186 protein-coding genes, 4 tRNA genes and 1 pseudogene (2 of these 191 running past the window's edge) are annotated in these 230,686 nt (G+C 64.8%); 90 read left to right on the top strand and 101 right to left on the bottom strand.

From position 1 onward, the window contains the following. Positions 1–313, bottom strand: partial view of a hypothetical protein gene (locus tag AC07PE_RS05835; protein WP_498762441.1) — the 5' portion only. 20 nt of this gene lie to the left of the window's left edge; only the first 313 of its 333 coding nucleotides appear in the window; its start codon is at positions 311–313; the stop codon falls past the left edge of the window. Between the two features lie 127 nt (positions 314–440). Here AC07PE_RS05835 and gstA point away from each other — a divergent pair, with 127 nt between their 5' ends. Beyond that, entirely contained in the window at positions 441–1,049 is a 609-nt protein-coding gene (gene gstA, locus AC07PE_RS05830; protein WP_498762440.1) for a glutathione transferase GstA, read from the top strand. Between the two features lie 55 nt (positions 1,050–1,104). Next, positions 1,105–1,674, top strand: coding sequence for a DUF1697 domain-containing protein (locus tag AC07PE_RS05825; RefSeq protein WP_498762438.1), 570 nt, complete (start codon positions 1,105–1,107; stop codon positions 1,672–1,674). Positions 1,675–1,797: 123 nt separating this feature from the next. Here the strand turns inward: AC07PE_RS05825 and AC07PE_RS05820 are convergent, their stop codons facing one another. Then, a complete protein-coding gene (locus tag AC07PE_RS05820) occupies positions 1,798–2,076 on the bottom strand; it encodes a hypothetical protein (RefSeq protein WP_498762436.1) in 279 nt (92 codons plus the stop codon). Positions 2,077–2,559: 483 nt separating this feature from the next. Here AC07PE_RS05820 and AC07PE_RS05815 point away from each other — a divergent pair, with 483 nt between their 5' ends. Beyond that, positions 2,560–4,527 carry an AAA family ATPase gene (locus AC07PE_RS05815; protein ID WP_498762434.1) on the top strand — a complete coding sequence of 656 codons (1,968 nt, stop codon included), beginning with the start codon at positions 2,560–2,562 and terminating at the stop codon, positions 4,525–4,527. Positions 4,528–4,632: 105 nt separating this feature from the next. Here AC07PE_RS05815 and AC07PE_RS05810 read toward each other — a convergent pair whose 3' ends face one another. Continuing rightward, a complete protein-coding gene (locus AC07PE_RS05810) occupies positions 4,633–6,342 on the bottom strand; it encodes a cation:proton antiporter domain-containing protein (RefSeq protein ID WP_498762432.1) in 1,710 nt (569 codons plus the stop codon). A gap of 123 nt (positions 6,343–6,465) precedes the next feature. After that, positions 6,466–7,101, bottom strand: a complete 636-nt coding sequence (locus AC07PE_RS05805; RefSeq protein ID WP_498762430.1) for a TetR/AcrR family transcriptional regulator — start codon at positions 7,099–7,101, stop codon at positions 6,466–6,468. A gap of 87 nt (positions 7,102–7,188) precedes the next feature. Between AC07PE_RS05805 and AC07PE_RS05800 the strand changes: the two genes are divergently transcribed. From AC07PE_RS05800 to AC07PE_RS05780, 5 genes are read left to right on the top strand one after another with little or no spacing between them, the layout of a single operon-like run. Next, positions 7,189–8,382 carry a lipid-transfer protein gene (locus tag AC07PE_RS05800; RefSeq protein ID WP_498762428.1) on the top strand — a complete coding sequence of 398 codons (1,194 nt, stop codon included), beginning with the start codon at positions 7,189–7,191 and terminating at the stop codon, positions 8,380–8,382. 12 nt (positions 8,383–8,394) lie between these two features. Then, on the top strand, positions 8,395–9,537 hold the full coding sequence (locus AC07PE_RS05795) for an acyl-CoA dehydrogenase family protein (protein ID WP_498762426.1): 1,143 nt from the start codon (positions 8,395–8,397) through the stop codon (positions 9,535–9,537). Positions 9,538–9,550: 13 nt separating this feature from the next. Further along, a complete protein-coding gene (locus AC07PE_RS05790) occupies positions 9,551–10,702 on the top strand; it encodes a CaiB/BaiF CoA transferase family protein (RefSeq protein WP_498762424.1) in 1,152 nt (383 codons plus the stop codon). 31 nt (positions 10,703–10,733) lie between these two features. Next, a complete protein-coding gene (locus AC07PE_RS05785; protein WP_498762422.1) occupies positions 10,734–12,014 on the top strand; it encodes a DUF445 domain-containing protein in 1,281 nt (426 codons plus the stop codon). 31 nt (positions 12,015–12,045) lie between these two features. Then, positions 12,046–12,363: a putative signal transducing protein gene (locus tag AC07PE_RS05780; RefSeq protein ID WP_498762420.1), complete on the top strand. Its 318-nt coding sequence runs from the start codon at positions 12,046–12,048 to the stop codon at positions 12,361–12,363. Here AC07PE_RS05780 and AC07PE_RS05775 read toward each other — a convergent pair whose 3' ends face one another. Continuing rightward, positions 12,364–13,995 (bottom strand): hypothetical protein, encoded by a 1,632-nt coding sequence (locus AC07PE_RS05775; RefSeq protein WP_498762418.1) that lies wholly within the window; start codon positions 13,993–13,995, stop codon positions 12,364–12,366. A 63-nt stretch (positions 13,996–14,058) separates the two neighbouring features. Continuing rightward, positions 14,059–15,225 (bottom strand): mandelate racemase/muconate lactonizing enzyme family protein, encoded by a 1,167-nt coding sequence (locus AC07PE_RS05770; protein WP_498762416.1) that lies wholly within the window; start codon positions 15,223–15,225, stop codon positions 14,059–14,061. Between the two features lie 102 nt (positions 15,226–15,327). Here AC07PE_RS05770 and AC07PE_RS05765 point away from each other — a divergent pair, with 102 nt between their 5' ends. Further along, positions 15,328–16,245: a LysR family transcriptional regulator gene (locus AC07PE_RS05765; RefSeq protein ID WP_498762414.1), complete on the top strand. Its 918-nt coding sequence runs from the start codon at positions 15,328–15,330 to the stop codon at positions 16,243–16,245. Here AC07PE_RS05765 and AC07PE_RS05760 read toward each other — a convergent pair. From AC07PE_RS05760 to AC07PE_RS05670, 19 genes are all read right to left on the bottom strand, one after another. Then, complete coding sequence (locus AC07PE_RS05760) at positions 16,242–16,577, bottom strand: hypothetical protein (RefSeq protein ID WP_498762412.1); 336 nt, start codon at positions 16,575–16,577, stop codon at positions 16,242–16,244. The two genes, AC07PE_RS05765 and AC07PE_RS05760, sit on opposite strands and share 4 nt — an antisense overlap. 1,549 nt (positions 16,578–18,126) lie before the next feature. Then, a complete protein-coding gene (locus AC07PE_RS05755; RefSeq protein WP_498762410.1) occupies positions 18,127–18,693 on the bottom strand; it encodes a hypothetical protein in 567 nt (188 codons plus the stop codon). A gap of 1 nt (position 18,694) precedes the next feature. After that, complete coding sequence (locus tag AC07PE_RS05750; RefSeq protein WP_498762409.1) at positions 18,695–23,980, bottom strand: RHS repeat-associated core domain-containing protein; 5,286 nt, start codon at positions 23,978–23,980, stop codon at positions 18,695–18,697. Then, positions 23,977–25,275 carry a DUF192 domain-containing protein gene (locus AC07PE_RS05745; RefSeq protein WP_498762407.1) on the bottom strand — a complete coding sequence of 433 codons (1,299 nt, stop codon included), beginning with the start codon at positions 25,273–25,275 and terminating at the stop codon, positions 23,977–23,979. The genes AC07PE_RS05750 and AC07PE_RS05745 overlap by 4 nt, the downstream gene beginning before the upstream one ends. Positions 25,276–25,279: 4 nt before the next feature. Beyond that, on the bottom strand, positions 25,280–26,197 hold the full coding sequence (locus AC07PE_RS05740; RefSeq protein WP_498762405.1) for a type II secretion system F family protein: 918 nt from the start codon (positions 26,195–26,197) through the stop codon (positions 25,280–25,282). A gap of 16 nt (positions 26,198–26,213) precedes the next feature. Continuing rightward, positions 26,214–27,074: a type II secretion system F family protein gene (locus AC07PE_RS05735; protein ID WP_498762403.1), complete on the bottom strand. Its 861-nt coding sequence runs from the start codon at positions 27,072–27,074 to the stop codon at positions 26,214–26,216. After that, a complete protein-coding gene (locus AC07PE_RS05730) occupies positions 27,071–29,014 on the bottom strand; it encodes a TadA family conjugal transfer-associated ATPase (protein ID WP_498762401.1) in 1,944 nt (647 codons plus the stop codon). Before AC07PE_RS05730 ends, AC07PE_RS05735 begins: the two co-directional genes overlap by 4 nt. A 13-nt stretch (positions 29,015–29,027) precedes the next feature. Then, positions 29,028–30,461, bottom strand: a complete 1,434-nt coding sequence (locus AC07PE_RS05725) for a type II and III secretion system protein family protein (RefSeq protein WP_498762399.1) — start codon at positions 30,459–30,461, stop codon at positions 29,028–29,030. Between the two features lie 58 nt (positions 30,462–30,519). Continuing rightward, positions 30,520–31,470, bottom strand: a complete 951-nt coding sequence (gene cpaB / locus AC07PE_RS05720; RefSeq protein WP_498762397.1) for a Flp pilus assembly protein CpaB — start codon at positions 31,468–31,470, stop codon at positions 30,520–30,522. Between the two features lie 184 nt (positions 31,471–31,654). After that, positions 31,655–32,428, bottom strand: coding sequence for a hypothetical protein (locus AC07PE_RS05715; protein ID WP_498762395.1), 774 nt, complete (start codon positions 32,426–32,428; stop codon positions 31,655–31,657). A 48-nt stretch (positions 32,429–32,476) separates the two neighbouring features. Then, positions 32,477–33,295, bottom strand: a complete 819-nt coding sequence (locus AC07PE_RS05710) for a hypothetical protein (RefSeq protein WP_498762394.1) — start codon at positions 33,293–33,295, stop codon at positions 32,477–32,479. Then, positions 33,292–34,248: a hypothetical protein gene (locus tag AC07PE_RS05705; protein WP_498762392.1), complete on the bottom strand. Its 957-nt coding sequence runs from the start codon at positions 34,246–34,248 to the stop codon at positions 33,292–33,294. Before AC07PE_RS05705 ends, AC07PE_RS05710 begins: the two co-directional genes overlap by 4 nt. Beyond that, positions 34,245–35,696: a pilus assembly protein TadG-related protein gene (locus AC07PE_RS05700; RefSeq protein WP_498762391.1), complete on the bottom strand. Its 1,452-nt coding sequence runs from the start codon at positions 35,694–35,696 to the stop codon at positions 34,245–34,247. The genes AC07PE_RS05705 and AC07PE_RS05700 overlap by 4 nt, the downstream gene beginning before the upstream one ends. Next, positions 35,656–35,949: a hypothetical protein gene (locus AC07PE_RS05695; RefSeq protein WP_498762389.1), complete on the bottom strand. Its 294-nt coding sequence runs from the start codon at positions 35,947–35,949 to the stop codon at positions 35,656–35,658. Before AC07PE_RS05695 ends, AC07PE_RS05700 begins: the two co-directional genes overlap by 41 nt. 271 nt (positions 35,950–36,220) lie before the next feature. Continuing rightward, a tRNA-Met gene (locus AC07PE_RS05690) sits at positions 36,221–36,297 on the bottom strand. A gap of 63 nt (positions 36,298–36,360) precedes the next feature. Next, positions 36,361–36,437: transfer RNA gene (locus AC07PE_RS05685), tRNA-Met, on the bottom strand. 43 nt (positions 36,438–36,480) lie between these two features. Continuing rightward, a complete protein-coding gene (miaA, locus tag AC07PE_RS05680; RefSeq protein WP_498762387.1) occupies positions 36,481–37,440 on the bottom strand; it encodes a tRNA (adenosine(37)-N6)-dimethylallyltransferase MiaA in 960 nt (319 codons plus the stop codon). An 8-nt stretch (positions 37,441–37,448) separates the two neighbouring features. Next, positions 37,449–39,419 (bottom strand): DNA mismatch repair endonuclease MutL, encoded by a 1,971-nt coding sequence (mutL, locus tag AC07PE_RS05675; RefSeq protein ID WP_498762385.1) that lies wholly within the window; start codon positions 39,417–39,419, stop codon positions 37,449–37,451. 248 nt (positions 39,420–39,667) lie between these two features. Further along, entirely contained in the window at positions 39,668–40,609 is a 942-nt protein-coding gene (locus tag AC07PE_RS05670; RefSeq protein ID WP_498762383.1) for a peptidylprolyl isomerase, read from the bottom strand. 132 nt (positions 40,610–40,741) lie between these two features. On the opposite strand from AC07PE_RS05670, the gene AC07PE_RS05665 reads away from it, so the two are divergent. After that, the gene (locus AC07PE_RS05665; RefSeq protein WP_498762381.1) at positions 40,742–41,386 is read left to right on the top strand and encodes a VTT domain-containing protein; all 645 of its coding nucleotides are present in this window, start codon (positions 40,742–40,744) and stop codon (positions 41,384–41,386) included. A gap of 133 nt (positions 41,387–41,519) precedes the next feature. Continuing rightward, positions 41,520–42,617 carry a carbonic anhydrase gene (locus AC07PE_RS05660; protein ID WP_498762379.1) on the top strand — a complete coding sequence of 366 codons (1,098 nt, stop codon included), beginning with the start codon at positions 41,520–41,522 and terminating at the stop codon, positions 42,615–42,617. Positions 42,618–42,734: 117 nt separating this feature from the next. On the opposite strand, the gene AC07PE_RS05655 is transcribed toward AC07PE_RS05660, so the two are convergent. Genes AC07PE_RS05655 through tsaE form a run of 3 tightly spaced genes read right to left on the bottom strand, consistent with a single transcriptional unit; the run spans position 42,735 to position 45,467 of the window. Then, a complete protein-coding gene (locus AC07PE_RS05655) occupies positions 42,735–43,553 on the bottom strand; it encodes a D-hexose-6-phosphate mutarotase (RefSeq protein ID WP_498762377.1) in 819 nt (272 codons plus the stop codon). 34 nt (positions 43,554–43,587) lie between these two features. Further along, entirely contained in the window at positions 43,588–45,018 is a 1,431-nt protein-coding gene (locus AC07PE_RS05650; protein ID WP_498762375.1) for an N-acetylmuramoyl-L-alanine amidase, read from the bottom strand. Continuing rightward, positions 44,982–45,467: a tRNA (adenosine(37)-N6)-threonylcarbamoyltransferase complex ATPase subunit type 1 TsaE gene (tsaE, locus tag AC07PE_RS05645; RefSeq protein WP_498762373.1), complete on the bottom strand. Its 486-nt coding sequence runs from the start codon at positions 45,465–45,467 to the stop codon at positions 44,982–44,984. Before tsaE ends, AC07PE_RS05650 begins: the two co-directional genes overlap by 37 nt. 25 nt (positions 45,468–45,492) lie before the next feature. Between tsaE and queG the strand changes: the two genes are divergently transcribed. After that, entirely contained in the window at positions 45,493–46,572 is a 1,080-nt protein-coding gene (gene queG, locus AC07PE_RS05640) for a tRNA epoxyqueuosine(34) reductase QueG (protein ID WP_498762370.1), read from the top strand. 3 nt (positions 46,573–46,575) lie between these two features. Here the strand turns inward: queG and AC07PE_RS05635 are convergent, their stop codons facing one another. From AC07PE_RS05635 to AC07PE_RS05625, 3 genes are all read right to left on the bottom strand, one after another. Further along, a complete protein-coding gene (locus AC07PE_RS05635) occupies positions 46,576–46,956 on the bottom strand; it encodes a DUF3052 family protein (protein WP_498762368.1) in 381 nt (126 codons plus the stop codon). Positions 46,957–47,193: 237 nt separating this feature from the next. Further along, entirely contained in the window at positions 47,194–47,778 is a 585-nt protein-coding gene (locus tag AC07PE_RS05630) for a response regulator transcription factor (protein ID WP_498762367.1), read from the bottom strand. A gap of 28 nt (positions 47,779–47,806) precedes the next feature. Then, positions 47,807–49,795 carry an ATP-binding protein gene (locus AC07PE_RS05625; protein WP_498762365.1) on the bottom strand — a complete coding sequence of 663 codons (1,989 nt, stop codon included), beginning with the start codon at positions 49,793–49,795 and terminating at the stop codon, positions 47,807–47,809. 129 nt (positions 49,796–49,924) lie between these two features. On the opposite strand from AC07PE_RS05625, the gene AC07PE_RS05620 reads away from it, so the two are divergent. The 6 genes from AC07PE_RS05620 (at position 49,925) to AC07PE_RS05595 (ending at position 54,768) form a co-directional block, all read left to right on the top strand. Next, positions 49,925–50,929 (top strand): TRAP transporter substrate-binding protein, encoded by a 1,005-nt coding sequence (locus tag AC07PE_RS05620; protein ID WP_498762364.1) that lies wholly within the window; start codon positions 49,925–49,927, stop codon positions 50,927–50,929. A gap of 64 nt (positions 50,930–50,993) precedes the next feature. Further along, positions 50,994–51,560, top strand: coding sequence for a TRAP transporter small permease (locus AC07PE_RS05615; protein ID WP_498762362.1), 567 nt, complete (start codon positions 50,994–50,996; stop codon positions 51,558–51,560). Further along, positions 51,557–52,837, top strand: coding sequence for a TRAP transporter large permease (locus tag AC07PE_RS05610; RefSeq protein WP_498762360.1), 1,281 nt, complete (start codon positions 51,557–51,559; stop codon positions 52,835–52,837). The genes AC07PE_RS05615 and AC07PE_RS05610 overlap by 4 nt, the downstream gene beginning before the upstream one ends. A gap of 277 nt (positions 52,838–53,114) precedes the next feature. After that, a complete protein-coding gene (locus AC07PE_RS05605) occupies positions 53,115–53,645 on the top strand; it encodes a methylated-DNA--[protein]-cysteine S-methyltransferase (RefSeq protein ID WP_498762359.1) in 531 nt (176 codons plus the stop codon). Further along, on the top strand, positions 53,618–54,523 hold the full coding sequence (gene xerD / locus AC07PE_RS05600; protein WP_498762357.1) for a site-specific tyrosine recombinase XerD: 906 nt from the start codon (positions 53,618–53,620) through the stop codon (positions 54,521–54,523). The genes AC07PE_RS05605 and xerD overlap by 28 nt, the downstream gene beginning before the upstream one ends. Positions 54,524–54,594: 71 nt before the next feature. After that, a complete protein-coding gene (locus tag AC07PE_RS05595) occupies positions 54,595–54,768 on the top strand; it encodes a hypothetical protein (RefSeq protein ID WP_230019709.1) in 174 nt (57 codons plus the stop codon). 60 nt (positions 54,769–54,828) lie between these two features. Here AC07PE_RS05595 and AC07PE_RS05590 read toward each other — a convergent pair whose 3' ends face one another. The 3 genes from AC07PE_RS05590 to AC07PE_RS05580 all read right to left on the bottom strand — a co-directional run bounded on the left by AC07PE_RS05590 (position 54,829) and on the right by AC07PE_RS05580 (position 60,284). Then, on the bottom strand, positions 54,829–57,945 hold the full coding sequence (locus tag AC07PE_RS05590) for an efflux RND transporter permease subunit (RefSeq protein WP_498762355.1): 3,117 nt from the start codon (positions 57,943–57,945) through the stop codon (positions 54,829–54,831). An 18-nt stretch (positions 57,946–57,963) separates the two neighbouring features. Then, positions 57,964–59,145: an efflux RND transporter periplasmic adaptor subunit gene (locus tag AC07PE_RS05585; RefSeq protein WP_498762353.1), complete on the bottom strand. Its 1,182-nt coding sequence runs from the start codon at positions 59,143–59,145 to the stop codon at positions 57,964–57,966. A 161-nt stretch (positions 59,146–59,306) separates the two neighbouring features. Further along, positions 59,307–60,284: an endonuclease/exonuclease/phosphatase family protein gene (locus AC07PE_RS05580; RefSeq protein ID WP_498762351.1), complete on the bottom strand. Its 978-nt coding sequence runs from the start codon at positions 60,282–60,284 to the stop codon at positions 59,307–59,309. Positions 60,285–60,322: 38 nt separating this feature from the next. On the opposite strand from AC07PE_RS05580, the gene ybaK reads away from it, so the two are divergent. From ybaK to AC07PE_RS05565, 3 genes are all read left to right on the top strand, one after another. Next, the gene (gene ybaK / locus AC07PE_RS05575) at positions 60,323–60,814 is read left to right on the top strand and encodes a Cys-tRNA(Pro) deacylase (RefSeq protein ID WP_498762349.1); all 492 of its coding nucleotides are present in this window, start codon (positions 60,323–60,325) and stop codon (positions 60,812–60,814) included. Positions 60,815–60,892: 78 nt separating this feature from the next. Further along, positions 60,893–61,540, top strand: coding sequence for a glycerol-3-phosphate 1-O-acyltransferase PlsY (gene plsY / locus AC07PE_RS05570; protein WP_498762347.1), 648 nt, complete (start codon positions 60,893–60,895; stop codon positions 61,538–61,540). Between the two features lie 166 nt (positions 61,541–61,706). Beyond that, a complete protein-coding gene (locus tag AC07PE_RS05565; RefSeq protein WP_498762345.1) occupies positions 61,707–62,369 on the top strand; it encodes a DsbA family oxidoreductase in 663 nt (220 codons plus the stop codon). A 93-nt stretch (positions 62,370–62,462) separates the two neighbouring features. On the opposite strand, the gene AC07PE_RS05560 is transcribed toward AC07PE_RS05565, so the two are convergent. From AC07PE_RS05560 to AC07PE_RS05550, 3 genes are all read right to left on the bottom strand, one after another. Continuing rightward, the gene (locus tag AC07PE_RS05560; protein WP_498762343.1) at positions 62,463–63,311 is read right to left on the bottom strand and encodes an endonuclease/exonuclease/phosphatase family protein; all 849 of its coding nucleotides are present in this window, start codon (positions 63,309–63,311) and stop codon (positions 62,463–62,465) included. 96 nt (positions 63,312–63,407) lie between these two features. Beyond that, positions 63,408–64,445 (bottom strand): tRNA (adenosine(37)-N6)-threonylcarbamoyltransferase complex transferase subunit TsaD, encoded by a 1,038-nt coding sequence (tsaD, locus tag AC07PE_RS05555; RefSeq protein ID WP_498762342.1) that lies wholly within the window; start codon positions 64,443–64,445, stop codon positions 63,408–63,410. A gap of 76 nt (positions 64,446–64,521) precedes the next feature. Next, positions 64,522–65,580, bottom strand: a complete 1,059-nt coding sequence (locus tag AC07PE_RS05550) for a 3-deoxy-7-phosphoheptulonate synthase (RefSeq protein ID WP_498762986.1) — start codon at positions 65,578–65,580, stop codon at positions 64,522–64,524. A gap of 119 nt (positions 65,581–65,699) precedes the next feature. Between AC07PE_RS05550 and ybiB the strand changes: the two genes are divergently transcribed. The 11 genes from ybiB to AC07PE_RS05495 all read left to right on the top strand — a co-directional run bounded on the left by ybiB (position 65,700) and on the right by AC07PE_RS05495 (position 78,346). Then, positions 65,700–66,677, top strand: coding sequence for a DNA-binding protein YbiB (gene ybiB / locus AC07PE_RS05545; protein WP_498762340.1), 978 nt, complete (start codon positions 65,700–65,702; stop codon positions 66,675–66,677). Between the two features lie 392 nt (positions 66,678–67,069). After that, a complete protein-coding gene (locus tag AC07PE_RS05540) occupies positions 67,070–67,591 on the top strand; it encodes a DUF4402 domain-containing protein (RefSeq protein ID WP_498762338.1) in 522 nt (173 codons plus the stop codon). A gap of 31 nt (positions 67,592–67,622) precedes the next feature. Further along, the gene (locus tag AC07PE_RS05535; protein ID WP_498762336.1) at positions 67,623–68,114 is read left to right on the top strand and encodes a DUF4402 domain-containing protein; all 492 of its coding nucleotides are present in this window, start codon (positions 67,623–67,625) and stop codon (positions 68,112–68,114) included. 7 nt (positions 68,115–68,121) lie between these two features. Next, a complete protein-coding gene (locus tag AC07PE_RS05530) occupies positions 68,122–68,952 on the top strand; it encodes a fimbrial biogenesis chaperone (protein ID WP_498762334.1) in 831 nt (276 codons plus the stop codon). 23 nt (positions 68,953–68,975) lie between these two features. Continuing rightward, on the top strand, positions 68,976–71,612 hold the full coding sequence (locus AC07PE_RS05525) for an MSCRAMM family protein (RefSeq protein ID WP_498762332.1): 2,637 nt from the start codon (positions 68,976–68,978) through the stop codon (positions 71,610–71,612). 54 nt (positions 71,613–71,666) lie between these two features. Further along, a complete protein-coding gene (locus AC07PE_RS05520) occupies positions 71,667–72,878 on the top strand; it encodes a BaiN/RdsA family NAD(P)/FAD-dependent oxidoreductase (protein WP_498762330.1) in 1,212 nt (403 codons plus the stop codon). Between the two features lie 105 nt (positions 72,879–72,983). Then, a complete protein-coding gene (gene rpsU / locus AC07PE_RS05515) occupies positions 72,984–73,196 on the top strand; it encodes a 30S ribosomal protein S21 (RefSeq protein ID WP_005665410.1) in 213 nt (70 codons plus the stop codon). A 138-nt stretch (positions 73,197–73,334) separates the two neighbouring features. Next, positions 73,335–73,784, top strand: a complete 450-nt coding sequence (locus AC07PE_RS05510) for a GatB/YqeY domain-containing protein (protein WP_498762328.1) — start codon at positions 73,335–73,337, stop codon at positions 73,782–73,784. A gap of 101 nt (positions 73,785–73,885) precedes the next feature. Further along, entirely contained in the window at positions 73,886–75,688 is a 1,803-nt protein-coding gene (gene dnaG, locus AC07PE_RS05505; RefSeq protein WP_498762326.1) for a DNA primase, read from the top strand. Between the two features lie 251 nt (positions 75,689–75,939). Beyond that, positions 75,940–78,144 (top strand): RNA polymerase sigma factor RpoD, encoded by a 2,205-nt coding sequence (gene rpoD / locus AC07PE_RS05500; RefSeq protein ID WP_498762983.1) that lies wholly within the window; start codon positions 75,940–75,942, stop codon positions 78,142–78,144. Between the two features lie 123 nt (positions 78,145–78,267). Beyond that, positions 78,268–78,346: transfer RNA gene (locus AC07PE_RS05495), tRNA-Ile, on the top strand. A 53-nt stretch (positions 78,347–78,399) separates the two neighbouring features. Here the strand turns inward: AC07PE_RS05495 and AC07PE_RS05490 are convergent. Both AC07PE_RS05490 and AC07PE_RS05485 read right to left on the bottom strand, forming a co-directional pair. Next, a complete protein-coding gene (locus AC07PE_RS05490) occupies positions 78,400–79,458 on the bottom strand; it encodes a hypothetical protein (protein ID WP_498762325.1) in 1,059 nt (352 codons plus the stop codon). Between the two features lie 139 nt (positions 79,459–79,597). After that, the gene (locus tag AC07PE_RS05485; protein WP_498762323.1) at positions 79,598–80,791 is read right to left on the bottom strand and encodes an HAF repeat-containing protein; all 1,194 of its coding nucleotides are present in this window, start codon (positions 80,789–80,791) and stop codon (positions 79,598–79,600) included. Positions 80,792–81,059: 268 nt separating this feature from the next. Here AC07PE_RS05485 and AC07PE_RS05480 point away from each other — a divergent pair, with 268 nt between their 5' ends. Together AC07PE_RS05480 and AC07PE_RS05475 are read left to right on the top strand one after the other, a co-directional pair. Beyond that, positions 81,060–82,475 carry an RNA-guided endonuclease InsQ/TnpB family protein gene (locus AC07PE_RS05480; protein WP_498762322.1) on the top strand — a complete coding sequence of 472 codons (1,416 nt, stop codon included), beginning with the start codon at positions 81,060–81,062 and terminating at the stop codon, positions 82,473–82,475. Positions 82,476–82,538: 63 nt separating this feature from the next. Further along, positions 82,539–82,997 (top strand): nuclear transport factor 2 family protein, encoded by a 459-nt coding sequence (locus AC07PE_RS05475; protein WP_498762320.1) that lies wholly within the window; start codon positions 82,539–82,541, stop codon positions 82,995–82,997. Between the two features lie 59 nt (positions 82,998–83,056). On the opposite strand, the gene AC07PE_RS05470 is transcribed toward AC07PE_RS05475, so the two are convergent. Continuing rightward, positions 83,057–83,632: a hypothetical protein gene (locus tag AC07PE_RS05470; RefSeq protein WP_498762318.1), complete on the bottom strand. Its 576-nt coding sequence runs from the start codon at positions 83,630–83,632 to the stop codon at positions 83,057–83,059. A 154-nt stretch (positions 83,633–83,786) separates the two neighbouring features. Beyond that, positions 83,787–84,452 (bottom strand): endonuclease III domain-containing protein, encoded by a 666-nt coding sequence (locus AC07PE_RS05465; protein ID WP_498762316.1) that lies wholly within the window; start codon positions 84,450–84,452, stop codon positions 83,787–83,789. A gap of 466 nt (positions 84,453–84,918) precedes the next feature. On the opposite strand from AC07PE_RS05465, the gene AC07PE_RS05460 reads away from it, so the two are divergent. The 7 genes from AC07PE_RS05460 to AC07PE_RS05430 are packed head-to-tail and all read left to right on the top strand — an operon-like array spanning position 84,919 to position 90,090. Beyond that, positions 84,919–85,143, top strand: a complete 225-nt coding sequence (locus AC07PE_RS05460) for an acyl carrier protein (RefSeq protein ID WP_498762314.1) — start codon at positions 84,919–84,921, stop codon at positions 85,141–85,143. A gap of 4 nt (positions 85,144–85,147) precedes the next feature. Then, positions 85,148–86,185 (top strand): ketoacyl-ACP synthase III, encoded by a 1,038-nt coding sequence (locus AC07PE_RS05455; RefSeq protein ID WP_498762312.1) that lies wholly within the window; start codon positions 85,148–85,150, stop codon positions 86,183–86,185. Next, positions 86,182–86,928, top strand: a complete 747-nt coding sequence (locus AC07PE_RS05450) for an SDR family NAD(P)-dependent oxidoreductase (RefSeq protein ID WP_498762311.1) — start codon at positions 86,182–86,184, stop codon at positions 86,926–86,928. The genes AC07PE_RS05455 and AC07PE_RS05450 overlap by 4 nt, the downstream gene beginning before the upstream one ends. Beyond that, positions 86,925–87,686, top strand: a complete 762-nt coding sequence (locus AC07PE_RS05445) for an SDR family NAD(P)-dependent oxidoreductase (protein WP_498762309.1) — start codon at positions 86,925–86,927, stop codon at positions 87,684–87,686. Before AC07PE_RS05450 ends, AC07PE_RS05445 begins: the two co-directional genes overlap by 4 nt. Before the next feature lie 7 nt (positions 87,687–87,693). Beyond that, positions 87,694–88,323 (top strand): PglD-related sugar-binding protein, encoded by a 630-nt coding sequence (locus tag AC07PE_RS05440; RefSeq protein ID WP_498762308.1) that lies wholly within the window; start codon positions 87,694–87,696, stop codon positions 88,321–88,323. After that, positions 88,323–89,477 (top strand): aromatic ring-hydroxylating oxygenase subunit alpha, encoded by a 1,155-nt coding sequence (locus tag AC07PE_RS05435; RefSeq protein WP_498762306.1) that lies wholly within the window; start codon positions 88,323–88,325, stop codon positions 89,475–89,477. Before AC07PE_RS05440 ends, AC07PE_RS05435 begins: the two co-directional genes overlap by 1 nt. Further along, positions 89,467–90,090 (top strand): DapH/DapD/GlmU-related protein, encoded by a 624-nt coding sequence (locus tag AC07PE_RS05430; RefSeq protein WP_498762304.1) that lies wholly within the window; start codon positions 89,467–89,469, stop codon positions 90,088–90,090. Before AC07PE_RS05435 ends, AC07PE_RS05430 begins: the two co-directional genes overlap by 11 nt. 86 nt (positions 90,091–90,176) lie before the next feature. Here AC07PE_RS05430 and AC07PE_RS05425 read toward each other — a convergent pair whose 3' ends face one another. The 3 genes and pseudogenes from AC07PE_RS05425 to AC07PE_RS05415 form a co-directional block, all read right to left on the bottom strand. After that, positions 90,177–91,409, bottom strand: a complete 1,233-nt coding sequence (locus AC07PE_RS05425; RefSeq protein WP_498762302.1) for an FkbM family methyltransferase — start codon at positions 91,407–91,409, stop codon at positions 90,177–90,179. Between the two features lie 11 nt (positions 91,410–91,420). Beyond that, entirely contained in the window at positions 91,421–92,605 is a 1,185-nt protein-coding gene (locus AC07PE_RS05420; RefSeq protein WP_498762981.1) for a DegT/DnrJ/EryC1/StrS family aminotransferase, read from the bottom strand. An 87-nt stretch (positions 92,606–92,692) separates the two neighbouring features. After that, positions 92,693–94,675 (bottom strand): annotated as a pseudogene (locus tag AC07PE_RS05415) (O-linked N-acetylglucosamine transferase, SPINDLY family protein); the annotation flags it as partial. Between the two features lie 366 nt (positions 94,676–95,041). Between AC07PE_RS05415 and AC07PE_RS05410 the strand changes: the two are divergent. Next, positions 95,042–95,500, top strand: coding sequence for a glycine zipper 2TM domain-containing protein (locus AC07PE_RS05410; RefSeq protein ID WP_498762301.1), 459 nt, complete (start codon positions 95,042–95,044; stop codon positions 95,498–95,500). Here AC07PE_RS05410 and AC07PE_RS05405 read toward each other — a convergent pair. Next, on the bottom strand, positions 95,497–96,753 hold the full coding sequence (locus AC07PE_RS05405; RefSeq protein ID WP_498762299.1) for a cytochrome P450: 1,257 nt from the start codon (positions 96,751–96,753) through the stop codon (positions 95,497–95,499). The two genes, AC07PE_RS05410 and AC07PE_RS05405, sit on opposite strands and share 4 nt — an antisense overlap. A 10-nt stretch (positions 96,754–96,763) precedes the next feature. Next, positions 96,764–99,040: a CHASE domain-containing protein gene (locus AC07PE_RS05400; protein WP_498762298.1), complete on the bottom strand. Its 2,277-nt coding sequence runs from the start codon at positions 99,038–99,040 to the stop codon at positions 96,764–96,766. 103 nt (positions 99,041–99,143) lie between these two features. Here AC07PE_RS05400 and AC07PE_RS05395 point away from each other — a divergent pair, with 103 nt between their 5' ends. Together AC07PE_RS05395 and AC07PE_RS05390 are read left to right on the top strand one after the other, a co-directional pair. Then, positions 99,144–99,608, top strand: a complete 465-nt coding sequence (locus AC07PE_RS05395; RefSeq protein ID WP_498762296.1) for a cupredoxin domain-containing protein — start codon at positions 99,144–99,146, stop codon at positions 99,606–99,608. 54 nt (positions 99,609–99,662) lie between these two features. Further along, a complete protein-coding gene (locus AC07PE_RS05390) occupies positions 99,663–100,280 on the top strand; it encodes an LON peptidase substrate-binding domain-containing protein (protein ID WP_498762294.1) in 618 nt (205 codons plus the stop codon). A 29-nt stretch (positions 100,281–100,309) separates the two neighbouring features. Here the strand turns inward: AC07PE_RS05390 and AC07PE_RS05385 are convergent, their stop codons facing one another. Both AC07PE_RS05385 and AC07PE_RS05380 read right to left on the bottom strand, forming a co-directional pair. Then, positions 100,310–101,344: a hypothetical protein gene (locus tag AC07PE_RS05385; protein WP_498762293.1), complete on the bottom strand. Its 1,035-nt coding sequence runs from the start codon at positions 101,342–101,344 to the stop codon at positions 100,310–100,312. Between the two features lie 69 nt (positions 101,345–101,413). Further along, positions 101,414–102,715 carry a S8 family serine peptidase gene (locus tag AC07PE_RS05380; RefSeq protein ID WP_498762291.1) on the bottom strand — a complete coding sequence of 434 codons (1,302 nt, stop codon included), beginning with the start codon at positions 102,713–102,715 and terminating at the stop codon, positions 101,414–101,416. 56 nt (positions 102,716–102,771) lie between these two features. Between AC07PE_RS05380 and AC07PE_RS05375 the strand changes: the two genes are divergently transcribed. After that, positions 102,772–103,269 (top strand): RNA polymerase sigma factor, encoded by a 498-nt coding sequence (locus AC07PE_RS05375; RefSeq protein WP_498762290.1) that lies wholly within the window; start codon positions 102,772–102,774, stop codon positions 103,267–103,269. After that, complete coding sequence (locus AC07PE_RS05370) at positions 103,266–104,000, top strand: anti-sigma factor family protein (RefSeq protein WP_498762288.1); 735 nt, start codon at positions 103,266–103,268, stop codon at positions 103,998–104,000. The genes AC07PE_RS05375 and AC07PE_RS05370 overlap by 4 nt, the downstream gene beginning before the upstream one ends. Positions 104,001–104,002: 2 nt before the next feature. Here the strand turns inward: AC07PE_RS05370 and AC07PE_RS05365 are convergent, their stop codons facing one another. Then, positions 104,003–104,686 (bottom strand): EF-hand domain-containing protein, encoded by a 684-nt coding sequence (locus AC07PE_RS05365; protein ID WP_498762287.1) that lies wholly within the window; start codon positions 104,684–104,686, stop codon positions 104,003–104,005. Positions 104,687–105,015: 329 nt separating this feature from the next. On the opposite strand from AC07PE_RS05365, the gene AC07PE_RS05360 reads away from it, so the two are divergent. Then, positions 105,016–106,494, top strand: a complete 1,479-nt coding sequence (locus tag AC07PE_RS05360; protein ID WP_498762285.1) for a DEAD/DEAH box helicase — start codon at positions 105,016–105,018, stop codon at positions 106,492–106,494. Between the two features lie 59 nt (positions 106,495–106,553). Here AC07PE_RS05360 and AC07PE_RS05355 read toward each other — a convergent pair whose 3' ends face one another. The 15 genes from AC07PE_RS05355 to AC07PE_RS05285 form a co-directional block, all read right to left on the bottom strand. Further along, positions 106,554–108,254: a histidine kinase famiy protein gene (locus tag AC07PE_RS05355; protein ID WP_498762283.1), complete on the bottom strand. Its 1,701-nt coding sequence runs from the start codon at positions 108,252–108,254 to the stop codon at positions 106,554–106,556. An 86-nt stretch (positions 108,255–108,340) separates the two neighbouring features. Continuing rightward, the gene (locus AC07PE_RS05350) at positions 108,341–110,422 is read right to left on the bottom strand and encodes a DUF7024 domain-containing protein (protein ID WP_498762282.1); all 2,082 of its coding nucleotides are present in this window, start codon (positions 110,420–110,422) and stop codon (positions 108,341–108,343) included. Positions 110,423–110,431: 9 nt separating this feature from the next. Then, positions 110,432–111,211: a PIG-L deacetylase family protein gene (locus tag AC07PE_RS05345; RefSeq protein ID WP_498762280.1), complete on the bottom strand. Its 780-nt coding sequence runs from the start codon at positions 111,209–111,211 to the stop codon at positions 110,432–110,434. Position 111,212: 1 nt separating this feature from the next. Further along, on the bottom strand, positions 111,213–112,082 hold the full coding sequence (locus AC07PE_RS05340) for a GNAT family N-acetyltransferase (RefSeq protein WP_498762279.1): 870 nt from the start codon (positions 112,080–112,082) through the stop codon (positions 111,213–111,215). After that, complete coding sequence (locus AC07PE_RS05335) at positions 112,079–112,468, bottom strand: GtrA family protein (protein WP_498762278.1); 390 nt, start codon at positions 112,466–112,468, stop codon at positions 112,079–112,081. Before AC07PE_RS05335 ends, AC07PE_RS05340 begins: the two co-directional genes overlap by 4 nt. Beyond that, the gene (locus AC07PE_RS05330) at positions 112,461–113,441 is read right to left on the bottom strand and encodes a glycosyltransferase family 2 protein (protein ID WP_498762277.1); all 981 of its coding nucleotides are present in this window, start codon (positions 113,439–113,441) and stop codon (positions 112,461–112,463) included. The genes AC07PE_RS05335 and AC07PE_RS05330 overlap by 8 nt, the downstream gene beginning before the upstream one ends. A gap of 100 nt (positions 113,442–113,541) precedes the next feature. After that, on the bottom strand, positions 113,542–114,972 hold the full coding sequence (locus AC07PE_RS05325) for a UbiA family prenyltransferase (protein WP_498762276.1): 1,431 nt from the start codon (positions 114,970–114,972) through the stop codon (positions 113,542–113,544). 10 nt (positions 114,973–114,982) lie between these two features. After that, entirely contained in the window at positions 114,983–117,895 is a 2,913-nt protein-coding gene (locus AC07PE_RS05320) for a glycosyltransferase (protein ID WP_498762274.1), read from the bottom strand. A gap of 5 nt (positions 117,896–117,900) precedes the next feature. Next, a complete protein-coding gene (locus tag AC07PE_RS05315; protein ID WP_498762272.1) occupies positions 117,901–119,166 on the bottom strand; it encodes an FkbM family methyltransferase in 1,266 nt (421 codons plus the stop codon). Next, the gene (locus AC07PE_RS05310; RefSeq protein ID WP_498762270.1) at positions 119,163–120,203 is read right to left on the bottom strand and encodes an FkbM family methyltransferase; all 1,041 of its coding nucleotides are present in this window, start codon (positions 120,201–120,203) and stop codon (positions 119,163–119,165) included. Before AC07PE_RS05310 ends, AC07PE_RS05315 begins: the two co-directional genes overlap by 4 nt. 22 nt (positions 120,204–120,225) lie before the next feature. Beyond that, the gene (locus AC07PE_RS05305) at positions 120,226–121,539 is read right to left on the bottom strand and encodes an ABC transporter ATP-binding protein (RefSeq protein WP_498762268.1); all 1,314 of its coding nucleotides are present in this window, start codon (positions 121,537–121,539) and stop codon (positions 120,226–120,228) included. Continuing rightward, positions 121,539–122,345 (bottom strand): ABC transporter permease, encoded by an 807-nt coding sequence (locus AC07PE_RS05300; protein WP_498762266.1) that lies wholly within the window; start codon positions 122,343–122,345, stop codon positions 121,539–121,541. The genes AC07PE_RS05305 and AC07PE_RS05300 overlap by 1 nt, the downstream gene beginning before the upstream one ends. Positions 122,346–122,523: 178 nt before the next feature. Then, positions 122,524–123,270, bottom strand: a complete 747-nt coding sequence (locus AC07PE_RS05295) for a Crp/Fnr family transcriptional regulator (RefSeq protein ID WP_498762264.1) — start codon at positions 123,268–123,270, stop codon at positions 122,524–122,526. 10 nt (positions 123,271–123,280) lie between these two features. Beyond that, positions 123,281–124,540 (bottom strand): tetratricopeptide repeat protein, encoded by a 1,260-nt coding sequence (locus AC07PE_RS05290; protein WP_498762262.1) that lies wholly within the window; start codon positions 124,538–124,540, stop codon positions 123,281–123,283. After that, entirely contained in the window at positions 124,537–126,435 is a 1,899-nt protein-coding gene (locus AC07PE_RS05285) for a CHASE2 domain-containing protein (RefSeq protein WP_498762260.1), read from the bottom strand. The genes AC07PE_RS05290 and AC07PE_RS05285 overlap by 4 nt, the downstream gene beginning before the upstream one ends. A 191-nt stretch (positions 126,436–126,626) precedes the next feature. Between AC07PE_RS05285 and AC07PE_RS05280 the strand changes: the two genes are divergently transcribed. The 6 genes from AC07PE_RS05280 to AC07PE_RS05255 all read left to right on the top strand — a co-directional run bounded on the left by AC07PE_RS05280 (position 126,627) and on the right by AC07PE_RS05255 (position 136,012). After that, positions 126,627–127,997, top strand: coding sequence for a FecR family protein (locus AC07PE_RS05280; protein ID WP_498762258.1), 1,371 nt, complete (start codon positions 126,627–126,629; stop codon positions 127,995–127,997). A 377-nt stretch (positions 127,998–128,374) separates the two neighbouring features. Continuing rightward, the gene (locus tag AC07PE_RS05275; RefSeq protein WP_498762256.1) at positions 128,375–130,372 is read left to right on the top strand and encodes a DUF4214 domain-containing protein; all 1,998 of its coding nucleotides are present in this window, start codon (positions 128,375–128,377) and stop codon (positions 130,370–130,372) included. 242 nt (positions 130,373–130,614) lie between these two features. After that, a complete protein-coding gene (locus AC07PE_RS05270) occupies positions 130,615–132,432 on the top strand; it encodes a type I secretion system permease/ATPase (RefSeq protein WP_498762254.1) in 1,818 nt (605 codons plus the stop codon). Next, entirely contained in the window at positions 132,432–133,784 is a 1,353-nt protein-coding gene (locus tag AC07PE_RS05265) for an HlyD family type I secretion periplasmic adaptor subunit (RefSeq protein ID WP_498762252.1), read from the top strand. Before AC07PE_RS05270 ends, AC07PE_RS05265 begins: the two co-directional genes overlap by 1 nt. A gap of 2 nt (positions 133,785–133,786) precedes the next feature. Then, entirely contained in the window at positions 133,787–135,145 is a 1,359-nt protein-coding gene (locus AC07PE_RS05260; RefSeq protein WP_498762250.1) for a TolC family outer membrane protein, read from the top strand. Between the two features lie 258 nt (positions 135,146–135,403). Next, positions 135,404–136,012, top strand: a complete 609-nt coding sequence (locus tag AC07PE_RS05255; protein WP_498762248.1) for a DUF4214 domain-containing protein — start codon at positions 135,404–135,406, stop codon at positions 136,010–136,012. Positions 136,013–136,125: 113 nt separating this feature from the next. On the opposite strand, the gene AC07PE_RS05250 is transcribed toward AC07PE_RS05255, so the two are convergent. Beyond that, positions 136,126–137,004 carry a sulfurtransferase gene (locus AC07PE_RS05250; RefSeq protein WP_498762246.1) on the bottom strand — a complete coding sequence of 293 codons (879 nt, stop codon included), beginning with the start codon at positions 137,002–137,004 and terminating at the stop codon, positions 136,126–136,128. A gap of 96 nt (positions 137,005–137,100) precedes the next feature. Between AC07PE_RS05250 and AC07PE_RS05245 the strand changes: the two genes are divergently transcribed. The 3 genes from AC07PE_RS05245 (at position 137,101) to AC07PE_RS05235 (ending at position 143,251) form a co-directional block, all read left to right on the top strand. Further along, a complete protein-coding gene (locus AC07PE_RS05245) occupies positions 137,101–137,955 on the top strand; it encodes a sterol desaturase family protein (RefSeq protein WP_498762244.1) in 855 nt (284 codons plus the stop codon). Between the two features lie 50 nt (positions 137,956–138,005). Beyond that, entirely contained in the window at positions 138,006–141,500 is a 3,495-nt protein-coding gene (gene dnaE / locus AC07PE_RS05240; RefSeq protein ID WP_498762242.1) for a DNA polymerase III subunit alpha, read from the top strand. Between the two features lie 206 nt (positions 141,501–141,706). Next, complete coding sequence (locus tag AC07PE_RS05235) at positions 141,707–143,251, top strand: methyl-accepting chemotaxis protein (RefSeq protein WP_498762241.1); 1,545 nt, start codon at positions 141,707–141,709, stop codon at positions 143,249–143,251. Between the two features lie 76 nt (positions 143,252–143,327). Here AC07PE_RS05235 and AC07PE_RS05230 read toward each other — a convergent pair whose 3' ends face one another. Further along, positions 143,328–144,125 carry a glycosyltransferase family 2 protein gene (locus tag AC07PE_RS05230; protein ID WP_498762239.1) on the bottom strand — a complete coding sequence of 266 codons (798 nt, stop codon included), beginning with the start codon at positions 144,123–144,125 and terminating at the stop codon, positions 143,328–143,330. Between the two features lie 82 nt (positions 144,126–144,207). Here AC07PE_RS05230 and AC07PE_RS05225 point away from each other — a divergent pair, with 82 nt between their 5' ends. From AC07PE_RS05225 to waaF, 3 genes are read left to right on the top strand one after another with little or no spacing between them, the layout of a single operon-like run. Then, entirely contained in the window at positions 144,208–145,449 is a 1,242-nt protein-coding gene (locus tag AC07PE_RS05225; RefSeq protein WP_498762238.1) for an O-antigen ligase family protein, read from the top strand. Then, positions 145,442–147,172, top strand: a complete 1,731-nt coding sequence (msbA, locus tag AC07PE_RS05220) for a lipid A export permease/ATP-binding protein MsbA (RefSeq protein WP_498762236.1) — start codon at positions 145,442–145,444, stop codon at positions 147,170–147,172. The genes AC07PE_RS05225 and msbA overlap by 8 nt, the downstream gene beginning before the upstream one ends. After that, the gene (gene waaF / locus AC07PE_RS05215) at positions 147,169–148,206 is read left to right on the top strand and encodes a lipopolysaccharide heptosyltransferase II (RefSeq protein ID WP_498762234.1); all 1,038 of its coding nucleotides are present in this window, start codon (positions 147,169–147,171) and stop codon (positions 148,204–148,206) included. The genes msbA and waaF overlap by 4 nt, the downstream gene beginning before the upstream one ends. A 153-nt stretch (positions 148,207–148,359) precedes the next feature. On the opposite strand, the gene AC07PE_RS05210 is transcribed toward waaF, so the two are convergent. Continuing rightward, positions 148,360–149,304 (bottom strand): VirK/YbjX family protein, encoded by a 945-nt coding sequence (locus AC07PE_RS05210; RefSeq protein ID WP_498762232.1) that lies wholly within the window; start codon positions 149,302–149,304, stop codon positions 148,360–148,362. 227 nt (positions 149,305–149,531) lie between these two features. Beyond that, complete coding sequence (locus AC07PE_RS05205; RefSeq protein ID WP_498762230.1) at positions 149,532–151,784, bottom strand: family 1 glycosylhydrolase; 2,253 nt, start codon at positions 151,782–151,784, stop codon at positions 149,532–149,534. 192 nt (positions 151,785–151,976) lie between these two features. On the opposite strand from AC07PE_RS05205, the gene AC07PE_RS05200 reads away from it, so the two are divergent. Continuing rightward, positions 151,977–152,213, top strand: a complete 237-nt coding sequence (locus AC07PE_RS05200; RefSeq protein WP_498762228.1) for a hypothetical protein — start codon at positions 151,977–151,979, stop codon at positions 152,211–152,213. Between the two features lie 5 nt (positions 152,214–152,218). On the opposite strand, the gene AC07PE_RS05195 is transcribed toward AC07PE_RS05200, so the two are convergent. From AC07PE_RS05195 to AC07PE_RS05185, 3 genes are read right to left on the bottom strand one after another with little or no spacing between them, the layout of a single operon-like run. Then, entirely contained in the window at positions 152,219–153,691 is a 1,473-nt protein-coding gene (locus AC07PE_RS05195; RefSeq protein WP_498762226.1) for a class I adenylate-forming enzyme family protein, read from the bottom strand. Then, the gene (locus AC07PE_RS05190; RefSeq protein ID WP_498762224.1) at positions 153,688–154,842 is read right to left on the bottom strand and encodes an acyl-CoA dehydrogenase family protein; all 1,155 of its coding nucleotides are present in this window, start codon (positions 154,840–154,842) and stop codon (positions 153,688–153,690) included. Before AC07PE_RS05190 ends, AC07PE_RS05195 begins: the two co-directional genes overlap by 4 nt. Next, the gene (locus tag AC07PE_RS05185; RefSeq protein WP_498762222.1) at positions 154,839–155,924 is read right to left on the bottom strand and encodes a substrate-binding domain-containing protein; all 1,086 of its coding nucleotides are present in this window, start codon (positions 155,922–155,924) and stop codon (positions 154,839–154,841) included. Before AC07PE_RS05185 ends, AC07PE_RS05190 begins: the two co-directional genes overlap by 4 nt. Before the next feature lie 130 nt (positions 155,925–156,054). Here AC07PE_RS05185 and AC07PE_RS05180 point away from each other — a divergent pair, with 130 nt between their 5' ends. From AC07PE_RS05180 to AC07PE_RS05150, 7 genes are all read left to right on the top strand, one after another. Next, a complete protein-coding gene (locus AC07PE_RS05180; protein ID WP_498762220.1) occupies positions 156,055–157,752 on the top strand; it encodes an OFA family MFS transporter in 1,698 nt (565 codons plus the stop codon). Between the two features lie 140 nt (positions 157,753–157,892). Next, positions 157,893–159,602: an NAD(P)H-dependent oxidoreductase subunit E gene (locus AC07PE_RS05175; protein ID WP_498762218.1), complete on the top strand. Its 1,710-nt coding sequence runs from the start codon at positions 157,893–157,895 to the stop codon at positions 159,600–159,602. Continuing rightward, positions 159,599–162,403, top strand: a complete 2,805-nt coding sequence (gene fdhF / locus AC07PE_RS05170; protein ID WP_498762216.1) for a formate dehydrogenase subunit alpha — start codon at positions 159,599–159,601, stop codon at positions 162,401–162,403. The genes AC07PE_RS05175 and fdhF overlap by 4 nt, the downstream gene beginning before the upstream one ends. Before the next feature lie 4 nt (positions 162,404–162,407). Then, on the top strand, positions 162,408–163,289 hold the full coding sequence (locus AC07PE_RS05165) for a formate dehydrogenase accessory sulfurtransferase FdhD (RefSeq protein WP_498762214.1): 882 nt from the start codon (positions 162,408–162,410) through the stop codon (positions 163,287–163,289). Continuing rightward, a complete protein-coding gene (locus AC07PE_RS05160; protein ID WP_498762212.1) occupies positions 163,289–163,996 on the top strand; it encodes an ABC transporter permease in 708 nt (235 codons plus the stop codon). Before AC07PE_RS05165 ends, AC07PE_RS05160 begins: the two co-directional genes overlap by 1 nt. Before the next feature lie 23 nt (positions 163,997–164,019). Beyond that, positions 164,020–164,712 carry an energy-coupling factor ABC transporter ATP-binding protein gene (locus AC07PE_RS05155; RefSeq protein WP_498762979.1) on the top strand — a complete coding sequence of 231 codons (693 nt, stop codon included), beginning with the start codon at positions 164,020–164,022 and terminating at the stop codon, positions 164,710–164,712. A gap of 17 nt (positions 164,713–164,729) precedes the next feature. Continuing rightward, positions 164,730–165,545, top strand: a complete 816-nt coding sequence (locus tag AC07PE_RS05150) for an ABC transporter substrate-binding protein (RefSeq protein WP_498762210.1) — start codon at positions 164,730–164,732, stop codon at positions 165,543–165,545. 53 nt (positions 165,546–165,598) lie between these two features. Here the strand turns inward: AC07PE_RS05150 and AC07PE_RS05145 are convergent, their stop codons facing one another. The 7 genes from AC07PE_RS05145 to hemF form a co-directional block, all read right to left on the bottom strand. Further along, positions 165,599–166,702, bottom strand: coding sequence for a glycosyltransferase family 9 protein (locus tag AC07PE_RS05145; protein ID WP_498762208.1), 1,104 nt, complete (start codon positions 166,700–166,702; stop codon positions 165,599–165,601). A 276-nt stretch (positions 166,703–166,978) separates the two neighbouring features. Then, positions 166,979–168,457, bottom strand: coding sequence for a ribonuclease G (rng, locus tag AC07PE_RS05140; protein WP_498762206.1), 1,479 nt, complete (start codon positions 168,455–168,457; stop codon positions 166,979–166,981). Between the two features lie 78 nt (positions 168,458–168,535). Further along, a complete protein-coding gene (locus tag AC07PE_RS05135; RefSeq protein ID WP_498762204.1) occupies positions 168,536–169,156 on the bottom strand; it encodes a Maf family protein in 621 nt (206 codons plus the stop codon). Between the two features lie 20 nt (positions 169,157–169,176). Beyond that, complete coding sequence (rlmH, locus tag AC07PE_RS05130; RefSeq protein ID WP_075793150.1) at positions 169,177–169,647, bottom strand: 23S rRNA (pseudouridine(1915)-N(3))-methyltransferase RlmH; 471 nt, start codon at positions 169,645–169,647, stop codon at positions 169,177–169,179. A gap of 9 nt (positions 169,648–169,656) precedes the next feature. Next, complete coding sequence (rsfS, locus tag AC07PE_RS05125) at positions 169,657–170,364, bottom strand: ribosome silencing factor (RefSeq protein WP_498762202.1); 708 nt, start codon at positions 170,362–170,364, stop codon at positions 169,657–169,659. Further along, positions 170,364–171,041 carry a nicotinate-nucleotide adenylyltransferase gene (locus tag AC07PE_RS05120; protein ID WP_498762200.1) on the bottom strand — a complete coding sequence of 226 codons (678 nt, stop codon included), beginning with the start codon at positions 171,039–171,041 and terminating at the stop codon, positions 170,364–170,366. The genes rsfS and AC07PE_RS05120 overlap by 1 nt, the downstream gene beginning before the upstream one ends. Beyond that, positions 171,038–171,949 (bottom strand): oxygen-dependent coproporphyrinogen oxidase, encoded by a 912-nt coding sequence (gene hemF / locus AC07PE_RS05115; protein WP_498762198.1) that lies wholly within the window; start codon positions 171,947–171,949, stop codon positions 171,038–171,040. The genes AC07PE_RS05120 and hemF overlap by 4 nt, the downstream gene beginning before the upstream one ends. A gap of 199 nt (positions 171,950–172,148) precedes the next feature. Between hemF and AC07PE_RS05110 the strand changes: the two genes are divergently transcribed. Continuing rightward, complete coding sequence (locus tag AC07PE_RS05110) at positions 172,149–172,442, top strand: GIY-YIG nuclease family protein (RefSeq protein ID WP_498762196.1); 294 nt, start codon at positions 172,149–172,151, stop codon at positions 172,440–172,442. A gap of 102 nt (positions 172,443–172,544) precedes the next feature. Here AC07PE_RS05110 and purD read toward each other — a convergent pair whose 3' ends face one another. The 3 genes from purD to AC07PE_RS05095 form a co-directional block, all read right to left on the bottom strand. After that, positions 172,545–173,813 carry a phosphoribosylamine--glycine ligase gene (gene purD, locus AC07PE_RS05105; RefSeq protein WP_498762194.1) on the bottom strand — a complete coding sequence of 423 codons (1,269 nt, stop codon included), beginning with the start codon at positions 173,811–173,813 and terminating at the stop codon, positions 172,545–172,547. A 17-nt stretch (positions 173,814–173,830) separates the two neighbouring features. Beyond that, positions 173,831–174,556, bottom strand: coding sequence for a YebC/PmpR family DNA-binding transcriptional regulator (locus AC07PE_RS05100; protein ID WP_498762192.1), 726 nt, complete (start codon positions 174,554–174,556; stop codon positions 173,831–173,833). A 73-nt stretch (positions 174,557–174,629) separates the two neighbouring features. Then, entirely contained in the window at positions 174,630–175,400 is a 771-nt protein-coding gene (locus AC07PE_RS05095) for a DUF2182 domain-containing protein (RefSeq protein WP_498762190.1), read from the bottom strand. 144 nt (positions 175,401–175,544) lie between these two features. Between AC07PE_RS05095 and AC07PE_RS05090 the strand changes: the two genes are divergently transcribed. The 5 genes from AC07PE_RS05090 (at position 175,545) to AC07PE_RS05070 (ending at position 178,644) form a co-directional block, all read left to right on the top strand. After that, entirely contained in the window at positions 175,545–176,468 is a 924-nt protein-coding gene (locus tag AC07PE_RS05090) for a DMT family transporter (protein WP_498762188.1), read from the top strand. A gap of 9 nt (positions 176,469–176,477) precedes the next feature. Further along, complete coding sequence (locus AC07PE_RS05085; protein ID WP_498762187.1) at positions 176,478–176,855, top strand: methylglyoxal synthase; 378 nt, start codon at positions 176,478–176,480, stop codon at positions 176,853–176,855. A 16-nt stretch (positions 176,856–176,871) separates the two neighbouring features. Beyond that, entirely contained in the window at positions 176,872–177,846 is a 975-nt protein-coding gene (locus tag AC07PE_RS05080; RefSeq protein ID WP_498762185.1) for a quinone oxidoreductase family protein, read from the top strand. Then, a complete protein-coding gene (locus tag AC07PE_RS05075) occupies positions 177,843–177,998 on the top strand; it encodes a hypothetical protein (RefSeq protein WP_498762183.1) in 156 nt (51 codons plus the stop codon). The genes AC07PE_RS05080 and AC07PE_RS05075 overlap by 4 nt, the downstream gene beginning before the upstream one ends. Positions 177,999–178,161: 163 nt before the next feature. Beyond that, the gene (locus AC07PE_RS05070) at positions 178,162–178,644 is read left to right on the top strand and encodes a PEP-CTERM sorting domain-containing protein (RefSeq protein WP_498762181.1); all 483 of its coding nucleotides are present in this window, start codon (positions 178,162–178,164) and stop codon (positions 178,642–178,644) included. A gap of 68 nt (positions 178,645–178,712) precedes the next feature. On the opposite strand, the gene AC07PE_RS05065 is transcribed toward AC07PE_RS05070, so the two are convergent. Beyond that, positions 178,713–179,354 (bottom strand): DUF4136 domain-containing protein, encoded by a 642-nt coding sequence (locus AC07PE_RS05065; RefSeq protein ID WP_498762179.1) that lies wholly within the window; start codon positions 179,352–179,354, stop codon positions 178,713–178,715. 210 nt (positions 179,355–179,564) lie between these two features. Here AC07PE_RS05065 and pepN point away from each other — a divergent pair, with 210 nt between their 5' ends. The 5 genes from pepN (at position 179,565) to AC07PE_RS05040 (ending at position 186,332) form a co-directional block, all read left to right on the top strand. Next, on the top strand, positions 179,565–182,219 hold the full coding sequence (gene pepN, locus AC07PE_RS05060; RefSeq protein WP_498762177.1) for an aminopeptidase N: 2,655 nt from the start codon (positions 179,565–179,567) through the stop codon (positions 182,217–182,219). A gap of 20 nt (positions 182,220–182,239) precedes the next feature. Then, the gene (locus AC07PE_RS05055) at positions 182,240–183,241 is read left to right on the top strand and encodes a class 1 fructose-bisphosphatase (protein ID WP_498762175.1); all 1,002 of its coding nucleotides are present in this window, start codon (positions 182,240–182,242) and stop codon (positions 183,239–183,241) included. Positions 183,242–183,316: 75 nt separating this feature from the next. Next, positions 183,317–183,392 (top strand) — tRNA-Thr (locus AC07PE_RS05050). A gap of 304 nt (positions 183,393–183,696) precedes the next feature. Then, positions 183,697–184,410: an ElaB/YgaM/YqjD family protein gene (locus tag AC07PE_RS05045; protein WP_498762172.1), complete on the top strand. Its 714-nt coding sequence runs from the start codon at positions 183,697–183,699 to the stop codon at positions 184,408–184,410. Between the two features lie 254 nt (positions 184,411–184,664). Then, positions 184,665–186,332 carry a methyl-accepting chemotaxis protein gene (locus AC07PE_RS05040; RefSeq protein ID WP_498762170.1) on the top strand — a complete coding sequence of 556 codons (1,668 nt, stop codon included), beginning with the start codon at positions 184,665–184,667 and terminating at the stop codon, positions 186,330–186,332. A 396-nt stretch (positions 186,333–186,728) separates the two neighbouring features. On the opposite strand, the gene AC07PE_RS05035 is transcribed toward AC07PE_RS05040, so the two are convergent. Then, positions 186,729–187,088: a hypothetical protein gene (locus AC07PE_RS05035; protein WP_498762168.1), complete on the bottom strand. Its 360-nt coding sequence runs from the start codon at positions 187,086–187,088 to the stop codon at positions 186,729–186,731. 358 nt (positions 187,089–187,446) lie between these two features. On the opposite strand from AC07PE_RS05035, the gene AC07PE_RS05030 reads away from it, so the two are divergent. Next, a complete protein-coding gene (locus AC07PE_RS05030; protein ID WP_498762166.1) occupies positions 187,447–187,593 on the top strand; it encodes a hypothetical protein in 147 nt (48 codons plus the stop codon). 105 nt (positions 187,594–187,698) lie between these two features. Here AC07PE_RS05030 and AC07PE_RS05025 read toward each other — a convergent pair whose 3' ends face one another. After that, positions 187,699–190,815, bottom strand: coding sequence for an efflux RND transporter permease subunit (locus AC07PE_RS05025; RefSeq protein WP_498762164.1), 3,117 nt, complete (start codon positions 190,813–190,815; stop codon positions 187,699–187,701). A 10-nt stretch (positions 190,816–190,825) separates the two neighbouring features. Next, a complete protein-coding gene (locus AC07PE_RS05020; protein ID WP_498762163.1) occupies positions 190,826–191,962 on the bottom strand; it encodes an efflux RND transporter periplasmic adaptor subunit in 1,137 nt (378 codons plus the stop codon). A 143-nt stretch (positions 191,963–192,105) separates the two neighbouring features. Between AC07PE_RS05020 and AC07PE_RS05015 the strand changes: the two genes are divergently transcribed. Together AC07PE_RS05015 and AC07PE_RS05010 are read left to right on the top strand one after the other, a co-directional pair. Continuing rightward, positions 192,106–193,674, top strand: coding sequence for a DUF1800 domain-containing protein (locus AC07PE_RS05015; RefSeq protein WP_498762161.1), 1,569 nt, complete (start codon positions 192,106–192,108; stop codon positions 193,672–193,674). Positions 193,675–193,684: 10 nt separating this feature from the next. Then, entirely contained in the window at positions 193,685–194,920 is a 1,236-nt protein-coding gene (locus tag AC07PE_RS05010; RefSeq protein ID WP_498762159.1) for a DUF1501 domain-containing protein, read from the top strand. Positions 194,921–195,084: 164 nt separating this feature from the next. Here AC07PE_RS05010 and AC07PE_RS05005 read toward each other — a convergent pair whose 3' ends face one another. Continuing rightward, entirely contained in the window at positions 195,085–195,837 is a 753-nt protein-coding gene (locus tag AC07PE_RS05005; RefSeq protein WP_498762157.1) for a 2OG-Fe dioxygenase family protein, read from the bottom strand. 210 nt (positions 195,838–196,047) lie between these two features. Between AC07PE_RS05005 and AC07PE_RS05000 the strand changes: the two genes are divergently transcribed. Continuing rightward, entirely contained in the window at positions 196,048–198,567 is a 2,520-nt protein-coding gene (locus AC07PE_RS05000) for a CehA/McbA family metallohydrolase (RefSeq protein WP_498762155.1), read from the top strand. A 3-nt stretch (positions 198,568–198,570) separates the two neighbouring features. Here AC07PE_RS05000 and AC07PE_RS04995 read toward each other — a convergent pair whose 3' ends face one another. From AC07PE_RS04995 to lplT, 7 genes are all read right to left on the bottom strand, one after another. Next, positions 198,571–200,589 (bottom strand): TonB-dependent receptor, encoded by a 2,019-nt coding sequence (locus AC07PE_RS04995; RefSeq protein WP_498762153.1) that lies wholly within the window; start codon positions 200,587–200,589, stop codon positions 198,571–198,573. A gap of 13 nt (positions 200,590–200,602) precedes the next feature. Beyond that, positions 200,603–201,103 carry a DUF6702 family protein gene (locus tag AC07PE_RS04990; protein ID WP_498762152.1) on the bottom strand — a complete coding sequence of 167 codons (501 nt, stop codon included), beginning with the start codon at positions 201,101–201,103 and terminating at the stop codon, positions 200,603–200,605. Then, positions 201,100–203,523: a M1 family metallopeptidase gene (locus AC07PE_RS04985; RefSeq protein ID WP_498762150.1), complete on the bottom strand. Its 2,424-nt coding sequence runs from the start codon at positions 203,521–203,523 to the stop codon at positions 201,100–201,102. Before AC07PE_RS04985 ends, AC07PE_RS04990 begins: the two co-directional genes overlap by 4 nt. A gap of 82 nt (positions 203,524–203,605) precedes the next feature. Next, positions 203,606–206,002 (bottom strand): M1 family metallopeptidase, encoded by a 2,397-nt coding sequence (locus AC07PE_RS04980; protein WP_498762148.1) that lies wholly within the window; start codon positions 206,000–206,002, stop codon positions 203,606–203,608. A 140-nt stretch (positions 206,003–206,142) separates the two neighbouring features. Beyond that, the gene (locus AC07PE_RS04975; RefSeq protein ID WP_498762147.1) at positions 206,143–208,521 is read right to left on the bottom strand and encodes a M1 family metallopeptidase; all 2,379 of its coding nucleotides are present in this window, start codon (positions 208,519–208,521) and stop codon (positions 206,143–206,145) included. Positions 208,522–208,707: 186 nt separating this feature from the next. Beyond that, on the bottom strand, positions 208,708–208,902 hold the full coding sequence (locus AC07PE_RS04970) for a hypothetical protein (RefSeq protein WP_498762145.1): 195 nt from the start codon (positions 208,900–208,902) through the stop codon (positions 208,708–208,710). Between the two features lie 79 nt (positions 208,903–208,981). Further along, the gene (gene lplT, locus AC07PE_RS04965) at positions 208,982–210,208 is read right to left on the bottom strand and encodes a lysophospholipid transporter LplT (RefSeq protein ID WP_498762143.1); all 1,227 of its coding nucleotides are present in this window, start codon (positions 210,206–210,208) and stop codon (positions 208,982–208,984) included. A gap of 192 nt (positions 210,209–210,400) precedes the next feature. Here lplT and AC07PE_RS04960 point away from each other — a divergent pair, with 192 nt between their 5' ends. Continuing rightward, positions 210,401–211,597, top strand: coding sequence for a GGDEF domain-containing protein (locus AC07PE_RS04960; protein ID WP_498762141.1), 1,197 nt, complete (start codon positions 210,401–210,403; stop codon positions 211,595–211,597). A gap of 18 nt (positions 211,598–211,615) precedes the next feature. On the opposite strand, the gene AC07PE_RS04955 is transcribed toward AC07PE_RS04960, so the two are convergent. The 6 genes from AC07PE_RS04955 to AC07PE_RS04930 all read right to left on the bottom strand — a co-directional run bounded on the left by AC07PE_RS04955 (position 211,616) and on the right by AC07PE_RS04930 (position 217,268). Then, a complete protein-coding gene (locus AC07PE_RS04955) occupies positions 211,616–213,070 on the bottom strand; it encodes a serine hydrolase domain-containing protein (RefSeq protein WP_498762139.1) in 1,455 nt (484 codons plus the stop codon). 84 nt (positions 213,071–213,154) lie between these two features. Beyond that, positions 213,155–213,685, bottom strand: a complete 531-nt coding sequence (locus AC07PE_RS04950) for a helix-turn-helix domain-containing protein (RefSeq protein ID WP_498762138.1) — start codon at positions 213,683–213,685, stop codon at positions 213,155–213,157. Continuing rightward, positions 213,685–214,968 (bottom strand): type II toxin-antitoxin system HipA family toxin, encoded by a 1,284-nt coding sequence (locus tag AC07PE_RS04945; protein ID WP_498762136.1) that lies wholly within the window; start codon positions 214,966–214,968, stop codon positions 213,685–213,687. The genes AC07PE_RS04950 and AC07PE_RS04945 overlap by 1 nt, the downstream gene beginning before the upstream one ends. A gap of 45 nt (positions 214,969–215,013) precedes the next feature. Further along, the gene (locus tag AC07PE_RS04940) at positions 215,014–215,220 is read right to left on the bottom strand and encodes a hypothetical protein (protein WP_498762134.1); all 207 of its coding nucleotides are present in this window, start codon (positions 215,218–215,220) and stop codon (positions 215,014–215,016) included. A 124-nt stretch (positions 215,221–215,344) separates the two neighbouring features. Then, positions 215,345–216,184, bottom strand: a complete 840-nt coding sequence (locus tag AC07PE_RS04935) for a phytanoyl-CoA dioxygenase family protein (RefSeq protein ID WP_498762132.1) — start codon at positions 216,182–216,184, stop codon at positions 215,345–215,347. Positions 216,185–216,215: 31 nt separating this feature from the next. After that, on the bottom strand, positions 216,216–217,268 hold the full coding sequence (locus AC07PE_RS04930) for a M29 family metallopeptidase (protein ID WP_498762130.1): 1,053 nt from the start codon (positions 217,266–217,268) through the stop codon (positions 216,216–216,218). 170 nt (positions 217,269–217,438) lie between these two features. On the opposite strand from AC07PE_RS04930, the gene AC07PE_RS04925 reads away from it, so the two are divergent. The 7 genes from AC07PE_RS04925 to AC07PE_RS04895 all read left to right on the top strand — a co-directional run bounded on the left by AC07PE_RS04925 (position 217,439) and on the right by AC07PE_RS04895 (position 226,748). Continuing rightward, positions 217,439–217,945: a DUF3828 domain-containing protein gene (locus tag AC07PE_RS04925; protein ID WP_498762129.1), complete on the top strand. Its 507-nt coding sequence runs from the start codon at positions 217,439–217,441 to the stop codon at positions 217,943–217,945. Between the two features lie 136 nt (positions 217,946–218,081). Continuing rightward, complete coding sequence (locus tag AC07PE_RS04920) at positions 218,082–219,578, top strand: hypothetical protein (protein WP_498762127.1); 1,497 nt, start codon at positions 218,082–218,084, stop codon at positions 219,576–219,578. Next, positions 219,575–221,059: a hypothetical protein gene (locus AC07PE_RS04915; protein WP_498762125.1), complete on the top strand. Its 1,485-nt coding sequence runs from the start codon at positions 219,575–219,577 to the stop codon at positions 221,057–221,059. The genes AC07PE_RS04920 and AC07PE_RS04915 overlap by 4 nt, the downstream gene beginning before the upstream one ends. A gap of 31 nt (positions 221,060–221,090) precedes the next feature. Further along, entirely contained in the window at positions 221,091–221,543 is a 453-nt protein-coding gene (locus tag AC07PE_RS04910; protein ID WP_498762124.1) for a hypothetical protein, read from the top strand. Positions 221,544–221,561: 18 nt separating this feature from the next. Continuing rightward, positions 221,562–225,329, top strand: a complete 3,768-nt coding sequence (locus AC07PE_RS04905; RefSeq protein WP_498762122.1) for a tubulin-like doman-containing protein — start codon at positions 221,562–221,564, stop codon at positions 225,327–225,329. Between the two features lie 9 nt (positions 225,330–225,338). Continuing rightward, positions 225,339–226,430: a hypothetical protein gene (locus AC07PE_RS04900; protein ID WP_498762120.1), complete on the top strand. Its 1,092-nt coding sequence runs from the start codon at positions 225,339–225,341 to the stop codon at positions 226,428–226,430. Between the two features lie 18 nt (positions 226,431–226,448). Next, positions 226,449–226,748: a hypothetical protein gene (locus AC07PE_RS04895; RefSeq protein ID WP_498762119.1), complete on the top strand. Its 300-nt coding sequence runs from the start codon at positions 226,449–226,451 to the stop codon at positions 226,746–226,748. Positions 226,749–226,764: 16 nt separating this feature from the next. Here the strand turns inward: AC07PE_RS04895 and AC07PE_RS04890 are convergent, their stop codons facing one another. Together AC07PE_RS04890 and AC07PE_RS04885 are read right to left on the bottom strand one after the other, a co-directional pair. Continuing rightward, a complete protein-coding gene (locus AC07PE_RS04890; protein ID WP_498762117.1) occupies positions 226,765–228,822 on the bottom strand; it encodes a tetratricopeptide repeat-containing diguanylate cyclase in 2,058 nt (685 codons plus the stop codon). A 140-nt stretch (positions 228,823–228,962) separates the two neighbouring features. Then, on the bottom strand, positions 228,963–230,686 hold the 3' portion of the coding sequence (locus AC07PE_RS04885; RefSeq protein WP_498762115.1) for an ABC transporter ATP-binding protein. It continues 73 nt past the right edge of the window; only the last 1,724 of its 1,797 coding nucleotides appear in the window; the start codon falls outside the window, past its right edge; it ends in the stop codon at positions 228,963–228,965.

Below are 230,686 nucleotides of genomic sequence, written 5' to 3'. Positions count from 1 at the left end.
GCAGACGGAAGTCTTCGATGTACTGGCGCAGAATCGTGGTTGCCCAGTCATCATTGCTCCCGCGCTCGTGCTTGCGGAAGACGTGGTCCAGCCTTTCCTGCACCAGGGCCGCATCGACAGGCGGCGCCAGCGGACTGGCCGCGAGGATGGGGAGGATCTCGACGCCATGGCGCGCCAGCGATGCCAGCATGCCCTCGGTCAGCACCACGCCCTGTGCCAGCAGCACATTCCCCTTGTCGTCGCGCAGCACCTCGCCCAGCACCATACCCGGGCTGGCATCTTGCAGGGGTGTCAGCTGGTAAGCGCCGTTCATACTTCCCTCTTTGTATTTATTAACGGAATTATATTAACACCCGATCCGGGTGAAGCAGCTACTCCCCGGCCGGCAAGCTGGCATAAACTGTTGTATTCTCGGCAGGATTCAATTCGATAGGACAAGTATGAAACTGTATTTCAGCCCGGGCGCCTGCTCGCTCTCCCCCCACATCGCCCTGCTCGAAGCGGGCCTGGACTTCACGGCTGAAAAAGTCGACATTCGCGCCCGTAAGACCGAAAGCGGCGCCGATTTCCTGGCGATCAACCCGAAAGGCTATGTGCCGGCGCTGGAGCTGAAGGATGGCGCCGTGCTGACCGAAGGCCCGGCCATCGTCCAGTTCATCGCCGACCTGGTCCCGGACCGCCAGCTGGCGCCGGCCAACGGCACGCTGGAGCGTTATCGCCTGGTCGAATGGCTGAACTTCATCTCGACCGAGCTGCACAAGAGCTTCAGCCCGCTGTTCCGCCCGACCTCGACGGAGGAGATGAAGGACGCCGCGCGCACCCACCTGATGAATCGCCTTGGCTGGATCGCCAGCCAGCTGGAAGGCCGCGATTACCTGATGGGTTCGCAATTCACGGTGGCCGACGGCTATCTGTTCACCGTGCTGGCCTGGGCCAACTACGTCCAGTTCGACCTGTCGCCGTGGCCGGTGTTCGCCGCCTACACGCAGCGCGTCGGTTCCCGCCCCGCAGTGCAGCAGGCGCTGCGCGACGAAGGCCTGATCAAGTAGGCAGGCAAGGAGTGAGGATGCTGCGCTGCGCCACCGGACGCCCGGACACGTTAACATGCGCGCCATGACAAGCAAACGCTACGTTGCCCTGCTGAGGGGCGTAAATGTCGGGCGCGCAAAACGGGTCGCCATGGCCGACCTCCGCAAAATGGTCGGCGAGCTTGGCTACGACGATGTGCGCAGTGTTCTCAACAGCGGCAACCTCGTCTTCAGCGGTCCGTCGCGGCCGCAGGATGAAGTTGCCGCGCAAATCGAGGAAGCCCTGGTGCTGAAGCTGGGCGTGGCGGCGCGCGTGCTGGTGCTCGATGCCGCCGAGCTCGCTGACGTCGTCGCCGGCAACCCCTTGCTCGGCCAGGCCGGCGACCATTCGCGCCTGCTGGCCTTCATCCTCTCGAACCCGCATTCCACGCCACAGGCACGCCAGGCGCTCGAGACGCTCTGCGGCCAGGACTGGGAGTCCGGCGCCACTGCGCTGGGCGAGCGCGCCGCCTACGTGTGGTGCCCCGATGGCATCCTCGACAGCGCTGCCGCGGCCGCGCTCGGCAAGCAGCTGGGCGATACGACCACCTCACGCAACTGGGCGACCCTGCTCAAGCTGCACGCCTTGTGCAGCGAGCCCTTGTAATCGGGTAGCCGATCCCCATATAAGAAACTTGGGCACGCTGCTGCGTGTCCACTGCGCTGCAAACGACAACGGCGCCATCTGGCGCCGTCGACTCTCCGGTTTTACCTCCCCACTTGGGCCAGCTCAATCCTTCTTGAATTTCTCGCTGCTGTCGCGGCTTGCGCGGTAGCCGATCAGGATCAGGCCGACCAGCATCATCGCAAACACTTCCGGTTCCGGCAGTTCTGACATGGACGGCGAGGGCGGCATGACCACATCGGTACGCGCAACCGTCGAGACATCGGCAATGCGATGGGCGCGGACGGCGTGGCTGGTGTCGAGGTCGATGGCGGCGGCCTGGGCGGCGCCGAAAGGCAGGCAGAGTGCTGAACTGAGTGCAGCGGCAAGAACGTATCGTTTCACGGTCATTCCTTCCAAATGTCCACCTCGGAGAGCGCATCCGGGTACCAATCCAGCATAGCAAAAATGCGAATTGAATTGCGCTCGTTACGTCTTGTTACCTGTTTCTCAGCAATTACAAAACGTAAAATTTTTATAATTGCAGTAATTGAAATTATTATCTCTCGATTACTTATTTAATAGGCAAAAAGTGGCGAAAACTTTGCGATTTGCTTAGCTAACTTATTGAAATTACAAAGAAAAGTGATGGCAATTTGATCAGCTGTGTTGTGTCTCAAAGTTTTTTCAGCGCACGGTATACACGTATCTTTTCTTTGGGGGTATAGTCTCCATATCCCCATTGCCTTCGGGCATCAAAACAATAGCAGACGCCTACGTTTGCATCTCATGCGGTCCATGCACCGCGCCTTTCGCGTCCAATCGGCACTTCGGAAGGCACGCAATATCTACGTCGTGAAGCACCTTCAGATTAAAGAGTACTGATACATGCCCAATTTTGCTCGACTTCAAATTGCCTTCAAGAATGTTTATGTCCGTATCCTGACTGCCGTGCTGTTGGGCATGATGGTGGGCTGGTTCATTTACAAGGCAGACGTCCCGCAGGATCCGTCGCCGGTGGTCCACTCGCAGAACATCTCCGAGATCACCGAACTGGCGTCCCTGAAGGACCGGCTCGACTACCTGCTGGTGGCGCGCCCGCTGTCCGATGCACCGCGCTATATCTACAAGTTCAAGGGCGCGCCGCAGCTGCACGTGGTGAAGGTGCCGAGCACCTCCCACCTGTCGCTCGAGCGTGAAGTCCTGCTGAAGAACGCGATCCCGTACTCGATCGCCAAGGACGACTACCTGGCTTCGCACAAGGCCGTGCTGCAGGACGAGAACGAAGGCTTCGCTTCCGAGGTCGTCTCCTTCATGAAGCGCCACGCGCTCGACCTGACCGTGCTGGTCCTGATCCTGTACGCCCTGAAGTTCGGCATCCCTGGCATGAACGCCGGCGGCGCCCAGATGATCTCGCCGGACAAGCTGAAAGGCTCGCTTGACGACCTGATCGGCATGGAAGACATCAAGCAGGAAGTCCTCCACCTGGAAGACATGATCCGCAACCGCGAGCTGTACAAAGAGCACAACATCGACAAGCCTTTCAACGTCATGCTGACCGGTCCTGCCGGTACCGGCAAGACCAAGCTGGTCGGCTACCTGGCCAAGCGCCTGGACATTCCGCTGATCCAGGCCTCGGGCTCGGCGCTGGAATCGGGTTACGTCGGCGGCGGTTCGAAGGCGCTGAACGCGCTGTACCGCAAGGCCTCGAGCAAGGGCCGCTGCATCATCTTCCTGGATGAAGCGCAGAGCCTGTTCATGCCGCGCGGCCGCAGCGAAAAGAAATGGGAAGACGATACCGCCAACACCCTGCTGGGCCTGCTGGACGGCGTGAAGAGCGACAAGGGCCAGGGCGTGATCTGGGTGGTCGCCTCGAACTTCGACGATGCCTCGACCGAGATGGACGAAGCGATGCTGCGCCGCTTCTCGGTGAAGATCAACTTCCGCCTGCCGAACAAGGCCGAGCGCAAGGAACTGCTGCGCAGCTTCCTGTCGCGTAAAAAAGAAGGTCTGGTGGACTTCAATGACCTCGACCTCGACCAGGTAGCCGAGATCACCCAGAACCTGAGCCCGGCGCTGCTGGAATCCGTGGTCGAGCGCGCATCGATGCTGTCGATCCAGGAAAAGGTCATCATCAACACCGACCTGCTGTTTCGTGCCTATGAGCGTGCGACCATCGGCCTGACCGACCGCGCCACCACCGCCGAGAAGCACAAGCAGCGCGAGCGCATCGCCGTGCACGAACTGGGTCACTTCTTCATGCAGATCGACCCCTTCCTGCGCGCCGGCATGACCCTGGATGAAGTGAAGGAAAAGTCGCACCTGCTGAAGATCAGCACCGAAGCCGTGTCGAAGATCGGCGCCCTGGGCTACGTCCTGCAGTCGGGCGACGACATGTCGCTGCGTACTCTGGAAGAGCTGGAGCGCGACGTCATCGGCCTGTACGGCGGCGTGGCGGCGGAAGAGCTGTTCTATGGCGCCCGCGGCATCTCGGTCGGCAGCCAGAACGACATCGAGAAGATCACCAAGATGCTGAACCTGATGGTGGGCCGCCTGTCGATGTACTCGCGCGCCAAGATCGACTATAGCCAGATGGGCAACGACGCCTCCGGCGAGCACACCTTGCGCCAGGTCGAGGAAAAGTCGGATGAGCTGTACAGCTACACGCTGAATGCGATCCGCGACTACCAGGACGTGATCGTGGCGCTCAAGGACACGCTGCTCGACCAGTACGTGCTGTCCAAGGATGCCGTGTTCGCCCTGCTGGAACAGCACAAGGATGCGCTGCTGGCCGGCCTGAACCATGCTCGCCATGCCAGCCTGAAGCTGTGCGCAGAGGAAGCTGCGGTCGCATAACGCTGCGTGGGCACGGTGTGCCCACCCTACGAAAAACGCCGCGGGGTGTGAATCCCGCGGCGTTTTTTTTCGTCCCTGGGGTGGGCACACCGTGCCCACGCGCGCTCAGTGGGCCGCCGGCGCCTCCGCCAAGCCCTGCAGCACGTAATCCGTCATGCTCCTGGCCAGTTCGCGCTCGCCGACGAACACGGTGCCGCCGGTTTCCTCGCGCAGCAAACGTGCCTCTTCCTCGCTGTGGGTGCGCACCACGCAGCGGATGGCCGGGTTGAGCGCCTTGGCCGTCTCGATCATGCTGCGCACATGGAAGGTATCGGGCGTCGCGATTACCAGCATCGAGGCGCGTGCGATATGCGCCTGGATCAGCACCGCCGGGTCGGCGGCATTGCCGGCCACCGCCGGCTGGTCGCGCCGGCGCAGGTCCTCGACCATCTCGCGGTTCTGCTCCGCCACCACATAGTGCACGCCCTGGCGGGTGAGTTCCTCGGCGATGCGCTTGCCCACGCGGCCGTAGCCGACCAGTACCACCTGGCCGGTCAGGTGCTCGTGCGTGACCGTCATCGGCAGCTCGGCCAGCGGATCGGTCGAGCGCTCCAGCTTGCGCGCCAGGTCGGATTTGGAGCGCAGCCACTTCTGCAGCGGGTTGATGGCCTTGAACATCAGCGGGTTCACGGCGATCGAGACGATGGCGCCGGCCAGGATCAGGTTCTGGCCGAGCTCAGGCAGCAGCCCCAGCGACATGCCCAGCGCCGCCAGGATGAATGAGAATTCGCCGATCTGCGCCAGGCTGGCCGAGACGGTAATCGCCGTGTTCAGCGGGTAGCGCAGCGCCAGCACCAGGACAAACGCCGCGATCGATTTACCGAACAGGATGATGGCCACCACCGCCAGCAGCTCGAGCGGATGCTCGACCAGCACGCGCGGGTCGAACAGCATGCCGACCGAGACGAAGAACAGCACCGAGAACGCATCGCGCAGCGGCAGGGTCTCTTCGGCCGCGCGGTGGCTCAGTGCCGATTCGCGCAGCACCATGCCGGCGAAGAAGGCGCCCAGCGCGAACGAAACCCCAAATAACTCCGACGAGCCATAGGCGATGCCGACCGCGGCCGCGATCACGGCCAGCGTGAACAGCTCGCGTGAGCCGGTCTTGGCCACGCGCCACAGGAACCAGGGGAACAGCTTGCGGCCGACGATCAGCATGAAGGCGACGAAGGCGCCCACCGACAGCAGGGTCTTGCCGAGCGCCAGCCACAGCGAATCGTCGGCGCCGTGCCCACTAAGGGCATGGCCGCCCAGCGGACCGGCCAGCGCCGGCAGCAGCACCAGCACCAGCACCGTGACCAGGTCCTCGACCACCAGCCAGCCCACCGCGATGCGGCCGTTGAAGGAATCAAGCTGCCCGCGGTCTTCCAGCGCCCGCAGCAGCACCACGGTACTGGCCACCGACAGCGCCAGGCCGAACACCAGGCCCGCACCCAGGCTCCAGCCCCACAGATGGCTCACCCCCATGCCCATCAGCGTGGCGACCGCGATCTGCAGCACGGCGCCGGGAAGGGCGATGCCTTTCACTTCCATCAAATCGTCGAGCGAGAAGTGCAGGCCGACCCCGAACATCAGCAGCATCACGCCGATCTCCGCCAGCTGGGAGGCGAGGGCGACGTCGGCCACGAAACCCGGCGTGGCCGGGCCGATCAGGACGCCGGCGGCGAGATAGCCGACCAGGGCCGGCAGGCGCAGCCGCACGGCGAGCATGCCGAACAGCAGGCCGAAGCCGAGAGCGGCGGCGATGGTGGTGATCAGGCTGATGTTGTGGTGCATGCGGACGTGGCCTCCTTGTCAAGAAAAACCAGTCCAGTATAAGCGACATGTAGGGTGGGCACTCCGTGCCCACGCGTAGCGTTCGCGTAATGCCTGCCTTAACGTGGGCTCGGAGAGCCCACCCTACGGCATCGTAGCCAGCGCCAACAAGGCCTTGCGCAAGGAAGAACGCACCGCATCGAACTGCGTGCGCCGGCGCCGCTTGTCGAGCCGGAACAGCATCAGGCCCTCGATCTGCGCCACCATCAGGATCGCGCGCTGCATGGTTTCGTCGTCGGAGATGGCAGGGTTGAGGCCGCGGATCAGGTTGTAGACGGTCTTGCGCTCGCGTCCCAGCATCTTGTCCATCAGGTTGGAGGCGAAGGGATTGCGCGAGGCCAGCGCCCAGAGCTCGAAAAAGAAGGCGTGGGTGACCGGGTCGGTGATCTCTTCCAGGAACATGTCGACCGTCGTCAGAAAACGCTCGAGCTGGGAGCGCTCGCTCATGGCGGCGGCGATGGCGTCCATCCTGGCCTGGAAGTCGTCCATGGTGGTCAGCAGCAGGGCTTCCAGCAGCAGGTCCTTGCTGCCGTAGTAGTGCTGCACGTTCGACAGGCTCATGCCGGCTTCCTGGGCCACGCGCCGCATCGACAGTCCGGCATAGCCTTCCGCGGCGAGCAGGGCGCGCGCCGCCTCGAGGATGTCCTGCGCCCGGCCGAGGCCTTTTTCGGTGGTGCCGGAAGCCTTGTTTCTGAGCGTGCTGTCGAGAGTTCTGTCCATACGCCGATTATACTTTATCGACTAGTACAGTTGACCTATAATTGACCAAAACTAGGTCGGGTGACCTGTAAAACTGAGGAGACAGGCATGAGCCAGAAAGTATTCGTCACCGGCGTGGGCATGATCCCCTTCGCCAAGCCAGGCGCCAGCGCCCCTTATCACGAGATGGGCGCCCTGGCCGCGCGCGCCGCGCTGGATGACGCGGGCATCGCCTACGACAGCGTCGAGCAGGCCTACGTCGGCTATGTATATGGCGATTCGACCTGCGGCCAGAAGGCGCTGTATGGCGTCGGCATGACCGGCATCCCCATCGTCAACGTCAACAACAACTGCTCGACCGGCTCCACCGCGCTGTACCTGGCGCGCCAGGCCGTGCAGAGTGGCGCCGCAGACTGCGTGCTGGTGCTCGGCTTCGAGCAGATGAGCCCCGGCGCGCTGGCGTCCGTCTTCACCGACCGCCCGGCGCCCTTCGACGACTTCGACGCCGTCACCGAGCGCCTGGTGGGCGGCGACGCTCAGGTGCGAGAGCTTCCGCTGGCGCTGCGCTACTTCGGCGGCGCCGGCCTGGCGCACATGGAAAAATACGGCACCCCCCTGAACGCCTTCGCCCGCATCCGCGCCAAGGCCAGCCGCCACGCCGTCAACAACCCGCTGGCGCTGTTCCGCAAGGAGGTGACGGAACAGGACGTGCTGGACGCGCCCGAAATCTGGCCCGGCGTGATGACTCGCCTGATGGCCTGCCCGCCGACCTGCGGCGCGGCCGCCGCGGTGCTGGTCTCCGAAGCCTTCGCCAGGAAGCACAATCTGCGCGCCGACGTCCACATCGCCGCCCAGGCCATGACCACCGACCGCCCGAGTACCTTCGATGCGGATGACATGATGCGCCTGGTCGGCTACGACATGAGCAAGGAAGCGGCGAACAAGGTCTACGCCCAGGCCGGCATCGGCCCCCAAGACCTCGACGTGGTCGAGCTGCACGACTGCTTCGCCCACAATGAACTGATCACGTATGAAGCCCTGGGCCTGTGCCCGGAAGGCGGCGCCGACAAGTTCATCGCCGAGGGCGACAACACCTACGGCGGCCAGGTCGTCACCAATCCGTCCGGCGGCCTGCTGTCCAAGGGCCATCCGCTGGGCGCCACCGGCCTGGCGCAATGCTTCGAGCTGACCCACCAGCTGCGCGGCAGCGCCGGCGCGCGCCAGGTCGAGGACGCGAAGGTCGCGCTGCAGCACAACCTGGGCCTGGGCGGCGCCTGCGTCGTCACCATGTACCGCGTGTAAGGAGAGGACAGCATGAACTACGTCTCTCCCTGGATGGAAGCCGAGCTGGAAGGTTTCCGCGATGCCGTGCGCCGCTTCGTCGACCACGAGATCGTTCCGCACCAGCAGCGCTGGCGCGAGCAGCAGCACGTCGACCGCGAGGTCTGGAGCAAGGCTGGCGAGATGGGCCTGCTGCTGGCCGATATCCCCGACGAATACGGCGGCTCGGGCGGCAGCTTCGCCCACCAGTGCGTGGTGTTCGAAGAACTCTGCTACGCCGGCGACACCGCCTTCGGCCTGCACGTGCACGCCATCGTCGCCCACTACCTGCTGAACCAGGGCACCGAAGAGCAGAAGCGCCATTACCTGCCGAAGTTGGCGAGCGGCGAGACGATCGCCGCCATCGCCATGTCGGAACCGGGCGCCGGCTCGGATCTGAAGGGCATCCGCACCACCGCGATTCGTGGGGAGAACGGCTACCGCCTGAACGGTTCCAAGACCTTCATCTCGAACGGCTATATGGCCGACCTGATCCTGGTGGTCGCCAAGACCGACCCGGCGGCCGGGGCCAGAGGCGTGTCGCTGATGCTGGTCGACACCCGGGACAATCCCGGATTCCGCGTCGGCCGCATCCTCGAAAAAGTCGGCCAGAAGGGCCAGGACACCTGCGAGCTGTTCTTCGACGACGTCCATGTGCCGCTGGAGAACGTACTGGGCGGTGAAGAGGGACGCGGCTTCGCCCAGCTGATGACCGAGCTGCCCTACGAGCGCACCATCGTCGGCGTGTGCGGCGTGGCCTCGATCGAGCGCGCCATCAAGCTGACCGTCGAGCACACGAAGGAGCGCAAAGCCTTCGGCCAGGCCCTGATCGAGATGCAGAACACCCGCTTCGTGCTGGCCGAGGCCAAGACCGAGGCCTTCGTGGCGCGCGTGTTCGTCGACCGCTGCATCGAAGACCTGATTGCCGGGCGCATGGACACGGTGCAGGCCTCGATGGCCAAGTACTGGATCACCGACCTGCAATGCAAGATCGTCGACCAGTGCGTGCAGCTGTTCGGCGGCTACGGCTACATGCTGGAGTACCCGATCGCACAGATGTATCTCGACGCCCGCGTACAGCGCATCTACGGCGGCGCCAATGAGATCATGAAAGAAATCATCGCCCGTTCGTTGTAATCGGAGGAATCGCATGCCGGGACCCTTATCCGGACTGAAGGTAATCGAAATGGTCGGCATCGGCCCATGCCCCTTCGCGGCGATGATGCTGGCCGATATGGGCGCGGACGTGATCCGCATCGACCGCAAACCCGACCCCACGGCGCCGAACCCCTACCCGATGCTGGGCACGAAGTTCGACGTGATGGCGCGCGGGCGGCGCTCGCTGGCGCTGGACTTGAAGGATCCGCGCGCCCGCCAGCTGCTGCTCGACCTGGTGGCCAAGGCCGACGTGCTGGTCGAAGGCTTCCGCCCCGGCGTGATGGAGCGGCTGGGGCTCGGCCCCGACCCCTGCCTGGACCGCAACCCGCGCCTGGTCTATGGCCGGGTGACGGGCTGGGGCCAGACCGGACCGCTGTCGCAGGCGGCCGGGCATGACCTGAATTACGTGGCGCTGTCCGGCATGCTGCACGCGATGGGCCGCGCGGACGGCCCGCCGGCGCCGCCGCTGAACCTGGTCGGCGACTTTGGCGGCGGCGCCATGATGCTGGCCTTCGGCGTGGTCTGCGCTGCTTGGGAAGCCAAACACTCCGGCAAGGGCCAGGTGGTCGATGCCGCCATGACCGACGGCGCTGCGCTGCTGGGCGCGATGATGTACGGCCTGCGCGCCTTCGGTTCCTGGAGCGGAGAGCGGGAAGCCAACCTGCTCGACGGCGGCGCGCCCTTCTACGACTGCTACGCCTGCGCGGACGGCAAATTCATTTCGATCGGCGCCATCGAGCCGCAGTTCTATGCGGAGCTGCTGGCGCTGGCGGACGTCGAGGATCCGCAGTTCGGCAAGCAGTGGCGCCAGGCCGACTGGCCGGAACTCAAGCGCAAGTTCGCCGCGCTGTTCGCCACCCGCACCCGTGCCGAATGGTCGGCCCTGCTGGAAGGGACGGACGTCTGCTTCGCGCCCGTGCTCGACATGGCGGAAGCGCCGCGCCACCCGCACAATGCGGCGCGCGGCACCTTCGTCGAACGCGACGGCGTGGTCCAGCCGGCGCCGGCCCCGCGCTTCTCGCGTACCGAGGCCGAGATCGGCTCGCGGCCTTCGAGCCCCGGCCAGGATAGCGCTGCGGTGCTGGGAGATTGGGGATGGAGCGCGGCTAGCGTGGACGCCCTGCGGCGCGCCGGCGTGGTCTAGCTTGGGCTAATATGGCGGGGTGACCCCAGCCATGTCCAGGAACCTCGATAAGCAAGTGGAGCTGCGCCAGTCCAAGCGTCTGGCGCTGTCCTTCTTTGCCGGCGCGGCCGCGCTGTTCGTGCTGTCCTTGTTCCTGCAGCCGAACTGGTGGACCGGCCTGCTGAAGGCCTTCGCCGAGGCCGCGATGGTGGGCGCGCTGGCCGATTGGTTCGCCGTCGCCGCGCTGTTCCGCCGCATCCCGATTCCCTTCGTCTCGCGCCACACCGAGATCATCCCCGCCAACAAGCAGCGCATCGCCGACAACCTGGCCGCCTTCGTGCACGAGAAATTCCTCGACACGGATTCCATCGTGCGCCTGATCCAGCGCCACGACCCGGCGCAAAAGGTGGCCGACTGGCTCATACAGCCCGCGAACACGCAGCAGCTGGGCCACTACCTGGTCAAGACCGCCGGCTGGGCGCTCGACTTCATCGAGGACGCGGCGGTGCAGAACTTCGTGCGCCGCGCCGTGCACGGCATGATCCAGGGCGTCGACCTGTCCAAGACCGCCGGCACGATCCTGGAAAGCGTCACGCGCGACGGCCGCCACCAGCAGCTGCTCGACGAGGGCATCCACCAGCTGGCGAAGCTGCTGGACAACGAGGAGACCCAGGCCTTCATCGCCCAGGGCATTGTCGACTGGCTGCGCGAGGAATACGCCTTCATGGAAAAGATGCTGCCCTCGGAGCTCATCGGCCGCAAGGGCGCAGACCTCACCGTCAAGCTGGCCGCCGGCATCCTCAAGCGCGTCAGCGAAGACCCGCAACACCCGCTGCGCCAGCGTTTCGACGCCTTCACCGGCGACTTCATCGCACGGCTGCAGACCGATCCGGATTTCGTGGAAAAGGGCGAGGACATCAAGCGCTACCTGATCGGCGACGAGACCCTGAACGGCTATCTGGGCTCGCTGTGGAGCGACCTGAAAGCCTGGATCAAGGCCGATCTGGACAAGGAGGCGTCGACCCTGCGCCGGCGCCTGGAAGCGACCGGCGCCTGGGTCGGGCGCATGCTGGCCGAGGATCCGCTACTACGTGCGTCGCTCAACGAGAGCCTGGAACTGGCGGCGCGCGGCGCGGCGCCCGAGTTCGCAGGCTTCCTGACCAGCCACATCGCCGACACCGTCAAGAACTGGGACAGCCGCGAGATGTCGGAGCAGATCGAGCTGAATATCGGCAAGGACCTGCAGTACATCCGCATCAACGGCACCGTGGTCGGCGGCTTGATCGGGGTGGTGCTTTACCTGCTGTCCGCACTGCCGATGCTGCTAAGATGAGCACACAGCCGTCGATCTTCAGGGAGCCGTCATGACACAAGCATTGAATGCACTGCTGGCCGGCACGCCGGAGGCTGAGTTACTGCCAGGCCGCGACCTGCTTGAACTTGCACGCTATCTGGTCCCTATGGAAGCCAGCCTGGTGCAGGGCTGCCTGGTGGCGTCGGGCATCCCGGCGGTGCTGGCCGACGCTCACCTGGTGCAGACCGACCTGTTGCTGGCGCCGGCTCTCGGCGGCGTCCGCATCCTGGTGCCCGAAACGCATCTGGTCCAGGCCCAGGCCGTGCTGGAAGCCTTCCAGCGCGGCGAATTCGCGCTGGGCGAAGACGCCGACGTCGGCGAAGCCTGATTATCTGAGCAGCGCCTGCGCCCGTTCGGGGTTGATGCTGAACAGCTGCGCAGGCACATTCACCGATCCCGCATTGCAGGCCAGCGTGATGCTGCCGCCGTCCTGCAAGCCCAGCACGGTGCTGCCTTTGTCGCGGCAGGACTCGACGGATGCCTTGACTGCGCCGGCGGTCTCGAACAGCGGCAAGCCTTCCGCACGTACGACCACCATGTCTTCGCGAAGCACGCCGCAGGTCGGGCCCGGGGCGATGCGCGCCGATGCCGTTTCCTGATACATGCTGACGCCGCCCTTGCAGTCGGCCGCCATGAGCTGGGCAAGGTGGCGGAATGCCATCGGCTTTATCAGTGCGGTTCCCCACTCCGAGGTGGCGTGCAGCAGAGAGCGCGGCTGGCGCGCATAATCCTGCAGCACATTCGCCAGCGTTTCGTCGCCGGCCAGGCGCGGCAGCCAGCGCGGCTGGCAATCGCGGGCGCCGCCGCATTCAAGCTCGCGCGCGAAATCGGTGCGCTCGCCTGCTCCCGCCTTGCGGTAGTAATCGCGTACCCGCAGCAGCGGCGAAGTGCGGGAGAGTTTCGACGACAGGCCGATGGCATAGAAAGTCAGGCCGCACTGATAAGGATTGAGGCCCCAGCCGCGATTGTTCATCGTCTTCCAGGACTTGCCTTTGGCGGCGAGCAGGCAGTTGTTCACCGCTTTTTCCAGGTCACCGGCAAAGGCTGCGCGGTCGAACCAGGCTAGCCGCGTGGCCGTAACGGCGCGCAGGAACTCGGCCCCGCCTTCGCCGATGGTGGCGGAATCCTCTTTCCAGCTGTCGTTCCATTCCCGCGGCTGGACAAGATGGGCCATCTCGTGCGTCACGAAGGTGTGCAGCAGGGTTTCCTGCGCGGGTCCGGACGAGGGAGGGAAGGCCAGGCGCATCGTCGTGCCGTTGGCCACGTCTCCCCAGTAATTGCTCGGGTGGTCGGAAGGTGAAGCGACGATGAAGGGCACCGTAAAACGCAGGCCCGGCAACTCGCGCCGGAGTTCCCTCTCGATGCTGGCCACGTTACTGTCCAGCAGGGCCAGAGTCTGCGGCGAGAACTGGCTGCTGGCATGGACGCGCGGCGTGGCGCCTGGGGGGAAGGCTTGCTGGATCAGCACCGTCGGCATTTCCTCGCCGCCGCCGGCGGCCGCCGTGCGGTCCATGCTGCCTGCCGCGGCGACGCCATCGACCACCACGGTACCGCCGGGCGCGGAGAAGGTCCAGTCGACCGGACCGCAAGCTGCCGTCAGTGCGTAGGCGCGGGTATGCGCATACAGGCCTTTCTCGACCGGATAGGCCCAGGGATAGACGCGGTCGGCGGTGCGCTGGGTGGCGGGAACGCGCAGGCGCAGGGTGCTGCAGGACGCATTCTTGCGGCGGAGCTGGCGGCCATCGAATTCGGTGCAGTCATCCGCGGCGCGCCAATCGCTGCGCAGGGTGGCGACGGTTTCGGGCCGTATGTCCTCGTTGCGGAACTCCAGCGCCGCGCAGGATGGCGGGATTGTGTAGCTGACCTCAAGCGCCGTGGGATCGCGCAACGTGATCGTGGCATGGACTTGGGCGGATGCCGGCGCACAGGCCAGCAGCAGGACGGGCAGGATCAGCTTCAAGACACCTCCAGGACATCAGTGAAGCTGACATGCTAATTCAACAACGCCTGCCTGTCAGTGTTTTTAATCCGACAGCTTCTGCATCTCGCGGAACAAATCCGCCTTGCCCTCGAAGCCGATGCCCGGCAGGTCCGGCATCGTCACATAGCCATTCTCCACCTTCACGCCATCCGGGAAGCCGCCGAAGGGCTGGAACAGGTCCGGATAGGATTCGTTGCCGCCCAGGCCCAGACCGGCCGCGATGTTCAGCGACATCTGATGGCCGCCGTGCGGGATGCAGCGGCTGCGCGACCAGCCGTGCTGGTGCAGCATGTCCAGCGTGCGCAGGTATTCGACCAGGCCGTACGACAGTGCGCAGTCGAACTGCAGCCAGTCGCGGTCCGCGCGCATGCCGCCGTAGCGGATCAGGTTACGCGCATCCTGCATCGAAAACAGGTTCTCGCCGGTCGCCATCGGCTTGTCGTAGTAGTTGCGCAGGGTCGCCTGCAGCTCGAAGTCGAGCGGATCGCCGGCTTCCTCGTACCAGAACAGGTCGTACTGCGAGAGCGCCTTGGCATACTGGATCGCGGTGTCGAGGTCGAAGCGGCCATTGGCGTCCACCGCCAGCTTCTGGCCATCCTGCAGCACCGACAGGATGGAGTCGATGCGGCGCAGGTCCTCATCCAGCGAGGCGCCGCCGATCTTCTTTTTCACGACCGTGTAGCCGCGGTCGATATAGCTGCGCATCTCGTCCTTCAGCTTTTCATGGTCCTGGCCCGGATGGTAGTAGCCGCCGGCCGCGTACACGAAGACTTTGCGCTCCGGCTGGCCGTTGCCGTAACGGTCCGCCAGCAGCTGGAACAGCGGCTTGCCCTCGATCTTGGCGACCGCATCCCACACCGCCATGTCGATGGTGCCGATCGCCACCGAACGCTCGCCGTGGCCGCCCGGCTTCTCGTTGGTGAACATCGCATCCCAGATCCGGTGCGGATCGAGGTTGTCGCCCTTGTCGTTGAGGAGCGAGCCGGGATCGGCTTCCAGGATGCGCGGGATGAAGCGCTCGCGCATCAGCTTGCCCTGGCCGTAGCGGCCGTTCGAATTGAAGCCATACCCCACCACCGGCTTGCCATCGCGGATGACGTCCGTGATCACGGCCACGAGGCTCAGCGTCATCTTGCTGAAGTCGATGTAGGCGTTGCGGATGGAAGAGCTGATGGGGAGGGTCTGTTCGCGGATCTCGACGATTTTCATGATGGCTGCTTGTGTGTTCTATGGAGGCGTCAGCTTAGTCCTCGCCGAGCCGTCTATAATTTCCCGGCATCGAATTGATTATTAACCTAAGGTGAATAGCGGATGAAGCCCGACCACACGGCCGACATGGAATTCTTCGTGCTGGTGGCCCGCCACGGCAGCCTGGCTGCTGCAGCGCGCGCCCTCGACCTGACGCCACCCGCCGCCACCAAGCGCCTGGCCCAGCTGGAGGCGAGGCTGGGCGTGCGGCTGCTGAACCGCACCACGCGCCGCATCAGCCTGACCAGCGAAGGCGAGACCTACCTGATGCACGCCACGCGCATCCTGGCATCGATCCGCGAGATGGAAGACGCGGTGGCCAGCGGGCGCTCGGCGCCGCGTGGCCTGTTGCGCGTGAATGCGACGCTCGGCTTCGGCCGGACCACGATCGCACCCATGATCTCCGCATTCGCGCAGCGCTACCCGCAGGTCGAAGTGCAGATGGAGGTGACGGACCGCCCGGTCGACCTGGTCGAGAATGGCTACGACCTGGCGATCCGCTTCGGCGCGCTGCCGGACAAGCGCCTGAACGCGCGCCGCGTGATGTCGAACCGGCGCTTCCTGTGTGCTTCTCCCTTGTATCTGCAGCGGCATGGGCTGCCTTCTTCGCTGGCTGAGCTGGCGAAGCACCGTTGCATCGTGCATCGCCAGAACGACGAGGCGCACGGGGTCTGGCGCTTTTATTCAGGCGAAGGCGAGGAGCACAGCGAAGCGGTGAAGGTGCACGGTGCGCTGTCCAGCAACGACGGCGACATCGTGCTGGGCTGGGCGCTGGATGGGCATGGCATCCTGGTGCGCTCGGAGTGGGACCTGGCGCGCTATGTGGAGAGCGGGAGACTGCAGATCGTGCTGCCGCAGTACCGGCTGCCGTCGGCGGATTTGTTTGTGTATTACCTGAACCGGCGGAATCAGGCGGCAAGGGCGCGGGCTTTTATTGATTTTCTGGTTGAGCATTTCAGCCAGCCCTCGGCGCTGGCTTAGCTTTCCATCGAGATCTCGGCGACCTTGCCTTTGCCATCGAAACGCACGCTGATCACGTAATCGGTGACCTTGCCCGGCAGGGTGAAATCGGAGTGTTCCAGCTCATCTTCTTCGCCCCAGTGCTCGCGCAGTTCGAGGATGTCGAGCACGGCGCCGGGATCGGGGCGGGCGATCTGCATTTGCTCCTGCCAGTACTCGGCCGGGAGTTCTTCGAGGTGGAAGGCGACGAACATGGCGACGCCGGATTCCTCATCTTCCATGTCGAAACCGTTCTTGATGGCTTGTCGCGCGGCGGCTTCGCGGCGGGCTAGTTCGGCGGCTTGGTCGGTCATCGGTATGCTCTTTCAGGCGGCTTGATGATAGGGGCGCGCATCCACTTCGTCGAAGAGCGTTTGCAGGCGCGGCCCGAATTTTGCCATTGTATCGGGCAAGGGCATGAAGCGATAGCCGATCGCTGGCGCACCGAATTCGGCTTCCAGCGCGGCCCATTCGGCGGGCGGCAGGGCTCGACGGCTTCGCCATCGCCAGTTCAGAGGAAATCGCCTTCGTGCTCTTCTTTTTGGATGTGGCGGACCCGAGTGTCCTGGTGCTTGGGCAGGGCTGGCATGGCGCGGGCGCTCCGGTAGGAGCATGAACGCGGCCGGGCGCAGCCCTTTGCTGGCGCGGACTGCAGTGGCAGCGCGGCGATGAGCCTACCCTTAAAGAAGAGGGTGCTGATGAAGAGAAATAAGCTTCGTTTCATAGGCGCGTCCATCTGTGATCGCAAAAGTCAGCACTCGCCATTGTGAATATTATTGCCAAATAGAAACTTACCAATATCCACAAAGATTTGTAAATGTGTACGTGCTGGACTGTCTCCTGGCAGCGGGTGCCAAATGGCTGGGCCGGCTGAGCGTCGTCAGACCCACCATTTATCATCGGCGGCTGGGAGCGATGACGGAGGTTACTGGCACTTGCAACGCGCGCGTGGTCCTTAGCGATGAAAGCACGCGCTTGTTCGCGCTGTTCCACCTTGGAGCTCGTGTCGCGGCGGAAGTACGCGAAATCACACCGTGCCGGACGATCCGATTATGCTAGACGCATGCTTCGAAATCCCGTACCACGCCCAGAACTAGGTCGACTCGATTGGACGACCGCATCGGCTGGGCGGTAACTGTCAAAGCCGGTCATCGTCATGTACGACTTGTTCGCTGTCGAACTGGAAACTAACTGCCTTTGTGAAGCGGGTTGCGTTCTATCGCAAATTTCTACTGCAGTTCAATCTGATGCCGGTTATCAGGATGATTCAGATGAGATCCAGAAAAGGAATGAGAAAATGACGACTGTGTTCATCTTGTGTCCGTAAACTAAATGATCTGCCCCACCGCATACATTAATTTGTGCGTCTAGTTGGTCGCGATGTCCGAATGTGTTCTAGTAAGCCTAAAGATACTCGCCAGACAGCTAAATTTCGCGCGAGGCTGATTCCCGAATTAGTTGTAAAATTGTCGAGTAATTGTATTGAGGTTCCACGGATTCTTAACTCTGTTTGTCTCCTACACAAACAGATTTTCTGCTGTCAACTGTCCGTAACCTTGTCCAGCTTGTGTAAAATACAGATTTGAATCGCTTCACTTGACGTAATACTTCATTTGCAGTAGTTCCCAAGGAGGATTCTCGTTTTGTATGAGAGGCGCTAGTTGCGGCCGAGCGAACCATTGGGATGGCCAAGATCGCTGAAGGGGCTTTTGTAGTGATAGAGGATTTCAGGCCGAGTACGCTGGGCAGGGCAGGTATGTGCCCTCCGCGCTAGTACTTTTGGCGGTCATGACATGACCGGGTGCGAGCGAAGGCGCACAATTGGGTTGAAACGCCACATCACTGTGTCAATAAATGGCTGTATTAATATCGAGTTTCAAGAAAGTCTCCTCCCGGCATCGCAAAAATAGAAACGTCTCCCAAAGGAGCCGCACGTTCGATATCCCAGCCGAAAAGGACGCCGTCCGTCTTAAGACGGAATTTCAAGCGAAGATTTCCTCCATGCGCATAAATGTCGTTCAAGACTTGATCCGGGATTCGCCTAGCTACGGAAACTTTGTAATCGCCAGCGATTATGCCTTCATTCCAAACTTCTTTGACGCTGTCCCAGCCTGCGCCCTTTCTCCAAATCGCACGCACTGTCAGAGGGATGTAAGTGTCGCCCAGCGTCACGATTTTGCGAACTTTTCTCGACACTATGCCAGAGGAATAGATTTCGATATCTCTGTCATCATAAATCTTTACGTACTTTAGTTCATTACCAGCCATAGCGTCCACAACAAGCACTGCGCGGATGCCTTTGAATCGCTGTTGTGGATCACCTGTATTAACCGTCTGCGCTGCCTCACAGTATCCAGAAATCCAAGGTAGCAGCGCAAAGAGCTTGAGCACTTTGCGTTTCCTCGATTGTTCGAGTGGCGCGTCCATCATGTCACTGTACCTTCATGTTAATGTTGTAGCCATTTTTGTTCAGCCAGTCTAAGTAGCGCCGCATGTCTACTGTTCCAGTTTTGTAGTCGCCGCTTGGGAAGCGAACAACTTCACCCCGGTCGCCCAGTTTGACTGCGGGAAGATAACTGATGAATTTCTGAGTATCGCCCCAAGTCATACCGGCTCCGCTCATCGCCATCTGTGTGGTCGTTTTGCCGTCCCTGTAGTGCACCTCACGATCTTCGATTCCTGGTGCCACTGGTGCCCCACTGGTCGAGTACTGGTTGTCGCTCTTGTCGTGCAGCACCGGATTGGCAATGATTGTGTGCAACAGAGGTGAATCCGTCATCTTGAGACCTGCTGCCTTGGCTTGCTCTACCATCCACGTCAGCGCGACTTGCGATAGCTGGCTTTCATTCGAGCCAAAGCCACCACCAATATCAGCATGTGAGCCGATGAAACCGCGCTCGACACGTTTTTTTCCGATCGGACTACTCCCGCCTATAATCGACTCGAGCGGGAACGCGCCGACAGAATCCAGCAGCCGCCGCGTTGTCTTTCCTCGATGTTCATTTAACGCTACGGCTTGCGCCACATAAGCAAATTGAAGCGAAATGCCGAGGTTGTACGAAACGCCACTACGGTTGGTCGATAAAACAGTATCGAAAAGCCCCATGAAGCGAAAGTTGACTTTTTGACACTCCTGTTGTCCTTTTCCATTCTTATAGCTGTACCAGCCATTTGTGGTGTTAGCGATGATGCGGTTGGCAAAGTCCCGTGCTTCGGCTGCGCCCCGGCTAAAGCCGACAATATCGATGTCCATTGCGTCATTATTTGACGCAAGATCTGCTTCATCATTGAAGTACTGCACCATGCGCTGAATCCGTGCCGGCCCCGAATAGTTTGCTCCCATGTCGGCTTTTTGTGCCGGCAGTGGGATGCCCCCTGGCTTGTATGCGGCAGGAACAATATCGCCATATTGCTGGTCCCGATGGACCGTACCCACACCAGAAACGTAACGCGCATTTCCGTCTGCGTACAAATCGAAGAGGCGTAATACATTGGATGGCGAACTTCCATTAGCGCTCAGCCAAGTTTGATCGTTGGTATTGCCAGTTCCATCGAATGCAAACAGAACCAGACCTTCCGGATCGATGTATTTTGTTGGATTTCCGCCCGCGTAAATGTAGCTGTTCGCGCCACCAGCAAGCCCAAGCGGATCTGGCGTCAGATAACGACCGCGTGCGGGGTCGTAGTAGCGGTGATCGTTGTAATATAACCCGGTTTCCCTGTCGGCATACTGACCTGGCAGGCGCAGGTTTATTTCGAAACTGGACGTGTCACGAGCAATTACAGACATGAGCTTCCCGAATGGACTGTACGCCACTAGCCAGATAGGCTTGCCCTTAGTATTCGTAGCCATCTCGATAGCGCCAAGGTGATTGCTGTGTAGGTAGGTAAGGGTCTCACCCTTACTGAACCAACTGCGCCAGAGGAGGTGAACGTCGGACATAAAGTCGACTGACTGTGGGCGACGGACACCTTCGGTTCCATCGTTTGGAACGTCGATAATGGCGACGGGTTGGTCGGTTAGATAGATATACTGTCGCAGAAGCCTCCCATTGCTGTCCAGCTCGGCCAAGAGCCTGCGGTCTTCGTACAGATAATAAGTGTGTTTGCCTCCGACGGCTTTTTCGATGCGTTCGCCACGGTGGTTGTAGCGGTAACGTGCGAGGATGCGCTGGCCGTCACGTACCTCCCGCAGTTTTCCTAAGGCGTCCCAGACGAAGTTGCGCTGCCCGATGCTTGCTGGTTGGCCCGCGGGGTCGTAGCGAACTTCCTCCGCGCTAGTGCCTTCCAGCTTGGTTTGCCAGCGATCACTGTCCGGCGCGAAGCTTGTTTTGACGGTATTGGTGCGTAGATCGCTCTGGTCGATACCCTCCTGCTCCAGCAGGCGATTGCCGTTGCCATCGTAGTAATAGCGGGCAAAGCCGGCATTCAGGCCGGTCGCCGCCGCGATTAGTCGGTCACGCGCGTCATACGCGTAGCTGCTGACGGCATCTTTGTCGCGCGTGTGCAGCAGGTTGCCTTGTGCATCCCACAGGTAGCGATGGTCGAGCAAAGCTTGCGAGTCTGCCAGCACGCCAAGCGCACCTGGTAGTGTCGGCGTAGGCGCCGACAGCGTGGGACGCACACCTAGCAGGGCTCCTAGTGCGGCGCCGGCTTGATCGCGCGATTGTCGCATGCGTGGATCGCGGTAGACGATACGGGCCAGGCTGCCCTCTCTGCTGCGCTGGTACTGCGCCTCAATGCCGTTGCCATAGGTCAGGCGTGTAAGACCCACCACATCGCGTTCAAGGTCCTCGACGATGGTCTGCCGCGGCAACAGCCAGCGTATCCAAGAGCTAACGGCGCGTCGGCGCTCAAGCGCCGTGATCTGGTGTTGACCGTTGCGTCGGTAGTTCAGATCGCTGCCGTCGGGAAGCGTAACTCCGGCGAGCCGGCCCATGACATCGTAGCGGTAGCGCACCGTGTAGCGCACGCGTGCGCCGTCGGCGAGCGCGAGGATGACCGTCTTTGCACTGACTCGTCCATGAGCATCATGGTCGTAGCGCTCGGACTGGTTCGGATGATCGATTGCGATCAGGCGCGGTCCTTCGTAACGCCAGGTGGTGACAGATGTCTTGTCTGCGCTGCCAGCATTGCCTGCGTCGGTAACGCTCTCCCGGACGATGCGGCCCATTACGTCGTATTCGTAGCTAGTGCGGTTACCGTTGGCATCCAGGCTCGCGACTAGCCTGTCGGCGGCGTCGAAGCGCCTGATGGTCGCGCCGCTGTCGGCGTCGATGGTCGCGATGACTCGGCCGAAGTCATCCCTCACGTAACGTGTCGTGGCGCCGTTTAGCGCGACCACGGCGACGGGACGGCCGTACAGGTCGAGGTCGAAACGGATTTCGGTGCTGTCCGCCAACTTCACTGCCGTAATATTGCCTGTGGCGTCATAGCCAAGGTGTGTAACGCGGCCCAGTGCATCAGTAAGCGCGTCGGGCCGGCCCTCCACGTTCCAAGCGATGCGGCGAGCGGCGCCACTAGCGTCAGTCGCGGCCTGCAAGCGACCCAGGTGATCGTATTCATAACGTTGCGTTTGCTTGATGACGTTTGACAGCGTGGACTTTTCGAGTAACTGGCTTTCGGTGTCGAAGCGCCAAGTCTGGAGGACGCCCAGTGCCGACGCCGTCCAGGTGTTGCGGCCTGCTTCGTCATAGCCGTAACGTCTTATCGGCCTGAAGGATTTTTCGTCTTCGTAGCCTACCTCAAAGGGATGGCCGAGGGCATCGTAACGCGTGCTGTGCGTAATACCCTCGCGGGTGAAGGCGAGGAGCTCGCCGCGTGGGCTGTAGCGCAAGCTGGTCGTGTGGGATTCGGCATCCTTGACAGTGGTGATACGGCCGGCGTGGTCGTAGCCGACTTCACTCTTGCGATTCCCGGGGGCGATCATTGCTGTCATGATGCCTTCGTGCTGCTCGTACTGAGTTAAGCTGCTGGCCGGGGATGGGGACAGCGGCGTCGGCTGATGATCGTATTCGAACACCGTCACATCCGAGTCTGCCGGACTGTTCGTCTTGCCATTCGGCAGCGGCCCGTCCATCTCGACCAGCAAACTGCGGCCGTTGATAGTCGCGTAGCGGTACCGGATCGCGCGTTCGACCCGCTCTGCCGCTTTTTTGCCATCGGCGGTCGGCGCCCAGCCGCTTTCCGTCACACTCAGCGGCTGGCCAGCCTCGTTGTATTCGATGCGCGTCACCAACTCCTTGCCTGGCACGACACTGGGCCTCGCCGCGAGAACAGGCGCGAAGCCAGTGCCCTGGTACTCGAAGCGCACCTGCAGTTGCGCAGATGTAGGTTTACCATGCAGGTACGCAACTTTGTCGATTCGCATTATTCGACCGAGCTTGTCTCGCTGCACCTTCGTCGCCGCGACAGCCTCGCCATTTTCGGACAGCTTGGTCGTGCCGATCAAGCGCGCAGTGTCGTCATAGCCGTAGCGTACATTTGGCTCGCCGCACAGCGAACATCCCGCCCCGCGCACTTCGAGCAGACGATACTCGCCTGCGATCACGGTATGTCGGTAGACTGTTTTCTGGCCAAGGCTGTTGGTAAGCACGGTCTTCCCGGCTTCGTGGTTGTCGAGCGTGACCTTGCCAACGTTGTCGGCGTGGGTGCTGAGGATCGCGCGACCCGTGTCGTCATAGCCGTAGGTGGAGTAGCGGGTCGCAACCGACTTACCATCCGCCCCAGCAGTTTCGATGCTAATCCCCGTCATCAGCCACGGGCTACGCGCGTCCTCGTGGTGATAGATGCGGCTAGTCGTGCTACGTGTCGTGCCGCGGCTGCTGAGGGCGTGCGCCTTGGTATCCGGATCGAAGTGATCAGGCAGGCGTACCCGCACCAGGTTGGCCAGCATCTGACGCCGGTCGAGCAGTTCGGCACCCGTGGGCACTGCGCTTCCGTACTCGTAGGCGAAGCGGCCTACTGGCGTATCGATGAATTGCACCCCATGAAAGTGGTTCGGTAGGTGGCGATCGTAGTAGACCAGGTTCAGGCTGCGCCCCAGTGGGTCGATCACGCGCACCAGCACATTCTGGCTGTCGTAGAGCAGGCGTACAATTTCGCCAGTCGGGGCCGTAATGCGGTCGAGCTTGCCTGCGGCGTTGAAGTGCAGCTTGCGGCCATCGGTCCAAGTCCATGTGTAGTCATGCCGGCCATCCTGCTGGCGGCCGACTGCCATAGTGCCATTGGCCGGGTCAGCGGTGCTACACCCAGTAGGACTTCTGCGATCACGGTCGAAGATTACCCGTCCGCCGTCTGCCTGCAGCACTTGAATCTTGCCCCAGCGGTCTATTACTTCCGTTTCATACGACAGCCGCCAGCCCCGACCGAGTGGTCCGTTGGGGTGCCTCGGGGCGCTGAATGCGCTGTTGTAGTGACGGACGATTTCCAAACCCAGTACACCTGGCAAGGCGGGCATATCCTCTTCGCGTTGATACTTATTGCCGGTCATTACATTGATCGGGTTGCCTACACCGGCGCACTGACCGGGCTGATTAGGGTTTCCACCTGGGGACGCGGAGCAATCCGCAGCATGGGCAGAAAAGGTCAATGCGGCGAGTACTGCCGCAAGGGCGACCATCGATCGGCGCCTCAGGCAGTTATCCAGCGCTGTAGCGAGCACGTTAGTCACGGCCGGCTCAAGAAAAGTCGAGGGATGTCTGTGCAGTGTCGTCATGGTATGGGCGTGAAATTCGCGGGAATACAGCACATCTGGGAGTTCGGAACACATGTCGTCGGCTCGCAATGGTTCGGATCAGTAAACGGATTGCAAGCCGGTTCGGGCTCTGGCGCAGGTGGTGCGGGACTGTTGCAGCTGAGCGTGGTGCAGTCCGGTGGAGGGCCGTGCGTTACCGGCGGACTCGGGGGATTGGTGGAATGGCCGCCATTCCCCATCCCAGGCGTGGACACAGGCGAGTCAGGCTCAATCGCATCGGACTGCATCTCGATAGTGACGTGAGTGACGACCGGTATGCGTCCGCTGCTGATCAGCTTTGTTTGAAAGTCATCCGTGTGCTGGTCTGCCCACTTGAGGTAGGTAAGGTAGAGCTTGCCAATGATCGGCATCTTGGGCACATACCCATGCGTGATTTTTAGTTTCAGCAAATTCGCGTCTTGAAGCGACTGCCCTGAAGACGCGCGCACGGCGTTGGATCCATTGAGTCTGGCAGCCAGGGCTGAATTGGGAATGACATGCCGATTACCGGTCTTTAGCAGCGTTTGAAGCGTTTCGTCGTTCCATTCGCTGAAGCTTTCCTTGGTCGGATTCAGCATCTCGATTTGCATATTGCCGGCCATGTCAGCACTTGCTTTTGCCGTCGATTGGGCCAGCTCGGCAGGCGTTTCGCCGCCCCCATACATTGGCGCTAGCGCACGAACATACGCTTGCTGAACGGTGCTCAGGTCGGCATGCGCGAACGAACCTTCGCGTGCAGCCATAAAAGCCGCGTAATTGATTTGGTTCTTCGCGAAGAAAGCCATGCTGTATTGCAGAAGCCCAAGGCCGAGCAGCACGATCAATGGCCCAACCACGGTAAATTCGATCATGGCCGAACCACGTTGCTTCGCCCGAGGGTGTATGCGAACCGGCGTGGGCTGTGCGAAGTTCGGGTGGTGGAGGCGATCGCCGGGAGCAATGCCGAGCATCGAAATCATCCCCGCCGCGAGTTCGAGGGTATGGGCGGCGCGTCCTCTGCCAAAACCGCTGACACTCGCGCGCCATGGCTTCAGTTGAGGAACGCAGCGGGTAACCACGCCGTGCCGGTCGAGGTAAACGACGTCGATTGGATAGCGCATGAAGGCGCTGTGCACGCTTGGACAATCGGTGATCAGCAGGCACTCTGCCGGCTCTAGAGGCGTACTCAGCATGAGCCCCCGAAACCGCGCCAAGAAAGTATCTGCGATGCGCAATATGAGCGCATGCGTGCCGGTCGCCGTGGATATTGTGCAAACTACCGGCTGCCGCGCGCCCATCTGCCTAAAGACCCATGCTCATGAACTGGACCGCAATCGGGAAAAACAGGACGATGAAAGTGCATGGGAAGATAAAGGCGATCAGCGGGAACAGCAGCTTGACTGGTGCTTCCATCGCCAGTTTCTCGGCGCGCAAAAAACGTTCCGAGCGGCGTTGATCGGCTTGTGCGCGCAAGGCCGGACCCAGGTTCATGCCAACGCGTTCGGCCTGTATCATTGCAGTGATGAAGTTCGTTACGCTTGCCTCCTGCAAGCGATCGCTCATGCCACGCAAGGCTTCGGCGCGTGCCTTGCCGTTGCGGACATCGCGCAGTACCCGCTGTATTTCATCGCACAGAACTCCTTGAGGTCCTTTTTCGGCGGCCTGGTTGAACGCACCTTGCAGGTTCAGGCCAGCCTCCACGCACAGCGTGATCAGGTCGAGCACGAAGGGCAGTGATTTTTGCAGCTCGCGCTTGCGCAGTGCGATCCGATCTTTCAGCCAGATGCCACAGTAGCCCCAGCCGCAAACGGCGCCAAGCACGGCTGCCTGCCAATAGCGATCGGCACTGAAGTCGCCGGAGGGGCCATGCCCCAGCATTTTTAGCAGGCCTAGCATGCCACTCGTTACCGCAAGTGCGCATAAAATCCGACCGGCGACGAATTGCGGCGCGTTAAGCGTGTATTCCAGACCGGCCTTGCGTAGTCGCGCCGGCAAGGACGATGCCGGCGCTTGTGAGACGATTCGTCCCAGCGGATAGCTCAGCCACTGGATTGGCCACCAGACGAGACGGAATCCGAGCGGAGGCGGGTCCTTGTAACGCCTGTCTTCGACGGGTATCTCGGCCACTGCACGGCCCACCCGCATGATAACGAGGCCTACTGTCGTACCGAACAGCAGGGCCGACAATGTGATGACAAGCATGATGGTCGATTGGGACATGTATCGCCTTTGCCGATCAGACGTCGATTGCAACGATCCTGCGGATGACGTAGATGCCAAGCGCCTCGAGGACGCCGATGACGGCGAGCGCTCCCCAGCCCATCGGGGTGTGCCACAGTACGCTCATGGCGGCAGGCTCCATCTGGGTCAGCACCAGCATCAATCCAATGGGTAACAAACCGACGATCCAGGCCTGCATTTTTCCCTGCGCTGTGAGCGCACCGATCTTGCCTTCGATCTGCAAGCTGCTGCGTACCGTGTTGGCCGTTCGTTCGAGCATCTCGGCCAGGCCGCCGCCGGTTTCGGAAGCGATGCGCATTGCCGACACGGTCAGGAGGGTAGTGGGGGTAGGGATACGCAGCGCGAGTCCGTTCAGGCTTTGCTCGAGGGTGGCGCCGAGCCGTTGCTCTCGCAGCAGCAAAGTGAATTCCTGTCCGAGTGGAGCCGGTGCTTCGATCACGAGCTGGGCAATCGCCGATCGTAGGCTCAGTCCGGCCCGCAGGGCGCCAGCCAGCATGGTCAACGCGTCGGGCAACTGCTCCTCGAAGCGGCGCAGGCGGCGTTGCCGCAACCGGGCATACATGAAGCGTGGGAAGAACCCGAGTGTGCAGCCGATAGCCAGCCCTGGCACGAAGCCATGAAAGAACAGCATTGTGAGAATGCTGCCGAGTATCACAAGCGTCACATGCGCCGCAAAGATTTTTCCTGGGTCAATGAACAGGAAGAACTCACGTGCTTGGAAGCTTGTGCGTTCAGTGAACTGTTCCCGGTAGCGCGCCATCGTCGTCATGCCGATGTCGATCATGAACCACGCGAATAATGTCGCCGCAATGGCGCCTACGACCGTCAGTCCAAGGAGAATCGACTGGGTGTTCATCCGGCCGCTCCCGTGTATCCGGCTTCGGCAGGCTCGGATTCATCGGCATCGCCGGGACCATTATCGAAAGCGTCATCGATGGGGACGGGCTTGAAGATGTTCATGTCGAGTGAACGGCCCGAGAAGCGCAACGATTCGTAGAACGTCGGCGCCATGTCACAGCCCGTGAAATAGCCGCGGATTTTGTCGTTGCCGGCGCCACTGCCGTACCCCAGGTTCACGAATCGGAAAAGCTCCTGGAGCTGCAGTTTGCCGCTTTCGATGCCGGTCACCTCGGTAATGCTGGTGACCATCCGCGTGCCGCAGGCAAAGCGGGTCTGCTGCACAATCAGATGGATGGCCGATGCGACCTGTTCACGTATGGCGGACAGCGGCAAGTCCATGCCGGCCATCAGGACCATGGTCTCGAGGCGCGCCAGGCCGTCGCGCGGGCTGTTTGCGTGCAGGGTGGTCAGCGAGCCGTCGTGGCCCGTGTTCATCGCCTGCAGCATGTCGAGTGCTTCGCCGCCGCGGCACTCGCCTACGACGATCCGGTCCGGACGCATGCGCAACGTGTTCCTGACCAGTTCCCGGATCGGTATCGCCCCCTTGCCTTCACCGTTGGCAGGGCGAGACTCCAGGCTGACCCAGTGATCGTGGTGCAACTGCAACTCGGCCGCATCTTCAACGGTGATGATGCGCTCTTCGCCGGGAATGAAATTCGACAAGATGTTCAGCAGCGTCGTCTTTCCGGAACCGGTTCCGCCCGACACCACAATGTTTCGGCGCGCTGCCACGCATACTTCCAGGAATTCTGCCATGGCCTCGCTCATGGCCCCAAGGGAAACCAAATCCTGGGCTGTCATCTTGCGCTTCGCAAATTTACGAATTGTCAGCGCGGGTCCCTTCAGCGCCAGCGGCGGAATGATGGCGTTCACCCGCGAGCCATCCTTCAGGCGCGCATCGACCATCGGCGACGATTCGTCGATCCGGCGCCCGAGCGGAGCGACGATCCGTTCAATCACGCCCATCACGGCACGCTCGCTGGTGAAGGTGAGTGGATGACGTTCGAGCCGGCCTTTGCGTTCGATGAAAATCTTGTCGAACTGGTTGACCATGATCTCGGTAACGCTATGGTCCTCCAGCAATTCTTCCAGCGGGCCCAGGCCCACCGCTTCGTCGAGTACCTGTTTGGCCAGCAGGTCGCGGTCGAGCTCAGGCGGAACCTCTTCCTGCATTTCCGCGATGACCTCGAGAATGAAATTGTTCGTTTCTTCGCGCAGCTCGGAATCGCTCATTTTCGACACGTCGTGCCGGCGCAAATCCATCCGTTCGAGCAAGGCAGCATGCAGAAGTGCACGCCATTCGAATTCGAGCTGCTTCTGTTTCGACAGCGGCGCCACAGCCCGCGCCCGCTCTGCGGAATTTGAATGGTCTGTGCGTACTTGTTTCGTCTGGCTCAAACTACTCCCGAACTGCTGCTGGGACTGTGATGTGATCGCTGGTGCTGTCTCGCTGGCTCGCCGTGTATCCGTGAGCTCCGTTGGCACGTCCGTGGACCGACGGTCTGCGCTGGTGGTGCGACGCTCGGGGCCGTTGTTGTACTGGAGCGCATTGGTCTTGCGGCGATCAGGCACACCTGGGGCACGGCGGTTTGTTCCAGTCGCGGCCGGCATACTAATCACGCGCAGTTTGAAGGGGCCGATCGACACCACGTCTGACGATGTCAGTGCTCCAGGCTGACCAGACACCCGCATGCCGTTAACGGTTAGCCCGAGGTAGCTTCCCATGTCCTCGACCAGGACACCCGAAGGGGTGTTCATGAAGCGGGCATGCTGTTTGCTCACGCGCCAACTGTTCAGGTGGATGTCGTTACGTGCACTGCTACCTGCGACGCATTCGTCAGGGACCTCGAGGGTCTTGACGCTGCCGTCTTGATGAGTAATTTCTATCTTGAACATAGTGGTCGACCACTCAGTGGCCCTGAGCCGTTCCGTGGCTTTTTTGAACCGGGTCGGTCAGGTAGGGTGGGGCGCCGAGATTCTGTTCCAGGCGCTCATTGGTGCGCTCAATACGGTCCTTCAGTGAGGGCGTATGGCTGTCGATCAGATGCGGCGTGACGAACATGACCAGTTCGGTCTCCTTGTTCTGGAAGCGCTTGGAGCGGAAGAGCGCACCGAGGATCGGGATATTGCCGAGGAAGGGAAGGGCTTCGATGTCCGTACTGGTGTTCCGTTGCAGTAAGCCGGACAGGACGATAGTCTCGCCAGGCTTCACGTTGAATTCGGTTCGGGTTCGCCTCGTCAGCAATGCCGGACCGCTCGTGCTCGAGACAGAGGTGTCGATCGAACTGACTTCCGAATCGATGACAGCGCGGATCGCGCCACTGCGAGCAACACGCGGCTCGATGTCAAGCCGCACGCCGTAAGGCTTGAACTGCACTGTCACGCCATTGACGCTGGCCACCGAATACGGGATTTCTCCACCCGCATGAAAACTCGCCTTGTAGCCGCTGCGCGTCGATAGCTGGGGCTCGGCCAGCACCGTTGCCCTGCCATTCTGTTCGAGTGCTTGCAAGGTCGCGTTCAGGCCGAGATTTACCGCGCTGGTAAGGACCGGGCTCACCGGATAGACAAGGCCGTTTTCGGCGCTGGAACTGATCGGCAGCCCGCTATCACCGCCAGGTGGCGCGATGGACAAGCCGGCGGTATTCCCTCTCGTCACGGGGCGCCAGATGCCACCGACTGCTGCACCACCTGCAGTGCCCCATTTGAGCCCGAGATCGCGCAGTTCGCTGCGGGGGAACTCGACCACCTTCACGTCCAGCATGACGGTCTGCTCCCAGCCGATGGGACTGGTGAAGTTGACGATTTGCGGGTAGCGCTTCGCCAGTTCAGTGACCTTGTCCCGATCGGCATCGGTGAGGTCGTCGCCTTCGACGATAATCTTGTCGCCTACAACTGTGGCCTTCGCCTTGGGGATCGTCGACAGGAAACCGGCTATTTCGCGGGCGTAGCGGGTAATGTCGTTGGCCATGACACTGACCTTGGTCCGCTGGTAGCGGCCGTCGCCAGTCCATACATAAAGCATCGTTGTTCCAGGGCCGTTTGCAAACACGATGATGTCCTTGCCGTCCAGTGCATTGGCAGTAATGACCTGGGCGCTGCCAACGGCGATACGCACCACGCCGCGGGCCGGGAACACGCGAGATTCACCCACAAACATCTCGAGCTCCTGTGCGGGCTCGGCTTCACTTGGCTGGACGGGTTGTTGCGTGCCGGCGTGATCCTGCAGCGCCGCCATGCTTGGCGCACCAGCTTGCTGCGACCACGCTGGCATTGCCGGCGCGGCAAGCAGGCCAGCAATGATTGCGAGACCACTTCGTACTGACCGAATACGGTTCTTCATGGCTTGTCGCTTTCGTTATGGACAGCTATCGGAAGGTGGCAGCGCTTGCTGCGTGGTGTTACGGGATCACGGGGTTCGGAGCGAGGGCAGCACCGGGGGCCGCTGTTGGAATTGTGCTTGCCGGGGCAGCCGCGATTACCGGCGAAGACGCTGGCGGTGCCAGCTGCGAAGCGCGTGCATCGCCGAACCTCAGGGCCTCCTGTGGAAGCTTGGCGCCGCTGCCGCCATACAGGACCGGCACTCCTTGAACAGAATGGGGCGCCATCCGCCGATTGCCGAACAAGGCTGCTAGGTCGAGGCTCTTGCTGCCGATAGGCTCATTGTCGCCTGGATTGCGCAACAGGGCAGTCAGCTTTCCGGTTTCGCGTGCGATGATGATGTTCTTGGCTTGATCCGGAGTAGCGTTCAAGGTTACCGTCGCAAACTGGGCTTTTTCGCCGCTCTTGGGATCGTCTACCACACGCTGGCCGGTTGCCATTACCTGCATGCTCTGTAGAAGCGGCAGCACCACCTTCTGGCCGTTCTGCTCAACGGCGAACATCAGGTCGATCAAATCGCCTGGTTCGAGCATGCCGGAAATGGAATTGATCTCATCCACGACGACCGTGATGGCGCGCCGGCCTGGAGGGAGCCGCGCCGAAAATGTTGGCGCGCGCTGGGCTTCCATCTGACTCCACATGAGCATTTCGCCGCTTCTGAGGTTGTAAGCGACTGCCTTGCCGTCAATGCGTGCGAAATCCTCGGGTCGGACCGCCCCGGATTGTGCGAAATCGACTGGAATCTTGCGAACTGCAAGGTTCTCCTTGCCGAGCTTGGTGCCGGCAGCGACTTCGGTCTTGACGACGACAATATCGACAGTCTCACGCTTGTTGCCTTCTAGCATGGCTTCCATTTGATGACTCAGGAAGCTGCGTGCAGCCAGCGCGGTCAATAATCCGATCGACAAGGCGACGCCGAGCGATAACCAGGTCTTATTAATATTCCGTAGCGACTGGAAGTTGATTTTCATGATCAGCCTGGAAGAGATATGGCGTAGCTAAATTTATGAAAGGCGGTTCGGAAGGCTTCAGCCAACTGCCACAGCACGCTGTCCTGATTTGCCATTGCCACGCCCAGTGCAAAGGCGAGCGCAGCGCAGACAACAAGGTATTCGATGCTTGATTGGCCGCCTGAACGTTTAATGCACGAATATTTCACCTGGAAAGCCCCGCGAAATGAACCCGGTTCAGGACGATGACGCTTTTGTTGTTATCGCTACTGAAAAGAACTGCGATCGCCTCTGCGCCAGAGCGTTTGAAAAACATGGTCCGTGCGTCAGACGCAGTGTGGGAACCTGCAGGCATGGCCGACAAAGGACCCGATTTGCGCTCGAGGATAAAACCGTCGGCACGAAGCATGCGCTGCACATATTCTCTATTGATGCCAATGCTGTGGGAATTGACGATGGCATCATGGTCGGCGCGGGTCCTGCCGTCGATGGACGTGGTGTGACTTGCCAAAGTCGAGCCTGGGGGCATGGAGGATAACAGGCGACGCGCTACGGCGGCATCGGCAGGTTCCTCGTTGTCTACTGGCGGCCTGGTCACCGCAATTACACCGCGCGTGCCGGAGCCAAGCGGATCGAGGTGCACCGTGACGTAATACTGGCCTTCTCCCCGGCCCAGGATGATTTTGTCGCCGCGTCGGTCTTCCATGAGCGGCTGACCGAACAACTGCCGGAAAGAGGCAGCGAGCTCGGAGGGGACTGCCCGTGAAACGAAGCCACGGATCCTGGCCCGGCTGCCATTTACACTCACTTCCCGAGCGACGTCGAAGGTTTCGATCTGCCGGGGAATACGCACTTGCGGCCATTCGTCGGCGGAGGTGGCTGACGCAGGATGGAACGATCCCAGCGTCGCAAGCAAGACACATATCTGCTTTAAAAATTCCCTATTTGCAGTTCTGAGTGCGCGCTTTGTACATGCCATCGTAGCTCCTTATGCAAAGTACAGCGTGCGGAAAGGAAATGTCGTCAGCTATTTCAGCCTATCGGATGGAACAACGTCTTGCCAGAAATCAAGTTGTCCCAATTGTGGGGTCTGCACCTGGGCTGCTTCGAAAGGCATGATGAAGACACCGGTCACTGACGCGATCGGTCTGAGCAGCGTGCCCGGAACCAGCAATTTGCTATCGATGCGTTCTACAACTTTGTGCGGCGAGTCGGCATCCCAGCCATTGGCAACCAAACTCGTGTGACGGGTTATCGACAGGTCGATCTTGTCGAACGGTTGATAGGACTTGAGGAAACCAGGCGTATTGACCAGCTTGACACTGACATTGCCTGTGAAAATGCCGGTTGCTTTCAGGCCGAGCTGATCGGCGATGTTCGTTGCTACATCCGTGCCGCCAATCTTGTTGAAGGGATCGCCGTCCTTGGCCGCCTTTAGGCCATCAGCCCGGGATGCACTTCTGGCGTCACCGAAGCTGATCGATACATCCTTGTCGAAGTCGGCGATCAATGGTTCGTTGGCCGGGCCGCGCCAGAAGAGATTACGGTGAGCGTCGAAGTTGCCGGCGGTATCGTTTGTCTTGATAGGCGCGTCGGGATTGCTATAAAACCGGCGGCGCACTTCTCCCGCCAATTGGCCGGGGTCCTTCCAACTGTTTTGCCAATCGTTACGTGCGCTCGTATCGAAGGCGACGTAACGGCTGGCCATTTGTGTCTGGTAGACGAGGTCTTGGTATTTCGCGATCATGGGCATCAGCAGAAAGAGCGGGACCAGCGCCAGCGCCACTACCAGGAATTCGGTCAGCGCCTGTCCGCTTGTGCGCGCTGCTTTCAGGCGCCTGCTCATTTGCGCTTTACGATATTGCTTACTTGGAAGCCGTCTGCCAGATAGGGCGCAAACACTGTCGCATTTACCGACGTATCGAGTTGCGCTTTGACGGCGCGCGCGTTTAGCCCACCGACACCAGATAACTCGAGCTCCATACCGGAACCTGTCGATCCGGTACCCGCATGCCAGCCTGCAAACGAGCCACTACGTGAAATGCAGGCCGTGCCACCCGTACCAAGGACATGTGTCATCACGCCGCACTCGATGCCTGCGATCGTTTTGTGCTCCCCGGTCTTGATTGGCCCGTATTGCTTCATCGCTTGTTCCATGGCAGCCAAGGCCGCTTGCATCTGCGCGTTCGGTGCTGCTGCCCGGCTGACTTGTGTCTGCGTTTTTGGGCCGATGTGCGTCAGCGCCGGGGCGTCTGCATGAGCATGCGCTTCACAGACACCATGGGCTGTTTTATTGACGAGATCGATGTCGCAAAATCCCTTGGTGGATGCGAGTTTCGCTACTACCCGACGGTTTTCCACCAAGCTGCAATCGGCGTGATCGTAGGTATACAGGAGCGTGGTCGTGTACGTTATCGTTCGATTCGCAGCATCATAAGTGTCGCTCTGGGTGCTCTGGACATAGTCCGGCCAGACCTGCGGCGGTCGGGTCTGACGGCCGCCAAGCTGGGCTGCATGGATGCAGTTTTGAATATCGGCCTTCAATTCGTCCAACATGGCTGCATGGCCTTTCGTGCCGTCGAAATAGCCTTGCAAACGTACCCAGTGAACCTTCACGGACTCCCTGCTCGTGCCTATCCTTTCGTGGGGAAGCGGTGAATTGGCCAGCGCGGTTTCGCCTTGCGTCGTGGCGTGGGCGCTCGACCAGATCAATCCTGCCCAAGTCAGCAACAACCAGATGGCGAGACGCGATCGGCTTACAAAAATGACGTAGGTTGAGGTGATTTGATTCGTGCTCATCGAGGTCCTCCCAGCGCGATTGCCTTCGCAATATCGACGCTTGATGTGGAAACTAGGTGAACTTGCCAAAACGGGTCGAACAAGCTGGCGAGTTCGGTGTTGCCATCGCTGCGTGGAACAGGTCTTCGGAAAAAGACTTCCGATGTCGAAACCGCCGCGAGAACATCGGAGGCAAGTTTGCTGTCGAACCGGGCCAATCTGCCCGATGGTTTCACGCCGGACCTGCCTTCGGAAGTCACGGCCTGGTCCTTCGCTCTTGTCAGCCGGATGGCAAATCGAAGCAGGGGCGGCGAGTCTTCATTCGCCTGCAATGCATTTTGCTTCAGGTCATAAAATTTAGGCAGTCCGCTATATTTCCAGTCGTTGCTGCTTGCATAGACGCTTGCGACCGGATTGTCGGCTCTCGAGCCACCGAATCCGCTGTCTCCGCCGCTACGGCTGTTTGCGGCTCCCTGGCTGGCAGCGCCGAGTGGCGTCTCGTCCTCATCGCAACTCGTGGAGAAAAGGTGGATGTGGAAGGTCCATGTATGAAGCGACGCAGTGTCCATCGCACGCCATTCGTCGAATCCGATCAATTCAGTGGCGCCGCGCCTCCGGAATTCAGCCTTATTGCCCAATATGCAGGGCATGCCATTGGCCGATGTCCATGAGCGCTGCTGAATGAATTGATCCTGGTTCGCAGCTTTGACCGTGACGTCCTTGAAACGGCTGCGATCCTTGTCCGCATAGCGAGTAATGAAGTTAGCGCCAAGAAGCCCGAAATCATCGGTTAGCGGTATGTTGTCGACGTGGACCTCGCCGTCATTCACATAATTTGCATCCGCCACTTCCTGCATCAACAATTTACGTGCAATGAACAAGTCTGCAGCCATGTTCACCTGCGCTGCCTGCAATGCTGCTTTGGCCACTTCTGCGGTGGTTACAACGGCCTGCGCAGCAGATGGAACAGTCTGGCCCAGCATCGCAGCAGCGCTCGCACCGGGCGGAAGGCCCAATGCATAGCAGGCCGGTACATAGGTCAAAAGCAGAAGGCCGACCGGAACGGCAAATTGATTCCGGCAATTCATCAGTGTTTGCGCGCTTTGCGCATGGTCGGAAACATAGGCCGTCCATGACGCCATGCTCACGGCCTGGGCAATCATCACTTCGTTCGCCACTAATGCACGATTGGTATAGGCATCGAAATTCAGTGCGCGCGCGTGCATGACGCCGGCGCTGTAGGCGACTGCATCGGCGGTGTTGACCAGCTTCGTCTTCTCGGCGGTCAGTTGACCGGTATTGAAAAGAAAGAGCAGCGCAATAAAGCTTCCCGCCAGCGCGAACAGGCCGAAGATGAGAGCCTGTCCTTGCTGTCGGGCCAGAATGCGCGACCGCGCTTTGGCCGCGCGGCGCGAACGATCGCCGCTATTAACCGCCATCCTGCTTGCCTGCACCCGCTTGGTCACCATACGAAGACAGAGAATTTGCATCTCCATCTTTTGCCCGGGTTTCGGCCTTTGTCGCAGCACTCCCGGCGGCGGTAATCGCTGCCTTACCGTCTTTGCCTGCTACCTCCAGCGCAATGCCAGCGGTCTGGTTTCTGATGGTTGCACCGAACAACTGGTAGACCGCAATCGCTGCTACGGCAATCAAGGCAACGATGATGATGTATTCAGTCATCCCTTGCCCACGTTGTCTTAATTTCTGGGTAATACGTTTCATGCTTGGCACTCCTTGAGGTTGAAGTCATTAGGCTTGCTTGCAGGACACAGTATGTTTGCAGGAGGCGGGGAAAATATTGCCGCCGATCAACTTTGGTGATTGGAAGGACTTCCGCTCGATCGACTATTGATCAGTCGCTGATTCCATGGAACTTGGGTATGCGCCGGGGCTGGCGAGGAGCTGGATAGAGGGGGAAATGAGAAGAGCTGAAGTACAAACAAAAACGGCCTAGCCCAATAAAAGGCTAAGCCGTTGATGGTGAAACAAATTCTGGTGGTGATAGGTGGACTTGAACCACCGACCCCAGCATTATGAGTGCTGTGCTCTAACCAACTGAGCTATATCACCGAAAACAGGTACTAAAACAAAATGGCTCAGCTGGTGAAAGCCAAGCCATCTCGTATGAATTCTTGGTGGTGATAGGTGGACTTGAACCACCGACCCCAGCATTATGAGTGCTGTGCTCTAACCAGCTGAGCTATATCACCGAAACGGGGTGCATTATGCCGTCCGCACCCAAGACTGTCAAGGTTACCCGCTCCGAATGTGCTTGTCCAGCGCGCCAAGAACCTGAGCCGTTGCATCTTTCGCCAGACAATCGACGACAATCCGCTCCGGCATCGAGCGCAGCCAGGTCAGCTGGCGCTTGGCCAGCTGGCGCGTGGCGACGATGCCGTTCTCGCGCAGCTGTTCGCGGCCGTACACGCCGTCCAGGTATTCCCAGCTCTGGCGGTAGCCGACGCAGCGCATCGACGGGAGGGTCAGGCTCAGGTCCCCGCGTGCGCGCAGGCGCGCCACTTCGGCCACGATGCCTTCGTCGTCGCGTTCGCCCAGCATCTGGTCGAAGCGCAGTGCGATGCGCTTGTGCAGCACCGCACGGTCCGATGGCTCCAGCGCGAACGAGACCAGTTCGAAGGGCAGCGCTTCCTTCTCGCGCTTCGCCAGCAGCTCCGACATCGGCTTGCCCGACAGTTCGATGATCTCGAGCGCGCGGTTGATGCGCTGGGCGTCGTTCGGCGCCAAACGGTCCGCGGTTGCCGGATCGAGCTCGCGCAGCTTCGCATGCATGCCGGGCCAGCCGATGCGCGCGGCTTCTTCGTCGATGCGGGCGCGCACTAGAGCATCCGCGGTCGGCAGGTCGTCGAGGCCGTCGACGAGGCCTTTGAAGTACATCATCGTGCCGCCGACCAGCAGCGGCAGCTTGCCGCGCGCCTGGATCTCGGCCACCAGCCGGATCGCGTCGTCGCGGAACTGCATGACCGAATAGGACTCGAGCGGATCGATGATGTCGATCAGGTGGTGCGGCACGCTGGCCAGTTCTTCAGCGGTCGGCTTGGCGGTGCCGATGTCCATCTCGCGGTAGACCAGGGCCGAGTCGACCGAGATGATCTCGACCGGCATCTCCTTGGCGATGGCCAGTGCGGCGGCGGTCTTGCCGGACGCGGTCGGGCCCATGATGGCGACGGCCATCGATTTGTGATTCACAGTCATAAATCCAATTACTGCCCGCGAAGGAACAGCTTGTCCAAAGCGGAGATCTCCAGCTGCACCCAGGTCGGGCGGCCGTGGTTGCACTGGTCGGCGCGTTCGGTCGCTTCCATCTGGCGCAGCAGGGCGTTCATCTCCTGCACCGACAGGATGCGGTTGGCGCGTACCGCCGTGTGGCAGGCGAGGGTGCCGAGCAGTTCATTGCGGCGCTCGATCAGCACGCGCGAGCCGCCGTATTCGCGCACGTCGCGCAGGACGTCGCGCGCCAGCGTTTGCGCGTCGGCGTTCTTGAGCAGCGTCGGCACCGCGCGCACGGCCAGCGTGGTCGGCGAGACCGCGGCGATGTCGAAGCCGAGCGCTTTTAGCGTCTCCTGGTTTTCTTCGACGGTGCCGACTTCGATGGCGTCGGCGAAGAAGGTCACCGGAATCAGCATCTGCTGCACCTGCATCTGCTCGCCGCCGGCCTGGGCGTCGAGAGCGTTCTTCAGCTGCTCGTAGAGGATGCGTTCGTGGGCCGCGTGCATGTCGACCAGCACCAGGCCCTTGCGGTTCTGCGCGAGGATGTAAATGCCGTGCAGCTGGGCGAGGGCGAAGCCAAGCGGGAAGTCGTCGTCGTGGGCGGGCGCGGTCGTGGGCGGCAGCTCGAAGCCGGTCTTTTCCGGCGATGTCGCCGCGTCAGGGGACTTGGCGCCGGCGAACAGCGCGCCATAGCTCTCGGTGCGCTGCGCGACGCCGCCGCCGCCGGACGATTGCGCATCCCAGCGGCTGCCGGCCGGGAAGGGCGAGGGCGAGAAGGTCGATGCATACGGCGACGAGGGCGTCAGCTGCGAGCCGAACGAGGTCTGCTCGTGCGGGCGGCGCCAGGCTGGGGTGCCGCCGCCGCCCGAGTCGCGGCCGAAGCCGCCGCCCCAGGATGCGCCCGACGAGGGCGCGATCTCGGCCGCGCTGACCGGCGCCGGCGCGTTGCCGTGCGAGGTCGCCGAGGTCTGGGCCAGTGCGCGCTGCACCGCGTGGAACACGAACTGGTGGACGGCGCGGCTGTCGCGGAAGCGCACTTCGATCTTCGAGGGGTGCACGTTGACGTCGACCATGGCCGGATCCAGCTCCAGCGCCAGCACATAGGACGGGAAGCGGTCGCCGTGCAGCACGTCTTCGTAGGCGGCTTTGACGGCGTGGACCAGCAGCTTGTCGCGCACGAAGCGGCCGTTCACGTAGAAGAACTGGCCGTCGGCGCGCGCCTTGGAGGCGGTCGGCAGGCCGACGTAGCCGTGCAGGCGCAGCGGGCCGGCGCTTTCATCCAGCTGCAGCCGCGCTTCTGCGAAGTCGTTGCCGAGGATCTGGGCGCTGCGCTTGGCCGCTTCGCTGACGTTCCAGTGGTCGATGGTGCGGCCGTTGTGGGTCAGGCTGAAGGAGACGTCCGGACGCGCCAGCGCGATGCGGCGCACGACTTCGGCGCAGTGGCCATACTCCGTCTGCTCGGATTTCAGGAACTTGCGGCGCGCCGGCGTGTTGAAGTACAGGTCCTGCACATCGATCGTGGTGCCGAAGGCGCCGGACGACGGTGAGACGGTGCCCTGGTGCGAGCCGACGATTTCCCAGGCGTGGGCCGCGTTAGCGGTGCGCGAGGTGATGCTGACCGCCGCCACCGAGGCGATCGAGGCCAGCGCCTCGCCGCGGAAGCCGAGCGTGTTGACGTTCTCGAGGTCGGTAAGCGAGGCGATCTTCGAGGTCGCGTGGCGGGCCAGCGCGAGCGGCAGCTCTTCGGGCGGAATGCCTTTGCCGTTGTCGGTGATGGCGATGCGCTTGACCCCGCCTTCCTCGAGACGGATCGTGACCTGGGTCGCGCCGGCGTCGAGCGCATTTTCCAGTAACTCCTTGACCACGGCCGAGGGCCGCTCGACGACTTCGCCGGCGGCGATCTGCGAGATGAGCTGGTCAGGGAGCTGCTGGATGGGGCGGTGGGTGGGGGCCGGGGCGTTCATGCACAAATTATAGCTCGGTGTCCCGGTGGCAAAGCACGGCTGTCCGATTTTTCCGAAATTCGGGGTCAGAGCACATTTTGTCGAAAATTCGGGGTCAGAGCACATTTTCCGGCAACACCGAATCCATCCTTTAGCGCTATCCACGCTCTGGATGCAAGAGGGGCGTGCGCCGAAGTAGTGCCATAAGAACCTTGTTCGAAAAAGTGCTCTGACCCCGAATTTGAAGTGAAAAGTGCTCTGACCCCGAATTATTTTTGCTCGCGCACGGGAATCTGCGCATTGCACAGGTCCAGGTAGTTCGGCGAGTACTTGTTCCACGGGCCGCCGCGATTGCGCTGGGCGTCGAGGACGGCCTGGTAGGTGGCGCTGTCGGTGCGCATCACTTCCAGGTGGGCGCGCTCGGCTTCGGGGACGTCGGCCGCGACCTTCACCGCCATGATCGGCACTTGCAGCTCCGGCTTGTCATAGAAGCCCATCGGCGCCGGGCCGCGCGGCAGGGTCGACAGCAGCGGCATGCCGGCCACGACGCGGCCGACGACGGTGATATTGCGGTCCAGCTGGCGCGGGGCCTGGCCGGTGACGACGTAGAGGCTGGTGCCGCCGCCGCTGTCCGACTCGTTGCCGCGGGCCACGCCGACCATGCCGTAGCAGTGCGTCAGCCAGGTCTGGCCGGCCTTCGGGTCGCGCCCGACCGGGAAACCGTTCGAATGCCCGATCTGCGGCGCGAAGCCGTCGGCGTCGCGCATGCGCGTGAACTGCTTGTCATTCGATAAAGGCACCGTGAATTCGGCCGGCAGGCTCTGCTTCGCGTCCTTCACCTTGCGCGCCTTGTCGTCGTCCTCGTGCGGATCGCCCCATTGCACCACGAAATTGTCCTGCGAGCGGATGATCGCCAGGCCGTCGTAATAGTGCTCGCGAGCCAAGGCCTTGATGTTCTTGGCGTGGTTCGGGGCAAACGAGGGCGCCAGTTCGATCACCACCCGGCCGCTCGGCAGCTCCAGGTAGAGCGTGTTCTCGGGATCCAGCGGACGCCAGTCGGCGGGCGCCGAACGTTTCAGTACGTCGCCGACGCTCGGCTTGGGCGGCAACTCCTTTTCCGCCTTCTTTGTAGCGTCGGCGGCGCCGGCGTGACCAGCCAGCAGGGCCGCAGTGCCCAACACGAGGGCATAAGACAATTTCGGGTAGGGCATCTGTGTCTCCTTGTCGTTTTTGTACAAGGATTGTAATCCGGAAAGTGCAAATTCTCCCTCCGAAGTTGACCTTGCCGCCATTTTCCGGGTCCGGTCTGATGGTATGATTCGGCGCTACCATTTAGGATGATTATGGATCTGATGCAACTCTTCGACATGCTTCTTCATGTCGATAAAACCCTGGGCACCCTGCTGGCCCAGTACGGTGTGTATGTTTATGCGGTCCTGTTTGCGATCGTGTTCTGCGAGACCGGTCTCGTGGTGCTGTTTTTCTTCCCCGGCGACACCCTGTTGTTCATTGCCGGCGCCTTCTGCGCCACCGGCGAGATGAGTTATCCGCTGCTGATGCTGCTGCTGATCATTGCCGCCGTCACCGGGAATACCCTGAACTATTACATCGGCGGGGCCATCGGCCACCGCGTCTTCACCCACGACTACCGCTGGCTGAACAAGGATGCGCTGCAGCGTACCCACGATTTCTTCGAAAAGCATGGCGGCAAGACCATCATCCTGGCGCGCTTCGTGCCGGTGGTGCGTACCTTCGCGCCCTTCGTGGCCGGCGTCTCGGACATGACGCATACCCGCTTCCAGATGTTCAACATCACCGGCGCCGTGCTGTGGGTGGCCGGCCTCGTGACTGCCGGTTACTTCTTCGGCAATATTCCGGTCGTGCGCGACCACCTGACCGCCATCGTGCTGGTGGGCGTCGGCGCGGCCGTGGTGCCGCTGGCGCTGGGCGGCATCTACAAGTTCGGACGCCGCATGATGAGCCGCTGAACTCGCTAGCCTTGTCATCCTTGCACAACGCGCCGCCCAGTCGGCGCGTTGTTCGTTTACAGTTGCCGCGTGGACTCAAGTTTACTGTCGGTTGCGCCGATAAAGCAGGAGACAGCAACACTACTGGAATCCCATGCGTAACCTGATCGCCCTGATCGCTTGCAGCTGCGTCGTCCTGAGCGCAAGCGCGAACGATCCTGTACCCGCCGCAGCAGCCAAAATTGCGGCCTCCGTCTCGAAGCCGGCATCGGCCTCGATGCCGTCCAAGGAACAGATGGCCAAGGACGCGGCCAAGGAACCTGTGCCGGGCAAGAAAGAGACTCCGGCCAAGATAGACACCCCGGCCAAGAAAGCCGCGCCGGTCGAGGACGACAAGGAGCAGGAAGCCGAAGTCGCCCTCTCGGCCAAGATCGCCGAGCGCCTCGCCGCACTGCGCGAACGCCAGCAGGCGCGCGCCACCGCCGCCGTGCGCGCGAAGAAAGTCGCCGACGCCAAGCGCCGCGAGGAAGACAAGGCCGCGGCTGCCGCCGCAATCCTGGCCGCCGCGCCCAAGCATGGCACCGTCTGGTCCTATGAGGGCGAGCTCGGCCCGGCCAACTGGTCGAAGATCAATGTCGACTGGGCCAAGTGCGGCATGGGCAACCGTCAGTCGCCGATCGACCTGCGCGACGGCATCAAAGTCAACCTCGAGCAGATCGGCTTCGACTACCACCCGTCCTCGTTCAACGAGGTGAACAATGGCCACACCATCGAGGTGACGGTGGGCGGCGGTAATTTCATCACGGTCGGCAACCAGACCTACGAGCTGCAGCAGTTCCACTTCCACCGCCCGTCGGAAGAGCGCATCAACGGCAAGGGCACCGAGATGGTCATGCACATGGTGCACAAGAGCTACGACGGCAAGATTGCGGTGGTCGCCGTTCTGCTCGAGCGCGGCCAGGCGCATCCGCTGATGCAGACCATCTGGGACAATTTGCCGCTGGAAAAGCAGGAGGTGGTGGCGCCGTCGATCGTGATCAATCCGATGGATGCGCTGCCGGAAAAGCGCGACTACTTCACCTACATGGGTTCGCTGACCACGCCGCCCTGCACCGAAGGCGTGCTGTGGCTGGTCTTCAAGCAGCCGCGCCAGGCGTCGCCGGCACAGATGGCGCTGTTTTCGCGCCTGTATCCGCTGAATGCGCGGCCGGTCCAGTCGACCGCCGGGCGCATGATCAAGGAATCGAATTGAGTTGGCTCGTCGTTCCCGCGAAAGCGGGAATCCATACTGAGTATCCGGAATTACAGGTCGCGTATATGCCGCGTCAGCATGGATCCCCGTTTTCACGGGGATGACGGTTTTAGGGCGTCAGGCCAGCGCCGGCGTAATCCGGTACTCGCCCCGCCAGATCCCACCCGGCTCCAGGGTCAGCGGCCCCAGCGAGGCCGGCTCGATGCACACGAAGTTCCGATACTCCTCATCCTCCATGTCGGCCAGCGCCGCCGCGTCCGCCGGCCCCGGATTCCACACCACCGCATCCGTAAAACCGGTCTGCTGCAGCAGCAATTTGTCCGCCCCATTGTCGAAGCTGATGGGCTTGGCAATATGCGAGAACACCTGGTCCAGCTTGTCGGTCACGGCCAGGGTCTCGGCCTGCACGCCTTCGATGCGCACGGCTTCGACGTCGTCGACCAGGTGGTAGGTGTGCAGCGCCGCGGCGAAGGGGAAGGGGTGGGTGCCGGTATTGCGCACTTCGAGCGTCATGCCGAGTTCGGCGCCGTGCACGCTTACGCGCAGCGCCAGTTCAAAGGGGTAGGCCCAGGCGCTCGAGGCCTGCGGCGAGAGGTCGTCCTGGTTCAGGCCCAGCACGGCAAAGGCGGCGCCGTCCTGCTCGCCGCTGTCGAGCACGCGCCAGGTGCTGGTGCGCGCGAAGCCGTGGCGCGTGCCTTCGCCGCGTTCGGCAAATTGCGGGAAGATGACCGGCACGCCGCCGCGGATGGCGCGGCTGCCGTCGAGCGCGGACAGGCGGCTCATGAACATGCGTTCCTGGGACGGCGCGCCGGTACTGGAAACTGGTTTCCACGACACCAGATGGGCGCCATACAGGGTGATGGTCGCTTCGGCGCCGTCCGGCGCACGCAGCAGCAGAGCGGGCAATTGCCCGTATTCGATAGTTGATGCGCTCACGACAGACCCTCCTCTGACTAAGACTCGACAGGCGTCAGGCGGTTCGGCCCTTCGCCAGCGGCGGATTGTACGCGAAGTAGCGCTTGATGCCTTTCGTGATCGCGTCCGCGAGCTGGTTCTGGTAAGCGTCGTCCTTCAGGCGGGCTTCCTCTTCCGGGTTCGAAATGAAGGCCGTTTCGACCAGGATCGAGGGGATGTCCGGGGCTTTCAGCACCGCGAAGCCGGCCTGCTCGACCGAACCCTTGTGCAGGCGGTTGATGCCGCCGATCTCGGTCAGCACGGCTTTGCCCAGCTTCATGCTGTCGTTGATCTGGGCCGTGGTCGACAGATCGAACAGCACGCTGGCCAGCTGCTTGTCCTGGGTGCCGAGGTTCACGCCGCCGATCAGGTCGGCCTTGTTCTGGTCGGTCGCCAGCCAGCGCGCCGCGCTCGAGCTGGCGCCTTTTTCGGACAGCACGAACACCGAGGAGCCGCGCGCGGAGGGCTGAATGAAAGCGTCCGCGTGGATCGAGACGAACAGGTCGGCCTGCACCTTGCGCGCTTTTTCCACGCGCTGGCCGAGCGGCACGAAGAAATCGGCGTCGCGGGTCAGCATCACGCGCGTGTTCGGCAAATCTTCCAGCTTGCCCTTCAGGCGCTTCGCGATCTCCAGCACGATGTCCTTCTCGTGCACGCCGGTGGCGCCGGTCGCGCCCGGGTCCTCGCCGCCATGGCCTGGGTCGAGTGCGATGGTCACCATGCGCGCCACCTTGCCGGCCGAATTCTTTGCCGGCGATGCCGGCTGGGACTGCGGCGCGGTCGGCTGCGGCTGGGCCGGGTTGCTGCCGGCGCGCGCAGCGTCGGCTTCCAGCTTGGCGATGGCGTCCGGGCCGGCCTTGCCGATCGTGGCGTCGCCCGGCTGGGGCGCCGGCGTCGGCGTGGCGGCGGGGACATTCTTCTCCGCATCCGACCAGTTTTCCTTGGCGATCATGGCCGCCAGCGGATCGGCCGGCCGCAGCGGATACAGGTCGAAGATCAAACGGTGCTTGTAGCCGGCCACCGGTGGCAGGGTGAATACCTGCGGCTTGACCTCTTCCTTCAGGTCGAACACCAGGCGCACCACGTTCGGGCGGTTCTGGGCGACCCGCACGTGCTCGATATAGGGATCGTTCGATTCGACCTTGGCGACCAGGCTTTTCAGCGTGTCGTTGAGCGCGAGGCCGTCGATGTCGACCACCAGACGCGGCGGATTGGCCAGCATGAGGTGGGTGGCTTTCAGGTCGCCGTCGTTTTCCAGGGTGATGCGGGTGTACTCGTCGGCCGGCCAGACGCGCACCGCCAGGATCTGCGCGGCGAGCGCGGACGAGGGGGCCAGCGCGGCGCCGACGACGGACAGCAGCAGCGTGCCGCCGGCTTTCAGGACCGTGCGGCGCTTGGGAGAACCGGGAATCAAGGAATCGGGGGGAAGTGCAGGCGTTCGAGGCATAGCAGGCCCAAGTCGGACAACGCCTGCAATTCTACAGTACGACCGTGGCCGCTGACCGACAGCAACACCCTGACGTCGGGTGGCGGCAACACCGGCTCGCCTTTTTCCGGCCATTCGACGATGCAGATGTTCCTGCCGTCGAAGTCTTCGCGAAAGCCCGCATCGAGGAATTCCTCGGGACTGGACATGCGGTAGAGATCGTAGTGGATGAGGTTGACGCTTTGTCCATCCAGCGTGATCCGGTAGGGCTCGGACAGGGTGTAGGTCGGGCTTTTCACCGCGCCCTTGTGGCCGGCCGCGTGCAGCAGGGCGCGGGTGAGGGCGGTCTTGCCGGCGCCGAGGTCGCCGTGCAGGTAGATCACGAGGCCGGGGACGATGGCGCGTGCGAGGGCGCCGCCCAGGGCCTGGGTTGCGGATTCGTCCTCGAGGTAAGCGTTCAGTTGTTGCATAGGTGCTGCGGGATTAAAATGAATGATGTTTGCCGATCTTCACGAACTCGCACGCGCCATCAAGGCATGGGGTGCGGAACTGGGCTTTGCCGAAGTCCGCATCACGGACGTCGACCTCTCCGGGCACGAAGCCGGCCTGCAGGCCTGGCTCGACGCCGGCCATCACGGCGAGATGGATTATATGGCAAGCCACGGCATGAAGCGCGCCCGGCCGGCGGAGCTGGTGCCGGGCACGGTGCGCGCGATCGTGGCGCGCATGGATTACCTGCCGATGGATACGGACGCCGACTGGCGCGCGAAGGAGCGCCTGCGCCAGCAGGACCCGGACGCCGCCGTGGTCTCGGTGTATGCCCGCGGACGCGATTACCACAAGGTACTGCGCAATCGGCTGCAGGCCCTGGCCGAGAAGGTCAAGGCGGCAGGGCACGAGCTCGGCTTTCGGGTGTTCACGGATTCGGCGCCGGTGATGGAATTGCCGCTGGCGCAGAAAGCGGGCCTGGGCTGGCGCGGCAAGCATACGCTGCTGCTGTCGAGAGAAGCCGGTTCCACCTTCTTCATTGGCGAGATCCTGGTCGACCTGGCGCTGCCTGTGGATGAGCCCACTGGCGCCCATTGCGGCCAGTGCGAAGCCTGCATCGCCGCCTGTCCGACGGGTGCGATTCTGGGGCCGGGCCGGCTGGATGCACGGCGCTGCATTTCCTACCTGACGATCGAGCTGAAAGGCAGCATCCCGGAAGAACTGCGGCCGCTGATCGGCAACCGCATTTACGGCTGCGACGATTGCCAGCTGGTCTGCCCCTGGAACAAGTTTGCGCAGCGCGCCGTGCTGCCGGATTTCGACGCGCGTCATGGCCTGGGCGAAGCCAGCCTGGTGGAATTGTTCGGGTGGGAAGAGGAAGAGTTCAACCGCCGCATGGAGGGCAGCCCGATCCGCCGGATCGGGCATGAGCGCTGGTTGCGCAATCTGGCGGTGGGAATGGGGAACGCCGCCGCTATTGAACCGGGCGCACCGCACATTGTGGCGGCGCTGCGTGCCCGGCTCGAGCATCCTTCAGACACGGTGCGCGAGCACGTGGCCTGGGCCTTGCAACGCCACGGCGCCTGAGTCTCAGACCTCGATGCGCTTCATGCGCAGTGCCGACCAGTCGCCGTCGATCGAGATCATCGCCACGCCTGTGATACCGTTTTCTTTCGCAAAGGCGTTGATTGAGTCGCGATTGATATCAGTGGCCTTGGACGCGGTCTGCTTCAGATAGGCGACCCAGATCGAGCCCTTGTCGCCCAGGCGTTCCTTCGCAGTGGGGAAGAGTTGTTCAAGTTCCTTGCGGTTCATCGCGAACAGCAACACCACATCCACCTTGTCCTGGTCATTCTTGATCAGGTCAGGCGGCATCTGCGCCACCATGCCCGGATGGACGTTCCCGTTCAGGATCAGCATCGATTTCGCGTTCCTCAGGAACATCTTGTCTGCAATCGTCTTTTCGCTCATCTGTGTTTCCTAAGTAATGAGAGGCGTGGTCAGTTTGACCACGGCGTGTTCATTTGATTTTACAAGCGAACTCCGGAAAGGCAGGGCACAAAAACCTGCCGTGCGCGGGGTTCGAAAATCAAAAGCGGCGCCACCCATCCGGCATGCTTGAGGCAGCGGAAAGATGGCGCCGAGAGGAGGAGATGAACTACTTAGGGATGGCGAGGCGGATTCACAAGAGTCCGCCAGGGAAATTCTCTACTTGAGCAGGCCCGCCAGCTCGACCGCGGTCTTGACCTGCATCTTGTCGAAGATGTGGGCGCGGTGCACCTCGACCGTGCGCATGCTGATCCCCAGCTTGTCGGCCACCACCTTGTTCATGTTCCCGGCCAGGATCAGGTCCAGCACCTCGCGTTCGCGCGCCGACAGGGTGGCCAGGCGTTCATGCACCGCGCTGGACGCCGCGGCCTGGCGCGAGCGGGCCAGGGCTTCCTCCACGCGGTCCATCAGCTGGTTGTCGTTGAAGGGTTTTTCGAAGAAGTCGAAGGCGCCGCGCTTGAGCGAGTCGACCGCCATCGGCACGTCGCCGTGGCCGGTCAGGAAGATCACCGGCAGGCGCGCCAGCAGGCCGCGCGCCACCAGCTGGTCGAACACGGCGATGCCGTTCATGCCGGGCATGCGCACGTCCAGCAGCACGCACTCTCCCCCCGTATCGTGCTGCGCGGTGAGGGCATCGAGGAAGGCCTGACCGCCGGCATAGCCGCGCGCGGTGAGTCCGCGCGACTGGGCCAGCCATTCGAGGGCGTCGCGGATCACGTCTTCGTCGTCGACGATATGCAGCATGAAGGTCTCCCGTATTCTTTCTATATTTTCAGCTCGTTATTTTAGCTTCTGCCTGCTGCAGCGTGAACGTGAACACCGTGCCGCCGCCCGGATTGTCGGCGTGGGTGAGCGTCCCGCCGTGGAATTCGATGGCCGTGCGGCAGATCGACAGGCCCATGCCCATGCCCTCGGCCTTGGTCGAGAAGAAGGGCGAGAACAAACGCTCCGCCACTTCCGGCGGAATGCCGTGGCCATTGTCGATCACCGATACCGAGACCTGCCCGAGTTCCTCGTCATGCGCCGCTTCGATGCGCAGCAGGCGGCGTTCGCGGGCTATGTCCTGCATCGCCTCGATCGCGTTGCGGGTCAGGTTCAGCAGCACCTGCTCGAGCAGCACGCGGTCGGCCAGTACCGGCGGCAGATCGGGCGGCACTCCGACCTGCAGCGTCACGTAGCTCTGGCGCGCCTGCAGGTCGACCAATGCGCGGATACCCTCGATCACCTGCGGCACCATCACGCTCTCGCGGCGCGGCTCGCGCTTCTTCACGAATTCGTGCACGCTGCGGATGATCTGGCCGGCGCGCCGCGCCTGCGTGTTGGCCTGCTCCAGCGCGCGCTTCAGCATGCCCGCGCCATCGCCCGTGCCACCGCGTTCGAGCACGTTCAAGGCGCCGGCGGTGTAGCTGGAGATCGCCGCCAGCGGCTGGTTCAGTTCATGCGCCAGCATCGACGAGATCTCGCCCATGGTCGCCAGGCGCGCGCTGGTCTCCAGCTTTTCCTGCTGCTGGCGGGCCAGTTCCTCGGCGCGCTTGCGGTCGGTGATGTCGAGGATGGAGCTCATCCAGCCGGTGTGGCGCCCGCTGCTGTCGACCAGCTTGGCTTCGAACACCAGCACCGGCACGCGGGTGCCGTCGGGGCGCTGGAACACGGTCTCGAACTGCGGCACGGCCTCGCCTTCGAGCACCTTGCGGAAGCGGTATTCGTAATCGGCCATCGCTTCCGGCGCCCAGTAAGCCATGGGCGGCGTCTTGCCGAGCAGCTCGCCGGCCGGCAGCCCGACGATGCGGCAGAAGGCCGGATTCACGTAGGTGACGCGGCCTTCGAGGTCGCGCGCGCGCAGGCCGGTCAGCAGCGAGTTTTCCATCGCGGTGCGGAAGGCCATCTGCTGGCGCAGCGCGTTCTCGGCGGCGATGGTGCGCGCGATGTGGCGCCACAGCGCGGCCAGCGAAACCACCAGGCCCAGCGCCAGCACGATCACCGAGCCGACCAGCAGGTTGGGCAGCAGCTTGGGCGCGCCTTTGACGCTGTCGGTGGACAGCGCAATCTGGGCGCCGGGCAGGTCGAGCGCGCGCTTGTGGGTATAGACGCCGCGCCCGGGGCCGCCGGCGGCGCGGCGCGCCACCACACGGTCGTCGCGGTCGAGCAGGGCCAGGGCGTTGTCCTGGGCGAACCACCAGGGCACGTTCTCGTCGAGCAGGGTCTGCAGGTTGTAGGTGGCGACCAGGCTGCCGCTGAATTGTCCGTGGTGGTAGAGCGGCAGGTGGTAGTCGACCAGGCCGCCGTGCGCGTGGCCGGCGCCGTAGGCATCGCTGTAGCGGCCGCTGCGGGTGCCGCGCGACATCTCCCCGGCATCGCGCGATGACTGGGTCAGGCCGCCTTCCGGCAGCTCGCTGCCGCGCAGGGCCAGCAGCTTGCCATTGGCGTCCAGCCAGGCGATGCGGCGCAGTTCATGGCCATTCTTGAACATCTGCGCCAGGCGCGCCTGCAGCGCCGCCTGCGAGGGAGGGGCGTCGGCGGCGAGATCGGCGCCCAGGGTCGCCAGCGCTTCCTCGCTGCGCGCCAGTTCGAAGCGCAGCGTCTGCTCGACCCAGAGGGTGTCGGCGATCAGCTGTTCGTGGCGCTCGTTGCTCTCCATCTGGCGCGCCTGCCAGGGCAGCCACAGCAGGACGAGCAGGAACAGCAGCACCAGCAGCACCGGCACCAGCCAGCGCCAGGGGCCGTCCGGGACGGGACGCGGGATCGAGAATGGGTTTTTCATGCCATAACGTGATACTTTTACTGTTGAGCCGCCTATTGTGGTTTTCCACAATAGCGATCGACAGGAAAGCTCAGCAGACTCCAGGTAAATACAAAAACTATACTTATTTTTATAAAAGAGGAGACATCAATGAAGATCAAATCCGTGGTCGCCGCACTCGCCCTGTTTGCCGGCGCCAGCTTCGCCCTGAACGCATCCGCGCAGGCTCCCATCGTCATCAAGTTCAGCCACGTGGTGGCGACCGACACGCCAAAGGGCCGCGCCGCCGAGCGCTTCAAGGACCTGGCCGAAAAGATGACCAAGGGCCGCGTCAAGGTCGAAGTCTACCCCAACAGCCAGCTGTACAAGGACAAGGAAGAACTCGAAGCCCTGCAGCTGGGCGCGGTGCAGATGCTGGCGCCCTCGCTGGCCAAGTTCGGACCGCTGGGCGTGAAGGAGTTCGAGGTGTTCGACATGCCTTACATCTTCCCGAGCAAGGCCGCGCTGTACACCGTGACCGAAGGCCCGATCGGCAAGAGCCTGATGCAGAAGCTGGAGCCGAAGGGCATCACCGGCCTGGCCTACTGGGACAACGGCTTCAAGGTCATGTCGGCCAACAAGCCGCTGCACATGCCGGCCGATTTCCGCGGCCTGAAGATGCGTATCCAGAGCTCGAAGGTGCTGGACGCGCAGATGCGCGCACTGGGCGCCAACCCGCAGGCGCTGGCCTTCTCGGAAGTCTACCAGGCGCTGCAGACCGGCGTGGTGGACGGCACCGAGAACCCGCCGTCGAACATGTACACCCAGAAGATGCATGAGGTGCAGAAGCACGTGACGGTCTCGAACCACGGCTACCTGGGCTATGCGGTCATCGTCAACAAGAAGTTCTGGGACGGCCTGCCGGCCGACGTGCGCGGCCAGCTGCAGCAGGCGATGCTTGATGCCACCAAATACGAAAAGGCGATCGCCCAGCAGGACAACGACATGGCTCTGGAAGCCATCCGCAAGGCCGGCAAGACCACCATCTACAATCTGAACCCGCAAGAGCAGGCGGCATGGCGCAAAGCCCTGCTGCCGGTGCAGAAGCAGATGGCGGAGCGGGTCGGTCAGGATCTGATCAACCAGATCAACAAGGCGACCGCTTCGGTCCAGTAAGCCCCATCGTTCGCATTTCAAGGTCCTTCCCGCGCAGGCGGGAAGGACGTCTCACGCCCAAATCATGAAAATCCTCGACCGACTCGAAGAGTGGATCATCGCCAGCCTGATGGCCGCGGCGACCGCCGTCATCTTCATCGCGGTGCTGCACCGCTACCTGTCCGGCTTGCCCATTCCGGGGCTGCAGGACTGGCTCATCGCCCAGAACACCAGCTGGGCCCAGGAACTCTGCATCTACATGTTCGTGTGGATGGCCAAGTTCGGCGCCGCGTATGGCGTGCGGACCGGTATCCACGTCGGCGTCGATGTGCTGATCAACCGTCTGTCGGACCGCTGGCGCAACAAATTCATCGTGTTCGGCCTGCTGGCCGGCGCGCTTTTCACCGGCATCGTCGGCACCCTGGGCGCCAACTTCGTGCTGCACATGGCGGGCACCGACCAGACCTCGGCCGACCTCGAACTGCCGATGTGGATCGTCTACCTGGCGGTGCCGCTCGGTTCCTACCTGATGTGCTTCCGCTTCCTGCAGGTGGCCTGGACCTTTGTCCGCACCGGCGAACTGCCCAAGCACGACCATGCCTACGTCGAAGGCCTGGACGACGAAATCGAAGAAGCAAGGAAAGCCCCATGAACGCCGCCATCATCTTCGTCCTGCTGCTCCTGCTGATGCTGACCGGGATGCCGATCTCGATCTCGCTCGGCCTGACGGTGCTGACCTTCCTGTTCACCATGACTTCGGTGCCGATCGAATCGGTGGCGCTCAAGCTCTTCACCGGCATCGAGAAGTTCGAGATCATGGCGATCCCCTTCTTCATTTTGGCCGGTAACTTCCTCACCCATGGCGGGGTCGCGCGGCGCATGATCAACTTCGCCAGCTCGATGGTCGGGCACTGGCACGGCGGCCTGGCGCTGGCCGGCGTGTTCGCCTGCGCGCTGTTCGCGGCGGTGTCGGGTTCGAGCCCGGCGACGGTGGTGGCGATCGGTTCCATCATCCTGCCGGCCATGGTCAAGCAGGGCTATCCGAAGCGCTTCGGCGCCGGCGTGATCACGACCTCGGGCGCGCTCGGCATCCTGATCCCGCCTTCGATCGTGATGGTGATGTACTCGGTCACCACCAACACCTCGGTCGGCCAGCTGTTCATGGCCGGCGTGATCCCGGGCCTGCTGCTGGCCTTCCTGCTGGGCCTGACGACCTGGGTGCTGGCGAAGAAGCACAACTATCCGCGCATGCCGCGCGCCACCTGGGGCGAGCGCTGGACCGCCTTCCGCCGCAGCGCCTGGGGCTTGTTCCTGATCGTGATCGTCATGGGCGGCATCTACACCGGCGTGTTCACCCCGACCGAGGCGGCCGGCATCGCCGCGGTGTACGCCTTCGTCATCGCGGTGTACGTCTACAAGGACCTGAAGCTGAAGCAGGTCGGCAAGGTGCTGCTGGATTCGGCGGCGATGTCGGCGATGCTCCTGTACATCATCACCAACGCCGTGCTGTTCTCCTTCCTGATGACCAGCGAGAACGTGCCGCAGGCGATGGCCAGCTGGCTCACCGGCCAGGGCCTGGGCCCGATCGGCTTCCTGATCGTCGTGAACCTGCTGCTGCTCCTGGCCGGCAACGTGATGGAGCCCTCGTCGATCGTGCTGATCATGGCGCCCATCCTGTTCCCGGTCGCGGTCCAGCTGGGCATCGATCCGGTCCACTTCGGCATCATCATCGTGGTGAACATGGAAGTCGGCATGTGCCATCCGCCGGTGGGCCTGAACCTGTACGTGGCCTCGGGTATCACCAAAATGGGGATCTCCGAATTGACGGTGGCCGTGATGCCCTGGCTGCTGACGATGCTCGGTTTCCTGGTGCTGATTACCTACGTACCGGAGATTTCTTTATGGCTTCCGAGGTTGGTATATAGCTGACATATATTTCGTGAATGTATATAAAAAACTACGCTTTTCTTATTCGAATGCGTTATGATGGCGCAGCTTTAGCACCACAACGGTGCGTTAAAGAAGCCCGGATACGAATTTGGGGAGAAGCACCAAAAAATCGGTAATCCAGTATTGGAATGCCGGAGAAACGTTGAGGAGACACACGTTTTATAGATGCCGCCGGCACTGACCGAGTGGCCGCAAACGTGACCCACACTGAAAACGCACCTCACGAGGGTGCGTTTTTTTTTGCTACACTGGATCAATGAACACACAACAGGGCAGCGAACTCTTTAGCGCCATCGTCGCCGCGCCTTTCGGGGCGATGGGTATCCGCATCGAAGATCGAAAAGTCCGCGAGCTGGTCTACCTGCCGCCGCATTACCAGGAAAAGTCGCCGCAGGATGCGGTCGCCGAACAGGCGGCCGGGCAGGTCGTGCGCTATTTCGACGATGCCGATTTCCGTTTCGACCTGCCGCTGGCCGAGGCCGGCAGCGAATTCCAGCGCCGCGTCTGGGACGCCATTTGCGCAATCCCGCGCGGCAGCGTGCGTACCTACGGCCAGGTCGCCAAGCTGCTCGAATCGCATCCGCGCGCGGTCGGCCAGGCCTGCGGCGCCAACTGGTTCCCGCTGGTGATTCCCTGCCACCGCGTCACCGCGGCCGGCGGCCTGGGCGGCTTTGCCAGCAGCGACGACGAACACGGCTTCACGCTCACGGTCAAGCGCTGGCTGCTGCGCCACGAAGGCGCACTCCCTACTGACGTGCCATGGCAGCAGCAGTCAATCTTTCCCTGATCGACGGCTTCTGCGACGCCCTCTGGCTCGAGCACGGGCTGGCAAAGAATTCGCTCGACGCCTACCGCCGCGACCTGCGCCTGTTTGCCGGCTGGCTGGAGAAGAAGCGTCCGGACCGCGCCAGCCTGCACGCGGTGCAGGCGCAGGACGTCGCCGCCTATTTTGCCGAACGCCACGAGGACACCAAACCCGCCTCGGCCAACCGCCGCCTGTCGGTGCTGAAGCGCTTCTACCAGATGGCGCTGCGCGAGCGCCGCATCGACCATGACCCCTGCCTGAACATGGCCTCGGCCAGGCAGCCGACCCGCTTCGTGCACACGCTGAGCGAAGCACAGGTCGAGGCCTTGCTCGCCGCGCCGGACGTCTCGACGCCGCTGGGCCTGCGCGAGCGCACCATGCTGGAGCTGATGTATGCGAGCGGCTTGCGGGTGTCGGAACTGGTGAGCCTGAAGGTGGTCGAGCTGAGCCTGAACGACGGCATCCTGCGCATCACGGGCAAGGGCAGCAAGACCCGCCTGGTGCCCTTCGGCGAGCAGGCAAGGCTCTGGCTGGAGCGCTACATGAAGGAAGCGCGCGGGGTGATCTTGAACGGCCAGCTCGACGATGCCCTGTTCGTGACCGGGCGCGGCGGTCCGATGACGCGCCAGATGTTCTGGATCGTGATCAAGAAGCATGCGGCGCGGGCAGGCATCACGGCGCCGCTGTCGCCGCACACACTGCGCCACGCCTTCGCCACCCACCTGCTGAACCACGGCGCCGATCTGCGCGTGGTGCAACTGCTCCTGGGCCATTCCGACATTTCGACCACCCAGATCTACACCCATGTAGCGCGCGAGCGCTTGAAGCACCTGCACGCCCAGCACCACCCGCGTGGTTAATTCTCAAGACCTGGCGGGTCTGGTGAGTCATAATGGTCTAGTAGCACTCTTCCCACACGCACGAGGACACCATGGCCAAGACGAATTTCCAGTACGAAAAACGGCAACGTGAGTTGGAGAAAAAGAAGAAGGCTGAGGAAAAGGCCAAGCGCAAGCTGGAGGCCAAGCAGCACAAGGGGGAGGAAGGCGATGCTTCTCCTGAGGAGGATGCGGCGGAAGTCGAGCCGGAGCGGGATTCGGCTTAGTTGGCCTAAGCACATCATTCCGGGCAATGCCCGGAATGATGTGGCAGATCCGCGGTCGATTTACACGCTTGGCTCGCCGGCCGCGCCGGATGCCACTTCGTGCTCGGCCTCATGCCCCTTCTGGAACCACCGCTTGGCCCGCTTGCCCAGACTATCCAGGTAGGTATAAGCCACCGGCACCACCACCAGGGTAAGCAGGGTCGAAGTGATCACGCCGCCGATCACCGCGCGCCCCATCGGCGCCTGGTTCTCGGCGCCTTCGCCCAGCCCCAGTGCCATCGGCAGCATGCCGAAGATCATCGCCAGCGTCGTCATCAGGATCGGACGCAGGCGTACCTGGCCGGCTTCCATCAAGGCCGCGAACTGTGATTTCCCCTCTCTCTGGCCCTGGTTGGCAAAGTCCACCAGCAGGATCGCGTTCTTGGTCACCAGGCCCATCAGCATCACCACGCCGATCACCGAGAAGATGTTCAGCGTGCTCTTCGTGACGAGCAGGGCCAGCAGCACGCCGATCAGGGACAGCGGCAGCGCCGTCATGATCGCGATCGGCTGCAGGAAGCTGCCGAACTGCGAGGCCAGCACCAGGTAGATGAAGATGATCGCGATGCCGAGCGCGATGGCGAAGCCGCCCATGGTCTCGTCCATCTGCTGCGACTGGCCGCCGACGTCGAAGCGCACGCCTTCCGGCAGCTCGATCGATTTCATCGCCGCGTTCACTTCCTTCATCACGTCGCCCAGAGGACGGTTTTCGAGGCCGGCATTGACCGCCACGCGGCGTTCCAGCGCCTGGCGCTTGAGCACCTGCGGGCTGGTCGAGGGCACGAACTCGACCACCTGGCGCAGCGGCACCATGATCGGATTGCCGGCCGCATCCAGCTTGTTCGAGGCGACCGACAGGTCGGCCAGGTCGGCCACCTTCTGGCGTCCGGACTTCGGCAGCTGCACGTTGACTTCGTAGTTCTGGCCGTCCGGCGCCAGCCAGCGGTTGGTCTGGTCGCCGCCGACGAAGGGACGCAGGGCGGTGCCGATCTGCTGGACGCTCAAGCCCAGGTCGGTGGCCAGCTCGCGGTTGATCTTCACGACGGTGGCCGGGTTCGCGCCCTCCTGGCTGTACTGGATGTCGGCCACGCCCTTGATCTTCTTCATCTTGTCCATCAACAGGTGCGCCACCTTGTCGAGATTGGCCTCGTTGCTGCCGAGGATGGCGATGAAGATCGGGCGGTTACCGACGCTCATCTCGACGCCGGCAATGCTCGCCAGGCGGTCGCGGATCACCTGTTCCATCTCCTGCTGCGAGCGGCGATGGGTCTTGCGTACGTCCGTCAGCTTCAGGTTGATCATCGAAGTGTGGCGGCCGTCCCAGGCGCCCACGATGGTCTGCATGTTCTCGATTTCCTTGAACTCGCCCAAGGCCTTTTCGATCTGATGCACCTTGGCGTCGTTGTAGTCGAGGCTGGAGCCGACCGGCACCTTGAAGTTCAGCTGGATGTAGCCGTTGTCGACCTGGGGCACGAACTCGCCGCCGATCAGCGGCACCAGCATCAGGCTGCCGGCGAATACCGCGAAGGCAAAGGCCAGGGTCGACTTGCGCCAGGCCAGCGAGAAGCCCAGCACCTTCGCATACCAGCCGTGCACGCGGTCGATGCCGCGGTCGATGCGCGCCATCAGGCGGCCCAGCCAGGGCACATATTTGAAGCGGTCCTTGACCGGATCCGGCCATACCGAGGACAGCATCGGATCCAGCGTGAAGCTGACGAACAGCGAGACCAGCACCGCCACCGCCACCGTGATCCCGAACTGCAGGAAGAAGCGGCCGATGATGCCCTTCATGAAGGCGATCGGCACGAACACGGCGACGATCGCGAAGGTCGTGGCCATCACCGCCAGGCCGATCTCGTTGGTGCCGTCTTCGGCGGCGCGCGCATGGCTCTTGCCCATGCCGAGGTGGCGCACGATGTTCTCGCGCACCACGATGGCATCGTCGATCAGCAGGCCGATCGACAGCGACAGCGCCATCAGGGTCAGGAAGTTCAGCGTGAAGCCGAAGTACTTCATTGCGATGAAGCTGGCCAGCACCGAGATCGGCAGCGTCAGGCCGGTGATGACGGTGCTGCGCCAGGAATGCAGGAACAGGAACACGATCGCCATGGTCAGCACCGCGCCTTCGATGATGGTCTCCTTGACGTTGTCGACCTGGTGCTGGACGCGCCCCGACACGTCGTCCAGCACGCGGAACTCCACGTCCGCGGGCAGGGTGGCCTTCATCGTCTCGATTGCCTTCTTGACGTTGACGCCGACCTCCACCGTGTTCGCGTCCTGGACCTTGGCGATTTCCAGCGACAGGGCGCGCTGGCCGTCCACGCGCGAGATCGATTCCTCTTCGGCGGCGCCGTCGCTGATCTGGGCAACCTGGTCCAGGTAGACCGGGCCGTTGGCGCGCTTGGCCACGATGATGCGCTTGAAGTCGGCGGCTTCCTTCATCTTGCCTTCGATGCGCACCAGGTTCTCGCGCTCGCCGTGGCTGATGCGGCCGGCAGGCAGGTTGGCGTTGTTGGCGGTGATCGCGGTCATGACTTCGTCGATGCCGACGTTCATGCTGCGCAGCTGGTCGGGACGGATGTCGACCAGCACCTGGCGGTTCTGCTTGCCGTTGATGCGCACCTGGCCGACACCGGCCACGGCCTGGATGCGCTTGACGATCACCTGGTCGGCCAGCATCGACAGGTCGCGCAGGCTGCGCTCCTTCGACAGCAGCGCCACCTGCAGCACCGGCTGCGAGTTCTCGCCTTCCTGGCGGTACACCGTCGGTTCCCGGACTTCACGCGGGAAACCGCCGCGCACGGTGCTGATGCGGTCGCGCAGCTCCTGCACGGCGCGGTCCATGTTCACGGTCAGCTGGAATTCGACGCTGACGCCGGAGCGGCCCTCCCAGGAGCTGCTGCGGATGGTCTTGATGCCGCCGACGGTGTTGGCCGCTTCCTCGATCGGGCGGGTGACGTCGATCTCGACCTGCTCGGGCGAGGCGCCCGGATACTGGGTCTCGATCCACACGGCCGGGATCTCGATGTTCGGCATGCTCTCCACACCCAGGCTGCGGTAGGAGAACAGGCCCAGCACCATCAGGCCGACCATGACCATGGTCGCGAACACCGGGTGCTTGATACTGATACGGGTCATCCACATGTTCTTGTCCTTTTAGTTGGGCAGCTTGACCTTGTCGCCGGGCTTCAGGCCGTCCAGCTTGACCGACAGGACCGTGCTGCCCGCCTCGATACCGTCCACGGCCTCGACCAGGCCGTCGTCCTCGTTGCGCAGGCCGAGTTTCACCGGCTGGGCCACGACCTTGCCGCCGTCGACGCGGTACACCACGTCGCGTCCGTGATCCTGGCGCACGCCCAGCAGCGGCAGCAGCGGATGGGCGGCCGTCTTCTCGGTCGTCACCATGCCTTTCGCGAACATGCCGGCGCGCAGCGCGCCGTCCGGATTGTCGACGCCGATATAGACCAGCATCGCGCGCGAGCCGGCTTCCGCTGCCGGGTTGATGCGCAGGACCTTGCCGGCGAAGTTGCGGCTGCCGAAACCGTCGACCTTGAACTGCACCTCCTGGCCGACTTTCACGCGCGGGATGTCGGAGGCCGGCACCTGGGCGTCCAGCGTCAGCTGCTTCAGGTCGACGATGGAGAAGACCGGGCTGTCCGGCGACAGCTTTTCGCCGGCCTGCGCATGGCGCTTGCTGACCACGCCGGCGATGGGGGCGCGGATGGTGGTGTCGTTCATGGCGATGCGCGCCAGCTCGAGCTGGGCGCGCGCCGAGTCGACCGCGGCCTGGGCCAGGTCGACGCTGTTCGAGGTGGTGTCGTAGGCGTTCTGGGCGATGTAGTTCTGCTTGAGCAGGGCCGCGCTGTTGGCCTGGTTCTTCTTCGCCAGGGCCAGGCGCGCGCTGGCGTCGGCCAGCAGCGCCTGCTGCTGGGCCACGCGGGCACGCGCCTCGCTATCGTCCAGCTGCGCGATCACCTGGCCGGCCGCGACCTGCATTCCTTCCTGCACCGTGGTGTGGCGGACCACGCCGGAGACCTTGGAGCGCACCGTGGCCTGGGCCAGCGGGGTCAGGGAACCGGACAGCGGCAAGGTCACCGCCAGCGGCCGCGCCTCGACCTTGGCGATGTCGCGCGCCGACAGTTCGTGCACGGTGTCCTTCTTCTCGGCTGCCGGCGCAGCAGCAGGCTTGGCGCTGCCCGCGTGCGTGTATGCATACCCGCCCGCGCCCGCCAGCGCGAGGATGGCCAGGCCGATGACGGGCTTGCGCCAGCGGCGGGACCGGGTTGCCACGGCAGGGGAGGGCTCGACGGAGGCAGGCGGGAGGGATTCGATTTTCATGGCGTGACTCTTCTTATTCGGAGGGATTACGGCAGAATAAGGAAGGGCATGACGAACAGCTATCGGAATGCGACGAGCCGTGCATTCCTGCCGCTGAAACGTCAAAAAGCCGGGACGAGCGTGAGCGCTATCCGGACGGTGCGGACGACCGGGCGGACAGCTCAGGCGTCGCCGTAGGGCGTGCCGTCGGCGGCGCGCTCGAACAGTCGCAGCCGCGCCAGCACCTGGCCGTGGTCGGAAGCTTCCGGCAGGCCGAGGTCGAGGTGGTCGTTCAGGTAGACCACGTCGACGATCTCGCCCAGCGCGCCCGGCAGCTCGCCGTTGAATTCGCCGGACACCAGGATGTGGTCGATGGTCGTGTACTGGCCTTCGTGCAGATTGGAAAAGCCGACGTGGCGCAGGCGGTCCTGGCGGCGCTGCAGCTGGCAAGCGTCGTACAGGCGGTCGCCGCTGGGGGCGCCGAGGCCGAGCACGATGCCGGTGGTGACGGCGTCGGCGACGTCGTTGAAGTCGCCCAGCACCACCCGCGGACGGCGCTGCTCGCGGCCCAGGCGCGACAGGATCACGCGCAGGGCCGCGGCTTCGGTGCCGCGCCGGATCAGCGAGCGCAGCGAGGCGAGGGCGAACAGCTGCGGGTCGTCGCCGGTGTCGTTGGCGCGGTAGTCGGGACGGCGCGACTTCAGGTGCACCACCACCACGTCGACCACCAGGCCGGGCTGGAGTTCGATGGCCGCGTGCAGGGGCGCGCGGGTGAAGCGCTCGGGGTCGCGGTTCCCGGGCGGCATCGCAATGCCGGGCGGGAAATAGGGGAAGGACTCGGCGGCATCGGCCAGCGGCAGGCGCGAGACCAGGGCGACGCTGGGCGTCAGTTTGTCGGCGCCGGGATCCGGGTCGAAGCCGACGTGGACCGCTTCGCGGTAGCGGCGGGTGCGCGACAGGGCCTCGGCCAGCGACGCTTGCGAGAACACTTCCTGGAAACCGATCACGTCGGCGCCCAGCATGTCGATCTGGTGCGCGGTCCAGGCGATCTTCGCTTCGTACTCTTCGGGCGTGCTGGGTTCCAGATTCTCGTAGAGCCGGGCGCCGGGCGGTGCAAGGTTGCAGACGTTGAAGGTGGCAAAGCGAATTTCTTGCTGCATAATAAGCAACTCCTCCGTTTGCTTTTAGCGTAACACGCATGGCCAAGAAAGAGCACATTTCCGAGACACCCGCGACGCAATTCCTGCGCAAGCAGGGCGTGGCGTTTTCCGAGCATCCCTACGAGTACGAAGAGCATGGCGGCACCTCAGTGTCCTCGCGCGAACTGGGCGTGCCCGAGCACGATGTCGTCAAGACGCTGGTGATGCAGGACGAGGCGGCGCGGCCGATGATCGTGCTGATGCATGGCGACCGCAAGGTATCGACCAAGAACCTGGCGCGCGCCATCCCCTGCAAGTCGGTCGAGCCCTGCAAGCCGGAGGTGGCGCAGCGCCATTCCGGCTACCTGGTGGGCGGCACCTCGCCCTTCGGGGTGCGCAAGGCGATGCCGGTGTACGTCGAGGAAAGCATTCTGGCTTTACCGAAGATTTATATCAACGGCGGCCGGCGCGGCTTCCTGATCGGCATCGATCCCAGGGTGCTGGTGGAGGTGCTGAAGGCAAAGCCGGTGCATTGTGCGCTGGCCGATTAGTTAGCGCCGGGTTCGGCCGATGGTGTATATTCCACGCGCGCCGGTTCTGCCGGCACGAAATAAATAGAAAGAGACAGCATGGACAGTTCGACGACCTACACCATTATTTTCACCATCGCCGCCTACCTGATCGGCTCGATTTCCTTCGCGGTCGTGATGAGCCGCGCCTTCGGCCTGTCCGACCCGCGCACCTACGGCTCCAAGAACCCGGGCGCGACCAATGTCCTGCGCAGCGGCAGCAAGAAAGCGGCCATCGCCACCCTGGCCGGCGACTGCGCCAAGGGCTGGCTGCCGGTCTTCCTGGCGGTGCATTACGGCGACCGCTTCGGCATCGAGGATGGCGGCATCGCATTGATTGCGATCGCTGTCTTTATCGGTCACCTGTGGCCGGTGTTCTTCCGCTTCGTCGGCGGCAAGGGCGTCGCGACCGCGCTCGGCGTGCTGCTGGGCATCAACGTCTGGCTGGGCCTGGCGACCCTGGTGACCTGGCTGGTGGTGGCCTACGCCTTCCGTTATTCCTCGCTGGCCGCACTGGTGGCCGCGATCTTCGCGCCCTTCTACTACGGCCTGCTGTTCGGTGCGAACGAGATCCTGTTCGCCGTCATCATCATGAGCGCCCTGCTGCTGATCCGCCATGGCAAGAACATCGCCAACCTGCTGGCCGGCAAAGAATCCCGCATCGGCAGCAAAGCGGCCGGCGCCAAGCAGCCAGTCAAGAAAAAATAAGCCACCGTTCGATCTCGGCTAATTCGGGGTCAGAGCACTTTTTCGCATGCTGAAAAAGTGCTCTGACCCCGATTTTTCGTGCACGCGCTGCCGGCTTTTGCTCGATGTGTCACCATATGCCAAACGCCGCATCCCATGCGGCACCTATCCAGGAAGGTGGTGAGTCGTGAGCAAGCAGATGAGAATTGATTTCGTGTCGGATGTATCGTGCCCCTGGTGCGCGATCGGCCTGAAATCGCTGGAGAAGGCGCTCGAACGCGTCGCCGGCGAAATCGAGGCGGACATCCATTTCCAACCGTTCGAGCTGAATCCGGGCATGGGTCCGGAAGGCCAGGACATCTTCGAACACATCACCGAAAAATACGGCTCCACGCCGGCCCAGCAGGAACAGTCGCGCGAGATGATCCGCCAGCGCGGCGCCGAGGTCGGCTTCACCTTCGACATGAGCAAGCGCGGCCGCATCTACAACACCTTCGACGCCCACCGCCTGCTGCACTGGGCCGAAAGCCAGGGCCCGGGACGCCAGCGCGCGCTGAAGGAGAAGCTGCTCGAGGCCTATTTCACCAAGGGCGAAGACCCGAGCGCGCACGAGCTGCTGGTGCGCGTCGCCGGCGAGGCCGGACTCGACCAGGAACAGGCGCGCACCGTGCTCGACACGGATGCCTATGCCGACGAGGTCCGCCAGCGCGAATACTACTGGCAGCGCGCCGGCATCCGCTCGGTCCCGGCGATCGTTATCAACGAACGCCACCTGATCTCCGGCGGCCAGCCGCCCGAGGTGTTCGAGCAGGCCTTGCGTCAGTTGTCGCAGCAGGAAGAGACCGTCTGACTAAGAGCGCCTGACAAGACCTCAGGGCAAGGCGCATCGTCGAAGACAGTACGCTAGTACGGCGAGACGATGCAACGCGGCCATGAGGTTTTGTCAGGCGCTCAGGTCTAAAACGATGGGTTGGTGATCCGAGGCCGAAGTCTCGGATTGCACGTTGACCTCCGCGACGCGCCGCACCAGGTCTTCGGTCACGAAGAAATAGTCGTAGCAGTCGGCGCGCACGGGCCAGGGATAGCCGTGCAGGCCGGCGGTCGGCGCACGCGGCATGTCGCCGTGGCGCAGCTTCCACGCATCCACCAGCGCCAATGCGCCGTCCGCGGGCGGCGCCGTCAAGGCGCGGTAGTCCTCCGAATCCGGCGTGAAATTGAAGTCGCCGCAATAGATCGCGGTGCAAGGCCGGAAGCCCAGCTGGAAGGGCGGATCGAGCGCGGTTTCCGGCTGGTAGATGGCGGCGCGGGCGCAGGCTTCCGCATGCAGCTCGCGGATGCGCGCCACCTGGGCGCGGCGCTGCGGCGGCGAATAATACTCGAGGTGGGTGGTCAGCACGCGCAGCTTGCCGCCGGGCGCGTCGAGCACGGTTTCGATCATCCCGCGCGGCATGCCGGACGGGTGTTCCGGGGCGGCCGGCCACGGCAGCATGTGGCGCTGGGCCTGGGTGATGCGGTATTTGGACAGCAGGATGTTGCCGAACTGGCGAGGCAGATTGTTACGGTAGATTTCGCTCGGCGCGTGTTCGATCAGGTGGTAGCCGCCGAGCGCGCCGCCGAGCTGCTTGAACTGGCTGGCGGTCGCGCTGCCTTCGAGTTCCGGGTGATTGGCCGCTACTTCCTGCAGGCAGATCACATCCGGATTCAGCTTGCGCAACACATCGATGATGGCGTGGATCCGGATGCGCCCGTCCTTCCCACAGCCCCAGTGAATATTCCAGCTGACTACGCGCATCTAGAACCTCCGTGGAACTCGACTGCCCGATATTGCCATTTATTCGGGCTGAAAGCTCACACGGTAGGATCGATATCAGGCAGACAAGTTCACAATTCAGGCAGCTTCGATCTCGTCCAGCGGCCAGCGCGGGCGCACATTGAACGAGTAATCGTGGGTCGCGGCCGCCGGATTACGCTCCAGCCGCAGCGCGCCGGCAAAGGCGATCATGGCCCCATTGTCGGTGCAGAATTCGAGTTCCGGGTAGTAGACCTTGAACTTCTTCTTTGCTGCCGCCGCGTTCAGGGATTCGCGCAGCTGGCGATTGGCGCCGACGCCGCCGGCGATCACCAGGCGCTTCAGGCCGGTGTGCTTGAGCGCGGAGACGCACTTGGCGGTCAGCACGTCGACGATGGCATCGACGAAGCCGCGCGCGATGTTGGCCTTGTCCTGCTCGCAGATGTTGGCGATCTCACTGCCGCTGTTCTTCACCACCGTCAGCACGGCGGTCTTGAGGCCGGAGAAGCTGAAGTTGAAATCCTTCGAGTGCAGCATCGGGCGCGGCAGTTTATACGCTTCCGGATCGCCGAACTCGGCCAGGCGGGAAATGGCCGGCCCGCCCGGATAACCCAGACCCAGCAGCTTGGCCGACTTGTCGAAGGCTTCGCCGGCGGCGTCGTCGAGGGTTTCGCCCAGCAGGGTGTAGCGGCCGACGCCGTCGACCCGCATCAGCTGGGTATGGCCGCCCGAGACCAGCAGGGCGATGAAGGGGAATTCCGGGCGCTCGCTGGCCAGCAGCGGCGACAGCAGATGGCCCTCGAGGTGGTGCACGCCCAGCACGGGCTTGTCCAGCGCCAGCGCCAGGCTGCAGGCCACCGACGAGCCGACCAGCAGCGCGCCGGCCAGGCCCGGACCCTGGGTGTAGGCGATGGCGTCGATGCGCTCCTTCGGCAGCTCGGCCTTGGCCAGCACCTGTTCCAGCAGCGGCAGAGCGCGGCGGATGTGGTCGCGCGACGCCAGTTCCGGCACCACGCCGCCGTACTCCTCGTGCATTGCGACCTGCGAGTGCAGGGCATGGGACAGCAGGCCGCGCTCCGTATCGTACAGAGCAAGGCCGGTTTCATCGCAGGAGGATTCGACGCCGAGGACAATCATGGGAAAGCAATGGTGGTAAAGGGGAATCCACCATTTTACCGTAGGGTGGGCACTCCCGTGCCCACGCGGACGCCGATTACGGGCGCTGCAACAACTCCTTGTGCGCACTACGCAGCATCGCCTCGGTATCTTCCCAGCCGATGCAGCCGTCGGTGACCGAGCAGCCATACTTCAGCTGCGACAGGTCTTCCGGAATCGCCTGGTTACCGCTGACGATGTTCGACTCGATCATCACGCCCACCAGCGAGCGGTTGCCGTGCTTGATCTGCTGGATCACGTCCGACATCACCAGCGGCTGCAGCTCCGGCTTCTTGTAGCTGTTGGCGTGCGAGCAGTCGACCACCAGGTTGGCCGGCAGTTTCGCCTTTTTCAGCGCCTGCTCGGCGATCGCGACCGACACCGAATCGTAGTTCGGACGGCCGCCGCCGCCGCGCAGCACCACGTGGCCGTAGGCGTTGCCGCGGGTGCGCACGATCGAGACCGTGCCCTGGCCGTTGATGCCCAGGAAGGAGTGCGGGCTGGACGAGGACAGCACGGCGTTGATCGCGATCTCGATGTCGCCGTCGGTGCCGTTCTTGAAGCCGACCGGGGTCGACAGGCCGGACGACATCTCGCGGTGGGTCTGGGATTCGGTGGTGCGCGCGCCGATCGCCGTCCAGGCGATCAGATCGCCCAGGTATTGCGGCGAGATCGGGTCCAGCGCCTCGGTGGCGGTCGGCAGGCCCAGCTCGCACACATCCAGCAGGAACTGGCGGGCGCGTTCCATGCCGACGTCGACGCGGAAGGAATCGTCCATGAACGGATCGTTGATATAGCCCTTCCAGCCGGTGGTGGTGCGCGGCTTTTCGAAATACACGCGCATCACCAGCACCATGGTGTCGGCGACCTCGGCCTGCAGCGCCTTCAGGCGGCGCGCATAGTCGAGACCGGCCACCGGATCGTGGATCGAGCAGGGGCCGACGACCACGAACAGGCGCTTGTCCTTGCGGTCGAGGATGTTACGCAGCGTTTCGCGGCCCTTCATCACGGTAGTGAAAGCGGAGTCGGTCAGCGGCAGCTTCTGGTGCAGCTCGACCGGCGAAGGCATGGTCGCGAACGAGGTAACGTTGGTGTTTTCGATATCGGGCGTATTCAGCATGGCGGGACGATGTTCCGGGCGTTTTGTCTTTGGGGGAGGACCAGTCTAGCCCGAAAACGAAAATGTTGCACCGCAATGTGCCAAAAATATCCGGAGCGCGATGTTATCCTAGTGTCATGGATACCAAGCCCGAACCGAATACCGAACCCTTTCACGCCGCCCGCTTCATCAAGGAGATCGGCCGCGGCGTGAAAGGCGCGCGCAGCATGACGCGCGACGATGCTAGAACACTCTACGGCGCCATGCTGGACGGCCGCGTGTCCGACCTCGAACTGGGCGGCATCCTGCTGGCCATGCGCATCAAGGGCGAATCGGTGGAGGAGATCGCCGGCTTCATGGAGGCCGCGGAAAGCTCGTTCGCGCCGCTGCCATCGCCGCCGGGACCGTATGCGCCGGTGCTCATCCCCAGCTACAACGGCTCGCGCAAGCTGGCCAACCTGACTCCGCTGCTGGCCCTGCTGCTGGCGCGCGAGGGCGTGCCGGTGCTGATCCACGGCGTGCAGCAGGACCCGGGACGCGTGACCACGGCCGAGATCCTGGCCGAGATGGGTTTCAAGCCGATCGGCTCCACCGCCGACATGCTCGACGCCTTCGCTGCCCGCAAGCCCTGCTTCATGCGGATCGAGGCGCTGGCGCCCAGGCTGGCCCACCAGCTGTCGCTGCGCCGCATCCTCGGGGTGCGCAATTCCACGCATACCCTGGTCAAGATCCTGCAGCCCTTCGACGGACCGGCGCTGCGCCTGGTCTCCTACACCCATCCCGAGTACCTGACGATGCTGACCGAGTACTTCAGGACTGCAGTGCCGGCCGGGCGCGGCGACGCCTTCCTGATGCGCGGTACCGAGGGCGAGACGGTGGCGAATGCCAACCGCGCCCAGCAGATCGACTGGTTCCATGCCGGCGAGCAGACCCTGCTGGCTGAACGCGATGCCCCGACCGACGAGCTGGCGCCGGCGCCGGAAGGGCGCGACGCACCCGCAACTGCCGACTGGATCCTGCGCGCCCTGCGCGGCGAACAGCCGGTGCCGTCGCCGATCGCGGCCCAGGTTGCGCATTGCCGGCGCGTGGCCGAGGCGCTCCGCAAGGGCGTTTGAGCCTGCGCGGGCAGGGCACTAGTGTTGTATTCACGCTCATTTCGCGTATCTAGAATGATTATTCGAAATGCATCATATGCTGCATAACTGAAACATATACGCCTAGAACTTGGCGTTAAGTTCGTTTATTTCAGCCGGTTTCTCTTCAATTCGTGCCAATACGTATTACTACGTAGCCGGCGCGTTGTCGCTCCAAGTAACATTTCCTCAGAAACATGTCATGCCAAATAGATTTTTTGACAAAATTTTTGGTGAGAATGTTTAGTGGCGGACGTAATATGAAATTGCATCATGGCAAAAAATGCAGCACCAAGCCGGAGATAGTGATTTCATTATGGAAACATTGGCTCGGTCTGCGACTCTCGCAAAACCAACTTGAAAGAAGAGATCCAATGATCAAGCAATCGCGTATTACCCTGGTTGCGGCCCTGGCCGCCGTCGGCCTGGCCGTCCCCAGCCTCGGCATGGCAGCCAGCGCCACCGCGTCCTCGAGCAGCACCGTCGTGACGCCGATCACCATCACCAAGAGCGCCGACCTGGCGTTCGGCAAGTTCGCCGCCGGCACCGGCGGTACCGTGACCGTCAGCACCAGCGGTGCACGCACCGTGAGCGGCGCTGTCGTCGCAATGACCAGCACCACCACCGCCGCCAAGTTCGACGTGGCCGGCGAAACCGGTGCGACCTACTCGATCAGCCTGTCCGGCCCGGCCGTGCTGACTTCGGGTTCCGACACCATGGCCTTCGCCGCCGTGAGCGACCTGACCGGCGCCAACGCCACCGCCGGTACGGTATCCAGCGGCACCCTGACCGCCGGCACCCAGTCGATCTACGTCGGCGGCGTGCTGACCGTGGGTTCGGGCCAGGCGCCGGGCACCTATACCGGCTCCGTCATCGCTTCGGTCGACTACAACTAAGCGGCAGGGAGCGTTTCCGCTGTTGGCCGGCATGTTCGCGCATCGCTCCTTCACACCCCGGACCGGCGGCCTGGCCATGGCCGCCATCCTGCTGCTGGCTGCGCACGGCGCGTCGGCCCAGCAGATCGTGCTCACCAATTCCCGCTCGCTCGACTTCGGGCGCTTCGTCGCCCGAACCGGCGGCACCATTACCGTCAGCCCGAGCGGCGCGCGCAGCAGTACCGGGGGCGTCCTGTTATTGAATTCGCCCAGCGCCGGCGCGGCCGTCTTCAATGTCGGCAAAAGCAATGGCGGCGCCACCAACAAGGCGGTGGCGATCACCCTGCCGGCCAACGGCAGCACCAGCATGACCAGCGGCGCCAACAGCATGCCGCTGAGCGCCTTCGTCACCTCGCCGGCGACGATCCTGACGGTCCCGAATGGCGGCGTGACGCTGTCGGTCGGAGCGACCGTGACGGTCGCCGCCAATCAGCCGCGCGGCAATTACACGGGTTCGATCCCGCTCATCGTCAATTTTCAGTAGAGTTCACATGGCTTTCTCCGCGTTGGCAAGTTTCCGTCCCATCCTGCTGGCTGGTCTCCTGTTCTTCATGCAATCGGCCTGGGCCGAACTGATGCTGCACCCGACCCGCCTGGTGTTCGACAAGAACCAGCGCGCCGCGCAGATCGAGTTGATCAACAACGGCAGCACCCCCGCCACCTACCGCATCTCGCTGGTCAACCGCCGCATGAGCGAAAGCGGCCAGTTCGAACCCGTCGAGACGCCGGCGCCGGGCGAGCAGTTTGCCGATCCCATGCTGCGCTACTCGCCGCGCCAGATCACGCTGCAGCCGGGCATGGCCCAGACCGTGCGCGTCATGCTGCGCAAACCCGCCGAGCTGGCCGAGGGCGAGTACCGCTCGCACCTGCAGTTCGAGCTGCTGCCCGAGGTCGACGCCAATACCAGTATCGAGAACCAGGGCGGCGCCAGGGAAATCGGCGTGGTGCTGAACACCCTGGTCGGCGCCTCGGTGCCGGTGATCGTGCGCCACGGCGCCACCAGCGCCACGGTGCGGCTGTCGAACCTGGCGCTGGCGCGTGACGGCAAGCAGCCGCTGCTCTCCTTTCAGTTCGAACGCGAGGGCAACAGCTCGGTGTACGGCGACCTCGCCGTGACCTTCACGCCGCGCGGCGGCAAGCCGCAGCAGCTGGCACAAGTGGGCGGCATCGCCGTGTACACGCCGAATAAAGTGCGCAAGGCCGCCGTGTCGCTGCAGGCCCAGGGCGGCGCACTGGCCCACGGCAGCATCGAGGTGAGCTACCGCGACCGTCCCGAGGCGGGCGGCAAGCTGCTGGCCCAGGCCACGCTCGACCTGCCCTGAGGAGCGCCGTACTGAAGTCGGCGATGCGCCCGATCGGAACACTTGCGCTGCCGCTGTTGCTGACGGCGGCGCTGGCGGCGCCTGCCTGTGCGGCGGCGCCGGCTGCGGCGCCGCGCGCCACGCCCGGCGCCGAATCCAACCTGCTGCTGTTCGAGGTGCGGCTGGGCGACCAGGTGCTGTCCGACGCCGTCACCGCCTACCAGATCGGCAAGGACATCTACCTGCCGCTCGGCGAGCTGGCGCGTCTGCTGACGCTGGCGCTGCGGGTGACGCCGGGCGAGGGCAAGGCCAGCGGCTACATCCTGCAGGAAGAACGGGCCTTCAGCCTGGACGTGCCGGCGCGCGAGGTGCACATCGCCGGCAAGCAGGAAGAGCTCGACCGCTCGCAGGTGAAACTGCAGGCCGACGAAATCTACGTGGCCAGCCGCCTGCTGGCGCGCTGGCTGCCGGTCGACCTCGACGTCGACATGCCCAGCCTGACCGTCAAGGTGCGCCCGCGCGAACTGCTGCCGCTGCAGGCGCGCCTGCAAAGACGCGAGCGCGGCGCACAGTCGGGCAGGGCGGGCGGCTATATCGACCCCGGCTATCCACGCCTGTCGATTCCCTACCGGCTGGTGGACGTGCCCTTCATCGACCAGACCGCGAGCGTGTCCGTGGCCCGCTCCGGTGCCCGCCGCGAAGCCGAGTCGACCTACACCGGCTACCTGACGACCGACCTGCTGGGCATGGAGGCGGCCCTGTACGCCAGCTATAACAGGCGCGACCCGACCTCCGGCCTGCGCCTGACCCTGGGCCGCAACGATCCAGGCGCCGGCCTGCTCGGACCGCTGCATGCGCGCAGCGCCCTGGTCGGCAGCGTGCCGCTGCCCGGCGTCGCCAACATCTCGGCCAACAGCCCGACCGGCAACGGCGTCGCCCTCAGCAACCGCCCGCTGGACCAGCCGACCCGCTTCGACAGCCACAGCCTGCAGGGCGACCTGCCGCCCGGCTGGGACGTCGAGCTGTACTACAACGATGCGCTGGTCGGCTTCCAGCAGTCTCGCCCGGACGGCAAGTACAGCTTCGACGACCAGCCGCTGGTCTACGGCCCCAACGAATTCCGCCTGGTCTTCCACGGTCCGCTGGGACAGCTGCGGGTGGAGCGCCAGAGCTTCCTGCTGGAGCAGTCGGCGGTGCCGAAAGGCGCCGTCTATTACGACGTGGCCGCGCACCGCGACGTGTTCGGGCGCGAGCGCGCGCTGGCCCAGATGGAATGGGGCGTGGGCGAACACCTGAGCGCCAGCGCCGGCCTGCTGCGCCTGCCGGTGCTGCAGGACGAACAGCGCTACGCCACCCTCGGCCTGCGCGGCTACCTGCAATCCTTCATCCTGAGCGGCGACCTGGCCCAGGCCGGCGACGGCGGCAAGCTGGCGCAGCTCGGGGTGAAAACCCGGCTGGGCAATGTGTCGCTGTCGGCCAGCCGCGCAAAGCTGGACAAGTTCACCAGCGAGTTCTTCCTGCCGACCTTCGATCCGGTGCGCCTGCGCGACGAGTTGCGCGCCGACGGCATGCTGACGGGCTCACTGGGCAAGGACACGCCGATGGTGTTTCCGCTCTCGCTGCAGCTGCGCCGCGACGCCCTGGCCTCGGGGCTTGAAAACCGCGAAGTGCAGGGACGGGTCTCGGCCTACGGCGCCGGCCTGGCCGTCAGCAACGCGCTGCGCTGGCAATCGCTGGCGGGCCGCAGCATGGCCGACGGCCAGCTGCAGGTGAGCCGCCGGATCGCGGGCCTCGGCCTGAGCGGCCAGCTGCAGTACCTGATCAAGCCGCATGCGGAGCTGGGCAGCGTGGCGCTGGCCGCCGACCGCTATTTTGCCGACGGCTATGTCGGCAACCTCGGATGGACGCATTCCTTCGGCCATGGCCCGAACCGCATGACGGCCTCGCTGAACAAGAGCCTCGGCAGCTATGGCCTGGGCCTGAATGCCTTCTACGGCAACAGCCACGATTTCGGCGCCGGCGTGCAGCTGTTCATGGCGATGGGCCTGGAGCCGCGCGCCGCCCGCTTCCTGACCGATGCCCAGCCGATGGCGAATACCGGCGGCACCTCGGTACGCGTATTCCTGGACAAGAACCAGAACGGCGCGATGGATGCGGAGGACGAAGGGATCCGCAACGTCGGCTTCACCGTCAACGGCGGCAATCACCTGAGCCGCACCGACGCCAACGGCATCGCCTACCTGGGACGGCTGCCGGCCAACCAGTACGTCGACATCGCCCTCGACCCGAACACCCTCGAAGACCCGCAGTGGCAGCCGCAGCGCAAGGGCGTGCGCATCGTGCCGCGTCCCGGCAAGGTGGCGGAAGTCGATTTCGCGGTCGGCATGACGGGCGAAGTCGACGGCACCACCTATTTGCTGGGCAAGGACGGCAAGCGCCCGATCGGCGACCTGAAACTGGAACTGGTGGACGGCAAGCGCAAGGTGGTCGCCAGCATGGCCAGCGCCTCCGACGGCTATTACGTCATCACCGGCATCTTCCCGGGCGACTACCTGCTGCGCATCGCCCCGGACCAGCTCAAGCGCCTGGGCTTGAGCGACACCGGCATGCACCTGGTGACCATCACGGCGGATGGCAATGTGCTGAACGGACGCGACTTCTACGTGCAGGCAGGCGAGTAGGCGCGATACAATCTCGTCCTTTGTGCGCGGCAAACGTGCGGTGGGATGGGCAGGATGGCAAGACGATACGATGTGGTGGTGATCGGCGCGGGCGCGGCCGGCATGATGTGCGCGGCGGTGGCGGCCCGGCGCGGCAAGCGCGTGCTGCTGGTCGACCACGCGGCCAAGCTGGCCGAGAAGATCCGCATCTCCGGCGGCGGCCGCTGCAACTTCACCAACATCAACGCCGGCTGGCAGAACTTCGTGTCGGAGAACCCGCATTTCTGCCGCAGCGCGCTGTCGCGCTACACGGCCCAGGATTTTTTGACACTTGTAAAAAAATACGGGATCGCTTACCACGAGAAGCACCGCGGCCAGCTGTTCTGCGACGATTCGTCGGAGCAGATCATCCGCATGCTGAAGGATGAATGCGATGGGGGCGGCGTGGAGTGGCGCATGCCGTGCAAGGTCACTGGCGTGGAAAAGACCGAAGACGGTTTCGTGGTCGGCACGGACGGTGGGACGATCGAGGCGGCCAACGTGGTGGTGGCCACCGGCGGCCTGTCGATTCCGAAGATCGGCGCCACCGATCTCGGCTACCGCATCGCCAAAAGCTTCGGCCTGCAGATCGTCGAGCCGCGTCCCGGCCTGGTGCCGCTGACCTTCGACGGGCCGAGCTGGCAGCCCTTCGTGCCGCTGGCCGGCATTGCGCTCGAAGTCGAGGTCGAGACGGGATCGAAAAAGGGGAAGGGAGCCAGATACGGCTACTTCCGCGAAGACCTGCTGTTCACCCACCGCGGCCTGTCGGGCCCGGCGATCCTGCAGATCTCGAGCTACTGGCAGCCGGGCACGCCCATCGTGCTGAACCTGCTGCCGGAACTGGACGTGGCCGAGGAGCTGATCGGCGCGAAAACGACGCTCAAGAAGCAGCTGGGCAATATCCTGTCGCAGTGGCTGCCGGCGCGCCTGGCGGAAGGCTTGTTGCTTGCCAACGGTTTCGCCCCGGACGCGCGCCTGCCGGACATGGCCGACGCCAAGCTGCGCAAGCTGGGCGATGCGATCAACCGCTGGGCCATCGTGCCGACCGGCTCCGAAGGCTATAAGAAGGCCGAGGTCACGCTGGGCGGCGTCGACACACGCGAACTGTCGCAGCAGACCATGATGGCGAACAAGATTCCGGGCCTGTATTTCATCGGCGAAACCGTCGACGTGACGGGCTGGCTGGGCGGTTATAACTTCCAGTGGGCCTGGGCTTCGGGCGTCGCCGCGGGCTCCGCAATAGAGTGACATGCTCAATGTAGCAATTGCGGCACATGCTGAGAAAATGTCGCACTGATCTTGAAAAGCTGTTAGAATTTCGTTCTTCCCTAAATCCAACGGTTTCATTTTTACATGACCACTATCCGCCTTAAAGAAAACGAGCCGTTCGAAGTCGCTATGCGTCGCTTCAAGCGCACTATCGAAAAAACCGGCCTGCTGACCGAACTGCGCGCACGCGAGTTCTACGAGAAGCCGACCGCAGAGCGCAAGCGCAAGCTGGCAGCCGCCGTGAAGCGTCACTACAAGCGTATCCGCAGCCAGCAGCTGCCGAAGAAGCTGTACTAATTCCATTCAGCTGCTTCATCCGGCGACGGCCTGTGCCAGTCCCGGCTTTCGAGGCCTGAATACGTCGAAGCCCGCTCCGGTCGATACCGCAGCGGGTTTTGCCTTTTTCCCTTTCAAAAATAATACCGCGGAGAATCCATGAGCTTGAAAGCACAACTGACCGACGACATGAAGAACGCGATGCGCGCCAAGGAAAGCGAACGCCTGGCCACCATCCGCCTCGTCCTTGCCGAAATCAAGCGCAAGGAAGTGGACGAGCGCATCGAACTGGACGATGCCCAGGTCACGGCCGTCGTCGAGAAGATGATCAAGCAGCGCAAGGATTCGATCACCCAGTTCGAAGCCGGCGGCCGCCAGGACCTGGCCGACATCGAAAAGGCCGAGCTGGCCATTCTGTCGGCTTACATGCCGGCTGGCCTGTCGGACGAGGAAATCGCCGCCGAAGTCACCGCCGCCGTGGCCGCATCGGGCGCCGCCGGTCCGCAGGACATGGGCAAGGTCATGGGCATCCTGAAGCCGAAGCTGGCAGGCCGCGCCGATATGACGGCCGTGTCGGCGCAGGTAAAGAAGGCGCTGGCAGGGGCGTAAGCGTTGGTTTATGAGGCAATGCCCGGTTGCCTTGCTACAAATCAATTGCAAGCGGGCGCTGCGGTATAGTCTGAGTTTAGACAAACACTGTTATATATCTAGTGATTCCGCAATCATTCATTACCGATCTGCTCAACCGGGTAGATATAGTCGATGTGGTTGGCCGCTACGTCCAGCTGAAAAAGGGCGGCGCCAACTACATGGGCCTGTGCCCTTTTCACAATGAAAAGTCGCCCAGCTTCACGGTGAGCCCGACCAAGCAGTTCTACCACTGCTTCGGCTGCGGCGCGCACGGCACGTCCATCGGCTTCCTGATCGAATACTCGGGCATGGGCTTCGTCGATGCCGTCAAGGATCTGGCCCAGGGCGTTGGCATGGTCGTGCCGAACGAAGACGACAAGATCCCGCCGGCCCAGCGCGCCGCCCAGCAGGCGCAATCGCTGGCGATGACCGATGCGCTGAATCAGGCCTGCGACTTCTACCGCGCCCAGCTGCGCCAGGCGCCGAACGCGATTGCCTACCTGAAAGGCCGCGGCCTGACGGGCGAGGTGGCGGCCCGCTTCGGGATGGGCTATGCGCCCGCCGGCTGGGACAATTTGCGCCAGGTGTTCAAGGACTACGACGCGCTCGCGCTGGTCGAGTCCGGCCTCGTCATCGACAAGGTGGACGAGGACGGCGGCAACAAGAAACGCTACGACCGCTTCCGCGAACGCGTCATGTTCCCGATCCGGAACACCAAGGGCCAGGTGATCGGCTTTGGCGGCCGCGTGATGGATGGCGGCGAGCCCAAATACCTGAACTCGCCGGAAACTCCGCTGTTCAACAAGGGGCAGGAGCTGTACGGCCTGTTCGAGGCGCGCCAGCCGATCCGTGATGCCGGCTACGTGCTGGTGACCGAGGGCTACATGGACGTCGTCGCCCTGGCCCAGCTCGGCTTCCCGCAGGCGGTGGCGACGCTCGGCACGGCCTGCACCAGCACCCACGTGCAAAAGCTGCTGCGCCAGACCGACCACGTGATCTTCAGCTTCGACGGCGACAAGGCCGGCCGCCGCGCCGCCCGGCGCGCGCTGGAAGCTTGCCTGCCGCAAATGTCGGACGACAAGACCATCAAGTTCCTGTTCCTGCCGCAAGAGCACGACCCGGACAGCTATGTGCGCGAGTTCGGCGCCGACGCCTTCGCCCGCGAGATCGACGAGGCGATGCCGCTGTCCTCCTTCCTGTTGCGCGAAGTGACCCAGGAGCACGACCTCGACACGCCGGAGGGCAGGGCGCACGCCCAGTTCGAGGCCAAGCCCTTGCTGCAGGCCATGGCGCCGACCGCGCTGCGCCTGCAGATCGTGCGCGGCCTGGCCAGCATGACCCAGTCGACGCCGGCGGAGATCGAAGCCTTGTTCGAGCTGTCCAAGCCAGTATCGGTCGCGCGCAAGGCGCCGCCGCGCCAGGGGCGGCCGGAGCCGGTCGGACTGGAACTGCAGATCATGCGCATGCTGGTGGCCCATCCGTCGATCGCGCTGGACCTCGACGAAGCCGCGCTGCGCGCCTTCGACCACTTCGGCGCCGACCCTGCCGACCGCCTGCGCTGGCTGGTCGAGCAAGCCCAGGCCCTGGGGGCGAACGCCAGCTTCGCCGCGCTGTCCCAGCAACTGAAGGAGAGCAGCACCGAGTACGATCATCTGATCGCTGAGATCGCCTCGGAACCCGAATCGGATATTGACTCTGATCGCGTGTGGCTCACGAGCGCTGTGAGGCAAATCAAGATGGATGTTTTAAAACAGGAGTTGAACCAGTTGTTTTCTTCTGGCCTGACCCCAGATCAGGTGAGTGCCCGCTATCGCGAAATCACAGCACAGCAGGACCTCTTGATGCGGGAAGCCGCAAACGACACCCCCGCGAAATTTGCCTGATGTATGCCCTTGGCGACACGGGTGTTCTCGACTGGAAAATACAGGGGTGCGTGCTATAATAAAACGCTAACTATTGCAAGCTTTGAAACGCTTTTTCGTCTTCCGGCATGCATGGAGTTTCAGTTAGCAGGGCAGTGCAAGCAAGGTAACAAAACTTTATCTTTAACCTAGTAAAGTAAGTCGTCGTGACTTCGAAAGCGCCTGTGCCAACCAAGAAACCCGAAACCAAAGTGGCTACCAAATCCACCAGGATGTCTGCCAAGGCGGACAATTCTCAAGACAAGGCGGAAGCCCGCGTCGCGGGTGTTGCGCCTGTGAGCCAGACGACCGACGCGGAAGCACTTGCCGCGATCGATACGTCGGGCTACGTGCTGCCGGCCGTGAAAGTACCGGGGCGGCGTGGACGCAAGCCTAAGGAATTCACGCCCGAGAACGACGAAGTCGCCGCGTTGAACGCGGTCGAGCGCGCCGAGCTGAAGGCTGCGGACAAGGCCAAGGCCAAGGACCGCAAGGCCAAGGAAAAAGCGCTGCTGAAAGACGCGTTCTCGTCCGACACCGAAGCGAGCGAAGAAGAGCTCGAGGTGCGCCGCAACAAGCTCAAGGCCCTGATCAAGTCGGGCAAGGAGCGCGGCTTCCTGACCTATTCCGAGATCAACGACCACCTGCCGGACAACATTGTCGATCCGGAAGCGATCGAAGGCATCATCGGCACCTTCAATGACATGGGCATCGCCGTCTACGAGCATGCCCCGGATGCCGAGACCCTGCTGCTGTCCGACAATGTCGCCACCGTCACCAGCGACGACGAAGCCGAAGCCGCCGCGGAAGCCGCGCTGTCGACCGTCGACTCCGATTTCGGCCGCACCACCGACCCGGTCCGCATGTACATGCGCGAAATGGGCTCGGTCGAGCTGCTGACCCGCGAAGGCGAGATCGAGATCGCGAAACGCATCGAAGACGGCTTGCGCGACATGATCCAGGCGATCTCCGCCTGCCCGGTGACGATCGCCGAGATCATCGACGCCGCGCGCCGCATCGAGAACGACGAGATCAAGATCGACGAGATCGTCGACGGCATGGTCGACCCGAACGAAGACGAGAACACCTCGCCGACCGCGGTCGCACCTAGCTCGACCGACGATGAGGACGAGGACGAGGAAGAAGAGGGCGAAGAAGAGGAAGAGGAAGAAGAAGCCGGCGCCAGCTCCGGCGCGGCAGGCTATTCCGCCGAGCAGCTCGAGCAGCTGAAGAATTCCGCCCTCGAAAAATTCGCCTTCATCGGCGACCAGTTTGACAGGATGCGCCGCGCCTACGAGAAGCAGGGCTACAACTCGAAGGACTACATCAAGGCCCAGGAAGCGATTTCCAACGAACTGCTGGGCATCCGCTTCACCGCCAAGGTGGTCGAGAAGCTGTGCGACACCCTGCGCGGCCAGGTCGACGAAGTGCGCCACATCGAGAAGCAGATCCTGGACGTGGCCGTGAACCGCTGCGGCATGCCGCGCGCCCACTTCATCAAGGTCTTCCCGGGCAACGAAACGAACCTGGAATGGGTCGACGGCGAAGTGAACGCCGGTCACGCCTACAGCGCCATCCTCGGCCGGAACATCCCGACGATCAAGGAACTGCAGCAACGCCTGATCGACCTGCAGGCGCGCGTCGTGCTGCCGCTGCCGGACCTGCGCAACATCAACCGTCAGATGGCGGCCGGTGAAATGAAGGCGCGCAAGGCCAAGCGCGAAATGACCGAGGCCAACCTGCGCCTGGTGATCTCGATCGCGAAGAAGTACACCAACCGCGGCCTGCAATTCCTCGACCTGATTCAGGAAGGCAACATCGGCCTGATGAAGGCGGTGGACAAGTTCGAATACCGCCGCGGCTACAAGTTCTCGACCTACGCGACGTGGTGGATCCGCCAGGCCATCACCCGTTCGATCGCGGACCAGGCGCGCACGATCCGTATTCCGGTGCACATGATCGAAACGATCAACAAGATGAACCGGATCTCGCGCCAGATCCTGCAGGAGACCGGCGCCGAGCCCGATCCGGCAACCCTCGCGATCAAGATGGAGATGCCGGAAGACAAAATCCGGAAGATCATGAAGATCGCGAAAGAGCCGATTTCGATGGAAACCCCGATCGGCGACGACGACGATTCGCATCTGGGCGACTTCATCGAGGACAACAACACGCTGGCGCCTTCGGACGCGGCGCTGCATGCCTCGATGCGCGGTGTCGTGAAGGATGTGCTGGATTCGCTGACGCCGCGCGAGGCCAAGGTGCTGCGCATGCGCTTCGGTATCGAGATGTCGACCGATCACACCCTGGAAGAGGTGGGCAAGCAGTTCGACGTCACGCGTGAGCGGATTCGCCAGATCGAGGCGAAGGCGCTGCGCAAGCTGCGGCATCCTTCGCGGTCGGACAAGCTGAAGAGCTTCCTGGAGGGCAGCAGCTGATTGTTTCGTTGAGCCTTGACGGGTTCTCGTTAAAACAATATCCTCTCGCCACTTTGCATGCGCTGTCGTTGAGGCGCATGTGAGAGTGGCGAGTTTTTAGCGCCCTCACGCAGTACAGGTTTCGGGCCTCTAGCTCATGCTTGGTTAGAGCAGCGGACTCATAATCCGTTGGTGCCCGGTTCGACTCCGGGGAGGCCTACCAATATCGATCGGTAAAACGAAGGGGTTACGGCGTGCCGTAGCCCCTTTTGATGTTTACGCATCTACCTTTGCTTGCTGGATCGTGCATGCAGGTCCGCCGAGGGTAAATCCGCCGGCATCGGACTTGCGGGACTTCTCGTTCAAGCGGAAGAGCTCGGTCGAGACGGTTTCGCCGACGCCTTTTTCCCACGGGGTGTTCGTGGCGGCATTCCGTATCAGCCAGGCGCCCCATCGGGTTGCCGGCTTCGACGTCAGTTTTTCATCCTTGATCCAGACGATGTCCTTGTCGGCATGGCCGTGGCAATTGGAATTCTGTTTCGAATAGTCGAGCCAAGCGGTCACGCCTGAATTCGAACGCTCTGCGTGCGAGTGGGAAAACGAGTCTTGAACCGTATGCAGCAGGGCTCCCAGCGCCAAAGTCCGGACGGCGTCGTCGCGCATCTTGAGCTCGCAATCCTGGCGGCACTGAATGTCGCCGACATTCGTGAAGAGCTTCCGCACGGTCCAGGATCGTTGCGTCGTACCTGCAAAATGACCGGCGAAAGGATAGCTGCTCGCCAGCTCGGACAGCTGTGCCGACAGCGGAATACGGCCGGTGGCGACATCGTAGGAAAAGTGCGCCCAATCGACGATTTGCTGCTGGGTGGTATTCGGGCTGTCCATATGACGTCCCATGGCGTGCAGGAATTGCAGATCCCCGTAGTGGCTCCGGTATTCCACGGGGTGAACGAAGGTGATTTTCCCAGGCTGGACACTGGCCTTCTTCATCCAGAAAAACCAGGTCTCCGGCCGGCCCGCGGGAAAGAAGTTATTGGGATCGTCATTCCATCTCGCCCCGGCCTTCAAGGCTTCCGCTTCGATGCCGATGGCCGCAGGCGTATCGGTCTTTGGCAAGTCGCACCAGGCAGACGCATGCTTGTTCTCCGCACAGGCAAGCGACATCAGCGTTATTTCTTCGTGAGAGTCCTCGCTGAGATTCGACAGCCAGCGCGTATAAACGGGCTGAAGGCCGTATTTGATCCTGTCGCGATCGAAGGCCGGCTTGATCTCGAAGGCTGAGGCTGAAACCAGAACAAGCATCAGGACACCAAAACCCATGGATTGTTTGAACATGTGCTCTCCCGTCTTATTGTGTTGCTGGCAGTTGCGCCCGCATCGCCAGAATTGTCTTTAAGGCAATCCTGGCGATGCTATACTGTCATTACACAACGCTCAAGCACCTGCGGTCGATCTGTTGTTTTTTTATTTAGCTTCACTTTCCCACCGGTCGCACCACCTCCTTCGTTTGCGCCGCAGCCTCCGCCTTCGCCTCCGCCGCCTCCTGCTCCGCCGTTAACCCCGACCCCACAATCGGCCCAGCCTCCGCATCGATATCGTCCGTCGGCACCGCCTCAAGACTCGGCTGGATCGGATCCAGCCGAATCGCATACTGCACCCCATTGCGGATACCATCGGCCGCAATCTGCCTCTTGTCATTGATCGCCCGCCCAAACTGGATGTTCCAGCCCAGCCGTGGATCGATCAGCGCATTCAGGCTCTCCATCCGCCTGCCGCGATAGATGAAGCCGCCCAGATGGTCGCTGCTGCCGACCACATGGCCGAGGTTGTTGATGCCTTCGCCCGTGCTGAAGGGGCTCACGCTGTTGGGGCGCCCATCGATGTCGATCACGCGGCCGTGGCTGAAGATAACGGCCTTCTGGGCGTGGAACGAGGTCGGGCCCGGCTCGACCCCGGCGTAGCCGGTCACCTGGCCACGGTCGTTGATGTCCAGTCCATAGCTCGGCCGGAAGCCCAGGTCGCCAAGGTCGCGCATGACGCCCTTGGTCCAGAGGAAGGCGCGCAGCGGCGGTTCCGGGGAGATGAAGTCCCCGGACTCGCCCGTGATCTGGTTGCGGTTGTTCAGGGCTTCGGCCTGGGTGACCGGATTGCCACCGGGTAGCGTGCCGATATTCCGGAAGTGTCCGCTCGGATCGCGCAGGAAGCTGCGTACGCCCGTCAGCTCCGGAGGCACCGGTATGGCGCCCACCGCGACGGTGTAGCCGGCATTGTTGATGTCGACGTAGTAGCCGCCGCCGGGAGGCGCGTTGAGATCGCGGCGCGTGCCGTGGTAGTAGATGAAGCCGCGCCGCTGACCGCTGCTGTTGGTCCGGTTGCCGAGTACCTGGCCCTTGTCGTTGATTGCCACGACCTGGGCGGAGGCGGCGCCCAGCGTGCCCAAATTCACTATGCCGCTGCCGCGGTTGATGAAGCTGCCGGTCGTGAAGCCGCCGGTGCCGATCGGATAGGTGCCGATCACGACGCCGGCATTGTTGATGTCGACAGATCGGCTGTTGGCGGGGCCGACGATCGTGACCCGGTACTCGGCATAGGCTCCCGCCGAGGCGGCTTGGGTCACGGCCAGGGTGAGCGGCAACAGGGATAGGGAAATGAAGTTACGCCTTTGCATGGGAATCTCCTTGATGAGCAAGGGCTGGCGCCGAAAGCGCTGACCCGACAACCAAGGTACGCGGCCATCAGCGGACGGCTTTAGCCACGCACAATGCAAATCGGGTAAAACCCGCATTGCATATCGAATCGCTCAGCAGCCATGACGATGCCGGCGCCGCACAGGCCTTCCGTCATTGCCCGCCCACCATTGCAATTCCCGCCCCAGAAACGATACTGAAAGTCCGATCAGGCGAGGTTTGTGGAGCTAGACTTTAGTCCTGAGAATCATGAATCAAAATATACAAGTGTGGATGGGTAGCGTTGAACTGCAACGAGGAGCGGTCGAACCAGTGACGCCCGAGCCAGGTCCAACAGGACGACACCAACAACGTTTTGGCAACATGCTGCTGGCCCATCGCATCCGGCTTGACCCGACACTTGCGCAGCGCGACTATTTTGCGCGTGCGGCAGGCACCGCACGCCGGGTATGGAACTGGGCCTTGGCCGAATGGGAGCGGCAACTAACCGTCGGTCAGCGTCCGAGCGCGATGGCATTGAAGAAGCAGTTCAACGCCATCAAGTATTCACACCCGGATTGGCTCGACGCTGACGGGCGGCCATGGCTTCGCGGTATCCACCGTGACGCCCATTCCCAGCCGTTCGCCAACCTCGCCAAGGCTTGGAATCGGTATGCGGCGGCGTTGCGCGAGCATAAGCCTGCCCATCGTCCGGTTTTTAAGAAAAAGGGAGCCTGTCGTGACAGTGTTTATGTCGCCAACGACCGGCTGCACTTGCACGAAAAAGTCGTTGTGCTACCGAAGGTTGGGCAAGTTGCCCTTCGTGAACCGCTGCGCTGGCCCGGCAGAATTATTGGCGCAATTGTTAGTCGTGAAGCCGGTCACTGGTTTCTCGCGGTGCAGGTGGAGGTACCCGAGCAGATAGCATGTCTGCATCGTAAGGGACATGGCATTACCGGCGTCGACCTAGGGGTAAGCTCTGCAGCGACCCTGTCCACAGGCGAGAAGATCGCTGCTCCGCGTCCCTTGAAGGCTGCACTGCGGCGGTTGCGAATCCGCAGTCGCCGGCAGTCGCGCAAGATCAAGGCAGCGAAAGTCGCGGCCGGCATCTTCGGCCGAATACCAAAAGGCACGCGCTTGCCGGTTTCGGCGAACCACAGCAAAGATGCAGAGACACTCGCACGCCTGCACGCACGCATCACCCATGTGCGCAAGGACTTCATGCACAAGCTAACAAATCGTCTCTGCCGTGAAAACCAAACGGTAGTAATCGAAGATTTGAATATAAAAGGCATGCTTGCGAATGCACGGCTGGCCCGTGCAATTGCGGATGTCAGCTTTTATGAGTTTCGCCGCCAACTCCAATACAAGGCGCGGCGTTACAGTACGTGCCTGGTGCTGGCTGACCGGTGGTATCCATCGAGCAAGCGATGCTCGAACTGTGGTGCGCGTTATGGTGAGCTGGGCTTGGCCGAACGCAGCTGGGCCTGTATGCACTGTGGCGCACAGCACGACCGCGATGTGAACGCGGCGATTAATCTTCAACGGCTCGCAACCGGCGCCTTCTTTGCGGCGCAGTCTGCGCTACCCGTGGCGAGTTCGGCGGCAACGCCGGGCACTGCCGCCGACATCGGGTCGACGGTAGTCGGGAAAGTTACGCCTGTCAGGTACGAGCACGGTCAGTAGGACGGTTCGGGACAGGAAGAAAATCGTGCTCAAGTTTGAGCAAATTTTTGAAGGCAGGGGATCATGAGCACGCAAGCAAACATCAGCCTGCTCAAACAGGCGTACGACGCCTACGACAAAGGCGACATTCAGCGCCTGCTGAGTATGTGTACGCAGGACATCGATTGGGATCTGCCGGAAGTGGAAGGCATTCCCTTTACCGGCAAGCGCCACGGCCTGAGCCAGGTGTCCGACTTCTTCCGCATCCTGGCCGAGTGCCAGGAGCCGCGCGAATTCAAGCCGGACCAGTTCATCGGCCAGGATGACCAGGTCGTCGTGCTTGGCCACGCCACCTTCGCCGTCAAGGCAAGCGGCGCCGAGTTCAGCGGCGACTGGTGCCACGTCTTCCGTATCGCCGGCGACAAGATCGCCAGCTTCAAGGAATACGACGACACCTACCAGGCCGCCAAGGCCTACCAAGTGCAGAGCACCCTCGCAGGCGCTGCTGCCGGCAAGGGCGCAACCCGCCCGGCCGTCCATTAATCTTCAAGCTGTCATACAAGCGGCTGCGCCTCCGGGCGTGGCCGCTTCACGCCTTCCCGCTAGGGTCCCGGATGGGGATTGTCCGGCAGCGAGGGAATCGCGCGCAGGTACTCGTACATTGCAGCCAGGTCGACGTCGGTCTTCTTGCCGAAGGTCGGCCAGGGCATGACCTGCAGGATCTCGCCAGGAGGATCTTTCGGGTTGTGCCCGGTGCGCAGGGTCTGGATGAATTGCTGGCGCGTGAGGCCGGCGGGCCGGCCGGCGTAGTCGGGCGTGAGGTTGGGCGCGGTGAGCGTCGGGCCGAACTGGCGTCCTCCTGACAGGTATTCCGGCGCATTGATCACTTCGTGCTGGCCCAGGAACGGGTCGCCGCCCGGCGAGTACGTCGGATGGCTGTGGCAGTCGATGCAGCCGCTGGTGTTGACAACGTAGCTGCCCAGGCCGACCAGGGCGCGGTTCTTGCCCTGCAGGTTCAGCTTGACGCCGGGTGGCACCAGCTCGTAGCCCCGCTTGACCAGCTGCTCGCCATAGCTGTCGTGCCTGCCGTAGTCATTGCTGTGCGCCGACACGGAGACAAGGGCAAGCATGGCGCCGGCCAGTCCGAGCACGGCTGCGGTTTTGAAGGTCTTGTTCATCTTTTTGCTCCCTTACACTGGAAACGGTCCCGCATGCGGATGTCGTTCAAGTCTAGGCAGCAGAAAGCTGGGTGCCTGGCTTGTTGACATGCGACGTGAGACCTCTCAAGTACGTTCACGACCAGGGGAACTTCAACGTGACAGATCTGCCGGCCTATCGATGTTCGGTCACGCCCACCTGCCGGCACATGTCGAGCACCGGGCAGGTCGAGCACTTCGGGCGGTTACCGGTGCAGATGTGTTTTCCGAAGGGCACCAGCAGACGGTTGATGTCGATCCAGTGCCGTTCCGGCAGCGTGGCCTCGAGCGCCACCAGCGTCTTCTCGGGCGTCGATGCGGAGATATAGCCCCAGCGCCCGGTCACGCGGTGCACGTGGATGTCGACGCTGATGACGGGCGTACCGCAGGCCACGCCCAGCACAAGGTTTGCGCACTTGAGGCCGACGCCCGCAAAGGACATCAGCACCTCGCGGTCGCCGGGAAGCGCGCCGCCGAATTTCTCTTCGACTTCGCGCGCGATGGCCAGGATCTGGTTCGCCTTGCGCTCGTGAAAAGTGCTCGGGCTGATCAGGGCGTCCAGTTCTTCCCACGACAGCTGCGCCACCTCCGCCGGCGTGCGCGCCCGGGCGAACAGCTTGCGCGAGACCGGCAACGTTACCTCGTCGTAGGTGCGGATCGAGATCATGCAGGCCAGCAGCTGCTCGAAAACCGAGGTATGGCCTTCCTCGGCCAGCTGGAAGAGGGCGGCCTTTGGCCAGGGCTGGACGGCCTGCTCGATGCGCTCGAGCGCGGTGTCGATGTCGAATGGGCGCTTTTCCATGGCGGCTCTCCAGTTGAGGACAGTCAAAAATAAACGCCAGGACCCTGCTTGTCCGTCTAATACCGCACAGGACCGCAAATCAATGTGCACAGCCCAAAAAACACGGATATTCCGTGAATTGGAATCAGCTGTTTATATCAATAATTAGACATGTTGGACCTTAATGTAGGCATGAAATGCAGGTGTAATAAATTTCCTCATTGCCAACCTAAAACACGTGAGACAGATTGCTCCAATTGCAAGCAAATAGGGTGGAACTGTGGAGATATGGTTTGAACGTCATCCAAACACATATCGGGTTGCCAATTTAATTCGCAGGAATGTCGCCATTACGCCTAAAAATTTTCCGGGCTATCCCCAAGCCATCCGATTTCATTTATAGTGCTGCCTTAGAGCAACGTCATAACAGTAGTTTTTCCTGTTTAGTAATTATTAGTTAAGAATTATCTTACTTAGGCCTTTGCATATGGACACCCTCGAGCAATTCGTTGAAAAATTCAGCAACGCAGTCGACTTCCAGAACGACGTCACCCTTACCGGCGACACCAACCTGAAAGCCCTGCCGGAGTGGGACTCGCTGGCGGCGCTCGGCGTGATCATCATGTTCGACATGGAATACAACAAGGCGATTACCGGTAAGGATCTGGTCGTGTGCCAGACTGTCGCTGACGTCTACGAACTGGTCGGTTAATCACATGGCCCAAGCAACCATCCGCAATGTGCGCTACGCAGGCATGGCGACCTGCGTGCCCAAGCGCGTCCTGTCGAACATCGACGACTGCCCGCCGCAACTGCGTTCAGCGCGCGAGCGGGTGGTGCGTAACATCGGCATCGAGACCCGCCGCATCTGCTCGGAATGGCAGTGCTTCTCGGATCTGGCGTACGACGCCGCCGAGCGCCTGCTGGCCGACCTCAAGTGGGAGCGCGACGAAATCGACGCGCTGATCGTGATCACGCAGTCGCCCGACTACCTGATCCCGGCCACCGCCATCATCATGCAGGAGCGTCTCAAGCTCAAGCAGACCACCATCGCTTTCGACATCAACCTGGGCTGCTCTGCCTATGCCTTCGGCCTGCACGTGCTGGGTTCGATGATTTCGGCGGGCGGCATCAAGAAGGGCCTGATCCTGGTCGGCGACAAGTCGGCTTCGGTGATCGAGCCGCTGTTCTCGGACGCCGGCACGGCCACCGCGCTGGAGTTCGATCCGGATGCGCCGCCGATGTACTTCGACCTGAACAGCGACGGCACCGGCCACCGGGCGATCATGCTGCCGGCTGGCGGCCATCGCGAGCCCTTCGGCCTGCAGCATGCGGTGCCGGTGAAGGACGAAGACGGCATCTGGCGCAGCCCGGCCGCACTGATCCTCGACGGTCCGGCCGTGTTGAGCTTCTCGACCCAGCAGGTGCCGCCGGCGGTGCGCAACCTGCTCGAGTACGCTGGCTGCTCGACCGAACACGTCGACTACTTCATCTTCCACCAGGCCAACCGGATGATCAACGAGACCATCCGCAAGAAGCTGGGCCTGCCGGTCGAGAAGGTGCCGAGCACGCTGCACGACTTTGGCAATACCAGCGGCGCCTCGCTGCCGGTCACCATGACCGTGCGGATCCGCGAAGCCCTGCTGGAAGGGAAGAAGCGGGTCCTGTTGTCGGGCTTCGGCATCGGCCTGTCCTGGGGCAGCTGCATCGTCGATATCGACGGCGCCGTGTTCCCGGAGCTGATCGAATCGTGACCGCGTCCCCGTTCAGTCTCGAAGGCCGCCACATCCTCGTTACCGGCGCCTCTTCCGGCATCGGCGAGGCGGCGGCGCGCCTCTGCGCGCAGATGGGCGCGCGCGTGATCGCCTGCGGCCGCAATGAAGAACGCCTGCAGAAGGTCGTGTCCGGCCTCGCAGGCGAGGGTCATCAGGCCGTGATCGGCGACCTGACCGACCCGGCGGGACGCCAGGCCGTGATCGATGCCGTGCCGGCGCTCGACGGCTGCGTGTTCAGCGCCGGCGCCGCCGCATTGGCCCCGATGCGCATGGTGTCGCAGCGCCACCTGGATACGATCTTCGCAGTCAACTACGACGCCCCGGTCCTGCTGACCCAGGCCCTGCTGGCCAAGCGCAAGATCGCGCAGGGCGCTTCGCTGGTCTACGTGACCGCGATCGCCGAGCACGTGGCGCCGAACGCCACCGGCGTCTATTCCGGCGCGAAAGCGGCCCTGACGGCCACCGTGCGCACCATCGCGGTCGAGCAGGCAAGGCAGGGCGTCCGCGCCAACTGCGTCTCGCCCGGCTACGTCGCCACGCCCATGCTGGACGGACTGCAGGGCGTGATGAACACCGAAGACAAGATGTCGCTCGCGCCGCTCGGCGTGATCGAGCCCGACGAGATCGCAGCCGGCATCGCCTGGCTGCTGGCCCCGGCCAGCCGCTGGGTCTCGCGCACCTCGCTGGTAATCGACGCCGGCCTGACCCTGCACGTACGATGAGCGAAGTCCCAATGACGTTCCAGCATCCTTTCCATTTGCACGGCAAGACCGTGCTCGTCACCGGCGCGTCCAGCGGCATCGGCCGCGCAGTGGCGGTCGAGTGCGCGCGCGTGGGTGCAAAGGTCGTGATCAGCGGCCGCGACCAGCAGCGCCTCGATGAAACCCTCGCCCTGATGAACGAGGCCGGCGCCGGCGCGCATGTGGCCTGTGCGGCCGACCTGACCGACGCGGCCCAGGCCGAACAGCTGGTGGCCGCCGCCGGCGAGATCGACGGCGTGGTCCACGCCGCCGGCATCGACGGCGTCACGCCGGTGCGCATGCTGCGCCAGAGTTTCATGCAGTCGGTCATGGACGGCAACTTCATGGCGCCGCTGATGCTGACCCAGAAGCTGCTGTACAAGAAGTCGCTGCGCAACGACGCATCGATCGTGTTCCTGTCGTCGATCGCGGCGCACACCGGCACCGTCGGCGTCGGCCCGTACTCGGCTACCAAGGCTGCGCTGGAAGGCATGATGCGCTGCCTGGCGCTGGAAATCGCGCCGCGCGGCATGCGCGCCAATGCACTGGCGCCGGGCATGGTCGACACCCCGCTGGTCAACAAGGACCGCGCCTGGCTCGACGAGAAAGGCAAGATGTACCCACTGGGGCTGGGCAAGCCGGAAGATGTGGCGTACGCTGCGATTTATCTGCTCGCCGACGTCAGCCGCAAGGTGACCGGCATCGAGATGCATTTGGATGGAGGCATACCATGGACGTGACCCTCGCATGAAAGACGCTCTGATCATCAGTGCTGGCGGCTTCGGCCGCTCGGTCTACAACATGATGCAGAGCGACGAGGCCAACGGCGTCGACTGGCGCGTCGTCGGCTTTCTCGACAACCGCCAGCAGCTGGCCGCGGGCGCTCCCTTGCCCATCCTCGGCGATCCGCTGACCTGGCGCTGCAACGACAACCAGGAATTCCTGTGCGCGCTCGGCGAGCCTGCCCAGCGCCGCCGCTTCGCCGCGCCGCTGCTGGAGCAGGGCGCCGTCTTCATGAGCCTGCGCACCGGCCTGCACAAGGCGATCGGCGTCAGCATGGGCGCGGGCTGCCTGTTCGAGCCGGAAGTGCGGATGGGCGTCGACACGCACATCGGCGACTTCGTCTTCATCCAGTCGACTACCGTGATCGGCTATGAAGTCAAGATCGGTTCCTACACCACCATCGGCAGCTTCGTGTTCGTCGGCGGACGCGCCGAGATCGGCAGCGACGTTATCATCCATCCGCACGCGACCATCCTGCCCGGCAAGAAGGTCGGCGACGGCGCGGTGGTCGGCGCCGGCGCCGTGGTCATGGCCGACGTGCCGCCGGGCGTGACCGTGATCGGCAATCCCGCCAAAGTCTTCAGGTTCAAGTAATGCAATCCAGGATGCCCCCCGAGGCCTATATCGACCAGGCCTGGTTCGAACGCGAACGCGACCTTTTGTTCAAGCCGCTGTGGCAGTTCATCGGCCTGAAGGTCATGCTCGAGAAGCACAATGCCTTCATCACCCGCACCCTGTTCGGCATCCCGATCGTAGTGCAGAACTTCCGCGGCGAGCTGCGCGCCTTCGAGAACGTCTGCCCGCACCGGCAGAACCCGATCCAGGTCGAGCCGCACGGCGTGCGCCCGCTGTTCTGCGGCTACCACGGCTGGAGCTTCGACAGTGAAGGCGCGACCAGGATTCCGCACGAGCAGACGCTGTTCCGCTATCCGCAAGAAGAGCGGGCCTGCCTGCACCTGCGGCCCTTTGCGCTGGAGGTGGTCGGCAACCTGCTGTTCGTGAACCTGTCGGAAAATCCGATGCCGATCAAGCAGCAGTTCGGCGCCGCCATGCTGGCCTCGCTGACCCAGTCTTCGCTGGCCTACGACAGCGAAGTCATCATGACGACCTATGACGGCCGCTTCAACTGGAAGCTGGCCTACGAAAACCTGCGCGACGGCCACCATCCGCGCTACCTGCACGCGAAGTCGCTGTACCAGGGCGTGAAGTTCGAAGCCAGCATCAACGAGGAAGGCGTGGCGGGTGCGCGCAAGCTGCGTGAGGACGGCATCCCGAACCGCGAGCGCGCCATGGGCCTGCTGCGCACCTTCAGCGGCGGCGGGCGCGATTCGCCGATGGAATCGCTGCCGGCCGACTACTACCACCAGTTCGTCGAGCGCTACCGCGACCAGGACTGGTACTACAACTGGCTGGCCTTCCCGAACCTGCACATCGCCTCGGCCAACGGCGGCTACGCCTTCATTGTCGAACACCACATCCCGGTGGCGCACGACCGGACCGAGCTGATCGTGTACTACCTGACGGCGAAGAAGAAGCAGTCCTACTCCGCCGCAGCCGCAGCCGCGGCCCTGCATGCGCACATGATGGGCACCGATATCGTGATGCGCGAAGACGTCGCGGTAATGGAGCAGATCCAGCAAACCCTGCACAAGGGCGCGCGCCGGGCCCACCTGGGCGACTATGAATTCGTTAACGCCGCAATCGAATACTGGTACATGGACCTGATGGAGGGGAAATTTGCCTTGTAAGTATGTGTTGGGCAGCGCGCCCGAGATCGAGCGCGCCATGGCCGCCTGGCGCGCGCTTGCGCCGGAACTGGAGCTAGGCGCGGTCACGATCGACCCGGGCGTCGGCGAGGCCGCCGTGGCGGCCGTGCTGGATGGCCTGGACTTCAGCGATGCGACCGCTTTCGTGGCGGCCGACGCGCGTTTCCTGAACCTGTTCCGCCTCGACCTGATGGGCAGTCTGCGCCTGCGCGGCATTCCGATGCCTGCCCTGATCGAGCGCGGCGCCATCGTCGCCGACGGCGTGCGCATCGCCGACAACTGCTGGATCGCCGCGGGTGCCATCATCCAGCCCGGCTGCAAGATCGGCTACAACGCGGTGCTGGGCGCCGGCGCCATCGCCGGCAGCGGCGCAGCGATCGGGCATTCGTGCTGGATCGACGAGGGCGTGGTCATTGGCCGCAACGCCAGGCTGGGTGCGCAGGTGACTCTGGGTCTGGGCGTGATCGTCAACCACGGCGTCGAGATCGGCAAGCTGTGCATCGTCGACAAAGCCGGGCGCATCGAGAAGGACCTCGCCGCCAAGACTTTCATCCACGCCTCGCATGCGCACCCGATCGTGATCGTGGGCGAGTAGGTTCACGGGCAGGCAGCCGATAAAAAACGGGGCGCAATCGATGCGCCCCGTTTTCATTCACGCCGCCGCAGCGGCCTGATAAAAGCTTAGTAGAAGTACAGGCAGGTGTCCCAGCGGTCTTCGGTATGGTGGCGCAGGCCGATCTTGTAGTCCGGCGCGATCGAATCGACGAAGGCCGGGATGTCCAGCAGGTCGGTCGAGCGGTGGTAGGCCGAGGCCATGATCTTCGGACGGTCGTTGCGGATCGTGTTGGATGCGCCCTTCAGTGCCGGCAGCTCGAAGCCTTCCACGTCCATCTTGATGATGGTGGCCTTGTCGTCGACCACGTCGTCGATGCGCGAGACGCGCACGTAGTCGGCGCGGGCGCAGGCCTGCGCCTTTTCCGCAGGCAGCACCGAGCCGCCATGGTGGCCCATGTGCTGGAATGGCACTTCATCCGCCTGCTCGCCTACAGCCACCGCATGCAGCGACAGTTTCTTCTCGATGTCGGTGCCTGCGTACTTGCGCAGGAAGCCCTGCAGCGTGGCGACGTTGATGCGGTCCGGCTCGATCATCCAGGAACGGTCGAAGCGGCCCTGGGTCACGCCGATCAGGGCAGTGGTCGATTCGCCGATGGAGGCGCCGCAGTCGACCATCCGTTCGTGCTCGCTGAACGAGAACAGGCCCGAGCGCACGTACAGCGTCGAATACGGACGGGCCACGTTCAGGAACCATTCCGTGTTGCCGGTCAGGTGGAAGGTCAGCACCGAGTACAGGGTCTCGATCGAATACGGATCGGCCATGCGGCGCTCGAGTTGCAGGTACTCTTCCAGGCGCGGCGAGATCACGCCGCCCCAGTCGGCCACGCGGTGGTCCAGCGTGGCGTTCAGGTCGAAGGCGCGCACGGCCTGCTCGAAGTTCATGGCCGGGATGCCGCGGGTGCGGCACAGGCCTTCGAAGAAGCGCTTCGAATAATCGTAGCGCGGCGCGATGAAGGCGACGAGGTCCGGATCGGCCTTGGCCATTTCCAGGAAGCGGTCGGTAGAGATGATGTCGATGCCGTGAAACTGTTCGCCGCGGTTCAGGCGGAAATCGTCGACCACGTTCACGATGCGCGCCTTGCCGGCCAGGCCATGGATGAAGTTGGCGCCGAAGTCGCTGCGGCCGAGCATGACGATCCTGGTGTCAGCGCCGCGGCGGGCGATGATCTCGCGCGCTTTCGGGTCCACGCAGAACAGCGGGTCCTGGCGGTACATGTCGACTGCGGCCAGGAAGGCATCCTTCGGATCGAAGGCGCCCAACTCGAGCCGGGTCAGGATGGAATCGGTATTGAAGGCCATGGTGTTTCCTTTCAGGAGAATTTGATCAGGCTGACGATGCGTTCGATATCCTGCGTCCCGAGCGCGGGATAGATCGGTAGACATAGCACCTGGCGCGCCGCGATGGCGGCCTGCGGCAGGTTGTCGGATGCGGCCGAGGGCAGCTCATGGTACATCGGGAAGTCGCTGATCAGCGGGTAAAAATAGCGGCGCGCGTGGATGCCGGCATCGCGCAGTTTCTGGTACAGGCCGTCGCGGCCGAGCGGGTAATCGTCGCTCACCATGATCGGGAAGTAGCCGTTGTTCGCTTCGTGCGCCGGCTCGGGCATGCAGCGGATGCCGGGCAGGTCGGCCAGCAGGCGGCGGTACTCGGCGGCCACTTCGCGGCGCTTGCCGATGGCGGCATCGATGCCCTCGAGCTGCAGCAGGCCGTAGGCAGCGCTGACCTCGTGCATCTTGCCGTTGATGCCGGCGGCGACCACCGTCACCTCGTCGGCGATGCCGAAATTCTTCAGGTGGTCGATGTGCTGCTTCATCGCAGCGTCGCGGCAGACGATGGCGCCGCCTTCGAAGGTGTTGAAGACCTTGGTCGCGTGGAAGCTCAGCACCGACAGGTCGCCGTGGCGCAGGATGCTCTCGCCGTTCCGGCGCACGCCGAAGGCATGGGCGGCGTCGTAGATGACCTTCAGGTCGTGCTTGCGGGCGATGGCCTCGATCGCTTCCATGTCGCAGGGCGTGCCGTAGCAGTGCACCGGCATGATGGCGCGGGTGGCGGGCGTGATCGCGGCTTCGATGCGGGCCGGGTCGAGGTTGAAGGTGGCCGGGTCGATGTCGGCGAACACCGGCTTCAGGCCGTTCCACAGCAGTGCGTGGCTGGTAGCGACGAAGGAGTAGGGCGTGGTGATGACCTCGCCCTGGATGCCGAGCGCCTGCAGTGCCGTCATCAGCGCCAGCGTGCCGTTGGCGAACAGGCAGATGTGCTCCACGCCCAGGTGCTCGCACAGCGCCCGTTCGAGTCGCTGGTGGAACTGGCCGCCGTTGGTCAGGAACTTGCTGTCCCAGATTTGTTCGAGCGAGGCGACGAAGTCCTTCAACGGCGGCATGGCCGGCTGGGTCACGTAGATTGTCGGCTGCACTTCTGCCGGGGCCGGGGCCGGCGCCGCGGCCGGAACCTCGAACGCCGCCACCGGTGCGCCGGCACACCAGCGCTCCCACATCATGCGCAGGGATGCTTCGACGGCGTCGGCGATCTGGGTCATGAAATCGGAAGACGGCAGCGCGAATCCGTCGCGCAGCTCGGCGCGCACCGCCGCCAGCGCGTCGAGGTCGGCGCATGCCGCCAGACCTTTTTGCAGGAAGGTCTCGGCATCCGTGGCGATGTACTGCTGCAGCGCCGCGTGTTCGAGAATGCACGCGGTCTGGCGCCCGGCAGCGGTATCGCCCGCCAGCGTCAGCGTCGGCACGCCCATCCACAGTGCGTGCAGGGTGGTAGTGCCGCCCGAATACGGGAAGGCGTCGAGGTTGATGTCGACCTCGTGGTGCAGGGCCAGGTACTCCTTCAGCTGGCAGCGCGGCTGCACGCGCACGCGTGCACGGTCGACGCCTTCTTCCTCCAGCCAGCCCAGCATCTGTTCGGTGATGTCGCCCGGCGGCACGCCGCCCAGCAGCAGCTTCGAGGTCGGCAGCGCGCGCAGCAGCTTGCCCCAGGCCGCGACCACGTTGCGGCCGATCTTGCTGATGCGGTTGAAGCTGCCGAAGGTGATATAGCCGTTGGTGAGCGCCGGCAGGGGATTGATCGGCGCCGAATCCAGTTCGGGCTGGAAGGGCGCCGACACCGGCAGGTGCACCAGCTTCTCGGTGAACTGGTGGTCGAACTGGCCCGGCGGCAGGATGTTACGGTCGGTCAGGTAGTAGTCGACGGACTGCAGGCCGGTGGTGCCGGGATAGCCGATCCAGGTCGCCTGGATCGGGGCCGGCTTGCGGGCGAACACCGGCAGGCGGTTGTGCGCCGTGTGGCCGGACAGGTCGACCAGGATGTCGATGCCGTCGTCGCGGATGCGCTGTGCCAGCGTTTCGTCGTCGAGGCCGATCGTCTCGGTCCATTGCGCCATGTAGCCCTTGAAGCGCTCGCTGACCTGGTCGGTGATGATGTGGTTGTGATAGGCGTACAGCGCCACGCCGGGACGGCCCGCGAGGCGTTCGAAGATCGGTTCGATGAAGGAGGCCACCGCGTGGTGGCGCAGGTCGCCCGACACGAAACCGATGCGCAGCTGGCGCTGCGGATCGCGGTCGTTGGCGTGCGGGCGCCACTTCTTGCGCAGCGGCGCTTCGACCCGCTCGGCGTAGCGCAGGTGCTCGGCGAACAGCTCGTTCGCGGCTATGCCTTCCATCTGGCTCATCGCGAACAGCATGTTGCTGTGCACGCCCGCATTGTTGGGCTCCAGCTTCAGCACGCGGCGGTAGGCGTCGACCGCGCCGGCCATGCGGCTCTGGCCCATCAGGGCAACGCCGATGGTGTTCCAGGCCAGCGCATTCTTCGGGTTGATGGCGATGGCGGCGCGCGCGCTGGCTTCGGCTTCGCCCAGGCGGTTCATGTCGAGCAGAGTGACGGCCAGGTTGTTGTGCGCGTCGGCGCGCTGCGGCTCCAGTTCCAGCGCACGTTTCAGGCAGACGATCGCATCCTCGTGACGGCGCGCCTCCTTCAGCAGCAGGCCCAGATTGCTGTAGGTCTCCGCGTTTTCGTGATCGCATTCCGCGGCTTTTGCCATCGCCTTGACCGCCGGATCGATCTGGCCGCGCATATGATGGATCACGCCCAGCGACTTCCAGCCGAAGGGATAGCGCGGGCAGTCGATCGTCATCAGGCGGGCCGCATGTTCGGCCTCGTCGAGCCGGCGTTCCCGCATCAGGGCGCTGAGGGCGTCGGTGTCCTTGCGCGACGGCGTACCGCGCTCGGCCCGCGCCAGGCGCTCGGCCAGTCCGTCCAGCACCGCGCCGCTCAGTCCATGGCGGCGACCCAGGTCGATGGTCTCGCGCGCGGCCGCCAGTTCGGCGCCGTCCAGCAGGACTTCGATATAGGCCAGCCAGTAGGCCGCTTCACCCGGATCCGCCTGGATCGCGCCGGACAGGCTGGCGGCCGCTTCCGGCAGGCGCTGGGCCTGCCATTCCAGCAGGCCGAGCTGGTACTGCGCCTGGGCGTGGCCCGGATGCATGTCGAGAATCGCGTGGCACAGCGTGGCGGCCTGATCGAACTGGCCGGCGTCGATGTGCTGGAGCGCGAGCTGCATCGCCTCTGCGGCAACGCGCTGGATCTCTTCACTGAGCGGTACGAGGGTGGTGTCTGGCATGAGTAGATGGCGTGGGGCGCGACTGTTTTCAGAGTGTCATGCCCGGGGTTTTGTTTCCCTGCGACATCTCGCTACCATAGAGGAAGCCCCGGCCAGGGTCAAGGAAATGCGCCCCTTCTCACGATCAACTGTTGCACGTAAATCCGAAATGGCGACACAATTGTCGCTACGGCTAGTGCATTTGGCATTAGGAGCAATGGCATGGTTACAACCGCTTGCATTTGATACGGAATCGCTCTTTTCGGAACAGCCTGCGGTCGTTACTCTGTGTCCATGTCTATCAAAATAACTTCCAAGGGGAAAATCATGAAAAACATGTCGACTTTCGGCGCCCGTCTCGCTCTCGTTGCCGCTTTCGCCGCCGCCGGCGCTGCGCCGCTGGCCGCCCAGGCTGCGCCCGACCATCATCAGAAAGCCTCGAACGCGCATTGCCAGAACTGCGGCACCGTGGTCTCGACCCGTACCTATGAACGCGCGGCCGAGCGTGCCAGCGGCCTGGGCGCCGGCGGCGGCGCCGTGGTTGGCGGCCTGCTGGGCAACCAGGTCGGCAGCGGCAACGGCCGCACCCTGGCCACCATCGCCGGCGCCGTCGGCGGCGCCTATGCCGGTAACCGCGTCGAGCGCAACATGCACTCGACCACCTACACCGACGTGCGCGTGCGCATGGCCAAGGGCGGCTACCGCACCTTCACGGAGCAGGGCCGTCCGCGCTTCGGCAACGGCGACCGCGTGCGCGTCCAGGGTAACCAGCTGATCCGCGACTAAGCGAGCGGCATCACCTTCTCGATCACCATGCCGCTGGCCGGCAGCGTCGGAATGCGGCGCAGGCTGATCGACAGGTCCTGCGGCGGCACGGCGTAGGCGATCCCGGTCGCAAACAGCCGCGCCGCCGATTTCACCAGATCCACCGTCAGCGCTTCGCCAGGACAGCGGTGCCCCGCGTAGTGGTCACCGCCGCCCTGCGGAATCAGATCGAAGCCGCTGCTCTCGCGGCGCTCGAAGCGTTCGGGCCGGAACACGCCGGGGTCGCCCCAGATTGCCGGATGCATGTCGGTGCCATACAGGTCCAGCAGGACCCAGGTGCCTTTCGCAATGCGCATCCCGTGCCAGTCGAAATCGTGCAGCGCCCGCCCGCCGATCGCCGGCAGGAAGGGGTAGTAGCGCCGCACCTCCTCCACGAACATCGTCAAATACGCCTCGTCGCCGGCGGCAATCCGTTCGCGGCAGGCGGGGTGCTCATGCAAGGCCAGCACCGCGAAGGTGATGAAGCGTGCTACCGCCACGGTGGGACGCAGGAAGTTGATCAGCTCCACGGCCGCGTGCTTGCGGTCGATCAGCCGGCCGTCGGCGTCGCGGTGGCGCGCGATCACGTTCAGCGCGCTGTCGAAGGGCGGCTGCGCCTGCCCGGCACGCACGGCGTCGATCAGGGCGCGCGCCCAGCGCTCGGTGCGCCGGCGCAGCATCAGCGCTTTCCAGGTGCGCGGTCCGACCGAGGCGGCGCCATCGATCATGGCCGAGAACTCCGCCGTGCGCTGGCGCGCGTCGTCGGCGTTGATGGGAATGCCGGCCCACTGGCACACGGCGCGGCACAGCACCAGCTCCGCTTCCTGGTGCACGACCACCGAGGGCAGGTTCGGCCAGCGTGCCATGTGGGCGCACCACTGCGCCATGGCCAGCCCCACCAGGCGCTGGCGCTCCAGGGGGCCGAGCAGCGACATGAACATCGCCTTGCGCTTCTTGTGCGCCTCGCCGTCCAGCGCCATCACGCTGCCGTAGTCCTGCAGCAGCGCCAGGGTGGTCGGCGGCAGCGCGTGGCGGCGCGTGAAGCGGCCCGGCTGGTAGAACATGCGCGCCGCGTCCTCGCCGCGCACGCACAGCGCCTTGCGCAGCATGAGGCGGGTGGTGAACATGTCGGTGCCGAAGCGCTCGAAGCGGTCCGGCAGGAAGCGGTAGCCCTCGGCCAGCAGGGACAGCGTACGGTCGAAGCCCCCCTCGGCAGGCACGGTCGGCGGCGTCACGATGCCTCCTTCAATGCGGGGTCGGGATGTACAGCGGATCGGGCGTTTCCTGCAGCGCGCGCGGCAGGAAGATGCTGACGGTGGTGCCTTCGCCCATCGTGCTCGCCAGCCGGATATGGCCGCCGCTCTGCTTGACGAAACCGTGCGCCATCGACAGCCCGAGGCCGGTGCCCTTGCCCTCCGGCTTGGTGGTGAAGAAGGGTTCGAAGGCGCGGTCGGCCACCTCCGGCGGCATGCCGCTGCCGGTGTCGGTGACGGCGATCTTCACGTAGTCGCCGGGCCGCACATGGGTGATCGCCAGCGCGTCGCCTTCCTCGACGTGGATGTTGTCGAGGGCGATCGTGATGCGGCCCTCGTTGTTCATGGCGTCGCGCGCATTGATCACCAGGTTGAGCAGCACGTTCTCGAGCTGGTTCGGATCGACCAGCGTGTTCCACAGCTTGTCGGCGATGGCGAAGCGGATCTCGATGGCGTCGCCGGCGGCGCGATGCAGCAGGCTGTCCATGCGCTCGATCAGCTGCGCCAGGTCGACCACGCTGGGGTGCAGCGGCTGGCGGCGCGCAAAGGCCAGCAGCTGCGCGGCCAGCTTCTTTCCGCGCTCCACCGCGTCCATGATGCTGAGCAGGCGCTTGCGGCTGCTCTCCTCGTTGCGCATCATCAGCTGCACGTTGGCGCTGATGATGTGCAGGATGTTGTTGAAGTCGTGCGCGACCCCGCCCGTGAGCTTGCCCACCGCCTCCAGCTTCTGCGAGCGCTGCAGCGCGGTGCGCGCTTCGACCAGGCGCTCCTGGCGCTGGCGCTCGCGTTCTTCCTGCACCTTGCGCGGCCGGATGTCGCGCACGAAGGCGATGGCGCCGAAGCCGCCGTTCGCGGGCAGGGCGGTGACCGCGATTTCGACCGGCAGCGCGCGGCCGTGGCGGTCGGCCAGCATGATCTCGGTGGGCCCGGCCAGCAGTTCGCATTCGCCGCGCGCATGGAAGGCGGCGAAATGGCCGCGCCAGCGTTCGCGCCATTCGGGGGCGACGATCAGTTCGACGGCTTCGCGCCCCAGCGCTTCCTCCTCGCTCCAGCCGAACAGCTTGGCCGCCTGCGCGTTCCAGTCGGTGACGAGACTGTCCGGGCCGATCGCCAGAAAGGCGTCGTAGGCGTTCTGCAGGATCAGGCGGATGCGCTGGCTCTCGGCGTCGATGCGGTCGCGCGATTCGCGCAGCTCGAGCGTCATGCCGCCCGCCAGCTGCAGGGCGCGGCGGCGCTCGGTGGCCAGCAGCCACACCACGAGGCTGAGCAGCAGGCCCAGGCCGACCCCGGTCACGGCGATCGCCGCGGTGGGACGCTTGTCGAGCGTGGCCTCGAGTTGCGGCGCGGAGCGGAAGGCCAGGGTCCAGGTGCGGCCGGCGGTGTCCATCGCCTCGGTGTGGGAGAACATGGCGCGACTGCCCGCCGGACGGGCGCCGGGCGAGCGGTACAGCAGGGCGTCTTCATTGGCCTGCTTGCCGTCGTAGACCTCGACTTCGAGATCGCTGGCATGCTCGCCGCCCAGGCCGCGCATCAGGTCGTTCATGCGGAAGGGCGCGTAGACCCAGCCAATGATCGCGGCGCGGCGTTCCTCCACGCTGGCGCGCGCCAGGCCGCGGCGGTAGACTGGCACGTACATCAGGAAGCCGGACTGCACGTTGCTCGCGCCTTCCTGCACCAGCGTGACGCGGCCGGTGGCGACGGCCGCGCCGGTGTCGCGCGCCGCTTCCATCGCCGCGCGCCGCACCGGTTCGCTGAACATGTCGTAGCCAAAGGCGCGCAGGTTGCGCCCGCCGAAGGGCTGGATGTGGGTGATCGAGGTATAGAAGTCGCGCGGGCCGGGCGGCTTGACCTCGTAGCCGGAAAAGCCGGCGGCGCGCATCGCGGCGACGTGGGCCTCGAGCCGCGCGGGCGGAATGATGGCGGCGATGCCGAGCGCCTCGATGCCGGGATAGCGCTCGTTCAGCCTGAGGATGGAGAAGTAATCGGCAAAGTCGTCGTGGCTGATCTCGACCGAGCCGCGCAGGAAGCCGCGCGTGCCCTGCAGCACCTGCTCGTACACGGCCATGCGGCGCGCCAGGACGACCGCGAGATCGCGGGCCCGGTAGTCGAAGGTGGCTTCGAGTTCGTTCTCGGCGCTGCGCTCGACCTTGTCCGCCACCACATAGGTCACGATCAGCGACGCCAGGAACACCAGCGCGGCCAGGAGCAGCGGGACGGAGGCCGGGTTGCGCTGCGAGGCGGTCGTGGCGGGATGATCGGAAAGCGGCATGGTGGCAAAATCATACCCGGCCATGGCCTTGCAAGGCGCACAACAGTGGCCGGTATTGGCGCCCCGGTGTTGCCGCGGCTACAATGACGGCACTCATTCCACCATGCCGATGCCCGCGCCCGTTCCCGCCCAAAACCTCCCGCACAGCAGCCTGCTGCGCCGCCTGCAATGGACGCTGGCCGCCATTTTGTGCGCCGCGCTGCTGTGGGCCGCATTGGCGCCGCTGCACTATCCGACGCGCGAACGCCTGTTCGAATTCCCGCGCGGCGCGGGGCCGGTACCAGCCGAAGTCCGCCTGACGCTGGGCGTGCGCGACGTGCTGCTGCTGCGTAACCGCGACCTGGCGCCGCATGTGTTCGGCCAGGTGCTGGTGCTGCCGGGGCGCGTGGTGCGCCTGCCCTTCGAGCAGGCCGGCGACTATCCCTTCGCCTGCGACGTCGCGCCGGCCTCGACGGTGACGGTGCGGGTGCTGGAGCAGCCCGATCCCGGCTGGCCCCGGCTGCGCTGGCGCCTGGCGGCCTTGCTGGAGGCCATTCGGACCCTGCCGCTGCAAGGTCCCGAGGACTGAGTTCGCCACCCAATCGTGCTCCGTCCCGCAAAGCGAATCTGTCATGATGCGCGCATGGCCACGATCTCCTTACCGCTGTTCCCGCTCAGCACGGTTCTGTTTCCGGATGGCGTGCTGCCGCTGCAGATCTTCGAGGTGCGCTACCTCGACATGATCAGCCATTGCCTGACGGAGGACACGCCCTTCGGCGTGGTGCTGCTGACGCATGGGCAGGAGGTGCGCACCCCGCAGGGACTGGAGCGCTTCGTGGGCTCGGGCACGCTGGCCTCGGTGCAGGACACCACGGCATCGACGCCGGGCCTGCTGCAGGTGGTCTGCCGCGGCAATTCGCGCTTCCAGGTGCTGTCCAGCGAGCGCCGCAGCAACGGCTTGTGGATGGCCGAGGCCGAACTGCTGGAAGACGACCACGCGGTGCGCATCCCGTCCGACCTGAAGGGCGCGGCCGACGCCCTCGACCGCGTGCTGGCCTCGCTGCACGACGTGCCGCAAAGCCGCTGGCCGGTGCAGCCCCCGTTCCGCCTCGACGACTGCGGCTGGGTCGCCAACCGCTGGTGCGAACTGCTGCCGCTGCCGAACCAGCAGAAGCAGCACATGCTCATGCTGGACAACCCGATGATCCGGCTGGAGCTGCTGCACGACGTGCTGGATGAGCACGGGCTGATCACTTCCTGAACCAGCCCGCGCGGCGCCTCTTCGACCTCTTATTGCCCGGCGCTGGCGTTGGCGGAACCGCTGCCGCCGAGCGACACACTGGCGCCGATACCGCCCTTGCCGCTTGCGCTGCCGCTGCCGGTTGCGTTGCCGCTGCTGCTCGCATTGCCGCTGCCGCCCGCATTGCCGCCGGTCTTGCCGGCGCCGTCCATCGCACCGCCGGCAGCGCCGCGTGCCTGCTTGCCGCCGGCGGCCAGGCCCTGGCCGGTCGCGTGGGCGGTGTTCCTGACATTCGCGGCGCTCGACGCACCGTAGCCGCGGGTCGCCGCGAGCTGGGTCCTGGCGCCTTGCGCGGCCGGTGTGCTCATTTCGCGTACCGACGGCATCGCAGCAGCCTTGCCGGCGCCGCCCAAGGTCATGTCGCCGTTCCCGGTTGCGCTGCCTACGCCGTTTGCGGCGACCTGGTCTGCCTGCGCGCCTGCGGTCCCGGCGCTGGACAGTGCCGTCGTCAGGCCGCGCGAAGCCTGCGGCGTGGCGCCTGGGGCGGGGGCAGGCGTGGCGGCTGTGGAACGGGCTTGCGATGCCGCGGCGGACGGGCTGCCGGAGAGTGCCGCGGTGGCATCGCCGGCAATGGCCTTGCCGGGGGCGTTGGTGGATGTGCCGGTCTCCGGCGCGGCCGTGCCGGCCTGTTTCGTGGCCGAGGCGACGGCGCCGTTGAGTGACCCATTGAGCGACCCGTTGAGAGCGCCGCCGACCGCGCCGGAGGCGTCGCCTGCGAGCGCCTTGCCGGGCAGGGCGGCGCTGCCGCTGCCGTTGCCGGCGGCCTTGCCTGCGGCGCTGCCGTCGACGGCGGCGGCGTTGCGCAGGGTATCGGTATCGGGGACGCGGACCGCGCGGCGCGCCTCGGCCAGGCTGTCGACGCGGGTGACCGGCACGCCCATGCCGCCGAGCTGGCCGCCGCCGCCGATCATGCCGCCGAGCGAGCCGCCGAGGCGGCCGTCGCCCAGCAGTTGGGCGTGCGCCGATGCGGCGAAACCGAGGGCGGCGATGAGGGCGATCTGGCGGGCGATGTTCTTGGTTTGCATGATGTTTTCTCCTTGATGTGGCGCGGACTGTCCGCCGCCGTCATGAGGAAAACGTCCCTGCTCAGCCGTTTATTCCATCCTTCCGAAAATTTTTTTCGGATCGATGCGCAAATCGGCGCCGACGATGCCATGGCCGAGCACATTGCTGACGGTCGTGCCGCCGCCGCTGGCCTGGCGCGCGAGCGCGGCGACGGCATCGCGCGCCTGGCGGCGGTCCGGCTCCGGCAGGGCCGGGGCGAGCAGTCCGGCGACGATGGGCGCCGCATACGAGGTGCCGCGCACCGCCCGGTACGCGGGATCGCCGGGGCTGGCGCTGACCATCTGGTTGCCGGGTGCGGCGAACAGCACCTGCGGCCCGCGCGCCGCTTCCGGCAGCGGCTGGCCGCGGCGGTCGACCGCCGTCACCCCGACCACGCCGGGATAGCTGGCGGGGTACAGCGGCGGCGCGGCCGGTCCGTCGTTGCCGACCGCGGCCACCAGCAGATGGCCGCGTGCGAGCATCGCGGCCACCATCCGTTCGAGCGCCTGGTTCGAGGGCCCGACCAGGCTGAGGTTGATGACGGGCACCCGCTCGCGCGCCAGCCAGCCGAGCGCCGCCGCGATCTGCCCGGCCGATCCGCCGGCCGGACTGGCGCAGTAGATGTCGGCCGCGAACAGGCGGGCGCCGGGCAGGGCGCCGCGGAAGCGCTCGTCGCGCCCGACCATCAAGGCGGCGACGGCCGTGCCGTGGGCATCGGGATGCGGGACGCCGTCGCAGCCCCAGGTCTGCAGCGCGGCCTGGCGCAGCGCCGGGTGGGCGGTATCGATGCCGCTGTCGACCAGCCCGATCCTGGCGGTGGCCGCGCCCGGCGCCGCGGCGGCCGGCACGCCTTGCGGCGGCACCGCCGGTGCGCCCGCCGCGCCGCTGCCGGTATACACATGGTTGAAATCGTAGGACCCCTCCGGATCGAGTGCCCGCAGGCGTTCCAGCAGCGCGGCGGTGGCGGCGCCGGCCGGCACGCCCAGCACCACCAGGCTTTGCCCGAGCTCCTCGAAGCGCTCCTCGCGCAGCACGCGCAGGCCTGCCGCCCGGGCAGCCTCGAGTCCGGCCGCGGATGGCGACCAGGCCAGGATCTGCGCGCGCAGCACCGGTTCGCCGCGCGGGTCGGCCTCCAGCACGTCGGGATGCTCGCGCAGCAGCCGGCCGACGGTGTCGGGCCGCAGCGAGCGCAGGTCGGGCAGCTCGACGCGATCGGCCAGCTGCTGCACCGGACGGCGCAGGTTATCGAGCGGGCCGAGCGAGGGCGGCAGGCCCAAGGATGGCAAGCGCAGCTGCGCCGCGGCGCCGCCGCACACGGCCAGGGCGAAAAGCGTGACGTAAAGACGTTTCATGGGTGAATGATAATATGGAAGAAAATCCCTCGCCCGTTCGTTCTACTACCGAGACCATGAGCGCCGATCTGAAAAACGACATCGCCGCCCTGCTGCCGCGCCTGCGCCGCTTTGCCCGTTCGATCACCTTCCACCGCGAAGATGCCGACGACGTGGTGCAGATCGCCGTCGAGCGCGCCCTCACGCATGCCGGGCAATGGCAGGCGGGGACGCGCCTGGACAGCTGGATGTTCCGCATCGTCAAGAATGCCTGGATCGACGAGGTGCGTTCGCGCACCCGGCGCGACCAGCTGTTCGCGCCGGAAGAAGAAGGCGAACATGTCGGCGACGATACCGCGGCGGCGCACCAGCAGCGGATGGCGGTCGAGAAAGCGATGAGCCTGCTGTCCGAGGATCACCGCATGGTCATCGGCCTGGTGCTGGTCGATGGATTGCCCTACAAGGAAGCGGCCGAGGTACTGGATATTCCGATCGGGACCCTGACCAGCCGGCTGGCGCGCGCCCGGGACGCGCTCCAGGAACTGTTGTCCGATCGAGCAAGGAACGAGAGATGAGTTTTGACGATGAAACCCTGATGGCCTATGCCGACGGCGAGCTGGATGCGGACCTGCGCGCGCAGGTCGAGCGCGCCATGCGCGAGGACCCGCAAGTGGCGGCCGCGGTCGAGCGCCACCGGGCCCTGCGCGCCGACGTGTTTGCCGCCTTTGCCGGGGTGCTCGACGAACCGGTGCCGGCGCGCCTGATGCCGAATGCGGCGGAGGCGGCCGGCCACGTGCGCGTCGACGTGCTGGCGCAGGCCGGGGCGAAGGCCTTGCCGGCGCGCTGGAACTGGCGCCAGTCGACCGCGATCGCGGCTTCGCTGGCGGCCGGCGTGCTGGCCGGGGCGCTCGGCTGGCAACAGCTGAAAGGCGGCGAGGCCGCGCCCTTCGGCCGCCAGGGCGATGCGCTGGTGGCCCGCGGCGAGCTGGCGGACGCGCTGTCGCAGCGGCTGGCGGCGGAGGTGGCGGGGCCCGTCAGCCTGGGCGTGAGCTTCGAGGCGAAAGGCGGAGGCTACTGCCGCAGTTTCAAACTTGGTTCGACCGCGGGACTGGCATGCCGGGAAGGCGGGGAGTGGCGGATTCCGGTGCTGGCGCAGGACCGGCCGGCGGAGCACGGCGCGTATCGCCAGGCCGGCAGCGCCATGCCGGCCGCGGTGCTCGATGCGATCGACGAGCGGATCGACGGCGCATCGCTCGATGCCGCCGCCGAACGCGCGGCGCGCGCGCGGGGCTGGCAGCGGCCCTGAACTCAGGCGTCGGCGCTGACGCTGGTGCTGCTGCTGGCATCCTCCGTTGACGCCGTCGAGGCATCGCTGCTACTGCTGTTCTCCGCGTAGGCCTTCAGCAGGTGCAGGGCGTGCGCCAGTTCGCGCATCGGGTCTTTCTGATGGCCGGCTTTCCCGGCGCCTTCCGCAGCCTGGCCGCTGCCGCTGCTGTCGTCGGCCTGGCCGCTCGCCACTTTCTTGTCGTAGGCGGCCTGCTCGGCATCGCTGACGGTGCCGTCGCCGTCGGTGTCGGCGGCTGCGACGTAGTCCGTACTGGTGCTGCCGGCACCGTCGGTGGAACTGTCTTTCTCCCCGCTGCCGCCGACGCGGCCGCCGCCCTGCGGACGGTTTGGCGGCGGACCATCCGGCGGCGGGCCGCCGCGGCCCACGCGCGAAGCGTCGAACTGGGCGTTGAGCTGGTCGGACAGCTTGGTCATCGCGTCGGTCAGTTCGCTCTTGGTCACCTTGCCGTCGCTGTCGCCGTCGAGCGCGCCGAAGGTGCTGTCGATGTCGACCGACTGGCCGCTGTCGCCGCCGCTGCCGCCGATCTTGGACAGCGCGTCCTGCAGGTCGGATTTCTCGATGTAGCCCTGGTTTTTGGTGTCGAGCCTGGAATAGACCGAGTCCGCCCAGTTCGATACGCTGTTGCTGCTGATGCTAGCCACCATGTTGGAGTCCCTTTGATTTAATGCACTGCATCAATTATCGGGCGCTGGCGCTATGGAAAGGAGGGCGGAATCTGTAAAGTCGGGTAAAGGAATGTAAAGGGGAAACTGCGTAAAAACATGGCACACAACGGTGGAAAGTACAGGAATTCATATACAGAGGGGTGGATTTGAGGTAAATTGAGCGCGGTTTAGTACCTCTACGTCTGCCCAAGCCGCCACCGCAGCTCCCACCGCGCCGGCGCGTCCCGTACCTCCGGAGTTTCCCGCGTTGGCCATGCCAGGGCCGCTTTGGCCGTAGAGCGCAACTCTTATTACGCCCGAAAGAAGAAATGTCTGAAACGACGACCACCAATGATGCTGGCGGCGCACCGACCGTGCGCTTTGCCGATTTCGGTCTGGCGCCTGAGATCCAGCGCGCGCTGTCGGACCAGGGCTATGTCCATCCGACCCCGATCCAGGCCCAGGCCATTCCCGTGGTGCTGGCCGGCCGCGACGTCATGGGCGCAGCCCAGACCGGCACCGGCAAGACCGCGAGCTTCTCGCTGCCGATCATCCAGAACCTGCTGCCGCATGCGAACACCAGCATGTCGCCGGCCCGTCACGCCGTGCGTGCGCTGGTCCTGACGCCGACCCGCGAACTGGCGATCCAGGTCGCCGAGAACGTCAAGGCCTACGCCCAGCACACGCCGCTGCGCTCCACCGTCGTCTTCGGCGGCATGGACATGAAGCCGCAGACCGAGATCCTGCGCAAGGGCGTCGAGATCGTGATCGCGACCCCGGGCCGCCTGCTCGACCACGTCGAACAGAAGAACATCAGCCTGGCCCAGGTGCAGATGCTGGTGATGGACGAAGCCGACCGCATGCTCGACATGGGCTTCCTGCCGGACCTGCAGCGCATCATCAACCTGCTGCCGAAGAAGCGCCAGAACCTGATGTTCTCGGCCACCTTCTCGCCGGAGATCAAGAAGCTGGCCGCCAGCTTCCTGACCGACCCGCTGACCATCGAAGTCGCACGCAGCAACGCCACCAACACCTCGATCACCCAGGTGCTGTACAAGGTGTCGGAAGAACAGAAGCGCGACGTCGTCGAGCACCTGATCCGCTCGCGCGCCCTGAAGCAGGTGCTGGTGTTCTCGAACACCAAGATCGGCGCCTCGCGCCTGGCGCGCTACCTGGAGCAGGCCGGCATCAAGGCCTCCGCCATCCACGGCGACAAGACGCAGCAGGAGCGCATCGCCGCGCTGGACGATTTCAAGAAGGGCGAGATCGACGTGCTGGTCGCGACCGACGTCGCCGCGCGCGGCCTCGACATCACCGACCTGCCGTGCGTGATCAACTACGACCTGCCGTACAACGCCGAGGACTACGTGCACCGCATCGGCCGCACCGGCCGCGCCGGCGCCACCGGCGATGCGCTGTCGGTCTACTCGGACAAGGACGAGCGCCTGCTGGTCGACATCGAGAAGCTGATCAAGCAGACCATCACGCGCGGCGAGCTGACCGGCTTCGCACCGGGCCGCCCGGCCGAACGCTCGAGCGAGCGCAGCAGCACCGGCCGCCGCCAGAGCGACGGTTCGCGCAGCTTCGAACGCAGCGACCGTAGTGAGCGAGGCGACCGCGGCGAGCGCAGCGAACGTGGCCCGCGCGGCCCGGGTGCGCCGCGCCGCGAGAAGGTCGATCCGTGGTTCCTCAAGCCTTACGAGCCGGCCGCCGCGCCGCGCAAGGACCCGGCGGAAGCCGTGCCGGTGGCGCAGGCCAAGCCGAAGCAGAAGCTGGCGGCGCTGCTGGGCGGCTTGCCGAAGCAGTAAATCGCGCTCGTCGTTTCGGGCATTGCCCGAAACGACTTCCCGCCTGCGCGGGAACGACGTCATCCGTTCTTTTCCAGCGCCTTCTTCACCCTCTCCAGCAAATCCTCCTGCCTGTACGGCTTCGCGAGGATATTGAAACCTCCGCTGCGCCCGCCTTGCGACAGCTCGTCCATGTAGCCTGTCGTCACCAGCACCGGCAATGCCGGCCGCAGGGCGCGGGCCCGTTCGGCCAGGTCCAGCCCGTTCATCCCGCCCGGCATGATCACGTCCGTGAACAGCAGGTCGACCGCGGCGCCCTGCTGCAGCACGGTCAATGCCTGTTCGCCGCTGGCCGCCGACAGCACCGCGTAGCCTTCCATTTCCAGGACTTGCTCCGCCAGTTCGCGCACGTCGTCGTTGTCCTCGACCACCAGCACGCGCTTTCCGTCCTTGGCCTGGGTATCGCCCGAGGTGGACTTGCCGACGCCCGCACCGGCGTCGCCATGGCCGATGGCATTGTCGGCAATCGGGAAGATCATGGTGACCTTGGTGCCTTTGCCGGGGTGGCTGTCGAGCTCGAGGCGGCCGTGCGACTGCTGCACGAAGCCGTGCACCATAGCCAGGCCCAGCCCGGTGCCCGGGCCCTTGGTGGTGAAGAAGGGCTCGGTCGCGCGGCGCAGGACGTCGGTCGCCATCCCGATGCCCTTGTCGATCACGCATAGCGATACATAGGTGCCCTCCGGCAGGCCATGCACCTTCAGGCGGTCCTCGCCGCGCACGATCGCGGTGGCGACCGTCACTTCGCCGCCGTCCGGCATGGCGTCGCGCGCATTGATCAGGACGTTGAGCAGGGCCATCTCGAGGTGGGTCGGGTCCAGCATGCAGGGGGGCAGGCCGGGGCGCAGGTCGAGCCGCAGCTCGACTTTGGCGCCCAGGGTGCGCACCAGCATTTCGGAAAAATCGAAGACCAGGTTGTTGATGTTGATGCGCCGCGGGTCCAGGCGCTGCTTGCGCGCAAAGGTCAGCAGCTGCTGGGTGAGCTTGCCGGCGCGCATGGAGGCGCGCTGGGCGCGCTCCAGCTGCTGGCGCGCCAAATCCGGCCGGTCCAGGCTGATCAGGGCGACCTCGAGGTTGCCGTTGATGACCTGCAGCAGGTTGTTGAAGTCGTGAGCCATGCCGGCCGTCAGTTGACCGATCGCCTCCATCTTTTGCGCCTGCAGGTAGGATTCCTGGGTGGTGCGGCGCTCGGTGATGTCCATCTGCGAGGCGAAGAAGTACAGCAGCTCGCCGTCTTGGTCGTAGATCGGCCCCAGGAAAAGGGCGTTCCAGAACGGCTTGCCGTCTTTCTTGTAATTCAGGATATCGACCGCGACCGCACGCTGCTCTGCGATTGCATGACGCAGTTCGTCGACCGTCTTGCGGTCCGTCTGCGGCCCTTGCAGCAGACGGCAATTGCGGCCCATGATGTCGTCTTGACTGTAGCCAGTGAGATCGAAGAAGGCGCCATTGGCGAAGACGATGGGATTGTCCGGCTGGCGGGGATCGGTGATGATCATCGGCATCCGCGTCATCTCGACAGCGGCAAAGAAAATGTTGCCGCGGTCTTGCAGGCCGTCGTGGGAAATGAATCCGGCCTGCCAGTGGTGCATGCCAGGATTCCCGAGCGGTGATTCGGAGTTGCCTTCCACCTCACCCGAAGCGGGTACGCCCGCACTCTGGCCGCCGCCCTGCTGGTCGAGCGGCTTTTCCAGCCTGTCTTCCTTGTTGCTTCCGGTCGTCATTGCGCATCCTTATTATCGCCATCTCGCCGACAATTCTAGGATGCGGAGCCGCGCGTCCACTGTTCGCGGACGCACGGAGGCAGGGCTCAGTTGACTGGCGTCGAGATTTCGATTTCCGCCAGCGCGACGCCCAGCGTGCGCGGGTCGCGCGGATCGCCGTACGCGATCGGCGACACCGGGTGCGGCACCTCGATCACCATGCTGCGCTGCTGGCCGTCGGTGTCCAGGCGCAGGCCGATTTCCTGTGGCGTGCCGCTCAGGCGGAACTGGGCGCTGCTGGCGCCGATGCGCAGCGTGAACGGGAAGTCGGCGTTGTCGCCATAGGCCCAGGCCTTGAGCACGATGAAGGCGTGCTGCGGCAGCGGCGCATTGAAGTGCAGCACGACCTGCTTGGCGTTCGACCAGCGCCCGAACTGCTCGATATCGGCCACGCCCTCGGCGCCGGCCAGCAGGCCGCTGGCGCTGAACGGCTCGTTGAAGCGCGCGCTGCCGACGATGCGGCGCTCGACGCCGGTGTGCACCAGCGCGTAGTGCTCATTCCCCGCCACCGGCTTCAGGCCGGGCGGCAGCGCATGCTTGCCGAACACCAGCAGCCAGTTGTTGCGCACTGGGAGCTGGTAGGGCTCGATCGGGACGTTCGGCGGCAGGACCAGCATGGCCGAATCCTTGTTGTCGATGTGAAACTGGGCGCGCATGACCTGGCCGATTTCCGAGCCGGCCACGGTGATCTTGCCGTATTCCGCCGGCGGCACCAGGCGGTGCGCCGCCTTGCCGGCCAGGTCGGCGGCCTGGTCGTCCACGTACAGGCCGAGCTGGTAATTGTTTTCGACGATGCCGCTGGCGATGTACAAGGGCGTGACCGCGAACAGGAACACGCGCTGCGCGGAGGCGCGGCCGGCGGCCCACAGCAGCAGGGCGGCCACCTGCAGGGCGAGGATCACCAGGCTCAGGGGCTGGTTCAGGCGCAGGGCGAAGGCTTCGGGGCCGTCGACGGCATTGAAGGCATAGGTCGGGAATTTGACGATGGCGACCGCCAGCACGGCGGAGAGCAACAGCGCGAGGGACCAGCGCAGGGGCGCGGGGGCCTCGCCGCGGCGCTCCATGGAGGCGGCGGCCACCACCCACAGCATCGGGAACACGAAGCTGTAGTAGCGCACGTGCATGCGCAGGCCCTCGTTGGTGCCGGGATAGGCCAGGGTGGCGGTGTACAGGATGGTCATGCCGGCGGCTGCGCCCAGCATCAGCAGCGTATAGATGCCCACCAGCTCGGCCTGCCCGGCCTGGCCCCGCTTGCCGTAGCGCAGCACGCCCTGTACCAGGATGGCCAGCGGCACGCCGAAGGCCAGCGCCAGCAGCATCAGGTGGGCGCGGCCGATGACGAAGGCCGGTTGCAGTAGGCGCAGCTTGTCGCCGGCGCTGGCGGCATTCGCGCCGCCGGCATAGAAGGGACCGAACAGGCTCAGGCCGGACTCGCCGGCGAGCAGGTAGCCGATGCCGAACTTGACCGCGAACATGCTGGCGCCGCCGATGGCCATTGCCGCCACAGCGCTGCCTAGCCAGCCCGGGCCCGCCAGCCAGCGCGAATAGGCCAGGAACAGCAGCAGGGCCGGCACCAGGAACACGGCATGCACTTTCATCAGGCTCATCAGGCCGAGCATGACGCCGCAGGCCAGCGCATGCAGGGCCCAGTGCCAGTGGCGGCCCGTCAGCGCAACCCAGCTCAGCACGCAAAAGCCGAAGTAATACATCGTTTCCGGCATGAAATAGGCCGTGAACAGGTTCAGCGGCGCCAGCGTGGCCAGCAGTGCGATGGCCGCGGCGGTGCGGCGGCCGGTCACGCTGCGCGCGGTCAGGTAGAGGAAGGGCGCGCCGGCGACGAACAGCAGGGCGTTCGCGCCGCGCGCGCATTCGAGGAAGCCGTCGCCGCAGGCGTTGGTGGCGCCGAACAGCCACAGGTAGAGATAGGAGGGCACGATGGCCTCGGCCAGCGGCTGCAGGCGCGCCATCTTGCTGTAGTACCACTCGTCAGCGAACACCGTCGGATTGATGCCGTGGCTGCGCATGGCCAGCCAGGCACAAAGGGCGGCGAGCACCACGAACGAGGCCAGCGGGAACAGATGCTTGCGCAGGCCGGGGGACGTCGTCACGACGATGGTTTCTCTTTTCATTCTTTGTCTTCAAGCATGGTTGGCGCGCCAGGCTTCCAGGGCCTGGACCATGCGGTCCCAGCTGAAGAAGCGGCGCTTTTCGTAATACAGGGGCCCCGGGTGCGGGCGCTGGTCCAGGCGGCCCGGGTCGACCGGCTGCAGGGCCTGCGTGCCGCGCAGCAGGTAGTGCAGCAGCACGAAGGGGAACAGGCCGATCCAGGTGCCACGTTGCGAGGGATAGGACAAGCAGTGGCGCAGATAGGTTCGGCGCGCACGCCAAGGTATTGACCAGGTACGGGCCGGCCCGTTTTGCGGCAGCGGCGTCAACACGCGGAACAGGGGGCCGGGCAAGTCGGCGGCCTGGTACAGCGAATATTGCCAGGTGCGCGCCAGCAGGCCATGGCGCGCCGCGATCGTCACGGCCAGTGCGTGCAGGGCGTCGTGGTCGTGGTGTCCGCCCTCCCAGGCGGTCACATGCAGCGAATCGATGTTGCCGAAGTCCTCCAGCCAGCATTCCAGCCAGCGCGCGGCGCGCTGCAGGTGCTGCGGCAGCTGCGCATCGCCGATTCCCAGCTGCTGGCCGGCGAAATGGACCTCGTCGCGCTCCACGCCGAGCCGCTGCAGCACCGCCAGCGACTCCAGGTTGCGCTGCGCCGCCGTGGCGGTGGCTGTGGCGCCGTCCGTGAAATAGGCGCAGGCCACGCGCAGGCCCTGGGCGCGGCAGTCGGCGATGCGCTGGAAGACGCCGAATTCGTCATCCTGGTGGGCGAACAGGAACAGGGCGGCGGGCCGCACGCGCGCGTCACTCATCTCAATACGCGTCGAAGTCGAGGAAGGAGAAGGCGATGCGCGACGGATCCAGTGCGGCCACGCGCGGCGCGAACGAGCGGTAGATCAGGTTCAGCGGCGACGGGCGCAGCCGCATCGGGATGCTGGCGTAGTTCCAGTAGCTGCTGGAGGCGTCCGGCGCCAGGCCGATGAACAGGCGCAGCGGCGACAGCGCCGGCGCACCTTCCGACGCCGGCAGCTGGACGCCGTCCGCATCCAGCTCGGCATAGGCCGGCAGCTTGTGCCCGCTGGCCGCGGCGTGGAAGCGCAGCTTGCCGGCGCCGTTCTTCAGGAACACCGGGTTGTGCGGATTCGCGCAGCGCCAGCGCAGGGCCTCCGCGCTCCAGCTGCGCTCGAAGGACAGCGCCGCCGGCGCAGCCTTGGGGGCATGGCGCAGGCCGCCGACGCCGACGCGCGCTTCCAGCGGGCGCACCAGCTGGAAGCCCAGCTTGCGCACGAAGCCGGGCGTGCTGTTGGCATTGGCCACGCCGTAGACGCCCTCGTAACCCTGGCTTGCGCCGGCTTCGAAGGTCATGCTTGCGAGCCTGGTGAACAGGCCCTTGCCCTGGTAGGCCGGATGGGTGGCGGTGTTCAGCGACAGCAGTACCGGCACCTGCAGGCCCTCGACCCAGGCGCGCGCCGGAATGCAGACGTAGTGGGCCGCCAGGCGCTCGCCGTCCCAGGCGTCGTAGCCGACCGCTTTGCCGTCCGGATTGTCGACGTAGAGCCATTGCAGGTAACGCGGCGTGAACTTGTCGGTCGTCGGGAAGCAGGCCTTGAACAGTGCGCCGTACTGCGCCAGCGCGGCGGCGTCCGTGCGGATCGGGGCAAAGCTCAGTTGCTCGGTGCTCATGGGGCGCCTTTCCTGAAGATCCAGAATTTGCTCAGCAAATAACCGCTGACCGAGACCAGCGGCAGCGACACGATCTTGCCCGCCAGCGGCATGCCGGCCAGCGTCACCGCCAGCGACACGCAGCCCATGGTCAGCAGGTAGTTCAGGCCGACCACGCACAGGTAGCGCGCGAAGCTGGAGGTACTGGCGGCGGCATCGAAGGTCACGCGGCTGTGGAAGGCGTAGTTGACCAGCAGGCCGGCCAGGAAGCCGGCCGTGGTGGCGCCGGTGAAATGCGCGCCGGCGCGCAGCAGCAGCTGCATGACGCCGATGTCGACCAGGGCGCACAGCAGGCCGCCGGCGATGAAGGTACCGAACTGGCGCGAATGGTTCATGAGCTTACGCATGCGGCTTGCGGAACAAAATCTTCTTGTGCAGGGGGCGGCGCGGTACCGAGGCGATGTCGTAGGCCAGGAAGGCCAGGATCAGTTGCACGCCCATGATGACGGGCAGGGCGGCGACCATCACGGTGCCGGCCGGCGTCGCCATGCCGTGGCGGCTGGCGTCGATCCAATGGCTGATGCCGAAGATGGAGCCGAACAGCAGCAGAATCACGCCCAGTGGCAGCTCGATCGAGGCCAGCGACATATTGCGCAGGTAATAGTTGTAGAACAGGCGCTTGAAGAAATTGCGCACGTGCTTGGCCGCGAACTCGGTGACGATGCGCGAAATCTTCAGGTTGCTGACCTCGTCGCCGTAGACCGCATCCATCGGCACGTCCGCCACCACCGCGCCCAGCGTGTTCAGGCGGAACAGCATGTCGGTCTCGAAGAAGTAGCGGCGGCTGATCTTGTCGAAGGGCAGGTAGCGTGCGGCGTCGGCGTGGATCGCGGTGTAGCCGTTGGTCGGGTCGAACAGGTCCCAGTAGCCGGACGACAGCTTGGTCAAGAAGGACAGCATGGCGTTGCCGAACAGGCGCATCGGCGGCATCGAGCCGATCCGTTCCAGGTTGAAGAAGCGGTTGCCCTTGGTGTAGTCGGCCTCGCCCGCCAGGATGGGCGCGATGAAATGCGGGATCAGGCTGGCGTCCATCTGGCCGTCGCCGTCCACTTTCACGATCACGGCGGCGCCGTCGAGAATGGCGGCGCGGTAGCCGGTCATGACGGCCCCGCCCACGCCCTGGTTCTGCTCGTGCTCGATCACCGTCACGCGCGCATCCTCGCAGTTGGCGCGCACGAAGGCGCCCGAGCCGTCGGGACATTTGTCGTCGACGACGTAGATGCGCGCGACTTCCGGACCAATGCCGGCAATCACGCCGAGGATGTGACGCGTGACCTTGTAGCTGGGGATCACGACGGCAACGGAATCGGGAGGCAGCATGCTCTTCTGCAGCTTGTTAACCTGGACGCAATTCTCTATGGTAACCGAATTTGACATAGTTGTCCAATTGCAAATATTTCTGTATGGATAGTCTGTCGAGTCACCAGCTGGCCGCGATGGCGAACGCGGCGCACAGCGCAATGACTGCCAGGCTGTGCTTGTCGCGGCTGACGTACAGCACCGGATCTTCATTGACCTCGCCGCGGAAGGAAAGTGTCCACAGCCTGCCGAGCCAGTACACCAACAGCGGTATGATGCCGAGCAGCCAGGCCGGGCGCGCGTACAGCATCAGCACGTTCTCGGACTGGAAATACAGGATGAAGATCAGCAGCGAAACGAAGGCCGCGTTGACGCCCATGATGCCGACCGGCAGGCGGTCGGCCGTGGTATAGCCGCGGCCGTGGGTCTTGTCCTTGCCGTCGCGCTCCAGCCGGCCCAGTTCGCTGTGCCGCTTGAGCAGGGCCAGGCTGAGGAAGATGAAGAAGGAAAAGGCCAGCAGCCAGAACGAGGGCACGATGCCGGTCGCGGCGGCCCCGCCCAGCACCCGCATGGTGTACAGGATCGCCAGGGCGACGATGTCGACCATCAGCAGGCGTTTCAGGTGCAGCGAGTATGCCACTGTGGACGCCAGGTAGACGCCGGCGGCGGCCAGCAGCAGTGGATTGAAGGCGGCGCACAGGGCCAGCGCCAGCGCGGCCAGCACCGGGCTGACGGCCAGGCCCAGCCACAGGGGCAGGGCGCCGCTGGCGATCGGCCGGCGCCGCTTGACCGGATGCCTGCGGTCGTCCTGGGCGTCCAGCGCGTCGTTCAGCAGATAGGCGCTGGAGGCGCACAGCGAAAACACGGCGAAGGCCAGCAGCGATGCCAGCAGGGTCGGCACATCCAGCGTATGGCTGGCCAGCATGGGCGTGAACACCAGCAGGTTCTTCAGCCACTGGCGCGGCCGCAGGGCTTTCAGCAAAGGGCCGCCCGTGCCGCCGCGCACGGCGCCCAGCTGGCTCGTCATGCGTCCGTCGGCCAGGCGGAAGGGCCGCGCCGTGACCGAGTAGGCCTGACGGCAGGCCAGCCACACCGGCAGGTCGGCGCGCGAATTGCCGACGTAGTCGTAGGCGCTGGCGCCGTACAGCTCGCTCAGCCGCTGCGCCTTGGCGTGCGAGGTCAGGTTGACGCCGCCGCTGGTCGGCAGCACGCGGTCGAATACGCCGAGGTGCGCGGCAACGCTGTCCGCCAGCTGCGCATGGGCGCCGGTGGCCAGCACGATCTCGCGGCCCTCCTCGCGCTGGCGCGCGATGTGCTCGAGCAGGACGTCGTCGTAAGGCAGGGCGGCCGGGTCGAATTCGACGCGCGCCGCCAGGTTTTCCTTGAGGGCGGCCTTGCCGCGCAGGAGCCAGAACGGCAGCCGCCAGGCCTGCAGCGGGTGGCGCTTGAGGAACAGGACCAGCGACTCCCATAGCAGGTCGGTATGGATCAGGGTGCCGTCGAGGTCGACCACCAGCGGTGCGGCGGCCGTCTCCATGGCCGGGCTGCGCATCTCCTGCACCTCAGTTGCCCGCGCCGGGCACGCTGCGGTACCACGTGCCGCCGACGACCACGTCGACCACCTGGTGCGCGCTCTGCTCCCAGGTCAGCCACGGCATGCCGGTCGACGCCGGCGCCTTCCCTTCCTTCCACAGCGCCAGCCAGGCGGTGACGGCCTGCGCCAGGTCGGCCGGGTCCTTGCCCTCGAAGTAGTAGGCGTGCTCGCCGGCGACTTCGCGGAACACCGGCAGGCTACGCGCGATGATGGGGATGTCATGCTGGGCCGCCTCGATCAGCGGCAGGCCGAAGCCTTCGCCTTCCGACGGCGCCAGCAGGGCCGAGGAGCCGGCATACAGCTTGAGCAGCATCTCGTCCGAAACGCCGGCCAGCCAGAACAGGCGCTTGCCGTTTTCCGGATGCGCGTTCAGGCGCGCCGCCAGTTCGTCGACCATCCAGCCATGCTTGCCGACGATGACCAGGTTGGCGTCCACGCCTGCGGCCCACAGCTGCTCGAAGGCGGCCAGCGCCTGCGCCTGGCCCTTGCGCGGTTCGACCGTGCCGACCGTCAGGATGCTCGGGCGGGCTTTCAGTGCGTCGAGCACCACATGGGCGTCGGGCGGCAGGCCGTTGCTCGGCACGCTGGCGTCGATGTCGGCGCCGAGGTGGAAGAAGCCGACCTGCAGCGGCGCCTTGCGCACCGGCTCCTGCTGCCCGGCCCACTCGGCGAATTCGTCGGCCACCGCGCGCGAGATGCACAGCACGCCGTCCGACACGGTGCGCACGGTGTGCAGGAAGGACGTGAAGTGCTGCTCGGCGCCGAAGGGGAACACGTCCGGGCGCAGGATGGGCAGCAGGTCGTAGACCACGAAGGTGATCTCGACGCCGCGCGCGCGCATGTCGAGCAGGTTCTGCTGGTTCTGGGCAGTGCCGTTGGTGAACAGATCGAGGCCGAGGAAGACGTCGCCGGGGCGCAAATCGACCGGTGCATCTTCCAGCGCCAGGCCGAGCGGATCGCCGCCGTTGGCGATCATCCTGAGCGTCCAGTTGCGGGCGTAGCGGTAGCCGTTGTTGCCGCCGACCGTGAACACCGGCTCGATGCGGAAGCCCGCCGGCGGTTCGGTCAGCAGGTGCAGCAGGATACTGCGCACCACGCGCTGGATGCCGGTCTTGAGGTCCGATTCGACCATCGCCGAGACGTCGACCAGCAGCTGGCGCGGCGCCAGCGGCGCGCGGTTGAAGGCCACGGCGGCGGCCAGTTCCGGCAGCTGGCTTTGCGGGCAGCGCGGCGCGGCTTCCTTCACCAGTGCGCGGTAGGCGGCCTGCGGGCCGTGCTGGGCAAAATGCTCGAGCGCGTCGCGGTACAGGCGCGCGGCGTGGTCCGGTGCGTGACGCTGCATGTGGGCCTGGCCATTGGCGGACAGGCGGGCGCGCAGCTTGATGTCGCCATGGACCTGTTCCAGCGCGCGCGACAGCTGCTCGACCTGGAATTCATCCGGCAACTTGATCACGCAATCGTCCGGCAGCAGCGCGGTCGAACCGTGGGCGTTGATGATGGTGGGCAGGCCGTACAGCAGGCAGTCGAGCGAGGCGCCCGAGCTTTCGCCGCGGGTCGAGGCGCGCAGCTGGACCGCGGCGTCGCCGGCCGCCAGGTAATCCGCGTACAGGTCGGCATCGGCATAGCCGGCGATGCGCACGTGGGCTTTGACGCCGCTGTCCTTGATCTTCTTGACCAGGTTGGCGCCGTACAGGCCGGGGTCGTTCTCGCCGACGAAGGCGAGGTGGCAGTGCGGATCGTTGGCCAGCGAAGAGGCGAGGAAGGCGTCCAGCAATTCCTCGTTCAGCTTGGTCCGGCCCAGCATGCCGAAGCTGCAGACCAGGAAGTCATTCTCGGCCAACTGTAGCCGCTCGCGGGCGCGCTCGCGCATGCCGGGGCGGGTGCTGCGTTCCGGCTTGCCCTTCAGGAGCGGGATGGTGCGCCAACCGTCGGCGGCGCCGGGACCGTACCAGGTCTCGGCCAGCTGCTTCGAGAATTCGGAGTGGACGATGATGCCGGTGGCGCTGTCCAGCACCCCACGGTTGACCGGGTACTTCCAGATCGCCGGCGGGCGGCCGATCTTGCGGTGGTCGAGCAGGCCCGTGAAACCGTGCGATTCGTAGACCGCTTTGAGGAAGCCCTGCGGCAGGTATTCCTCGCGTTCGAGATTGTCGAGGATCCCGGAAAAGAAGAAGTCGTGCAGCGCCACCACGCCCGGCACTTCGCGGATCAGTTCGAACATGTGCTGGTGGGCGTGCGAATTGCCGAAGTGGTAGAGCACGCGGTCGAATTCGTGGGCGTGCGCGCGGAACCACTCGACGTCGTGGCGCGGCAGGCCGTCCAGGCGCACATCGTCGACCTGTTCCTGGCCGACGACCAGCTCGACCTCGTAGTAGGGCGCCAGCTCGGGCACCAGTTCGGAGGCGTAGTCGGCGATGCCGGACTTGGCCGGCAGCAGCGGCGAGACGTAGGCCAGGCGCGGCTTGCGCGGCGCAGCCTCGACTGCCGGCGCGGCGATTTTTTCCGCGGCGGTGGCGCGCAGCGCGGTCAGCAAGGTGTCGGCGTCGCCCTGAGCCAGCTCCCAGGCCAGCACCGGGAAGGGCGCATCGTCCAGGGCCTCGGGGGCAAACACCAGCACCACGCCGGGACGCAGCTCGGCCAGCGCGTGGCGGCGCAGCAGCAGCGACAGCGGACCTTTGACGGTATCGCAGGCGCGCACGCGGCCGCGCGGCACGCTGCCGTCCAGCGCCACCCGCAGCTCCTCGAGCAGGGCGGGGTTGCGCAGCGGCGCCGCGACCCACAATTCATCTGTGCCGGCGCGCGCCGCCAGCTGGCGCACCACGGCGAGTTCTGCCGGGCTGGGGCCGGCCGGTTTGTTCTGGAAGTCGATGACGATACGCATAATTCTTACTTGTTCGGTTCGCGTTGCAGGTCGCGCGCGCGTTGCAGGTCGCCCAGCACGCTGCGCACCGAGGCCGGCAGGCCGCGCAGTTCGGCCGGCACCTCGATGCCGGGCGCGATTTCCAGCGGCGTGGCATGGCGCGCCGCCTGCAGCATGGCGGAGACGCGCCGGCGCAGCGGCGGACAGCGCAGCAGGATGGGAATCACGACCCGGCGCAGGCCTTCGTGGCGGGTGGTGCGCAGCAGGGCGCGCCGCGCCAGGCCGGGGCGGCGCAGGCGGTTCAGCAGGGCGCCCGCCATGCGCAGCGGCCTGGTCACCTTCCACGAGGTGCTGTTGTGCGTGGCCACCAGGCGCTGCTCGAGATCGTTCGCCCACTGCGTGACCTGCTGGCCGTTGGCATGCGCCGCCGCCAGGTCCTGGCGCAGCTGCTCGACCTGGTCCAGCACGTCCTGCTTTTCCAGTTCCAGCTGTTCGGCGTACTGGATCATGTCGTGCAGCTCGGCGCGCACGAGATCGGCGTGCTCCTCGTGTTCCTTCAGCGAGCGCACCGCGGCGCGGTTGGCGCTCCAGGCTTTATCGAGGTGGTGCGAGATGAACTCGTCGAACACGTTCGGCTGCACGCTGAAGTGCTGCAGCAGGTCGGCGTGTTCGCCGGCCACGTAATAGCGGTTCAGGCCGTCGAACCAGGCGTAGATGTAATTCTGCTCGAGGACCACGTGTTCCCATGTCTCGTGATTGGTCTCGCGGCTGCCCGGCACGGTGGCCTCGACCACCAGCACCCATGGACGCCAGCGCGCGAAGTCCATGCCGCGCAGGACCTCGCCCTCGAAACCTTCGACGTCGACCTTCAGGAAGTGGATCTCGCCGTCCACGTGCTCGGAGCAGATCGAGGCCAGGGTGCGCACCGGCACCGTCAGCTCGCGCACCTCGTGGCCGGCGGCGCGGTGGACTTCCGCCACCTCGCGTTCCGGCGAGGCCCAGCCGTTGACGTCGGCGACGTCGTACAGGGTCAGGCTGCCGTCGCTGCTGCCGGCGGCTTCCGCCAGGTTGATGTCGCGCGGACGCTGCTCCTGGAAGGCCTGGTGGAAGGCCGGCAGCGGCTCGATGTTGATGCCGCGCCAGCCGGCGTCATAGAAGGCCTTGGTGACGGAATGCTCGACCGGGTCGTTGGCGCCGACGTCGATGTAGAAGCCGTTCTGCACGTGGCCGAGGGCGCGCCACAGCAGCACGTCCTCGTTGTTCTGGGAATAGGAGAGAAATTTCGTGGTCATGCGTCGGAATCTTCGAACAGGGCCGCCAGGCGGGTACCCGATAACTCGTCATGGCGCCGCGCCAGGGCCTGCGCGGCGGAAGGCTTGTCGTACACCAGCAGCAGCGCCAGCATCTGTGCCAGCAGCTGGGCCGGATCCTGCGCCTGCGGCTCGCGCAGGAACACGGCGTCGCCCCAGCCGAGGCGGTCGCGCGAGCGCCGCGCGGTATCCGTGCCCGGGTAGCGGCACAGCGAGGAAAAATCGAGCAGGTAGAAGCCGGCGCCGCGCAGCAGCTGCTCGACCTCGGAAAACAGCGCCTGCCCGGCATAAATCGGTGAAAATGCCACCTCGCAGTGGATCACATTGGTGCGCGCCAGTACCTGCGGCGCATGCCGCAGAACAGGATATTCGAAACCCTGGATGTCGAGCTTGAGGAAATCGACCGCGTCGACGTCCGCCAGCGCGTCGTCGAGGCGGCTGGTGGCGACGCGCTCGGTCCGCAGCGTGTGCAGGTGGTCGAGATCGGCCAGCGTGGACGTCAGCGCTTCGTTGAAGGGCAGCAGCGAGGAGGTGGCGTCGTCGTTATTGATGTGGAAGGTCTGCTCCTCGCCGTCGCCGATGAAGGTGGGCAGCAGCAGGATGCGCTGGTCCGGGTTGCGCCGGCGGCTGGCCTCGATCTTGTCCTGCTGCGGCTCGAAGCCGACGATGCGGTACGCCAGGCCGTCGGCGGTGAGCGGCGCATACACGTGGCCTTCGTTTTCGAGTTCCTGGGCGCCGATGTCGACGATGGTGAGCGGGCGGCCCAGCAGGCCGGCCGCGGCGTCGAGCACGCGGCGCTTGAGGGCGGGCAGGTCCTTGCCGCCGCCGTGGGCCTCGCGGTATTCGGCGGACGCCATCAGGCCCGCCAGCAGCTCGTCCGGGCTGGCGCCGGCGCCCAGGCGCTCGCTCCAGTACTGGAGGCCGGCCGGATCCGGCTCGCGCCCGAGGAAGCCGCGGTACAGGCCGCGCACGATGGCGGCATGGTCCTGCTCTGGAGTCTGTGCGGTAGTGTCTGACATGGAATGACGGGGTGAATGCGGATCAGCGGGTGCTGAACTGCAGCTGCGGGTGCAGGTTGACGAGGCCGCTCCAGACGATTGCGTCCGGGTTCGGCGCCACCGTGAAGCTGTGCACCTCGTGCAGGTAGTTCAGCACGTTGTCGAAGGAGCCTTCGCCATGGCCGCCGGCGCCCAGGCCGACGGTGATGGTGTACTCGTCGGGGAACAGCGACAGCGGCAGCGAGAAGCGGGCGCTCAGCACGGAACCGGCCGCCACCGGGCCCGGCGCGCGGCGCATGCAGTAGCTGTTGGTTTCGAACAGCACCACGCCGTAGCGGTTGCGGATCTTGAAGCCGACGTGCGGGTCGGCCACGTCCTGGTGCAGCAGGTAGTCGATCTGCAGGGTCGCCTGCTGGTCGGCCAGCAGGGTGGTGCGCTCGCCGCCCTGGGCGTCGAACAGGCGCACGCCCACGCAGTCGGCGGCGCCGGTCACGATGCTGCCGGTTTTCCCGGCCAGCGGCGCCAGGTCGGCGGACGGCGCGGCCGGCGCTTCGGAGCTGGTATCCGGCGTGGCAAGCGGCGCCGCCGGCGCATGCTGCACGCGGATCGCATCCGGCGCCTGGTCGAGCCGGGTCAGCAGCTCGGCCTGATAAAGATCGAGCGCATCGGCAGGCGCGCCGTCGAAGGCGACCGCGCCGCCGCGCAGGAAGATGCAGCGGTCGCAGATGTTCAGGACGGTGCCGGCGCTGTGCGACACGAACAGCAGGGTGGTGCCGGCCTTTACAAAACTCTCGATGCGGGCGAAGCACTTCTGCTGGAAGAACACGTCGCCCACCGCCAGCGCTTCGTCGACGATCAGGATGTCCGGCCGCACGCAGGTCGCGACCGCGAACGCCAGCCGCACCTGCATGCCGCTCGAGTACACGCGCACCGGCTGGTCGAGGTGCTCGCCGATTTCGGCGAAGGCTTCGATCTCGGGCATCAGGGCCTGCACCTCTTCGACCGACATGCCCAGCAGCTGGCCGGCCATGACGGCGTTCTGGCGGCCGGTGAAGTCGGGGTGGAAGCCCATGCCCAGTTCGAGCAGGGCGGCCACGCGGCCTTGCAGCGAGACGCTGCCGGCGGTCGGCTGGGCGGTGCCGGTGATCAGTTTCAGGAGCGTGCTCTTGCCGGCGCCGTTCACGCCGATCAGGCCCACGCTCTCGCCCGGCGCGATGGAAAAATCGATGTCGCGCAGCACCCACTTGAGTTTATGGCGCGGCTGCAGGCCCGGCACCAGCCATTCGGCCAGGCGCGCCCAGCGCGAGGAATACTGGCGGTAGGCCTTGCCCAGGCCGGAGACGACGATCGAGCCCATCAGAGTTCGTCCACCATCTCGCCGGCGCGGCGGCGGAACAGGCGCAGGCCCAGCGCGCACAGCAGCAGGGCCAGCAGCAGCACCGGCAGCAGGCCGGCCCAGTCGGGCGCCGCACCCTTCACCAGCACCTCCTGGTAGGCCTCGATCACGCGCGCCATCGGATTCCAGCGGAGCAGGCTGCGCACCTCGGGCGGCAGGATCGCGGCCGGATAGACCACCGGCGTGAACCAGAACCAGAACTGCATCGCGATCGTCACGAACTGGCCGACGTCGCGGAAGAACACGTTCAATACGCCGGCGATCATGCCGATCCCCAGCGCCAGCAGCAGCTGCACCAGCAGCACCGGCACGATGGCAAAGTACACGGCGCCGGGAAAGCTGCCCGACGCGATCAGGAACACGGTGAACAGGCCGAAGATGATGGCGAAGTTGACGAAGGCATTCAGCACCACGATCAGCGGCAGGCAGATGCGCGGGAAGCTGACCTTCTTGATCAGGTTGGCCTGCTCGATGAACATGGTCTGGGCGCGCGCGATGATTTCGGCGAACAGGCCCCAGGTCAGGATGCCGGCGCACAGGTAGATGCTGTAGGCGAAGCGCGCATTGGCGTCGGCCCCGGGCAGCTTGTTGTGCATGACTTCGGAGAAGATTACGGTGTACACCACGATCATCGCCAGCGGCGACAGCAGCGACCACAGCGCTCCCAGCATCGCATTGCTGTACTTCGCCTGGAACTCGCGCTTGACGCTGCCCAGCACGAAACCGCGATACGCCCACAGGCCGCGCAGCATCAGCGGCGAGATCATGGCATGGCCCGTGCTGGCTGCGCCGGCAGGAAGTGAAGCGGGAGCGTGTTCATAAGGTGGCAATACTGGTAGAGCGCAAAATTATACTCTACGGTACTGTCACACAATTGGTACAGTTGTAACGAGTTCTACCCGAATGTCGCGACTCGTAGGGTGGGCTCTCCGAGCCCACGCATGTTCAGGATCCCTGCACCAGCTTTTGCAAAGCGTCGGGGTTGAGGATGATCAAACGATTCGCCTCCTTCTGCACGATCCCCTGTTGCACCAGAGTCAACAGCGCGCGGGTCACCGTCTCGCGGCTGGTGTTGATCATGTTGGCGATGTCCTGGTGGGTCGGCAGGTTCTCGACCACGGCCTGGGTGGCGTCGCCCGGGCGCTTCTGCTGCAGCAGCGACAGATAGGTATAGATGCGGCGCGCCGTGTTGTTGATGCTGAGGACGGCCCGGAACTCGGAATCGCGCTGGATCTTCTGCGCCAGGTGCCTGAGCATCTGTTTTGCCACGCTGGGCGAATGCGAGAACAGGTGCATCGCCGTTGCCGCCGGCAGGATGGCCACCAGCACGTCGCTGGTCGCGACCACCGAGGCCGAGCGGGTCGAGTTGTTGATCAGCGCGATCTCGCCGAAGAAGTCGCCCGGCGCCAGCATGCGCAGGCCGATCGCGCGGCCATCTTCGGTGATGTCGACCACTTGCAGCTGGCCGGACAGCAGGAACAGCAGGCCGTCGCCGCTGCCGCCCTTGTGCAGCACGACCTCGCGCTTGTTGTAATGACGCACGCGGATCTCGGCGCGCACGCGCAGGATCTCCTCGTCGTCCAGTTCCGCCAGCAGCGGAATCTTGCGCAGGTTGATCTTGATCTCGCTCGTTTCCGGTGCGTCGTTCGCGGCGCCGGAAGAGGGAGGCAGGGGCTTGCTGAGGGAGGTCATCGATGAATTCCTAGGGGAGCTGCCATTGCCAGCTCAGCTGCAGAATCCGGTTATTGTACTGAAAGATCGGGATGTTTTCGCGATTATGAACGCCGCGCGCCTCGAACTGTAGCGTCTGGTACTTGGTGACTTGATAAGAAATCCCGGCACGCAACATCTCGGTGCGCTGGGCGCGCACGGCGTCGATCAGTCCCGGTGTATAGGGCAGGGCGCTGCTCCAGGCCTGGCGCGTATAGCCCAGTTCGGTGCTGAACCTGTCGGACAGGGTGCGGCGCAGCAGCAGGCTGGTGAAATTGCCGTGGCGGTCGCCGCCCGGTCGCTGGTCGCGCGCGTGGTCGCTCATCCAGGCGAAGCTGGCGCTGGCCGCCCAGGGCCCGCTGCGCCAGGACAGCAGGTTGCGCAGTTCCGTCGAGGTCGAGTTGAAGTTCGTCAGCGTCAGGTAATCGCTGTACGAGGCGTTGACGATCAGGTTGTACTGCAAGCCGGCAGGCAGGCGCAGCGGCGGGGTGGCGCGCGCCTGCAGCTGCAGCTGGCGCTGGTAGAGCTTGCCGCCGAGGGTGACGGCGCCCAGCGTGGCGCCGGTGCGCAGGGTCCAGCCTCCCACGCGCCATGGCGCTTCCACGCCGGCGAACAGGGCCGTGCTGTCGTACTGGCGCAGACGGTCGTTGCGCCGGAACTGGTATTGCAGCGTGCCGATGCTGCCGTTCGGGGTCAGCTCGCGCAGATGGTCGACGCCGATCACGCTGTACTGGTCGGCATGCGGCAGGAAGTCGGGCAGCAGGGCCAGCTCGATCGGCTCGCCCTTGTCGATCACCAGCGAGGTCACGCTGGCGCCCTGGTTCACGTTGCGGTCATGGCCGCGCCCCAAGGTCACGGTCGTCGATTGCGAGGCTTGCCAGGGCTTGCAGCCGAGTTCACGCGTTTCGGCGATCAGGACCAGAAAATCGGGCGACAGCGGGAAGCGGGTTTCGAGGGTCGCGAACAGGCGCTCCGCCTCGTCGGCGTTGCCGAGGCCGCACTGGGTCATGGCCAGGTCGATCAGGGCGCCGGCGTGCTGGGGCGAGCGCGCGACCAGGCGGCGCAGGATCCTGGAGGCGTCGGTGCGGCGGCCTTCCGCCAGCGCTTCGAGCGCCTCGCGGTACATTGCCTCTTCCGGGGTTTCCGGGCCGGCCTGTGCGGCATCGATGGCAACGGGCTCGGCGGCGTGCACGGCGCCGGCGCCGAGGCCCAGGCAAGCCAGCAGCAACAGGATGGTGGGCCGGTAGATCATGCTGCCGGCCTCGCGCTTTGATTCATGTGTTCCTGAAAAGTGTAGATCGTGGTGAGCTGTTCCTTGCCGCGCAGGCGCCGTTCGCCCAGCAGCTGGAAGGCATGGCGCTGCGCCCGGGCCACCGTGCCGGCGCCGATGATGACGTCGTGCGGGTAATCGCGCGCCGCCTGCTCCAGCCGCGACGCGGTATTCACGCTGTCGCCGACCGCCGTGTAGATGCTGCGGAAGCTGGTGCCGAAGTCGCCGGCCATGGCCGGCCCGCTGTCGATGCCGATCCGGACCCGCAGCGGCGGATGGCCGGCGCGCTCGCGCAGGGCGCTGAATTCGCGCACCCGTTCGACGATGTCGCGCGCGGCGTCCAGCGCCAGGTCGGCATGCCGTTCGAGCGGCAGCGGCGCGCCCCAGAAGGCCACCAGGCCGTCGCCGGTGTACTTGTCGAGGGTGCCCTGGCGCGCGATCACCGGCCCGGTCAGGCAGTCGAGGAAGTCGCGCGTCAGCCGCGCCGCCTCTTCCACCGGCAGCGCCTCGACCTGCGCAGTATAGCCTTCCATGTCGGCGATCAGGGTCGTCACGTCTAGCTGGCGCGGCAGCAGCGGGTCTTCGAGGTCGCTACGCAAGAGCTCGGCGACCACCGCCGGCGCCACGTACTGGCGCAGGGTCGACAGCAGGTGGTGCGAGCGGCGCTGGGTCAGCTGCCATTGGTAGGGCACGGCGACGGCGAGCAGGAACAGGATCGCGGCCAGCGGCCCGGCTGGCCCGAAGTCCGGATCGTGGCTGCTGGCGAGGTAGGCCAGGCCGATCCAGCCTGCCGCGCTGGCGCCGAGCAGGGCGACGCTGGAGACGGCCGGCAGGCGCGGAAAGGCGAGCGGCACCAGCAGCGCCGTCAGCAGGGTCCAGACCAGCGCCAGCAGCCGGCCCGGCCACGGCGCCGGGGTCAGCCCGGCCTGGCGGTCGAGCAGGGTGGACAGCATCGCCGCCTGCACCCCGAGGCCGGGACGGCTGGCCGCCAGCGGCGTCGCCACGCGGTCGCCCATGCCCAGTGAGGAAGAGCCGATCAGGACCAGGCGGCCGCGCACCCCGGCCGGGTCGATCGCCTCGTCGAGGATGTCGGCGGCGCTGGTGACGGTGTAGGCGTTCCAGTCGCGCTTGAAGTCGACCCGCATCAGGCCGGTATCCTGGCCGGCCAGCGGCAGCGCTCCCTTGCCGGTGCAGCAATTGAGCAGGGCCAGCGACAGCGCCGGATAGGACTTGCCTTCGAAGCGGGTGATCATCGGCACGCGGCGCAGGGTGCCGTCGGCGTCCGGAATGAAGCCGATCGAGCCGATGTGCGGGGCCTGGGCCAGCGCCGGATAGTTGGCGATGTAGCCGGTCGCCTCGACGCCGCCGGCATAGCCCTGGATGGCGCCGCCGAGCTGGCCGTCACGCACCGGTTCGGGACGCAGGTGGGCGAGGTCGAAGTCGAAGGCCTGGGCCGGCACCACCGGGCCGTGGCGCGCCAGCAGAGCCAGGCGGAGGTCGCCGTCGCCGCCTTTGCCGCCGCTGCCTTCGGGCATCAGGATGTCGAGCGCCACCCCACGCGCCTGGTAATGGCTGAGCAGGGTCTCGATCAGGTCGGCGAGGCGCTCGCGCGGCCAAGGCCAGGGGCCGAGTTTGGTAAGGCTGGCCTCGTCGATGTCGACCACCAGCACGCGCGGTTCGGGTGCGTTGCTGACCTGCAGGCGCAGGAAGGTATCGCGCAGCCACTCGTTGCTGATTAGCGACAAATGTGACGCGGGAGCCCATTGCGTCCAGCCGACCAGCACGACCGCCGCGACGGCGATCAGCCAGCGCACCGGATCGAGGGCTTTCCTGGACGCGCGCGGCGCGGCAGCGAATTGTTCAGGGTGTTCTGCCACGCTGAAGGATGGTCAATAAAAACTTGTAATCAAATAAAGATTATAGCGCTTGAGAGTTTCTTCCGTGCACTGTTCTTGATTTTTACTACAAATTTTAGATAAGCGGGCTCAGGTATGTCGCTATAATTGTGATGGCCGTCACAGCCACTTGTTGCAACAACAAGTTAAGTTCAGGCGAAAAGGAACCCAACATGCTGCGCCATCTCTTTGCCACCACCCTGATTGCCTGCGCCGCGCACAGCGCCTGCGCGGCCAATGCCGGACGGATCATTTTCGTCGCCGGCAAGGCGAGCGTCGGCGAGCAGCCGGCGCTGGAAGGCGCGGCCGTCCAGGAAGGCCAGCTGCTGGCAACCGGCAGCGACGGCTATATCTATGTCAAGACGGTCGACAACGGCCTGTTCATCCTGCGCCCGGGCAGCCGCGCGCGCATCGCGGCCTATCACGTCGACACCGTCAACCCGGCCAACACCCAGGTCAAGTTCGAGCTGCTGAACGGCGTCGCACGCAGCAAGTCGGGCGATGCGGTCAAGCAGGCGCGCCAGAATTTCCGTTTCAACACCCCAGTCGCCGCGATCGGCGTGCGCGGCACCGATTTCACCGTCTTTACCGACAACGAGACCTCGCGCGTGGCCGTGCTGACCGGCGGCGTGGTGGTCAGCGGCTTCGGCGGCGCCTGCCGTCCGGAAGGCGGCGGCCCCTGCGAGGGCGCGGCCAGCCGCGAACTGTTCGCGGCCCAGCGCGGCCAGCTGCTGCAGGTGACGCGCAGCCAGGCGGCGCCCCAGCTGCTGAACGGCAGCCCGCTGTCGCCGGACCTGGTCTCGCCGCCGCGGGCCGACGAGCCGGTCGCCAAGACCGACGGCGCAAACGGCGGCGGCGCCAGCGTGGCGCAGCCGAATCTGGAAGTGAAGAAGGTTGCGGCGCTGAATACCATTGTCGAGCCGGTCAAGACGCCGACCACGCCAGGCACGCCGGGCACGCCGGCCGGAGATGCGCCGCCGGTGTCCAGCCTGCCGCCACCGGTGCCGCCGACCCCGTCGCAGCCGGAGCAGGGCATCGTGTGGGGCCGCTGGGTGCAGTTCGACGCCTACTACGCTAAACTCAACCTGGCGACCGAGATGGGCAAGAACAGCTTGCTGGCACTGAACGGCGACTATGCACTGCTGCGCACGCCGGGCACGCCTTATGTAGCGCCGAGCAACGGCAGCATCGGGTTCGCGCTGCAGGATAGCGAAGCGGTCGTGTACACGAATTACAGCTATGCCTCGCGCGTTGCCACCGCCGCCACGGTCATCAACGGCGCCTTGAACGTCAACTTTGGCAGCCGCAGCTTCGATACCAGGCTGGACATCGTCACCCGGGATGAAACCCTGCCGTTCAAAGCCACTGGAACGATCGGCGACGATGGCCGCATGTACGGCGATCTGGCTAATGGGGCCGCCGGGCTGATGAATGTGCAGGGCGTGCTGAGCAAGGATAAGGGTGGTACCGCGGCCTATATCTTCGATGGTCGCATCGACGCACTCCGAACGGTAAATGGCGCCACTTCCTGGCGTCAGCAGTAATAAGCTTTCGATACCTGGATAAATGCCCCGCACTGCGGGGTATTTTTTTTGTCTGAACAGGGCAGCTGCTATTTATATACAGAAGAGCTGACTCATCAATTCTATCCAAATGTTACACGGGCATTTTGCTTTATCGGCAATGCAAATTTGGCTTTCTACGACCGCTGCAGAGTGAAAAATAGGCATTTGGACCCGTTGCATTGGTGCAAATGTCAAAAAAATGTCGGAAATTTGCAGTTGTTTTGCTTTTTTGTGACGGCCATCACATTGATGTTCAAATTCGATCTGTCATGATTCAGGCCGTTGGGCAGCAAGGGCAATCCTGAGGCTGACAATAGAGACAATAACTCGATCGATCGATCTAATTGGAGCAATAAATGGCAACGACCTATTACAACCAGATTCAGCAACTGTACGTCGCATACTTCAACCGTCCGGCAGATCCGGATGGCCTGGCCTACTGGGAAGGCGTGATGGAAGCGAGCAAGAACACCGACGCTACCCTGAAAGCCATCACCGCTCAGTTCTCCAAAGAAAAAGAGTACACCAGCGCCTTCTCGGGCATGACCAACGGCCAGATCATCGACAAGATCTACCTGAACCTGTTCGGCCGCGCTGCTGACGCTGACGGCAAGGCTTACTGGGTCGGCCTGATGGATTCGAACAAGGTCACCGTCGACCGCGCCGTGGCTGACATCGCCGCTGCTGCCAAGAACCAGGATCTGGTCACCATCCAGAGCAAGGTTGCCGCTTCGGTCGCCTTCACCGCCGCCATCGACACCCCGGCTGAAAAAGCTGGCTACTCGAACGACGCCGCTGCTACCATCGCCAAGAACTTCCTGTCGGGCATCACCGATGCAGCATCCCTGGCTGCTGCCACCACGACCTCGGCACTGAACACCACCATCGCTAAAGTCGTCGCTGCTGGCCCGTTCTCGCTGACCGGCGCCCTGAGCAACCTGGACGTGGCTAACGCCGCTAAAGCATCGTTCCTGGCCGCTGCTGACGGCGACGGCGATGCAACCACTAGCCTGGCTGAAACCGCGATCACCGATCCGGTCACCGGCAAGGTCGCTGTTGCCATCGCTGGCGTCGACGCTGTTGTTGCTGGCGACTACACCGGTTCGACCGCTGGCGTCCGTGCTGCACTGCTGGCTGACCAGATCAGCGCCAACAACGCTACCCTGGCTGCTGCTCAGAAGCAAGTTTCCGATGCGACCACCGCAATCAACAAGGTTGCTGGTCTGGCTGACGCAATCGCTTCGAAGACCGCTGCCGACACCGCTGTGTCGAACGCCAACAAGGCTGTCACCACCACCAACGCCGACCTGGCTGCCAAGGTTGCCTCGATGGACGCGCTGATGACCACCGCTACCACCGATATCGTCATCAACGTCAACGCTGACGGCACCGCTTCGGTCACCTCGACCACCGGCGGCGTGGCTACCACCACCAACCTCATCACCCTGGGCACCGACGGCAACCTGAAGCTGGCATCGTCCAGCATCACCGAAGCCAAGTACCCGGGCGTGACCGCCCTGCTGGCATCGTCGGTCTCGAAAGAAGCAGCCGACGCATCGCTGACCGCAGCGCTGAAAGTGCAAGCTGCTACCGGTGCCAATGTCGACTACCTGGACATGAATGCCACCGAAAAGGGTGACCTGCAGGCCATCGCTTCCCTGATGACCGACGTGAAAGTCGCTGACGGTGCACTGCCGACCACCGCGCAGATCGTTTCGCAGCAGGCAATCCTGCAAGCAACCTCGGACGCTTCCCCGGCGGATCCGGTTGCTCTGGGCAAGCTGAACGCATTCAAGGCTGCTGTTGCAACCTACAACGGTCACGCAACCACCAACGACCTGAGCGCCAACCTGAAAACGGCCAACGACCTGGTGACCGCTGCTAACACCACGATCTCGAACCTGACCAAGGCGACCACCGCCCTGGCCACCGCGAACGATCTGGCAGCTCAGCTGAAGGGCGTGAACGATAACATCGATATCGCCAAAGGCGTGTTCACCTCGCACGACCTGACCGTCCCGGTCGTGCTGCCGACCGGCACCACTCTGGCAACCGCTGCTTCGGACATCTTCGTTGCTGGCAAAGTCGACGCAACCGTCGCCCTGTTCAACCTGCTGGGCACCGATTCGCTGTACATCGGTTCGCAGTACACCCTGAACACCGGCAAGCTGTCGACCGGTAACGACGCTATCCTGGAAGCCTTCGTGGCCCAGGCTGGTTCGGACACCACCATCAAGCTGGAGAAGTCGGTGTTCGGTTCGCACGCTGCTACCCCGGAAGTCATCACCATCACCCTGACCGGCGTTGACGCAACCAAGGTGCACCTGACCAACGGCATCATCACCGTGTCGTAATTCAAGCTGGAACTAAGCCGGGCAACCGGCCTCTCCTGCAAAACCCCGCTGCCGCAAGGTAGTGGGGTTTTTTCATTTCCGGTCTGCCACCGAATGTGACTGCAGAGCCACTATTTAATGAACATGCTCGAAAAATGTGACGTGCATCACATTTTTGAACAGTTTTGATGGATAATTAGCGCGGACAAATTTCTTGGAAACATGACGCGCTGTTGGAGCGATCTGGCGAGTGCGCAAACCATATGAAGAAACTGCTAGAAAAGAAGAGTGAAATCCAGCTAGTGCTCCGCTCCTTCAAGAGCACCTTTGTGACCGTTGGCGTGTTCAGCGCCATCGTGAACCTGTTGATGCTGGCGCCTTCGCTGTACATGCTGCAGGTGTACGACCGTGTGCTGGGCAGCCGCAATGAGATCACGCTGCTGATGCTGACCATGCTGATCGTCGGCGCCTACCTGTTCATGGGCGGCCTGGAGCTGATCCGCTCCTTCGTGCTGGTGCGCGTGGGCGCCCAGTTCGACATGACGCTCAACAAGCGCGTGTACAGCGCCGCCTTCGAGCAGAACCTCAAGCAGGCAGGCGGCAATGCCGGCCAGGCCCTGGCCGACCTCACTAATATCCGCCAGTTCCTGACCGGTAACGCGCTGTTTGCCTTCTTTGACGCCCCCTGGTTCCCGATCTACCTGATCGTGATCTTCATGTTCGAGCCGGTACTGGGCCTGTTCGCACTGGCCGGCACGGTCTTGCTGATCATCCTCGCCGTCGTCAACGAACGCGCGACCAAGGAGCCGCTGGCCGAGGCCAACTCGATGTCGATTCAGGCGAATACGCTGGCGACGAACAATCTGCGCAATGCCGAGGTGATCGAGTCGATGGGCATGCTGCCCAACCTGATGGGCCGCTGGTTCAAGCTGCACGGCAAATTCCTCGGCCTGCAGGCCAGCGCCAGCCAGAAGGCCGGCCTGATCTCCGCCATCACCAAGTTCGTGCAGATTTCGATGCAGTCGCTGGTGCTGGGCCTGGGTGCACTGCTGGTGCTGGACAACAAGATTACCCCGGGCATGATGATCGCCGCTTCCATCCTGCTGGGCCGCACCCTGCAGCCGGTGCAGCAGGTGATTGCTGTCTGGAAGAGCGTCAGCGGCGCCCGCAGCTCCTACGAGCGCCTGGAAGCCCTGCTGGAAAACAATCCGGCGCGTCCGGCCGGCATGGCCCTGCCTGCGCCGACCGGCACCCTGACCCTGGAAAACGTTACCGCTGCGCCCCCGGGCGTGAAGACGCCGATCGTGAAAGGCGTGAGCTTCGGCATCCTGCCGGGCGACGTGCTGGGCGTGCTCGGTCCGAGCGGTTCCGGCAAGTCGACCCTGGCGCGCCTGCTGGTCGGCGTGTGGCCGACCATGATCGGCAAGGTGCGCCTGGATGGCGCCGACATCTATCAGTGGAACAAGGCCGAACTGGGTCCGCACATCGGCTACCTGCCGCAGGACATCGAGCTGTTTGCCGGCACGATCAGCGAAAACATTGCCCGCTTCGGCGAGGTCGATTCTGAGAAGGTCGTGCAGGCGGCCAAGCGCGCAGGCGTGCACGAGATGATCCTGCAGTTCCCGGATGGTTACGACACCAAGCTGGGTGACGGCGGCGCCGGCCTGTCCGGTGGCCAGAAGCAGCGCCTCGGCCTGGCCCGCGCCATGTACGGCGACCCGGCCCTGCTGGTGCTGGACGAGCCGAACTCGAACCTCGACGACGTCGGCGAGGCAGCCCTGCAGGCCGCGGTGATGGACCTGCGCCAGCGTGGCAAGACCATCATCATGATCACGCACCGTCCGAGCGCCATCGGTGTGACGACCAAGCTGCTGCTGATGCGTGACGGCACGGTGCACATGTTCGGCCCGACCCAGGCGGTGCTGAACGCCCTGCAAGAAGCAAACAAGAAAGCCGTGGAAGCCCAGGCTCAGGCCCAGGCAGCCGCGCAGCAGGCCGCCCAGGCACAGGCCGCGGCGCAGGCAGCAGCACAGCACGCTGCGGAAGCTGCCCCGGCCGGCGTTACCGGAGAAGGAAAGTAATGAAGCTGATCCCGAACAAGGCTCAGGACGTCGTCTCGCACGATGTCGAGACTATCGAAGTGAATACCGATGCGCGCGCCTTTTCGCGCATGGGCTGGCTGATCGTCCTGCTGGGCGTCGGCGGTTTCCTGGTGTGGGCGCTGCTGGCGCCGCTGGACAAGGGCGTGCCGATGATGGGCACCGTGGCCAAGGAATCCAACCGCCAGACCGTGCAGCACCAGACCGGCGGCACCATTCAGCAGATCCTGGTGCGCGACGGTGACGTCGTGAAGGCAGGGCAGGTGCTGGTGCGCATGAACCCCATCGTGGCCCAGTCGGCAGTCGAAATGACCGACAGCCAATACCTGAGCGCGCTGGCGGTTGAGGCGCGCCTGACCGCGGAACGCGACGGTTCGAAGACCATCAAGTATCCCGCTCAACTGGAGGGACGCCGCGGCGAGGCGCGCGTGGCCGAGCTGATGAGCCTGCAGAATGCGCTGATGGCCTCGCGCCAGGCTGCACTGCAGAACGAACTGGGCAGCGTGGACGAGAACGTAGCCGGTCTGAAGATCCAGATCCAGGGCTTGCAGGAATCGCGCGACAGCAAGAAGGAACAGATGGCGATCCTGAAGGAACAGCTGGGCGGCATGCGCGACCTGGCCAAGGAAGGCTATGTGGCGCGTAACCGCCTGCTCGACCTCGAACGCACCTATGCCCAGCTGAGCGGCGCCCTGTCCGAAGACATCGGCAACATCGGCCGCGCCCAGCGCCAGGTGACCGAGATGGCCCTGCGCAAGGCGCAGCGCATCCAGGACTACCAGAAGGAAGTGCGGACCCAGCTGACCGACGTGCAGCGCGAAGCCGAATCCCAGGCGGCGCGTCTGCAGGCCCAGAAGTTCGAGTTGTCGAACGTCGAGGTGAAGTCGCCGGCTGACGGCACCGTGGTTGGCCTGAACGTGTTCACGCCTGGCGGTGTGGTTCCGGCAGGCTTCAAGATGATGGATATCGTGCCGAGCGACGACCCGCTGGTGGTCGAGGGCCAGCTGCCGACGCACCTGATCGACCGCGTGCATGCCGGCCTGAAGACCGAGATCATCTTCTCGGCCTTCAATGCCAACAAGACCCCGCACATTCCGGGCGTGGTCGAGCAGGTGGCGGCCGACCGTACCGTCGACGAGCGTACCGGCCAGCCCTACTACAAGGTGCGCGTGAAGGTCACGCCGGAAGGCGCGAAGATCGTGGCCCAGCATCACCTGAACATCCGCTCCGGCATGCCGGCGGAACTGTTCGTGAAGACCGGCGAGCGCACCATGATGAACTACCTGCTGAAGCCGGTGATGGACCGCGCCAAGTCGGCGCTGAGCGAGGAGTGAGCGTGGCGGGTACTTATCTTCCCCTGCGCCGCGCGGCGCTCGCCCTGGCGATCGCGTTCGGCGCCGGCCATGCCGGTGCGGTGACCCTGCAGCAGGCCTACGAGGCGGCGCTGAAGAACGATCCTCAGTACCGCATGAGCTTCTACGAGAAGGAATCGGCCAAGGAAAACCGTATCCTGGGCCGCTCCTACCTGCTGCCCAGCGTGCAGGCCAGCTACTCGGCCAGCCGCAACGTGGTCGACCAGACCCAGGTTCAGTCGGGCGAATACCAGGGTGTTCCCGTTACCTACGAAAGCGTGACCCACCCGCGCTACATCAGCCGTTCCTCCGTGATCCAGCTGCGCCAGCCCATCCTGAACCTGGATGGCATCGCCCGCTACCGCCAGGGCAAGGTGATGGCGGCCCAGGGCGAAGCTGCCTACGCAGCCAGCACGGATGACGTGACGCTGCGCGTCGCCAGCGCCTACATGGATGCGCTGTTCGCGGAAGACCAGGTGGCGCTGTCGAAGGTGGCGCGCGACCTGTATCTGGAAATGATGCATGTGAACCAGCGCCTGTTCGAAAAAGGCGAGGGCACCAAGACCGACATGCTGGAAACTCAGGCCCGGCTCGACCTGGCCGAAGCCCAGCTGACCGAAGCCCAGGACAATGTCGTTGCCGCACGCGAGACCCTGGCCGGTGTCATCGGCATGGATCCTGGCCAGCTGGACCGGGTCGAAGCCTTCCGTCCAGCCGAGACCACCTCCGGCAGCTTCGACGACTGGGTCAAGACCGCGCGCGCGAGCAACAAGGAGCTGGCCACGGCCCGCCTGGCGGTCGAGAACGCGCGCCTGGAAATCAGCAAGAACCGCGCGGGCCATTATCCTCGCGTCGACTTCATTGCCGCCTATAGCAAGGGCGACAACGAGTCGATCAATACTTATGGTATCGACACGGTCAACCGTACCGTCGGCGTGCAGGTCAACATTCCGATCTACCAGGGCGGTGCCATCAGCGCCACCACGCGCCAGGCCGCGGCCGGCTATGCGCGCGCGCAGTCGGACCTGGATGCGCGCACGAATAAAGTCATGGTCGAGTTGCGCAAAGCACACAGCATCGTGTTGTCCAGCGTGCACAAGATCGAGGCGCTGGAGAAAGCGGTCGAGTCCGGAAAACTGCTGATGAAGGCTACCGAGCAGAGCATCAAGGGTGGGGTGAGGATCAACCTCGACCTGCTGAATGCCCAGCAGCAGCTGTATACCAGCCAGCGCGACCTGGCCCAGGCCCGCTACAGCTACCTCATCGGTCTGCTGCGCCTGCGCGCCGCCGCCGGCACGCTGGACGCCGGCACCGTGCGTGAAGTCGCCGCCTACTTCCGCTAAACGGCGCGAAGTTTCCGCAGTAAAAAAGCCCCGCTACCTGAACCGTAGCGGGGCTTTTTTTCAGCCGTTTTACCCCGTTTTTCGTCAGCATGTGTCAGCGTCCGCACAGACCGCGCCGCTGGGCTCCTTCGGTTCGGCTTGCTTGAAAAAAACCTTTTTCTTTCAAGAACTTACGCACGATTCGATACAGTTGAGTGCGCCTATTTCTTTGCAATTAGGGTAGGATTTTTACTCACACTAATCGCAGAGGAGGCCGTCATGGCTACTGACTACAAGAATGAAGTACAGAAGTTGTATGTGGCATATTTCAGCCGTCCTGCCGATGTGGCGGGCCTGAACTATTGGACCGGTATCCTGCAGAACAACCCGGCCGGCTACGAGCTCATCTCGCACACCTTCGCCACCTCGCCCGAGTACCAGGCGGCCTATGCAGGGATGAGCAATTCCCAGGTGGTCAACGCGATCTACCAGCACCTGTTCAGCCGTACCGCAGAAGCCGGTGGCCTGGCCTACTGGACCGACCTGCTGGACCGTCACGTGGTCACGGTCGACAATGCCGTGCGCGATATTTCCAAGGCTGCAGTGAACCAGGACAAGTTCGCGTTCGACGCCAAGGTCGCTGTCGCCGGCGCCTTCAGCACCCGCCTGGACCTGCCGGAAGAACAGAAAGCCTATGCCGGCGCGAACAACCAGCTCGCGATCAACTATGTCGCCAACGTCAAGGATCTGCAGACGGCTGCTGCCGCCATGGACCCGGGCAACATCGACAATGTGATCAGCAAGATGGTCGCCACCCCGACCGGGTCCGATGGTTTCTCGCACGTGGTCGGCGTTGCCGATCCGCTCATGCCGCCGCTGGTGTTCTGATCGCGATCCGAAGCGCGGTTCAGACCGCGAAATTTTATTTCACGCAAGCCGCGTGAATGAAATAAAACGTCACCGCCGGACTTGTGCCGGCGGTTCCCGTTTACAAGGCCGGTTTACTGTTGGGCGGCCTGGGCGTCGAGCGCGGCGTCCGCCGCCGGCTTGGCGCAGTGTGGGCAGGACACGCCCGCCACGTAGCTGGGGGACAGCTGCTCGCGCGGCGTCACCACGGCGCGGCAGGCGAAGCACTGGGTGGTCTCGGTCGGCTCCAGCTTCGGGTTCAGGGCGGTACGGTAGTCGAACACGAAGCAGTCGCCGGTATAGTGGTCGCCGCCGACTTCTTCGAAGTATTTGAGGATGCCGCCGTCGAGCTGGTAGACACGCTCGTAGCCGATGTTCTGCATGTGGATCGCGGCCTTTTCGCAACGGATGCCGCCGGTGCAGAAGGTGACGACGGTCTTGCCCTGCAATTCATCCTTGTGTTTCGCGACGACATCCGGGAATTCGCTGAACTTGTCGATGCGGTAGTCGAGGGTGTTGTTGAAGGTGCCGACGTCGACTTCGAAGGCGTTGCGGGTTTCCATCATCACGACCGGCACGCCGTCGTCGTCGTGGCCCTGGTCGAGCCAGCGCTTGAGCGTGGCGGGCGCCACCGAGGGGGCGCGGCCCAGCTCCGGCTTGATGAGCGGCATGCGCATGGTGATGATTTCCTTCTTGATCCGCACCAGCATGCGGCGGTGCGACTGCTCGGCCGACAGGCTTTCCTTCCACTCCAGGTCGGCCAGGCGCGCATCGCTGCGCACCCAGTCCAGGTAACGGTCGATATGCTCGCGGGTACCGGACAGGAACATATTGATGCCTTCCGGCGTCAGCAGCACCGTCCCCTTGAGGCTAAGCTCGATGCACAGCGCCTGGTATTGCGAGCGCAGTTCTTCGAGATTGTCGAGGGAGACGAATTTGTAGGCGGCGATATTAACGAATTGTGTCGATTGCATGGAAGTGCTGTCAGATCAAGGCTTTAGCCGCATATTATAAACTCTGCGGCGTTCGGCTATCATGTGGGATTGGCGAAAGGTGAGGGTTTGCTACACATGGAACTGGCAACAACGGCGGCACACGGCATTCTCGATTACGGCTGGCGCATCCTGTACGCCTCGCTGATCTTTTTCGTGCTCGAGCTGGTGTTCGGCCACAACAAGTACTCGATGACCTCGCGCCTGCGCTCGCTCGGCTTCTGGGTGCTGTACATCGCCATCACGGTCGGCTTCATGACCGTGTTCAGCGCGCTGTGGGCCAGGCTCGGCATCAAGCCGCTGTTCACGCTCAGCCTGGGCGCCTTCGCCGCTTCGCCGAACAAGATCGTCAATGCGATCGGCTGGGTTGTCACGCCGGTGGCGGCCGTGATCGTCGGCGAGTTCTTTTATTACTGGTATCACCGCGCCCAGCACACCAGCAAGTTCCTGTGGGCCTTCCACGCCGAGCACCACGCGTTGCGCGAGATGAGCGCCTTCAACAGCAACCACCACTTCACCGAAGAGATCTTCCGGATTCCCTTCATCATCATTCCGATGAGCTTCCTGATCCAGGTCGACCCCGGCTTTGCGCCCGCCATCGTCTGGCTGATCATCGGCGTGCAGGGGCAGTACATCCATTCGCACACCCGCTTCAGCCTCGGGCCGCTGCGCTATGTGGTGGCGGACAACCGCTTCCACCGCATCCACCATTCGGTCGAGCGCGAGCACTGGAACCGCAACTTCGGCTCCTTCACCTCGGTGTGGGACATCGTGTTCGGCACCGCCCATTTCCCGCGCCGCGACGAATGGCCCGACACCGGCATCGACGAGCACGACGAAGCGAAGACCGTGCGCGAATACCTGTTCAGGCCATTTTCCAAGGTATTTGGCAAGCCCCGGGACTTGGTAAATTCGCCACGTCGGCATTCCTAAAAGCAATCTGAACGCTCCCGTCCGCCGGTCCGGCGCGGTAAAATGATGGGATGACATCCCCGACTTTCACCCACCTGCGCGTACACTCCGAATACTCGATCGTCGACGGCCTGGTCCGCATCGACGACCTGGTAGCGGCCGCCGTGAAGGACCAGCAGCCGGCGCTGGCCGTGACCGACCTGGCCAACGCATTCGCCCTGGTCCGCTTCTACAAAGCCGCGCGCGGCAAGGGCATCAAGCCCATCGTCGGGGTTGACGCCTGGATCACCAATGACGAGAACCGCGACAAGCCCTTCCGCCTGCTGATCCTCTGCAAGAACAAGACCGGCTATCTCCAGCTGTGCGAACTGCTGTCGAAAGCCTGGCTGACCAATCAATACAAGGGACGGGCCGAGATCCGGGTCGAGTGGCTGGAAGCGCTGGCCACCAGCGTATCGACCCTGGAGCCGGATGTGCCGCAGTCGAACGCCCTGATCGTCCTGTCGGGCGCCCAGTTCGGCGACATCGGCCAGGCCATCGACAATGGCGACATCGAGAAGGCGGAAAGCTGCGCCCAGCGCTGGTCGCGCATCTTTCCGGGCCACTTCTACGTCGAGATCCAGCGCGCCGGCCAGCCCAACCAGGAGCAGCAGGTGCGCCATTCGGTGGCGCTGGCCGGCCGCCTGGGACTGCCGGTGGTGGCGACCCACCCGGTCCAGTTCATCAAGAAAGAAGAATTCATCGCGCACGAAGCGCGCGTCTGCATTGCCGAGGGCGAGATGCTGGCCAACGCCAAGCGCGTGCGCCGCTTCAACGAGAACATGTGCTTCAAGTCCCAGGACGAGATGGCCGAGCTGTTCAAGGACTTGCCGGGCGCGCTCGCCAACTCCGTCGAAATCGCCAAGCGCTGCAACGTGACGCTTACGCTCGGCAAGCCGCAGCTGCCGAACTTCCCGACGCCGGGCATGACCATCGACGAATTCCTGGTCGCCGAGACCAAGAAGGGCCTGGAAGAACGCCTGCTGCAGCTGTTCCCGGATCCGGAGCAGCGCGAGAAGGAGCGCCCGCGCTACGAGGCGCGCCTGGAGTTCGAGAACAACACCATCATCAAGATGAAGTTCCCGGGCTACTTCCTGATCGTGGCGGAGTTCATCCAGTGGGGTAAGAATAACGGCGTGCCGATCGGCCCGGGCCGCGGCTCGGGTGCGGGCTCGCTGGTGGCCTACGCCCTCAAGATTACCGACCTCGATCCGCTGAAGTACAACCTGCTGTTCGAGCGTTTCCTGAACCCGGAACGCGTCTCGATGCCCGACTTCGACATCGACTTCTGCCAGGAAAAGCGAGAGCTGGTGATCCAGCACGTGAAGGACCTGTACGGCCGCGACGCGGTCTCGCAGATCGCCACCTTCGGTACCATGGCGGCCAAGGGCGCGATCCGCGACGTCGGCCGCGTGCTCGATTTCGGCTACAACTTCTGCGACGGCATCTCCAAGCTGATCCCGTTCAAGCCGGGTAAACCGGTGTCGATTGCCGAGGCCATCGAAGAAGAACCGATGCTCAAGGAGCGCCTCGAGAACGAGGACGAGGTCAAGCAGCTGCTGGATCTTGCGCAGCAGGTCGAAGGCATCACCCGTAACATCGGCATGCACGCCGGCGGCGTGCTGATCGCCCCGGGCAAGCTGACCGACTTCTGCCCGCTGTACACCCAGGGCGGCGATGCCGGCGTGGTCTCGCAGTACGACAAGGACGACGTCGAAGCCGCCGGCCTGGTGAAGTTCGACTTCCTGGGCCTGACCACGCTGACCATTCTCGACCGCGCCGTGAATTACATCCGCGCGCTCGATCCGCAGGACGCCGAGTTCAACCTGGAATCGCTGCCGCTGACCGACCGGCCTTCGTACAAGCTGCTGACGGAGGCGAAGACCGTCGCCGTGTTCCAGCTTGAATCGCGCGGCATGCAGGGCATGCTGAAGGACGCGCGTCCCGACCGCTTCGAGGACATCATTGCGCTGGTGGCGCTGTACCGTCCGGGCCCGATGGACCTGATCCCGGACTTCTGCAAGCGTAAGCACGGCGAGAAGTTCGACTACCCGGACCCGCGCACCGAGTCCATCCTGTCCGAGACCTACGGCATCATGGTCTACCAGGAGCAGGTGATGCAGATGGCGCAGATCGTCGGCGGCTACTCGTTGGGCGGCGCGGACATGCTGCGCCGCGCGATGGGCAAGAAGAAGGCCGAGGAGATGGCCGAGCACCGCGCGATCTTCCGCGCCGGCGCCGCCAAGGATGGCCTCAGCACCGAGAAGGCCGACGAGATCTTCGACTTGATGGAGAAGTTCGCGGGCTACGGCTTCAACAAGTCGCACGCCGCTGCCTACGCGCTGCTGTCCTACCACACGGCGTACCTGAAGGTTCACCACACCGCCGCGTTCATGGCAGCCAACATGTCGCTGGCCATGGAAGACACGGACAAGATCAAGATCCTGGTCGAGGATTCGATCGACGTCTGCAAGCTGACCATTCTGCCGCCGGACGTCAACGAATCGCAGTTCCGATTCACCCCGGAAGGCCCGCCGCGTTCCGTCACCGGCAAGCAGGTGTCGAACATCCGCTACGGCCTGGGCGGCGTGAAGGGCGCCGGCCAGGGCGCGATCGAAGCGATCATCGCCGCGCGCGAAAGCGGCGGCAAGTTCAAGGACCTGTTCGACTTCTGCATGCGCGTGGACCGCAAGCAGATCAACCGCCGCACCATCGAATCGCTGATCCGCGCCGGCGCCATGGACTGCTTCGGCGTCGACCGCGCGGTGCTGCTGGCCTCCGTCAGCTTCGCGATGGAAGCGGCCGGCCAGGCGGCGGCAGCGGCGAATCAGGTCAGCCTGTTCGGCGGCGACGACTCCGACCTGGTGGCCCCGCCGGAATACGTGAAGGCGACGCCCTGGACCGACCGCCAGAAACTGTCGGAAGAGAAGACCGCGCTCGGCTACTACCTGTCGGGCCACATGTTCGACTCCTACCAGGCCGAAGTGCGGCGCTTCGCCAAGACCAAGCTGAAGGACCTGGAGCCTTCGCGCGACCCGCGCATGCTGTGCGGCGTGATCACCGGCGTGCGCACCCAGCTGACCCAGCGCGGCAAGATTTTGATCGTGACCCTGGACGACAAGACCTCGGTGGTCGAGGTGACGATCTATAACGAGCTGCTGGAAGCGAACAAGAACATCTTCCGCGAGGACGAATTCCTGCTGGTGGTCGGCAAGGTGTCCGAGGACCGCTTCAACGGCGGCCTGCGCATCACGGCCGAAAAGGCCTTCGGCATCGCCGAGGCGCGCATCCAGTACGGCCACAAGCTGGAGATGGACCTGGCCTGCACGATCAACCCGGCCAAGCTGGCCGAGATCCTGCAGCCCTACCGCCAGGACGGCGGCCTGCCGGTGAGCCTGCGTCTCACGCCGCAAGGGATTCCCTGCGTGGTGCAGCTGGGCGATGGCTGGCGCGTGGCGCCTTCGGATGAGCTCAAATATGCGCTGGAGTTGCAGCTGGGGGCGAAAGAGGTCGCGGTCGAGTATTGATGCGGTCGGCGTGGGCACGGGGTGCCCACCCTACCTGCGCCCGTAGGGTGGGCACCCCGTGCCCACGATAACGCTTCGGATACTGTTGTATTCGAAGCGTTTTTAGTTTTTGAACATAAAAATAATCGGCGCCTTTAATCTCTTGCCATCGAGTTTCATGGCGGTTTGGCGATAAATTGATCTAAAGAAATTTATCGAGCAAAGCCATGAAACTCTCCTTTCGCCAGAAACTCTTTCTCCCTCTGCTGCTGAGCCTGCTCTGCCTGCTCATCGTGTTCGTCATCGAGACGCTGCGCAACCGCGACGTCCGCCTGGACGAGCGCAAGACCCAGTTGGCCAACGCCGGCCAGATGGCGGCATCGATCGCCAAGGAATACGGCGCGCTGGCCGCTAGCCACGCGCTGCCGGAAGAGGAAGCGAAGAAGCAGGCGCTGGCCCGCATCAAGGCGCTGCGCTACGGCGAGACCGGCTACCTGGTCGTGTTCGACGGCGAGCAGGTGCTGATGCATCCGATCAAGGCTGCTCTGGTTGGCACGAAGCTCCCGGCGACTCGCGATCCGGACGGTAACGCCGTCTTCGTGGATGCGCTGGCCGCCGCCAACGGCCCGGATGGCGCCGGTTACACGGAATACCTGTGGGCCAAGCCGGGCTCCGAAAAGCCGGTTCCCAAGCTCACCTATACGATGGCCTACAAGCCGTGGGGCTGGAACATCATGACCGGTCTCTACATCGACGACCTCAACCAGGCCTTCTATCGCAAGCTGGTGCAATCGGCGCTCTGGCTGATCGTGCTTGGCGTCGCCCTGAGCGCCGTGGTGGCGTTCCTGATCCGCAGCATCGAGCGCTCGCTCGGCGGCGACCCTGCCCACGCAGCCGAGGTGGCCCAGCGCATCGCCGGCGGCGACCTCGGCACCGACGTCACGGTCCGCGCCGGCGACGACGCCAGCCTGATGGCGGCCATGAAAGCCATGCGCGACGCCCTGGCCGGCATCGTGACCCAGGTGCGCAGCGGCACCGACCTGATCGCGACGGCCTCGAGCCAGATCGCCAGCGGCAACCTGGACTTGTCGAGCCGTACCGAGGAGCAGGCCAGCTCGCTGGAAGAGACCGCGGCCTCGATGGAGGAACTGACCAGCACCGTCAAGCAGAGCGCGGAGAACGCGCGCCAGGCCAGCGAACTGGCCGAATCGGCCGCCGGCGTGGCGGACCGCGGCGGCGAGGTGGTGGCGCGCGTGGTCGACACGATGGAGGCGATCAAGACTTCGTCCAGCAAGATCGTGGACATCATCGGCGTCATCGACGGCATCGCCTTCCAGACCAACATCCTGGCGCTGAATGCGGCGGTCGAGGCGGCGCGCGCGGGCGAGCAGGGCAGGGGCTTTGCGGTGGTGGCGGGCGAGGTGCGCTCGCTGGCCCAGCGCTCGGCCCAGGCTGCGAAGGAGATCAAGGAACTGATCGGCGACTCGGTGGAGAAGGTCGGCGACGGCGCGAAGCTGGTGCTGGACGCCGGCGCCACCATGCAGGAGATCGTCGCCAGCGTGAACCGCGTCAGCAGCATGATCGGCGCGATCAGCAGCGCCACCCAGGAACAGGGCACGGGCATCGAGCACATCAACCAGGCCATCGCCCAGATGGACCAGGTGACCCAGCAGAACGCCTCGCTGGTCGAGGAAGCGGCGGCGGCGTCGGAAGCGATGCAGGAGCAGGCGGCGAAGCTGGCGCAGACGGTGAGCGTGTTCCGCGTCGCTTAATCGTAGGGTGGGCACTCCGTGCCCACGCGCATGGCCGGCATCACGCAAACGTCCGCGTGGGCACAAAGCGCCCACCCTACGCCATATGCTCGCGCAATCCCACGGTCGCCTGCGTTACCTTGTTAGCCGCCCGCTCCAGCACCACCTTCCGGTTGCTCGACTCCTGATCCCGCTGCGCCTCCCGGTGCCACAGGTGGAACACCTCGGTGGCAAACGCCCCGTCCTTGCGCTTCACGCCGGCGTGGAACAGGCGCACCACGAGATCCGAATCCTCGTGGCCCCATCCCGTAAAACTCTCGTCGAAGCCGTTCACGCGCTCCAGGTCGCTGCGCCAGACCGCCAGGTTGCAGCTCTTGATGCGGCGCCAGCTGAAACTGTTGCGCACGCGCCCCAGGTCGGGCCAGCGCAGGCCCAGTTGCAGGGTCTTGTTCAGGTCGCCGCGCAGGCGCCAGGCCATGCGTGCTGCGAACCCGGTGGCCGGGATCGCGATGCCGTTTTCCAGCACCCGCCGTGTCAGGCGCTCGCTCATGAGAATCCGGCTGCCCGAGACCAGACAGCCCGGCTCGGACAGGGCGCGGTGGCGGGCGATGAAATCGCGCTGCGGGATGCAGTCGCCGTCCAGGAAGATGATGTATTCGCCATGGGCGGCCAGGGTGCCGCGGTTGCGCGCCATCGCCGCGCGGAAGCCTTCGTCGGGCTGCCAGACGTGGCGCAGCGGGACCGGCGCATCCTCGGCAAGTTGTTGCACAAGGTTACGCGTGTTGGCAGTCGAGCCATCATCAGCGATAATGATTTCGAAATTCTTGTCGTTCTGCATGAAACATGCCCGCACCACCGCTGCCAGCGCGTCCGGCCGGTTGTAGGTGGTGATCACGACCGAGATTGTCTGTGCGTGCCGCATAAGGTCCGATGTACACTGCTGTATTCAGGGGCAAGAGTATCCCACAAGAACATCAATGAACAGTAATCTGACGAATACGAGGGGACCGGTGCAAGCCTGGACCGGTTCCCTGGCCTTCCTGTTTCCGTTTCTAAGCCTCGTCACCCTGTTCGGCGTCAGTCTTGGTAGTTTCCTCTTCCTGGCCACCGCTTTGATCTCGTTCAAGCCGTGCCGTGACGCGCTGGTGCGCCATTGGCCGCAGGTGCGCTGGGTCGTGCTAGCCTTTCTGCTGCACTTCCTGTTCGTGCTGGGGTGCGCCCTCGTGCGCGGAGCGAATATGAACACGGTGGAAAAGCCCGCACGCATGTTCTTTGCGGTCAGTGCGCTGGCGGCGGTGCTTGCGGCGCGGCCGCCGCGGCGCATGCTGTGGTGGGGCGTGATCGGCGGCGCATTGGCGGCCTTGCCCTTCGTGGCCTGGCAGCGGATCGCGCTGGGGATCGATCGCCCGGGCGGCCTGATCAATGCGATCACCTTCGGCGACCTGGCCCTGCTGCTGGCGCTGCTGTCGGTGACGGCCGCGATCGACATGCGCGACAACGCGCGCCAGGCCGCCCTGGCCGCGGCCGGTGCGATTGCCGGCCTGGCGGCCTCGCTGATGACCGGCAGCCGCGGCGGCTGGGTGGCGCTGGCGGTGGCGGCGCTGCTGTTCCTGCGCCATGCGCGCCTGCTGGGCGGGCTGCGCGTGCGGGTCCTGCTGGCGGTCGGGGCGGCGGTGGTGCTGGCCGCCTGGTTCGTGCCGGCCAGCGGCATGCAGGGGCGCTTCGACGAAGGCGTGAGCGACGTCCGCGGCTGGTTCGAGAACGGCACCGTGTTCACGCGGGTCGGCACCCGGCTCGAGCTGTGGAAGGGCGCGACCATGCTGGTGGCCGAACATCCGGTGCTGGGCATGGATTTTTCGGCCTGCCGCGAGCGCATGGCCGAATTTGCACGCGAAGGGCGGCTCGATCCAGTGGTATTGACGCTGCCGCACCTGCATAATGATGCATTGCAGGAATTGGCGACGGGCGGTGCGGTCGGCTTCGCGCTGTGGGCGGCGATCCTGGCGGCGCCGCTGGTGTTTTTCCTGCGCGAGCTGCGCGCCGGCGCGGGCAGGCCGCAGTCGGCGGTTGCGCTGGCCGGGATATTGGTAGTGACCAGCTATGTGAGCTTCGGCCTGACCGAGGTGATCTTCTGGTCGATGAAAGGCAGCCTGTTTTATGCGCTCATGGTGTTCCTGCTCATGGGCTTCTGCCTGAATGCGAAAGATAAAATTGGATAACAGCGTCATCATCAAGCGCCTCTGGGCGATCCTGAAACCCTATCGCGGGCGCGCCTTCATGGCGCTGCTGGCGATGGCGCTGACGGCCGCCACCCAGCCGCTGCTGGGCGAAGCCTTGCGTCTGCTGATGGACAAGGGCTTCAAGAACAAGGTCGAGTTTAGCCTGTGGTGGATCCCGGGCGTGCTGGTGTCGATTTTCGTCATGCGCGGCATCGGCACCTTCGCTACTGCTTATTACAACAACTGGGTCCTGAGCCGAGTCACCAATGACTTGCGCGCGATGGCCTTCGCGCGCCTGTTGCGCTTGCCCGTAGCGCGCTTCCATCAGGAGTCGACCGGCAAGGTGATCAACACCGTGGTCGGCGACGTGCGCCAGGTGGTCGACATGATCCAGTCGGTGTTCGTGGCCTTCGTGCGCGACACCCTGGTGGTGATTGGCCTTCTCGGCATGCTGCTGTGGCGGAACTGGCAGCTGACCCTTGTGGCGATCGTCGTGGTGCCGCTGACCGCCGTCATCGTGCGCACCACCAGCAAGCGCCTGCGCCACCTGAACCGCGAGAACCAGCGCGTCACCGCCGAGATGACCCAGGTGGTCGAGGAAGCGGCGCGCGGCCACCAGGTGATCCGCGTGTTCTCCGGCGAGCGCTACGAGAGCCGCCGCTTCTTCCTGCGCAGCGAAGCCCTGCGCGGCTTCTCGCAGCGCATGACGGTGGCCTTTGCGGCCACCACGCCGGTGACCCAGATCGCGACCTCGCTGTCGCTGTCGCTGGTGGTGGTGCTGGCGCTGCGCGCCAACATGTCCGTCGGCGAATTCACCGAGTTCGTGACTCTGATGCTGATGCTGCTCACGCCCCTGAAGGCGCTGGCCGAAGTGAACGGCCCGATGCAGCGCGGGATCGCCGCCGCCGAAACCGTGTTCGAACTGATCGATGCGCCGGTCGAGCACGATCCGGGCACCAGGGTGCTGGGCCGCACGCAGGGCCACGTCCGTTTCGAGAACGTCGCATTCCGCTATCCGAACGCCCAGTTGCCGGCGCTGGACGGCGTCTCGCTCGAGGTCAAGCCTGGCCAGACCGTGGCTCTGGTCGGCATGTCGGGCGGCGGCAAGTCGACCTTCGTGAACCTGGTCGCGCGCTTCTATGAGCCGCAGTCGGGCCGCATCCTGCTCGACGGCATACCCTACCAGGACATTACCCTGCCCAGCCTGCGCGCCCAGCTGGCGCTGGTGAGCCAGAACGTGGTGCTGTTCGACGACACCCTGAAGGCCAACATCGCCTACGGCGTCGCGGAAGTCGACTACGCGCGTCTGGCCGCGGCGATCAAGGCGGCCCACCTGGACGATGTGGTCGCGCGCCTGCCGGAAGGCGTGGAAACGAATATCGGCGAGAACGGCATGCGCCTGTCCGGCGGCCAGCGCCAGCGCGTGGCGATCGCCCGCGCGATCTACAAAGATGCGCCTATCCTCCTCCTCGACGAGGCCACCTCGGCGCTCGACAACGAATCCGAGCGTGCGGTGCAGGCCGCCCTCGACACCCTGATGGCCGGCCGCACCACCTTCGTGGTCGCGCACCGCCTGTCGACCATCGAACGCGCCGACCTGATCGTCGTGATGGAGCAGGGCCGCATCGTCGAACAGGGCACGCATGACGAGCTGCTGGCCGCGGGCGGCACCTACGCCAACCTGTACCGCCTGCAGTTCACGATCCCGGTGGAAGCGGCATGAGCAGTCAGGACCGGACCCTCGTCATCTCGCCGAACTGGATCGGCGACGCCGTGATGGCCCAGCCCCTGCTGCGCCTTCTGAAGCAGGCCCACCCCGAGCGCGCCATCGACGTGCTGGCGCCGCCGCAGGTGGTGCCGGTGTGGAAGCGCATCCGCGAAGCCGACCAGATCATGGAGACGCCGTTCCGGCACCGCGCCCTGCAATTGGGGGAGCGCCTGAAGACGGCCAAGCAGCTGAGCCAGCGCGGTTACCGCGACGCCTACGTGCTGCCGAATACCCTGAAGTACGCGCTGATTCCGTGGCTCGCGCGGATTCCGCGCCGGGTCGGCTACAAGGGCGAGATGCGCTACGGGATGGTCAACGTGATGCACTACGACGACAGCCCGCCGCGCTCGATGGTGCCGTTCTACGCGGCGCTGGCGCGCGAACCCGAGCTGCCGCTGCCGGGCCAGCTGGCGCGGCCCTCGCTGGTCGTGGCCGGCGAGGAGACCGAAGCCGTCGCCCGCCACCTGGGTATCTCGCTGGACCGTCCGCTGGTGGCCTTCGCACCGGGCGCGGAATTCGGCATCGCCAAGCGCTGGCCGCCGGCCCACTACGCCCAGCTGGCGGCGCGCGTGGCCGATACCGTGCCGGACGTACAGATTGCGCTGATGGGATCGGTGAACGACGTCGAGACCTGCGAGCAGGTGCTGGCCCAGGCTGGCATCGCGTCCGGCATCGTGCGCAATCTGGCCGGCCAGACCTCGCTCGACGACGCCATCGCCTTGCTGGCGCAAGCGCGCGCGGTGGTCTCGAACGACTCCGGCCTGCTGCACATCGCCTCGGCTCTGAACCGCCCGGTGGTCGCGCTGTACGGCTCGACCGACCCAAACTACGCGCCGCCGCTGTCGGAAGTGGCGCGCACGATCTCGCTGCGCCTGGAATGCTCGCCCTGCCGCCAGCGCGAGTGCCCGCTGGGACACCACGACTGCATGAACAAGATGAGCGTGGACCGGGTGTGGAGCGAACTGCTGCCTATCCTGACGCGCGCTTGACCTGAAACAAGCCGGGGTCAGACTCCGGTTTTTAGCAATAACTTTGCAGCACCAAAAAATTCGGGGTCAGAGCACTTTTTAAAATGTGCTCTGACCCCGAATTATTTTTGAGCTATTGCCGAAATTTGGAGTCTGACCCCGGTTTGATGCAGATCAGCCGCGGGCGCGCAGGTTGACGCAGACGCCTTCCGCCAGCCCGCACAGCATTTCGTAGCGCTTCTTCGCTTCGGAACGCTTCTTCGACGGGATCGCTTCCAGATCCGGCGCCGCCAGCGGTGCGCAATCCAGTTCGTAGTCGCCGCTGGCGTTCTTCACCGCGCCCAGCTCTTCCCACAACAGGTCGTAGTCGGCCAGCACGCGGCCGTGCTTGATCGCCTTGTAGATCACGCGATTCCGGTTCGAGACCAGGTGCATGCGCTCGCAGCCGTATTCGAAGCCGAGCTGGCGCACCAGGCTGACCATCAGCTGCTTGGGGCGCAGGCCGTGCAGGTCGCGGGTGGCCAGGCGGATCGCTTCGCGCGCGTCGTCCGTCTTGCCGCCCTGGACGCAGCCGATGCTGAGAGCCGGGCGGCCGGCGCGCGGGGCCACCGTGAAGGCGACCGTGTAGATCACCTTGCCGTCCTGGGCCAGTTGGAGCACCAGCTCGCCCTCGCGGTCGAACATGTTCACCGTGCGCAGCTGGATCTCGTAGGGCAGGCCGCTCTTGCCTTCGCAGGCCGCCAGCGTCACCGGTCCCAGGCTGGCGCGTGCCAGCGTCTGGCCGAGGCCGCGGCGAAACACGAAATCGTAGTGCGCCTGGATTGCCGCCAGCCGCTCTTCCGGCGCCAGTGCATGGCTGCTGTAGGGACGGTAGACCTTGTACAGGAAGCGCGGGCAGTTGCGCACGTAATCTGAAAAGGCCGGATGGGAATTCAGCAGGCGCAGCCAGGCCGGGGTCTGCAGCGGATGCAGCAGGGCGCGCACGCGGATCTTGATGCGTTCGCGCAGCAGTGGCAGTCGCTTCAGGTGCGGCGGCACCGCGGAATCCAGCGTGACCGAGGGCGTGGCCGCGGCGACGAGACGCTCTGCCCAGGCGAAGTCTTCACGATAGAGCTTCATGCCGGCCGCCCGGCAGTGAGGGAGACATCGAGCGGCAGGGCGGGGCAGGCGGACATGGCTGTGTGTACACTAATTGCGTAAAGTAACGCTATGTAACACAGTGTATCTAAAGAAATGCTGCCGGTAAATACGATGCTATTCGTTCAGCATTTAAACCACAACAGCCGCCCAGAATTGCTGAGCGGCTGTTGCTATTCCGTCATATTCGACAAAGATTACCGACGGGATCAGCTGGCGTAGTGCGCCGATTCCTCCTGGCCGAAGCGCTGGCCGCCCAGTTCGCGTTCGCGCAGATAGCGGGCGAGGGCATCGTCGAAGGACGGCAGGATCAGGCCGCGCTCGCTGGTCAGCGCACTATGCACGGGACGCGTGGCCGCCATGCCGAGTTCGCTGGACGGGCGCTCCTCCAGTCTGCTCGCATCGATACCGGCGGCAGCGGCGGCACGCCGGGCAAAGTCGGCCCAGCTCATGGCCTGGCCATTGGTCAGGTGCCAGATGCCGCTCTCCCTGTCGATCAGCAGGTCGAGGCAGGCGTTCACCAGGTCGGGCACATAGGTCGGCGATACCGTCAGGTCGCCGGCCGCCGCGAACGGCCGGCCTTCGCCCAGCGCCGCCAGGGCCTGGGTCACGAAGTTGTGCTCGTCCCAGGGACCGAAGAAGGAGCTGGTGCGCACCACCAGCGCCTGCGGATCGGAATCCAGCACGCGGCGCTCGGCGTCGGCCTTGCTGCGGCCGTAGGCGTTCAGCGGCGACACCTTGTCGGACTCGACATACGGCCGGCCGGCGCTGCCGTCGAACACCAGGTCGCTGGAGAAGGTCAGGAAGCGCACCGCATGGCGGATGGCCGCCAGCGCCAGCACGGTCGGCCCGTGGGCGTTCTCGCGCATGCAGCGCTCGAATTCGTGCTCGGCGTCGTCGACCCGCACGTAGCCGCTGGCATTCACGATCGCCCATGGCTTGTAGCGCACGATCGCCGCTTCGACCGAGGCCGGGTCGGCGATGTCCATCTCCTGGCGGCTCAGCACGTGGCAGGCCAGGTTGCGCCGTTCGCAGATGCGGGCGAAGGCGCGGCCCAGGGTGCCGGTGGCGCCGGTGATCAGGATCGGCTGCGGGAAGGTCGAGCGGAAGGCGCCGCGGTCGTTGATGTCGGCCACCGCGGTGCGGGTGGCGACCGGCTTGGCCAGGAAGCGTCCGGGACGGCGCCACCAGCCCTGGCCCTGCAGCACCGGGTGCGACAGCGGGCGGCCGGTGGCCAGCTCGCGCATCAGGTGCGCGACTGCCGTCTGGCGCGGCTGCGGGCCGCGCACGTCGTAGGGACCAGGCTCGTAGTAGCCGCGGCATTCAGTCACCAGGCAGTTCCAGTCGAAGGAGCCCAGCAGGGCCCAGACCGTGACGGCGCGGATGTCGGCGCCGTTCTGCTGCACCTTCTTGGCGGCGTTCCAGATCTCGACCAGCCAGCGCAGCTGGTCTTCGCGGTTGGCGTCGATGTGGGCCTCGGTGATCGCGATCGGCAGGCCGTAGCGGTCCCAGGTTTCCTGCAGCAGCGGGCCGATGCCCGGGGTCGGCGTGGCCAGCACGCGCGGGCATTCCATGTCGGCGTGCGGAATGCCGCGGTATTGGGTGCGATGCGATTCAGGATAGCGCTCGAGGCGGTGGTCGAGCCAGCGCTCGCTGGTGATGTAGTAATTGACGCCCATGATGTCGGGCGGGCAGGGGTTTTCCTTGAACCACAGCAGTTCTTCGGGCGTCGCTGCCGACTCGAGCAGGTAGTCCCACAAGGCGTGGTGTTCGTCGATGCGGCCGCACAGCAGGTCCCAGCCGAGCCAGCGGCGTTCGTTGAAGAAATTCGCGATCTCCGCCATTTCCGGCGTGCCGTAGGTGCGCGACAGGTCGTCGGTCTGCACCAGCTTTGCGTTCGGATTGACCTTGCGGATTTCGCGCATCGCCAGCACGGTCGCGCGGCATTGGACGATCAGCGCGCGCACGAACATCGCTTCGCTGGAACCGTGCGGGTACCAGACGCCGTTCAGGCCGGAGAAGCGGGCGGTGGTGCAGATTTCGTTGACCGGGGTGTAGTACTCGACCCAGGGGTAGCGGCGGGCGACCGCGGCGGCGTATTCCGCCAGCTTTTCCGGGAAGTCCTCGGATACCAGGCTGGTGTGGCGCGGGCCGCTGCCGTGGTGAACCAGGCCGACGATGGGCGTCACGCCCAGCTGCTGCAACACGGGCAGGCGTTCGTCAGGCCACGACCAGTCTGCGGTGTCGATGCTGTCCGGAGCGGTGCGCTCCCACAGTACGGGATAGCGGATGGCACGGATGCCGAGCGAAGCAAAGCGCTCGAGGTCCTGCAGGCGGGCTGCATGACCGTTACGGTCCATCTGGGAGAAGTAATTATCGCGTACGCGGTTGACGGTGCATTCGAGGCCGCCCCAGAGCTGGAGCGGAGAACTTGCGGGCTGGATATGATTGTTCAGATTCATGAGTCTTCCTGCGTTTTTGAACCAAGGTGTAAGCCTAGTCGGCAGACACAGCTTCCTTTGTGGGCCACCGAACATATAGAGCCGATTTAGGACAAGTCCTACGTCGAGTCAGCCGTTGTCCAAGACATTGGCGGAAGCGTGCCGAAGCCGTGCGAAAATGCGGTCAATTAAACGAAGAAGGAGAACGAAGCCATGTACATGGTGTACTGGAGCATCATTGGAGAGGACGGCGGCGTGCCGCATGCCGAGCCCTTCGATACCAGCGACATGGTGGCCGCCATGAAGTTCATGGAAGAGCTGCGCGCACGCCAGCGGGCGGGGGAAGCCGTGCGCTTCATCACCATGTGCTCGGAGCACCCCGACGTGGTCGGGCATCCCGGCGTGGATGTGACCGGGCCGGATTACAACTGGAAAAAGCGGCGCCGCTGAGAGCCTTATCTGAGGCGGTGTTTGAGCACCTTGCCGCTGGCTGCTGCCGGCAGCGCATCCATCAACACGATGCGGGCCGGGCGTTTATACGGCGCCAGCCGGGACGCAGCCCAATCCCTGAGCGCATCGACTGAAAGCACACTGCCGGCGACCGGCTGCACGAAGGCCACCACTTCCTCATTGCCATCGGCCAGGGCACGGCCGAGCACCGCCGACTGCGTCACCGCCGGGTGCGCGTTCAGCACCGTCTCGACTTCCAGCGGATAGACCTTGAAGCCGGAGCGGATGATCAGCTCCTTGCTGCGCCCGTGTATGAACAGCGCACCGTCCGGATCCTGGCGCGCCAGGTCGCCGGTGGCCAGCCAGCCGTCTGCGCCCAGCACCGCCGCGGTGCCGGCCGGATCGCGGTAATAACCCTGCATCACGTTCGGACCGCGCACGAACAGCTGGCCATCCGGCTCGTCCACCCGTACTTCGACGCCCGGGATCGCATGGCCGACCGAGGTGTCGGCGCGCGGCGCGTCCAGGCGGGTCTGGCTGACCGTGGGTGCGGCTTCGGTCAGGCCGTAGCCGTTGTGCAGGGGGACGCCGAGCAGCTGCTCTACCTCGCGTTTCAGGGTCGGGTCGAGCGGCGAGCCGCCGGCGTAGGCGAAGCGCAGGGTTGACGCCAGCGGCGCTTGCAGGTCCTCGGCCGCGCACAGCTCCAGCAGACGCGCGTACATGGCCGGCACGCCCTGCACGATGGTGAGGCCGCCGCCACGGATTGCATCCAGCATGGCGCGTGGCGAAAAGCGCGCTTCGAGGCGCAGGCAGGCGCCGGCGTACAAGGTCCCCAGCAGCACTGAGGTCAGGCCGTAGACGTGCGAGACCGGTAGTACCCCATAGGCCAGGTCGCCCGGCGCCAAGCCGCGCAGGCGGCTCGAGACGGCGGCCACGAACAGCAGGTTGCGGTGGCTGAGCATCACGCCCTTGGGCTTGCCGGTGGTGCCGGTGGTGTAGACCAGGGCGGCAATCGGCTGTGCTGCCGCCGGCTCGGGTTCGCTCACGTGCGCGTGCAGGCTGGCCATCAGCCCGCCGTGTGCGTGCGCCTGTGCGCCCGCCTGCGCGGCGTGCGCAGCCGCATCGGGCGAGGCCGCCGCCGTGTACAGCACCACGCGCGCACCGCAGTGCTCGCGGATCGCCTCCAGCTCGGGACCGGTGAGCCGTGCATTCACGTTGACCGACCAGGCATCCAGGCTGGCAATCGCGAACAGCGCGGCCACCTGGGCGATGCAGTTTTCGCTGACCAGCATCACGCGTTCGCCTGGCTGCACCTTGAAGCCGCGCAGCCAGGCGGCGCAGGCGTCGATCGCGCTTTCCAGCTCACGGTAGCTGAGCGTACGGCCATCCTCCTGCAGCGCCGGCGCCTCCAGCGTCGCGGCAGCATGCCCGCGCACGATGGCATCGATGCGCGCCGGGAGCTCGTTCAAATCGATCATCCAGCAGCCCGTTTGATCATGTTGCGCGCAATGACCAACTGCTGGATCTGCGAGGTGCCCTCGTAGATCCTGAAGAGCCGCACGTCGCGGTAAAAACGCTCGGCCGCATAGTCGGACACATAGCCGGCGCCGCCGTGGATCTGCACCGCGCGGTCGGCCACGCGGCCGCACATCTCGGACGCGAACAGCTTGCAGCTGGAGGCTTCCAGCGTGACGTCGCGGCCCTCGTCGCGCAGGCGCGCGGCATCGAGCACCATGCTGCGCGCAGCGTAGAGTTCGGCCTGGCTGTCGGCCAGCATGGCCTGCACCAGCTGGAACTCGGCGATCGGCTGGCCGAACTGTTTTCGCTCCATCGCATAGCGCAGCGCGTCGTCGAGCATGCGGCGGGCCGCGCCCACGCACACGGCGGCGATGTGCAGGCGGCCCTTGTCGAGTACCTTCATCGCGGTCTTGAAGCCGACGCCCTCCTTGCCGCCGATGAGGTTCGCCGCCGGCACCCGGCAGTTCTCGAAGATGAGGTCGCAGGTGTGGGCGCCGCGCTGGCCCATCTTCTTGTCGATCTTCCCCAGCGAGAGCCCGGGTGCGCCGCGCTCGACCAGGATGGCGGAGATGGCGCCGGCATCCTTGCGCGTGGCATCGGTGCGCGCCATCACCGTGAACACGCCGGCTTCGGGCGCGTTGGTGATGAAGCGCTTGACACCGTTGATGAGGTACTCGTCGCCGTCCTTCACCGCGGTGGTGCGCAGGGAAGCCGCATCCGAGCCGCTGTCCGGTTCCGTCAGCGCGAAGGAGCCGATGATCTCGCCCGCGGCCAGGCGCGGCAGCCAGGCCGCTTTCTGCTCGGGCGTGCCGTCGATGACGATGCCTTGCGCCCCGATGCCGTTATTCGTGCCGACCAGCGAGCGGAAGGCCGGCGAGGCATAGGCCAGCTCCATCGCCACCAGCACCTCTTCCTCCATCGTCAGCGCCAGGCCGCCATATTCCTCGGGGATGCACAGGCCGAACAGGCCGAGTTCGCGCATCTGCGCTACGACATGGTCCGGAATGGCGTCGGTCTCGGCGACGATGTCTTCGTTGGGGATCAGCACCGTGCGTACGAAGCGGGCGATGCTGTCCTTCAGCAGGGTCAGGGTTTCATGGTCGCGGATCATGCAGGTCTTTCTGGGAAGGCTTCCTGGATCGATTCGATGCTGCCGGTGCGCGCGGCGTCATAACCGGGCAGGGCGTTCACCAGGCGATGGTAGCCGGGCTGGCGCAGTGCCGCCAGCAGCTGGGCCATCAGGCTGTCCTCCAGCGCGTCCAGGTGGAGGGCGAAAAAATAGCGTTCGCGCAGCAGCGGGACGAAGCCGAGCTTGAACTGCTCGGCCGCCGTGCGCATGCCGATGCCGACGTCGGCCATGCCGCTGGCGATGTAGGCGGCCACCGCCGAGTGGGTGAATTCGGCGCTGTTCCAGCCGTTGATGGTCTCACCGTCGATGCCGGCGCGCTCCAGCATCATCTCGAGCAGCATGCGGGTGCCGGAGCCGGTCTGGCGGTTGACGAAGCGGACACCCGGGCGCGCCAGGTCGGCCAGGTCCTGGATGGCCAGCGGGTTGCCTGGCGCGACCAGCAGGCCTTGCTGGCGTCCGCAGATGTGGACCAGGCAGTGCCGCTCCGGGTCCAGCCAGCGCAGGTAGCGGCGCGCTGTCGCTTCTTCGAATTCGCCTTCCGGCACGTGGAAGCCCGCCAGGTCGCACTCGCGCCGCGCCAGCGCGGCCACGGCGTCCAGGCTGGTGCGGTAGCGCAGCTCGACCGGCAGTTCGAGCTTGTCCAGGTAGCCGGTGAGGGCGGCCACCGCGAAGCCGTGGCTGGCGTCCATGCGGATCGTGCGCAGGCCGACGCCGCGCAGGCGCACCTTGCCCAGTTCCGTCTCCAGCTCGGAGGCCAGGCTGTCCAGGGTCGGCGACAGGCGCGCGGCAATGCGGCGGTCGGCCCACACCAGCTTTTGCGCGAGCAGGGTCAGACGGGTACCGCGTCCGCGCCCGGTCTCGAGCAGCGGTTCGCCGAACAGTTCCTCGGCCTCGCGCAGCACGCCCCAGGCGTAGCGGTAGGACAGGCCTGCAGCCTTGGCCGCGGCGGCGATCGAACCGTGGTCCTGGATCGCCAGCAGCAGCCCCAGCAGCGTCGCCGTGTCGAGCGGCGCGTCATTGTTGAAGCTGATTTCCCAATGCGGGCGAATGTGGACCTTGAGCATGGCTTATATGCTTTAAATAGCCTATTTCTGGCAGGAAGACGCCATGATACGCTCGGCGTTGCAGTAGATGTAAGCCAAAAGTATATGCTTTTTAAAACATATTAATTCGAACAAAAAACACGGAGGAGACATGGCTTTACTCGATAAGCTGGACAAGGAGCACACCATAGCCCGGCCCGGCTTCAACCGCTGGCTGGTGCCGCCAGCGGCATTGGCGATTCACCTTTGCATCGGCATGGCCTATGGCTTCTCGGTGTTCTGGCTGCCGCTGTCGAAAGCGATCGGCATCAAGGAATCGATCGCCTGCCCGGCCGAGATGGGCTTCTTCGACGTCATCACCTCCGCCACCTGCGACTGGAAGATCTCGATGCTGGGCTGGCTGGTCAGCCTGTTCTTCCTGTTCCTCGGCCTGTCGACCGCGCTGTTCGGCGGCTGGCTCGAGCACGCGGGCCCGCGCAAGGCCGGCGTCGTCTCGGCGATCTGCTGGTGCAGCGGCCTGGTGATCTCGGCCCTCGGCATCTACAAGCACCAGATCTGGTTGATGTGGCTGGGCTCCGGCGTCATCGGCGGCATCGGCCTCGGACTCGGCTACATCTCGCCGGTCTCCACGCTCATCAAATGGTTCCCCGACCGCCGCGGCATGGCGACCGGCATGGCCATCATGGGCTTCGGCGGCGGCGCCATGATCGGTGCGCCGCTGGCCGACAAGCTGATGAAGCACTTCGCCACCCCGGCCTCGGTGGGCGTGTGGGAAACCTTCCTGGTCCTGGCCGCGATCTACTTCGTGTTCATGATGGCCGGCGCACTGGCCTACCGCGTTCCCGCAAGCGGCTGGAAGCCGGAAGGCTGGACCGCACCGGTTGCCAAGAGCGGCAACACCATGATCACCAACCGCCACGTGCACGTCAGCCGCGTGTGGGGCATCCCGCAATTCTGGCTGGTGTGGCTGGTGCTGTTCCTGAATGTCTCGGCCGGTATCGGCATCCTGGCCATGGCCTCGCCGCTGCTGCAGGAAGTGTTCGGCGGCCGCCTGATCGGCGTCACCGCCGCCTTCAACGAACTGGACGCCGCGCAGAAGGCGCAGATCGCCACCATCGCCGCCGGCTTCACCGGCCTGCTGTCGCTGTTTAACATCGGCGGCCGCTTCGCCTGGGCCACCTGCTCCGACTACATCGGCCGCAAGATGACCTATTTCGTGTTCCTGGTGCTGGGCTTCCTGCTGTACGCGGCGATCCCGTCCTTCGCGCACAGCGGCAACCAGGGTCTGTTCGTGCTGGCCTTCTGCATCATCCTGTCGATGTACGGTGGCGGCTTCGCCACCGTGCCGGCCTACCTGGCCGACCTGTTCGGCACCCAGATGGTGGGCGCGATCCACGGCCGTCTGCTGACCGCCTGGGCCGCCGCCGGCCTGCTCGGCCCGAACCTGGTCAACTACATCCGCGAATACCAGCTCGCGCACGGCGTCCCCAAGGCCCTGGCCTACGACACCGCGATCTATGCGATGGCCGGCATGCTGGTGCTGGGCTTCATCTGCAACCTGCTGGTGCGCCCGCTGGCCGACAAGTACTTCATGAGCGAGGCCGAGCTGGCGGACGAGAAGCGCAAAGCGCATGACCGCGATGTTGCCGCCTCGGCCGGCAGCCGCGCTGCTGCCGCAGCCGGCGGCGACACCATGGTCACGGGCGTATCCGGCGCTGCCGCCATGACCGCAACCCCGGTCGCTGCCGGCGGTGCGCTGGTCACGCTGCTGGCCTGGGCCGCGGTCGGCATTCCGCTGCTGATCGGTATCTGGATCACGCTGCAGAAGGCGATTGTGCTGTTCAAGTAATCCGCGCCGGTTGAGTGCGTGGGCGGAGGGCCGCCCACCCTACGGCCGGACCGGTAGGGTGGGCACCCCGTGCCCACGCGCTCAACGAACCTCGGCTCCGTCGCACGATCCAACGAAATACGTAATACAGGAACACCGCCATGAACCATCCCGTCATCCCCATTGCCGTGCAGGGCGCCAGCCGCCAGCGCAAGCGCGAAGCCCCGAAGGGCCGCCGCGCCGACCCGCAAGCCCTGCGCGAAGTGCAGGACCTGCTGGGCGACATGCCGCTCCGGCGCGACCTGCTGATCGAGTGCCTGCACAAGATTCAGGACGCGTTCGGGGCCGTGTCCGCCGCCCATCTGGCGGCGCTGGCCCAGGAGCTGAAACTGGCCCAGTCCGAGGTCTACGAGGTGGCCAGCTTCTACCACCACTTCGACGTGCTGCGCGATGGCGAAGTGGCGCCGGCTGCGCTCACCGTGCGCGTGTGCGCGGGGCTGTCGTGCGAAATGGCGGGCGCCGCATCGCTGCTGGACAGGCTGCCGGCCATCCTCGGCGCCGAAGTGCGCGTGCAGGCCGCCCCTTGCGTGGGCCGCTGCGAGCAGGCGCCGGCGGTGCTGGTCGGCCAGCATCCGGTGCCACGCGCAACCAGCGAGGCGGTGCTGGCCAAGGTGACGGCAAACGAGACGACTCATATCCATACGAACCATGACGACTTGGCGGCCTACCGCGCCAAGGGCGGCTACGCGCTGCTGCGCGACTGTGCCGAAGGCCGCCGGGACGTGGAATCCGTCATTGCGGCGCTCGAAGCCTCCGGCCTGCGCGGCCTCGGCGGCGCCGGCTTCCCGGCAGGGCGCAAGTGGCGCATCGTGGGCGCCGAGCCCGGCCCGCGCCTCATGGCCATCAATATCGACGAAGGCGAACCCGGCACCTTCAAAGACCGCGTTTATCTCGAGCGCGACCCGCACCGCTTCCTGGAAGGCGCATTGATCGCCGCCTGGGCGGTCGGCATCGAGACCATCTACATCTACCTGCGCGACGAATACCATGGCCTGCGCGGCATGCTGGAAGCCGAGCTGGCAGCGCTGCGCGCGGAGCCGCCGGTCGCCGACATGCCCGAGCTGATCCTGCGCCGCGGCGCCGGCGCCTACATCTGCGGCGAAGAGTCGGCCATGATCGAGTCGATCGAGGGCAAACGCGGCATGCCGCGCCTGCGCCCGCCCTACGTGGCCCAGATCGGCCTGTTCGGCCGCCCGACCCTGGAGCACAACTTCGAGACCCTGCACTGGATACGCGACATCGTCGAGCAGGGCCCGGAACAATTCGCCAGCCACGGCCGCCATGGCCGCAAGGGCCTGCGCTCGTTCTCGGTCTCGGGCCGCGTGCGCGACCCGGGCGTCAAGCTGGCCCCGGCCGGCATCACGATCGTGGAACTGATCGAGGAATACTGCGGCGGCATGCAGGAGGGGCACCAGTTCTACGCCTACCTGCCCGGCGGCGCCTCGGGCGGCATCCTGCCGGCCGCGATGGGCGACATTCCGCTCGACTTCGACACCCTGCAGCCCTACGGCTGCTTCATCGGCTCGGCCGCGGTAGTGGTCCTGTCGAACCAGGACACGGCCAAGTCCGCGGCCCTGAACACGCTGCGCTTCTTCAAGGACGAGTCCTGCGGCCAGTGCACGCCCTGCCGCGCCGGCACCGCCAAGGCCGTGGCCATCATGGAGCAGCCGGACTGGGATCTCGAACTGCTGGGCGACCTGTCCCAGGTGATGCGCGACGCCTCGATCTGCGGTCTGGGCCAGGCCGCGCCGAATCCCTTCGACTGCGTCATCAAGTACTTCCTGCATGAGCTGAAAGAGGCCGCAAAATGAACGCGAGTCTGCAAACCGTTTCCTTCACGATCAACGGTCGCGAAGTCCAGGCCCTGCGCCACGAAACCCTGATCGAAGTCGCCGACCGCGAAGGCATCGAAATCCCGCGCCTGTGCTACGCCGAGGGCATGGAAGCCGTCGGCAACTGCCGCTCCTGCATGGTCGAGATCGACGGCGAGCGCGTGCTGGCGCCGTCCTGCTGCCGCCATCCCTCGCAGGGCATGAAGGTCACCACCGACAGCGAACGCGCCGTGAAGGCGCAGAAGATGGTGCTGGAGCTGCTGGCCTCGGACATGCCCGAGAAGGATTACACCCGCCACAACGAGGTCGACGCGTGGGCGATGAAGCTCGGCGTCGGCAAGCCGCGCTTCCCGGCCACGCGCCGCGAGCCGCAGCAGGACGCGAGCCACGCCGCCATCACCGTCAACCTCGACGCCTGCATCCAGTGCACGCGCTGCGTGCGCGCCTGCCGCGACGAGCAGGTCAACGACGTGATCGGCCTGGCCTTCCGCGGCCAGGATGCGAAGATCGTGTTCGACCAGGATGACCCGATGGGGAACTCCACCTGCGTGGCCTGCGGCGAATGCGTGCAGGCCTGCCCGACCGGCGCCCTGATGCCGGCGCGCGATGCGGCGCTGAGCGTGCCCGACAAGCAGGTGGACTCGGTCTGCCCCTACTGCGGCGTCGGCTGCCAGCTGACCTATAACGTCAAGGACAACAAGATCCTCTACGTCGAAGGCCGCGACGGTCCCGCCAACCATGGCCGTCTGTGCGTGAAGGGCCGCTACGGCTTCGACTACGCCCACCACCCGCACCGCCTGACGAAGCCGCTGATCCGCCGCGCGGGCGTGCCCAAGACCGGCGACTTCACGATGGATCCAACCACGGTCATGGACGTGTTCCGCGAAGCGAGCTGGGAAGAAGCACTGGCGCTGGCCGGCGGCACCCTGGCGCGCATCCGCGATACGAATGGCAAGCGCGCACTGGCCGGCTTCGGCTCGGCCAAGGGCAGCAACGAGGAAGCCTATCTGTTCCAGAAGCTGGTGCGCACGGGCTTCGGCAGCAACAACGTCGACCATTGCACGCGCCTGTGCCACGCTTCGTCCGTGGCCGCGCTGCTGGAAGGGATCGGCTCGGGCGCGGTCTCGAACCCGGTGATGGACGTGACCCGCGCCGAAGTCGTGATCGTGATCGGCGCGAACCCCACCGTGAACCACCCGGTGGCCGCCACCTGGATCAAGAACGCGGTCCGCACCGGCACCAAGCTGATCATGTGCGATCCGCGCAAATCGGACCTGACCCGCCACGCGCACCGCCACCTGCAGTTCAAGCCCGACACCGACGTGGCCATGCTGAACGCGATGATGCACGTGATCGTCACCGAAGGCCTGGTCGACAAGGACTTCATCGCCAGCCGCACCATCGGCTATGAAGAGCTGGCGAAGAACGTCGAAGGCTACAGCCCGGAGCAGATGGCGCCGATCTGCGGCATCGACGCCGACACCATCCGCTACGTGGCGCGCCTGTACGCGACGTCGAAGGGCTCGATGATCCTGTGGGGCATGGGCATCTCGCAGCACGTGCACGGCACGGATAACGCGCGCTGCCTGATCGCGCTGGCGCTGATGACGGGCCAGATCGGCCGTCCCGGCACCGGCCTGCATCCGCTGCGCGGCCAGAACAACGTGCAGGGCGCTTCGGACGCCGGCCTGATCCCGATGATGTACCCGGACTACCAGCGCGTCGACAACCTCGAAGCGAAGGCACGCTTCGAGCAGGCCTGGGGCATGCCGCTCGACGACAAGCCGGGCCTGACGGTGGTCGAGATCATGGACGAGATCCTGACCGGCGGTATCAAGGGCATGTACATCATGGGCGAGAACCCGGCCATGTCCGACCCCGACGCCAACCACGCGCGCGAAGCGCTGGCCGCGCTCGAGCACCTGGTGGTGCAGGACATCTTCCTGACCGAGACCGCCTACCTGGCCGACGTGATCCTGCCGGCATCCGCCTTTGCCGAGAAGGCCGGCACCTTCACCAACACCGACCGCCTGGTGCAGCTGGGCCGCCAGGCGATTACGCCGCCGGGCGAGGCCAAGCAGGACCTGTGGATCATCCAGGAGATGGGCAAGCGCCTCGGCCTGCCGTGGAACTACGGCCACGTGTCCGAGGTGTTCGACGAGATGCGCAGGCTGATGCCGAGCATCGCCGGCATCACCTGGGAGCGCCTGGAACGCGAGGACGCCGTGACCTACCCGTGCTCGGTCGAGGGCGACCCCGGCCAGCCGGTGGTCTTCGTCGAGGATTTCCCGCGCGGGCAGGGGGCCGAGAAGGGCAGGGCGCGCTTCGTCCCGGCCGACATCATCCCGGCCAACGAACGTCCGGATGCCGAGTACCCGATGGTATTGATCACCGGGCGCCAGCTCGAGCACTGGCACACCGGCAGCATGACGCGGCGCGCCGGCGTACTGGATGCGCTCGAGCCGGATCCGGTCGCGCTGGTGCACCCGCTGGACCTGGAAGCGATGGGAGGCCGGCCGGGCGACGTCATCACGATCACCTCGCGCCGCGGCGAGGTGACCCTGTATGCACGGGCCGACGACAGCTCGCCGCGCGGCGCCATCTTCGTTCCGTTCTGCTACTACGAGGCGGCCATCAACCGCCTCACCAACTCGGCGCTCGACCCCTTCGGCAAGATTCCCGAGTTCAAGTATTGTGCGATCAAGGTGAGCATGGGCGGGAAGGTGGAGCACCAGGGTTCCTACGGTGGCGGCCAGATTCTGGCGCCCGTGGCAGAATAGCAAGATGAACGAGCAACGCTATCGACCCGAGCTATCCCAAGCAAGCGCCAGCCTGACCCATGAAGTGACGGCGATCGACGAGCGCGGGCGCCGCTCTGCCTTGCACATCCCGGCCGAGCGCCCGCTGACGGTCTATGTCGACAAGCGCGAACTCGTGACCCTGATGACCCTGGGCGGCGCGCCCGAAGCGCTGACCCTGGGTTACCTGCGCAACCAGCGCCTGGTGCGCTCGCTGGAAGACATCGTCTCGATCCAGGTCGACTGGTCGGTGGACGCGGTGGCGGTGGTGACCCGGAACGGCATCGCCGGCATCGAGGAACGCACCGCAAAGAAGGTCGTCACCACCGGCTGCGGCCAGGGCTCGGTGTTCGGCGGCCTGATGGACGAGGTCGACCAGATCCAGCTGCCGCCCGAGGCGCGCCTGACGCAATCGACCGTCTACCGCATCGTCGAGACCATCCGCACCCAACAGTCGGTCTACAAGCAGGCCGGCTCGGTGCACGGCTGCGCGCTGTTCTCGAACAGCGGCGAGCTGCTGTACTTCGTCGAGGACGTCGGCCGCCACAATGCCGTCGACGCCATCGCCGGGCTGATGTGGCTGGACGGGATGCGCGGCGAGGACAAGGTCTTCTACACCACCGGGCGCCTGACCTCGGAGATGGTGATCAAGGGCGCCCAGATGGGCATTCCCTTCCTGCTGTCGCGCTCGGGCACCACGCAGATGGGGCATATGGTGGCCGAGAAGGTCGGCATGTCGCTGCTGGCGCGCTGCACCGGACGGCACTTCCTGCTGCTGTCGGGCGCCGGGCGGCTGGTGTTCGAACCCGAGATGCTGGACGAGCTGGAGGCCGCGCGCATGCGGCAGATGGCCTCAGCCGCCGTCTGATGCCCCTGCTCGACGCCACACTGCGTGCCTTCGCCCTGCTGTTCAGCGGCGATCCCGACCTGTGGCGCATCATCTGGGTCTCCCTGAAGACCAGCGTGGTCGGCCTGGTGCTGGCCACGCCGCCCGCCGTGCTGCTGGGCTACCTGGTCGCCATGCACCGCTTCCGCGGCCGCCGCATCGCGATCTGGCTGGCCCAGGCCGCGCTCTCGCTGCCGACGGTCCTGATCGGCCTCTTGCTTTATTTGCTGCTGTCGCGCCATGGCGCGCTGGGCGGACTGCAGTGGCTGTTCTCGCAGCCGGGCATCATCGCCGGGCAGTTCGTGGTGGCGCTGCCGGTGCTGCTGGCCTTTACGCTGGCGGCGGTGCAGGCGATCGACCCGCGCTATGCCGAAACCGCGATCGCCCACGGCGCCTCGCGTATCCAGGTGATGACGCGCGTGCTGCACGAGGCGCGCTTCGGCGTGATGGCGGCGGTGCTGTCGGGCTTCGGGCGCGTGATCTCGGAAGTCGGCTGTGCGCTGATGGTGGGCGGGAATATCGAAGGCGAGACCCGCACCATCACCACCGCCATCGCACTTGAGACCAGCAAGGGCGAGTTCGCGCAGGGCATCGCGCTGGGCATCGTGCTGGTGACGATCGCGCTGCTGATGAACGGCGTGCTGATGCTGCTGCAGGGCGACGCGCACGTTGCCAGGGACAGGCCATGATCCAGCACATCACACTGCAGGGCATGCTGGGCGCCACCCAGGCACGCACCGGCGACGAGCGCCGCAAGTCCCTGCTGGGGGTGAAAGGCCTGCGCAAGCGCCATGGCGAGCGTCTGCTGTTCGACATCGGCTGCATGGAGATCGCCACCCACAGCGCCTACGTGCTGACCGGGATGAACGGCGCCGGCAAGAGCACCCTGCTGCGCGTGCTGGGCGGCCTGGAACGCGCCGAGATCGACAGCCTGCGCTTCGAAGGCGTCGAGGAGCGTCCCTACCCGTATCCGCGTGCGCTGCGCGAATCCATCGTCTACGTGCACCAGCACCCGGTCATGTTCTCGACCAGCATCGCGCACAACATCGGCTACGGCCTGCAGGTGCGCGGCGTGCCGAAGGCGGAGGCGGCGCGCAAGGTCGAGGAAGCGATGGCATGGGCCGGCGTGGCCCACCTGCAGGACGTCGAGCCGGGCAGGCTGTCGGGCGGCGAGCGGCAGCGGGTGGCGCTGGCGCGCGCCAAGGTGCTGTGCCCGAAGCTGCTGCTGCTCGACGAGCCGACTTCCAACCTGGACGGCCAGGCGCGCGAGCAGGTGATCGAATTGATCCCCACCATGGTCGAAGCAGGCGGCAGCGTGGTCGTCGCCTGCCACGACCGTGACCTGATTGGACTGCCCGGCGTGCAGCGGCTCAAGCTGCGCGAGGGGCAACTCGAAGTTCGTTGACAACAAGGAGAACACACATGCAACGCCGATTATTCAGTATCGCCCTCGTCCTGGGCACCACTATCGGGATGTCGTACGCGCCGGCCCAGGCACAGCAGGTTCTACGTTTGTCCACCACCACCAGCACCGAGAACTCGGGCCTGCTGGCCTACCTGCTGCCCAGCTTCGAGCAGAAGTACGGCATCAAGGTCAACGTGATCTCGGTCGGCACCGGCAAGGCCCTGGAACTGGGCAAGAACGGCGACGTCGACGTGACCCTGGTGCACGCGCGCCAGCTCGAAGACAAGTTCGTGGCCGAGGGCTGGGGCATCGACCGCCGCGACGTGATGTACAACGACTTCATCGTGGTCGGACCAAACGCCGACCCGGCCGGCGTCAAGGGCAGCCACGACGTGCTGGCCTCCTTCAAAAAGATCGCCTCCACCAACGTGAAGTTCATCTCGCGCGGCGACAACTCCGGCACCGACGTGATGGAGAAGGCCTACTGGAAGGAGGTGGGCGCCAGGCCGCAGGGTTCGAACTATGTATCGGCAGGCCTGGGCATGGGCGAGGTGCTGAACATGGCGGCCGAGATGAACGCCTACACCCTGACCGACCGCGCCACCTACGGCGCCTATAAAGCCAAGACCGGCCTGGCGATCCTGGTCGAAGGCGACAAGCGCATGTTCAACCCCTACGGCATCATTGCGGTGAACCCGGAGAAGCACAAGGGCGTGAACTACAAGGGCGCGACGCAGCTGATCCAGTGGATCACGTCGGCGGAGGGGCAGGCGAAGATCGCGGCGTTCAAGCCGGCTGGGGAGCAGTTGTTCTTCCCGTCGGCAGCCAGGTAAGCAAAGCAAAAGGGCCGCATCGCGGCCCTCGTCATTTCAAGCGCGCGAAAAAATCACGCCAGCGCGTGCATCACATCCTGCACCGGAATCGCCTTCACCCAGTCGCGCCGCTGATGCGCGGTGATGACGGTGCTGTTGGCCTTGTCCACCGGCGCCCATTCCGGCGTCTTCTGGCGCATCAGCGCCACCACCGGCACGCTGACGGCGTTCGCCAGGTGCATCACGGCGGTTTCCACCGAGACGATCAGGTCGCACTGGGCCAGCATGGCCGGCAGCTGGAAGAAGTTCTCGTTGGCGCTGAACAGCTCGGTGCGGTCCAGCTTTCGCTCGGCCAGCATGGTCTTCACGCGCTCGACTTCCTGCGGCACCGCGTTGACGATGAAGCAGGCGTCGCGCCATTCCGGCTGCCCGCGCATGGTGGTGATCAGTTCGGCCACGCGCTCGACCGGCCAGCAGCGCTTGCGGGTCTTGGCGAAGGGGTTGATGAAGACCAGCTTGCCCTGGCGCTTGTCGAAGCCCCATTCGTGCAGGCGGGCCTTGGCGCCGTCGACGAAGCGTTCCGGGATGTGGACGAAGGGAATCCGTTCGCGCGGCGGGATCTCGACCCCGGCCAGCTGGCGGAACCATTCGGCGTGCACGTCGCTGATGTGCGGCGCGGCGGCGCGGTCGGCCACGTCCGGATCGAGGGCGGCGTCCAGCTTGCGGTAGGTGAAGTAGTGCGGCAGGCCGGACAGGCGCATCGGCTTCTTCAGGCCGACCACGAAGCCGTCCGGGCTGATGCGGCGCGCCAGGTTGGCGTAGAAGTGCGGGCGCAGGGTGCCGAGCGAGACCACGATCGGGTAGTGCTCCTCGCGGGCTTCCTTGATCGAGGCTTCGAACAGCTCCGGCGAGTAGTTCTGCTTGTAAGTCTTGTCGATGAACTCGCAGGCGTCGAGCCAGTCGTACAGCACGTTCTTTTTCAGGTGCGGCCATTGCGACGCGTCGCTGGTGCGGCGGACCTCGTCGACCCACAGGTGCAGCTTCAGGTGCGGGTAGGCCCGCGCGAACGCCTGGAAGCAGTTCTGCAGATACGTGTAGTCGCCCAACGCCAGGTGGGCGATGAACAGGATCTTGTCCGACTTCTTCAGCAAGTCGGATGGAATGAGTGGGTCGTTCATTGTCTCTTACGGGTCGCTAGTCAGCTCCAAGCCTACGCCACCGCTGCCATCAAGGGCAGCGCCAAGCGGTCGGCTGGTCGCTTCTGCATGCATATGCCTGAAAACGCGATACCGCCAACTCTCGAAATATCAGCAAATTGTCACAAATTGTAGTCCAAACTCGCCAATTGCGTTGGCCGTATCTGGATTTTTAACGGTATTGTCCTGTAGCAGCAACATCGTCTGAACACTATGACAAATGCATGAGATTCAGTCGGCGAACCTGACGCGTAAAGATCACATCAGGATTACGTCGTACTGCTCCTGGTGATAGCCTTTTTCGACTTGCAGCGAGATTTTCTTGCCGATGAAGTCGCCCAGCATCGCCAGGTGCTGCGATTCTTCTTCGAGGAACAGGTCGACCACTTCCTGCGAGGCCAGGATGCGGAACTCGCGCGGATTGAACTGCTTGGCTTCGCGCAGCAGCTCGCGCAGGATTTCGTAGCAGATCGTGCGCGAGGTTTTGACTTGCCCCTTGCCGCTGCAGGCAGGGCAGGGCTCGCACAGGATGTGGGCCAGCGATTCACGGGTGCGCTTCCGCGTCATCTCGACCAGGCCCAGCGCCGAGAAGCCGCTGACGGACACCTTGGTGCGGTCGCGCGACAGGGTTTTCTTGAGCTCCGCCAGCACGGCGTTGCGGTGCTCGTTGTTCTCCATGTCGATGAAGTCGAGGATGATGATGCCGCCCAGGTTACGCAGGCGCAGCTGGCGCGCGATCGCGTGCGCGGCCTCCAGGTTGGTCTTGAAGATGGTGTCGGCGAAGTTGCGCCCGCCGACGAAGCCGCCGGTGTTGACGTCGATGGTCGTCATCGCCTCGGTCTGGTCGACGATCAGGTAGCCGCCCGACTTCAGGTCGACGCGGCGGCCCAGCGCGCGCAGGATTTCTTCTTCGACGCCGTAGAGGTCGAACAGCGGGCGCTCGCCGGTGTAATGCTGCAGACGCGACAGCACGCTGGGCGTGTAGATCTGGGCGAATTCGACCAGCTTCAGGTAGTTCTCGCGCGAGTCGACCAGGATGGCGGCCGTTTCGTCGTGCACGAAGTCGCGCAGCACGCGCTGGGCCAGGTTCAGGTCCTGGTACAGCAGGCTGGTGGCGGGACGGGTGCGTGCGCCCTGCAGGATCGCGTTCCAGGTCTTGCGCAGGTAGTCGATGTCGGCCGCCAGGTCGGCGTCCGAGGCATCCTCGGCCTGGGTGCGCACGATGTAGCCGCCTTTTTCCTCCGGCGGCAGCAGGCCCTGCATGCGCGCGCGCAGGGCTTCGCGCTCGGTTTCCTTCTCGATCTTCTGCGAGATGCCGATGTGCTTGTCCTGTGGCAGGTAGACCAGCATGCGCCCGGCAATCGAGATCTGCGTCGACAGGCGCGCGCCCTTGGTGCCGATCGGGTCCTTGATCACCTGCACTGTCAGCACCTGGCCGTCGAACAGGATTTTTTCGATGGGAGTCGGAGCGGCGTTGCCGTTGCCGCCGCCATTGTTGTCGTGCGGACGGGCTTCCCAGATGTCGGCCACGTGCAGGAAGGCGGCGCGTTCCAGGCCGATGTCGATGAAGGCGGACTGCATCCCCGGCAGTACCCGCACGACCTTGCCCGAATAGACATTGCCGGCCAGGCCGCGGGTGAGCGTCCGCTCGATGTGCAGCTCCTGCACGGCTCCCTGTACCACCAACGCCACGCGCGTTTCCTGTGGGGTGATATTGATCAGGATGTCTTCAGTCATGAGGCCCGGCCGTGCGTTTATTGTTCAGGATGACATCATACACGGTGGCCGGGCCCTTCGGAGGGCAGGAAGGGGTGTTCAGAGGAACTCGACGCCAGCCTTCTTCAACAGCTGCGCCGTCTCGAACACCGGCAAGCCCATGATGCCCGAGTGGCTGCCTTCGATATGCTCGATGAACAGCGCCGCCAGGCCCTGGATGCCGTAGGCGCCGGCCTTGTCGTAGGGCTCGGGGGTGGCGCAATAGGCCTTGATGGTGGCCGGGCTCAGTTTCGCAAAGCGCACGTTCGACACCTGCGTGACTTGTTCGGCCAGGTCGATGTGGTGCAGCGCGATCGAGGTCAGCACCTGGTGGGTACGGCCCGACAGGCGTTCCAGCATCGCGACGGCTTCGTCGGTATTGGCCGGCTTGCCGAGGATCTGGCCGTCGATGGTGACGGTGGTGTCGGCCGACAGCACGGGACGCAGCGGCATGCGGCGCAGGGCCAGGATCTTCCAGGCGAACGCGCCCTTTTCGCGCGCTACCCGGGCTACATAATCGAGCGGCGCCTCGCCCGGATGCTCGGCCTCGCTGACGTCAGGACCGCGCGTCGAATCGGCACGCAGGCTGAGCAGTTCGAATTCCACGCCGACCTGGCGCAGCAGTTCGCGCCTGCGCGGGCTCTTCGAGGCTAGGTAGATTTTTTTATCGAGCAGTTTCATCGGGAGAGGAAGCGGGCTTCCTAGACGCGGTGGTAGGGGTGGTTTTGGGTGATCGACCACGCACGATATAACTGTTCCGCAAGCATCACGCGCACGATTCCGTGCGGAAGCGTCATGCTGGAAATGCGGATCAGCCCATCGGCGCGGGCTTTCAGTTCGGGATCGAGGCCGTCGGCGCCGCCGATCAGGAAGGCGACGTCGCGCCCATCCTGCTGCCAGGCTTCCAGCTGCTGCGACAGGCCGACGCTGGTGAGGTCCTTGCCGCGCTCGTCGAGGGCGATGATGCGCACCCCCTTCGGCAGCACGGCTTCGATGCGCTCGCGCTCGAGCGCCATCGCGGTGGCCGCGGTCTTGCTGCCCGAACGTTCGACCGGCTTGATTTCCTTGAGCACGATGCGCAGCTCGGGCGGCATGCGCTTCACGTACTCGGCGAAACCGGTCTCGATCCAGGCCGGCATCTTGTGGCCGACCGCGGCAATGATCAACTGCATTGAAACGGTTTACTCTTCAGTCTTCTTGATGCGGCGGATGACCTTCTTGGCCGGTGCTTCGGCGGCCGGGGCTGCAGCCTTGGTCGCGCGCTTCGGTGCGGCGGCCTTGGCAGCCTTGGCGGCAGCGGCGGAGGCGGCGGCGGTCTTCGAGACAGCCACTTTCACGCGGGCGCCGGTCGGGATCTTGGCGGCCGGTTTCTTGGCAGCGGCGGTTTCGCCGGCGGCGGCCTTCGATGCCGCGGTAGCGCGCTTGGCGGCCGGCTTCTTCTCGACCACCGGCTTGGCTTCCGGCTGTTCCTGGTTGGCTGCCAGGTGCTTGCCCTTGCCCTTCGGCGCCGCGGCGGCTTCCTGGCCTTCCACGGTCGACTTGCGCTTGGCGGCGCCCAGCTTGACCGGCTTCTCGCCCCAGATTTCTTCGAGACGGTAGTACTGGCGGATTGCCGGCTGCATGATGTGGACGATCATGTCGCCCAGGTCGACCAGCACCCATTCGCCGGTGTCTTCGCCTTCGAGGCCGACGACATCGCCGCCTGCTGCCTTGACCTTGTCGCGCACCGAGGCGGCCAGCGCCTTGGTCTGGCGATTCGAAGTACCCGAGACGACGGCGATGCGGTCGAACAGGCTGGTCAGGTTGGTCGTGTCGAACAGGGCGATGTCCTGGCCCTTGACGTCTTCGAGGGCGTCGACGACGAGCGATTGCAGTTTCTTGATGTCCATTAGCTCTTGTATAAGTTGTGTTGTTGAATATAGTCTAGCACTTGCGGCGCAAGGAGCGCGCTTAGCTTTGCCCGCTCAGTTGCGTCCGTGGCCGCGCCCGCGTGCAGGGCTGCGCGCACTTCGGTGGCCGAGATATCGACCGCCAGCGTGTGCACCAGGCAGACCCGTCCCGCCTTGCTTTCGCGTACCTCTTGCGGGGTGGCGAGACGCGGCGCCAGTTCCCGCGACACCGCGGGCGGAAGCAGCGCGGCATCGAGTTCGTAGCCGGGGCGGGCGGCGACACCGAAATTCGCCAGCGCGAACAAATCCTGCCAGTCGACCCAGCTATCCAGTTTCTGAAGCTGGTCGGCGCCCATCAGGAACACGATCGAGGCATCGGGTCCGAGTTCGGCGCGCAGCTCGCGCAGGGTCTCGACCGTGTAGGTCGGGGTGTCGCGCTCGATTTCGCGGGTGTCGACCACGGGCTTGATGGCGGCCTTGTCGAACGCCAGTTTCAGCATCGCGACGCGGTCGGCATCGCCGGCCTCCAGGCCGGCCTTCTTTTGCCACGGCTGCCCGGCCGGCAGGATGCGCAGCTCGTCCGGGTGAAGCAGGTGCACGAACAGATCGGCCAGCGCGACGTGGCCGTGATGCACCGGGTCGAAACTGCCTCCCAACAGGGCAAGGCAAAACTTCACGGGGTCAGCCAATCCCGATGCGGAAGGAAGTCGCTGTACAGCGCGGCCTCGGGGCTGCCCGGTTCGGGATGCCAGTCGTAGCGCCATTTCACGATCGGCGGCATCGACATCAGGATCGCCTCGGTGCGTCCCCCCGACTGCAGGCCGAACAGGGTGCCGCGGTCCCACACCAGGTTGAACTCGACATAGCGCCCGCGGCGGTAGGCCTGGAACTCGCGTTCGCGCTCGCCATAAGGCTGGTCCTTGCGCGCCGCGACGATCGGCAGGTAGGCATCGAGGAAACCGTTGCCTACCTTTTGCACCAGCGCGTACGACTGCTCGAAACCGAGCTCGTTGAAGTCGTCGAAGAAGATACCGCCGACGCCGCGCGCTTCCTTGCGGTGCTTCAGATAGAAATAATCGTCGCACCAGCGCTTGAAGCGCGGATGCAGGTCCTCGCCGAAAGGCGCCAGGGCGTCGTGGCAGACCCGGTGAAAATGCCGCGCATCTTCTTCGACGCCGTAATAGGGCGTCAGGTCCATGCCGCCGCCGAACCACCACACCGGCTCTTTTCCTTCCGCGGTCGCCTCGAAGAAGCGCACGTTCATGTGCACGGTCGGCGCGTAGGGATTACGCGGGTGCAGCACCAGCGAGACGCCCATCGCTTCCCAGGCACGGCCCGCCAGTTCCGGCCGCGCGGCCATCGCGGAAGGCGGCAGGCTGGCGCCGCGCACGTGCGAGAAATTCACGCCGCCGCGCTCGAACACATTGCCTTCCTCGATCAGCCGCGAGATGCCGCCGCCGCCCTCGGCACGTTCCCAGGTGTCGCGCAAAAACGGCTTGCCGTCGACTTCCTCGAGCGCCTGCACGATGCGCGCCTGCAGGTCGAGCAGCCAAGCCTTGACGGCGGCAGGGTTCGGGGTGGACATGTGGGAATGGGGTGTGGGCTGAAAAATGAACGGGGGATTGTACACTACTGCCCTTGCCACCGTCATTACTGGATTGCTGTCGTCCCCGCCAGCGTCGCCGTCATTCCCGCGAAGGCGGGAATCCAAGTTCGGCGCGCACCCGCGGCGCATCATTGACAACCATCATCGTAAAAGCGATTGAAAATGCGACGATGCAGCGATGGACAAATCAAGCTACGTCTACATCCTGGCAAGCGCGCCTTATGGCGCTCTCTATACTGGGGTGACCTCAAATCTCATCAAACGCGTATGGGAACATCGCGCGGGCATCGTCGAGGGATTTTCTAAGCAGTATGGAGTGAAGCAGCTCGTCTGGTTCGAAGTTCATTCTGAGATTCTGGAAGGAATCAAGCGGGAGAAGCAGGTCAAGAAGTGGAATCGGGATTGGAAGGTCAAGCTTATCCAGCGGATGAATCCTGATTCGCGTGACTTGTTTGATGAGATTGCGACTTAATTTACAAACTTGGGTCCCCGCCTTCGCGGGGACGACGGGTAACAAAAAACGGGGCGCCGCCTTCCAGCAACGCCCCGCATTTATTGAAGCAAGCAGTAAAACTTACTGCTTCACCCCACGCCACCCAATATCGCGGCGGTACTGGGCGCCGTTGAAGTGGATCTTCTCGACGGTCTCGTAAGCCTGCTTCTGCGCCATCTTCACGCTGTCGCCCAGGCCCACCACGCACAGCACGCGGCCGCCCGAGGTTTGCAGGGTGCCGCCGACGATGCGGGTGCCGGCGTGGAAGGTGACGCATTCCGGCGTCTCGGCCGGGATGCCGTCGATGACGTCGCCCTTGACCGGGTCGTCCGGATAGCCGCCGGCCGCCATCACCACGCCCACCGCGGTGCGGCGGTCCCATTCGAGTTCGACGGTGTCGAGCGTGCCGTTGCAGGCGTGTTCCAGCACCGTCACGAAGTCGCTCTTCAGGCGCGCCATGATCGGCTGGGTTTCCGGGTCGCCCATGCGGCAGTTGAATTCCAGCGTCTTCGGGGTGCCATTGGCATCGATCATCAGGCCGGCGTACAGGAAGCCGGTGTAGGGGATGCCGTCCTTGGCCATGCCCTGGATGGTCGGGTTGATGATCTCGCGCATCACGCGCGCGTGCATCGACGGCGTCACGATCGGCGCCGGCGAGTAGGCGCCCATGCCGCCCGTGTTCGGGCCCTGGTCGCCGTCCTTCAGGCGCTTGTGGTCCTGCGAGGTGGCCAGCGCCAGCACGTTCTTGCCGTCGCACATGACGATGAAGCTGGCTTCCTCGCCGGCCAGGAATTCCTCGATCACGATGCGCGCGCCGGCGTCGCCGAAGCGGTTATCCGACAGCATGTGGTCGACCGCCTGGTGCGCTTCTTCCAGCGTCATCGCGACGACGACACCCTTGCCGGCCGCCAGGCCGTCGGCCTTGATGACGATCGGTGCGCCGTTGGCGTCGATGTAGGCGTGGGCCTGGGCGGCGTCGGAGAAGGTCTGGTACTTCGCGGTCGGGATGCCGTGGCGCTCCATGAAGGCCTTGGCGAAGTCCTTCGAGCTTTCCAGCTGGGCTGCCTCGCGGGTCGGGCCGAACACCTTCAGGCCGCGCGCGCGGAAGATGTTGACGATGCCGGCCGCCAGCGGCGCTTCCGGACCCACCAGGGTCAGGGCGATGTGCTCGGCCACCACGAAGTCGGCCAGTGCGGCCGGGTCCGTGATGTCGATGTTGATCAGGCGCGGATCGCGTGCCGTACCGCCGTTGCCGGGGGCGACATAGACCATCTGGACGCGGTCGGATTGGGCCAGTTTCCAGGCCAGTGCGTGTTCACGGCCACCAGAGCCGACTACCAGGATTTTCATGCTCAGTTTCGTCCCAATTACTCTTCGATGACGGCGTTGGTGTAGATTTCCTGCACGTCGTCCAGGTTCTCCAGGACGTCGAGCAGTTTCTGCATCTTCTGCGCATCTTCGCCGGTGAAGACGGTTTCGACGTCCGGCTTCATGATCACTTCGGCGGAATCGGCCTTGAAGCCGGCCTTTTCCAGCGCATCCTTGACGCCCGCAAAGGCGTTCGGGTCGCACAGCACTTCGAAGCCGCCTTCGTCGTCGGCGATGACGTCGTCGGCGCCGGCTTCCAGCGCGGCTTCCATCAGCTTGTCTTCGTCGACGCCCGGCGCGAACAGGAACTGGCCGACGTGCTTGAACATGAAGGAGACCGAACCCTCGGTGCCCATGTTGCCGCCGTATTTGCTGAAGGCGTGGCGGACTTCGGCCACGGTGCGTACGCGGTTGTCGGTCATGCAGTCGACGATGATCGCCGCGCCGCCGATGCCGTAGCCTTCGTAGCGGATTTCTTCGTAGTTGACGCCTTCCAGGCCGCCCGAGCCGCGCTGCACGGCACGAGTGACGTTATCCTTCGGCATATTCGCGTCGGCCGCCTTGTCGATGGCCAGGCGCAGGCGCGGGTTGGTTGCCGCGTCGCCGCCGCCCATGCGGGCAGCGACCGTGATTTCCTTGATCAGTCGAGTCCAGATCTTGCCGCGTTTTGCGTCGGTGGCGGCCTTCTTATGCTTGATATTGGCCCATTTGCTGTGTCCAGCCATGATGTCGAGATTCCCTTAGACGGTATGGATTTAATCCTCGGCATTTTAGCATAGCCCCCTTGCTCAAAAACTGTCAGGGAAACAACAGGGCAGTGCCCCAGGCGACCAGTCCGAGCCCGGTTGCGCAGGCCAGCAGGGGGCCGCCGGGCAGCAGTTTTTCGGCCAGGATCAGGGCGATCAGGCCGCAGATCACGGGCAGATTCAGCACCCCGGCCGGCAGCACCAGCGCCAGCAGCAGCCAGCAGCAGCCCATGCAGTAGCGGGCATCGGTGACGCCCATCCGGAACGCGCCCCAGGCCCCGCGCCGCCAGTGGGTCAGGACGAAGGCCAGCGGCGTGCGGCAGTTGTCCAGGCAGACGTGCTTGGCCGGCGTCCACTGGTAGACTCCGGCCGCCGCCAGCGCCAGCGCGCCTGCGGTGGGGTGGGCGATCGCCATGCTCTCGTCCAGCGCGCCGGCGTCGTGCAGGATCCAGCCCGCCAGCGTGGCCGCCAGCGCGCCGCAGCACCAGACGAACAGGTAGCCGAGCACGAACATCAGGATGCCCGGGTAGATCCAGCGTTCGCGCCACAGGCGCTTGACGCGCGCATACAGCAGCACCGAGGGCGCCGCCGCCGGCAGCATCATGGCCGCGATCACGACCACCCAGAGCGCGAACAGCAGCACCAGGTCGGCCGCGTGATAAGGCGCGGCGATCTTCTTTCCGGCCGCGCCGAGGCCGATCGGCGCCATGCGGCCGACGCGATACAGCAAGTAAGCCCAGCACAGGGCCGCGAGCAGTCCCAGCAGGGTGAGCACGACGGTGCGTTCGGAACCGCTGCGCCCGATGCCGCCAGCGCTGCTCATGTGGATGCGCTCCTGCCTGCGATCCTGAGGTGGCTCATGTGAATCCTCGGCTTCAAGTGGGTCAGCGGCGGTTGGACCGTCGCGCCCGGCCGGCGTTCGCAGCCGTCCTCTGCCGGAATTCCTGAATCGCACTACAATCGTCCGATGAGCAAAACAGCAATCGACACTTCCGTTGCGCAGGTCCCACGTTCGACCCTGATCGCCGGCCTCGCCATCGCCATCGCCGGCGCCGTCTTGTTTTCCACGAAGGCCGTAGTCGCCAAACTGCTGTACCGTTACCACATCGATGCGGTTACCTTGATCGCCTTCAGAATGCTGTTCTCACTTCCGGTGTTTGCCGCTGTGGCGATCTGGAAGATGCGCACCCAGCCGCCGCTATCCAGTTCGGACCGCTGGCGCCTGCTGGGCCTGGGCCTGGTCGGCTACTACCTGTCCAGCTATCTCGATTTCCTGGGCCTGCAGTACATTTCGGTCGGACTGGAGCGGCTGATCCTGTTCCTGACCCCGACCTTCGTGCTCCTGATTACCGCGGTGTTCCTGAAGCGCCGCATCGGCGCCGCCCAATGGCTGGCGCTGGGCCTGTCCTACTGCGGCATCGTGCTGGTGTTCGTGCACGACCTCGGCGCGGGCGCCGGCAGCATCGTGACCGGCTCGCTGCTCGTGCTCGGCTCGGCGGTGGCCTACGCGGCCTACCTGCTCGGCACCGGCGAGATGGTCCGGCGCATCGGCTCGCTGCGCCTGGTCGCGTACGCGATGTGCGTCTCGAGCGTGGCCTGCATCGCACAGTTCTTCATACTCCGTCCGGCCAGCCTGCTGATCCAGCCGCTGCAGGTCTACGGCCTCTCGCTCGTGAACGGGATATTCTGTACCATCTTCCCGGTCTTCATGACCATGAACGCGGTGCAGCGCATCGGCGCCCCGACCGCCTCGCAGGCCGGCATGATCGGCCCGGTGTCCACCCTGTTCCTGGGCTGGGCGCTGCTGGGCGAGCCGATCACGGCCGTGCAGCTGGCCGGGACCGGCCTGGTGCTGGCGGGGATCTATCTGCTGTCGCTTAAAAAAACCTGAAGGGATTCTATGAAACCACGCATTGCCCTGATCGCGCACGACAAGAAAAAAGACGACATGATCGCGCTCGCCGGCGAATACCGCGAGTTCCTGGCCGGCTGCAAGCTGACCGCCACCGGCACCACTGGCGGACGCCTCATCAATGAACTCGGCCTCGACGTCGAGCGCATGCATTCCGGTCCGCTGGGCGGCGACCTGCAGATCGGCGCCCACCTCGTCAACGGCGAGATCGACTGCGTGATTTTCCTGCGCGACCCGATGACGCCGCAGCCGCACGAACCCGACATCAACGCCCTGGTGCGCGCCTGCGACGTGCACAACATCCCCTGCGCGACCAACGTCTCGAGCGCGCGCCTGGTCCTGACCCGATTGAGCGAACTGTCCTGAACGAGGAGAAGAGAAGATGGCGAAAGCGATCCGTTATGCGCGCACCGGCGGTCCCGAGGTGCTCGAGTATGTCGACGTCGAGGTGGGCGAGCCCGGGCCTGGCGAAGCGCGCGTGCGCAACCATGCGATCGGCCTGAACTTCATCGACGTCTACTTCCGCAACGGCCTGTATCCGGCCACGCTGCCGAGCGGCCTGGGCAATGAAGGGGCAGGGGTGGTCGAGGCGGTGGGCGAGGGCGTGAGCCACGTCAAGCCGGGCGACCGCGTGGCCTATGCGGCGCGTCCGAACGGCGCCTACAGCGAGCTGCGCACCATGCCGGCCGATATCCTGGTCAAGCTGCCCGACGGGATCGACTTCGAGACCGGCGCCGCGATGATGCTGCAGGGCCTGACGGTGCAGTACCTGTTCCGCCAGACCTATCCGCTGAAGGCCGGCGACACCATCCTGTTCCACGCGGCGGCCGGCGGCGTCGGCCTGATCGCCTGCCAGTGCGCGCGCGCGATGGGCGTGAACCTGATCGGTACGGTGGGGGCAAACGAGAAAGCGGAGCTGGCGAGAAGCCACGGCGCCGCCCACGTCATCAACTACAACACCGAGGATGTGGTGCAGCGCGTGCTCGAGATCACGAATGGCGCCAAGGTGCCGGTGGTTTACGATTCGGTAGGCAAGGACACCTTCATCCGTTCGCTCGACTGCCTGGCGCCGCGCGGCCTGATGGTCAGCTTCGGCAACTCGTCCGGCGCGGTGCCGCCGTTCGCGCTGAGTGAGCTGGCCTCGCGCGGTTCGCTCTACATCACGCGCCCGACGCTGCAGACCTATGCGGCGAAGCGCGAAGACCTGGAAGCGATGGCCGCCGACCTGTTCCAGATGGTCGCCAGCGGCCAGGTCAAGATCGAGATCCACCAGCGCTTCCCGCTGGCGGATGCGGCGCAAGCCCACATCGCGCTGGAATCGCGGCGCACCACCGGTAAAACCATCCTGCTGCCATGACCGCCATGAGAGAGTTCAGCGACGATAACGATCCACCCATCGAACCGCAGCAGGGCGACAGCCCACGCTTCGGGCGCCTGCTGGCGGTGCTGGCGCTGGCCATCCTGCTGATCGTGGCGATTACCGTGCTGTCGGAAACCTATCTTGCCTAGCCTGCGCCGGTGCGGCGTGCCGCACCGGACTGTCGAAATTTCTTACAGTTCTGTTTGGATTGTGGCTCCCTATCGATGTAAATAATTGAATTTATTCACTTATTTCCTTGTGGCACATATTGTGCTTGCCCTGCCGGGTTGACTATAACCAGGGGAGAGCCATATGAGACTGACGAAAAAACTGCTAGCTGCCGCCGTGCTGGCTGGCTCCGCTGCGTCGGCTTTTGCAGCCCCGATCTACGTGGGTGCGTGGAATCTGTTCAGCGGCGAGGATTGGCAGGCCAAACCGCCCACCTATACCGCCCAGGAAGCCGCCGCAGCGCTGTTCGGCGGCCTCGCGAGCGACTACCTGATCTCGACTTTGGGCGACGATGCCGGCACGATCAACCGGATGGCATGGTATGACCGACTGGGCGTCGGCACGGGAATGTTCGCACAGGACTACCGCGTGGATGGCGGCGAGCTCGGCAAGTACGACGCCACGGGCGACAGCTCGGCAATGGTCATGGATAACGCCTACGGCCGGAACTTGGTTAACTACGCCTTCCGGATCGACAGCACCGACGTGCCCGAACCGCTCAGCCTCGGCCTGATGGGTCTGGGCCTGGCCGGCCTGGCCGCCGCGCGCCGCCGCAAGGCCGGCTGACGCCTTCGCGGCCAACAAAAAAGCCGGGGCGGCATTCCGACCCCGGCTTTGTCGTTTGCGGCTTCGGCTCAACCGTTCCGCGGCTCCTGCTTCAACTCGATCACCCGCGCGCCGCCGTTCGGCCCGGGGAAACCTTCGAACGCGCTCTGCACCAGCGCCGGCATCACCGCCGGCGTCGACATGGTCTTGCTCACATTGCGCACCGTGACGTCGAACAGGCGTTTGTTGTCGGCCACCGAGGTGATCGCGACCTGCACCTGGCGGTGGTAGCGGTGCTCTTCCTCGACCTCGTAGCGCGGCACCGGGCCCCAGAAGGGGTCGTAGAAGGGACTGTACAGGCCGCGGCCCCAGTAGCCACGGCGCAAGCCGCCGTAGCCGAAGCGCGCCGAATACGGGTAGAAGGGCGCATACGACGGGTAGATCACCTGGGTCGGCACGTCGACCGTGACGAAGCGCACCGCCACCTTCATGGCCGGCGCTTGCGGCGCCTCATGGAAGCCGAGGCGCGTCAGCTGGCCGCGCACCAGGTTCTGGTAGTTTTGCAGCTCCAGGGTGTTGTCCTGCGGGGCCGGCGCCTCGAAGGCATAGCTCTTGTCGGCGATCTGCGCCGGCCATTGGTGAAAGGTGGTGACGTCACTGCGGATCGTGGTCGCGCAGCCGCCCAGCAGCAGGCTCAGCGATGCCACCGCCGTGATCATTGTGCGTTTCATGACTTGCTCCATCTGGCTGTCTTTTCGTCAATCGGAATTTCTCAGGGGTACAGCTTACCGCCCCTGTTCAATTTACGGAAACACATTTACGAGTGCTTACGGCAGCTACAGTGCGATACATGGACATCGTTCCGAAAACAGGGAATCGAAGCATGCCGCCGCTATTGGTAAAATAAGCATTCATTCCACCATCGTTCGCGGACCCCAACCATGCGCACCGATACGCCCCAGACTATCTACCGTAAGGACTACACGGCTCCCACCTACCTGGTCGACACCGTGGAACTCGGCTTCGACCTCGATCCCGCCCGCACCATCGTCGCCAACCGCATGACGATGCAGCGCAATCCGGACAGCATCCGGCGCGACATCGAACTGTACGGCGAAGATATCGAGCTGGTGGCGATCCGCCTGAACGGCAGGACCCTGGACGAGGGCGCCTACGCGATCGAAGGCAGCATCCTGCGCATCCCGGACGCGCCGGACAGCGTGACGCTGGAGATCGAGACCATCTGCGTTCCCGAGAACAATACGACCCTCAGCGGCCTCTACGTCTCGAACGGCAATTTCTACACCCAATGCGAAGCCGAGGGCTTCCGCCGCATCACCTTCTTCCCCGACCGTCCGGACGTGATGGCCAAGTACATGGTGATGCTGCGCGCCGACAAGCAAAAATTCCCGGTCCTGCTCTCGAACGGCAACCTGGTCGAGGAGGGTGAGCTGCCCGACGGCCGCCACTACGCCAAGTGGGAAGACCCGTTCAAGAAGCCGTCCTACCTGTTCGCGCTGGTGGCCGCGCGCCTGGTGTGCCAGGAGGAAGAATTCAAGCTCCAGGACGGCCGCACGGCATTACTCCAGGTGTGGGTGGAAGAGGGCAACCTCGACAAGACCGATTACGCGATGCAGTCGCTCAAGCGCAGTATCCGCTGGGATGAAGAGCGCTGGGACCTCGAGCTCGACCTCGACCGCTTCATGATCGTCGCCGTCGGCGACTTCAACATGGGCGCGATGGAGAACAAGGGCCTGAACATCTTCAACACCAAGTTCGTGCTGGCCAATCCGCGCGTCGCCACCGACATCGACTTCCAGGGCATCGAAGCCGTGGTCGGCCACGAATACTTCCACAACTGGACCGGCAACCGCGTGACCTGCCGCGACTGGTTCCAGCTGTCGCTGAAGGAAGGCCTGACCGTGTTCCGCGACCAGGAATTCTCGGCCGACATGATCGATACGGACACCGGCCGCGCCGTGACCCGCATCGACCAGGTGCGCACCCTGCGCCAGGCCCAGTTCCCGGAAGACGCCGGCCCGATGGCCCACCCGGTGCGCCCCGACTCCTTCGTCGAGATCAATAACTTCTACACCGTCACCGTGTACGAGAAGGGCGCCGAAGTGGTCCGCATGTACCAGACCCTGCTGGGCCGCGAAGGCTTCCGCAAGGGCATGGACCTGTACTTCGCCCGCCACGACGGCCAAGCCGTCACCTGCGACGATTTCCGCATGGCGATGGCCGACGCCAACGGTCGCGACCTGACCCAGTTCGAGCGCTGGTACAGCCAGGCCGGCACCCCCATCGTGCAGGCCGAGACCCGCTACGACGAAGCCGCCCGCACCTACGAGCTGCGCCTGATCCAGTCCTGCCCGGCGACTCCGGGCCAGGCCGAGAAGCTGCCCTTTCATATTCCGGTGGCCGTCGGCCTGCTGGGCAAGGACGGGCGCGACCTGCCGCTGACCATTGACGGCCAGCAGAAGGGCACCACCGCCGTGCTGGAACTGACGGAAGCGGATCAGACCTTCGTCTTCACCGAGGTACCGGAGCAGCCCACGCCCTCGATCCTGCGCGACTTCTCGGCCCCGGTGGTCCTGAAGCACGGCTACAGCGACGCCGAGCTGGTCCACCTGTTCAGCCACGACAGCGACCCGGTCAACCGCTGGGAAGCCGGCCAGCGCCTGGCGATGGGCCGCCTGCTGAAACTGACCGGCATGGCCGGCGCCAACGGCGGTCCGGATGGCCTGGACCTGGACGACGTCTTCATCGAAGCGATGCGCAAGATGCTGGCCGACGAGAGCCTCGACCCGGCCTTCCGCGAACAGGCCCTGCTGCTGCCGTCGGAGACCATGATCGCCGACCAGCTGGACGTGGTGAACCCGCTGGCCATCCACACCGCGCGCCAGTTCGTGCGCGCCGACATCGGCGCCCGCCTGCGCGAGGAGCTGCTGGCCCAGTACCAGGCCAACCAGACGCCGGGCGAGTACAGCCCGGACGCCGCCTCGATCGGCAAGCGCGCGCTGAAGAACCTGGCCCTGTCCTACCTGTGCGCAGCCCCTGACGCGGAGTCGCTGGCCCTGGCCGAGCGCCAGTTCGACGAAGCCGACAACATGACCGACCGCATCGCGGCGCTGGGCGCCCTGGTGCATGCCCGCGCCCCAATCGCCCCGGAGGCGCTGCAGCGCTTCTACGACGAGTTCCAGGGCGAGGCGCTGGTGGTCGACAAGTGGTTCATGATGCAGGCCACCGCCTCGACCACCGACCTTGCGGCCGTGCGCGAGCTGATGAAGCACCCGGCCTTCACGCTGCGCAATCCGAACCGCGCGCGCAGCCTGGTCGCCGCCTTCTGCACCGGCAACCCGGTGCAGTTCCACGCCCCGGACGGCAGCGGCTACGCCTTCTGGGCCGAGCAGGTGATCGCGCTGGATGCGCTGAACCCGCAGGTTGCCAGCCGCCTGTCGCGCGCCATGGACCGCTGGCGCCGTTATTCGCCGGCGCTGCAGGAGCACATGAAGAAGGCGCTGCAGCAGGTGGCCGGCCAGACGAAACTGTCGAACGACGTGCGCGAAGTGGTGTCGAAAGCACTCGCTAATTAATTACAAACCAAAGGAAGTCCATGAAACGTGTCAGCCTGACCCAATACCTCGTTGAGGAACAGCGTCTCCACAACAACATCCCGGCATCGCTGCGCCTCCTGATCGAGGTGGTGGCGCGCGCCTGCAAGACCATCAGCCACTCGGTCGGCAAGGGCGCCCTCGGCGATATCCTGGGCAGCGCCAACACCGAGAACATCCAGGGCGAAGTGCAGAAGAAGCTCGACGTGATCTCGAACGAAATCCTGCTCGAAGCGAACGAGTGGGGCGGCCACCTGGCGGCCATGGCCTCGGAAGAGATGGAATCGATCCACCCGATCCCGAACCGCTACCCGATGGGCGAATACATGCTGCTGTTCGATCCGCTGGACGGCTCCTCGAACATCGACGTCAACGTCTCGATCGGCACCATCTTCTCGGTGCTGAAGGCCCCGGAAGGCATGACCGCCCCGACCGAAGCCGACTTCATGCAGGCCGGCGCCAAGCAGGTCGCGGCCGGCTACGCCGTCTACGGCCCGCAGACCATGCTGGTGCTGACCACCGGCGCCGGCGTCAACTGCTTCACGCTGGACCGCGAGATGGGTTCCTGGGTCCTGACCCAGAAGAACCTGCAGATCCCGGAAGAGACCAAGGAATTCGCCATCAACATGTCGAACCAGCGCCACTGGTATCCGCCGGTGCAGCGCTACGTCTCCGAAATGCTGGCTGGTAAGACCGGCCCGCGCGGCAAGGACTTCAACATGCGCTGGATCGCCTCGATGGTGGCCGACGTGCACCGCATCCTGAACCGCGGCGGCATCTTCATGTACCCGGCCGACCTGCGCGATCCTTCGCAGCCGGGCAAGCTGCGCCTGATGTACGAAGCCAACCCGATGGCCTTCATCGTCGAGCAGGCCGGCGGCGCCGCCACCGACGGCCGCCAGCGCATCCTCGACATCCCGCCGACCAAGCTGCACCAGCGCGTGCCGGTGTTCCTGGGTTCGAAGAGCGAAGTGGAGCGCGTCACGAGCTACCACCAGGAGTGATTTCTTGCCGACTACGCAAAATTGCCGAGCCGGACTAGCAAGTTTGCGTAGTTGTTTGTTAGAATACGACTCCCCGCCGCTGTAGCTCAGTCGGTAGAGCAGCGCATTCGTAATGCGAAGGTCACCAGTTCGATTCCGGTCAGCGGCACCAAGGATTAGATTCAAGAAAAGGGTCACATGTTTTCGCATGTGCCCCTTTTTTGTTTTCTACAGCGCTCTTTCCCCGTCTTCCCACAGCTCTGTTAGTCAGCGCACAGTCCCCGTCGACCGAAAGTTATATTTTTTGTATTGCGACGCCGCGTAACCGGTGTCGAACCGGCATCGCGGCTTAACCCAGTTAACGCGAAATGGATCATCCCTACGCGCGGAACTCCTGAAAGTGTTCAGGGTCAATGTGTTGATGGTCGAGTATTGGTCTGTTCCGCGTTGGTCAAAATTTTACGAAGGAAGACATCATGGATAATCAAAAGTCGAGCGAAGCAAAAGGCAGCAACGCAGGTAACCAGGGCAGCTCGAGCAACTCGGGCAGCCTGAACAAGAGCACCCAGCTGAACCAGGGCAAGGATCAAACCACTTCGACCGGCTCCAGCACCGGCGGCGCCACCGCATCCAGCACCGGCGCCGTGGGCGGCACCAGCAATGCCGGTTCCTCGCCGTCGTCGTCGCAAGGCGCAGGCTCGATGGGCTCGATGAGCGCCAGCTCGTCCGGCTCCGACAAGGGCTCCAGCATGGGCGGTTCGAGCGGCAGCAGCCAGAGCGGCATGGGCGCGGGCGCCAGCACCGGCTCGGGCACCGGCGGCGACATGAAGGACATGGCTGCCAAAGCCCAGGGCATGGCCGAGCAGAAGGCCCAGGACCTGCACTCCAAAATCGACCAGGCTGCGGATGCCGCCAAGCCGATGGTCGACAAGGCCGTCAACAGCGTGCAGCCGGTCGTCGACCGCCTGGCAACGACTGCCCACGCAGGCGTGGACAAGCTGCAAGGCATGCTGAGCGGCACCGGCGCCAGCCTGGGCCAGCGCAAGGAACAGCTGACCGATGCCTACGGCCAGTACATGGACCAGGGTCGCGAGTACGTGCGTAACAATCCGGAAAAGGCCATCGCCATCGCTGCCGGCGTGGGCTTCCTGCTGGCCAAGCTTCTGGGCGGCCGCAGCCGCGACTACTGATCGATTCTTTCATCGGTAGCGACACAAAGCCGGCCTTGTGCCGGCTTTGTTTTTTGGTAGTTGCAAACGACTCACAAACTTTCTACTAGCTAATTGCATTAAAGAAAAAATTGCGATAGCCTTGGTGCACTGCGGCAATAGCCCCAGATGCGCCGTCCAATGCCCCGCCGGCCATCCCGAACAACTCCATTTGTCATCTTCCGTGAGCGTATGAGATCGCGCGCATGGCTACGCACATCCATTTTTCGGTCGATATGAATTTTCTGAATCTGAACATCGCAAACCGGCTGCGCCTGGGTTTTGGTCTGCAGCTCATTTTTATCTTGCTGCTGGCATTTGTCGGCGCCAAATCGCTGGACAAGCTCCATGACGGCACGGACGAGCTGGCCAAGCGAGCGGCTACCCGTGTCCGACTGGCCAACGTCGCGCTCGACAACGTACGCGGCAGCATGGGGCGGGTCGGCCAGCTGGTCGCCGTCACCGATCCCGCCGCCCGCGAAGCCGCCAGCTCTCGCCTGGCCGCGAACATGGCCGCGGCCGACAAGGCGCTGCAGGAACTCCAGCCGCTGCTGGTGACGCCTACCGGCAAAGGCCTGCTGGCGGATTCGGTGCCCCTGCGCAGCGACTACATGGCGCTGGTCGGCCAGGTGCAGGCGCTGGTGAAGGAAGACAAACTCGACGAGGCGCGCGCCCTTGCGTTCGGCAAGACCTACGACGCCCTGCATGCGCTTGCCGCGAACCTGCGCAAGCAGACGGAATTCCAGGGCGGGCGCTTCGATGAACTGGCCGCGGAAGCCGCAAGCACTTATAGCACCGCGCTGCGCGTCATCGGCATCGTGGCCGGCATTGCCATGCTGCTGGCGATCGTCGCCGCGGTGCTGATCACCCGCTCGGTGGTGCGGCCGCTGAACCGCGCGGTCGAGGTGGCGCGCACGGTGGCCTCGGGCGACCTCACCAGCCACATTGAAGTGCAGGGCGGCGACGAAGCCGCCCAGATGATGCAGGCGCTGAAGGAGATGAACGCGGCGCTGGCGAAGCTGGTGCATGACGTGCGCACGGGCAGCGACGAGATCGCCACTGCCGCCAACGAGATCGCGAGCGGCAACCTGGAATTGTCTTCGCGTACCGAGCAGCAGGCCGGTTCGCTCGAAGAGACCGCGTCGTCGATGGAAGAGATGACCTCGACCGTCCGCCAGAACGCCGAGAATGCGCTGCAGGCGAACCAGCTGGCCGCCAGCGCATCCGACGTGGCGCGCCGCGGCGGCGAGGTGGTGGCGCGCGTGGTCGAGACCATGGGCGACATCGACGTCGCATCGCGCAAGATCGTCGAGATCATCGCCGTCATCGACGGCATCGCCTTCCAGACGAATATCCTGGCCTTGAACGCCGCCGTCGAAGCCGCGCGGGCCGGCGAGCAGGGACGCGGTTTCGCGGTGGTCGCGAGCGAGGTGCGCAGCCTGGCGCAGCGCTCGGCTTCGGCGGCCAAGGAGATCAAGCAGCTGATCGACGATTCGGTCGGCAAGGTGAGCGTGGGTTCGCAGCTGGTCGGCCAGGCCGGCGCCACCATGAGCGAGGTGGTGAGCAGCGTGCAGCGCGTCACCGACATCATGGGCGAGATCAGCAGCGCCAGCCGCGAGCAGGAAGGCGGCATCACCCAGATCAACCATGCGATTACCGAGATGGATTCGGTCACCCAGCAGAATGCGGCCCTGGTAGAGGAAGCGGCCGGCGCGGCGGGCAGCCTGCAGGAGCAGGCGGAGCGCCTGGCGCAGATGGTGGCTGTGTTCAAGGTCGAGATGGCGGCCGGCGCGCCGCGCAAGGCCGCGGCCAGGGCGGCGACTGGACAGCGCTTGCCGGTGGTAGCCGCGAAGCCGAAGGCGGCGAAGCGGGGTGCCGCGGTTGCGGAGTGGGAGACCTTCTAAGTACCATTAACACGTCATTCCCGCGAAGGCGGGAATGACGGTCACTTGAGTGCGCTTTCCTCCGCACGCACCTCATGACGCGGATGCTTGCGGAAGCGACGCGCCAAGCGTCCATCCAGTGCTCGCACCTTCCACAGTTATGCTGCAGGATTCAATTTCTACTAGGTTCGGTGTGCGGGGATACGATACAGTATCCGCGCTCCTGTCCCCACACGTCGCTGCAACGTGATGTGTAATGCCTGCGGATGAGGTAGGCCCTCGTTTCGTAACGTCGTGGCTAGCCTACCGCTCATTTGACACCGTGGATTTCACCGTCAGGCCTTACATGGCACCTGACCGGTGGCAGACGAGTTTATGAAACTCTTCTGGAACGTCGACAACGAAATAACCAATCGTTCAGTGGCCCCCGCGTCCTAACACCCCGGCGGTAAAGATCAACGTATCATCCTTGATTTTTGCTTGGAAGCGATTGGACACGCCGCCGAAATAAGGCGCCTTGACGATATAGCGAAAGTCTTTTTCGTTCGGTTGGGAAACATTAATTGTTGTTGCAGCCGCACGCTTGAAATTCTCGTTTCCTAAGTATTGCGCAGCGACAGCTGCATTCTGCTGGTCAAGCAGTTCAATACGCGAGGCAACCGCGAAAGGTGGCGCGGGTTCGATCGTCGGGTAGGTTTCGCAGTTCGCTTTGGCAGGGCTGCTAAGGGCAATGGCCGCAGCGGCAACAAATATCCATAAGTTCGCAATGGACTTCATATCAGCTCCGTTATCAGTACGTTAAAAATCTCGGGCATGGACGATCGATCTTTTGCCCAACTTAGAAATGTAGATGGTCTAGCGTTGAAGCCGAGAAATAAGCATCGAAGAACATTGTGTTGCAGCAAAAGCGATAGTCGGTGCTCCTCACGGAGAAGCACAAAACCCACCAGCTGATGTCGATCTAGTGCCGCTTGGTCAGGCGTCTTCGCGGCCAAGCGCCCGCGTGCGGATTTGTTCATGGGATCGGATTCGAGGCTCACTAGGATGGCTTCGTCACCCAGCAGAACGTACCCCTGGTAGAGGAAGCAGCCGGCGCTGCGGCAGCCTGCAGGAGCAGGCGGAGCGCCTGGCGCAGATGGTGGCTGTGTTCAAGGTCGAGATGGCGGCCGCGCCGCGCAAGGCGGTGGCCAAGGCGCAGCCGGGGCAGCGCTTGCCGGCGGTAGCCGCGAAGCCGAAGGCGGCGAAGCGGGGTGCTGCGGTTGGGGAGTGGGAGACCTTCTAAACACCACCAACACGTCATTCCCGCGGAAGCGGGAATCCATGCTGAGTATCCTTATTCAGCTCACTATGGATTCCCGCCTGCGCGGGAATGACATCTATGGGCTAACTATTTCACCGCAGTTTCCTCACGCGGCACCTCATGATGCGGGTGCCTGCGCAACCTCCGCCCCATCCGTCCCATCCAGTGCTCCGCGTCGTCCACATAGGTGAACACGGCCGGCACTACCAGCAGGCTCAATAGGGTCGAGGTAATCAGACCGCCGATCACGGCCACCGCCATCGGCGAGCGGAAGCTCGGATCGCCGGACAGGCCCAGGGCCAGCGGCAGCATGCCGGCGCCCATTGCGATGGTGGTCATGACGATCGGGCGCGAGCGCTTGTGGCAGGCGTCGACCAATGCATCGAAGCGGTTCATGCCGGCCTTGCGCGCCAGGATCGCGTAGTCGACCAGCAGAATCGAGTTCTTGGTCACGATCCCCATCAGCATGATCAGGCCGATCATGGTCGGCATCGACAGCGCATCCCGTGTAATCAGCAGCGCCACGAAGGCGCCGCCGATCGACAGCGGCAGCGCCGCCAGGATGGTCACCGGCTGCAGGAAGTCGGTGAACAGCAGCACCAGCACGCCGTAGATGCACAGCACGCCGATCAGCATGGCGAGGCCGAAGCTGGCGAACAGGGCCTGCATCTCCTGGGCGTCGCCCAGTTCCGCGATCTGCACCGAGGCCGGCAGGTTCTTCAAGGCCGGCAGGGCGCGCGCCTCGGTGTTCACTTCGCCCAGCGAGCGGCCGTTCAGCTCCACTTCCAGCGTCACGTTGCGGTTGCGGTTCAGGCGGTCGATCTGTGCCGGGCCGCTTTCCATCGTGATCTCCGCCACGTTCGCCAGTAGCACCGGGCCGTTCTTGCCCGGCACCGTCAGGCGCCCGATGGCGTCGAGGTCGGCGCGCACGGCGTCCGGCAGCTTCACGCGGATCGGCACCTGGCGCTCGGACACGTTCATCTTCGCCAGCACCTGGTCGTAGTCGCCGGCGGTGGCCACGCGCACGGTCTCGCCGATGCTGGCCGCGGTCACGCCCAGGTCGGCGGCGCGCGCGAAGTCGGGGCGCACGATGATCTCCGGCCTCACCAGCGAGGCGCTGGAGCTGACGTTGCCGACGCCGTGCAGGGTGCGCAGCTGACGCTCGGCCGCGCGCGCGGCGGCGGTCAGAGCCACCGGGTCTTCGCTGCGCAGCACCAGCTGCATCTTGACGCCGGTGTCGGGCGGGCCGACCGTGAAGCGGGCGCCTGGGATGTCGTTCAGCTTGGCGCGCAGGCTCGACTCGATGGCGGCCAGCGATTCCTTGCGGTCGCCGCGGTGCGCGGTGGTGATGGTCAACACGGCGCGCCGCGCTTCGGCCGCGGCGCCGGGCGCGAAGGCGTCGCCGCTGGAGCCGCCGCCGATCGAGCTGAACACGTTTTTGACGTGCGGGACCTGCAGCGCGGCCTGGCGCACGCGCTCGGCCACCAGGCGCGTCTCCACGAGGGTCGAGCCGGGCGGCAGTTCGACGTTGATCTGGGTCTGGGCGCGGTCGGCGGCCGGCACGAAGCCGGTCGGCAGCAGCGGCACCAGCGAGATCGAGCCGGCGAAGAACAGGGCCGCCGCCAGCATGGTCAGGCCGCGGTGGCGCAGGCACCACTGCATGGTGCGCATGTAGCGCCGCATGACGGGACCGTCCTTCTCTTCGCCGTGTTTGGCGGGCTTCAGGAAGTAGGCCGCCATCATCGGCGTCAGCAGGCGCGCGACCAGCAGCGAGGCCAGGATCGCCAGCACCGCGGTCCAGCCGAACTGCTTGAAGAATTTGCCGGGAATGCCGCTCATGAAGGCCGTCGGCAGGAACACCGCCACCAGCGAGAACGTCGTCGCGATCACCGCCATGCCGATTTCGTCGGCCGCTTCCAGCGCGGCCTGCATCGGGCTCTTGCCCATCCTGAGGTGGCGCGAGATGTTTTCGATCTCGACGATCGCGTCGTCCACCAGCACGCCCACCACCAGGGCCAGCGACAGCAGGGTGACGGTGTTGAGGGTGTAGCCGAACAGGTACTGGCCGAGGAAGGCCGGGATCACCGACAGCGGCAGCGCGGCCGCGGCGACGATGGTGGCGCGCCAGTCGCGCAGGAACAGCCACACCACCAGCACGGCCAGGATCGCGCCTTCGTACAGCATCTCCATCGAGGCCTTGAAGTTTTCCGAAACCGGCTCGGCGTTGTCGATCACTTCGCGCAGCACCACGTTGCCGTGCCTGGCCTGCAGATCGCGGATGGCGGCGCGGGCGCCCGCGGCGACGTCGGTCTCGCCGGCGCCACGGGTGCGGAAGACCTCGAAGCCGACCACGGTGCGGCCATTCTGCTCGGCCAGCGCGCGCGGCTCGGCCACCGTGTCCTCGACCCTGGCGATCTCGTTCAGGCGCACGTGGCGGCCGTCCGGCAGCGGGATGTCCATGCGCGCCAGTTCCTGGGCCGTCTGCACGGTGGCCAGGGTGCGCACCGATTGTTCGGCGCCGCTGACGTCGCCGCGTCCGCCCGGTTCCTCGCGCTGCACGTTGCGCAGCTGGCGCGAGACGTCCAGCGCCGAGACGCGCAGCGCCGCCATGCGGGCCTCAATCAGTTCGACCCGCACTTCGCGGTAGACGCCGCCCACGCGCTTGACCGCGCCCACGCCCGGCACGCTGAGCAGGCGCTTGGACACCGTGTTGTCGACGAACCAGCTGAGGTCGGGCGCATCCAGCGCCGGCTTGCCGTTGGCCTGCGCTGCCTCGGCGGTGAAGGTCAGCACCACCCGGCCGGCGGTGGCCACCTTGGTCACGCTGGGGTCGCGCATCTCGGCAGGCAGGTCGGCGCGCACGCGCGAGACGGCGTCGCGCACGTCGTTGACCGCATCCGACAAGTCCTTCTCGAGGATGAATTCGACGGTGATGGTGGCCACGCCGTCGAGCACGCGCGTGTAGATGTTCTTGATGCCCTGCAGGCTGGCGACCGAATCCTCGATCTTGCGCGCGACTTCCGTTTCCAGCTGGGCCGGCGCGGCGCCGTCGAGGGTGGCGGTGACGGTCACGATGGGCAGTTCGATGTCCGGGAAGTCCTGCACCTTGTTGGCCCGGAAGGCCAGGATGCCGGCCAGCGTGAGCAGGGCGAACAGCATGATCGCCGGGATCGGATTGCGGATCGAGAGGGCCGAGAAGTTCATCGTCGCCCCTTCAGCGCTTGGCGACAGCGGTGGCCGGCGCCGCCGGCTGCACGTTGCGCACCAGATCCCCATCGTTCAGGAAGCCGGCGCCGCTGGTCACGACCAGCGCATCCGGCGGCAGGCCGGCCACGACTTCGACGCGGTCGCCCAGCCGGCGCCCGGTGCTCACCTTGACCTGGCTGACGCGGCTGTCCTGGTTCAGGCGGAACACGTACGAGAAGCCGTCGCGCACCGCGATCGCCTGCTGCGGCACCGTCAGCGCGCCGGACTCGCCCAGCGTAAATTCGCCGCCGGCGAACATGCCGGCCTTCAGCGGCGCGTTCGAGGACAGGCTCGGGGGCAGGTCGACATAGACCAAGGCGACGCGGCTTTGCGGGTCGACGGTCGGCGCCACGGTGCGCACCGTGCCCTTGACGGTGGCGCCGCTGGCGGCCTTGACCTCGGCCTTCAGGCCCGGCTTCATGCGCGGCAGCTCGGCGGCCGTGACCTCGGCGCGCCATTCCAGGCGGCCCTGCCGGATCATGCGGAACAGTTCCGTGCCCACGCCCGCGACCGCGCCCACGGTGGCGTTGCGGGCCGAGATGATGCCGCTGTCGGGCGCCACCACCTGGGTGTACTTCAGGCGCAGCTGCTGCTGCGACAGCGTGGCGCGCGCGGCGGCCACGCGCGCGGCGGCGGTGCGCTCGGCGGTAATGTACTGGGTGACCTGCTGCTCGCTCATGGCGCCCGAGCTTTTCAGCGCGCGGGCGCGCTGGGCGTCGGCCTGGGCGGCGGCCGCATTCGCCTCGGCTTCCTGCAGCGCGGCGCGGCCCTGGGCCAGGTCGGCGTTGACGACGTCGGCATCGAACACGGCCAGCACCTCGCCCTTCTTGACGATGTCGCCGACGTTGACGCGCACTTCGCGTAATCGCAGGCCATTCGATTCGCTGCCGATCACGGCTTCCTGCCAGGCGGCCACGTTGCCGTTGGCGCTCAGGCGCAGCGGCAGGCGCGCGGTGGACGGGCGCGCCGTGGTGACCGTCAGGGCGGGGCGCGGTGCGGCGGCCTTCTTGTCGTCGGCAGCGCGGCTGGTGGCGAAGGCGCCGGCCAGGGCTGCGAGCACGGCGATCGGGATCAGGAGCTGGGGGCGGAGGCGGATAGTCATCATGCAAGTGTAGCAAAAGTGCATGCTTTGTTCGCGTCTTGTAAGTACGAAACGCCGCTTTACAAATCTTTACTCCTGAAAACAGGCGCCAGCCTCTAGACTGTGACTTATCCTTCATGTTCGATAACCCATTGGAGCATCCGTCCATGAGCAGATGTCCTTCCTTCCTCGTCGCCGCCGCCTTGCTGATCGCACCGGCGCTCCATGCGGCCCCGCTGCCGCCCGAGCAGCAGGCCGTGCACGTGCTGAACCGCCTCGCTTTCGGGCCGCGCCCCGGCGACGTGGAGCGGGTCCAGCGCATGGGCGTGCAGCGCTACATCGACGAGCAGCTGCATCCGGAAGCCATTCCCATGCCGGCCGAGCTGGATGCGCGCCTGGATGCGCTGGAGACGGTCAAGCGCAGCGCCGGCACGGCCCTCGGCGATTACCTGGAGCTGCGCAAGGAAGTGCGCAACGAAGAGGAGGGCGCGAAGCAGCGCCGCCGCATCGAGCAGGGCCGCGCCGCGCGCGAAGAGGCCGAGGCGAGACTCGTGCGCGCGGTCGAGAGCCCGCGCCAGCTCGAAGAGGTCATGGTCGACTTCTGGTACAACCATTTCAACGTCTTCGCCGGCAAGGGCATCGACCGCGCGCTGGTGGCTAGCTACGAGCGCGACGCCATCCGCCCGTACGCGCTGGGTTCCTTCCGCGCGCTGCTGGGGGCGACCGCGAAGCACCCGGCCATGCTGTTCTATCTCGATAATGCGGTGTCCTCGGCGCCGAGGCCCAATGCCAATCCCAAGGGCAGGGCGCAGGGCCTGAACGAGAACTATGCACGTGAACTGATGGAGCTGCACACGCTGGGCGTGGACGGCGGCTACAGCCAGCGCGACGTAACCGAGCTGGCGCGCATGCTGACCGGCTGGACCTACGACCAGCGCCGCCTGGTGCGCCTGGGCGAGACCTTCCGCTTCGACGCCGGCCGCCACGACAAGGGCGGCAAGACCTGGCTCGGGCACGAGATTGCGCCGAATGGCCAGGCCGAGGGCGAGTACGCGCTCGACGTGCTGGCCATGCACCCGGCCACCGCGCGCCACCTCAGCTTCCAGCTGGCCCAGTACTTCGTCAGCGATGCGCCACCGCCGGCCCTGGTCGAGCGCATGGCCCAGGCCTGGCTGGCCAGCCAGGGCGACATCCGCACCGTGCTCAAGACGATGTTCGCCAGCCCCGAGTTCATGGACGATGCCGCGGCCGGCGCCAAGTTCAAGACGCCCTATCAGTTCGTGGTGTCGGCGGCGCGTGCCAGCGCTGCGCCGCTGGCCAACGTGGGGCCGCTGCTGAATACCATGAGCCAGCTCGGCATGCCGCTGTACGGCTGCCAGACCCCGGACGGCTACAAGAACACCCAGGAAGCCTGGCTCAACCCGGACGCGCTGACGCGCCGCATCGCCTTTGCCACTGCACTGGCCCAGGGCAGGCTGCCGCTGGCAACCAGGCCGGTACTGGCGCCGCCGCCGGAGCCGATGATGCAGAACCTGGCCGGCAGCGACGCAGCGCCGGCGATGTTCCTGCCGCCGCCACCGGCCCCGCCCGCGCCGCCGGTGCCGATCGACCCGGCCCGCCTGCAGGCCGCACTGACGGGGGCGCTGTCGCCGGCCACGCTGGAGACGATCGCGCGCCATCCCGACAACCTTCGCGCTGCAATGGTATTGGGCAGCCCCGACTTCATGCAGCACTGAGGAGAGAACGATGAAACGCAGGGACTTCCTGAATACGCTGGCGCTGGGCGCCGGCATCGTGCTGCCGCTGGGTCCTCATGCCTGGGCCGCGACCGGGCCGGCCGACAGCCCGACCCGCAAGAAGCTGGTGGTGGTGATGCTGCGCGGCGCCGTCGACGGCCTGAACGTGGTGGCGCCGGTGGGCGACGAGAACTACCTGCGCCTGCGTCCCGGCATCGGCCTGGCCGCGCCGGGCATGGAGAACGGCGCGCTGGACCTGGACGGCTATTTCGGCCTGCACCCGGCGCTGGCCAGCCTGCAGCCGCTGTGGCAGCAGAAGAAGCTGGCCTTCGTGCACGCCAGCGGCTCGCCGGACGGCACCCGCTCGCACTTCGACGCCCAGGACTACATGGAATCGGCCACGCCGGGCCGCAAGAACACGCCGGACGGCTGGATGAACCGCCTGGTCGCGACCCTGCCGGGCACCACCACGCCGAGCCGCCTGCTGGGCATCGGCCCGGTCATGCCGCGCATCCTGGCCGGCCAGGCGGCGGCGGTCAACCTGCCCAACGTCGCCTCCGGCACCAAGGCCGACATCCTCGACCGCCCGGCAATCGGCGCCGCCTTCGACCAGTTGTATGCCAACCATCCGCGCTTCGGGCGCGCCTACGACGATGGCCGCAAGGCGCACCGCGAAGTGATGATGGCCGCCGCCGAGACCCCGCAGATGCAGGCGGCGGACCGCGGCGCGCCGCTGCCCAACGGCTTCCCGGACGATGCGGCGCGCCTGGCGACGCTGATGCGCAACGATCCGAAAATCCAGATGGCCTTCGTCGCCCTGGGCGGCTGGGATACCCACGTGGGGCAGGGCGCCGGCACCGGCCAGCTGGCGAATCGCCTGGCGCCGCTGGGCCAGGGCCTGGCGGTGCTGGCCGAGCGCCTCGGCAGCCTGTTCGACGATACCGTCGTGGTGGTGATGTCGGAGTTCGGCCGCACCGCGCGCGAGAACGGCACAGGCGGCACCGACCACGGCCACGGCAATGCGATGTGGGTACTGGGCGGGAAGGTCAACGGCGGCCGGGTCTACGGCGACTGGCAGGGCCTTGAAGACACTGCGCTGAATGAAGGGCGGGATTTGCCCGTTACGACCGATTTCCGTTCGGTGCTGGCGCAAGTATCCGAACGACATTTACTTTTGAGCGATAAGCACCTGGCGCAGGTGTTTCCCGCAATGCCGCAAAAGGCGCCGTCGTTCAAGGTGGTGTGAGGTGAATGTAGGATCGGTCCCACTCTGTGGCGGGGTCTGGAGGCTATCGTAGTTCTACTGTATTGCGCTGCACAATAAATAGCGCTATAGTTGAACCGTCTCCTCCAGTTTTCTCCGAAATCTGGATTCCGCCCGCTCCGCAAGGTAGCGGGCTTTTTTTTGCCTCAGGCGCCCGTCGTCTCGGCGTCGTCGCCCTGGAAAGCGCCTGCGCGCCAGGTCAGCACCAGCGTATCCCGGTGCCCATGCTCCGCCAGCGGCTGGATCGGCGTCGACTCGTGGATCACCGCCGCATCGTCCAGCAGCAGCATGGTCCAGGGTTCGAGCATGGTGAAGCGCTGCCCCTTCGGACCATCGGCTTCGAACACGCGGGTCTCGCCGCCCTTGATGCCCTCGCGCCCGATCAGGATCACGGCCACGAAGTCGACGCCGTCGCGGTGCGCACCTTCCGGCGTCGGCCGGCCGATGCCGTCGGCGGTATCGATGCGGAACTGGTGCGCCTCGACATACCAGGGCTGCGGCCCTTTCACCGCGGTGCAAACCGCGCCCAGCGCGCGCAGCAGGCGGTTCCAGGCCAGCTGTTCGACGGTGGACGCTTCGATCGGCACGAACAGGCGGTGCATGCCGCCGTGCAGTGCGTTGTACTCGACCGGCTGCCAGTGCGCGCGGTGCGGGCTCTGGACCAGGGCGTCGCCATCGTCGACGAAGCAGGAATGGCGCCGGCGCCGGTAGCGGCCGCCGTCCTTCAGGTAGTTGTCGAGTTCCAGGCGATCCCAGCTCGGCGCCAGGGCCTGCAGGTCGTCCAGGGAGCAGCCGGCCAGGCTGGCCACGTCTTGCGGACGCAGCAGGGCATAGCCGTCCGTGCGCAGCGCATCGACGATGCGCGACGGGTCGGAATAGGGTGGTTGCGAGGTAGTCATCCTCTTAGCGTAGCACCTTTTGAAAGCCGCCGTGTTGCCGCTGTTCATCAAACGGATGAGCCGAAAGCATGCTTGTTACGCACCATGTATAAATTTTCAACAATTTCACAACAGCTACATTGTTGTACTGACGCGCTGCTTGTTTGTCATTTTTGTGTCATGCATATTTGTAAGAGTTTGTACTCTTATAACATGACAACAAGGGAAACTATGCGCCGCGCCCACACCACCAAGTCCTTGCCGCTCGCCCTCATCCTCAGCCTGGCGCTCGGCGCCGCCTATCCAACTTATGCGTCGGAAGAAGATCACCGCGAGTTCGAGGCCACGCTGCACGCCCCGTACACCGCCCAGGCAGGGCAGGAAGGCCGCACCTTCACCCTCAATTTCAGCTATCCCTTCGTGCGCCAGGCCCAGGACGTGGCATGGCGTTTGGAACTGGTCGACCCGGCGCAGCGCGTGATCCAGCGCTGGCAGGGCAGCGAGCGCCTGTCCGGCAAGCCGGTCGAGGTCAAGGTCGACTGGAGCGGCCGTGCCGGCGATCCGGCCCTGCGCGATGGCGTCTACCAGGTGCGGCTGGTCGCGGTGGCGAATACGGCGCAGGCGCATGGCCGCGCGAAGCTGTCCGCGGACGAGGTGGACGCGCTGGTCGATGCCGACGGTGGAGAACGGATCGAACAGGCCTGGGAGATCGCGGTGGGCGAGCCCGACGTCGCGCAGATGCCGGCCTTCGGCGCCTTGCCCACGCGCGCCGGCACGGCGGCCGCCGCCAGCACCACCACCGTGTCCGGCAGCGCCGGCATGGTGCAGGAATCGGCCACGCGCGCCTCGGTGGCGGCCACCGCCTCGCTGCCCTACACGGTCTACTACGGCAACCTGCACAGCCAGACCAACCACAGCGACGGCGGCGGCGTGCTCAGCTCGTGCACCGGCGCCCAGAATCCGCAGTCCGGCACCTACGGCCCGACCGATGCCTTCAACTACGCCAAGGGCAAGGGACTCGATTTCCTGATGGCGTCCGAGCACAACCACATGTACGACGGCTCGGATTCGACCAACGCCTCGGCCAGCTCCGCCACCGCGAAATCGCTGTACCAGTCCGGCCTGTCGGCGGCATCGAGCTTCAATGCCGCCAACCCCAGCTTCCTCGCCGTGTATGGCATGGAGTGGGGCGTGATCAGCAACGGCGGCCACATGAACATCTTCAACTCGCCCGAGCTGCTGGAGTGGGAGTACAACAGCAGCAACCAGCTGATCGGCGACACCTACACCGCCAAGAATGACTACGCGGCGCTGTACACGCTCATGAAAACCCGCGGCTGGATCGGCCAGTTCAACCATCCGGAGACGACCGGCCAGTTCCTGGTGAATGGCGTGCCGCTCGGGTACACGGCCGACGGCGACCAGGCGATGGTGCTGTGCGAAGTGCTGAATACCTCGGCCTTCTCGACCAATACCACTGAAACCGAAACCAGCCGCAGCACCTACGAAGGCGCCTGCAAGAAGGCGCTCGAAGCGGGCTTCCACGTCGCCTTCTCGACCGACCAGGACAACCACTGCGCCAACTGGGGCGCGTCCTACACCAACCGCACCGGCGTGCTGATCCCGACCGGCACCGCGCTCACCAATGCCAGCTTCATCGCCGCACTGAAGGCGCGCCGCGTGTTCGCGACCATGGACAAGACTTCGCAGCTGGTGCTGACCGCGAACGGCCACATCATGGGCGAGACCTTCAGCAACAGCGGCACCCTGAACCTGGTGGCGAATTTCGCCAGCACCTCGGGCAAGACCGCGTCGACGGTGGCGATCTTCGAGGGCGTCCCGGGCCGCAACGGCACCGTCACCCAGCTGGCCAGTACCGCCAGCACGACCATTACGCCGGCGGTGGGCGAGCACTTCTACTATGCCAAGATCACCCAGAACGACGGCAATATCCTGTGGTCGGCGCCGATCTGGGTCAGCCAGACCTCGGGCAGCGGCGGCAGCGGCGACACGACACTGCCGACCGTGAGCGCCAGCGAGAGCGGCACCAGCGGCACCATCACGCTGTCGGCCACGGCCAGCGACAACGTCGGCGTCACCAAGGTCGAGTTCTACGTCGACGGCGCGCTGAAAGGCACCGACACCGCCGCGGCCTATTCGATGACGCTCGATTCGACCACCCTGGCGAACGGCAGCCACACGCTCACCGCGAAAGCCTACGATGCGGCGGGCAACGTCGCCACCTCGAGCGGCGTCGCCTTCAGCGTCAGCAACACGGTGGCCTCGACCCAGCTGATCGCGAATTCGGGCTTCGAATCGGGAACGGCCTCGTGGACGGCATCCAGCGGCGTGATCACCAACGACGCATCCGTCCCGGCGCATGCGGGCAGCTACAAGGCCTGGCTGAACGGCTACGGCGCCGCGCACACGGACACCATGTACCAGCAGGTGACGATCCCCTCGACCGCGACCAGCGCGACTCTGGCCTTCTGGCTGGAGATCCAGTCGGACGAGACCACCCCGACGACCGCCTACGACACGCTCAAGGTCCAGGTGCGCAACAGCAGCGGCACGGTACTGGCCACGCTGGCGACCTACTCGAACCTGAACAAGGGGACGACCTATGCGCAGAAGAGCTTCGACCTGACCTCGTACAAAGGCCAGACCGTGCAGGTCTACTTCGTCGGCACCGAGGGCTCGACGGTGCAGACTTCCTTCCTGATCGACGACGTGACGCTGACGGTGAAGTAAGCCTTACCAGTTCTTGATGAGCGTAAGGCGGAACGAACGCGATTCGAGCGGGTGGAAGTGGATGTCCTCATGGGCTTCCGCTTCGCCCTTCAGCTGCGAGGCATAATAGTAGTCGATGCTCGAGACGCGCTTGTTGGGCAGGTTGAAGCCTTCCAGCTCCAGCCGCAGGTCCTTCGCAAGGCGGTAGCCGATGCGGCCGTTCAAGGTGGTGCTGGCGTGCGAGCGCACGCTGTTGTCCTCGACCAGCGGGCGCGGGCCGAAGTAGCGCAGGCGCAGCGCGCCTTCCCAGGCGCCGTTCTTGCCCAGCTGGCTGGCCGTGATGGCCAGCTGGCTCACGCCTTCCACCGCGCCGGGGATGCGGTCCTGGCCGGCCTCCACCTCGCGCGAGCGGGCGCGCGCGAAGGCGGCGTCGAAGTCGATAGCCAGCCACTTCACGGGCTTGTAGTAGTTGGAGAACTCGATGCCGATGCGGCGGCTGGGCGAGCCGGCCTCGGTGGTGCCGGCGTCGCCGACATAGCTCAGCTCCGAATCGAAATCCAGGCGGTACAGCGAGAGCGCGGTCTGCATCTTCGGGATTGCTTCCGTGCGCAGGCCGATCTCCATGCCGCGCGAGCGCACCAGTGGCTCAACGCTGTTGACGGCGCCGCGGGCGTCGTTGCTGTGGAAGCCCTGGCCATAATTCAGATACAGCTCGCTGCTCTTCCAGGGGCCGAACACCAGGTTCAGCGAAGGACTGAGCAGGGTGTCGCTGGCGCTGGCCGCCTTGCCGGTCAGGCTGTCCTGCACGCGGAAGCGGTAGCCGTCGGCGCGCAGGCCGACGATGCTGCGGAAGGATTCGCCCCAGCGCGTGGCGCTCTCGATCCAGGCCGCGCGGCTGGTCTCGACGATGTGGTCCTGGCGCGTGGTGTCCAGCGTCTGGCGCGCCTGCGTGTGCAGCAAGCCGTTGAAGATATTGTCGTTCTGCGCTTGCAGGCCGACGCTGATGTCGGCGGTGAGGCTGTCGCCGCGGTGCGCGTGCCAGGTGTGCAGGGCGTTGACGCCGCTGGTAACGCGGCGGTCCGGCTGGGCGAACTGGTCGCCATGCACCGGGTCGTCCATGAAGTAAGTGAAGTTCGACCACAGGTCCAGCTGGTTGCGAATGAGGTAGGCATTCACCTTCGACGCCGAATCGGCGCTGGTCTGGCGCCATACGCCGGACAGGCTGTATCGGCGCGCTTCGCCGCCATCGGTATCGTCGACCATGCCGAAGCGCCCGATGCGGCCGTCGTCGACCGCGCGCTCCGGGATCTGGTCGGTGGAATTCCAGCGGCCGTGATAGGCCATCGCGGTGACGCTCCAGCCGTTGTTCGCATAGCCGCGGCTGTAGCGCAGCACGCCGTTCACCTTCTGGTAATCGTCCGGACGGGTGAAGGGGCCGTCGTTGTGCAGCAGCTCCAGCGCATAGGTGAGGGCGCCGCCGGCCGTGTCCTTCGACGCCGCCAGCGCCGTGCGCGCATAGCCGTTCTGGCCGACGCTCAGGGTCGCCACGTCGCGCACCAGGCGGTTCACATAGGTGACGGCAGCGCTGCCGGCCGAGGCGAAATCGCCTTCGCGCGCCGAGTAGGGGCCCTTGCGGTAGTCGAGGCGTGCGGTCAGTTCCGGGATCAGGAAGTTCAGGTCGGTCCAGCCCTGGCCGTGCGCGTGCGAGCGCTGGTTGACCGGCATGTCGTCCACATAGGTGGCGAGGTCGGTGCCGTGGTCGAGGTTGAAGCCGCGCAGGTAGAACTGGTTGGCCTTGCCTTCGCCGCTGTGCTGGCTCGCGATCAGGCCGGGCGCCGCCTCCAGCAGCTCGCCGGGACGGTAGATGGTGCGCATCTCCAGTTCCTTCTGGCTGACGCTGCCGGCATTCGCGGAATCGGCGATGCCCAGCTGGCTGGCGCGTGCGCCTTCGACCAGCACGCGCTGGATTACCAGGTCGTCGGCGTAGGCCGTGAGGTGGGAGAACAGCGCGGCCAGTGCGCAGGGCAGGACTCGGAGACGCATCAGGTACGAACGCTTAGTGGACTGAAAACTCGGACTGCTTGCTGCTGAAACCGAAGGTGCGCAGGCTGCCCGCCACCGTCAGGTTCACGGTGTTCAGCTGGTCCGGCATGAAGTCGGTGAGCACCGCATCGTGGATGATCTCGACCTTCGCGGCCGGGGTCTGCACGACTTCCTGGTACACCATGACGCTCTGGGCGTCGGCCGTCATGCCGACCCAGTTCAGCGGCAGGCGGCGCTTGTCCTTGTCCGCCAGCCAGAACTGCTTTTCCACGTACTTGCGGAACACGGCCTGGTCGTCCGGATCGGACAGGTCGAACTGGCGCTGGTACAGATTGGTCAGCAGCGCCTCGACATCGTGCGCCATGTAGGTGTGCACGACCTCCGTGCTGCCGGTCCGCTCGTTGAAGCTGATGTCGGTGATCCCGGCGTGGAAGTTATGTGCGGGCGCCAGCGCACAGGCGCCGGCCAGGACGGCCGCGCCCACACACTTTGCAATCGAGCGTTTAAGACTCATTCCACTTTCCTGCCGGCCTCGATGGACTGCTCTTCGGCCTTCGCGGCTTCCTTGCTGTCCTTCTTCGGCTCTTTCGTCTTCAGCTTTTCGCTGTAGTCTTTCATCATGTCGTCCTGCGGACGCTGGCTCTTGAACAGCTCCAGGCGCGATTGCGCCGGCTTGCGCGGCCAGGCATTGTCGCTCTGGTCCGTATCCGCGGTTTCCCAGTACGGGTCCTGCACCAGGCTGGTCATCGGCTCGTCGGTGATGATCAGCTTCGTGATCTTCTTCGGCGAGTAGCGCCAGACTTCGGCCGGCACGCGCTCGACGTACTTCTTGCCGCTCGCGAGCGTGATTTCCAGGATCAGCGGCGTCACCAGGCCACCCTTGTTGCTGAAGTCGACCAGGTAGAGGTGCTTGCCTTCCTTCAGCAGCGCCTTTTCCCAATCCTCCAGGCCGTCCACGGTTTCATTGTACTTGTTGCGGTCCTTGTTGGTGACCGTGAACTCGTCATGTTCGTTGTAGAAGTCCTTCAGTTCCGGGTGCTTCTCGAGGCGGCGCGGCAGCGTGCCCTTGTTGCGCTGGTCGGTAATCGAGATCGGTTCCGCATCCTTTTGCGCACGTTTCCAGGCCTTCTCGGTTTCCGGATCCTTGCTGCCAACGGTGTATTCGCTGATGCCGTCCACGCTTACGTCCACCGCGTCGGTAGTGTAGAACCAGCCGCGCCAGAACCAGTCGAGGTCCGTGCCCGAGGCGTCTTCCATGGTGCGGAAGAAGTCGGCCGGGGTCGGACGCTTGAACTTCCAGCGCTGCGCGTACTCCTTGAAGGCGAAGTCGAACAGCTCGCGGCCCAGCACCGTTTCGCGCAGCACGTTCAGCGCGGTGGCCGGTTTCGCATACGCGTTATTGCCGCGCTGGGTGACGGATTCGGAGCCAGTCATGATCGGCACCTGGTTGCGGCTCTTCATGTAATCGGTGATGTTGCGCGCCTCGCCGCGGCGGGCCGGGTAATTCTCTTCCCACGCCGTCTCGGCGAGGAATTCCATGAAGGAGTTCAGGCCCTCGTCCATCCAGGTCCACTGGCGCTCGTCCGAGTTGACGATCATCGGGAAGTAGTTGTGGCCGACCTCGTGGATGATCACGCTGATCAGGCCATACTTGGTGCTGCGCGAGTAGGTCAGCTCGCCGGTCTTCTTGTCCTTGGTCGGACGGCCGCCGTTAAAGGAGATCATCGGGTATTCCATGCCGCCCACCGGGCCGTTCACGGAAATCGCGACCGGGTAGGGGTAGTCGAAGGAATACTTGTTGTACTGGTCGATGGTGTGGATGATGGCCTGGGTCGAGTACTTCTCCCACAGCGGATTGCCTTCCTTCGGGTAGAAGGACATGGCCAGCACGTCGGTGTCGCCCTTCTTGAAGCCCTGGGCGTCCCAGATGAACTTGCGGCTGCTGGCCCAGGCGAAGTCGCGCACGTTCCTGGCCTTGAAGCGCCAGGTTTTGGTGGTGGTGGCGCGGCCTTTTTCGCGGGCTTCGGCGTCCGCCTGGCTGGCGATGATCACCGGCTGCTTCGAAGTGCGTGCCTGTTTCAGGCGCTCGCGCTGCGCGGCGGTGAGTACATCGCCTTCGTTCTGCAGCTCGCCGGTGGCGGCCACGATGTGGTCGGACGGTACGGTGATCTCGACGTCGTAGTCGCCGAATTCCAGCGTGAATTCGCCGTCGCCGCGGTACTGCGTGTTCTGCCAGCCGTGGGCATCGTAGTAGGCGGCCATGCGCGGATGGAACTGGGCGATCTCGAACAGGTCGTTCTTGTCCTCTTTATCGAAGCGCTCGAAGCCCATGCGGCGGCCCAGCACATTCGTTTCCGGCACGTTGAAGGACCACGACATATTGAAGGAGACGCGCGCGCCCGGCTTCAGCGGCTGTTCGAGGTCGATGCGCATCATGGTCTTGTTGATCACGTAGCGCAACGGCTTGCCGTCCGTGCCGGTGACGCTGGCGACCTTGAAGCCGCCGTCGAACTTGCGACTCTCGACCAGGAAGCGGGCAGCCTCGTACTGCAGGCCGGCCTGCCCGCCGGTGGCGGACGCGGTACGCCAGGCCTCGCGCGACGGGTAGCTCGAGATCATGCGGTTGTCCGAATCGGCGCGGAACATGTTCTGGTCCAGCTGCACCCACAGGTAGTTCAGCGTGTCCGGCGAGTTGTTGTGGTAGGTGACGGTCTCGCTGCCGGTGATGGCGCGATTGGCTTCGTCCAGCTGGGCGCGGATCTTGTAGTCGGCGCGCTGCTGCCAGTAGGCGTGGCCCGGCGCGCCCGAGGCGGTGCGGGTGTCGGTGGGCGTTGGCAGCAGTTCGTCGAGCTGGCGGAACTTGTCGTCGAATTGCTGGGCGAAGGCCGAGCCGGTGATCGAGGCGATCAGGGTCAGAGTAGCGAGATGTTTCATGTTCGTAGGGTGGACACCCCGTGCCCACCATGTGCGTTAATTGATGCGTGGGCACGGGGTGCCCACCCTACGGTTGCTTGGCTTACTTGGCGATCGGCTTTTCTTCGTCCTTGGCCTTGTCGTCCTTGGTCTTCAGCTTCTCGTTGAAGTCCTTCATCATGTCGTCACCGCCACGTTGGGACTTGAACAGCTCCAGGCGCGTAGGGGTCGCCTTGCGCGGCCAGGCGTTGTCGCTCTGGTCGGTGTCGGCGGTCTCCCAATACGGGTCTTCCACCAGGCTGGTCATCGGCTCGTCGGTGATGATCAGTTTGGTGACCTTCTTCGGGTTGTAGCGCCAGATTTCGGCCGGCACGCGCTCGACGTACTTCTTGCCGCTGGCGAGCGTGATCTCGAGGATCAGCGGCGTCACCAGGCCGCCCTTGTTGCTGAAGTCGACCAGATACAGGTGCTTGCCTTCCTTGAGCAGCGCTTTTTCCCAGTCTTCCAGGCCTTCGACGGCTTCGTTGTACTTGTTGCGGTCCTTGTTGGTGACCGTGAACTCGTCGTGCTCGTTGTAGAAGTCCTTCAGCTCCGGATGCGCATCGAGGCGGCGCTCCAGGGTGCCCTTGTTGCGCTGGTCGGTGATCGAAACCGGCTCCGCATCCTTCTGGGCGCGTTTCCAGGCCTTTTCGATTTCCGGGTCCTTGCTGCCGACCGTGTATTCGCTGATGCCGTCGATGCTGACGTCCACGTAATCCGTGGTGTAGAACCAGCCGCGCCAGAACCAGTCGAGGTCCGTGCCGGACGCGTCTTCCATGGTGCGGAAGAAGTCGGCCGGGGTCGGGCGCTTGAACTTCCAGCGGCGCGCATACTCCTTGAAGGCGAAGTCGAACAGCTCGCGGCCCAGCACCGTTTCGCGCAGCACGTTCAGCGCGGTGGCCGGCTTCGCGTAGGCGTTGTTGAGGAACTGGACGATCGACTCCGAGTTAGTCATGATCGGCACCTGGTTCTGGCTCTTCATGTAGCTCGCGATCATGCGTGGTTCGCCGTAACCGATCGAGAATTTCTCTTCCCAGGCTTCTTCGGCCAGGAACTCGAGGAAGCTGTTCAGGCCCTCGTCCATCCAGGTCCACTGGCGCTCGTCCGAGTTGACGACCATCGGGAAGTAATTGTGGCCGACCTCGTGGATCACCACGCCGATCAGGCCGTACTTGGCGTTCTTCGAATAGGTGATCTCGCCGGTCTTCTTGTCCTTGGTCGGACGCGGGGCGTTAAACGAGAGCATCGGGTATTCCATGCCGCCGCCGACGTCGAAGTTGACCGAGATCGCGACCGGGTAGGGGTAGTCGAAGGAGTACTTGCTGTACTGGTCGAGGGTGTGCACCACCGCCTGGGTCGAGTACTGGCCCCACAGCGGATTGCCTTCCTTCGGGTAGAAGGACATCGCCAGCGCGTCGGTGCCGTTCTTCTTGAAGCCCTGCGCATCCCAGATGAACTTGCGGCTCGAGGCGAACGCGAAGTCGCGCACGTTCTTCGCGCGGAAGCGCCAGGTGCGGGTAGTGTCGGCGTGGGCCTTTTCCTTCGCCTCGGCCTCGGCCTGCGTCACGATCAGCACCGGCTTCGTTGCCGTGCGCGCCTGCTTCAGGCGTTCGCGCTGGGCCGGGGACAGGACCGCATCCGGGTTCTGCAGCTCGCCGGTGGCGGCCACGATGTGGTCGGCCGGGACGGTCAGCTCGACATCGTAGTCGCCGAACTCCAGCGTGAACTCGCCGGCGCCCAGGAACTGCTTGTGCTGCCAGCCGTGGGCGTCGTAGTAGGCCGCCATGCGCGGGAACCACTGGGCGATCGCGAACAGGTCGTTCTTGTCGTCGAAGCCTTCGTAGCCCGAGCGGCCATGCACGATCTTCTGGTTGTTGATGTTGTAGTGCCAGTCGACCGCGAAGGACAGCTTGGCGCCCGGCTTCATCGGCTGCGGCAGGTCGATGCGCATCATGGTGCCGTTGATGACGTAGTGGAGCGGCGCGCCGCCGGCATCCTTCACCGCCGTGATGTTGAGGCCGCCGTCGAACAAGCGCGACTCCAGCATGGTGCGCATGGCGTCGAACTTCACGCCCGTCTCCGGCGTGGCCCGGGCCCAGGCTTCGCGCGAGACCACGGTGGCCGAGGTGCGGCCATTCGAATTCGGCTTGAACAGGTTCTGGTCCAGCTGCAGCCACAGGTAGTTCAGCGTGTCCGGCGAATTGTTGTGGTAGGTGACCGTCTCGCTGGCCTGGATCGCGTGCTTCGCTTCGTCCAGCTTGGCGCGGATCTTGTAGTCGGCGCGCTGCTGCCAGTAGGCGTGGCCCGGCGCGCCCGAGGCGGTGCGGGTGTCGGTGGGCATGGGCAGCAGTTCGTCGAGCTGGCGGAATTTATCGTCGAATTGCTGGGCGAAGGCGGGGCTGGCGATGGCGGCGATCAGGCTCAGGGCCGCGAGGCTGGCGGGCAGGCGCTTGAAGTTCATGTGGTCGTTATATGTATATTTATGCGGTCCAAAATGCACAATGGGGTTTTGATGCCGGGGGCATCAAAACAAAACGTGCCCACGCGTGACGTCGCATTGCGCATACGTCCGCGTGGGCACGGGGTGCCCACCCTACGGTCTTACTTTGCTGCTTCTGCTGCTGCCTTGACTTCCGGCTTGGCGTCCTTGGCGCCCTTGTCGTCTTTCGACTCCTTGGATTCCTTGGTCTTCAGCTTCTCGTTATAGTCCTTCATCATGTCGTCCTGCGGACGCTGGGACTTGAACAGTTCCAGGCGCGACGGGGTCGCCTTGCGCGGCCAGGCGTTGTCGCTCTGGTCGGTGTCGGCGGTTTCCCAGTACGGGTCCTGCACCAGGCTGGTCATGGTCTCGTCGGTGATGATCAGCTTCGTGATCTTCTTCGGCGAATAGCGCCACACTTCGGCCGGCACGCGCTCGATGTACTTCTTGCCGCTGGCAAGCGTGATCTCCAGCACCAGCGGGGTCACCAGGCCGCCCTTGTTGGTGAAGTCGACCAGGTACAGGTGTTTGCCTTCCTTCAGCAGCGCCTTTTCCCAATCCTCCAGGCCTTCGACGGCTTCGTTGTACTTGTTGCGGTCCTTGTTGGTGACCGTGAACTCGTCGTGCTCGTTGTAGAAGTCCTTCAGCTCGGGATGCGAGTCCAGGCGGCGCGGCAGCGTGCCCTTGTTGCGCTGCTCGGTGATCGAGACCGGCTCCGCATCCTTCTGGGCGCGCTTCCAGGCTTTCTCGATTTCCGGGTCCTTGGTGCCGACCGTGTACTCGCTGATGCCGTCCACGCTCACGTCCACGTGGTCGGTGGTGTAGAACCAGCCGCGCCAGAACCAGTCGAGGTCCGTGCCCGAGGCGTCTTCCATGGTGCGGAAGAAGTCCGACGGGGTCGGGCGCTTGAATTTCCAGCGGCGTGCGTATTCGCGGAACGCGAAGTCAAACAGCTCGCGGCCCAGCACCGTCTCGCGCAGCACGTTCAGCGCAGCGGTCGGCTTGGCGTAGGAGTTCGGGCCCAGCGCCGAGATCGACTCGGAGTTGGTCATGATCGGCTGCTGGTTGGCGCTCTTCATGTAGTCCACGATCGAACGCGGCTCGCCGCGCGAAGCCGGATAATTCTCTTCCCATGCCTGCTCGGCCAGGTACTGCACGAAGCTGTTGAGGCCCTCGTCCATCCAGGTCCACTGGCGCTCGTCCGAGTTGACGATCATCGGGAAGTAGTTGTGGCCCACTTCGTGGATCACGACGCCGATCAGGCCGTACTTGGTGCGCTTCGAATACGTGAGCTCGCCGGTCTTCTTGTCCTTGGTCGGACGCGGGCCGTTAAACGAGATCATCGGGTATTCCATGCCGCCCACCGGGCCATTCACGGAAATCGCGACCGGGTAGGGGTAGTCGAAGGAATACTTGTTGTACTGGTCGATGGTGTGGATGATGGCCTGGGTCGAGTACTTCTCCCACAGCGGGTTGCCTTCCTTCGGATAGTAGGACATGGCCATCACATTGGTCGCGTCCTTCTTGAAGCCCTGAGCATCCCAGATGAACTTGCGGGACGAGGCCCAGGCGAAGTCGCGCACGTTCCTGGCGCGGAAGTGCCAGGTCTTCGAGGTGGTGGCGCGGGTCTTTTCCTTGGCTTCGGCCTCGGCCTGGGTCACGATGACTACCGGCTGCTTGGCGGTGCGGGCCTGCTCGAGGCGCTGGCGCTGCGCGGCGGTGAGGACGTCGCCCGGATTCTGCAGCTCGCCGGTCGAGGCCACGATGTGGTCGGCCGGGACGGTCACGGCCACGTCGTAGTCGCCGAATTCCAGCGTGAACTCGCCGGTGCCCAGGAACTGCTTGTGCTGCCAGCCCATCACGTCGTAGTAGGCTGCCATGCGCGGGAACCACTGGGCGACTTCGAACAGGTCGTTCTTGTCGTCGAACTTCTCGTAGCCGGAGCGGCCGCCGAGCACCTTCTGCTCGTTGATGTTGTAGCTCCACTCGATCGCGAACGCGACCCTGGCGCCGGGTTTGAGCGGCTGCGGCAGATCGATGCGCATCATCGTGCGGTTGATGACGTAGTGGAGCGGGGCGCCGCCGCCATCCTTCACCGACTTGATGTTGAAGCCGCCGTCGAAACTGCGGGCGGTCATCAGGCTCTGCAGCTGGTCGAACTTCATGCCGTCGTCCGGGCCGCGTGGCTTGTCCCAGGCGTCGCGCGAGCGGATGGTGGCGCCGGTGCGCGAATCGGAGTTCGGCTTGTAGATGTTCTGGTCGAGCTGGACCCACAGGTAGGTCAGCGTGTCAGGGGAATTGTTGTGATACGTGATCGTCTCGGCGCCACTGATCGAACGGTTCGCCTCGTCGAGCGTCGCGCGGATCGAGTAGTCGGCGCGCTGCTGCCAGTAGGCGTGACCCGGCGCGCCGGAGGCGGTACGGATCGTGGTCGGGGTGGGGAGTAGTTCGTCGAGCTGGCGGAATTTATCGTCAAAAGGTTCCGCTGCAATTGCTGACATGGTGAGGCATAGCGCCGCCAAGCCGATCGGCAAACGTATCATATTTACCCTGCTTTAGAGGTTGAAAGAAAGAAAATATTCTAGTCTTCGATCTAAAGCAATGGTTCGCTTGATTTGTAACAACCTTGTTACAAAGCATCAAAACGCTCAAATGTGGCGTTTTGGGTACTCTTGTATAGGCAGGCCTCAGGCTGGGCTGCTGTGGACAGTAGGTGCCCCATTGTGGATCCCTTGCATGAATCCATGGGCAAACTCTTCGGAGCCGGCGCCAAACCAGAGCAAAAGGGCGGCGCCCAGCATCAGGTTACGATTTGCGCCGCGGAAGCCGGCAATGAGAAGAATGAATCCGAGAACCTGGATCACCAGCGAGATAACGGACATGGCTGCCTCGTGTATGCATGAGTTGACGACAATTTATTATAGGCAAACCTAATATATTGGTGTCAACTATCGGCAAGACTCATGCATGTTGCGCCGTATTTGCCAGGGCGCGCAGGTAGATGGTCGCCAGGGCGATCAGCACACCCAGCAATACCAGCACCGTGTTCATTTCCAGTTTGACCTGCAGCGCCATCGCATAGCTGGCCGTCATCGCCAGGATGGCCAGGTTCTCGTTGAAGTTCTGCACGGCGATCGATTGCCCGGCGCTCATCAGGCTGTGGCCGCGGTGCTGCAGGATGGCATTCATCGGCACCACGAACAGGCCGGCCAGCACGCCGATCGCCAGCAGCAGGGGCAGCGCCACCTGCACCGTGTGCACGAACACCATCGCGCACAGGCCGACACCCAGCACGATCCCGACTGGCATCACCGACATCGAACGCACCAGCGGCACCGTCTTGCCGGCGATCGCCGCGCCGATCACCACGCCCAGCGCGAATACGCCCTGCAGCGCGGCCGCCTTGTCCAGGCCGAGGCCGAGCGCCGACCGTGCCCAGGCCAGCAGCAGGATCTGCAGCACCATGCCGGCGCCCCAGAACAGCGAGGTCACGCCCAGCGAGACCCGGCCTTCGCGGTCGCGCCACAGGGTCGAATTGCAGCGGTAGAAGTCGAGCAGCAGGGAAGGCAGGGAGCGGCGCGCCTTGGCATAGCGGGTGCCGGCGTTCACCACGCCCAGGTTCAGCACCCCGGCGATGAAATAGGTCAGCACGATCACGGCCACGGCCGCGTGCAGCGGCGTATCGACCATGCCGCCCTGCACGGGCGCCATCCTCAGCAGCCAGGCGATCGTGTGCCCGTTGGCGGAAATGAGTCCGCCGAGGATGGTGCCGAGGATCATCGCGACCACCGTGGTCCCCTCGATCCAGCCGTTGGCCGCCACCAGGCGCCGGGCAGGCAGGACTTCGGCCAGGATCCCGTACTTGGCAGGCGAATAGGCCGAGGCGCCGAAGCCGACGATGCCGTAGGCGAGCAGGGGATTGGCCTTGGCCAGGATCAGCGAGCAGCCGAACATCTTGATCGTGTTCGTCACCAGCATGACACGTCCCTTCGGAAACATGTCGGCGAAGGCGCCGGCAAACGGGGCCAGCAGGATGTACGACAGCACGAAGCCCATCTTCAGCATCGGCGTCATCCATTCCGGGAAAGCCAGGGTCGTCACGAGCGACACGCACAGGATGAACAGCGCGCTGTCGGCCAGCGAGGAAAAGAACTGGGCCCCAACGATGGCGAAGAAGGCGGGTTTCATGGGCGCGGGTCGGTGATCGGACTGACCTTATATCACAGCCTTATAGAGGCCCGGTTTCGGCTGGATCATGCGGACCGCATACGCTTGTTGTAAATGCGCTGGCTGAGACAATGTGTGAGATTTACCTTATGACAATAATCCTATACTTGGGGAATTGATTCCTATCGTATGGTTCCGTAGTCGAGGCAAAGCATGGATGCGTTCACACTCGTCGTGGCTTCCGCGCTGGTAGCCGGCATCATGGCTGCCAGCATGCAGCTGCTGTACCGTGCAAGCTCGCGTCAGCCTTGCCTGCTGGACTGGTCGCTGAGCGGCCTGTGCTTCCTGGCGAGTAATGTCATCGGAGCAGTCGCCCTCAAGTACAAGCTCGACCTCGCGATCGCGCCGGCCGTGGCCAACATGTTCTACATCGCCGGCCATGCCGGCATCCTGGTCGGCGTGCGCCGCCACCTGTCCCTGCGGCCGCGCTACGATTTGCTGGCCTTGCTGACGCTGGCCGTGCTGTGCGTACACGCGCTGCCTTTCATGCAGGGCTCGGTCCTGCATCGCCTGTTCCTGTTCACGCCCGTCGTCGCCGGCATCAACCTGGGCGTGGTCTGGCTGCTGTGGCGCCAGCCCGACGACGGCGCCAAGCCCGCCTACCTACCGCTGATGGGGCTGGAGCTGCTGTTCATGACCCAGATGGCGCTGCGCACCCTCTACCTGGCGGCCAGCGAAGACCGCAAGCTCACCTTCATGGGCAGCCAGTTCCTGCAGACCTCGGGTTCGCTGTTCGTGCTGGTGTTCCTGTCGGTGTCGACCATGGCCTGCGCGCTGATCGTCACCCACCAGCAGGAACTGGCCCTGCGCCGCGCTTCGCTGACCGACGTCCTGACCGGCTGGCTGAACCGCCGCGCCCTGCACGACATCGCCGGGCGCGAATTCCGCCGCTGCCAACGCAGCGCCACGCCGCTGTTCTTCATCACCTTCGACATCGACCACTTCAAGGCGATCAACGACCGCTACGGCCACAGCGTCGGCGACGCCGCGATCTGCCACGTGACCACGCTGGCGGCGCGCGCCCTGCGCGGCTACGACGCCATGTTCCGCATCGGCGGCGAAGAGTTCGCGGTGGTGGTCGGCGGCGGCACTCTGGCTGACGTGGCGGGCATCGCGCAACGCCTGCGCGAGCTGGTGGACGAGACGCCGCTGCTGGTGCAGGGGCTCGCGGTGCCGATGACGGTGAGCGTCGGCCTGGCCGCGGCCCGGGACGGCGACGCGCAATGGGAAGATGTGCTCAAGCGCGCGGACGAAGCCATGTATCACGCCAAGCAGAACGGGCGTAACCACGTGAGCGTCCATGGCGTCGACCTGGGCTTGAAGGAGGCGCGGCTGCAGGCGGTTGCCTGAACCGCGCATGGTATTCAGTCAGCGCGCCGATACCGCTTTCTTCACACGTTTGAACGGCACATCGAAGGAGCCGGACTTCAGGCGGCCAGTCGGGCTGCCGTCCTTTGCCATGTGCAGTTCGAGTTCGCGCGACAGCACGAACAGCACGGTCGGTGAGCCCGGCGCCACGTACAGCGGATCGATCACGCCTTCGCGGATCCCCAGCACCAGCTTGCCGTCCCGTTCCGCGATCTCGAAGGTGCCCATGCCCTTGATCTCGTAGATACCGGCCAGCGCCTTGCGCTTCGCCGGCGGCAGCTCGACCGCCTTGCGCATCGTGGTCTGGTTGCTGGGCCAGCGGTATTCGAAGGCGGCAGCGCGCAGGATGCTTTGCGCCAGCTCGGCGCCGGCGTCGCCGTTGGTCATCACCACGATGCCGTCGCCCTTCCCGAAGTAGGCGAGCAGCGAATTCTGAAAGCCCATATTGCTGCCGCCGTGACTGAAGGACAGCGACGCATCCTTGCCTTCGATTTCCAGGCCGAGCGCATAGCCGTTCTTCACCGGCGTCAGCATGGTGCGTGCCATCGCGGGCGAGAGCAGCGGATTGCCCTGCGCGTCCGCATTGCGCTGCACGCCGATGGCGAAGCGGGCCAGGTCGCTGGGCGTGGTCCACAGGCCGGCCGCAGCCAGCTCCGGATAGGTGTAGGGACCGCCCTTGTAGGGCTCGCCCTTGGCGTCGTGCGGCATGGCGGCGCGCGCCAGCAGCGATGCCGGCAGCGGTTGATTGAAGCTGCTGTCCTTCATGCCGAGCGGCGCGAGCACGGTTTCATCCAACAGGGCGGGGAAGGTCTTGCCGCTGCGGTCGATCAGCGCCTGCTGGACCACCGTGTAGCCGCCGCCGGAGTAGTTCCAGTCCTTGCCCGGCGGGTTCTCGATGCGCACCGGCTTGGTGTTCGCGGGCGGCGTACCGTCCAGCACCTGCACCAGGTTCGGGACCGCGGTGTCGTGCGCATAACCGGGGAAGCCCGAGACCGAAGTGCCGGCCGTGTGCGACAGCAGCTGGCGCAGGGTGGCGTGTGCGTTCTTCGGGCCGGGCGGCAGCTTCCAGCTGTTCAGCGCGGTGTTGATGTCGGCGTCGAGCGCGAGCTTGTTCGCGTCCACCATGCGCAGCGCGGCCAGCGAGGTCACTGGCTTGCTGATCGAGGCGGCCTGGAACAGGGTGTCCGGCCTGACGGGTTGGCCGTCTTTCGCCATGACGCCGTAGCCCTTGGCCCAGGCAATCTGGCCCTTGCGGATGACGGCAACGCTGACGCCGGGGACGTGCAGGCGCTGCATCTCGGCGGCCAAGGTGGCGGTGGGGACGGGCTTGCCTTGCAGGGCGATGGCGGGGCGCAGGCCCTGCTCGATGTGCAGGATGTCGGCGCCGTCGTCGGCGTAGGCGGTGGTGCAGGCCAGCAGCGTGGCCAAGTGCAGGACGGCTTTCGAGATACGCATTCGGGCTCCTCGATAATGGTTGCTCAGCAGGCAATCATTATCGATAGAGCATATTTTTCTGGCAAGATAATGTTGATATGCACGTCATGCTGAACGGGGCTTTTTTTTCTTGCTACTGGATGAGCTTCCTGACGTAGGGGCTTTCGATACCGCTTCCTGTGTTGAGGCCTGCAAATCAGGCAGAACACTGGCAGTTCTCGTCACGTCCTTGACCATTCCCATGAGTTTGGAAAGCTTATCGAGCTCGGCCATCAGAGCTTGTTGACCGGCCATCAGCGTCTCGACATTGATTCCCGTAGTTGCGCCGGCCCGCTGAGACGTCTCCGCAGCCGTTGCGGCACGCTTGACCGGCACGAACGCCACTTCCAACCCAAAGAATTCGCCGATCCGGTTCAAGGTCGCCACCGTCGGATTCCCCTGTCCTAACTCGATCGCCTTGATCACCCGCGCGCTGACGCTACGATGCTGCGCGAACTCGTCCTGCGTCATGCCGGCAATCGCACGCATCTCGCGCACGCCCTCAGTGAGCGACAGCTCGGCCGCCGCTGCCGATTCCAGCAGCCGGTTACGCCGTTCACGGGCCTGCGTCTTATCGATCGGTTTTCGTTTGCTCATCACGACCTCAATGCCAGAAGTTGGGTACGCTGTTTTTCGACGCTCGGCCCGACAAATTCAACGATGTCTTCGTCGACGCCGACTTCACGCATGCAGTCCTGCAGCCCTGCGAGCCGCTCGCCGAAGCAGACCAGTGCTTCGACCAGCTGCTCGTGCTCGGGCGCGGGCAGGGCAAGCTGCGGCAGCACGTCTTCCCAGCGCTGCAGTTCCTTGCCGGTTTCGGGGTGGTACCAGCGCGATGCGCGGGTGATGCCTTCGGGGTCCAGGTACATTGGCGCGAAGTCGAACAGCGGCGTGATGCGGGTGACGCCATCGACAGTCTGCACCGCCGTGTTGCGCGCGTGGTTATCCGTGTTCCGCATTGCCAGGTTGAGCACGTCGCGCTGGATGAACTCGATGGTCTCGTAGAGCGGCACATCGACGACGCGGCGAATTGCCGCCAACAGCTGAAACTGGTTGGCCTGGATGCCGAATCCTCCCAGGCCGGCAATCGAGGCCGCGCTCTCCTGGTGGAAGCGCAGAACACGTCTGTCCTGGGTGCGACGGTCGAAGCGCGGGATGAATAGCATGTCTCCGTGCCGTTCTGGCAGATCGAAACTGCGGATGCCAAAGCGCTGCGCGACTTCCATGTAGCGCGCCTCGTTGTGCAAGACCTTGCGGTCGGCATCGGAAGGACCGCGTGGGCGCTTCACGATGTAGTGGCGGCGTGCCTGGCCGTCATCAAGTACCGCATCCGGATACCATTTCCCGTCGTCGGCCTCGGTCAACAGGTATTTGGGCGCAACCCCCTGGATACCCGTCCCGCCCGCAGCCAGCATGCCGTGGACCATCATCGTTTCGTGAAAATCGGGCGCACGCGCCAGCAGTTCGTGGAAGTCGAACCCGTCGGCAGCAAGGCCATGCCGTTCCACATGTTGTTCGAAGTACTGTACTGCCTCACGGATGCGCAGCCGACCGATGGGATTGAACGCTCCGGCCAGCAGCAAGGGCAGGTCGGACGCCTGCGCATCGGGGAGCTGGAGCCGGTCGAGCAGGAAGCGGCGGCCGTTACCCTGCGGGACCAGGTCATACATGAAGGCAGGCCACGCCTGAAGGGCATGACGGTCGGCGTCCACCGGGAGCGCCAGCGATACCGGCGGCGGCGTCAACCCGAACGCATATTCCAGGTCGTATTCGAACACGCAGTCGTTTGCGCGGAAGCCGTTGCGCACCACATCGGAGAAGCTGGCCTGAGCGGCTTCCAGCCACCGGTCTTCGTGAAAAATCTCGATGTGACAGTCCATGGCTCGAAGCACCGAAAGTGCATTAAAAGATACTGAGAGAGTATATCAGTCCGCCCGGCTCATGGGGATGTTTTGACGCTGGAGCGCCACGAAAAGTACGGCACAGGTAATGGCTTCTGACCAGTCAATCACTTGAAGGGCCTTGAGCACAGGCGCCGCTTCACTGAAGGAAGTATGGAAGCCGGGAATAGAAAATAAATGAGCGTTCGTCGAGCGCTTGGCATAACGCACGATGAGTACGAGCAGAAGCATCAACCGTGCTGCGGCAGCGCTCGTTGCCCAGAAAGCGACGTGTTTGCCGTCTACTTGAGGAGCACGAAAAACAAACGCTTTTGCAACGGCGGCAAGGGCTCACTCATTTGAGATGAGCAGCAGCTCAGTCGAACCCGCGCACCGGCAAGCTCGCATCTCGCTGAATCCAGTTGCGCGCCGAGTACGCAGTCCGCGCATCCGTCACATGCAAGGTGAACGCATGCCGCGACACGCTTGAGCGGTTCGGCGCGCTGTAATGTGGCAGCAGCCCATGGAAGCACACCAGGCTCCCGGCCTTCGCTTCCAGCGGCACCGCGGTCGAGTCATCCGGCCAGGGCGTCGAGTCCAGCTTCTCCATCGTGATCTGCTGGCCATCGCGCAGGAAGCGCTCGCGCAGCGGTCCGCGGTGGCCGCCCGGTTCGACCCACAGGCAGCCGTTGTCGACGGTCGCATCTTCGAGCGCGAACCAGAAGGTCGTCACGCTGATCGGCGTGGAATCGAAGAAGGTCGCGTCCTGGTGCCAGCGCACTTCGCCGCCGATGCCGGGCTGCTTGAAGATGTACATCGACTGCCAGACCTGCGGCTGTTCGAGTCCGAGGTCGCGCGCCACTGCCGCCAGTTTCGCATCGCGGGTGAATGCTTCGAACACCGGGTCGAGGTCGTGCATCGCGTGGCCGATCTTGTTGATCGACAGGGCCTTGGGCTGCTTCAGTTGTCCGTCGGCGTCGAAGGCTTCCTCTTCGAAGAAGCAGCGCACCGTGTTGTCCGAGCCGAGGAACCAGGCGTCGCTGGCGTTCTCCTGGTCGCGCGTGGTGAAGACGGCGCGCGACTCGGCCGGGTCGAAGGCCTCGACGATGTCGGAGGCGCGTGCGCGCAGGCGCGCGAGTTCGTCGGGCGATTTGAAATTCGGGATGACGATGTAGCCGTCGCGCTGGTAGTGGTCGCGCTGTTCCTGGGTCAGCATGTTCGGGACTCCGTTGAATGACCGCCGTATTTTACGCCGCCGACACCGTCCAGGCCCCGTCGGCATACACCTGCTCGCCGTCCAGGAACACCGCATCGGTCACCACGAACACGTCGATGTGATAGCGCGCGTCCTTGCGCTTGAAGCCCGGCTTCGCGTACACGCCGTGCTTGGCGCCCAGCGACAGGTGGATTCCGCACATGCGTTCGTAGGTGCCGATGTCGTCGACGCGGCGCTCGCGCGAGAAGGCGCGGTTCATGCCGAAGCCCAGCTCGCGCACCCAGACTTCGCCTTCGTCGCGGCGGATGATGTCAAGCACCTGCTGGAATTCCGGCGTCACGTTCTCGGCATCGACCACGCGGCCGCGCTCGATCACCAGCGTGATCGGCGATTCCGGACGGTTCACGAGGTAGGATGTATCGCCGAACACATGCACCTGGGCGCGGCCGCTGACGGCTTCCAGGTCCCGCGCCTCGGTGAACACTTCGCCGATCGGGAACTGGCCGCCGACGTTGTTCATCGCGCTGTAGTCGCCGACATTCAGCTTGGCCGACTCCAGGGCCGAATCGAACACGAGGACGGCGCCGCCGCCATGCACCTCCGCACGCGAAGCCGTATCGATGCGGCGCTTGAGCGCGTGGCCGACGCCGCGGAAGTACTGCGGATCGTAGGCCAGCGCCTCGATGTAGTGGTCGCCCTGCGCACCCGGCATGCGCGACAGGTGCACGTGCTCGATCACCTTCAGGCCCAGCTTGAACAGTTCCACGCGCAGGCGGAAGCCGTCGAGGCGGAAGTTGGTCGACTGTACCAGCACCACCAGGTCGCCCGCCGCATAGTCTTTAAAAGCCGCCAATACCGTCTCCGGCGGCACGCCGTCGAAGTCGATGAAGACCGCTTCCGGCAGGTTGCGGCGGTAGGCCTCGACCAGTGCGCGCGCCAGGCCGGTGCGCCCGTCGTAGACCACCAGCGCACGCCGGCCCGGCCCGTGTTCGAGCGCGATCGCGAGCACGTCGCGCAGGTGCGCGGTGGCGGCGTCGATGGCGGAAGAGGGCAGGTCGATGGTGGAAAGCTCGGTGGCGGTCATGGCGTCGAAACGGTGGGAAGCAACCCGTCATTATAGCCTCGCTCCCGGCTGCCTGGACGGCCGCGGCGATGCTTGCGGCAGCTCACGAACAGCCGACCGGCTTTGCTGCACAGTTTGTCTGTCGGGAGTCTATCATGTTGATTCTAAAAGAAAAATTTCCAATCTTTAACTTGCTGCCGCTTCTGCTTGCGCTTTCGCTTGCACTGTTGCTGGCGGCTGCCGCTCCCGCACGCGCGCTGGAGGTGAAGGCGGGCGCACGGGCGCCGGATGCCGTCGCCACCGAGTTCTACGGCTGGTACCTGGAGACCCTCGGCGCCGACCAGGATCCCCTCAGCGACCGCTACGACATCTTCACCCGCTACGTGGCCAGGGAGCTGGCGGCGAGGCTGGTCGAACGCCTGCAGGGCGGCAAGCTGCCGCAGCGCGATTACTTCACCCAGTCCGCCAGCTACCGGCCGGCCTGGCAGCGCAGCGTGCGTGCAGCCGTCATGCGCCAGCGTTCCGGTGCGGCGGACGTTCTGGTCACCCTCGGCGACGGCGGCGAGTCGCGCTTTGATGACGAAGGACCGCACCGGGTGCTGGTGCTGTCCATGGTGCTCGAGAACGGGATCTGGAAAATCCGCCAGGTTGCGGCCGTCGATGCAGCAGGAAGTTCCCCTGAACAGCCCGTCATTTGATCCGTGAAGCACCGCCCCGCGCTCCTTTCGTGAACGGCGCGCCGTGGCCCCATTGCTGGCGCTATGATTTCAAAAGCACAACGACCCCAGGATAGGCGTGGGCCGTGGCGTTTTTTGCGATCATCAGCGAGGGGTAATGACATACAGATGGGAAACGCCAGCCAGCGTCTGGCTGGAAGACGAGAGCAGCGGACAGTTCGAACTGGCGGCCACCGAAGGCCTGGGCCGGATCGACTGGAGCAGCCATGCGCGTGGACGCGTGGCCGACTTCGCGCACCTGCTCGGCGCATCGCTCCCTGCCTGCGATGGCGAGGGCTGCGAGCACTCGCCCATCTACCCCGAAGGTTTCTCCTTTTGCCCCGTCTGCGGCAAGCCCTTGACCCGCCTGGCAGGCAGTGCGCAGCGCCAGCCCGACTGGTGGGGCCCGCATGCCGACCAGCAGCTGCCGCGCCACGTGCCGCATGGCGTGCCGGTGACCTCGCTGCCGCTTGGCGACAGTCTGGAAGAACGCCCGGCCGCGCCCCACGTCGGCCGCTTCGACGCCACGATGCCGCCGCCGCCGAACGCCCAGTGCATCTTCATCGCCGCCGGCTACGGCTTTCCGGAACAACGCCTGCTGGCCCTGGCGCCGGGCCGCGGCGTGCTGCAGTACTGGGATCCGCTGGGCGAGCTGTGGCACGTGCTGGTGCCGGAAGAAGGCACGGCCGACCTGCGCTTCGGCGCCTCCGACTACAACTGGCTGCCGGCCACCGAGCCGCGGCGCGGTGAAGTCGGCCTGGTGCCGACCGCGCAAGGCCTGTACCGCCTGTGGATCAACCCGATCAACGAGACCTACCGCCTCGAACCGGTGCTGGCCGCGCCCCTGCTGGCCGCGCCGGGCGCGATGCGGCGCCAGCTGGCCTGCCTGGTGCGCGGGAATGCCGGCGTGCTGGTGCTGGCCTCGCTGAGTGCGGAGCTGGCGCCGGGACCGCAATACGAATGCGGCGCGCTGCCCCTGTCCGGCTGGAGCCGCCCGATCGGCTACGACGGCCAGCTAGCCTGGCTGCACGACGAGGGCCAGCTGCTGTGGCGCCCGGGCGAGGCGCCGCGCTTCCTGCCCTGGCCCGACACCTGGCTGCCGCGCCTGCAGTTCGGCGGGCCGACCCTGAGCCGCGACGGCCGCATGTGGCTGATCGGGCATGACGGCCAGTCCTACTGCTTCCTCGAACTCGGCGTCGACCGCCCGCAGCGCGAGCCCATCGACGGCGCGCGCCTGGGCTTTGCGAATCTGCTGTTCCGGCGCGGCCATCCGGTGGTCGACGAGCCCTGGTCCGGCGAGCACGTCGAGGACCAGAACGAGGACGATTCCCTGGTGCTGCCGCTGCTGCGCGGCTTCAACAACAACCGCGCCCAGCCCAGCGGCCTGGTGCTGCGCTTCCACAAATACACCGGCCGCGCCGAAGACGCGCTGGCCGACCGCGTGATCGCCCGTACCACGGTCGAATGGATAGGCCGGCGCAACGTCATTCTCGACGAGATCGCACGCCTGTCGCGACCCCTCGAGTGCCTGCCCTTCGTGTACGCCAAGCACCTGTGGCTGCACCACCCAGACTGGAACCGGATCCGCGGCTGGAACCTGGAAGAGCTGTCGTGAGGCGGGCCCTCGCTTTCGTCATCGCGCTCGTGGCAAGCCTGCCGGGGCTGGCCCTCGCCATCCCCCACGTGGTGCTGGTGCAGAACTCGGGCTGGATGGAGCCCTTTTATACCGACCCCAAATCGGCCTTCAAGCCGCTGGTGACGGAGCTCGTTTCGAGCGTCGTCCAGCCCGGGGACGCCCTGGTGCTGGCGGCCTTCAACCAGTCGCTGCCCGGTGCGCCTTCGCCGCGCGGGCTGCTGTCCGAGCAGGTCGATGCGAAGACGGTGCACGCCCACGTCGAGGCGGCGCTGAGCGGCCTGCAGACCGCGCGCAAGCCCGGCGGCCAGGCGCTGGCCGACACCGACCTCGGCGAGGCCGTCGACGCGGCCCTGAACCAGGTCCTGGCCGGCAAGCCGGGCCTGGTGTGGCTGGTGACGAACAACCGCAACAGCCCGAACAACGACCAGGCGACCGCCGCGCGCAACCGCGAGTTCTACACCCTGATCCACCGTGGCGCCGCGATCGACAAGGCCCTCGCGTTCCCGCTGCGGATGCCGGTAGCGGGCGCTCACTACAGCGCGAACGGCCTGATGGTCTATGTGTTCGCCGCCGGGAAGGAGGGCGGCCGAGCGCTCGACGCCCTGCTGGCATCGGGCCGCGTGCAGCGCGTGATCACCGAGCCGCCGGCCCGCCTGAAGCCGCTGGACCGCGACACCGTGCGCCTGGTGCCGCGCCGCGTCGAAGGTGCGCCCGGCGTGTCGCTGGCGATGGATGCGGGCGGCCGCCTGCATGCCGACGTCGAGCCGGATGCGGTGGCGCCTGGCACGCGCATCCAGTGGCAACTGCAGAACACGATCTACCCCTACACCATCGCCGACGCCACCATCAGCGCGCGCTCGATGCTGGCGGGCGAAAACCGTCCGATCGAACTCGCCCGCCATGAGGTCAAGCAGCTGGCGCCGGGCAAGGCCGAGCCGCTGGCCTCCAGCATGCAGCTGCCGGTGGCCAAGCTGCCGGGTAAATGGTCGGTCGAGGCGCTGAAATCCGCCGGCTCGGCCTATGTGCTGCCGGGCCAGATCGAGCTGCACCTGGCCGGCCAGAAGCTGGTGCTGTCGCAGGCCTTCCGGGAACGGATGGCGGCGCTGTTCCCCGGGGATCCGCTGCCGGAGATTTTTACGCCGCCCGCCGAGATCCAGGCCTCGACTGCGGTGCTGCCGCTGGAGGTGAGGGTTCACTACGGCTCCGGGCCGTTGCTGGCCGCGATCGCCGGGGCGCTGGCTCTGCTGGCGGCAGGCGCCGGCGCGGCCTATGCCTACGGCCGGCCGCGCCACGTGCAGCTGACGGTGGAGGACGAGCTGCGCACCGTTCACACGCGCGCCGGGGCGACGCAGCCGATTTACGACAAGGCAGGCCAGCAGGTGGCCAGCCTGAAGACGACGCTGTTCGGCCACCAGCTGATCGACCTGCGCGAAGGCGCCCAGGTCAGGCTGGGGCGCTGAAGTACTTATAAAAAATACCCGAGAGGACCCCATGCAAGATCAAAAACCAACCGACCCCGGCTTCAAGCTGCCCGGCCAGACGGCGCCCACCACGCCCCAGGACCCGCTGCCGAAGACGGCGCCCGATACCGCCAACCAGCCGGTCGAGATCGCACCGGGCGGCGCCACCAACCCCAGCGCGGCGCCGCTGCGCGATACCTCGGGACGCGACCTGGCGATCGGCGGCGCCGTATTGCTGGTGCTGCTGGTGATTTACTTCTTCGTGCGGAACGCCTACGTGCACCACCTGGTGGTCAAGCGCGTTGCGCCGTCTTCGGCCGGCAGCGCGGGCTGGCTGATGTTCGTGGGGCTGGCCTTCCTCTCCTTCGCGGCGGTGCTGGCGATCATCAACGCCGCCAAGTATCTGACGCTGGCGATCACGGGGCCGCTGGTCGTCATCGGCGTGGTAGCTCTCATCGCGGCGCTTTTCATCGGCCGCCGCTGAAATCAAGGAATAACGAACATGGCAGATTTTCCCGATCCCTCGGCGCTGAATAAAAAAGCCGAACTCAAAGTCGACCTGCGTCCGACGCTCTTCATCGGCGCCGGCGGCACCGGCATGGAAGTCATGATGCGGATCCGCCGCCGCATCCTGTCGGCGGTCTGGAACCGCCAGCATCCGACCCGCGTGGAGTCGATCGCCGACTTCCCGGTCGCGCGCTTCCTGCACTTCGACCTCGACAACCAGGCCATTATCGACGAGGGTAAATCGCAGCAGACCGACCCCTGGTTCGAGCTGGTGAAATTGAGCGACGAAGAGAGGCTCGTCGAGCCGCTCGACCTGCCGCAATACCACGAGTCCGACGACAGCCTGGCGCGCTTCCCGCTCATCGAAAACTGGATGCCGCTGCGGCCCAAGAAACTGCGCTCGCTCGGCATCGATCCCTCGAAGGGCGCCGGCCAGATCCGCGCGCTGGCGCGGCTGTACTTATTCGATAAGTATCCCAAGCTGCGCGGACGCATCAAGGGCGCGCTAAACTTCCTCAGCTCGAACGCCGGCATCGAGCGCAAGGAGAATTACCAGCGCCTGGGCCTGCAGGTCGATACGAGTAAATTCCGCATCGTCGTCATCGCCTCGAACGCGGGCGGCACCGGCGCCGGCAGCGCCATCGACCTGGGCTGGATCGCCAAGGCCATCGCGCGCCAGGAGGTGTCGGACAGCCAGGTCGACCTGGTGATGTTCCTGCCCTCGGGCTATGCGAAGGCCAACAAGGAGCGCACCGAGGCCAACGCCTACGCGACCCTGATGGAGCTCGAGACCACGATGCGCGACATGAATGCGCGCGTGCAGTGGATGGACCCGGACAGCGTGGTCGGGCGCGGCGCGCCTTTCGACGACGTCTACTTCGTCGACACCGCCAACCTGGCCAACAAGGCGACCCAGGACGTGAAGGACGTCTACCAGATGGTGGCGGACACCTTGTTCGAAGACTTTGCCTCGGCCGATTTCGCCAACCGCAAGCGCTCGGTGGCGGTCAACCAGCAGCAGCACAAGCTCGGGCCCTACAACCCGCGCGTGCCGGAACAGCGCTTCGGCGACATGCGCCTGTCCTATTCGAAGGTGTATTCCGCCTTCGGCCAGGCGGTGCTCGACACCCAGCAAAGCCTGCGCGACGATATCCGCGCGTATGAGCTGGCGGCGCTGATGGTGAAAGCCTTCTTCGGCCTCGCCAGTACGGACGGCACGGCGGCGCGCCGCGCCACCGATGCGGAACGCGACAGCTTCATGCGCGACCAGATGGGCATGGGCGAGCATCCCTTCTCGGAGTTCCCGGACTTCCGCAAGGGCACGGTGGACGTCACGCCCTTCCAGGAATACGCGCTCACCGACATGCTCTTGATGGACAAGGACCAGCGCTCGCTGCTGGAGCGGGTCGAAAGCAAGGTGCAGGTCGAGGTCGACCGCATCATGGCGTCCTACGACTTGAAACTGTGGCGCGAGAAGGTGGTCGAGCTGCTGCCCAACCTGGAGCGCGACGCCATCCGCGAAGCCGGCGCCACCGCCGAGACCAGCGAAGACCGCATCAAACGCCATACCGGCGAGCTGCTCGCCAACCTGCGCCTGAACGTACGCGGGCGCCTCTATATGCTGCTCGACGACCGCAAGCAGGGCGGCCTGGAATTCGTGCTCTCGCTGCTCGAGCAGGTGAAGAGCAGGCTGGCCCAGCGCGACCTCGCCAACGCCCAGCGCAACGGCAAGCGTTATCGGGACATCCGCGACGCCCTGCGCACGCGCCAGGTCGAGGAATCGCTGAACAACCTGACGCAGGCCGCCGGCCGCCTGTTCGGCAAGGACGCGCAGGCGCGCGAGGTCATGAACCATTTGAAGCGCGACATCGCCGACTACCTGCGCTTCCACTTGCTGGCGGTGGCGTCGGGGCAGGCGATCGACGTCATGAACAGCATGTCGGCCTGGCTGGGCAACCCGCAAGGCACCGACGAACAAGGCCAGGCCCAGTGGAGCGGCATCGCCGGCGAATTCCAGGAAGGACGGCGCTCCGTGCAGGCAATGCTGGCGGCCTGCGACCAGCGCATCGGCCAGCTGCGCGCCGACGCCCGCATTGACCACGCCACCTACATCAAGCTGGCCAGCGAGGTGCTGCCGCAGCCCGTCAAGCTCACCAGCGACGTCAGCGGCTGGGCCGAGGAAGTGCTGCTTGAATTCGGCGGCTCGGCCAAGCTGTTCCCGCAGCTGGGCGACGAGCGCCTGCGCGCCGACCTGCTATTGAAGCTGTTCCGCCGTGCGCAGACCCAGCTCTCCAGCATGCAGGCGGCCGGGCTGGAGCCGGCGCAGGCCATCGATCCGCTTCTGGATCGCCTGGGCGCGATGTCGCCGCAGGAGCGCCACCGCGTGTTCAGCGAGTGGATACGCAGCGCCATGCCCTGGATTAATGCGCGCTTCTCGGCCGAGTTCACGCCCAGCGCCGACCAGTTCAAGTGCTTCATCGGTGTCGGCGACCCGGCTGCCTGGCGCAAGCTGGAACCGGAGATCCGCGCCGCCGTGCCGACCGGCTTCCTGCACGGCGACGCCGTCGCCATCGTCAACACCGGCGTGGCGGGCAGGGCGGTCTGCTACATCGAGCTGTCCGGCTACCCGATGACGGTGCTGCGCGGCCTGCCGACCTGGCGCGCTTCCTACCAGATCGAGAACCCGAAGATCCCGACCCACCTGCACTTCGATTCGACGCGCTTCCGCCATCCGATTTCGCCGTCGATGGACGAGTTGAATCGCCTGGCCGACGACTACGAATGGTTCCTGCAGGCGGTGGCGCTGGGCGTCATCCGCCGCAAGCACGACGCCGGCGACCGCGAAGCCGCCTTCCAGCCGCGCGGCCAGTATTTGTTCGAAGTCGAGCAGGGCTCCGGCGAGTGGCTCCAGATCGGCAACGAGTATGCGATCCGTTCGAACGGCCTGCCGCCCTATTATCGCGAGCAGGTGATCGCCGCCGTGCGCCAGCGCCTGGGCGCGATGGGACCCTACCGGCTGGCGCTGCTGGCGGCGCTGATGCGCCACTACCAGCTGCGTGTGTATGAGCCCAAGCTGGAAGTCGACGAGACCGGCGCCCAGCTGCCCTCGCCATCGCTGCCGACCATCACCGCGCGGCGCCTGTATGACCAGTGGATGCGGCGTGCAGCGAGCCTGCATCCGGAGCTGTCGCCGGCCCAGGTGGAAGCGGCCCTGGCCCAACTCGACCTGTGGAGCGAGACGGTGCCGGATTCCGCCAGCGACGCCTATCACTGGGAGGTCGAGCGCCCGGTCGACAAACGCGTGATCCGGCCCGAATTCCTGGCCAGCGAGGCGCGCGCGCTGCAGGCGCTGGAGCGGCGTTCGGGAGCGCCGGCGGCGACGGCGCCGGGATTGGTGGCCGCGGACATTGGGCAGGGCGGCGGCGCGCCCGCGACCATCGTCAGCCCGACCATGCAGGCCACCCCGGCCGGCGCCGAATTGCATCCCGCGGCGGCCAGCCCGGCGGCTTTCGTGGTGGGCGCAACCCCGATGGCGGCGCGTTACAAGCTGTACGTGAACGGCGCCCAGCGCGGGCCGTACGCACTGGAAGAGGTCGCGCAGCAGCTGGCGCGCGGCGAGATCGACCAGGGCACGCGTATCTGGAACATGCAGTGGAACCCGCGCCAGGACAAGTGGAAGACGGTCGGCGAGATCCCGGAGCTGGCGGCGGCTTTCGACACCGCGATTCCGGATCCCGAGGACGGGATTCCGGATCCGGAGTAAAGGAGCAACGTGCACGATCAGGCAATTTACCGCTGCATCAACGAGGCTTGCGGCCGGCCCACGCCGCGGCCCGTCCATTACTGTCCCTGGTGCGGGACAGCGCAGGCGCGCGCGGGTGTGCAGGGGGCGCCGGCTGCCGCCGGTGTCACTGCGTCGCCGGCGTCCGCTGCGGCGGTCGCGGCGGCTGCCGGGGCGAGCGCCGCGGCGGCGCTGTCCGGCTGGTCGGATGCGCCGCCGGAGACGCCAGCGCCGTCTCCGTCGTCGTCGCAAGCCGGACCGCGGCCAGCCCCGGCCACCCCGAGCGCAAACGAATTCGGCCGCAGCGGCAAGCCTGCGCCGGCTGCGAAACCGGCACCGCCATCGCCGCCGCCACCGCCGCCACGCCAGGAAGTTCCGCGCCCGCCGCTGGCTGCCCACCCACCCAAGCGCTCGCCGATCCGGCTGCGTTGGTGGATCCTGGCGCTGGCCCTGCTGTGGGGCCTGTGGCTGATCGCCAAGCCCTCGACCAAGAAGATCGACCGCCAGATCGACGCCGCGATCGCCCTGGCGCGCGAATGCAAGGGCAGCGAAGCGCAAGCCGATCTGATCGCCCTGCGCAAGTCGCGCGCCACGCCGGAGCAGCTGCAGCGCCTGCAGCAGGCGCTCAACGACGAAGCCGCCAAGTGCACCAAACGGCGCCAGCGCGGCAAGGCCTGGAGCGACGCCAGCAACGCGGTCGAGGCGGCGCTGGCAGCGGCCAGCTGGGACAAGGCGAAGACCCGCCTGCAAGCCTTCACCAGGCGCTGGGGCGAGGACGAGGACACGCGCGCCATGCAGGAACACATCGAAGCCGCACGCCGCGATGCGGCTCACCCGCTGGCCGTGCCGCGCAGCGCGGTCGGCTCCTCGGGCGGGGGCGCCACCGGCTCGGGCGGCGGCGCATCGCAAGGCGCGGCGCAATCGGCCCGCAACCTGATCCAGAGCGCCGAGGGCGACCTGGCGCGCGGCGATTATGGCGCCGCAATCGACAAGATGACGCTGTGCCTGAGCATGGTCGATGCCGGCAACCGCGAGTGCCGCGCGCTGAAGACCCAGGCCGAGCAGCAGGCGAAGTTCCAGTAACCGGAAAGGAGGAGCAGCATGAAACCCATATCGACAACCGCCATCTTGCTTGCCGCCCTGCTGGCCGGCTGTAATCAGACGCCTGCCGACGGCATGGGCCCGGCCCAGAAAGCCGGCAAGGTCGTCGACGAGGCTGGCGCCAAGGTGCAGACGGCGGTCCAGGACCAGGTGGTCAAGGCCGACGCCGCCGCCGAGCGGGCGCGTGAGAAGGCGAAGGTGGCGGCGGCGGAGGCCAGGGAGAATCTGGACCGGGCGACCGCGAAAGTAGGGGAGAAGGTCGAGAAGGCTGGGGAGAAGATGCAGGAGGCGGCGCGCTAGCGTCCCCCGCGGGCGCTCAGGAAACCGCGCGCAACTCCTGCCAGGGCCCCTGCACCACCGACAGCTCCACGCTGCCGGCACGCCACGCAGCCTCGATATCCTGCTCGATCTGCTCCATGCTCATGCGCGTATCGCCGGCAAAGCCCTGTACGCCGTAGGCGCGATTGCGGCCGTGGCCCTTGGCCAGGTAGAGCGCCATGTCGACCAGGTTGACGGCGCGTTCCCAGGACATCGATTTGCCGCCCGGCGCCAGCGGGAAGGGGGCGAAACCGATCGACACATTCACCGACAGCCTGGTGCCCTGGTAGTCGATGCTGCGGGCCGGGATGCCGTTCAGCAGGCGGCGTGCGACGTCGTCCAGGCTGCTGCGCGGTACGGACGGCAGGAAGGCCAGGAATTCCTCGCCGCCCCAGCGCACGATCATGTCGGTCTCGCGCAGGATCTCGCGCATGGCGTCGGAGATCTCGCGCAGCACCGCGTCGCCGGCGCCGTGGCCGTAGGTATCGTTGATGTGCTTGAAATGGTCGACGTCCATCAGGTAGAGCGCGCTGACCGTTTCCTCGTCGGCGGAGGACTGCGCGATCTCCTGGTGGCCGCGCATGAATTCCTGGAAGTGGCGGCGGTTGTAGAGGGCGGTCAGCGGGTCGCGCGCGCTCTGCTGCTTGAGCTCCAGGTTCTTTTCCTCGAGCTGGGCGTTGGTCTGGCGCACTTTGCGGTACAGGAAGTAGACGATCACCGCGGACAGCGCGAACACCAGCGCCAGCAACCACCAGACGCGCTGCTGCAGGCGGCGGTTGTCGATCTCGGTGCTCTTGACCTGGTTTTCCTGGCGCAGCAGCTCGATCTGGCGTTGGCGCTTGTCGGCTTCGTACTTTTCCTGCAGCTCCACCATCGCCTTCTGGCGGCGCGTCTCGAACAGCTCGTTCGACAGCTTGCGTTCGCGATGGTAGATCGCCACCGCTGCCGGGAAGTCGCCGGCGCGCTCGAGGGCGTCGCCATACTCGGTCAGGATGGCCTGCAGGTCGGGCTTGTGGCCGGCCTTGTCATACCAGACCATGCCTTCTTCGATGAACTTCTTGCCCTCGGCGAGGCGTCCCATCGCCAGGTAGACCTGGCCGATGTTCACGCGTGCGGTGGCCATGGTCGCTTCGTCCTTGTTGCGCTGCGCCTGTTCCAGCGCCTGCTGGGCCGATGCCATGGCGTTGCGGTAGTCGCGCTGTTTCAGGTAGAAGTCGGACAGGTTGACGTAGGTCGTGGCGATCATCGGGCCGGCATTGATCTTGCGGGCAAGGTCGAGCGCCGCCTGCAGGGCCTTGAGACCGCGCTGCATCTGTCCGGAGTCGATCGAGACGCCGTATTCGGTGGTCTTCAGGATGGCCAGGCGGCCCGGCGAGTCCAGGTTTTCGGCCGCGCGGTAAGCCTCGTCCAGCGCCTCGAACGCCTTGGCGTGCTCGCGCATCTGGTTGTACAGGTAGGCGAGCGAATTCAGCGCCATGACCGAGTACAGCGGATTGCCGCTCTGGCGCGCCAGGGTGACAGCGGCTTGCATCTTGCCCAGGGCGGTCGGGAAATTGCCGTCTTCGGCGTAGGACTCACCGGCGGAAATGGTGGCGCGCAGACGCAGGTCGAGGTCGGGGCTGGACGCGGCCAGTTTTTCGGCCTCCCATACCAGCTCGTGCGATCGCCCCATCTCGTTGATGGCGAACAGGGCGTAGGCTTTCGCCAGCAAAGCCTTGGTAATGGCGTGCTGGTCTCCGCTTGCGCGCGCGAGCGCCAGCGATTGCTCGCACAAGGGCAAGGCGTTTTCCTTGTCGCCGGTCCGGTAATGGGCAATGCAGGACAGGCTGACGAATTCGGCATGCTCCGCATCGGACGCCTTGCTTGCCGTCGGCGCCAGTTCCACCAGCATCGCCATGCCGCGCTGGGGATTGATGCGCAGGGTTTCCTGTATTTCAGCAAGGCGTGGGGCAAGGGGGCCCGGATAAGCGGCAGCGCCGCCTGACGCGCACAAAAGCGCGAACAGCAGCGTGAGGCTGCGCCGGTTGTGTGATCCGCGTTTCAGGCCTGCCAACATAGTTCCCCAGGGACGTGTCGATTGCGTCCCACCCGGGACTCAACCAACCATTGTACGCCCCTTGCTACAAAGAAATACACATTTTCCATGGTATATGCGAAAAAGCGACAGCCATTCCGCGAGCTCATGGATGCGCATGATTAAACGACAAGTTGTTGCAGGAGGTAGAGGCGCTGGTACAGCCCGCCCTCGATGCGCATCAGCTCCTCATGGCTGCCGGCTTCGCTGATGCGGCCGTGGTTCAGCACGACGATGCGGTCGGCGTCGCGGATGGTCGACAGGCGGTGCGCGATGGCGATGACCGTCACCTTGCCGCGCAGCCCGACCACGGCCTGCTGCACGATCTGCTCGGTCTGGCTATCGATGCGCGAGGTCGCTTCGTCCAGCAGCAGGATGCGCGGCTTGCCGGCCAGGGCGCGCGCGATCGCGATCAGCTGTTTCTGGCCGGACGACAGGCGCGAGCCGCCTTCGCCCAGCGGCGTGTCGTAACCCTGTTCCAGCGCGGCGATGAAGTCGTGGGCGTGGGCCGCGCGCGCCGCCGCTTCGATCGCTTCCTGCGGCAGGCCGCGCCCCATGTCGATGTTCTCGCGCGCCGACGCCGCCAGCAGGAAGGGATCCTGCGGCACCAGGCCGACCTCGTTGCGGAAGCGTTCGTTGGCGATGCCGGCCAGCGGCTCGCCATGGATCTCGATGCTGCCTTCCTTGACCGGGTAGTAGCGCAGCAGCAGCGACAGCAGGGTCGACTTGCCGCTGCCGGTGTGGCCGACGATGCCGAAGAAGGCGCCCTGCGGGATCTCCAGCGACAGGTGGTGCAGCACGGTGACGCCATCGACGTAGCCGAAGCTCAGGTCGCGCACGCTCACCGCCGGCGCGCCTTCGATCTGGTTCGCCGGCGTGTCGGCCGGACGGCCGCCGCTGCCGCTGCGCATGCCGTGTTCGGGCGCGCTGGTCTCGTCCAGCAGGTGCGCCACGCGCGCGGTCGCGACCACCGCCTGCTGCAGGCCGCTGAACTGCATCGTGATCTGGATGAGCGGCTCGACTACCCGCGCGATATAGCTGATGAAGGCGTACAGCACCCCGACCTCGACCGCGCCCATGCTCTGGCGGCCGAAGCTGAAGATCACCACCGCCAGCAGGATCACGTTGAGGAAGTCGAGGGCAGGGCGCAGCAGGAAGGCGTTGGCGCGCAGCTCGGCCACGCGCGCCGTGTAGTGCTGGTCGTTGGTGGCTTGAAAACGCTGGCCGAAGCGGTGCTGGGCATTGTTCGCCTGCAGCACGCTCATGCCGCCGATCGATTCCGCCATCTGGGCGTTGATGTCGCTGCGCAGGGCGCGGGCGCGCGTGACGGCCGGCGCGCTCAGGCGCTGGTACAGCCAGATGATGCCCAGGACCGCCGGCAGCAGGGCCAGCACGATCAGCATCAGATGCCAGTCCAGCCAGGCCATCGCGATCGAGGTCCCGACCAGCACGATGGTGGAGTCGAGGATCACGAACAGCACCTGGATGTACAGGGTTTTCACGGCCTCGGTGTCGTTGGTGACGCGGCTTACCAACTGGCCGGTGATGGCGCGGTCGAAGAAGGCCATCGGCAGACGCAGCACGTGGCCGTAGACCCATTCGCGCAAACGCTGCACCGAGCGCATCGCCAGGCCGGATAAGCGCACCAGCTGCAGGAAGCGCAGCCAGGACGCGGCCCAGCCGGTCAGCAGGACGCCGGCCAGCAGCCAGCCCATGCGGGTCCAGTCCAGGTGGTGCGGCAGCAGGTGATCGTCGATCAGCTTCTTGCCCAGCAGCGGTCCCAGGACTTCGAGGCCGGCGGCCAGGATCAGCCAGCCCGTGGCCCAGATCAGGTGCTGGCGGTCCG

This window comes from Telluria sp. GW821-FHT07G12, from assembly GCF_059418525.1.
The sequence above is the reverse complement of the archived record's forward strand: the minus strand, read 5'-3'. Positions and strand labels throughout refer to the sequence as shown.

Bases quoted from the DNA above. Each gene is read 5' to 3' on its own strand.
- AC07PE_RS05055 (WP_498762175.1), top strand. From the start codon at position 182,240: ATGAAACGTGTCAGCCTGACCCAATACCTCGTTGAGGAACAGCGTCTC.
- AC07PE_RS05760 (WP_498762412.1), bottom strand. From the start codon at position 16,577: ATGACCGACCAAGCCGCCGAACTAGCCCGCCGCGAAGCCGCCGCGCGA.
- AC07PE_RS05605 (WP_498762359.1), top strand. From the start codon at position 53,115: ATGAACACACAACAGGGCAGCGAACTCTTTAGCGCCATCGTCGCCGCG.
- AC07PE_RS05165 (WP_498762214.1), top strand. From the start codon at position 162,408: ATGAACGAGCAACGCTATCGACCCGAGCTATCCCAAGCAAGCGCCAGC.
- AC07PE_RS05320 (WP_498762274.1), bottom strand. From the start codon at position 117,895: ATGCGTATCGTCATCGACTTCCAGAACAAACCGGCCGGCCCCAGCCCG.
- AC07PE_RS05670 (WP_498762383.1), bottom strand. From the start codon at position 40,609: ATGCCCTACCCGAAATTGTCTTATGCCCTCGTGTTGGGCACTGCGGCC.
- AC07PE_RS05695 (WP_498762389.1), bottom strand. From the start codon at position 35,949: ATGAAACGTATTACCCAGAAATTAAGACAACGTGGGCAAGGGATGACT.
- AC07PE_RS05040 (WP_498762170.1), top strand. From the start codon at position 184,665: ATGAATTTTCTGAATCTGAACATCGCAAACCGGCTGCGCCTGGGTTTT.
- AC07PE_RS05700 (WP_498762391.1), bottom strand. From the start codon at position 35,696: ATGGTGACCAAGCGGGTGCAGGCAAGCAGGATGGCGGTTAATAGCGGC.
- AC07PE_RS05445 (WP_498762309.1), top strand. From the start codon at position 86,925: ATGAGCGAAGTCCCAATGACGTTCCAGCATCCTTTCCATTTGCACGGC.
- AC07PE_RS05350 (WP_498762282.1), bottom strand. From the start codon at position 110,422: ATGAAAAGAGAAACCATCGTCGTGACGACGTCCCCCGGCCTGCGCAAG.
- queG (WP_498762370.1), top strand. From the start codon at position 45,493: ATGTTTGCCGATCTTCACGAACTCGCACGCGCCATCAAGGCATGGGGT.
- AC07PE_RS05725 (WP_498762399.1), bottom strand. From the start codon at position 30,461: ATGAAGAACCGTATTCGGTCAGTACGAAGTGGTCTCGCAATCATTGCT.
- AC07PE_RS04920 (WP_498762127.1), top strand. From the start codon at position 218,082: ATGACATACAGATGGGAAACGCCAGCCAGCGTCTGGCTGGAAGACGAG.
- AC07PE_RS05345 (WP_498762280.1), bottom strand. From the start codon at position 111,211: ATGAGTGACGCGCGCGTGCGGCCCGCCGCCCTGTTCCTGTTCGCCCAC.
- AC07PE_RS04990 (WP_498762152.1), bottom strand. From the start codon at position 201,103: ATGAGTCTTAAACGCTCGATTGCAAAGTGTGTGGGCGCGGCCGTCCTG.
- AC07PE_RS05475 (WP_498762320.1), top strand. From the start codon at position 82,539: ATGAGCACGCAAGCAAACATCAGCCTGCTCAAACAGGCGTACGACGCC.
- AC07PE_RS05385 (WP_498762293.1), bottom strand. From the start codon at position 101,344: ATGCAAACCAAGAACATCGCCCGCCAGATCGCCCTCATCGCCGCCCTC.
- xerD (WP_498762357.1), top strand. From the start codon at position 53,618: ATGGCAGCAGCAGTCAATCTTTCCCTGATCGACGGCTTCTGCGACGCC.
- waaF (WP_498762234.1), top strand. From the start codon at position 147,169: ATGAGCAGTCAGGACCGGACCCTCGTCATCTCGCCGAACTGGATCGGC.
- AC07PE_RS04985 (WP_498762150.1), bottom strand. From the start codon at position 203,523: ATGAAACATCTCGCTACTCTGACCCTGATCGCCTCGATCACCGGCTCG.
- AC07PE_RS05340 (WP_498762279.1), bottom strand. From the start codon at position 112,082: ATGAGCACCGAGCAACTGAGCTTTGCCCCGATCCGCACGGACGCCGCC.
- AC07PE_RS05745 (WP_498762407.1), bottom strand. From the start codon at position 25,275: ATGGGCGCGCGGCAGCCGGTAGTTTGCACAATATCCACGGCGACCGGC.
- AC07PE_RS05650 (WP_498762375.1), bottom strand. From the start codon at position 45,018: ATGCCTCGAACGCCTGCACTTCCCCCCGATTCCTTGATTCCCGGTTCT.
- AC07PE_RS05175 (WP_498762218.1), top strand. From the start codon at position 157,893: ATGAACCATCCCGTCATCCCCATTGCCGTGCAGGGCGCCAGCCGCCAG.
- AC07PE_RS05635 (WP_498762368.1), bottom strand. From the start codon at position 46,956: ATGAGCGAAAAGACGATTGCAGACAAGATGTTCCTGAGGAACGCGAAA.
- AC07PE_RS04970 (WP_498762145.1), bottom strand. From the start codon at position 208,902: ATGTCCGTTATCTCGCTGGTGATCCAGGTTCTCGGATTCATTCTTCTC.
- AC07PE_RS05290 (WP_498762262.1), bottom strand. From the start codon at position 124,540: ATGATCTACCGGCCCACCATCCTGTTGCTGCTGGCTTGCCTGGGCCTC.
- AC07PE_RS05660 (WP_498762379.1), top strand. From the start codon at position 41,520: ATGCGTAACCTGATCGCCCTGATCGCTTGCAGCTGCGTCGTCCTGAGC.
- AC07PE_RS05395 (WP_498762296.1), top strand. From the start codon at position 99,144: ATGCCGATGCCCGCGCCCGTTCCCGCCCAAAACCTCCCGCACAGCAGC.
- AC07PE_RS05360 (WP_498762285.1), top strand. From the start codon at position 105,016: ATGTCTGAAACGACGACCACCAATGATGCTGGCGGCGCACCGACCGTG.
- AC07PE_RS05435 (WP_498762306.1), top strand. From the start codon at position 88,323: ATGCAATCCAGGATGCCCCCCGAGGCCTATATCGACCAGGCCTGGTTC.
- AC07PE_RS05270 (WP_498762254.1), top strand. From the start codon at position 130,615: ATGAAGAAACTGCTAGAAAAGAAGAGTGAAATCCAGCTAGTGCTCCGC.
- ybiB (WP_498762340.1), top strand. From the start codon at position 65,700: ATGGATACCAAGCCCGAACCGAATACCGAACCCTTTCACGCCGCCCGC.
- AC07PE_RS04940 (WP_498762134.1), bottom strand. From the start codon at position 215,220: ATGCTTCTGCTCGTACTCATCGTGCGTTATGCCAAGCGCTCGACGAAC.
- AC07PE_RS05045 (WP_498762172.1), top strand. From the start codon at position 183,697: ATGGATAATCAAAAGTCGAGCGAAGCAAAAGGCAGCAACGCAGGTAAC.
- miaA (WP_498762387.1), bottom strand. From the start codon at position 37,440: ATGACTGTGAATCACAAATCGATGGCCGTCGCCATCATGGGCCCGACC.
- AC07PE_RS05765 (WP_498762414.1), top strand. From the start codon at position 15,328: ATGAAGCCCGACCACACGGCCGACATGGAATTCTTCGTGCTGGTGGCC.
- AC07PE_RS04930 (WP_498762130.1), bottom strand. From the start codon at position 217,268: ATGACCGCCACCGAGCTTTCCACCATCGACCTGCCCTCTTCCGCCATC.
- AC07PE_RS05740 (WP_498762405.1), bottom strand. From the start codon at position 26,197: ATGTCCCAATCGACCATCATGCTTGTCATCACATTGTCGGCCCTGCTG.
- AC07PE_RS05325 (WP_498762276.1), bottom strand. From the start codon at position 114,972: ATGCGCAGCCCGGCCATGGAGACGGCCGCCGCACCGCTGGTGGTCGAC.
- AC07PE_RS05335 (WP_498762278.1), bottom strand. From the start codon at position 112,468: ATGCGTAAGCTCATGAACCATTCGCGCCAGTTCGGTACCTTCATCGCC.
- AC07PE_RS05595 (WP_230019709.1), top strand. From the start codon at position 54,595: ATGGCCAAGACGAATTTCCAGTACGAAAAACGGCAACGTGAGTTGGAG.
- AC07PE_RS05160 (WP_498762212.1), top strand. From the start codon at position 163,289: ATGCCCCTGCTCGACGCCACACTGCGTGCCTTCGCCCTGCTGTTCAGC.
- AC07PE_RS05785 (WP_498762422.1), top strand. From the start codon at position 10,734: ATGTCCAGGAACCTCGATAAGCAAGTGGAGCTGCGCCAGTCCAAGCGT.
- AC07PE_RS05750 (WP_498762409.1), bottom strand. From the start codon at position 23,980: ATGACGACACTGCACAGACATCCCTCGACTTTTCTTGAGCCGGCCGTG.
- AC07PE_RS05490 (WP_498762325.1), bottom strand. From the start codon at position 79,458: ATGTTCAAACAATCCATGGGTTTTGGTGTCCTGATGCTTGTTCTGGTT.
- AC07PE_RS04905 (WP_498762122.1), top strand. From the start codon at position 221,562: ATGGCAGATTTTCCCGATCCCTCGGCGCTGAATAAAAAAGCCGAACTC.
- AC07PE_RS05000 (WP_498762155.1), top strand. From the start codon at position 196,048: ATGCGCCGCGCCCACACCACCAAGTCCTTGCCGCTCGCCCTCATCCTC.
- AC07PE_RS05295 (WP_498762264.1), bottom strand. From the start codon at position 123,270: ATGACCTCCCTCAGCAAGCCCCTGCCTCCCTCTTCCGGCGCCGCGAAC.
- AC07PE_RS05085 (WP_498762187.1), top strand. From the start codon at position 176,478: ATGAAACCACGCATTGCCCTGATCGCGCACGACAAGAAAAAAGACGAC.
- AC07PE_RS04980 (WP_498762148.1), bottom strand. From the start codon at position 206,002: ATGAACTTCAAGCGCCTGCCCGCCAGCCTCGCGGCCCTGAGCCTGATC.
- AC07PE_RS05110 (WP_498762196.1), top strand. From the start codon at position 172,149: ATGGACAAATCAAGCTACGTCTACATCCTGGCAAGCGCGCCTTATGGC.
- AC07PE_RS05590 (WP_498762355.1), bottom strand. From the start codon at position 57,945: ATGACCCGTATCAGTATCAAGCACCCGGTGTTCGCGACCATGGTCATG.
- ybaK (WP_498762349.1), top strand. From the start codon at position 60,323: ATGGCCAAGAAAGAGCACATTTCCGAGACACCCGCGACGCAATTCCTG.
- AC07PE_RS05155 (WP_498762979.1), top strand. From the start codon at position 164,020: ATGCTGGGCGCCACCCAGGCACGCACCGGCGACGAGCGCCGCAAGTCC.
- AC07PE_RS05560 (WP_498762343.1), bottom strand. From the start codon at position 63,311: ATGCGCGTAGTCAGCTGGAATATTCACTGGGGCTGTGGGAAGGACGGG.
- AC07PE_RS05470 (WP_498762318.1), bottom strand. From the start codon at position 83,632: ATGAACAAGACCTTCAAAACCGCAGCCGTGCTCGGACTGGCCGGCGCC.
- AC07PE_RS05710 (WP_498762394.1), bottom strand. From the start codon at position 33,295: ATGAGCAGGCGCCTGAAAGCAGCGCGCACAAGCGGACAGGCGCTGACC.
- AC07PE_RS05665 (WP_498762381.1), top strand. From the start codon at position 40,742: ATGGATCTGATGCAACTCTTCGACATGCTTCTTCATGTCGATAAAACC.
- AC07PE_RS05210 (WP_498762232.1), bottom strand. From the start codon at position 149,304: ATGAAGCTCTATCGTGAAGACTTCGCCTGGGCAGAGCGTCTCGTCGCC.
- lplT (WP_498762143.1), bottom strand. From the start codon at position 210,208: ATGAAACCCGCCTTCTTCGCCATCGTTGGGGCCCAGTTCTTTTCCTCG.
- AC07PE_RS05535 (WP_498762336.1), top strand. From the start codon at position 67,623: ATGTTCGCGCATCGCTCCTTCACACCCCGGACCGGCGGCCTGGCCATG.
- AC07PE_RS05095 (WP_498762190.1), bottom strand. From the start codon at position 175,400: ATGAGCAGCGCTGGCGGCATCGGGCGCAGCGGTTCCGAACGCACCGTC.
- AC07PE_RS05145 (WP_498762208.1), bottom strand. From the start codon at position 166,702: ATGAACGACCCACTCATTCCATCCGACTTGCTGAAGAAGTCGGACAAG.
- AC07PE_RS05030 (WP_498762166.1), top strand. From the start codon at position 187,447: ATGGTGGCTGTGTTCAAGGTCGAGATGGCGGCCGCGCCGCGCAAGGCG.
- AC07PE_RS05185 (WP_498762222.1), bottom strand. From the start codon at position 155,924: ATGCTCAAGGTCCACATTCGCCCGCATTGGGAAATCAGCTTCAACAAT.
- AC07PE_RS04995 (WP_498762153.1), bottom strand. From the start codon at position 200,589: ATGCGTCTCCGAGTCCTGCCCTGCGCACTGGCCGCGCTGTTCTCCCAC.
- AC07PE_RS05180 (WP_498762220.1), top strand. From the start codon at position 156,055: ATGGCTTTACTCGATAAGCTGGACAAGGAGCACACCATAGCCCGGCCC.
- AC07PE_RS05070 (WP_498762181.1), top strand. From the start codon at position 178,162: ATGAGACTGACGAAAAAACTGCTAGCTGCCGCCGTGCTGGCTGGCTCC.
- AC07PE_RS05465 (WP_498762316.1), bottom strand. From the start codon at position 84,452: ATGGAAAAGCGCCCATTCGACATCGACACCGCGCTCGAGCGCATCGAG.
- AC07PE_RS05020 (WP_498762163.1), bottom strand. From the start codon at position 191,962: ATGATGACTATCCGCCTCCGCCCCCAGCTCCTGATCCCGATCGCCGTG.
- rsfS (WP_498762202.1), bottom strand. From the start codon at position 170,364: ATGGACATCAAGAAACTGCAATCGCTCGTCGTCGACGCCCTCGAAGAC.
- AC07PE_RS04950 (WP_498762138.1), bottom strand. From the start codon at position 213,685: ATGAGCAAACGAAAACCGATCGATAAGACGCAGGCCCGTGAACGGCGT.
- AC07PE_RS05090 (WP_498762188.1), top strand. From the start codon at position 175,545: ATGAGCAAAACAGCAATCGACACTTCCGTTGCGCAGGTCCCACGTTCG.
- AC07PE_RS05380 (WP_498762291.1), bottom strand. From the start codon at position 102,715: ATGAAACGTCTTTACGTCACGCTTTTCGCCCTGGCCGTGTGCGGCGGC.
- AC07PE_RS05375 (WP_498762290.1), top strand. From the start codon at position 102,772: ATGAGCGCCGATCTGAAAAACGACATCGCCGCCCTGCTGCCGCGCCTG.
- AC07PE_RS05730 (WP_498762401.1), bottom strand. From the start codon at position 29,014: ATGTTCAAGATAGAAATTACTCATCAAGACGGCAGCGTCAAGACCCTC.
- AC07PE_RS05795 (WP_498762426.1), top strand. From the start codon at position 8,395: ATGAACTACGTCTCTCCCTGGATGGAAGCCGAGCTGGAAGGTTTCCGC.
- AC07PE_RS05530 (WP_498762334.1), top strand. From the start codon at position 68,122: ATGGCTTTCTCCGCGTTGGCAAGTTTCCGTCCCATCCTGCTGGCTGGT.
- AC07PE_RS04955 (WP_498762139.1), bottom strand. From the start codon at position 213,070: ATGCGTATCTCGAAAGCCGTCCTGCACTTGGCCACGCTGCTGGCCTGC.
- AC07PE_RS05805 (WP_498762430.1), bottom strand. From the start codon at position 7,101: ATGGACAGAACTCTCGACAGCACGCTCAGAAACAAGGCTTCCGGCACC.
- AC07PE_RS05580 (WP_498762351.1), bottom strand. From the start codon at position 60,284: ATGCAGCAAGAAATTCGCTTTGCCACCTTCAACGTCTGCAACCTTGCA.
- rlmH (WP_075793150.1), bottom strand. From the start codon at position 169,647: ATGCAGTTGATCATTGCCGCGGTCGGCCACAAGATGCCGGCCTGGATC.
- AC07PE_RS05400 (WP_498762298.1), bottom strand. From the start codon at position 99,040: ATGCCGCTTTCCGATCATCCCGCCACGACCGCCTCGCAGCGCAACCCG.
- AC07PE_RS05305 (WP_498762268.1), bottom strand. From the start codon at position 121,539: ATGGGCTCGATCGTCGTCTCCGGCCTGGGCAAGGCCTACCGCCAGTAT.
- AC07PE_RS05715 (WP_498762395.1), bottom strand. From the start codon at position 32,428: ATGGCATGTACAAAGCGCGCACTCAGAACTGCAAATAGGGAATTTTTA.
- AC07PE_RS05440 (WP_498762308.1), top strand. From the start codon at position 87,694: ATGAAAGACGCTCTGATCATCAGTGCTGGCGGCTTCGGCCGCTCGGTC.
- AC07PE_RS05200 (WP_498762228.1), top strand. From the start codon at position 151,977: ATGTACATGGTGTACTGGAGCATCATTGGAGAGGACGGCGGCGTGCCG.
- AC07PE_RS05365 (WP_498762287.1), bottom strand. From the start codon at position 104,686: ATGGTGGCTAGCATCAGCAGCAACAGCGTATCGAACTGGGCGGACTCG.
- AC07PE_RS05780 (WP_498762420.1), top strand. From the start codon at position 12,046: ATGACACAAGCATTGAATGCACTGCTGGCCGGCACGCCGGAGGCTGAG.
- AC07PE_RS05245 (WP_498762244.1), top strand. From the start codon at position 137,101: ATGGAACTGGCAACAACGGCGGCACACGGCATTCTCGATTACGGCTGG.
- AC07PE_RS05460 (WP_498762314.1), top strand. From the start codon at position 84,919: ATGGACACCCTCGAGCAATTCGTTGAAAAATTCAGCAACGCAGTCGAC.
- dnaE (WP_498762242.1), top strand. From the start codon at position 138,006: ATGACATCCCCGACTTTCACCCACCTGCGCGTACACTCCGAATACTCG.
- AC07PE_RS05190 (WP_498762224.1), bottom strand. From the start codon at position 154,842: ATGATCCGCGACCATGAAACCCTGACCCTGCTGAAGGACAGCATCGCC.
- AC07PE_RS04960 (WP_498762141.1), top strand. From the start codon at position 210,401: ATGGATGCGTTCACACTCGTCGTGGCTTCCGCGCTGGTAGCCGGCATC.
- AC07PE_RS05355 (WP_498762283.1), bottom strand. From the start codon at position 108,254: ATGACGACCGGAAGCAACAAGGAAGACAGGCTGGAAAAGCCGCTCGAC.
- AC07PE_RS05265 (WP_498762252.1), top strand. From the start codon at position 132,432: ATGAAGCTGATCCCGAACAAGGCTCAGGACGTCGTCTCGCACGATGTC.
- AC07PE_RS05075 (WP_498762183.1), top strand. From the start codon at position 177,843: ATGACCGCCATGAGAGAGTTCAGCGACGATAACGATCCACCCATCGAA.
- tsaD (WP_498762342.1), bottom strand. From the start codon at position 64,445: ATGATTGTCCTCGGCGTCGAATCCTCCTGCGATGAAACCGGCCTTGCT.
- AC07PE_RS05275 (WP_498762256.1), top strand. From the start codon at position 128,375: ATGGCAACGACCTATTACAACCAGATTCAGCAACTGTACGTCGCATAC.
- AC07PE_RS05015 (WP_498762161.1), top strand. From the start codon at position 192,106: ATGAGCAGATGTCCTTCCTTCCTCGTCGCCGCCGCCTTGCTGATCGCA.
- AC07PE_RS05540 (WP_498762338.1), top strand. From the start codon at position 67,070: ATGATCAAGCAATCGCGTATTACCCTGGTTGCGGCCCTGGCCGCCGTC.
- hemF (WP_498762198.1), bottom strand. From the start codon at position 171,949: ATGTCCACCCCGAACCCTGCCGCCGTCAAGGCTTGGCTGCTCGACCTG.
- AC07PE_RS05615 (WP_498762362.1), top strand. From the start codon at position 50,994: ATGAAAATCCTCGACCGACTCGAAGAGTGGATCATCGCCAGCCTGATG.
- AC07PE_RS05315 (WP_498762272.1), bottom strand. From the start codon at position 119,166: ATGACCACGAAATTTCTCTCCTATTCCCAGAACAACGAGGACGTGCTG.
- purD (WP_498762194.1), bottom strand. From the start codon at position 173,813: ATGAAAATCCTGGTAGTCGGCTCTGGTGGCCGTGAACACGCACTGGCC.
- AC07PE_RS05425 (WP_498762302.1), bottom strand. From the start codon at position 91,409: ATGGCCTTCAATACCGATTCCATCCTGACCCGGCTCGAGTTGGGCGCC.
- gstA (WP_498762440.1), top strand. From the start codon at position 441: ATGAAACTGTATTTCAGCCCGGGCGCCTGCTCGCTCTCCCCCCACATC.
- AC07PE_RS05225 (WP_498762238.1), top strand. From the start codon at position 144,208: ATGAACAGTAATCTGACGAATACGAGGGGACCGGTGCAAGCCTGGACC.
- AC07PE_RS05150 (WP_498762210.1), top strand. From the start codon at position 164,730: ATGCAACGCCGATTATTCAGTATCGCCCTCGTCCTGGGCACCACTATC.
- AC07PE_RS04895 (WP_498762119.1), top strand. From the start codon at position 226,449: ATGAAACCCATATCGACAACCGCCATCTTGCTTGCCGCCCTGCTGGCC.
- AC07PE_RS04945 (WP_498762136.1), bottom strand. From the start codon at position 214,968: ATGGACTGTCACATCGAGATTTTTCACGAAGACCGGTGGCTGGAAGCC.
- AC07PE_RS05755 (WP_498762410.1), bottom strand. From the start codon at position 18,693: ATGATGGACGCGCCACTCGAACAATCGAGGAAACGCAAAGTGCTCAAG.
- AC07PE_RS05255 (WP_498762248.1), top strand. From the start codon at position 135,404: ATGGCTACTGACTACAAGAATGAAGTACAGAAGTTGTATGTGGCATAT.
- AC07PE_RS05005 (WP_498762157.1), bottom strand. From the start codon at position 195,837: ATGACTACCTCGCAACCACCCTATTCCGACCCGTCGCGCATCGTCGAT.
- AC07PE_RS05770 (WP_498762416.1), bottom strand. From the start codon at position 15,225: ATGAAAATCGTCGAGATCCGCGAACAGACCCTCCCCATCAGCTCTTCC.
- AC07PE_RS05080 (WP_498762185.1), top strand. From the start codon at position 176,872: ATGGCGAAAGCGATCCGTTATGCGCGCACCGGCGGTCCCGAGGTGCTC.
- pepN (WP_498762177.1), top strand. From the start codon at position 179,565: ATGCGCACCGATACGCCCCAGACTATCTACCGTAAGGACTACACGGCT.
- AC07PE_RS05250 (WP_498762246.1), bottom strand. From the start codon at position 137,004: ATGCAATCGACACAATTCGTTAATATCGCCGCCTACAAATTCGTCTCC.
- AC07PE_RS05205 (WP_498762230.1), bottom strand. From the start codon at position 151,784: ATGAATCTGAACAATCATATCCAGCCCGCAAGTTCTCCGCTCCAGCTC.
- AC07PE_RS05010 (WP_498762159.1), top strand. From the start codon at position 193,685: ATGAAACGCAGGGACTTCCTGAATACGCTGGCGCTGGGCGCCGGCATC.
- AC07PE_RS05585 (WP_498762353.1), bottom strand. From the start codon at position 59,145: ATGAAAATCGAATCCCTCCCGCCTGCCTCCGTCGAGCCCTCCCCTGCC.
- AC07PE_RS05630 (WP_498762367.1), bottom strand. From the start codon at position 47,778: ATGCTGCATATCGTCGACGACGAAGACGTGATCCGCGACGCCCTCGAA.
- AC07PE_RS05410 (WP_498762301.1), top strand. From the start codon at position 95,042: ATGAAAAACATGTCGACTTTCGGCGCCCGTCTCGCTCTCGTTGCCGCT.
- AC07PE_RS05815 (WP_498762434.1), top strand. From the start codon at position 2,560: ATGCCCAATTTTGCTCGACTTCAAATTGCCTTCAAGAATGTTTATGTC.
- AC07PE_RS05705 (WP_498762392.1), bottom strand. From the start codon at position 34,248: ATGAGCACGAATCAAATCACCTCAACCTACGTCATTTTTGTAAGCCGA.
- AC07PE_RS05100 (WP_498762192.1), bottom strand. From the start codon at position 174,556: ATGGCTGGACACAGCAAATGGGCCAATATCAAGCATAAGAAGGCCGCC.
- cpaB (WP_498762397.1), bottom strand. From the start codon at position 31,470: ATGAAAATCAACTTCCAGTCGCTACGGAATATTAATAAGACCTGGTTA.
- AC07PE_RS05300 (WP_498762266.1), bottom strand. From the start codon at position 122,345: ATGATCTCGCCGCTGATGCTGCGCGGCCTGTGGGCGTATCGCGGTTTC.
- AC07PE_RS05370 (WP_498762288.1), top strand. From the start codon at position 103,266: ATGAGTTTTGACGATGAAACCCTGATGGCCTATGCCGACGGCGAGCTG.
- AC07PE_RS05620 (WP_498762364.1), top strand. From the start codon at position 49,925: ATGAAGATCAAATCCGTGGTCGCCGCACTCGCCCTGTTTGCCGGCGCC.
- AC07PE_RS04910 (WP_498762124.1), top strand. From the start codon at position 221,091: ATGCAAGATCAAAAACCAACCGACCCCGGCTTCAAGCTGCCCGGCCAG.
- AC07PE_RS05510 (WP_498762328.1), top strand. From the start codon at position 73,335: ATGAGCTTGAAAGCACAACTGACCGACGACATGAAGAACGCGATGCGC.
- AC07PE_RS05520 (WP_498762330.1), top strand. From the start codon at position 71,667: ATGGCAAGACGATACGATGTGGTGGTGATCGGCGCGGGCGCGGCCGGC.
- AC07PE_RS05790 (WP_498762424.1), top strand. From the start codon at position 9,551: ATGCCGGGACCCTTATCCGGACTGAAGGTAATCGAAATGGTCGGCATC.
- AC07PE_RS05330 (WP_498762277.1), bottom strand. From the start codon at position 113,441: ATGCTGCCTCCCGATTCCGTTGCCGTCGTGATCCCCAGCTACAAGGTC.
- AC07PE_RS05280 (WP_498762258.1), top strand. From the start codon at position 126,627: ATGCTGCGCCATCTCTTTGCCACCACCCTGATTGCCTGCGCCGCGCAC.
- AC07PE_RS04935 (WP_498762132.1), bottom strand. From the start codon at position 216,184: ATGCTGACCCAGGAACAGCGCGACCACTACCAGCGCGACGGCTACATC.
- AC07PE_RS04890 (WP_498762117.1), bottom strand. From the start codon at position 228,822: ATGTTGGCAGGCCTGAAACGCGGATCACACAACCGGCGCAGCCTCACG.
- AC07PE_RS05825 (WP_498762438.1), top strand. From the start codon at position 1,105: ATGCGCGCCATGACAAGCAAACGCTACGTTGCCCTGCTGAGGGGCGTA.
- AC07PE_RS05525 (WP_498762332.1), top strand. From the start codon at position 68,976: ATGCGCCCGATCGGAACACTTGCGCTGCCGCTGTTGCTGACGGCGGCG.
- AC07PE_RS05065 (WP_498762179.1), bottom strand. From the start codon at position 179,354: ATGAAACGCACAATGATCACGGCGGTGGCATCGCTGAGCCTGCTGCTG.
- AC07PE_RS05610 (WP_498762360.1), top strand. From the start codon at position 51,557: ATGAACGCCGCCATCATCTTCGTCCTGCTGCTCCTGCTGATGCTGACC.
- AC07PE_RS05235 (WP_498762241.1), top strand. From the start codon at position 141,707: ATGAAACTCTCCTTTCGCCAGAAACTCTTTCTCCCTCTGCTGCTGAGC.
- AC07PE_RS05810 (WP_498762432.1), bottom strand. From the start codon at position 6,342: ATGCACCACAACATCAGCCTGATCACCACCATCGCCGCCGCTCTCGGC.
- rng (WP_498762206.1), bottom strand. From the start codon at position 168,457: ATGACTGAAGACATCCTGATCAATATCACCCCACAGGAAACGCGCGTG.
- AC07PE_RS05480 (WP_498762322.1), top strand. From the start codon at position 81,060: ATGAATCAAAATATACAAGTGTGGATGGGTAGCGTTGAACTGCAACGA.
- AC07PE_RS05025 (WP_498762164.1), bottom strand. From the start codon at position 190,815: ATGAACTTCTCGGCCCTCTCGATCCGCAATCCGATCCCGGCGATCATG.
- AC07PE_RS05485 (WP_498762323.1), bottom strand. From the start codon at position 80,791: ATGCAAAGGCGTAACTTCATTTCCCTATCCCTGTTGCCGCTCACCCTG.
- AC07PE_RS05135 (WP_498762204.1), bottom strand. From the start codon at position 169,156: ATGAAACTGCTCGATAAAAAAATCTACCTAGCCTCGAAGAGCCCGCGC.
- AC07PE_RS05310 (WP_498762270.1), bottom strand. From the start codon at position 120,203: ATGTCAGACACTACCGCACAGACTCCAGAGCAGGACCATGCCGCCATC.
- AC07PE_RS05800 (WP_498762428.1), top strand. From the start codon at position 7,189: ATGAGCCAGAAAGTATTCGTCACCGGCGTGGGCATGATCCCCTTCGCC.
- AC07PE_RS05035 (WP_498762168.1), bottom strand. From the start codon at position 187,088: ATGAAGTCCATTGCGAACTTATGGATATTTGTTGCCGCTGCGGCCATT.
- rpsU (WP_005665410.1), top strand. From the start codon at position 72,984: ATGACCACTATCCGCCTTAAAGAAAACGAGCCGTTCGAAGTCGCTATG.
- AC07PE_RS05455 (WP_498762312.1), top strand. From the start codon at position 85,148: ATGGCCCAAGCAACCATCCGCAATGTGCGCTACGCAGGCATGGCGACC.
- AC07PE_RS05420 (WP_498762981.1), bottom strand. From the start codon at position 92,605: ATGTGGGAGCGCTGGTGTGCCGGCGCACCGGTGGCGGCGTTCGAGGTT.
- fdhF (WP_498762216.1), top strand. From the start codon at position 159,599: ATGAACGCGAGTCTGCAAACCGTTTCCTTCACGATCAACGGTCGCGAA.
- tsaE (WP_498762373.1), bottom strand. From the start codon at position 45,467: ATGCAACAACTGAACGCTTACCTCGAGGACGAATCCGCAACCCAGGCC.
- AC07PE_RS05195 (WP_498762226.1), bottom strand. From the start codon at position 153,691: ATGATCGATTTGAACGAGCTCCCGGCGCGCATCGATGCCATCGTGCGC.
- rpoD (WP_498762983.1), top strand. From the start codon at position 75,940: ATGTCTGCCAAGGCGGACAATTCTCAAGACAAGGCGGAAGCCCGCGTC.
- AC07PE_RS05735 (WP_498762403.1), bottom strand. From the start codon at position 27,074: ATGAACACCCAGTCGATTCTCCTTGGACTGACGGTCGTAGGCGCCATT.
- AC07PE_RS05390 (WP_498762294.1), top strand. From the start codon at position 99,663: ATGGCCACGATCTCCTTACCGCTGTTCCCGCTCAGCACGGTTCTGTTT.
- mutL (WP_498762385.1), bottom strand. From the start codon at position 39,419: ATGAACGCCCCGGCCCCCACCCACCGCCCCATCCAGCAGCTCCCTGAC.
- plsY (WP_498762347.1), top strand. From the start codon at position 60,893: ATGGACAGTTCGACGACCTACACCATTATTTTCACCATCGCCGCCTAC.
- AC07PE_RS04975 (WP_498762147.1), bottom strand. From the start codon at position 208,521: ATGTCAGCAATTGCAGCGGAACCTTTTGACGATAAATTCCGCCAGCTC.
- AC07PE_RS05625 (WP_498762365.1), bottom strand. From the start codon at position 49,795: ATGAAAAACCCATTCTCGATCCCGCGTCCCGTCCCGGACGGCCCCTGG.